We start from the raw sequence: 230,686 nt of genomic DNA on the forward strand, positions 1-230,686 counted from the left end.
TTCGCGCCGGCCACCCTGAAAAGCGTGACCTACGGCTTCCTGGCGACCAACAGCCGCTTCACCGCCTCCGGCGATAACGTCGCGCAATTAGGCCGCGCGCTGGACGTCGATGGCAACAGCAATGGCCAGGTGGTGATCCGCGACAGCGCTATCAATGAAGGCTTTAATATTGCCCAGCCGTGGGCTGCGGCGGTAGGATCCAGCCGTCCGTTCAACGGCAACACCGGCAGCGCCGATGACAAAGGCAATCTGCAGCGCAACCTCAACGACAACGGCTTCAACCGCATGTGGGAGTACAACAACCGCGGCGTGGGAAGCACGGTGGTCGCCGAGCCGAAGCAGTAAAGCGCAACAAGCATGAACCATAATAAAAGAGAGGGCGATGCCCTCTCTCAGACTGCTGACAACGTGCAATCTTCAGGAATTGCCCGGCGGCGCTGCGCTTGCGCGGGCCTAGAGCTAACTGCATAACGGTTTGATATTGAAGTCTTTCGTAGGCCGGGTCAGGCGAATGCCGCCACCCGGCAAAAATGCGAGCACAATGACGAAACAGGTTTGTCGTCAGCCAGAGAGGGGGCAATGCCCCCTCTTTTCTTTTTCGTTCAGCGCTTCACGCCGTCAGGCGGAACGCCATTTGCGGGTCAGCGGCTTTTCCAGTTCGACGATCAGGAACATGGCGAAACCGATGATAAAAGTGATCACCCAGTAGCGGAACGGCAGTCCGGTGGTGCCGAACAGCATCTGCATAAACGGCGCATAAATAATCAGCAGCTGCAGGACCAGCAGCACACCGCTAACCACCCAGATCCCTTTGTTGGCCAGCAGGCCTTTGGTTAACGAGAAGCCATCCGACACGCGGCAGTTCAGCATATAGAACCACTGCGCGGTGACCAGGGTCTGCAGCAGCACGGTCCGGATAAACTCTGGCGAATAGCCTCGCGGCTGCAGCCAGGCCTCGAGAATAAAGGCGCTAACCGCAATCATCGATCCCACAAACGCCACGCGCCAGATGGCAAAGCCGTCCATCACGTGCAGTTTGGGGTCGCGCGGTGGTCGTCGCATGATATTTTTCTCGCCGGCTTCAAACGCCAGGCCAAACGACAGCGTGGCCGAGGTGGCCATGTTCATCCACAGGATCAGCACCGGCGTCAGCGGCAGCACGTTACCCGCCAGCAGCGCGATCACGATCAGTAACCCCTGGGCAAGGTTGGTCGGCATGACGAAGAGAATGGTTTTCTTCAGGTTGTCATATACCCGACGCCCCTCGCGGACCGCGCTGGCGATGGTGGCGAAGTTATCATCGGTCAGCACCATATCGGCGGCTTCCTTGGTCACCTCGGTTCCCTTGATCCCCATCGCCACGCCAACGTCAGCCTGCTTCAGCGCTGGAGCATCGTTCACCCCATCGCCGGTCATTCCGACAATCTCTTTCTTGCTCTGCAGAGCCTGCACCAGGCGGAACTTATCTTCCGGGCTGGTGCGAGCAAAGATATCAAACTGCTGCGCGGCCACGCTCAGCTGCGCGTCGTCCATCACCTCCAGCTCGCGCCCGGTTATGGCATTTCCCGCATTGCCAATCCCCAGCATCTTGCCGATGCTCATCGCCGTTTGCGGGTGGTCGCCGGTGATCATTTTCACGCGGATCCCGGCCTGCAGGCAGTCGGCTATCGCCGTGATGGCCTCCGGCCGCGGCGGATCCATCATCCCGGCGACCCCTAGCAAAATCACCTCTTGCTGCAGATCCTGATGGGTCAGTTCGGTCTGGCCTGCGGCAGCTGGCTTCCACGCCGCGGCCACCATCCGTAGTCCTTCCCGGGCGTACTCTTCAATTTTGCCTTCCCAGTACGGCAGATCCAGCGGCTGCAATCCGCTGTCGCTCTGCTGATACTGGCACAGGCGGAACAGGACATCCGGCGCGCCAGTGACCAGCACCACCTCCTCTTCACCCAGCCGGTAGAGGGTCGACATGTATTTATATTGCGAATCAAAAGGAATTTTACTGCGCAGTTCGCTGGTCAGCGGCGGCAGAGTGACCTTCGCCGCCAGCACTTTCAGCGCCCCCTCGGTCGGGCCACCGGTGATTTTCCACAGCCCGCTCTCCTCTTTAATAAGCTGGCTGTCGTTACACAGATCGATGGTGCGTAGATAGCGCTCGAACAGCGAGCCTGGCGCGATCGTGACCGGTGTCGGGTCGTCAATGGCGTGGATCTTACCGACCGGCTCATAGCTGTCCCCTTCCACCCGATAGACGCTGTCGGCAGTGATCACCGCCTTCACCGTCATTTCGTTCATGGTCAGGGTCCCGGTTTTATCCGAGCAGATAACCGTCATCGCACCGAGGGTTTCCACCGTCGGCAGCTTACGGATAATCGCCTTCTGGCGGGCCATCGCCTGCACGCCAAGCGACAGAATAATCGAGATAATCGCCGGCAACCCTTCCGGGACCGATGCCACCGCGAGGCTAATCAACGACAACATCAGTTCGGAAACCGGCATATCGCGGAACAGCAGGCTAAAGACGAACAGCGCCGCCATCATCACCAGAATGAGGATAAAGATGGCTTTGCCCAGCTTGTCCATTTGCACCAGCAACGGCGTGCGGTGTTTCTCAATGCCCGCCATCATCTGGTTAATATGGCCCAGCTCGGTATCGCCGCCGGTGGCCACCACGATCCCTTTCCCCGCCCCAGAGCTGACGGTGGTCCCGGAAAACAACAGGTTGCTGCGATCGCCAAGCGGTAAATCGCCGCTTAGCGGCTCGGTGGTTTTCTCCACCACCGTCGACTCGCCAGTGAGGATCGCCTCTTCCACCCGCAGGTTGTGCGCCTCAATCACACGTAAATCGGCAGGGATACGGTCGCCGGCGCGGATCACCACGATATCGCCAGGCACCAGCGAGGTGGTGGGGATGGTCTCATGGTTGCCCTGACGGATCACCACCGCTTCGCTGGACAGCATATTGCGGATACTCTGCAGCGATTTTTCCGCATTACTCTCCTGAATGAAGCCGATCAGCGCATTGACCACCGCTACCGCGAGGATCACCGACATGTCGATCCAGTGGCCCATTACTGCCTTCAGCAACGCCGCCGCCAGCAGGACATAGATCAGCACATCGTTAAAATGCACAATAAAACGTAGCCAAGCGGGTTTACCCGGCTTCTGCGGCAGGGCATTTTCGCCATACTGCTGCAGGCGCGTGGCCGCTTCTGCTCCACTAATCCCCTCCGGCGTGCTCTGCACGCTGACGAGCGTCTCCTCAACGGAGCGCTGATAGTAGGGCGCGCCCGGTTTATCTGTATTCATACTCTCTCCCTCGATTTCTGAAGCGGAAGTCAGGACGCGTCATCAGCGCACAACGAACACCGGGACATGGGCATAGCGCACAATGTTTGCCGCTTCAGAGCCGAGCAGGTGCGTCTGGATCCCCGGATTGCGCGAACCGACAATCACCACATCCGCTTTCAGCTCATCGGCCAGGGCAATCACTTGATCGCGAATATTGCCACTACGCACATAAAGATGGCTGGCGTCTTCCGCAAGGCCATTTTTCTTCACCAGCTCACTCAGCTTTTCCTTAGCGGTATTAAGCAAATGGTCTTCCATCTTACGGGCATCAGAGATAAATCCGCGGGTTAATACAGGAGAAAAGGCCGGAATAACATGGACAAGATGAATTTGCCCGGCAGAGTGTTGGGCAAGGAATTTCGCATGAGAGAGCGCTTTGTCGGCTAGGCCTGCATCAAACACGTCAACGGGAACAACGATATTTTTATACATGAGATAATCCTTTTATTACCAATACATTGCGTAGTGATGAATAGCCCCTTACAGGGGGAGGAACGAAATCTCAACAACAGAAGCGGCGAGCGGAATAGATGTTATTAAACGTAGCACAGGAAAATTAACATTAGAAAATGACGGATTAATAGACTGAAAAATATTAAAAAAAGCGCTAATTCTGCGTGGTTCTCCTGTACATCTTCCATCAATATCACCCATGCTCGCGGTATTCTCTTTTTTAACACTTCATCTTTTCTCCGACTATGCTGATTACAAGCAGGCGTGCCGCGCCCACAGTCCGTTGGTCGCAGAATGTATGAGATGAAATGCATTCGCGGAGCGGACAGGCATTAAGGGAGAAAATCATGTTTGGTTATAGTCTGTTACGTCTGGGGCTGTTTGTCGCGCTGGCTATTGTCGCCTGCACGCTGGTGGGGCTTTTCACCTATCTGGTCGTCGCCGCGCTCGCCGAATAACCGGGAACGGCAGAATAAAAACGTAAAATAAATCCTGAGTCTGAGGGGAATACTGTGAACCGTTATTTTTCTCTCATCCCGGTTGTTATTTTATTTACAACCGCTTGCGATCAGAAAGCACCGTCCGTTGAGTCCGCCCCGCGCATGGTTAAAGTGGCGCAGGTAACCGCCGTGGGGAATATCCAGCAGCGAACCTTTCCGGCACGTATCGAGTCTGGCGACGCCACCGAGCTGTCGTTTAAGCGGGGCGGCCAGGTGGAGTCGCTGGATATTCGCCAGGGCGCCACCATAACCCAGGGACAAACGCTGGCGCGTCTGAATGCCCGCGAGGCACAGCAGCGGGTCAATGAGCGACAAACGGCAGCCACTCTCGCCCAGCGTCAGTTCGACCGCTTCCAGACTCTGGCCGGGCGCCAGGCGATCTCCCAGGCAGAGATGGACGTGCAGCGCGCCAATCGCGATGCCGCCAACGCGGCCTTAAAAATCGCCCGTGAAGAGCTGGCGCAAATGAGCCTCACCGCGCCCTTCGGCGGGATTGCCGCCGGCGTGCACATCCGTAATCATCAGGTGGTCGCTGCCGGTCAGCCGGTGATCACTCTGACGCGCACCGACCTGCTGGACGTGGTTTTTAGTATTCCGGAAAATCTGTTCACCTCGCTGGATATCCGCAATTCTTCTTACCGTCCGGTCGTCAGGATCAATACCCTGCCGGGCCGCGAGTTTACCGCAGAGTATAAAGAGCATACCGGCAGCAGCGATACCAGCACCCTCACCTGGCAGATCATTTTAACCATGCCGCGGCCGGATGATTTCCCCACCGTCGGCGGGGTCAGCGGCACCGTGACGGTCAATCTCGGCAATTTACCGGCCAGCAGCGGACGGGAAACTCTCGTGGTGCCGGTGGAGGCGGTCTTTAACCCCGATAACCGCCCGAAGAATGAACCGGTCGTCTGGGTGGTGAAAGGCGATAACGCGCATCGGTACCTGGAAGAGCGCAGGGTTATGGTCGGGGAAGTAACCTCGCAGGGCGTGATGATCACCGAAGGGCTCCGCGCGGGTGAACAGGTCGTAGCGGCGGGCGTGAGTGAGCTGCATGCCGGGCAGCCGGTGCGGATTTGGACGCGTGAACGAGGATTATAAATGGACATTTCCCGTCAGTTTATTAATAACCCGACCCGCGTCTGGTTAGCCATTTTGCTGCTGGGGGTGGGGGGGCTGTTCGCCCTGCTCAATATCGGCCGTCTGGAAGATCCTGCCTTCACCATTAAAACGGCGGTGATCGTCACCCACTACCCGGGGGCGTCCGCTCAGCAGGTGGAGGAGGAGGTAACCCTGCCGCTGGAAAACGCGATTCAGCAGCTTCCCTCGCTGGATAACGTCAGCTCCATCTCCTCAAATGGCTTATCGCAAATTACGGTGAATATCGCTTCGCAGTACCATTCCAGCGAGCTGCCACAGATCTGGGATGAGCTACGTCGCCGCGTCGGTGACGCCAGCCGGCTTTTCCCGCCGGGCGTAGTGACCCCTTTCGTTAATGATGACTTTGGCGATGTTTTTGGCTTTTTTTTCGCTATCTCGGGCGACAATTTTACCAATCCTGAGCTGGTGCGCTATGCCGAGCAGCTGCGCCGGGAGCTCGTGCTGGTGCCAGGGGTCGGTAAAGTCGCCCTCGGCGGCGCTATCTCGCAGCAGATCAACGTCGATATCTCACTGGCGAAAATGGCCGCACGCGGGATCACGCTTAACCAGCTCTCCGCCATCCTCAGCCGACTCAACGTGGTGTCCAGCGCCGGGGAGATCCGCGTAGGCAGCGAATCGATCCGCCTCCACCCCACCGGAGAGTTTCAGAATATCGATGAGCTGGGGGACCTGCTGGTCAGCCCACATGGCGCCAGCGCCGCCACCCGACTGCGAGATATTGCCACGCTGTCGCGCGGGCTGAGCGACTCGCCCGCCAGTATCTATCATGCCAACGGCCGCCAGGCGGTGACCATGGGGATATCCTTTATCCCTGGGGTCAACGTCATAGATGTGGGGCATGCCCTCGAAGCCCGACTTCAGCAGATGGCCGCCGACAAACCGGCGGGCATCGACATCGCTGTTTTTTACGATCAGGCAGCTGAGGTTGCCCACTCGGTCAATGGTTTTATTACTAACTTCCTGATGGCCCTGGCGATCGTCGTCGGCGTGCTGCTGGTGTTCATGGGGGTACGCAGCGGGATCATCATTGCGTTGTCGCTGGCGCTCAACGTCCTCGGCACCCTGCTTATCATGTATATCTGGGGGATCGAGCTACAACGGATCTCCCTCGGGGCGCTGATTATCGCCCTGAGTATGCTGGTGGACAATGCCATTGTCATTGTTGAAGGGGTGCTAATCGCCCGCCAGCAAGGATCTCCGCTGCTGGGCGCCGTTAACTACGTGATCCGCCGCTCTGCTCTGCCGCTGCTCGGCGCAACGATCATCGCCATCCTCGCCTTCGCGCCAATTGGCCTCTCACAAGACTCCACCGGGGAGTACTGCAAATCGCTGTTCCAGGTGCTGCTGATCTCCCTGATGCTGAGCTGGTTTTCAGCGTTGACCATCACCCCGGTGCTCATTAAGTGGTGGTTGTTTAAAAACGCCCCGCCGGCCGCCGTCGCGGAGGAAAAAGCCGATCCCTACCGCGGCCGCTTTTACCGCGGCTATCAGCAGATGCTGCAAATACTGCTGCAGCAAAAGACCCTGACCCTGGTGCTGATGGGCGCGCTGTTAGCCGGAGCGATCTGGGGCTTCACCTTCGTCCGGCAGAATTTCTTTCCGTCATCGAATACGCCTATTTTCTTTGTCGACCTGTGGCTGCCCTACGGCACCGATATTAATGCCACCGAGCAGATGACCCGCGATATTGAGCGGTCGATCGCCGGCCAGCCAGGGGTGGTCACCACCGTCTCCACCATCGGCCAGGGTAGTATGCGTTTTATTCTCACCTACAGCGGCCAACGGCAGTACAGCAACTATGCGCAGATCATGGTGCGGATGGACGACCAGCGCAGTATCGCCCCGGTCACTCGCCACGTGGAAACCTGGATCGCCAGAAACTACCCGCAGGTGAACGCCAGCACCAAACGCATTATGTTCGGCCCCTCCGGGGATAGCGCGATTGAGGTGCGGATTAAGGGCCCTGACCCGGACACGCTGCGCGCGCTGGCCAGCCAGGTGGGCGACATTCTCGCCGCGGACCCGGCGACCGACAGCGTGCGTAATGACTGGCAGAACCGCAGCAAAGTGATCCGCCCGCAGTACTCCCCGGCGCTGGGGCGCGAGCTGGGGGTGGATAAACAGGACATTGATAACGCGCTGGAGATGAATTTCTCCGGCAGTCGCGCCGGGTTATATCGCGAGGGCGCCGATCTGCTGCCGGTGATTGTCCGGCCGCCGGAAGCGGAACGACAGGATGCCAACCACCTGAATAATGTGCTGGTCTGGAGCCAGAGTCGGCAGCAGTATATCCCGTTGAGTAACGTCATCAATGGCTTCTCGCTGGAGTGGGAAGATCCATTGATTCTCCGCCGGGATCGCACCCGGGTGCTCACGGTTCAGACCGATCCCAGCCCGCAAAGCGGCCAAACCTCGGGTGATATTCTCGCCCGGGTGAAACCGCGCATTGATGCGCTGACGCTGCCACACGGCTACCGCATTGAATGGGGTGGCGATGCCGAAAATTCCAGCGAGGCGCAGCAAGGGCTGTTCACCACCCTGCCGCTCGGCTATCTGGTGATGTTTATCATTACGGTGCTGATGTTTAGTTCGCTGAAAAACGCCGTCGCCATCTGGCTAACCGTTCCGCTGGCGCTGATCGGCGTCACGCCCGGCTTTCTGCTCACCGGCATCCCGTTTGGCTTTATGGCGTTAATCGGCCTGCTTAGCCTCAGCGGTATGTTGATCCGTAACGGCATTGTGCTGGTTGAAGAGATAGAGCAACAAAAACAGGAGAAAGATCAACGACAAGCCATCATTGATGCGGCAACCTCACGTCTGCGGCCGATCCTGCTGACCGCCTTCACCACCGTGCTTGGCCTTGCCCCGCTGTTGCGCGATGTCTTTTTCCAGAGTATGGCGGTGGTGATTATGTTCGGACTGGCCTTTGCCACCGTACTGACGCTGCTGGTTCTACCGGTGATTTACGCTTGCTTCCACCATAAGGATATGACGCCTCAACGATGAACAGTACCGGTCTGAGCATTATCAAGACGTTAGGCTGTATGACAGCGGTGACCTTTTTCACTATCTATAACACCTGGGATCGCTATGATTATGACTATCACTGGATCCTCGGGCTGCTGACCTTTATCTCGACCATCGCGACGCCGCTGTTTTTTGTGGTGGCCGGTTATCTTGATGCGCAGACCCGCCACGATGCCAACTGGCAAATCGGTAAAATTAAAAGCGTGGTGATCGTCTTTCTGTTCTGGGTGACGGTCTATTATGTCTGGGAGCCTTACCAGCGTGGCTACCTGATCCAGCCTTGGTTTATTTTCGCCCTGATTGTCATCTACACCTTTCATCCGCTGATTGCCTGGCTCAGCCAGCGGCGTGGCCTGTTTTTCGTCGTGGTACTGACGCTGCTGTGCTGCTCCTATGGTTACGACCTGCTCTCGGTGCTCCACCCGGACAAACATCTTTTCAGCCTGCCGCCGCAGTATCGCCTGTGGACCTGGTTACTGTTTTATTTGACCGGGCAGTTATTTAACGATCCAAAGGTCACGGAATGGATACGCCATCCCCGAGTGATTAAAGCCGCAATTATCGCCCTGCCCTTTGTCTATTTATTTACCTGGTTTTATGAGCGTCATTTTTTCTTCGCACTGTTTAAAGCCGATCGCAATGCGTTCATTCTTACGGGATCGCAAATTTATATTCTGATCGTCCTGCTGGTTATCGCTGCTAACGCCGTGCAGTTTAAAAAGAACCGCGAGCTGAAGGAGGCGGTGCTGGCGACGGTCAGCAAAGCAATGACCGGGGTCTATATCCTACACTACTCTGTTTTTCACCTGCTGGTGATGCTGATCCCTGTGCACTCATTAGCCACCAAGCTGGGAGTCATAGCGCTGACCTTTGTCCTGTCGGTGCTCATTTCCCTTGCCGCGCTCTCCAGTACGTTGCTCAAGAAGGTGATTACCCTGTAATCGACAACGCGGCGAGTTAGCGGAAGCTCCACTGAATACTGATCACAAACACGCTGGGAATAATAATGCCGCTTTCAACGGCGAAATAGTCGGTAAAGTTATACTGGATGGCATGGTAAATATAGGGTGAAAAGCCAATCCCGGTGGCGTCCTTAAAATCTTTATAAGAGCCATGATCGCCGCAATGTTCGAAGGCGTCGAAGAAAAATTCGCCGGTGTAACCGTATACCCCTTTAAAGGTCCACCCATTGCCGTTGTGGTACCAGTCTCTTCTGACCCCCAGCGCCAGGCAGCGATCGTCGAAACTGTTATTCATAGTGCCAACCAGCAAGCTGTATTTCGAGTCTTCAGAGAATTTTCGCTCCACGGAGAAAAAGTGATTTTCAAAATTCTCGGTATATTGCCCGTGGTTATTGGTCAGATGGTAGACATAGGAACCGGTATTGACCGAATAGAGGTTAATTTCCTTCGCCTGCGCAACAGTGGCTAACCCGGCCAGGAGCATCACGCTTTTACCGCGCATCATCCCTCCTCAGTCCTCTATGCCTGCCCATGGACAGAACGCGTGTGCTGTATTTACCGGTCGTTATGCTGATATAAGTCCCGACAGGGAAATGGGGAAAATAGATGACGATGCAGAACAGCAACGTCGTTATTACAAAGCGTAGCACACGCTTTCTCCGTCCACAAAGTGGCCGGGTCGTGCAATGACTGCGGTTTTTCCTTTACTTTGCTGTGCAAAAAACAAACAAATCCTCAACCATTTTCCGCTATCATTGGGGTCCGACGCGGAAGTAAGCCACCTGTCGACGACAGAGTTGCTGTGTACCCCCTTCCCGCGTCGGCACTCTTTACCTGATTACCTGACGCGGCACCGGTAACAAATATTAAATATTTTCTTCCTCTCTGCCGTCGGCCCCCCGTCCCCCTGGTTTTACATAGCTATCCTGCACAAACTCGCTTTTTTGTACAAGTTCAAAAAACAAAAAATAACTTTAAAATCAATGAGTAAAAACACACACTAAAAATAAGCCGTTACGTTGTACATATCATCACAAAAAAAGTTGTACATAACAGGATCACCGTCTATAGTTTTGGAGTGTTAACTGCTTGTTGCGCAACAAAGCGGGAATGCTTAGCGGTTGCGCGGTGAGTGTGGTGGTGGTTCCTGGTTTTGCATTTCCTGTTCTTGACTTTGTGCGTACCAACGGTACGCCGCGACTTTTATTGTCAGTTTGCTTTATACGTGGGAGAGTTCGAGCTATGCATATTAAAAATACCATTCCAGCAGAGTTTGTGTTCAATTCAGCCCTGATGAAAAATATTGAAAATACGCTCATTAAGCAGCACAGAACGATAAATAATGAGCGAATGATTACGGAGATCCAGCATCGTCTGCAAACGGAAAGTAATGAAATACTCTCCGACCTCTATCTGCAGGCGCTGGATATGCTGTACAGCAAACCTCATCATTAAATAACTCCGCCGTGCTGGCAGCAGGCTTTGCCCTGCTGTATCGGCACGCCTGGGTTTCTATCGGCTAACTGGGGCAAAAAAAATGTCACACCATGATACTTGCTATCGTTCTGAGCATTACGACCTGTGGTTTGATAATCGTTTTCTTCTCTACGGGATGTCGCTGATCCTGAATACCCTGCCGGCATCTTACTTTCGTAAAAAACATGTTTTCTTTACCAGCGACAATTATTTTGCGGTACTACAGCACGATTATAACCGTCGGGATACGTTATTTATTCTTTTAACCGAAGGCAACGATCTTAATTTTCTTAGTGAACTGCCCATGCTGCGCTTACCGGCAAATTCGACGCCAGAAGAGTTAAAAATATTCCTGCATCAGCCCACTCGCTATTACAAAACACACCCGGCGCCGGGCGCCTCAGTGCAGTTTACCGAGCGGGAAAAGAAAGTTATTCAGCTTATCAGCAATGGCGAAGCGGTCGCCAGCATTGGTCGGTCACTCAATCTGCATATAAAAACCATTTATCAGATCCGGCTGAATCTCATTAAAAAGCTCGGCTGTAGCGGTAGAACCGATTTTTTTAATATCAGCCGCAGTGAGACCTTTAAATCCTGGAGTCAGATCCACCTGTAACCCGGCGCAAAAGTCCTGGCCTGTACAAGCAGGTCAGGACGATTAATTATTCCCGTGAAAATGGATGCTGAAGCCCTGCTCCTGCCAGTGGCTCAGCAGCTCTTCCTGCAGTGGCGTGGCAGCGCGTCCGGTCCAGACGAAGATATGCTGCCCGGGGAAAAGCTCGGGCCGCGGCGACTCCAGCGGTTCGGCGAGGACGTTCACATGCCAGCCGCGCTGGGAAAGACGCCATGCCTCCAGCCACAAACGCGTCCGGTCTTCATTACTCCAGCCCACCAGCAACGTCTCTTTGCCATTTTTTTTACGCGCTTCGGCGAGGAACAGCGCTACGCAGTCAATGAGCAGACCGTCCAGCAGGCTGCTAATCACCAGCGAGGTATTCTGATCGAGCTTGAGGCGCTGACGTACCGGCACTAACAGGCTGTCAATGAGGGTATCGACGGGGTGTTGATGACTCAGCGCCATTAATTTGGCGCGGATTCTGGCGGGCTGCATATATCGGAGAATAGACATCATCTCTTCCTGAAGATGCGCGGATTCGTCGCGCGCCACCGGCAGGTTATCCTCCAGCAGCGCCTTGACTTTTCCCACGGACACGCCGCGCTCTATCCAGCGCTTGATCTCTTCAATGCGCAGGATATCTTCTTCATCAAACTGTCGATGCCCGCCTTCGCTGCGTTGCGGTTTCAGTAGACCGTAACGCCGCTGCCAGGCGCGCAGTGTGACCGGATTGATTCCGCAACGTTCGGCGACTTCACCGATACTGTAAAACGCCATAGCAGCCTCACATCAACCTGATACTTAATGCCTAAACTAACGAATTCAGGCATCCTGTACAACTCTATTTTCTTGTACAGATAAAGATATCAGGTTGTGGCTCACAGCGCGCGGGAAAAAAGATGAAAAAATATTTAGTTGATTTCGCAGTGGATCATTTCTTCTCCGGCCATGCGACGGCGGGCAGGCCACCCAGGCGAGCGCCAGCGAATAAATTTCCCTGAAACTGCGAAATACCCGCAGACTCCAGCCACATCCACTCTTCAGCACGCTCAACGCCGACGGCAGAGACGGCAATTTCCAGCGAAAAACAGCATTTGATAATAGCCTGTACAATCGACTGGCGCGGCCCATCCTGATGGATGTTGCGGATCAGCTCATGGTCAATTTTAATTCGGTCGGGCTGGTAGTGCGCCAGCAGCGACAATCCGGCAAACCCGGCGCCAAAGTGATCGATAGCAAGATTAATTCCCGCCCCCTTCAGTTTACGTACCGCATCGGTAAAGTCATCCATCCGTGAAATGACCTCCCGCTCGGTAAACTCGACAATAATCTGCTCCGGAATCAGATCATTGCGGCTAATCTCATCGAGCAGGAAGGCTACCGCATTGGGCACTTTGACCAGCGTCATCGGCAGCAAATTAATGCTTAATGCCTTATTACGTAAACCTAATTTACCCGCCAGCGACAGTGCGACGCGTTTACTGTGCAGGTCGGCGAGATAAATATCATCCCCGGCCAGGCCGGCAAAATAGGCGCCTGGAGACTGTCCGTCCGGGGTGCGCAATAGCGCTTCCCACGAAATAATTTCGCAGGCGAAAGGGTCGACAATCGGCTGGAAGGCAAAGGAACAACCTTCCGTATTATCGATAATCGGGGTAGCAGGATAGAAGGTATCCTTATCAGGAATAAAAACCCAACTATCGGCGGAAGGAATCTCAAAATAGTTCGCTTTTTCTGTGGATTCGACAAAAGTACGGAAAAATTGCAGCGCCCGGTCATCATAGGCGAGCTGATATTTTGTCGTCCCCCGGTCCATCACCGCCTGCAGAACTTCCTCGCGATCGTGTTCACGTAAATCAAACAGTTCCATTCCGACCTTACCAAAACGACGGGACGGCGCATAATCGCAAAGCAACTCCACCAGATTATAGTGGCGAGGATCCTGGCAAATATGCTGATAAATATCCTGTACGCTTTCTTCAGGCCCTTCAATGAGTTGGAAAAAATGAGTCCCGTTAAAAAGTAAAATACCGGTGACATCCGCCTGCCCATTTCTCTCGTTTGCCTTGGCAACCATGGCCTCGATCGATTTGAATGAGACATTGTCGCAGATATGGCTGCGATAAATGATGGTGGTTAGCATAGTGATTCCAGATGGGAGGGATAAGCATTCACAGTAGCAGTTATCAGGCTAATCGTCTTGTAAAACAACGTTTGTCTTAACAAAAAAGATACACTACAAACCCACACTTTGTGCAAGGTTTTTTTTCATTTTTCTATCCTTGTACAACATGCAACGTTAAACCCTGCCTTTACAGCCTCAAAAACAATCAAATAAGAACAATTATTCCATTTAAAATCAATAAATTAATAACATTAGTAGCATTATTGCGCAACTTTCTATGTACAAGTTAATAATTATTGTATAAGTTTATTGGCAGTTAACAGATGAGTGAAATTTAAGGAGCACATATGCAGCAGAATGGTTACATTCCAGATACAGCGAACGCAATTGCCCAGTATTTCAATAAAGCATCGTTACCTTCCCAACAGGAGACGCTGGGTCAAATCGTGATGGATATTCTTAATGAAGGACGCCATCTCAACCGCAAGGCGCTGTGTACCAAACTGTTGAATCGTCTTGACCGCGCCCGTGCTCCCGAGGAAGAGAGCCATTATCAAACCTTAATTGGTTTGCTGTTTGCCGGCCAGGAGTAATGTCATCGATCGTCGCCTGATGCAACAGCCGCAGCAGAGGTGGGGCGATCGCTGTCCATAAACCTGCTGCTAACCTGAATGACCATTCGCCCATTCAGGAAAAGAGTGGCATGCAGAGAGACGGTTATGAATAGCAGTGAAACTGAGGAAATAACCGATGAAATCATCGGCGAGGCGGTTCTTGCGCTTCTGAAAACGAATCGCCCGATTACCACCCCAACCCTGCTGGTCCGACTTCGGTTGATGCAGGCCACGGAATCCGATCGCCAGCGACGAAAAATCATCGCGGCGGTGATCGAAGAAATTTGCGCAAAGCTAGCCCAACAACGCAAGCAAGCGCCTTTGCAGGTAAAGAAAATTAATGGCCGTTGGGAATCCAGAGGATCGCTGGCGCAAGGCAATACGGCGTCGGAAGCTAAAAAAATCCACTGAATTTCCCAACCATGTTAAATAAAACAAAGTGAGAATGTGATGAGACAGACAATGCATCAGCAACCAGATATTTACGCAGGACTGCAGGACACGGCGCTCTCAGACTTTTTCCGTAACGCCGGCGATAAACTGGTTGATGAGTCCGCCGTTATGTCGCTCGCTATCAACAGTATTCTTCAGTCCGAGGGCCATTTGAACAATAAAGCCATCATTTTATGGCTGATTCAGGCGCTGGAAACGACAGATGACGTGGTCACAGCAGACGTGATCCGTAAAACACTGGAGATTGTCGTCGGCTACACCATGGACGATATCTAAGGCCGCCGCGCTTCTTGTCCGCCAACACAGCACCTTCCCCTCAGAGCCTGTCCGTTCTGATCAAAAAACCTCGCCACTGCGAGGTTTTTTCCTTTATTACCGTCTGTATTACCGCCTGACGGATCAGTGGGCGTTGACCACCACCCACATTGGGCCCTGTCCAACCGCATAGCGGCCTTTCTCCTGCAGTAGCCCCTGCTCGCCGGCAATTTCATACACCGCGATATGGTGCGATTTCTGCCCTGCCGCAATCAAATACTTACCGCTGTGATCGAGGTTAAAGCCACGTGGCTGGGTTTCGGTCGGCTGATAGCCTTCAACAGCCAACACGCTGCCATCTTCCGAGACGCTAAATACCGTGATGATGCTGGCGGTACGATCGCAGGCGTACAGATGACGGCCATCCGGAGTGATATGAATATCCGCCGCCCAACGCACGCCGGTGAAATCCTGCGGCATCATATCCAGGGTTTGTATACATTCGATGTTGCCATTGGGATCTTTCAGCTCCCAGACGTCAACTGAGCTGTTCAGTTCATTGACGCAGTAGCCATACTGCTGGTTCGGATGGAATACCATGTGGCGTGGGCCAGCGCCCTCGACGGTAGTCACTTCCGCTGGCTCCTGAGCGGAGAGGAAACCATCATCGCTGAGGGTAAACAGGCAGATGCGATCCTGCTTCAGCGCAGGCACCCACAGGGTGCGATTGTCCGGGGAGATATTGGCCGAGTGGCAGCCTTCCAGACCTTCCACCACCGTGACGGTTTCGCCCGGCAGACCATCCAGCAGCGGCGTCACGCTAACGCAGCCCTGATTATAGGAGGCACTGAACACAAAGCGGCCGTGATGATCGGTAGAAATATGGGTCGGGCTGCCCGGCAAGGCCGCTTCACCAGCAAAGGTTAATGCCCCGTTATCCGGCGTGATGCGATAGGCCAGCACGCGAAACTCCGGACGAACGCCAACGTACAGAAACTCCTTGTTGGGGCTGACCACCATCGGCTGGACCTGCCCTGGGGCATCAACCACCTGCACCAGCGTCAATCTGCCGTCCGCTTCAAGACTCCAGACATGGATTTGTTGGCTTTCCGGGCTGGCGGTATAAACGGTTTGTTTCATGACTACTCCTTCCCTCACTGCACGTGGATTTTTCATTTTCAGGATAATAGCACCCTGAAAATTATAAGACATCCGCCCATGATACTCGCATCGTCCGCCGAATTTCCGCCGGGCAGCGGCACAAAGGGCATACAAAAATTGACGGCAGATGTGGAAAAATTGGTCCTGACGCCATGGCGGTGTACCATCATGGCCAGGTCACTTTTCAACATCAACCGGAAATAACACATGACAACACGCGTGATTGCCCTGGATTTAGACGGCACCCTGCTCACCAGCAAAAAAACCATTCTGCCCGCTTCGCTGGCAGCGCTCGCCCGCGCCAGGGAAGCAGGCTATCAGGTGATCGTCGTTACCGGACGTCATCACGTCGCGATTCATCCTTTTTATCAGGCACTGGCTCTCGATACACCTGCAATTTGTTGTAATGGCACCTATTTGTATGATTATCACGCAAAAAAGGTTTTGGCTGCCGATCCTATGTCGGTGGAACACGCTGTCAGCCTGACGACTATGCTCGCCGAACAGCAGATCCACGGTCTGGCGTATGTAGATGATGCCATGCTTTACGAGCAGCCCACCGGACACGTGATCCGGACCCGCAACTGGGCGCAGGCGCTACCGGAGGATCAGCGCCCGGTCTTCACTCAGGTCGACTCGCTGGCGCAGGCGGTTCGCGAAGTCAATGCGGTGTGGAAATTCGCCCTCACCGACGACGATATTCCCCGCCTTCAGCGGTTTGCGCAACAGGTCGGCGAGACGCTGGGCCTCGAGTGTGAATGGTCCTGGCACGATCAGGTGGATATCGCCCGCGCCGGCAACAGCAAAGGCAAACGCCTGGCGCAATGGGTGGCCGACCAGGGACTGTCGATGCAGGATGTGGTGGCCTTCGGCGATAACTACAACGATCTTAGCATGCTGGAAGCGGCGGGCACCGGGGTGGCGATGGGCAATGCGGTGGACGACGTTAAAGCCCGCGCCAATGTGGTCATCGGCGATAATGAGTCCACCAGCATCGCCGAGTTTATCTACCGCCAGTTGCTGTAATCAGGCGGCAATCGACACGCTTTTGATCTGAGCAAAAACCTGCTGGCCTGGCGCTATCGCCAGGTCGTCCCGCGCCCATGGGCTAATCCTGGCCCATAGCAGACGGCCACTCACTCTGAGCTGCACCTCAATCTGTCCGTTGACCTCCAGACACTGAACCACCTCGGCGCGCAAGATATTACGAATACTGGTCCCTGACGGTTGCGCTAACGTCAGCGAGACGTCCGATGCCTGAATGCGGATCCTCGCACTCTCCCCGGCGGGACGATCGAGTCGGTTGACCCACAGCAACTGGTCCCCCAGCGCCAGGGCCGTCATCGCATACTGCGGGTGCTGCGCGGCGACAGTGGCGCTGAGGATAGTGCTTTGCTGTTCCGCCGGCAGCCAGGGGTGCATAACGCTGCTGCTCCAGACCTCCTCCAGCGGACCGAAAGCCTTCACCTTTCCGGCCTCCAGCACCAACACGCGATCGGCCAGATGCTGGATCTCATCCAGCGAGTGGCTGACGTAAAGCATTGGAATATGGATCTCCTGCGCCAGCCGCTGCAGGTAGGGCAGCAGCTCGCGTTTGCGCGGGATGTCCAGCGAGGCCAGCGGCTCATCCAGCAGCAGCAGCTCCGGCGCGGTCAGCAGGGCGCGGCCGATGGCCACACGCTGCTTTTCGCCGCCGGATAACCGGCCTGGCAGGCGATCCAGCAACGGCGCAATCCCCAGCAGGTCCACCAGCTTATCGAACTGGTTGACCATGGATTTCGCCATCCCATACTGCAGATTGCCGCGCACTTTATAGTGGGGAAACAAGCGTGCATCCTGAAAGACATAGCCGATACGGCGCTGCTCCGGCGCCAGGCAGATACGCTGCGCGGTGTCGTTCAGCACCCGGCCATTGAGAACGATCCGCCCCGTCTGCGGACGGGTCAGGCCGCTGATGGCGTTGATCAACGAGGTTTTGCCCGCGCCGGAGACGCCAAAAATGGCGGTGATCCCGCTGGCAGGCAGGGTTTCACGGATCTGCAGGCAGTGGCTGCCGAGGGTCTGGGTAAAGTCCAGCTCCAGCATCGTTATCCTCCCATGCGCTGGCGACTCACGCGGGCCAGCCATTCCGAAATCAATAGCGAGACCAGTGCCAGACCGATGGCGATAATACAGAGGCGGGCCGCCGCCCCCTCCCCGCCCGGGGTTTGAATCAAGGTGTACATCGCCGAAGGCAGGGTGCGCGTTTCACCGGGAATATTGGAGACGAACGTGATGGTCGCGCCAAACTCCCCTAACGAGCGGGCGAAGGCCAGCACCGTGCCGACAATAATCCCCGGCAGAGTCAACGGCAACGTAATGGTGAAAAATACCCGCCAGCGGCTGGCCCCGAGGGTTCTCGCCGCTTGCTCCAGTTTGACGTCCACCCCTTCCAGCGCCAGGCGAATGGCGCGCACCATCAGCGGGAAAGACATCACCGCCGCCGCCAGCACCGCCCCGCGCCAGCTGAAGGCAAAGCTTATGCCGAACCAGTCATACAACCAGCTGCCAATAAACCCGCGTCGTCCCATGGCCACCAGCAGCAGATACCCCACCACCACCGGCGGCAGCACCAGCGGCAGATGGAGAATACTGTCGAGCAGGGCCTTGCCGGGGAAGGAACGCCGTACCAACAGCCAGGAAAAAAAGATCCCGAAGGGTAAGCTCAATACCACCGCCAGGGAGGAGACTTTCAGGCTCAGCAGTACCGCCTGCCATTCGGGTTCGCTCAGAAACATCAGTGAGTGGTAAATCCGTAACGTTTAAAGATAGCGGACGCTTCCGGCCCTTTCAGGTAGTCGTAGAAGTCGCTCACGGCCGCGTTGCGGTGACCATCGACAATCGCCAGCGGGTACTCGACTTTCTGATGCGAGGCTTCCGGGAAGGTGCCGACCACTTTCACCCCTTTGCTGGCTACGGCATCGGAGCCATAGACAATCCCCAGCGGCGCTTCGTTACGCTCCACCAGCGCCAGCGCACCGCGAACGTCTTCAGCCGGGGCGAGCTTCGGCGACAGCGTTTCCCAGGCACCGAGTTTCTGCAGCGCTTCTTTGGCATAGATACCGGCCGGGACATGCTGCGGATCGCCCACCGCCAGACGGCTTCCATTCAGTAGGCTGGTCCAGTTGGTTTTCTCATCAATGGTTATCGCCCCCTGCTCGCTGGCTTTTGGCGCGACCACCACCAGGCTGTTGCCAAGCAGGGTCGTACGGGTCGTCGTATCAATGGCTTTTTTCTCTACCGCGTAATCCATCCATTTCTGATCGGCGGAGATAAACAGATCCGCCGGCGCGCCCGCTTCAATCTGCCGCGCCAGCGTCGACGACGAGGCAAACGACGACACGACATCGACGTTTTTCTCTTTCTTATACGCCTGGGCAATATCCTGCATCGCGTTGGTTAACGACGCGGCGGCGAAAACGGTCACTTTCCCCTCTTGCGCCAGCGCCTGCCCGGCGACGAACAGTGTGAGTGATGCCCCGATAAAGCCGCGTAACCAAGAACCTGCCATCTGAATCTCCTGTCAATTCGTTATGTAGTCAATAATATAACGGTAAGCCCGGTTTTTTTATAGTGACTCAGAACAATAAAATGAAGGGAAAAGATAGAGGAGGGAAATAGCACAGCGCCCGGTTAAACCGGGCGCCGGGAAATCAGTGATTTTGCTGGCTACGATCTTTACGACTTACACCGGAAAAGACGTTGAACACTTCGCCGAGGCCGTAAATCAACCCCAGGATCACCGCCATCACCACCGGTACCATGATGACCGCAAAAACCAGACTTTTCAAAAGCTCTAACATGGTTCACTCCAGATAGTACGATACCCTGATTGTAACGGTTTCAGCCGAAAAAACACGCCCCATTTGTGCGGTGGGGAGTAACAAAACCGCGCAGAGGCATTTTGCAACACGGTCACTATCAGTCACAATACGCTTTTTGTCAGGATACGATTATGCAGGCCGAAATTCTTCTCACCCTTAAGCTACAGCAGCGCCTGTTTGCCGATCCCCGGCGGATCGCCCTGCTTAAACAGATTGACCAGACCGGTTCGATAAGCCAGGGGGCAAAGCACGCGGGCATCAGCTATAAGAGCGCATGGGATGCCATCAACGAAATGAACCAGCTCAGCGAACAGCCGCTGGTGGATCGCGCTACCGGGGGGAAGGGCGGCGGTGGCGCGGTGCTGACCCGCTATGGGCAGCGCCTGATCCAACTGTACGATCTGCTGGCGCAGATCCAGCAGAAAGCCTTTGACGTTCTCAGCGATGACGATGCCCTGCCGCTGGACAGCCTGCTGGCGGCCATTTCACGCTTTTCTCTGCAAACCAGCGCCCGTAACCAGTGGTTCGGCACTATCACTGGTCGCGACCGCCAGCGGGTGCAGCAGCACGTCGAGGTGCTGCTGGCCGACGGGCAGACGCGCCTGAACGTCGCCATTACCGCGCAGAGCGCGGAGAAGCTGGGGCTCGATGAGGGTCAGGAAGTACTGGTGCTGCTAAAAGCGCCCTGGGTCGGCATCACCCTTGACCCGGAAGTGGCTCGCCAGGCCGATAACCAGTTGCCCGGCCGCATCAGCCATCTCGAATGCGGTTCCGGGCAGTGCGAAGTGCTGATGACCCTGGCGGACGGCCAGACCCTGTGTGCCACCCTGCCACAAGCGCAAACGTCTGGCCTGGCGGAAGGGACGGAGGCGATCGCTTACTTCAATGCCGATCGCATCATTCTCGCGACGTTATGCTAACCCCATTGACAATACGCGCCTGAAGACGTATCCCTGATGCACATCGCTGCAAAAAATGGGATACATCATGTCATCATTGCAAATTTCGCAAGGCACGTTTCGCCTGAGCGATACAAAAACCTTAAAAATAGACCACCTGCACGTGACAACAGGTGAAAGCTGGGCGTTTGTCGGCAGCAATGGCAGCGGCAAATCTGCCCTCGCGCGGGCGCTTGCCGGCGACCTGACCTTGCTCAGCGGACAATGCGAAAGTCAGTTCTCACGCGTGACCCGCCTCTCCTTCGAACAGTTGCAGAAGCTGGTCAGCGACGAGTGGCAACGCAATAACACCGACCTGCTCAGCCCCGGTGAAGAAGATACCGGTCGCACCACGGCGGAGATTATCCAGGATGAGGTGAACGATCCAGCCCGCTGCGCGCAGCTTGCCGAACAGTTTGGCATCAGCGCCCTGCTGAACCGCCGGTTTAAGTATCTGTCGACCGGCGAAACGCGCAAGACTTTACTGTGCCAGGCGCTGATGAGCGACCCGGAACTGCTGATCCTCGACGAGCCTTTCGACGGCCTCGACGTCAACTCCCGCCAGCAGCTGGCTGCCCTGCTGGCCGACCTCCACAGCGCCGGCATCACCCTGGTGTTGGTTCTCAACCGCTTCGATGAGATCCCGGCGTTTGTGCAATTCGCCGGCGTGCTGGCAGACTGCACTCTCATCGACACCGGCCAGAAGGCGTCCCTGCTGCAGCAGGCGCTGGTCGCTCAGCTGGCGCACAGTGAAAAACTGGACGGCATCACCCTGCCAGAGCCGGATGAATTGCCAGCCCACCATGCGCTGGTAGACTCAGCGCCGCGTATCGTGCTCAATGACGGCGTGGTATCCTATAACGATCGACCGGTCATCAACCATCTCTCATGGACCGTGAACCCGGGGGAACACTGGCAGATCGTCGGCCCCAACGGCGCCGGTAAATCCACGCTGCTGAGCCTTATCACTGGCGATCATCCGCAGGGCTACAGCAACGATCTCACGCTCTTTGGCCGCCGTCGCGGCAGCGGCGAGACCATCTGGGACATCAAAAAGCATATCGGCTACGTCAGCAGCAGCCTGCATCTGGACTACCGGGTCAGCACCAACGTCCGCAACGTCATCCTGTCGGGCTACTTTGACTCTATTGGCATTTACCAGGCGGTTTCCGACAAGCAGCACAAGCTGGTGCAACAGTGGCTGGATATCCTCGGCATTGATAAACGCACCGCCGACGCGCCGTTTCATAGCCTATCGTGGGGCCAGCAGCGGCTGGCGCTTATCGTCCGCGCGCTGGTGAAGCATCCCACCCTGCTGATCCTCGATGAACCGCTGCAGGGGCTAGACCCCCTCAATCGTCAGCTGGTACGCCGCTTTGTCGACGTACTGATTGGCGAAGGCGCCACGCAACTGTTGTTTGTTTCACACCATGCCGAAGATGCCCCGGACTGTATTACCCACCGTCTGGCGTTCATTCCCAGTGGAGACGGTTACACTTATCAGCTCGGCCCCGTGGCCTGACGCCCTCTGCCAGGGGTCGCAAGATCGCTGGCATTTTTCAGAAAAATAGCGCCAAACAAACATAATCTATTGAATTAAAATGAAAAATATAAAAATTACGCTATTTACACCTCAAGTGTAAACGATTCCACTAACTTGCCCTATGTCACACTTTTCACTTCTTTGATATGCTATCTTCCTCACAAACGATAAGCCGAATGGAGCGAATCATGAAAGTTCTGGTTACAGGTGGTAGCGGTTACATTGGAAGTCATACCTGCGTTCAACTGCTGCAGCAGGGACATGAGGTGGTGATCCTCGACAATCTCTGCAACAGCAAGCGCAGCGTACTGCCGGTGATTGAACGTCTCGGCGGCAAAGAAGCCACCTTTATTGAAGGCGATATTCGTAACGAAGCGCTGATGACGGAGATCCTCCACGATCACGCCATTGAGGCAGTGATCCACTTCGCCGGGCTGAAAGCCGTCGGGGAGTCCGTCGCCAAGCCGCTGGAATATTACGACAATAACGTCACCGGTACACTGAAATTAGTCTCTGCGATGCGCACCGCTGGCGTGAAGAACTTCATCTTTAGCTCCTCCGCTACCGTCTATGGCGATCAGCCCAAAATCCCGTACGTAGAAAGCTTCCCGACCGGTACCCCGCAAAGCCCCTACGGCAAAAGCAAACTGATGGTGGAACAGATCCTGACAGACCTGCAGAAAGCCCATCCCGAGTGGAGCATTGCGCTGCTGCGCTACTTCAACCCGGTCGGCGCCCACCCGTCGGGCGACATGGGGGAAGACCCGCAGGGGATCCCGAACAACCTGATGCCCTACATCGCCCAGGTCGCCGTTGGCCGTCGCGAATCGCTGGCCGTTTTTGGTAACGACTACCCGACCGAGGATGGCACTGGCGTGCGCGATTATATCCACGTGATGGACCTCGCCGATGGCCACGTCGCGGCGATGGAAAAACTGGCTGACAAAGCCGGAGTGCATATTTACAACCTTGGCGCCGGCGTCGGCAGCAGCGTGCTCGACGTGGTCAATGCTTTCAGCAAGGCCTGCGGCAAACCCATTAACTACCATTTCGCGCCGCGCCGCGATGGCGACCTCCCGGCCTACTGGGCGGACGCTGCCAAGGCCGACCGCGAGCTGAACTGGCGCGTGACGCGCAACCTGGACGAAATGGCGCAGGACACCTGGCACTGGCAGTCCCGTCATCCGCAGGGTTATCCAGACTAAGGAACCTTCATGAGCGTATTTAACCCCGTTGACCATCCACATCGTCGTTATAACCCGTTAACCGGGCAGTGGATTCTGGTTTCTCCGCATCGCGCCAAGCGCCCCTGGCAGGGGGCGCAGGAAACGCCGGCAAAACAGACCTTGCCGGCCCACGATCCGGACTGCTTCCTGTGCCCGGGCAACACCCGGGTAACCGGCGACACCAACCCGAATTACACCGGTACCTACGTATTTACCAACGACTTTGCGGCCCTGATGACCGACACCCCGGACGCACCGGAGAGTGACGATCCGCTGATGCGCTGCCAGAGCGCCCGCGGCACCAGTCGGGTGATCTGCTTCTCGCCAGACCACAGCAAAACGCTGCCGGAACTGAGCCTTGAAGCGCTGGAAGGCGTGGTTAAAACGTGGCAGGAACAGACCGCGGACCTCGGGAAAAGCTACCCGTGGGTGCAGGTCTTTGAAAACAAAGGGGCAGCGATGGGCTGCTCCAACCCTCACCCGCATGGTCAGGTGTGGGCCAATAGCTTCCTGCCCAATGAAGCGGAACGAGAAGACCGTCTGCAGAAAGACTATTACGCCGCACAGGGCCAGCCGATGCTGCTGGACTATGTGCAGCGCGAACTGGCCGACGGCAGCCGCACGGTGGTCGACACCGAGCACTGGCTGGCGGTGGTGCCCTACTGGGCCGCCTGGCCGTTCGAAACCCTGCTGTTGCCGAAAGCGCACGTGCAGCGTATTACCGATCTCACCGACGCCCAGCGCAGCGATCTGGCGCTGGCGTTGAAAAAGCTGACCAGCCGTTACGACAACCTGTTCCAGTGCTCATTCCCCTACTCCATGGGCTGGCACGGCGCGCCGTTTAACGACGAAGACCATAACCACTGGCAGCTTCATGCCCACTTTTATCCGCCGCTGCTGCGCTCCGCGACGGTCCGCAAGTTTATGGTTGGCTACGAAATGCTGGCCGAAACCCAGCGCGATCTGACCGCCGAGCAAGCTGCCGAACGACTGCGCGCCGTCAGCGACGTCCATTTTCGTGAATCCGGAGTGTAATGATGAGTCTGAAAGAGAAAACCCAAACCCTGTTTACTGACGCCTTCGGCTACCCGGCCAGCCATGTCATTCAGGCGCCAGGCCGCGTCAACCTGATCGGCGAGCATACCGATTATAACGACGGTTTTGTGCTGCCCTGCGCCATCGACTACCAGACGGTGATCAGCTGTGCGCCGCGCGACGATCGTACGGTGCGGGTGATTGCCGCCGATTACGACAATCAGACCGATGAGTTCTCTCTCGACGCGCCGATTATCAGCCACGACACCCAGCAGTGGTCGAACTATGTCCGCGGCGTGGTAAAGCATCTGCAGCAGCGGAATAGTCATTTTGGCGGCGCGGATCTGGTGATCAGCGGCAATGTGCCGCAGGGTGCGGGATTAAGCTCCTCAGCCTCGCTGGAAGTCGCCGTCGGCACCGTGTTCCAGCATCTCTATCATCTGCCGCTGGACGGCGCACAAATCGCCCTGAACGGCCAGGAGGCGGAAAACCAGTTCGTCGGCTGCAACTGCGGCATCATGGATCAGCTGATTTCGGCGCTGGGTAAAAAAGACCACGCGCTGCTGATCGACTGCCGTTCGCTGGGTACCAAAGCTGTCTCAATGCCGAAAGGCGTGGCAGTAGTGATCATCAACAGCAACTTTAAGCGTACCCTCGTCGGCAGCGAGTACAACACCCGTCGTGAACAGTGCGAAACCGGCGCGCGCTTCTTCCAGCAGCCCGCTCTGCGCGATGTCACCCTTGAACAATTTAACGCTGTGGCCCATGAGCTGGATCCGATCGTCGCGAAGCGCGTACGCCATGTGCTGACGGAGAATGCCCGCACCGTGGAAGCCGCCAGCGCTCTCGAAAAAGGCGACCTGAAGCGCATGGGTGAGCTGATGGCCGAATCCCATGCCTCGATGCGCGATGATTTCGAGATCACCGTCCCGCAGATCGACACCCTGGTGGAGATCGTTAAGGCCGCGATCGGCGATAAAGGCGGCGTGCGCATGACCGGCGGCGGCTTTGGCGGCTGCGTGGTAGCGTTGGTCCCGGAAGATCTGGTCGATACCGTTCAGCTGGCCGTTGCCAATGAGTATGAAGCGAAAACCGGAATTAAAGAGACGTTCTATGTCTGCAAACCGTCACAAGGGGCTGGCCAATGCTAACGCAAACCACCGCGCTGGCGCCGGACGGCCAACCATGGCAGCAGGTGACCCTGCGTAATAAGGCGGGGATGACCGTCACCGTGGCGGACTGGGGCGCGACGCTGCTCAGCGCCGAGGTGCCGCTGGCCGATGGCAGCCTGCGCCGACCGCTGCTGGGCTGCGCAAAGCTGGAAGACTATGCTCGGCAGGCCGCATTTCTTGGCGCCTCGGTAGGCCGCTACGCCAACCGTATCGGCCACAGCCGCTTCCCGCTTGACGGCCAGGTCGTCAACGTCACGCCGTCAAACGACGCGGGCCATCAGCTTCACGGCGGCCCGGAAGGGTTTGATAAACGCCGCTGGCGCATTGTCCGCGCCGACGAGCAGGAAGTGCTGTTCGCCCTGACTTCGCCCGATGGCGATCAAGGCTTTCCGGGCACCCTGCAGGCCACCGCGCACTATCGTCTGACCGACGATAACCGCATCGCGATTACCTATCGCGCCACCGTGGACCAACCCTGCCCGGTGAACATGACCAATCACGTCTATTTCAACCTCGACGGTGAGCAGAGCGATGTGCGCCAGCATCAGCTACAGATCTTCGCCCAGAGGTATCTGCCGGTGGAAAGCGACGGTATCCCGGGTGGCGAACTGAAAGATGTTGCTAACACCAGCTTTGATTTCCGCCAGCCGAAAACCATCGCCGCCGACTTCCTCGCGGATGCCGATCAGCAAAAGGTGAAGGGATACGATCATGCCTTCCTGCTGGATGCCAAAGGCGACGCCAGCCAGCCTGCGGCACAGGTCTGGTCACAGGATGGCAAGCTGCAGATGACGGTTTATACCTCCGCCCCGGCGCTGCAGTTTTACTCCGGCAACTACCTCGGCGGCACCCCGTCGCAGACGACGGAGCCCTACGCCGACTGGCAGGGGCTGGCGCTGGAGAGCGAATTCCTGCCGGATTCGCCGAACCATCCGCAATGGCCGCAGCCGGACTGTGTATTACGTCCAGGCCAGGAGTACGTCAGCCTGACGGAATATCAGTTTATCGCCCGATAACCGCCAGCGCCTCCATCGGGGGGCGCTGTTTTTCGTCGCCCCCGCCACCCTTCCGCCTCTTTTTTCAGCAATCCGCTCTATTTTCCGTCACTAGAGGACAAAAAAATAACCTGTGTTTTACAAGCACCTTACACTGAGCCACTATTTTCGCTATGGTTAGGGATAAGCATTGCCGTGAGCCAAATCACGGCAATATAATGAGAATAGTTATCAATCAATAACACATACACCATCACATTCAGCGCGTCGCTCGCGGCGCGAGGGATGGCGTGTAGAGAGGAGTGAGAGAATGGCTGTAACTAAGCTGGTACTGGTTCGTCATGGCGAAAGCCAGTGGAACAACGAAAACCGCTTCACCGGTTGGTACGACGTTGATCTGTCCGAGAAAGGCGTTAGCGAAGCGAAAGCAGCGGGTAAACTGCTGAAGGCTGAAGGCTTCAGCTTTGATTTTGCTTATACCTCCGTGCTGAAACGTGCCATCCACACCCTGTGGAATGTGCTGGACGAACTGGATCAGGCCTGGCTGCCGGTTGAGAAGTCCTGGAAGCTGAACGAGCGTCATTACGGCGCGCTGCAGGGCCTGAACAAAGCGGAAACCGCTGAGAAATACGGTGACGAGCAGGTCAAACAGTGGCGTCGCGGCTTCGCCGTCACTCCGCCGGAGCTGACCAAAGACGACGAACGCTACCCGGGCCACGATCCGCGCTATGCAAAACTGACCGACGCGGAACTGCCGACCACTGAAAGCCTGGCGCTGACCATCGACCGCGTCGTGCCTTACTGGAACGAAACCATTCTGCCGCGCCTGAAAAGCGGTGAGCGCGTGATCATCGCCGCTCACGGTAACTCCCTGCGCGCGCTGGTTAAATACCTCGACAACATGGGCGAAGACGAGATCCTCGAACTGAACATCCCGACCGGCGTACCGCTGGTGTATGAGTTCGATGAAAACTTCAAGCCGATCAAACATTACTATCTGGGCAACGCGGAAGAGATCGCGGCGAAAGCTGCTGCCGTCGCCAACCAGGGTAAAGCGAAGTAATTTCTCCTGGTGAGAACACAAAAGCGTGGAAATCTCCACGCTTTTTTTATGACCTGCGCTAGCGCGGAGTAGCTTAGCCGCGGCGGGTTTTCACCGCTTCCGCCAGCTGACGCAGGATCGTTTCGGTATCCTCCCAGCCGATGCAGGCGTCGGTGACGCTCTTGCCGTAGGTCAGCGGTTCACCGCTCTCAAGGCTCTGGTTGCCTTCCACCAGATGGCTTTCAATCATCACGCCCATAATGGCGCGCTCGCCGCCGGCGATTTGCTGGCATACGTCGGCACCCACTTCCATCTGCTTCTTGAACTGCTTGCTGGAGTTGGCATGGCTGAAATCAATCATTACCTGGGCCGGAAGACCCGCTTTCGCCAGACCGATTTTTACTTCCGCCACGTGCTTCGCGCTGTAGTTCGGCTCTTTGCCGCCGCGCAGAATAATATGGCAGTCGCCGTTACCACTGGTATTCACGATGGCGGAGTGGCCCCACTTGGTGACCGACAGGAAACAGTGCGGCGCGCCAGCGGCGTTGATCGCATCGATAGCCACCTTGATGGTGCCATCGGTACCGTTTTTAAAACCCACCGGGCAGGAGAGTCCGGAGGCGAGCTCACGGTGCACCTGGGATTCGGTGGTACGCGCGCCAATGGCGCCCCAGCTCATCAGATCGGCGACATACTGTGGGGTGATCATATCGAGGAACTCCCCCGCCGCTGGCAGGCCGCTGTCGTTAATGTCCAGCAGCAGTTTGCGCGCGATACGCAACCCGTCGTTGATGCGGAAGCTGTTATCCATATGGGGATCGTTGATAAGCCCTTTCCAGCCGACGGTGGTGCGCGGTTTTTCAAAATAGACCCGCATGACGATCTCGAGCTCGCCCTTCAGCACCTCGCGCAGGGGCAACAGGCGGGAAGCGTACTCTTTCGCCGCCGCCGGGTCGTGAATAGAACAAGGCCCAATCACCACCAGCAGACGGTCATCGTCGCCTTTGAGGATCTGATGGATCGCTTTGCGAGCATGTGCAACGGTGTTTGCAGCATTTTCGGTAGCAGGGAATTTTTCCAGGAGCGCAACGGGAGGTAATAATTCGTTGATCTCTTTAATGCGTAAATCGTCGTTCTGATAATTCATCTTCTTTCCAGCGTTGCCATACTTATTCAATGAAATGCAATCCCTCCAATCTATCTCTTCGCTGAAATAGTGTAAACGTGATTTTACAGTAGTGATGGAATAATCCTGGAAATAGGCAAAAATACGCCATAAAGTAGCGAAACCAGGCTCATGAACTACAATATTTAACTGTTAAAGCTAATTAAGCCTTACGTTTCAGGATTATATAGTGACACTGCGATCGTCTGCGGAGTCTTAAACCATAGCGAGTCAGATCCCTGGCACACTCACCGCTGGAGGCGTATTTGCCGCTTCCCGACCCAACAGGAGTATCCGATGAACATGAAAAAACTGACGACCCTTTTGCTCACCGCCACTTTAGGTCTTGCCAGCGGCGCTGCCCTGGCGGCAGATACCGGCGCCCAGTCCAATAATGGTCAGGCCAACTCTTCCGCCGATGCCGGCCAGGTGGCGCCCGATGCCCGTGAAAACGTGGCGCCAAATAACGTGGATAATAGCCAAATCAACTCTGGATCTGGGGGCACCACGGGCTCGTCGATGAGCCAGGACAATATGTCGAGCGATGAAGTACATAAAAATTCGATGTGTAAAGACGGTCGCTGTCCGGATACTGGTAAAAAACTGGACAACGGCGGCAACATGAACCAAGACAACAGCAAAACCGACGGCACCACCCAGTAACACATGAGGTGGGCAGATCGAAGAAAAGGCGAGCTGGTCTCGCCTTTTCTTCGTTTTTTATCGCTCTCTGTTTATGATGTCATAGCGTAATAATGATAACTATTAAGGGACGACACTATGGCGCACTCGCATTCGCACTCCTCTATCCAGGCTCCGGATAACAGCAACGCCCGCCGGCTGCTATGGGCGTTTATTGTCACCGCCGGCTTTATGCTGATTGAAGCCGTCGGCGGCGCGATCTCCGGCTCGCTGGCCCTGCTGGCGGATGCCGGCCATATGCTCACCGACTCCGCCGCTCTGCTGTTTGCGCTGCTGGCGGTTCGCTTCGCCAACCGTCCCCCGAATGCCCGCCATACCTTTGGCTGGCTGCGTTTAACCACCCTGGCGGCGTTTCTCAATGCGATTGCTCTGGTGGTGATCACCCTGCTGATTGTCTGGGAGGCGATTCAGCGCTTCCAGCATCCGCAGCCGGTAGCCGGCGTGACGATGATGGTCATTGCAGTCGCTGGTCTGCTCGCCAACGTGCTGGCGTTTTGGATCCTGCATCGGGGTAGCGAAGAGCGGAATCTTAACGTACGCGCCGCAGCGCTACACGTGCTTGGCGACCTGCTGGGCTCGGTCGGCGCGATCGTGGCGGCCGTGGTGATCCTCACCACCGGCTGGACGCCTGTCGACCCGATCCTTTCCGTGCTGGTTTCCTGCCTGGTATTACGTAGCGCCTGGCGATTGCTGAAAGAGAGTCTGAATGAATTGCTGGAAGGCGCGCCGCGCTCGCTGGACGTCGCGGCCCTGCAACGGGATATCCGCCGCTCTATCCCGGAGGTGCGCGATGTTCACCACGTCCACGTCTGGCTGGTGGGGGAAAAACCGGTGATGACGCTCCATGTTCAGGTGGTCCCGCCGCACGATCATGATGCGTTACTCAACCGTATCCTGCATTTTCTCGAACATAAATATGAAATTGAGCATGCCACGGTGCAGATGGAGTACCAGCCCTGCAGCGGCCCGGAGTGCCATCTCAACACGATGCACGCCGGGCACGAACATCACCACCACCATTAGCCAGAAAACGCGTGAGAACCTCGCTCACGCGCACTGTTTATCCACATCCGGCTGCCGTTCAGCGCAATGAACGTCAGCAAGAGGTATTCCAGCGACATGGCATAGACGCCCTGGCGGGCAAAAATCACCACGCTTATCACGTTGACGATCACCCACAGCAGCCAGTTTTCAACATACTTGCGGGTCATTAAGATCATCGCCACCACCGACAGCACCGTCATACAGGAGTCCCAGAACGGGAAAGCATCCGGCTGCAGTTCCGGCATAGTGACCTGCAGACCCAGCGCTTGCATCAGGCTGACCGCGATCCGCGTCAGGAAAGCAAAAAACGGGTTGATAAACAGGGTCAGCAAACCGATCGCCACCACGCAGGCCGCCAGCCAGCCTAGGGCTTTGCTGCGCGGCAACCAGCGGATCTGCAGCTCAGCTTCGTGGTTGCTGCTTTGTCGCGACCAGGCATACCAGCCATAAACGTTGGCGGCAAAGAAGAACAGCTGCAGCAGCAGGCTGGCGTACAGCTGGATCTGAAAGAAGATGATGGCGAACAGCGTGACGTTGACCAGTCCAAAAGCATAGTTACTGATCTTCTCCAGGCTCGCCAGCCAGATACACAACAGCCCGGCAATCGTCCCCACCGCTTCTATCCACGACAGATCGTAACCCCCGGCGCCGATGGGTATATGTACTAAGATATTCTGCGTGCTAAAAAAATCCATTTCATCCCCTCAGCATCTTGCGATGCGACAATACGTTATCCCCGAAGTGTAGCCGCAAAATCCAGCATCCGGTTAAGCGGAATCAATGCCCCGGTGCGCAGCGCTTCGTCGACATGGATTTCATGTTCAGCGCCGCCCTGCTCGAGTCCCTCGGCAATGGCCTTCAGGCCGTTCATTGCCATCCACGGGCAGTGCGCGCAACTGCGGCAGGTCGCCCCTTCGCCGGCGGTGGGGGCTTCCAGCAGCGTTTTCTCCGGTACCGCCTGCTGCATTTTATAGAAGATACCGCGATCGGTGGCCACGATCAGCTGGCGCTGGGGCAAACTTTTCGCCGCCGCAATCAGCTGACTGGTGGAGCCTACGGCATCCGCCATCTCGACAATCGCCTGCGGCGATTCGGGATGGACCAGCACGGCGGCTTCCGGGTGAAGAGCCTTCATCCGCGTCAGCGCCTGGGTTTTGAACTCATCATGCACAATGCACGCCCCCTGCCAGCACAGCACGTCTGCACCGGTCTGACGCTGGACATAGCGCCCAAGGTGGCGGTCCGGCGCCCAGAGGATCTTTTGACCCAGGCTGTCCAGATGATCAATCAGTTCGACGGCGATGCTGGAGGTCACCACCCAGTCGGCGCGAGCCTTCACCGCGGCAGACGTATTGGCATAGACCACCACGGTGCGGTCAGGGTGGGCGTCGCAAAAGGCGTTGAATTCCTCAATCGGACAGCCCAGATCCAGTGAACACTCGGCGTTCAGGGTCGGCATCAGAATGGTCTTTTCCGGGCTGAGGATTTTAGCGGTTTCTCCCATAAAACGCACCCCGGCGACCAGCAGCGTGGAGGCCGAATGTCGGGCGCCAAAGCGCGCCATCTCCAGCGAGTCGGCGATACAGCCGCCGGTCTCTTCCGCCAGCTGTTGAATTTCGGGATCGGTGTAGTAATGCGCCACCATCACGGCGTCGCGCTCGCGCAGCAGGCGCTTGATTTTTTCACGATAAAATTGTTTTTCGTCGACGGTCAGCGGCTGCGGTTTCGCAGGGAAAGGGTAAATCGCCGTTTCAGGATCAAACATTACGCTCATCATGCAATCTCGTTTTACTGGCTTAACTCTAAGACCGTCAGTATGGCCTGTCTGCGCCTTAATACGGTCATGGTGTTTTATATGCTAAACAAGATAGCCGATTGCGAGCAAAAAGTCGTGATAAATTTTGTACATAAGCACCTATTCCCCGGGGACGATGCTACGCATCTTCCCGGGCTACCGGTTCGTGCCTTATGGCGCCACGGTAAGCGGCGGCAGGGGGTCATGCTGAAGTAGCATTGTGGAGAATGACGCATAGCAAAAAGGCGCCTTTAGGGCGCCTTTTTACATTGGTGGGTCGTGCAGGATGACTCGGCTTCGCCTCGCCATACGGGCCGTCGCCGCTAGCGGCTCCGTTGTCTCACTGCGTTCGACCCGAACCTGCTGCAGAGAAACTCGTCTCATCCTGAGACTCGCCCTGCGGGCCAACGCTGCCACGTTGTGCAAAATTGTTCCCGACAATTTTGTCGAATCGTTGAGTTCTGCGCATAGCAAAAAGGCGCCTTTAGGGCGCCTTTTTACATTGGTGGGTCGTGCAGGATGACTCGGCTTCGCCTCGCCCTACGGGCCGTCGCCGCTAGCGGCTCCGTTGTCTCACTGCGTTCGACCCGAACCTGCTGCAGGTTCGAATCGTTGAGTTCTGCGCATAGCAAAAAGGCGCCTTTAGGGCGCCTTTTTACATTGGTGGGTCGTGCAGGATTCGAACCTGCGACCAATTGATTAAAAGTCAACTGCTCTACCAACTGAGCTAACGACCCCTTGCGGGATTTTGCTACTGTAATCATTCAGGATGGTGGGTCGTGCAGGATGACTCGGCTTCGCCTCGCCCTACGGGCCGTTGCTGTCGCAACGTTATCCTTCACGTTCAACATCTAAGTTAAATGCTGAAATTGGTGGGTCGTGCAGGATTCGAACCTGCGACCAATTGATTAAAAGTCAACTGCTCTACCAACTGAGCTAACGACCCGCTCTGGTATTACCTGAATAATTTCACTCGACACCAATATTGAAATTGGTGGGTCGTGCAGGATGACTCGGCTTCGCCTCGCCCTACGGGCCGTTGCTGACGCAACGTTATCCTCCACGTTCAACATCTGAGTTAAATGCTGAAATTGGTGGGTCGTGCAGGATTCGAACCTGCGACCAATTGATTAAAAGTCAACTGCTCTACCAACTGAGCTAACGACCCGAGTGGTGGGTGATGACGGGATCGAACCGCCGACCCCCTCCTTGTAAGGGAGGTGCTCTCCCAGCTGAGCTAATCACCCGATACTACGCTGGATACTACCGATACTGCGTCCACCGACCCCATCATTCACATTTAACACCGACGTTCGATGTTAAAGATGGTGGGTCGTGCAGGATTCGAACCTGCGACCAATTGATTAAAAGTCAACTGCTCTACCAACTGAGCTAACGACCCGGTGGTGGGTGATGACGGGATCGAACCGCCGACCCCCTCCTTGTAAGGGAGGTGCTCTCCCAGCTGAGCTAATCACCCGATACTACGCTGGATACAACTAAGTGGTGGGCCGTGCAGGATGACTTGGCTTCGCCTCGCCCTACGGGCCGTTGCTGACGCAACGTTATCCTTCACGTTTTACTATCGCGTTCCACCAGAACGATTGGTGGGTCGTGCAGGATTCGAACCTGCGACCAATTGATTAAAAGTCAACTGCTCTACCAACTGAGCTAACGACCCACTCTGGCATTGCTTTGGGCTTGTTTGATATCCCTTGGCAACGGCGGCATATATTACTGATTTCAGAATTCAGCGCAACTAAAATTTCGATAAAGATCACTTAACTGCTGGCGATTCAGGCGACAAGACCAGAAATAACGCGATTTCTGGTCATGCCGTAATCAACCAAGAGCATTAAGTCGTTTTTGCGCTTGTTTGGCACCGTCGGTGCCGGGGAATTTATTGATCACCTGCTGGTAAACCGCTTTCGCTTTCGCGGTATCACCCTTGTCCTGCATGATCACGCCGACTTTAAACATCGCGTCAGGCGCTTTCGGCGATTTCGGGTAGTTCTTCACTACCGAGGCGAAGTAAAACGCCGCGTCGTCTTTTTTCCCCTTATTGTAGTTCAACTGTCCGAGCCAATAATTGGCGTTCGGTTGATAAGTTGAATCCGGGTACTTTTTGACGAAGTTCTGAAACGCCACCATTGCGTCATCCTGGCGTGAGGCATCCTTCACCAGAGCAATAGCGGCATTGTAATCGGTGTTCGCATCGCCGGTCATCGCCGGGGCGCCTGACGAGGCCGCTGGCGCTGCGCTGGTGGCAGCCGCGCTCTGATCGCCAGAAGACGCCGGCGCCTGCGCCCCTGACGCAGCGCCACCACCGCTGCTCAGACTATCTATCTGCAGCAGAATCTGCTTCTGGCGCTCAACAATCTGATTTAGCTGATACTGGTTCTCCTGGATTTGGCCACGCAGAGAATCAATGTCAGTCTGGTTATCAGAGAGTTGTTGCTGGAGTTGGGTTAAAAGCTGGCTGTGAGCATTGGAAATACGCTCGAGTTGAGTGACGCGGTCTTCGACCGAGCCTGAGCCGACACTACTGATTGGCGCCTGAGCAAAAGCGGCCCAGGGGGCCGCTATGCCAACCAGTAACGACAGACTCAATAAATGATGTCTGAAGTTACTGCTCATGCAATTCTCTTAGTAAACCAGTACGGCGCGACGGTTTTTGGCATATGCCGCTTCGTCATGACCCAGTACTGCTGGTTTTTCTTTACCGTAAGAAACGATGGAGATCTGATCGGCAGAAACACCTTTGCCCTGCAGATACATCTTAACGGCGTTAGCACGACGCTCACCCAGAGCGATGTTGTATTCCGGCGTACCGCGCTCATCCGCGTGACCTTCTACAGTCACTTTGTAGGACGGGTTGCTGCGCAGGAAGTTAGCGTGCGCGTCCAGCATAGCAGCGAAGTCAGAACGGATATCGTACTTGTCCAGATCGAAGTAAACGATGTTGTTCTGCTGCAGCTGCTGCATCTGCAGACGAGCTTGCTCTTCAGAAGACATGTTGCCGCCGTTACCGTTAGCGTCCATACCAGTGCCGGCACCCAGCATGCCTTCACCGCTCTGGTCGTTGCTGGCGTTCTTGTTAGAAGAACATGCCGCGATTGCCATAACCGGCAGAGCGATCATCAGCCCTTTCAGCACTTTGTTCAGTTGCATTTCTTTGATTCCTTTAATAATCAATTATTTATTATCACAGATACGGCGACCAGGCAGGTGATTTTACCTGTCCATCAGTTGCCGGAAGACGCGCTTTGAAACGCCCATCTGTAGAAACCAGATTCAGCACGGATCCCATCCCCTGAGAAGAGCTGTAGATTACCATAGTGCCGTTAGGTGCCAGACTTGGCGTTTCGTCTAAAAACGTTGATGACAGAACCTGTACACCACCCGCTTCCAGATCTTGTTTGGCAATGTGCTGCTGACCGCCGGCCGAGCTGACCATTACCATGGTTTTACCATCCGCGCTCACGTCGGCGTCCTGGTTCTGCGAACCTTCCCAGGTGATACGCTGCGGCGTGCCGCCATTAATGTTGACTTTATACACCTGCGGACGACCGGCCTGGTCAGAGGTGAAGGCCAGGTTCTGGCTGTCCGGGAACCAGCTTGGTTCGGTGTTGTTGCTGCGACCGTTGGTCACCTGACGAATCTGACCCGAGCCCAGGTCCATCACATACAGGTTCAGGCTACCGGTTTTCGACAGCGCGAACGCCAGTTTAGAGCCATCCGGTGAGAACGCTGGCGCACCGTTGTGCTGCGGGAAGGAGGCAATCTGACGCACCGCGCCGTTCGCCAGGGTCTGAACCACCAGCGCGGAACGACCGCTTTCAAAGGTCACGTAGGCCAGTTTAGAACCGTCCGGAGACCAGGCCGGGGACATCAGCGGCTGGGAGGAGCGGTGAACCAGGAACTGGTTGTAACCATCGTAGTCGGACACGCGCAGTTCGTAAGGGAACTGACCGCCGTTTTTCTGCACCACGTAGGCGATACGGGTACGGAAGGCGCCCTTGATGCCGGTCAGCTTCTCAAACACCGCGTCGCTGGCAGCATGCGCCGCGTAGCGCAGGTACTGCTTAGTGACTTTAAAAGAGCCTTGTGCCAGCGTTGTGCCCGGCGCACCGCCGGTGTCCACCAGCTGATACGCCACCTGATAAGAACCATCCGGGTTTTGCGTCACCTGGCCGACGACTACGGCGTCAATACCCAATGCAGACCAGGCTGCAGGCTGCACTTCCTGGGCACTGGTCGGCTGCTGCGGCAGACGAGAGCGATCCAGCGGGTTGAATTTACCGCTGTTGCGCAGGTCAGCTGCCACGATACCACCGACATCTTCCGGCGCAGCGCCCTGGCCGGCCCACTGGAACGGTACCACGCCGATAGGGCGCGCCGAGTCCACCCCCTGGGTGATCTCGATACGTACTTCTGCGTGCAGCACCGCCGCCCACAGCATTAAAAAACCAAATGCTACTCGTAATGCCTGCTTCATCATATCTCCCTTATCCGGGCGGAAAGCCCACGATAATTTAGCAGAATGTTAACAAACTCAAATATACAAAACTACCAAAACCCTGTGACTACCATAGATTGTTTTTCCCCGTTTGCACGGGGAAAAATGTCACTGAGGTTTGAAGTCCAGTGGCGCATTTTTGAAGACTTCATATACTGCCTGGCTAGGTGGTTTCGGGAACTTAGCCTGTCGGGCTGCGGCAAGAGCGGCCTGGCACAGAGCAGGATCACCACCTTCGGACTGTATATTTAACAACAGGCCGTCAGGAGCAAGTTTGATACGCAAGGTGCATGTTTTGCCTGCATAGGACGATGCGTCATAAAACTTACTTTCAATCGCCGACTTTATCTGTCCGGCATAGTTGTTGATATCAGCCCCTGAGGCACTGTTTTTAGTATTACCACTCCCGGCAGCGGAGGCATTGTTTCCTTTGGCCCCACCGCCTGTTTTAGGCGCATTCTTACCAGAGCTCAGATCGCCAAGCAGGTCGTCAACGCCGTCCGCTTCTTTCGCCGCCGCCGCTTTTTTCGCTGCCGCGGCCTTGGCTGCTGCCGCTTTGGCCGCTTTATCGGCGGCTGCCTTCTCTGCTGCCGCCGCTTTGGCTGCCGCCGCTTTTTCAGCGGCTGCGGCTTTCTCGGCGGCGGCCTTCTCAGCGGCTGCTTTTTGCGCGGCAGCTTTTTCAGCGGCTGCTTTTTCTGCCGCTGCCTGCTTAGCCGCTTCCTGCTGAGCTTTCTTCTCCGCTTCCTGCTGGGCTTTCTTCGCTGCTGCCGCTTCCGCTTTCTTCTGTGCCTCTGCCGCGGCTTTCGCTGCTTCGGCTTCCGCCTGTTTCTTCGCATCGGCGGCCGCTTTCGCTGCCGCGGCTTCGGCCTGTTTCTTCGCGTCAGCAGCGGCTTTAGCCGCTGCCAGCTCTGCCGCTTTTGCCTGGGCGTCTGCCTTCGCTTTTGCGTCGGCAGCCGCTTTAGCAGCGGCTTCCTGCGCTTCTTTGGCCTGCGCATCCGCTTTAGCTTTCGCCGCCGCGGCAGCCTTGGCAGCCGCTTCCTCAGCCTGCTTCTGCTGTTCCTTCGCTTCTTTCGCCGCTTCCTGCGCCTGCAGCCGTTCCTGTTCGAGCTGTTTCAGCCGTTCCTGTTCCGCAGCCTGTTTCTCACGTAACTCTTCTGCCTGCTGCTGCGCCTGTTTTTCACGCTGCTCAGCGGCGCGACGTGCGCTGGCCTGCTGCTGTTGCTGACGGTTATAGTTATTTACCACCGCCCCCGGATCGACCATGACGGCATCAATGGACGATCCCCCGCCGCCACCGGCAGAAGCATCCAGATGCTCGTCAAACGAACTCCAGATCAGTAGCGCGATCAGAATGATGTGCAGCGCGACTGAAATGATGATCGCTCGTTTAAGCTTGTCGTTTTGTTCGGTTGCCTTTGACACTATCGGTTCCCAAAAACTGTTCGCCTGTACCCGCGATGCGCGCCGACGGCGAACGATACCCGCCATCGGACGCCGCGCGGGCGCACCTACCTGTAGCGATTAAATAGGTTTGGTCATCAAGCCGACCGATTTAACCCCTGCGCTATGCAACAGGTTCAGCGCTTTAATAATTTCATCGTAAGGGACGTCTTTCGCACCGCCGATCAGGAATACCGTTTTCTCATTGGCTTCAAGACGACGCTTCGCTTCGGCAATCACCTGCTCCGGGGGCAGCTGGGACAGCGTCTCCTGCCCCACTTTCACGCTGTACTGCCCTACCCCGGAGACTTCCACAATCACCGGCGGATCGTCATTGCTTTTCACTGCTTGCGATTCCGTGGCGTCCGGCAGATCGACTTCCACGCTCTGCGTAATGATCGGCGCCGTTGCCATAAAGATCAGCAACAGCACCAGCAGGACATCCAGCAGCGGAACGATGTTAATCTCGGACTTCAGTTCGCGACGTCCGCGTCCACGTGCTCTGGCCATGGCTTACCCCTTATTGCTTTCGCTGCTGGTAAAGGCCTGACGGTGCAGAATGGCGGTGAACTCTTCCATAAAGTTGTCGTAATTCAGTTCAAGCTTGTTCACGCGCTGGTTCAGGCGGTTATACGCCATGACCGCCGGAATAGCAGCGAACAGACCAATCGCGGTGGCGATCAGCGCTTCAGCGATACCCGGCGCCACCATCTGCAGGGTGGCCTGCTTCACCGCGCCAAGGGCGATAAAGGCGTGCATGATCCCCCAGACGGTACCAAACAGACCGATATACGGGCTGATGGACCCCACGGTGCCGAGGAACGGAATATGGGTTTCCAGCGTTTCCAGTTCGCGGTTCATCGAAATACGCATCGCGCGCGAGGCCCCTTCGACAATCGCCTCCGGCGCATGGCTGTTGGCCCGATGCAGACGCGCAAACTCTTTGAAACCGCTGTAGAAGATTTGTTCCGAACCGGTCAGGTTATCGCGACGCCCCTGGCTCTCCTGGTACAAACGGGACAGCTCGATCCCGGACCAGAATTTGTCCTCGAACGCTTCAGCTTCACGCGCGGCCGAGTTAAGGATGCGCGTTCTCTGAATAATGATAGCCCAGGAAGCGATAGAAAAACCAATCAAAATCAACATGATAAGTTTAACCAGAAGGCTCGCCTTCAGGAACAAATCAAGGATATTCATGTCAGTCACTGCTTAAACTCCGCGACAATAGACTTGGGAAGCGCACGAGGCTTCATTAAGAGTGGATCAACGCACACAATGAGAACCTCAGCTTCGTTTAACACTGTATTCTCGGCATTGACGATTCGCTGCGTGAAAACCAAAGAGGTGCCGCGCATCGAGGTAATTTCCGTCTGGACTTCGAGCATGTCGTCGAGTCTGGCGGGGGCAAAATACTCCAGCGTCATTCTGCGAACCACGAAGGCAACGCGTTCAGCCAACAGCACCTGTTGACTAAAGTGATGGTGGCGCAGCATCTCTGTGCGTGCTCTTTCATAAAAAGCGACGTAACTGGCGTGGTAAACCACACCACCGGCATCGGTATCTTCGTAGTAGACCCGAACCGGCCATCGAAACAGCGTTGTATTCACTTTACATCCCGGTAATGCAAAAAAAGGTTAGAGCTTTCAAACTTCGCTACTATACGCGCGGGAAAGGTGGTTTGGAATGGGGGAAAGTAAACGGGGCGTAAATTTTTATGGGCTTATGCAAGCCCATACCATTAACAGAGATCTCTTATTCAAAAGAAGAAAAAGAAGAGACCTAAAGCGAGCACAATATCAGCGATAAGCGGACAAAAAATCCCCTGCCAGTGAACAGCACGCGGACGGAAGCCCACGCCGTGGATAACACCGCTGCAAACCGCCCACATCAGCAAGAAACCATGCCAGATTTCCAGCTCGCTGGTCTTCGCCGCAAAGCGCGACGGATCCCAGAAGATGCAGCCGGCCAGCAGCAGCGCCATCAATAAGGAAAGCGCCCTTAACGGGCGCTTGTCCATTATCGCATACATATACTTTATCATTCACGTCGCCTCTTTGTTGGCTACGTCTGCTTACCCCAGTCACTTACTGGTGTAAGCTCCTGGGGATTCACAGACTTGCGGCCTCGATGCAACCCGAATGATTTCGTATATCGCATCACGATAATACTCATCAATGTTCTTCTTTACCTGCTTTGGTGGCTTCCACGTGCTCAAGCGCCAGCGCGGTAATCACCCCAAAGGCACAGGCAAGCAGCGTTCCCAAAATCCATGCGAAGTACCACATATATAGCTCCTTACCTTAGTACAGCGAGTGGGTGTTCTTTTCGATGTCTTCGCGCGTGATGCGGCCAAACATCTTCCAGTAACACCAGCTGGTGTAAACCAGAATGATCGGCACGAACACAATCGCCACGTAGGTCATCAGGTTCAGCGTCCGCTGGCTGGAAGTCGCGTCCCACATCGTCAGGCTGGCGTTCAGCATGGTGCTGGACGGCATGATGAATGGGAACATCGCGATACCGGCAGTCAGAATGATGCAGGCCAGGGTCAGCGAGGAGAACAGGAATGCCCAGGCGCCTTTATCCGCTTTGGTCGACGCGATGGTCAGCAACGGCAGCACCACGCCCAGGGCAGGCACCGCCCACAGCGCTGGCATATTGTTAAAGTTCACCATCCACGCACCAGCCTCACGCACCACTTCTTTGGTCAGTGGGTTCGACGGACCGGTATGGTCAATCACCGATTTCACCACATAACCGTCGATGCCGTAGTAGACCCACACGCCCGCCAGCGCGAAGCAGACCAGCGTCACCAGTGCCGCAACCATGGAAACGGTGCGAGTACGCAGGTGCAGTTCGCCTACGGTACGCATCTGCAGGTAGGTGGCGCCCTGAGTCAGGATCATCGCCACGCTGACGATACCGGCCAGCAGACCAAACGGGTTTAGCAGCTGGAAGAAGTTACCGGTATAGAACAGACGCAGGTATTCGTCGACATGGAACGGCACGCCCTGCAGCAGGTTGCCGAAGGCCACGCCAATCACCAGCGGCGGCACGAAGCTGCCGATGAAGATGCCCCAGTCCCACATGTTGCGCCAGCGGGTGTCCTCGATCTTGGAACGGTAGTCGAAACCGACCGGACGGAAGAACAACGAGGCCAGCACCAGAATCATCGCCACATAGAAACCGGAGAACGCCGCGGCGTAGACCATTGGCCAGGCAGCGAACAGCGCGCCGCCGGCGGTGATCAGCCACACCTGGTTACCGTCCCAGTGCGGAGCGATGGCGTTGATCATAATCCGACGCTCGGTGTCGTTACGGCCGAGGAAACGGGTGAGCATGCCCACCCCCATGTCGAACCCGTCGGCGACAGCGAAGCCAATCAGCAGAATGCCAATCAGCAGCCACCAGATAAAACGCAATACTTCATAATCGATCATTTGACGACTCCTGTCTTAGCGTGCCGACTGAATAGCCGCAGAGGACTGTTCAAAGTGATAGCGGCCGGTTTTCAGGCTGCTAGGTCCTTTGCGGGCAAACTTGAACATCAGGAACAGTTCAGCCACCAGGAACAGCGTGTACAGACCGCAGATCAGCAACATAGAGAAGATCAGATCGCCCGCGGTCAGCGACGAGTTGGCCACCGCTGTCGGCAGGACCTCACCAATCGCCCATGGCTGACGGCCATATTCGGCAACAAACCAGCCCGACTCCACGGCAATCCACGGCAGCGGCAGGCCATAGAACGCGGCGCGCAGCAGCCATTTTTTCTCGCCAATGCGGTTACGGATCACGCTCCAGAAAGAGGCGCCGATAATCAACAGCATCAGGATGCCGCACGCCACCATGATACGGAAGGCGAAGTACAGCGGCGCGACGCTCGGAATAGAGTCTTTGGTCGCTTTGGCGATCTGCTCTTCGGTGGCGTCAGCGACGTTCGGGGTATAGCGCTTCAGCAGCAGGCCATAACCGAGGTCTTTTTTCACGTTATTGAACTGGTCGCGAACGGCCTGGTCGGTCGAACCGGCACGCAGTTGCTCCAGCAGCGCGTACGCTTTCATCCCGTTACGGATACGCTCTTCGTGCTGAACCATCAGATCCTTCAGACCGATAACCGGCTTATCCACCGAGCGGGTGGCAATGATGCCCAGTGCGTAAGGGATCTGGATCGCGAAGTGGTTGGTTTGCGCATTCTGATCGGGAATACCAAACAGAGTAAAGGCCGCCGGTGCAGGCTGGGTTTCCCACTCTGCTTCGATAGCCGCCAGTTTGGTTTTCTGCACGTCACCCATTTCGTAACCGGATTCGTCACCCAGCACAATAACGGAGAGGATCGCTGCCATACCGAAGCTGGCTGCAATGGCAAAGGAGCGCTTGGCAAAAGCAAAGTCGCGACCTTTCAGCATGTACCAGGAACTGATAGCCAGGATGAACATCGCGCCGGTGACATAGCCTGAGGCCACGGTGTGGACGAACTTAACCTGGGCGACCGGGTTGAGCACCAGTTCGGAGAAGCTGACCATCTCCATACGCATGGTTTCGAAGTTGAAGTCCGATGCGATTGGGTTCTGCATCCAGCCGTTAGCGACGAGGATCCACAGCGCGGAGAGGTTGGAGCCCAGCGCCACCAGCCAGGTGACCGCCATGTGCTGAACTTTACCGAGACGATCCCAACCGAAGAAGAACAGACCTACAAAGGTGGATTCGAGGAAGAAGGCCATCAAGCCTTCAATGGCCAGCGGCGCACCGAAGATATCGCCCACGTAATGTGAGTAATACGACCAGTTAGTCCCGAACTGGAACTCCATGGTCAGACCGGTCGCCACACCCAGCGCGAAGTTGATACCAAACAACTTGCCCCAGAATTTGGTCATATCTTTATAAATCTGTTTGCCGGAAAGGACGTAGACCGTCTCCATGATGGCCAGCAGGAACGCCATACCGAGCGTTAGTGGCACAAACAGGAAGTGGTACATCGCGGTCAAGGCAAACTGTAAGCGCGACAGTTCGACTATATCTAACATCATGACTCCTTGCTCATCGCATGAAGACTCCGAAAATGAACCGAGAAGCTCTGGCTCATACGCATGCCCCAATACAAATTTTATTTGTCGCCCGCCCAAAGCAAGTTTCAACTGAAGGTGAAACCATGCCAGGACAAGGTTACAAATACGTTAACGAAAAACCCAATTGATTCCCCAATATATTACGCCGCAATAACCTTACAATAAATATGTTTTTATTGTTCCAGTTTTACATTTTTCGACGGTGATCAATATATAGCGAAGATGGCCTGTTTAAGCCAATTTGACTTGAGACAATTTAACGTTTTTTGAATGATTTTTCCAAGTATTAAGTATTGATATAAATCAATTTTTACTCTATGTGTTAATTATGTGGCTCAATAAAGAATATTGGTGAATTTAATGTTAAAACTATGTTTATAGCATAGCCTTGTTGGTTACTAAAAAGAGAGATATGAGAATCATAGGTAATATTATTTAACGTCGTGGAAAAAAACAAAAAAACGAACCGATCCGAATAATGTTAGACCGCTCACAGTATTTTATCTGCTTCTTATCCCCTACCCCACGCTTTTTCACTGCCGCTTTTGTTTCCCTACGCTACAGCCGGGGTATATTTTTATTAGCTACAACAGCGCATCGAAAATACTTATTAAATAATAAATTAAATCAATATGATAGATAGGGCTTTTCGCAGAAAATCAACTCGTTGTTGGCGCTGCGGTTCTGACGAGGCGGGATAACACCCATAAAAAAGGCCACCTGACGGTGGCCAACCATGTCGAAATCGGACAGATTTCCGCTTGCGGACAAGCGGAGAGGGTTTACTTGATAATGGATTTCAGCGCTTCGCCGATGTCGGCCAGGCTGCGAACGGTTTTCACACCGGCGGCTTCCAGGGCTGCGAATTTCTCATCCGCTGTACCTTTACCGCCAGCGATGATGGCACCAGCGTGGCCCATACGCTTGCCTTTCGGCGCGGTAACACCCGCGATGTAGCCGACGACCGGCTTGGTCACGTGCTCTTTAATGTAAGCAGCCGCTTCTTCTTCCGCGCTGCCGCCGATCTCACCAATCATCACGATCGCTTCGGTCTGCGGATCTTCCTGGAACATTTTCAGGATATCGATGAAGTTGGAGCCCGGGATCGGGTCGCCGCCGATACCGACGCAGGTAGACTGGCCGAAGCCGTAGTCGGTGGTCTGCTTAACCGCTTCATAGGTCAGGGTACCGGAACGGGAAACGATGCCCACTTTACCCGGCTTGTGAATATGACCCGGCATGATGCCGATTTTGCATTCGCCCGGGGTGATAACGCCTGGGCAGTTCGGGCCGATCATGCGCACGCCCGCTTCGTCCAGCTTCACTTTCACGGTCAGCATATCCAGCGTCGGGATACCTTCGGTGATAGTGATGATCAGCTTAATGCCCGCGTCGATTGCTTCCAGAATGGAGTCTTTGCAGAACGGCGCCGGAACGTAGATCACGGTCGCGGTGGCGCCGGTCGCTTCAACGGCTTCGCGCACGGTGTTGAACACCGGCAGGCCCAGGTGAGTGGTGCCGCCTTTGCCTGGCGTCACGCCGCCAACCATTTGCGTACCGTAGGCGATCGCTTGTTCAGAGTGGAATGTACCCTGGCTACCGGTAAAGCCCTGGCAGATAACCTTGGTGTCTTTATTAATTAAAACTGACATTATTTCCCCTCCACTGCGGCAACAACCTGCTGTGCTGCGTCCGTCAGACTTTTCGCTGCAATAATATTCAGGCCGCTGTCAGCCAGTTTTTTCGCGCCCAGTTCGGCGTTGTTACCTTCCAGACGAACGACGACCGGAACGTTAACCCCAACTTCCGCAACCGCACCGATGATGCCGTCAGCGATCAGGTCGCAACGCACGATACCGCCGAAGATGTTAACCAGAACCGCTTTAACGTTGTCGTCAGAGAGGATGATTTTGAACGCTTCGGTCACGCGCTCTTTGGTCGCACCGCCGCCTACGTCGAGGAAGTTAGCCGGTTCGCCACCGTGCAGCTTAACGATGTCCATGGTACCCATCGCCAGGCCTGCACCGTTAACCATGCAGCCGATGTTGCCGTCCAGTGCGACGTAGTTCAGTTCCCACTGTGCCGCCTGCGCTTCACGTGGGTCTTCCTGAGACTGGTCACGCATTTCGCGCAGATCCGGCTGGCGGAACAGCGCGTTGCCGTCAGCGCCCAGTTTGCCGTCGAGGCAGATCAGGTCGCCCTGCTTGGTGATAACCAGCGGGTTGATCTCGATCAGCGCCAGGTCGCGCTCAAGGAAAATGGTCGCCAGGCCCATGAAAATCTTGGTGAACTGCTGAACCTGTTTACCTTCCAGACCCAGTTTGAACGCCAGTTCACGCCCCTGGTAAGGCATCGGGCCCGCCAGCGGATCGATAGCGATCTTGTGGATCAGATGCGGGGTCTCTTCCGCCACTTTCTCGATTTCCACGCCGCCTTCGGTAGAGGCCATGAACACCACGCGACGGGAGCTACGGTCAACCACCGCGCCCAGGTACAGCTCTTTATCAATATCGGTCGCCGCTTCAACCAGGATCTGGTTTACCGGCTGGCCGTTAGCATCTGTTTGGTAAGTAACCAGGCGTTTGCCCAGCCAATGCTCAGCAAAAGCGCGAATCTCTTCTTTGCTTTTAACTACTTTCACACCGCCCGCTTTGCCGCGGCCACCAGCGTGAACCTGACATTTCACTACCCACGGACCCGCGCCGATTTTTGAAGCGGCTTCTTCTGCTTCACGCGGAGTAGTACAGGCATAACCCACCGGCGCCGGTAAGCCATAGCGGGCAAAAAGTTGTTTTGCCTGATATTCATGTAAGTTCATGTGTTCAGTCCATCCTTCAGGGTGTAATTATCTTTAAACCTGTAGGCCTGATAACGGCGCTAACGCGTGTTATCCGGCCTACGGTAGGTAATACGCTTGCTGACTACACGTCCAGCAGCAGACGGGTCGGATCTTCCAGCAGCTCTTTAATCGCCACCAGGAAGCCTACCGATTCACGTCCGTCGATCAGACGGTGGTCATAGGAGAGCGCCAGGTACATCATCGGCAGGATCTCTACCTTGCCATTGACCGCCATCGGACGGTCTTTAATGGCATGCATACCCAGAATGGCGCTCTGCGGTGGGTTGATGATCGGCGTGGACATCAGGGAACCGAAGACGCCGCCGTTGGTAATGGTGAAGTTACCGCCGGTCAGGTCGTCAACGGTAAGCTTGCCGTCGCGGCCTTTCACTGCCAGCTCTTTAATATTCTTTTCGATATCAGCCATGCCCAGCAGGTCGACGTCACGCAGAACCGGGGTAACCAGACCGCGCGGGGTAGAGACCGCCATGCTGACGTCGAAGTAGTTGTGGTACACCACGTCGTCGCCATCGATAGAGGCGTTCACTTCCGGATAGCGTTTCAGCGCTTCCACTACCGCTTTCACGTAGAAGGACATAAAGCCCAGACGGATGCCGTGACGTTTTTCGAACGCCTCACCGTACTGCTTACGCAGATCCATGATTGGCTTCATGTTGACTTCGTTGAACGTGGTCAGCATGGCGGTAGAGTTTTTCGCTTCCAGCAGACGCTCGGCCACGCGTTTACGCAGGCGGGTCATCGGCACGCGTTTTTCAGAACGGTTGCCCAGCTGCGGCGCCGGCGCGGCTGCCGGGGCAGCGGCTGGCGCTTTGGCTTCTGGCGCCGCTGGGGCTTTCGCCAGATGTTTCTCAACGTCTTCGCGGGTCAGACGGCCGCCGACGCCGGTGCCTTTGATGGCCGCTGCGTCGAGGTTGTGTTCCGCCAGCAGACGACGGATCGCCGGGCTCAGCGCGTCGTTGTTCTGCTCTTCCAGCGAGGCCTGCTGACGCTGTGCCGGGGTGGAGGCTTTCGCATCCGCTTTTTCGCTGGTTTCTTTACCTGCGCTGTTGCCTTCGCGCAGGCGGCCAAGGATCTGGCGAGACAGGACGGTGGCGCCCTCGTCTTCCAGCACTGCATCCAGAATGCCGTCCGCTGATGCCGGTACTTCCAGTACCACTTTGTCAGTTTCGATTTCGACCAGGACTTCGTCACGGACGACCGCGTCGCCCGGTTTTTTGTGCCAGGTGGCGACGGTTGCGTCAGCTACGGACTCAGGCAGGTCGGGAACCAGAATATCTACGCTACTCATTGTGTATCCTTTAATTAATCGACGTTCAGCGCGTCATTGACCAGATCTTGTTGCTGTTTCTGGTGAACGGACATATACCCTACCGCCGGAGAGGCGGAGGCCGGGCGGCCTGCGTAACGCAGAGAGGCCCCAAACGGAATCACTTCACGGAAGTGATGCTGGCTGCAGTACCATGCGCCCTGGTTGAGCGGCTCTTCCTGGCACCAGACAAAATCATGCACGTGCGCATATGCTTTCAGCGCTTCCTGCACCGCCTGGTGCGGGAACGGATAGAGCTGCTCAATACGAACGATAGCGACATCTTTTTGCTCGTTTTTGCGGCGCTGTTCCAGCAGGTCGTAGTAAACCTTACCAGAGCACAGCACAACGCGCTTCACAGCCTGCGGATCAAGTTGATCGATTTCACCGATGGCCGGCAGGAAAGTGCCGTTCGCCAGCTCATCCATGCTGGAGACCGCCAGCGGATGACGCAGCAGCGACTTCGGCGACATCACCACCAGCGGACGGCGCATACCGCGCAGCGCCTGGCGACGCAGCATGTGGTAAACCTGCGCCGGGGTGGACGGCACGCAAACCTGCATGTTTTGTTCAGCGCACAGCTGCAGATAGCGTTCCAGACGCGCGGAGGAGTGCTCCGGCCCCTGGCCTTCATAACCGTGCGGCAGGAGCATCACCAGGCCGCACATCCGGCCCCACTTCTGCTCACCAGAGGAGATGAACTGGTCGATCACCACCTGTGCGCCGTTGGCGAAGTCACCAAACTGTGCTTCCCAGATGGTCAGAGTGCGCGGCTCAGCGGTGGCGTAACCATATTCGAACGCCAGCACGGCCTCTTCGGACAGCACAGAGTCCCAAACGCGGAACTGGCCCTGACCGTTATGGACATGCTGCAGCGGCGTGTAGGTTGAACCATTGGTCTGGTTATGGATCACCGCATGACGGTGGAAGAAGGTACCGCGGCCGGAGTCTTCGCCGGACAGACGCACCGGAATACCTTCGTCAACCAGCGTGGCGTAGGCCAGGTTTTCGGCGCCGCCCCAGTCAAACAGCTTCTCACCTGCCGCCATCGCCTGGCGGTCGGCGTAAATTTTCGCCACGCGGGACTGCATTTCGATACCTTCCGGTACCGTGCTGATGCGTTTGGCCAGCTCCTGCAGACGCTTCGGCTCCACTTTATCCGGATAGCTCTCGTCCCACTCGTGGTTGAGGTACGGAGACCAGGTAAAGGAGTGCATGTTCATCGGACGCCACTCTTTCACCACACATTCGCCGGCATCCAGCGCATCGCGGTAGAGGTTCACCTGCTCGGTCGCGTCTTCCAGGGTCGCGACGTTGTCCTGCTCCAGCTTGTCAGCATAGATTTTGCGCGGAGTCGGATGCTTTTTGATCTTCTGGTACATCAGCGGCTGGGTTGCGCTCGGCTCATCGGCTTCGTTATGGCCGTGACGGCGGTAGCACACCAGATCGATGAAGACATCGCGTTTGAAAGTATTGCGGAAATCCAGCGCCAGACGGGTGACGAAAGCAACGGCTTCCGGGTCATCCGCATTAACGTGGAAAATCGGCGCCTGCACCATTTTACCGATGTCGGTGCAGTATGGCGTAGAACGCGCATCCAGCGGGTTAGAAGTAGTAAAGCCCACCTGGTTGTTGATAACGATACGCACGGTACCGCCCACTTCGTAGCCGCGGGCTTTCGACATGTTCAGGGTTTCCTGAACCACGCCCTGGCCGGTGACGGCGGCGTCGCCGTGGATAGTGATCGGCAGAACTTTGTTGCTGCTCGGCTCGTCCAGACGATCCAGACGGGCGCGTACGGAACCGATAACCACCGGGCTGACGATCTCGAGGTGCGACGGGTTAAACGCCAGCGCCAGGTGCACCAGACCGCCTTCGGTTTCGATATCGGAAGAGAAGCCCATGTGGTACTTCACGTCGCCGGTGCCAAGGTGCTCTTTATGTTTGCCAGCGAACTCGTCGAACAGGTCCTGCGGTTTTTTACCCAGTACGTTGACCAGCACGTTGAGGCGGCCGCGGTGCGCCATACCCAGCACCACTTCGCGGGTGCCGCTCTTGCCCGCATGGCGGATCATCTCTTTGAGCATCGGGATCAGGGCGTCGCCACCCTCCAGCGAGAAGCGCTTCGCGCCCGGGAATTTGGCGCCGAGGTAACGCTCCAGGCCTTCCGCAGCGGTCAGTTCGCTGAGGAAGCGTTTTTTCTCTTCCGCGGTAAAGTTCGCTTTGCCGGCTACCGATTCAATGCGCTGCTGGATCCAGCGTTTTTCTTCGGTAGAGGTGATATGCATATATTCCGCGCCGATGGAGCCGCAGTAGGTTTGCTTGAGGGCGGCAATCAGGTCGCCCAGCTTCATCGTGTCTTTACCGATGGCAAATGAACCTACGTTATAGCTTTCCTGGAAATCGGCCTCGGTCAGATCGTGGTAGGCCGGATCGAGATCCGCCACTCTCTCTTGCTTCCACAGTCCCAGCGGATCGAGATTCGCATGCTGGTGACCACGGAAACGGTATGCGTTGATGAGCTGCAGGACTTTAACCTGCTTCACATTGGTATCTGGGTCGGAAATCGAAGAAGTGTAACGTGAGGCATCCTTCGCCAGTCGACGGAAATAATCACGCGTTTTGGAATGAAATTGATCCGGTTTAACTCCGGTGCCAGGTAACTGCTGGAACATTGAACGCCAGTTGGCGTCAACAGAGTCAGGATCGGTTAAGAAGTCTTCATAGAGCTGTTCTATCCAGCTCTGGTTCGAACCAGAGAGGTAAGAAGAGTCCAGCCAGGCTTTCATTGCGCCGTTCTGCATCGTGATCCCTTAAGCATTCATATGCTTATTTCGCCGTAGAAACTACCACGCACACCGAGTGTACGTGCCGGGGTTCACTTGTTGCGGACGAGTTGTGGTTTCTATCCGCTAAGGAACCTTTAAAAACTGCCATTAATCTTCGGCGTTCAGGCTGCGGTTGCGTTGGCTGCCTTCGCTTAACCCGGTCACATAGTTCACTATGCTCCCGGGGATGCGCTCAGTTGCCGCCTTACCTTGCACTGAACGCCTCGATTACTGGTACATCTTGTGGCGGTTTTTAAAGATTTCCTGCTATCCCCTTCATACTTCAAGTTACATGTGCGTTGGCTTTCCTCACTCACCCCAGTCACTTACTTGAGTAAGCTCCTGGGGATTCGCTGCGTCGCCGCCTTCCTGTAACTCGAATTATTTAGGGTATTCATTTCCCGGTGGCACAAACGCTACCGGGGTTACTGCTTTGGTAGCCCGGATAAGCGCAAGCGCCATCCGGGACAGACCGTGTTGCTTACGCGCTGCGCTGCAGCAGCATCGACTTAATATGGCCGATGGCGCGCGTCGGGTTAAGCCCTTTAGGACACACACTGACGCAGTTCATAATGCTGTGACAGCGGAATACGCTGAAAGCATCGCTCAGGCCTTCCAGGCGCTCGTTGGTTTCAGTATCGCGACTGTCGATCAGGAAGCGATACGCGGCCAGCAGGCCAGCCGGGCCAATGAATTTGTCCGGGTTCCACCAGAACGACGGGCACGAGGTCGAACAGCAGGCGCACAGAATACACTCGTACAGACCATCGAGCTTCTCACGCTGCTCAGGCATCTGCAGATGCTCGCGAGCCGGAGGATTTTGCCCATTATTCAATAAGTAAGGCTTAATCTTCTCATATTGTGCATAGAATTGCCCCATGTCCACCACCAAATCACGGATAACCGGTAATCCTGGCAGCGGACGGATAACAATCTTCTTGCCCGGCTGATTCAGCGCGGAGATCGGCGTGATGCACGCCAGACCGTTTTTCCCGTTCATGTTCAGGCCATCGGAACCACAAACCCCTTCACGGCAGGAGCGGCGGAACGACAGCGACGGATCTTTTTCTTTCAGCTGGATCAGCGCATCCAGCAGCATCATGTCGCGACCTTCTTCCGCTTCGAGGGTGTAATCCTGCATGTGCGGAGCGTCGTCAACATCCGGGTTATAGCGATAAATTGAAAACTCGAGTTTCATTTTCCTGTCTCCGCATTAGTAAGTACGAATCTTCGGCGGGAATGCCGGACGCAGTTTCGGTTCCATGTTGACGCTACGACGCGTCATGGATTCCGACTCTGGCAGGTACAGGGAATGGCACAGCCAGTTTTCATCATCACGATCCGGGAAGTCGAAGCGGCTATGGGCGCCACGGCTTTCAGTACGGAAGTTAGCGGACACGGCGGTCGCGTAGGCGGTTTCCATCAGGTTGTCCAGCTCCAGGCACTCAACGCGCTGGGTATTGAACTCGCTGGAAGTATCGTCGAGACGCGCGTTTTTCAGACGCTCGCGGATCACTTTCAGTTGCTCCAGACCTTTGTGCATCGCATCGCCTTCGCGGAACACCGAGAAGTTGTGCTGCATACATTCCTGCAGCGCTTTGCGGATTTCCACCGGGTCTTCACCGGAGCGGGTGTTGTTCCAGCGGTTGAGGCGGTCCAGCGAGCCTTCGATATCGGATTCGCTGGCGTCGCGCAGCGTACCCTGCTCGGCGATGGACTCCTGCAGGTGCAGACCGGCCGCACGGCCAAAGACCACCAGGTCAAGCAGCGAGTTGCCGCCCAGACGGTTGGCGCCGTGGACCGATACGCAAGCAATTTCGCCTACCGCGAACAGGCCCGGGATCACCACGTCTTCGCCCTTCTCATTCACGGTCAGCGCCTGACCGGTGACTTTGGTCGGGATACCGCCCATCATGTAGTGGCAGGTTGGGATAACCGGGATCGGCTCTTTCACCGGATCGACGTGAGCAAAGGTACGGGACAGCTCAAGGATACCTGGCAGACGAGATTCCAGAACCTCTTTACCCAGGTGATCCAGTTTCAGTTTCGCATGCGGGCCCCACGGACCATCGCAGCCGCGGCCTTCGCGAATTTCGATCATGATGGAACGCGCCACCACGTCACGACCCGCCAGGTCTTTGGCGTTCGGGGCATAACGCTCCATAAAGCGCTCGCCGTGTTTGTTCAGCAGGTAACCGCCTTCCCCGCGGCAACCTTCGGTGACCAGCACCCCTGCCCCGGCGATGCCGGTCGGGTGGAACTGCCACATTTCCATATCCTGCACCGGAACGCCGGCGCGGATGGCCATCCCGACGCCGTCACCGGTGTTGATGTGGGCGTTGGTGGTGGACTGATAAATACGGCCTGCGCCGCCGGTCGCCAGCACGGTGGCGCGGGCTTTAAAGTAGACCACTTCACCGGTCTCGATGCACAGGGCGGTACAACCGACCACCGCGCCGTCCTGGTTTTTCACCAGATCGAGGGCATACCATTCGGAGAAGATAGTGGTGTGGTTTTTCAGGTTCTGTTGATACAGGGTGTGCAGCAGGGCGTGGCCGGTACGGTCAGCCGCAGCCGCGGTACGCGCCGCCTGCTCGCCGCCGAAGTTTTTCGACTGGCCGCCGAACGGGCGCTGATAAATACGGCCGTCGTCAAGACGGGAGAACGGCAGGCCCATATGTTCCAGCTCAAGAATCGCTTCCGGGCCGGTCTTACACATGTATTCAATGGCGTCCTGGTCGCCGATATAGTCCGACCCTTTTACGGTGTCGTACATATGCCATTCCCAGTTATCTTCATGGGAGTTACCGAGCGCGACGGTGATACCACCCTGCGCGGATACGGTATGGGAACGGGTAGGGAACACTTTGGAGAGCAGTGCACAGGTCTGTCCGCTCTGGGAAATTTGTAGCGCCGCGCGCATACCTGCGCCGCCGGCACCGATGACAACAGCATCAAACTCTCTGACTGGCAATTTCATTACACACCCCACACCACAACAAATCCATAAAGAACGTAAGCCACCAGCGCCACAACGATAGCCAGTTGCAGAACCAGGCGCAGAGCCAGTGGTTTAACGTAGTCCGTTAACACCTGCCACATCCCGATCCAGGCATGGATGAGAATGGAAACGAGAGCCAGCAGAGTGAAGACTTTAGTGAAGCCGGAGGCAAAGAATCCGGTCCACACTTCCCATGAGATTTCACCGGTGGTGGCGAAGAAGCCAACCATGTAGATGATGTAGAGGGTCAGAACGATGGCGGTAGCACGGACCAGAATAAAGTCATGTACGCCGTTGCGTCCCAGTGCTGAGGCGTTGCTTACCATACGAGGACTCCTGCGAGAAGTGAAAGCACGACAGTAATAACAAAAGAGATTTTGGCGGAACGTTTCCCTGCTTCGAGGGTTTCGTCCAGATAGCCAAAGTCCATCATCAGATGGCGGATACCGACAACGACGTGATAGGCCAGCGCGGTGAGAATGCCCCACATGATGAACTTCACAAAGAAGCTATCCATGATGGAGGCCGCCGTCAGAAAACCTTCAGGGGAGGAAAGGCTGGTGCCCAGCAGCCAAAGCAGAATTCCGACCGCCACGAAGGTGATGACACCGGAAACGCGATGGAGAATGGACGCTATCGCCGTGATTGGGAACCGTATCGTTTGTAGATCCAGATTGACAGGTCTTTGTTTTTTCACATTTCTTACCATGAATAACGCCCACATGCTGTTCTTATTGTTTCCTTCCTCCGGTCTGCTTGCGGGTCAGACAGCGTCCTTTCTATAACCAGAAGTCATGTTAAAACGTCTTTTCAGGCATTAAAACATCACTAAACAACGCTGGGTGGCTCGGGATTGCAGGGTGTTCCGGAGACCTGGCCGCAGTATAGGCCGTTCACAAAATCATTACAATTAACCTACATATAGTTTGTTGGGTTTTCTCCGGAACAGTGATCAAGGTCACGATAACAACATTTTTTTAATTTTTAATCACCTGATTTGACAAATATTAAACATTTTTGTTACAACCATTACCAGTTAAATGCAATAATGCTCAAAAGTTATGGGGTCACTCTTTCACCTGAGAATAAGTTATGTAACAGTGTGTCAGTATTGACCGATGTAATCAGGACAGTTATTAGTGGTATATAGGTTTTAATATTCGGACTGCTAAAACGCTGATTTGCTGTTGTTTCACCGCAGCCCTGAAGGACGTGCCATCAAGCGCCGTTGCTCTGTACCCTGCCCTTTTCGCTGACGCAGAGCTGTGTGCAACATAACAAACTGGTAACGTATGCAGGCGCGGGCCGAAAGCAAATCCACCACCCGGCAGTCTTAAGCAATAAAGGCGCTAAGGAGACCATAAATGTCTGATGCTAAAGCAAAAATCACCCTGGGTGGTGACACTGCTATTGAACTGGATGTGCTAAAAGGCACGCTCGGTCAGGATGTTATTGATATTCGTAGTCTTGGTTCAAAAGGCGTATTTACTTTTGACCCAGGTTTCACTTCAACGGCTTCTTGTGAATCTAAAATTACGTTTATCGATGGTGACGAGGGGATCTTGCTGCACCGCGGTTTCCCGATCGACCAGTTAGCGACCGAATCTAACTATCTCGAAGTTTGTTATATTCTGCTGTACGGTGAAAAACCGACCCAGGCCGAATATGACGAATTTAAAACCACCGTCACCCGTCACACCATGATTCATGAGCAGATCACCCGTCTGTTCCATGCGTTCCGTCGCGATTCTCACCCAATGGCCGTTATGTGCGGGATCACTGGCGCCCTGGCGGCGTTCTATCATGACTCCCTCGACGTGAACAACCCGCGTCACCGCGAGATTGCCGCCTACCGTCTGCTGTCCAAAATGCCAACCATGGCAGCCATGTGTTACAAGTATTCTATCGGTCAGCCGTTTGTTTATCCGCGCAACGACCTCTCCTACGCCGGCAACTTCCTGCGCATGATGTTTGCAACACCGTGCGAAGAGTATGAAGTCAATCCGGTGCTCGAGCGCGCCATGGACCGTATTTTGATCCTGCACGCCGATCACGAGCAGAACGCGTCGACCTCGACGGTCCGTACCGCGGGCTCCTCCGGCGCTAACCCGTTCGCCTGTATCGCTGCGGGTATCGCCTCCCTGTGGGGACCGGCACACGGCGGCGCCAACGAAGCGGCGCTGAAAATGCTGGAAGAGATCAGCTCTGTCGAACACATTCCGGAATTTGTTCGTCGTGCGAAAGACAAGAATGACTCTTTCCGCCTGATGGGCTTCGGTCATCGTGTTTACAAAAACTACGACCCGCGTGCCACCGTGATGCGTGAAACCTGCCATGAAGTGCTGAAAGAGCTGGGCACCAAAGACGACCTGCTGCAGGTGGCCATGGAGCTGGAGCATATCGCGCTGAACGACCCGTACTTTATCGAGAAAAAACTCTACCCGAACGTCGACTTCTACTCGGGTATTATCCTGAAAGCAATGGGTATTCCGTCCTCCATGTTTACCGTTATCTTCGCGATGGCACGTACTGTGGGCTGGATTGCGCACTGGAACGAAATGCACAGCGATGGCATGAAGATCGCCCGTCCGCGTCAGCTGTACACTGGCTACGCCAAACGCGATTACCAGTCCGACATTAAGCGTTAATCTTGCCGTCCGGATGATAAAAACGCGCCTGTTGGCGCGTTTTTTTATACCTGACAATAAGGCCTGGCGCTGACACGGCCTGGCTGCCGGCTTAATGCTGGCAGTGCGGGCACCAGTAAAACGGCCGCGAGGAGAGCATTGTCTTCTCAATCACGCCCCCGCAGCGTTCGCACTTTTCCCCATCGCGATGGAATACCTTAAAGCGAAACAGCGCGCCGTGGTGCTTGTTGTTATCGGGCTGGCCGCGGGTGCGATAAGAAAGCCGCGGGATATCGAGCAGCGCGTGGGCCAGCGCATCCAGCTGACTGTCGCTCAGTTCAGTAGCTTTACGCTTCCCGCTTAATCCCACCTGCCAGAGAATTTCCACCCGCAGATAGTTTCCAAGCCCGGCCAGGAAAGCCTGATCGAGTAGCAACCCGGCGAACTGACGATGGCGGAATTTGGCCGACAGCAGTCGCGCTTTCACCTCCTCTGCGGTTAACGTCATATCCAGCACATCCGGCCCGACGCGCTGTAAAAACGGGTGATGGGCAACCTGCTCTGCTGTAAGTATTTCGATATCCGACGCGCTGTAGAGCAAAATCGCTTTCCTCGCCGTCTGCAGCCTGACCCGCAGCACGCGGTTAGAGAGGGGTTGTTCCCCGATGTCTACCACGCGCCAGACGCCATATAGCTGGTTATGACTATACAGGGTCAACCCGCCGGAGAAGCGGGTCAGCAGGGCTTTGCCCCGGGTGTCGATATGGGTAACCCGTTGACCAATCAGCTCGGTTTGATAGGGTTGCAACTGGGGAAAGGCGAACCAGACGTCGGTTAAGGGGTCGTCTTTGATTGCTGCCTCCAGTGTATCCGCCGCGCGGCGGATCTCCGGACCTTCCGGCATACTGTCATCCTTTTGTTAGTGGGTGGCGCCGCCGCCCAGTTTACTATCCACCGACTGATGCAGGGCTACGGCAATGGCCGTCTCCAGCGCCTCCCGCACGGTGGCGGTCGCCATACTCGGCTCGCCGGGATGGGCCACAGCCTGCGCCGGTAGCCATGGAATATGGATAAACCCGCCCCTGACGCCAGCCTGCTCCTGCAGCTTATGTAGCAAACCATACATCACGTGATTGCAGACGAAGGTGCCGGCGGTTTGGGAGACCGAAGCCGGGATCCCGCGATCGCGCAGCGCGCTGACGATCGCTTTGATCGGCAAGGTGCTGAACCACCCCGTCGGTCCCCCGGCGACGATCGGCGTGTCGATAGGCTGCTGGCCTTTATTATCGGGAATGCGCGCATCATCGACATTGATAGCCACACGTTCGAGGCTGATATCGACGCGACCGCCGGCCTGCCCCACGGCGATAACCAGCCTCGGCTGCAGCGCGTCTATCGCCGTATAGAGCACCGACAGCGCCTCGCCAAACACACAGGGAAGCTGGCGGGCGATCACCGTCTGCCCGGCAATCATCGTCCCGTCCAGTTGCTGCACCACTTCCCAGGAAGGGTTCACCGTCTCGCCGTCAAAGGGTTCAAACCCGGTTATCAGTACTCCCGCCATCGTCCTCTCCTTCGCGGTCAGTCAGATTGTCATATTTCTGCGTCCAGCTGAGCGCTGACCTGAATATGGCGCCCGGCAAATGCCGCCCGCAGACGGCGGGCAAAATCCAGCGCGTGAGGGCCATCGCCGTGCAGACACACCGTCTGCGCCACCACGTTCGCCCATTCGCCGCTGACGCTACGCACCCGATGGTGTTGCACCATCTCGAGGGTTTGCGCCAGGGCCTGCTCTTCGCTGTCAATCAGTGCACCGGGTTGGCTGCGCGGCACCAGGCTGCCGTCGGCCAGGTAGCCGCGATCGGCAAACACCTCCTGCCGCGTCGTCAGACCATAGTGCTGCCCGGCGCGGATCAGTTCGCTGCCCGCCAACCCCACCAGCACCAGCTGCGGGTTAACATCCCGGATCGCGCGGGCGATCGCGTCCGCCAGCGGCGGCGATTTGGCCGCCTGGTTGTATAGCATACCGTGCGGCTTCACGTGCTGCAGCTTGCCGCCCTGCGCCTGAACGATCGCCGCCAGGGCACCAATCTGATACAGCGTCTGGGCATAGACCGTTTCCAGCGGCAAATCCATCGCCGTGCGGCCAAAATTTTCCCGGTCGGGATACCCTGGATGGGCACCGACCGCCACGCCGTACTTCAGCGCCTCGCGTACACTCTGCACCATCAGCCGGGCATCGCCGGCGTGAAAGCCGCAGGCGATATTTGCCGACGAGACCAGCTGGAGCAGCGCGCTATCGTTCGCCCCGCCTTCCCCGAGATCGGCATTGAGATCAATCATCATCGTGGAGTCTCCAGGCCAGTTGTTCAAGGTAACGCTGCTGGTCGGCGCGCGCTTTCAGCGCGTCTTCCAGCGAGCAGGCGACGAAGTGGATCGGCTGCCCCAGCGGGATCTGCGCCAGCTGGTACATATCAGCCTCAATAATGCAGGCGATACGCGGATAGCCGCCGGTGGTCTGCGCATCGTTCATTAACACAATCGGCTGGCCGTTATGCGGCACCTGTACCACGCCGGGCAGCAGGCCATGGGAGAGCATTTCCCGGTCGGTAGTGCGCTTGAGCGGCTGCCCCTTCAGGCGGTAGCCCATGCGATTACTCTGCGGACTGAGCTGCCAGGGAGAGCGCCAGAACGACGCCTGCGAGGCCGTGTCAAACTCGTGATACTCCGGGCCCGGCAGCGCGCGAATGCGATTGTCCAGCGGCAACTGCTTGACGCCGCGCGAGGTGGTGAAACGCCGGGCGGCTTTTCCGAGCTTCAGCTGGTCGCCATCCTGCAGACGGCGTCCCTCCAGACCGCCAATCCCCGCCTTGAGATCCGTGCAGCGCGAGCCAAGTACCACCGGGACCGCAATCCCACCTGCCACCGCCAGATAGCTGCGAATCCCATGCTGCGGTGTTTTCAACACCAGACGCTGCCCGGCCCGGTAGGCGGTACGCCAGCCCACCCAGACCGCTTTGCCGTCCAGCGTCGCTTCGCAGGCAGCGCCAGTCAGCGCGAACCAACCGCTGCGGGCAAACTCGATCTCCACCTGGCCGAGGGTAATCTCCAGCCCGGCGGCGTTCGCCTCGTTGCCAACCAGCAGATTGGCAATCACCAGCGAGGGATAATCCAGAGCGCCACAGCGGCTAATGCCGGACTGGCGCAGGCCTTCTCGTCCACCGTCCTGTACCGAGGTGTACAGACCGGCGCGGATCAGGGTCAACATACCCCCTCCTTTTGCGGCACAAAGCGAATTTTATCGCCCACGCGCAGCAGCGCAGGCTCCTTACGCGCCGGGTCAAACAGCGTCAGCGCGGTCCGCCCCAGCAGCTGCCAGCCGCCGGGCGTCGCCAGCGGATAAATGCCAGTTTGCGCGCCACCGATGCCTACCGAGCCGGCCGGGACCCGCACGCGCGGTTCGGCGCGACGCGGAGTCGCCAGCGCCGTCGGCAGGCCCCCCAGATAGGGGAATCCCGGCTGAAAACCAATAAACCAGACCAGGTATTCCACCGAGGCATGCAGCTCCACAACCTGTTTTTCACTCAGGCCGCTGTGCTGCGCCACCACCCCGAGATCCGGCCCGGCCTCGCCGCCGTACACGACCGGGATGGTTAATGACCTCGACTCCGGCTCCAGCGCAAGACTCTCCTCCCACCAGCGCTGCAGACGGTCTATCGCCTCCCACGCCATCTCCTGCGGGCGGCGGAGCACCACGGTGATATTGTTCATGCCCGGAATGGCATCAACCACCTCGTCGTGGTGAGCCAGACGCTGGGCTAACCCCCAGATCCGTTGCTGGCTCTCGAGCGTGACCGGCGGCTCCAGCTCCAGCACGACGGCCGTTTCTCCTAACAGATAACAACGCGCTCGCTGCACTTTTCTCTCTCCCGTCAGGCAGGGTTAGGAATATCAATAAAGGTAACATCCAGGTCGGTCGTTTCCGTCAGCCATTCGCTGAGGGCGCGAATGCCGCCCCGCTCGGTAGCGTGGTGGCCGGCAGCATAAAAATGCAGCCCCTGTTCGCGGGCAGAATGAATAGTTTGTTCCGACACCTCGCCGGTGATAAACGCATCCACCCCAAAGCGCGCCGCGGCGTCGATAAAGCTCTGGCCGCCGCCGGTACACCAGGCGACGCGACTGACGGTCTCCGGCCCGGTATCGCCGCACCACAGCGGCTTACGCCCCAGCCGGGCTTCGATCCACGAGGCCAGTTCGAGGCCGGAAACCGGCATCGACAGTTCGCCCCACGGCACCAGCGGTTCGATTTCACCCAGCACGTTAATCCCCAGCAGATGCGCCAGCTGCGCGTTGTTGCCCAGCTCCGGGTGGGCATCCAATGGCAGGTGCCAGCCGTAGAGATTGATATCGTTGGCCAGCAGGGTTTTCAGGCGACGGCGCTTCATGCCGCGGATCACTGGCGATTCGTTTTTCCAGAAATAACCGTGATGAACAATTACCGCATCCGCCTGCAGCCGGACGGCCTCATCCAGCAGCGCCTGGCTGGCCGTCACCCCGGTGACGATCTTGTGCACCGTGTCGCGTCCTTCCACCTGCAGGCCGTTAGGGGCGAAGTCACTGATGGCCGCACTATTGAGCTTGTCGTTAATCAGTTGTTCCAGTTCGCTATTTTTCATCGCCACTCCAGCAGATAATCAGGGTATACAAAGGCATAACATAACCATATCCATTCGGGTCGTCGATAGTCCGCTGCCGTCACTGACCATGACTTTTTAGCGAATCCCGCAATTTGCCTATTCATCCCGCCGCGCATTCGTGTATATTTATGCACTAATAAAGCATATTAAATAATCAGAAAGCCCCTCAAACCATGAATATGACTGATAAATCGCTATTCATGCAGAACGATCGACTTTCGCTTTACGTCAGGAAACACACTTCATATGCAGACAACATCATCGCAGCCGCGGGCGATTTACTACGTCGTGGCGCTGCAGATCTGGGAGTATTTTAGCTTCTACGGCATGCGCGCTCTGCTGATCCTCTATCTCACCAATCAGCTTAAATATGACGATAACCACGCCTATGCTCTGTTCAGCGCCTACTGCTCACTGGTCTATGTGACGCCGATCCTCGGCGGCTATCTGGCCGATAAGCTGTTAGGCAACCGGATGGCTGTCATGCTCGGCGCCCTGCTGATGGCTATTGGCCATCTGGTGCTCGGGGCCAGCGAAACCGCCCCGGTTTTCCTGTACCTGTCGCTGGCGATCATCGTCTGCGGCTACGGGTTGTTTAAATCCAACGTCAGCTGTCTGCTGGGCGAACTCTACGAACCTGCCGATCCGCGTCGCGATGGCGGCTTCTCGCTGATGTATGCGGCGGGCAATATCGGCTCGATTATCGCGCCGATTGCCTGCGGCTATGTACAGGAGGAGTATAGCTGGGCGATGGGCTTTGCCCTGGCGGCTATCGGCATGGTCGCGGGGCTGGTGATTTTCCTCTGCGGCAACCGTCACTTCCGGCATACCGCCGGCGTCAACCGCCAGGCGCTGTGCGCGCGCCACGTTCTGCTACCGAACTGGGGCTGGCTGCTGGTGCTGCTGGTTACCGCCCCGCTGCTGATTGCGGTACTGTTCTGGCAGGAGTGGTCGGTGTATGCCCTGATCGTGGCCACCGTTATCGGCCTGGCGGTGCTGGCGCGGATCTACCTGCGCGCCGAGACCGATAAACAGCGCAAGGATCTGCGCCTGATCGTCGTCCTTACCGCGTTTAGCCTGCTGTTCTGGGCCTTCGCCCAGCAGGGCGGTAGCTCCATCAGTCTGTATATTGACCGCTTCGTTAATCGCCACATCATGAGCTACGAAGTCCCTACCGCTATGTTCCAGTCGGTCAACGCCTTCGCGGTGATGCTCTGCGGAATGGTGTTGGCGTGGCTGGTGAAAGAGAGCATCGGTGGCAATCGCACCGTACGCATCTGGGGAAAATTTGCCCTCGGCCTGGGCCTGATGAGCGCCGGGTTCTGCATTTTGACCCTCAGCGCCCGCTGGTCGGCGGCCTATGGTCAGTCGTCTATGCCGCTGATGGTGCTGGGTCTGGCGGTGATGGGCTTTGCCGAACTGTTTATCGACCCGGTCGCGATGTCGCAAATCACCCGCATTGAGATCCCGGGGGTCACCGGGGTGCTGACCGGTATCTATATGCTGCTCTCCGGAGCCATCGCCAACTATCTGGCCGGCGTCATCGCCGACCAGACCTCGCAGGCGTCATTCGACGCTGCCGGGGCGGTGAACTACTCCATTGACGCCTACATCAAGGTCTTCAGCCAGATCACCTGGGGCGCGCTGGCCTGTGTCGGCGTGGTGCTGGTCATCTGGCTGTATCACTCGCTGAAGGTCAGGACCCGCCGTCTGGCGGTGGAGTAATCCCTTTTCTGGCGGCCTCCCAGGCCGCCAGCGTCTCCTGCCGCGCCTGTTTGTGATCGACCATCGGGCGCGGATAATCCAGTTTGATCCCTTGTTTATCCGCCCACACCCACGGCTGATGCAGCGCCTTCTCCGGCACCTTTGCCAGCTCAGGCAGCCAGCGACGCATAAACACCCCCTGCTTATCAAACTTCTCGCCCTGGGTGGTGGGATTAAATATGCGGAAATAGGGCGCGGCGTCGGTGCCGGTCGAGGCTGCCCACTGCCAGCCACCGTTGTTCGCCGCCAGGTCGCCATCAATCAGTTGGCTCATGAAATAACGCTCCCCTGCCCGCCAGTCGAGGCGCAGATCCTTCGTCAGGAAACTGGCGACAATCATACGCAGCCGGTTATGCATCCAGCCGGTGGCGTTAAGCTGGCGCATCGCGGCATCGACAATCGGAAAGCCGGTCTCCCCGCGCTGCCAGGCCTGCAGGACGGCCTCATCTTCACGCCAGGCGACCTTATCGGTCCATGCGATAAACGGGCGTCCTTTACAGAGTTTCGGATAGTAAACCATCAGATGGCGGTAAAACTCGCGCCAGATCAGCTCATTAAGCCAGGTGGCGCCGGCCCCGCCGTCCAGCGCATTCGGGTGCTCCGCCAGCAGACGATGCAGGCACTGGCGTGGCGACAGCACGCCGATGGCCAGGCAGGGCGACAGGCGACTGGTCCCTTCCACGGCCGGGAAGTCGCGCTGCTCCTCATAATCCGCCGCCGCTTGCTGACAAAACGCCCGCAGTCGCGCCAGCGCCGTTTTTTCATCCGCGGCGAACAGCAGCCCATCGAACGGCGTTTGCGGGTAGTTAAGCTCCGGCACCGACGGCGCCTGGCGGGCAGGCGCCTGGCGCGGCTTCGGGGCTGCCACGCACGCCGGCAGCCCGTCCCGCAGACGGCGAATAAACGCATTCTTAAACGGGGTGAAGACTTTATACATTTCGCCGCCACCGGTCAGTACGCTGCCGGGCGGCAACAGTACGCTGTCGTCAAAGCCCTGGCAAATCACCTCGCGCAAGGTGTTCTCTACGGCGGCATCGCGCTGGCGTTCATTGAATTCGTACTGATAGTTGTAGAACAGGTGACTGACCTGATGCTGCTGGCAGAAATGGGCCAGCCGCTCGACGCTGGCGGTAAAATCGTCCGCCTCTTCTACCCACAGCGGTATGCCCCGTTCCGCCAGCGCGGCATGCAGACTCTGTAAATGGCTGGCGATAAACGCAGCCTGCCGTGGCGCCAGGTGATGCTCGCGCCACTGCCCTGGGGTGGCGATATACAGCGCCAGCACCTGCGCCTGCGGATCGCGGCAGGCGGCGGCCAGCGCCAGGTTATCGTGAATACGTAAATCCGTGCGTAACCAGACCAGATGGGTGGCCATATCACTCCTCATTATCCGTCAGCAATACTCATCTCATGATCTAAGCCGGCAAAAATAGCGCGCTCCGGCAAAATAAGCACCTGCCAATTCCGTTGCGGCGCATGAAAACGAGTGTAGACAAGCGACGAAAAAAAACCGCCGGGGGCAACCCGGCGGTTTTCTTATTTTCTTCGTAGCAGGACGATTAATAGAAATCGTGAGCGGCTTTTTCCGCCTGCGCCATCCATACCGGCTGCTCGCTGGTTTTCGACCACACCCGGTGCAGCCAGCTGTAGTAGCGGGCGCGATCTTTCCAGAACAGCATCACCGGCAGCGCCACGACGCCAGCCACGACGGCGAAAGCACGACGCAGCAAAATAATATGAGCAGGATAAGCTTTGTACAACGCCATCATTTCTCTCCCCTTTATCAGGCCGGCAAGCAGCGCCGGTAAAATTAACATGTTTGTCTGAGCAAAATAGTACCGCGTTGGTTGTAATTTTACTACTCATCCGACCACTAAAAAACACGTAGTTATACTTAATTTACATTCATCACGTAAATTAGTTACAAAAAAGTTAAATTAATACTAACCATCAGTTAATTTGTGCCTTTGTCATTTTTATACTTTTTTTACACCGCGCCCGCCGATTTTTGCGAAATCTTTGCGCCGTAATTTCTATTCTCCTGGTAAATCAAAAAGACACCCGGAGGTGGATTGTGACTGCAGGCGTACTCACTGGCGTTGGGCTGGTGTTCCTGTTACTGGCTTATCTGGTTTATGCCTTGATACATGCGGAGGCATTCTGATGGCCGCCCAGGGATTTTTATTATTAGCCAGCTACCTGCTGGTATTGCTGGTGCTGGCGCGCCCGCTGGGGGCGTGTCTGGCGAGAATGGTGAACGATATCCCGCTTCCCGGCCTGGCCGGCATCGAGCGCGTCCTGTGGCGGGTGGCCGGGATCCGCGCCGAGGAAATGGGGTGGCTGCAATATTTGCTGGCGATCCTGCTGTTTAACGCCCTTGGTGGTCTGGCGCTGTTTGCCCTGCTGATGCTCCAAGGCGTGCTGCCGTTTAACCCGCAGCATCTGCCAGGGTTATCATGGGATCTGGCGCTCAACACGGCGGTCAGCTTTGTCAGCAATACCAACTGGCAGGCTTACGCCGGCGAAAGCACCATGAGCTATCTCAGCCAGATGGTCGGCCTGACGGTGCAAAATTTCCTCTCCGCCGCCACCGGGATCGCCGTGGTCTTCGCCCTGACCCGCGCCTTTGCCCGGCAGAAAATGTCGACCCTTGGCAATGCCTGGGTCGACCTGACGCGTATTACCCTGTGGCTGCTGCTGCCGCTCTCCCTGCTGGTGGCCCTGTTCTTTATTCAGCAGGGTGTGCCGCAGAATCTGCTGGCCTACCAACCCCTGACCACCCTCGAGGGGGCGCACCAGCTGTTGCCGATGGGGCCTGTCGCCTCGCAGGAAGCGATTAAGCTGCTGGGCACCAACGGCGGCGGTTTCTTTAACGCCAACTCCGCTCACCCGTTTGAAAACCCAACCGCGCTGACCAATCTCGTGCAGATGCTGGCGATCTTCCTGATCCCGGCGGCGCTGTGCTTCGCCTTCGGCGAGGTGGTGAGCGATCGACGTCAGGGACGCGCCATCCTGTGGGCAATGACGCTGATCTTTATCCTCTGCGTCGCCGTGGTGATGTGGGCGGAAACCCGCGGCAACCCGCATCTGCTGACGCTGGGCGCCGACAGTAGCCTGAATATGGAAGGTAAAGAGAGCCGCTTCGGTATTCTCGCCAGCAGTCTGTTCGCGGTGATCACCACTGCCGCCTCCTGCGGCGCGGTCAACGCCATGCATGACTCCTTCACCGCGCTGGGCGGCATGGTACCGATGTGGCTGATGCAGATTGGCGAAGTGGTATTCGGCGGCGTCGGCTCGGGCCTGTACGGCATGCTGCTGTTCGTTATGCTGGCGGTATTTATCGCCGGGCTGATGGTCGGCCGCACCCCGGAGTATCTCGGGAAGAAAATCGATGTCCGGGAAATGAAAATGATCGCCCTCGCCATTCTGGTCACCCCGACGCTGGTGCTGCTTGGCACGGCGCTGGCGATGATGACCGACGCCGGTCGCGCCGGGATGTTTAACCCCGGGCCGCACGGCTTTAGCGAAGTGCTGTACGCCGTCACCTCGGCGGCCAATAACAATGGCAGCGCCTTCGCTGGCCTGGGTGCGGCGACACCGTTCTGGAACCTGCTGCTGGCGTTCTGCATGCTGGTCGGCCGCTTCGCCGTCATCATTCCGGTAATGGCTATCGCCGGCTCGCTGGTGGCGAAGAAAATACAGCCTGCCAGCCCCGGTACTCTGGCCACTCACGATGCCCTGTTTATCGGTTTGCTGATCGGCACCGTGCTGCTGGTGGGCGCCCTGACCTTTATTCCTGCGCTGGCGCTTGGCCCGCTGGCTGAACACTTTTCCTTACTTTGAGCGATGCGGAGCACCCTGTTATGAGTCGCAAACAATTAGCCCTGCTGGAGCCGACGCTGGTGCGCCAGGCGCTGCTGGATGCCGTGAAAAAACTCAGCCCGATGGTGCAGTGGCGCAATCCGGTGATGTTTATCGTCTGGGTTGGCAGCCTGTTAACCACCCTGCTGGCGATCGCGATGGCTGGCGGCGCCCTGACCGGTAGCGCCACCTTTACTGCCGCCGTCAGTATCTGGCTGTGGTTTACCGTGTTGTTCGCCAACTTTGCCGAAGCGATGGCGGAAGGCCGCAGCAAAGCTCAGGCCAACAGCCTGAAAGGGGTGAAAAAAACGGCCTTCGCCCGCAAACTGCGCGCCCCGCAGCATGACGCGACGGTCGACCACGTGCCGGCGGAAGACCTGCGCAAAGGCGACGTGGTGCTGGTGGAAGCCGGGGATATTATCCCCTGCGATGGCGAAGTCATCGAAGGCGGCGCCTCGGTGGACGAAAGCGCCATCACCGGCGAATCTGCCCCGGTGATCCGCGAATCCGGTGGCGATTTCGCCTCGGTGACCGGCGGGACGCGCATTCTCTCCGACTGGCTGGTGATCCGTTGCAGCGTCAACCCGGGAGAAACCTTCCTCGACCGGATGATCGCCATGGTGGAAGGCGCTCAGCGCCGTAAAACGCCGAACGAGATCGCCCTGACGATCCTGCTGATCGCCCTGACGCTGGTGTTCCTGCTGGCCACCGCCACCATCTGGCCGTTCTCGGCGTGGAGCGGCAATGCGGTCAGCGTCACCGTGCTGGTCGCCCTGCTGGTGTGCCTGATCCCGACCACCATCGGCGGGCTGCTGTCGGCCATTGGTGTCGCCGGAATGAGCCGTATGCTCGGCGCCAACGTGATCGCCACCAGTGGCCGCGCGGTGGAAGCCGCTGGCGACGTCGATGTCCTGCTGCTGGATAAAACCGGGACCATTACCCTCGGCAATCGCCAGGCCTCCGCCTTCCTGCCGGCGCGCGGCGTGGAAGAGCGAACCCTCGCCGACGCCGCCCAGCTCTCCTCGCTGGCGGATGAAACCCCTGAGGGGCGCAGCATCGTGGTGCTGGCGAAACAGCGCTTTAACCTGCGCGAACGCGATCTGCAGTCGCTGCACGCCACCTTTGTCCCCTTTACCGCGCAAACGCGGATGAGCGGCATCAATATCGATCAACGCATGATCCGCAAAGGGTCGGTGGACGCCATTCGCCGCCACGTGGAGGCCAACGGCGGCCACTTCCCTGCCGATGTCGATAAGCAGGTGGAAGAGGTCGCCCGCCAGGGGGCCACACCGCTGGTGGTCGCCGAAGGGGAAAAGGTGCTGGGGATTATTGCGCTCAAAGATATCGTCAAAGGCGGTATCAAAGAACGTTTCGCTCAGCTGCGCAAAATGGGTATCAAAACGGTGATGATCACCGGCGATAACCGCCTGACCGCCGCGGCGATCGCCGCCGAGGCCGGCGTCGATGATTTCCTCGCCGAAGCGACGCCGGAAGCCAAGCTGGCCTTGATCCGCCAGTATCAGTCGGAAGGTCGGCTGGTGGCGATGACCGGCGACGGCACCAACGACGCGCCCGCGCTGGCTCAGGCCGACGTGGCGGTGGCCATGAACTCTGGCACCCAGGCAGCGAAAGAAGCGGGCAACATGGTCGATCTGGATTCCAACCCTACCAAGCTGATTGAGGTGGTCCATATCGGCAAACAGATGTTAATGACGCGCGGCTCGCTGACCACCTTCAGTATTGCCAACGACGTGGCGAAATATTTTGCCATTATTCCGGCAGCATTTGCCGCAGTTTATCCCCAGCTGGCCATGCTGAACGTGATGGGCCTGCATTCGCCCTCGTCGGCGATCCTCAGCGCCGTTATCTTCAACGCGCTGATCATCGTCTTCCTGATCCCGCTGGCCCTGAAAGGCGTCAGCTATCGCCCGCTCTCCGCCTCGGCGATGCTACGCCGCAACCTGTGGATCTACGGCCTCGGCGGTCTGCTGGTGCCCTTTATCGGTATTAAAGCCATCGACCTACTGCTGACCCTGAGCGGTCTGGTGTGAGGAAATCACTATGTCATTAATTCGTCCAGCACTTGTGCTATTTATTCTGTTAACGCTGCTCACCGGCGGCGTCTATCCTCTGCTTACCACCAGCCTGGGGCAATGGTGGTTTAACCCGCAGGCCAACGGCTCGCTGATCCGCCTGAACGGTGAAGTGCGCGGCTCGGCGCTGATTGGTCAGAACTTTACTGCCGCAGGCTATTTCCAGGGCCGCCCGTCGGCCACCGCTGAGACGGCGGATAATCCTATGGCCTCAGGCGGCAGCAATCTTGCCGCCAGCAACCCGGCGCTGGATAAAGCGGTGAGCGAGCGCGTACAGGCGCTGCGCGCCGCCAACCCGGACGCCGACCCGCAGGTGCCGGTCGAGCTGGTCACCACCTCGGCGAGCGGTCTCGATAACAACCTGACTCCGGCCGCCGCGCTGTGGCAGGTCCCCCGGGTGGCTAAAGCGCGCCAGCTGAGCGTTGAGCAGGTAACCCAGTTGGTGAATCAGGCCACACAAATCCCGCTGCTAAGCTTCCTTGGTCAGCCGGTGGTGAATATACTGCAACTCAATATGGCGCTGGATGCCCTGAAGGATAAGTAAATGAGTGACGAGCCGCTGCGCCCGGACCCTGACCGCCTGCTGCAGCACACCGCCGCCCCGCATCGCGGCAAACTGAAAGTGTTCTTTGGCGCCTGCGCCGGGGTGGGGAAAACCTGGGCGATGCTGGCGGAAGCGCAGCGGCTGCGCGCCCAGGGGCTGGATATTCTGATTGGTGTGGCGGAGACCCACGGCCGAAAAGAGACCGCCGCGATGCTGCAGGGCCTGAGCACCCTGCCGCCGCGGCGGCTTGCCCATCGCGGGCGGTACGTCTATGAGTTCGATCTCGACGCCGCCCTCGCCCGCCGTCCGGCGCTGATTCTGGTGGATGAGCTGGCGCACAGCAATGCGCCCGGCTCTCGCCATCCAAAGCGCTGGCAGGATGTGGATGAACTGCTGGAGGCCGGAATAGATGTTTTCACTACCGTTAACGTCCAGCATCTGGAAAGCCTGAATGACGTCGTCAGCGGGATCACCGGCGTGCAGGTGCGGGAGACCGTCCCCGATCCCTTCTTTGACGCCGCGGACGACGTGGTGTTGGTGGATCTCCCCCCTGACGATCTGCGCCAGCGGCTCAATGAGGGCAAAGTCTACATCGGCGGCCAGGCTGAGCGCGCTATCGAAAACTTTTTCCGCAAGGGCAACCTGATTGCGCTGCGCGAGCTGGCTCTGCGCCGCACCGCCGACCGCGTCGATGAGCAAATGCGCGCCTGGCGCGACCGCCAGGGCCAGGAGAAAGTCTGGCACACCCGCGATGCGATCCTGCTCTGTATCGGGCACAACACCGGCAGCGAAAAGCTGGTGCGCGCCGCCGCCCGGCTCGCCGCCCGCCTGGGCAGCGTCTGGCATGCAGTGTATGTCGAGACCCCTTCCCTGCACCGGCTGCCGGAAGCCCGGCGGCGGGCTATTCTCGCCGCGCTGCGTCTGGCCCAGGAGCTGGGCGCCGAAACCGCCACCCTCTCCGACCCGTCGGAAGAGAAAGCGGTCCTCCATTACGCCCGCGAACATAACCTCGGCAAAATCGTCATCGGCCGCCAGCGCAAACGCCGCTGGTGGGATCGCAGCGGCTTCGCCGACCGTCTGGCTCGCCATGCGCCGGACCTCGATCTGGTGGTGATCGCCCTCGATGAAAAACCGTCCCCCCTCCCTGCGCGGGCCAACGACAGCCGTACGGCGCTGGAAAAATGGCGACTGCAGCTGCAGGGCTGCGCGGTGGCGGTGGCGCTGTGCGCCATCATTACCCTGGTGGCCATGCAGTGGTTGATGGCTTTCGAAGCCGCCAACCTGGTGATGCTCTATCTGCTGGGGGTGGTGATCATCGCCCTGGTCTATGGTCGCTGGCCGTCGGTGCTGGCGACGGTGATCAACGTTATTAGCTTCGATCTCTTTTTTGTCGCTCCGCGCGGGACGCTGGCGGTGTCGGATGTCCAGTATCTGCTCACCTTCGGCGTGATGCTCACCGTGGGCCTGCTTATTGGTAACCTCACCGCCGGCGTGCGCTACCAGGCGCGGGTGGCGCGCTACCGTGAACGCCGTACCCGTCATCTGTATGAGATGTCTAAAGCGCTGGCGGTGGGTCGTAGCCAGCAGGATATCGCCACCACCAGCGAGCGGTTTATCGCCTCCACCTTTCAGGCCCGCAGCCAGCTGCTGCTGCCGGACGCCCAGGGAAAACTGCTGCCCTTAACCCACCAGCCAGGGCTGACCCCGTGGGATGATGCTATCGCCCGCTGGAGCTTTGATAAGGGCCAACCTGCCGGCGCCGGCACCGATACCCTGCCCGGCGTGCCCTATCAGATCTTGCCCCTGAAGAGCGCCGCCCGCACCTGGGGGCTATTGGTGGTGGAACCGGAGAATTTGCGCCAGCTGATGATCCCAGAGCAGCAGCGGCTGCTGGAAACCTTCACCCTGCTGGTGGCCAGCGCCCTGGAGCGCCTCACCCTGACCGCCAGCGAAGAGCAGGCCCGGCTGACCAGCGAGCGTGAAAGTCTGCGGAACTCGCTGCTCGCTGCGCTGTCACACGATCTGCGAACCCCGCTAACCGTGCTGTTTGGCCAGGCGGAAATCCTGACCCTCGACCTGGCCAGCGAAGGTTCAAAACATGCTCCGCAGGCCAACGAAATTCGCCAGCATGTGCTCAACACCACCCGGCTGGTGAACAACCTGTTGGATATGGCGCGGATACAGTCCGGCGGCTTTAATCTGCATAAGGAGTGGCTGACGCTGGAGGAAGTGGTCGGCAGCGCGCTGCGCATGCTCGAACCGAGCCTTGGTGGCCAGCACATTCAGCTGGATTTACCCGATCCCCTCCAGCTGGTGCATGTCGATGGGCCGCTGTTCGAGCGGGTGCTGATCAACCTGCTGGAAAATGCCCATAAGTATGCCGGCGCCCGGGCGGAGATCGGCATCCGCGCCGAGGCGGACGCCAAACAGCTGTCGCTGGAAGTCTGGGATAGTGGTCCGGGGATCCCGGCGGGCCAGGAACAGGCTATCTTTGATAAATTCGCCCGCGGCAATAAAGAGTCGGCGATCCCTGGCGTCGGGCTGGGCCTTGCCATCTGTCAGGCCATCGTCGATGTCCACGGCGGGACCATCTCCGCCAGTAACCGGCCCGAGGGCGGCGCCTCTTTCCGTGTTACACTGCCGCGAGAAGCGCCCCCTGAACTGGAAGAGTTACCTGAGGAATTGTGATCAACGTTCTGATTATCGAAGACGAACACGCTATCCGTCGCTTTCTGCGCACCGCGCTGGAAGCTGACGGCATGCGCGTATTTGAAGCAGAAACCCTGCAGCGTGGGCTGATCGAAGCTGCTACCCGTAAGCCAGACCTCGCGATCCTCGATCTGGGCCTGCCGGATGGTGACGGCATTGATTTTATTCGCGACCTGCGTCAGTGGAGCAAGATGCCGATCATCGTCCTGTCAGCGCGTAGCGAAGAGCATGACAAAATTGCCGCCCTGGATGCCGGCGCCGACGACTACTTAAGTAAACCCTTTGGTATCGGCGAGCTGCAGGCCCGCCTGCGTGTCGCGCTGCGTCGCCACGGCGCGGCGCAGGCCGACGAGCCGGTGGTGCGTTTTGCCGACCTGGAGGTCAATATCCCCGCACGCCGTATTCTGCGCGGCAGCGAAGAGATCCACCTGACGCCCATCGAGTTTCGCCTGCTGGCGGCGCTATTGAATAATCCCGGCAAAGTGCTTACCCAGCGTCAGCTGCTGAATCAGGTATGGGGGCCTAATGCCGTGGAGCACAGTCACTATCTGCGGATCTACATGGGTCATCTGCGACAAAAGCTGGAGGCCGATCCGGCACGGCCGCAGCATTTGCTGACCGAAACCGGCATTGGCTATCGCTTTATGCCCTGAATCCCGCCTCTGCAGTACCAGAGGCTGGCGATTTTCAGCCCTTCAGAGAGCAGCAGAAAACCGGCCAGGATCGCTACATGCCTGACGCCAGCAGCCTGAATCAGCCACAGCCCCAGCGACAGCGAAGGCTGCATAAACACCAGCCTGAGCGGCGCCTGCGCCCAGGCCAGCCACAGCGCATAGCGGCTCTGACGAAAAAAGAGGATCATCGACAGCGGGATGCTGATAATCAGCAGAACATTCAGCGGATAGAGCCAGACCGCCGCGGAGCCCCAGGTATGTAACAGCTGGAGATAAGCCAGCAGGTCGTCGTAGAAAGGGAGGCGGCGGTGGGAAATATTCCACCATAAAAATTGCAGGACGAAAAAGAGATCCATCCACGCCCAGAACAAAAACAGGGACTTCCGTTGTATTTTCATCGCTATCCTTGCGAAAAAAATCAGGCCCGCAAGGGGCCTGATGATAGTGCGTGGTTAGGCGTTCTTCAGCACTTCGCTGACAATCTCTACCGCTTCTTTTTCAATCAGCTTGCGATGTTCTTCGCCGAGGAAGCTTTCGCAGTAGATCTTGTAGGCATCTTCGGTGCCTGACGGACGCGCCGCGAACCAGCCGTTGTCGGTCATCACCTTCAGGCCGCCAATCGCCGCCCCGTTGCCCGGCGCCGCGGTCAGACGGGCGGTGATCGGATCGCCCGCCAGGGTGTCGGCGCTGACCATTTCCGGAGAGAGCTTGGACAGCGCTGCTTTCTGCGCGGAGGTCGCGGAAGCCTGCAGACGGTTATAGCTCGGCGCACCGAAGCGTTCCGCCAGCTCGTTGTAATGCTCCTGCGGGTTTTTCCCGGTGACTGCGGTGATTTCCGCCGCCAGCAGGCACATGATGATGCCGTCTTTATCGGTCGACCACGGCGTGCCGTCGAAGCGCAGGAAGGAGGCCCCGGCGCTCTCTTCGCCGCCGAAGCCGAAGCTGCCGTCGAACAGGCCGTCAACGAACCACTTAAAGCCCACCGGCACTTCCACCAGCTTGCGGCCCAGATCGTTCACCACGCGGTCAATCATCGCCGAGGAGACCAGCGTTTTACCGACTGCCACCTCTTTGCCCCACTGCGGACGATGCTGGAACAGATAGTTGATCGCCACCGCCAGGTAATGGTTCGGATTCATCAGCCCCGCCGGGGTGACAATCCCGTGGCGGTCGTAATCCGGGTCGTTGGCAAACGCCAGATCGAACTTATCGCGCAGCGCCAGCAGGCCCGCCATCGCACACTCCGAGGAGCAGTCCATGCGGATGGCGCCGTCTTTATCGAGGTGCATGAAGCGGAAGGTCTGATCCACCTGATCGTTAACAATGGTCAGATTGAGCTTGTAGTGCTCGCCAATGCGTTTCCAGTATTCGATGCCGGATCCGCCCAGCGGATCGACGCCCAGCGTCAGGCCGGCTTTCTGGATCGCCGCCATGTCGACGATGTCCGCCAGCCCCTCAATGAACGGCTGCACCAGATCCTGTTCTTTAACGTGGCCAGAAGCCAGCGCCGCGTCCAGAGAAATGCGTTTCACGCCCTGCAGGCCGGCGGCCAGCAGTTCGTTGGCGCGGTTCTCCACCACTTTGGTGACGTTGGTATCCGCCGGGCCGCCGTTTGGCGGGTTGTACTTGATACCACCATCTTCCGGCGGGTTGTGTGACGGGGTGATCACAATACCGTCCGCCAGCGGACCGCCTTTTTTGTTATGCACCAGAATCGCATTGGAGACCGCCGGCGTCGGAGTGAAGCCATTGTTTTCCTGCACGATTACGTCAACGCCGTTGGCGGTTAACACTTCCAGCACCGAGATAAACGCCGGCTCGGAGAGGGCGTGGGTATCTTTGCCGACATAGCACGGACCGGTGATCCCGTTCTTCGCACGATCTTCCGCAATGGCCTGGGCGATGGCCAGGATATGCGGTTCGTTGAAGTTGTGGCGCGCCGCGCTGCCGCGATGGCCAGAGGTACCGAATTTTACCGCATGCTCCGCATTACCGACTTCAGGCTTCAGCACGTAGTACTGAGCAGTCAGTTGGGCGACGTTAATCAAATCACTCTGTTGCGCAGGCTGCCCCGCACGTTTATCGATTGCCATTGCCTGATCCTTCTGGTGCAAATGTTAAAAAGCTAGATCGTGCCGCAAACCTTTTCAATCAGCTCCGCAGGGAACTGCATCGACTGCATGATGTGCTCGATCATGCTGCATTTACGGCCGGTATTGGTATTGGTGATAACCCACCACGGGGTACCAGGAACCTGTTTCGGTTTGGTCTGGTTGCCGCTTTTCAGCAGCGTACGCGCATCTTCCGCGAAGTAAACGCGCGTGCGGCCGTGCAGAGACTCGGTAGCCTCAGCAAAGGCTTTACTGTCCAGGGAGTAGAGGGTCGTCAACACCAGCATAAAACGGTTCACCGCGCGCTTCTGCTCGGCGTATTCATCAGATAACAGCATCTCGCGCATGGCGCGGACTTTATCCTTCACCGGGTTAGCGGGTTTCACCTCAGCGGCAGGCGCTGGCGCCAGCGTCGGCGCGGCTTTGCTGACCGGTGTAGCCGGTTGGGAAACGGCGGAAAATTTCAGCATACGCCGTAAAATGTCGGATGCGCTCTCGCCGATATGCAGAGTGTGGCTGGCAATATAGCGATAGAGTTCATCATCAACTTCAATTGTTTTCATCTTAATCCAGTGCGATATCTTTTCTGAATACAAATCGTTGGGATTATAAGTACAAATCCCAACCGCGGATAGCGTCAAACCAGGATGGCGGTAAAACTCAGAAAACTTCTGGGTCTTGCAGCCGGATGGCAGAATGTCCAACATAATACCCTAACCCGACGGAGCGAAAAAAAGAACTTTGCCATGAAATTAAATAGCCGAGCGCAATCTGCACAGAATTCGCACAACAACTCCCCGATCGTGCTGGTCCACGGTCTGTTTGGCAGCCTGGACAACCTGGGCATCCTCGCCCGCGACCTGATCGCCGACCACGATATTGTGCAGGTCGATATGCGCAACCACGGATTATCGCCGCGGTCGCCAGAAATGACCTACCCCGCCATGGCGCAGGATCTGCTCGATACGCTCGACGCACACCAGATCGAGCGCGCCACCTTTATCGGCCATTCGATGGGCGGCAAAGCGGTAATGGCGCTGACCGCGCTGGCGCCGGAACGCATCAGCGGTCTGGTGGCGATCGATATCGCGCCGGTGGATTATCACGTACGCCGCCATGATGAGATCTTCGCGGCTATCCGCGCCGTCAGCGAATCCGCCGCCAGCACCCGCCAGCAGGCGGCGCAGGTGATGCGCGAATATCTGCAGGAAGAAGGCGTGATTCAGTTCCTGCTAAAATCATTCGTCGACGGCGAATGGCGCTTTAACGTGCCGGTGCTGTGGGACCAGTATCCGCATATTGTCGGCTGGGAAATCATTCCTGCCTGGCCACACCCGACGCAGTTTATTCCCGGCGGCAACTCGCCTTATGTGACCGATGCCTACCGCGACGCGCTGCTGGCCCAGTTCCCGCAGGCGCGGGCGCACGTCATCGCCGGCGCCGGACACTGGGTGCATGCCGAGAAACCCGAAGCGGTGTTACGCGCCATCCGCCGCTATCTGGCGAGCATCGCCGTCTGATTGACTAAAATATGCCCGACCGCGCCGCAGAATGCCCGTGGTCGTTGGCGCAGCCGTTCGCCTGATGTATGATGGCGCGCTATCTGCGCCGGCTAGAGCCCGGCAGCTTGTTTCCCCGAAGTCACTCAGAATCATGGCAAAAGAACAAACGGACCGTACGACATTAGATTTGTTCGCAAACGAGCGTCGCCCGGGAAGACCGAAAACCAATCCGCTGTCGCGCGATGAACAACTGCGCATCAACAAACGTAACCAGCTGAAACGCGATAAGGTTCGCGGGCTGAAGCGCGTCGAGTTAAAACTCAACGCTGATGCGGTCGATGCGCTCAACGAGCTGGCGGAAGCGCGTAATATGAGCCGCAGCGATCTCATTGAAGAGATGCTGATGACACAATTAACCGCCCTGCGCAGCCAGGGAAAAGTCTAACTTTCCGCGAAAAAACCGCATTCATGTAGCAGAGTGTGCAGTCGGGCGTGATTGCTGTTTCCGCGCCCTTGCCTGTTCTGCTATGATTGCCGTTATCTATGGGCATCGCGTCCCTACCACATCATTTAAGTTTCAAGAGGTTATTTTACTCATGGCAATCATCGGCATCTTTTTTGGCAGCGACACCGGCAACACCGAAAATATTGCAAAAATGATTCAAAAGCAGCTTGGTAAAGATGTTGCTGATGTTCACGACATTGCCAAAAGCAGCAAAGAAGACCTGGAAGCCCACGACATCCTGCTGCTCGGTATTCCGACCTGGTACTATGGTGAAGCACAGTGTGACTGGGACGACTTTTTCCCGACGCTGGAAGAGATCGACTTCAATGGCAAACTGGTGGCGCTGTTCGGCTGCGGCGACCAGGAAGACTACGCAGAATACTTCTGCGACGCGCTAGGCACCATCCGCGACATCATTGAGCCACGCGGGGCGACCATCGTCGGTCACTGGCCGACGGCGGGGTATCATTTCGAGGCTTCCAAAGGCCTGGCGGATGACGACCACTTCGTCGGCCTCGCCATCGATGAAGACCGCCAGCCGGAGCTGACTAATGAGCGCGTTGAGAAGTGGGTGAAGCAGGTTGCCGAAGAGCTGCACCTCGAAGAAATCAAAAACGCCTGATGATTAAGCGGCGTAACTATTGAGTTGCGTCGCATTAATAGACAAAAGCAATCAAACTAATAGCTACAAGTTTTTAACTTTTAATCACATATCTGTACAATGTCCTCTGATTCTACGAGGCACGTGACGCAGTTTGTAGCTGGTGCCTCGTTTTTGACAGCAAACCAGGCCTGATGCTTGCAGTTTTCATTTACCAATGGCAGTTCTATAATGAGACGCATTACGTCGGGTTAATTTCTGTATGACTTCCGTTGAAGGAAGTAGATCGTTTAGCAACAGGACAGATTCCGCATGACTGACAACAATACCGCATTAAAGAAGGCTGGCCTGAAAGTCACACTTCCTCGACTGAAAATCCTCGAAGTGCTGCAGGAACCGGATAACCATCATGTCAGTGCGGAAGACTTATATAAACGCCTGATCGACATGGGCGAAGAGATTGGTCTGGCGACCGTTTACCGCGTCCTCAACCAGTTTGATGACGCCGGCATCGTGACTCGTCATAATTTCGAAGGCGGAAAATCCGTTTTCGAACTGACCCAGCAGCATCACCACGATCACCTGATCTGCCTCGACTGCGGCAAAGTGATCGAGTTCAGTGATGACTCTATTGAAGCGCGCCAGCGTGAAATCGCTTCCCGTCACGGCATCCGCCTGACCAACCACAGTCTGTATCTGTACGGCCACTGTGCGGAAGGGGATTGCCGCGAGGACGAACACGCCCACGACGCAGTGGAAAAGTAATTCCCCGCTTCGTCTGCTCTGAAAAGCCAACCTGCCGGTTGGCTTTTTTATGGGCGCTTCTGCCGCGCTTCCCGCTCACGCCTCTGGGGTAACCTTCCTCACCCCCGCTTTGTCCGGAGAGTTGATATGGAACTTCGCCAGCTACGCTACTTTGTGCGCATTGTTGAGACCGGCAGCATGGGGCGAGCTGCGCTCGATCTCAATATCGGTGTCTCGGCGCTTAGCCAGCAGATCGCGCGCCTGGAAAACGAACTGGCCATTCGCCTGCTGCAGCGGACCTCCCGCGGAGTCACGCCCACCAGCGCGGGCCTCGCCTTCTACTCACAAGCGCAGCTGGCGCTGCGCCATGCCGATGACGCCATCCTCGCCGCCCGCGAGGCGCGCCTGTCGGGCCACGTCAGCGTCGGCATGGCCCCCAGCACCGCCTCCGTTCTCGGTGTTCCGTTCATCAATGCGATGCGCGAAAGCTACCCCGACGTGCGTCTGCATCTGGTTGAAAGCCTTTCCGGCAATCTGGAACGGATGATCAACACTCGCCAGCTCGATTTAGCTATCGTTTTCCAGCAGGAGAAGATCCTGCGCTGGAGCGCCAGACCGGTGCTGGAAGAGCGCCTGTTCCTGATTGGCACCCATGCGCTGCTAGCCCCTCTTCAGGATGACCATATCACCCCTGACCAGCTCACCTCCCTGCCGTTGATTATGCCAAGCCAGGGCCACGGTCTGCGCGGCAGGCTGGAGGCGGTTTGCCAGCAGCATCATATCAGCGTTGAGGTGGTGGCGGAGATCGACGGCCTGGCCCTGCTGATGCAGGCCGTGCGCAGCGGACTGGGGGCCACCCTGCAGCCCGGGGCCGCTATCTCCCATCTCGACCACCAGGCGCTGAGAGTGATCGACGTCGTCAATCCGGTACTCAGTCGCCCCAACTTTCTGGTCAGCCTGTCCGATGATGAACTCACCCCGGCAGGCCTTGCCGCACGGGTAATACTGAGCAAAGTTATGCGTCAGCTGGTAGAGTCTGACCGCTGGCCGGGCGCCACCCTTTATGCTCACTAAACCCCTCTTTAGCGCTACGCCATAGCGCCCCACCGCCATCACCGCCTACATTCCAATTACAAATTTAACAATTAATTAAATTGTAAGGGAGCCGATAATGGTGGATGTACTGGTGATTGGCGGCGGCAATGCCGCGCTCTGCGCCGCCTTAACCGCTCGGGAAGCTGGCGCCTCGGTGCTGATGCTGGAGGCGGCGCCGCGGGAGTGGCGCGGCGGCAACTCGCAACACACGCGTAACCTGCGCTGTATGCACGATGTGCCGCAGGACGTGCTGGTCGACAGCTATCCGGAAGAAGAGTACTGGCAGGATCTGCTGCGCGTCACCGAGGGGAATACCAACGAAGCGCTGGCCCGGCTGGTGATCCGCACCTCGTCACAATGCCGAGTCTGGATGCGCCAGCACGGAGTTAATTTCCAGCCGCCGCTCTCTGGCGCCCTGCACGTAGCCCGCACCAACGCTTTTTTTATGGGCGGCGGCAAAGCGCTGGTCAATGCCTATTACCGCAGCGCGGAGCAGATGGGCGTGCAGATTCGCTACAACACGCCGGTGCAAGCTCTCGAGCTGCGCAACGGCGAATTTGTCGCCGCGCTGGCGGGCGAGGAACGGATTGTTGCGAAAAGCTGCGTCCTCGCCGCCGGTGGGTTTGAATCCAACCGCGAATGGCTGCGCGAGGCCTGGGGGCAAAATGACCGCGGTGAATGGCCCGCCGATAACTTCCTCATCCGCGGCACCCGCTTCAACCAGGGGGTGCTGCTCAAGTTTATGATCGACGCCGGGGCCGATATCATCGGCGATCCCTCGCAGTCCCACTGCGTCGCCATTGACGCCCGGGCACCGCTCTATGACGGCGGGATCTGCACCCGCGTCGACTGCGTGTCGCTGGGGGTAGTGGTCAACCGCGATGCCGAGCGTTTTTATGATGAAGGAGAAGATTTCTGGCCCAAACGCTACGCCATTTGGGGCCGGCTGGTCGCTCACCAGCCCGGGCAGATCGGCTTCTCAATCATCGACAGTAAAGCCATCGGCCACTTTATGCCGCCCGTCTTTCCCGGCGCACAGGCCAACACCCTTCCCGAGCTGGCCCGCCAGCTGGGGCTGGACGGCGAACGCTTAGCGCAAACCATCGCCGACTATAATGCTGCCTGCGCGCCGGGCCAGTTCGACCATATCCGCCTGGATAATTGCGCCACTTCCGGCCTGACGCCGCCAAAGACCCACTGGGCGCGCCCCCTCGATACGCCGCCTTACTACGGCTATACCTTACGTCCGGGGATCACCTTCACCTACCTCGGGCTCTACGTCGACGACACCGCCGCCGTCCACTTCGCCGGCAAACCCAGCCGTAACCTGTTTGTCGCCGGGGAAATGATGGCTGGCAACGTGCTGGGCAAAGGCTATACCGCTGGCGTCGGGATGTCTATTGGCACCACCTTCGGCCGCATTGCCGGTCAGCAAGCCGCCCGGGCGGCACAGCAGGAGAACCACCATGAAGTCGCTTGAAAAGCTGATCATTGACGCGCAGATCATCACCGAGCCGGAGGCGGAAGTGGAACGGGTGATGCAGGTCTGTAATGCCTGCCGCTACTGCGAAGGGTTTTGCGCCGTGTTCCCGGCGATGACCCAGCGCCTGGCCTTTGGCAAAGCGGATATTAATTATCTGGCTAACCTGTGTCATAACTGCGGCGCCTGCCTGCACGCCTGCCAGTACGCGCCGCCCCACGAGTTCGCCATTAACGTGCCGAAGGCAATGGCCGAAGTGCGACTGGAGACCTATCAACACTACGCCCAGCCCGCGGCCTTTGGCCGCCTGTATCGTCAGGCCGGCGTGACCACCGCGCTGGCGCTGGTCGGCGGACTAATTTTCTTTCTGTTGCTGGCGATGGGACTTAACGGCTCGCTGCTGCACCCACCGCTGGCGGGCGATTTTTACCAGGTTTTCCCGCATAACCTGCTGGCGTGGATGTTTGGCTCGGTCTTTGTGCTGGCAATTGGCTTACTGATGACCGGGGTGATCCGCTTCTGGCGCGAGATCTCCCCGGGCCAGCCGCAACCGGTTGATATTGCGAAAGCGTCCCATGATGCGCTGACGCTGAAATATCTCGACGGCGGGCATGGCAAAGGCTGCAACGAAGCCGATGACGCCTTCACCCTGATGCGCCGTCGTTTCCACCACTTCACCTTCTACGGCTTTATGCTCTGCTTCGCCGCCACCGTGGTGGCCACGGGCTATCACTATTTCGCCGGCCAGGAAGCCCCCTACCCGTTCTTCAGCGTGCCGGTGCTGCTCGGCACGCTCGGCGGCATAGGGTTGCTGGTTGGCCCGGCGGGCCTGCTGTGGCTGAACCTGCGCCGGTCACCGCTGCACGGCGACGCGCGGCAAAAACCGGTGGATCGCGCGTTTATCCTGCTGTTGCTCCTGACCAGCTTCACCGGCCTGGCGCTGCTGGCGGGGCGGGATACCTCGTGGATGGGCATCCTGCTCGCTGTTCACCTCGGGGTAGTGATGGCCCTGTTTTTGACCCTTCCCTACGGAAAATTTGCCCACGGATTTTATCGCTGTGCGGCGCTACTCAAGTGGGCGGTTGAGAAGCGGCGCGGAAAACAGGCGGCAGTCGCAGGCGACTAACCCGCCCCCTCTTACCTCTATAAAAACAAGATAAAGACAATGGAGAGCACACCCTATGACCCAACAACCCACGCGCGCCGGCACCGTCGGCGCTATCCTCCGCGTGACCAGCGGTAATTTTCTCGAACAGTTCGACTTTTTTCTGTTTGGCTTTTACGCCACCTATATCGCCCGCACCTTTTTTCCGGCAGAGAGCGAGTTCGCGGCGCTGATGCTCACCTTTGCGGTATTTGGCTCGGGCTTTCTGATGCGCCCCATCGGCGCGGTGGTCCTCGGCGCCTATATCGACAGAATCGGTCGCCGCAAAGGGCTGATGGTCACTCTGGCGATCATGGGCTGCGGGACACTGTTGATAGCCCTGGTCCCCGGCTATCAGACCATCGGCGTGCTGGCGCCGATCCTCGTATTAGTGGGCCGCTTGCTGCAGGGGTTCTCCGCGGGCGTCGAGCTTGGTGGGGTGTCGGTCTATCTGGCGGAAATCGCCACGCCGGGCAATAAAGGCTTCTATACCAGTTGGCAGTCCGCCAGCCAACAGGTGGCTATCGTCATGGCGGCGCTGATTGGCTATGCGCTGAACGCCACGCTGGAGCATGAGGAGATCGCAGACTGGGGCTGGCGCATTCCCTTCTTCATTGGCTGTCTGATTATTCCGCTGATTTTCTTACTGCGCCGTTCACTGCAGGAGACCGAGGAATTCCTGCAGCGAAAACATCGTCCGGACACTAAAGAGATCCTGACCACTATCGCCAGGAACTGGCGCATTATTACGGCGGGGACGTTGCTGGTGGCGATGACCACCACTACCTTTTATTTTATCACCGTCTATACGCCGACCTATGGCAGAGCGGTGCTGCACCTCAGCGCACGCGACAGTCTGCTGGTGACCATGCTGGTGGGCATCTCTAACTTTATCTGGTTACCGATTGGCGGGGCGATCTCTGACCGGATCGGTCGTCGTCCGGTGCTGATGGGCATTACCGTGCTGGCGCTGCTCACCACCTGGCCGGTGATGCACTGGCTCACCGTCGCGCCCGATTTCACCCGTATGACGCTGGTCCTGCTATGGTTCTCGTTCTTCTTTGGTATGTATAACGGCGCGATGGTCGCGGCGCTTACCGAAGTGATGCCGGTATACGTCCGCACCGTGGGCTTTTCGCTGGCCTTCAGCCTTGCCACCGCGATCTTCGGCGGACTGACGCCAGCTATTTCCACCGCCCTGGTCGAGCTCACCGGCGATAAAAGCGCGCCCGGCTGGTGGCTAATGTGCGCCGCGCTATGCGGGTTCGTCGCCACCGTCCTGTTATTCGTGCGTCTGAGCCGCGGCTATCAGCCGGCGGAGAGCCAGCGCTAAAAACACAAACGGGCGGAGAGAGACTCCGCCCGTTTGCCGCTGCCATCAGGCTTAATGGGTAGTGTTATTGCTGCGGATCTCCTTCCAGATCTGGTCGCAGCGCGCTTTCACCGCCTGATCGTTACCGGTGCGGGTGGCTTGAATACACTGCTGGTAATCCAGTACCCGAACGCTCTCCTGGTTAGCAAACTGCTGGTGCTGTTTATCCTCTTTCAGCACATTCAGTACGCTCTGGCAGGCTTCAATCTTGTCCGGATTCCCTTCCGCCGTATTAATACAGGCGCTATAGGCATTTCTGAGTTTAGAATCTTCTTCAGGGGCCGGCGAAGCGGTACAGCCCGCCAGACCTGATGCCATCATGGCAATGAACAGCATTTTTTTCATTGTCGTTCTCCCGGAGGTACGGCAGGCTCACGCCCGCCGCGCAGGTATCAGAAAATAGTGAACGGGGCGATAACCATGAACTTCACGTCGCGCTCATCCTGGAAGATGTTGCCGTAGCCGCCGCTCCAGCTCGGGATATCGGAATGGTTGTCGTACTGGGTAAAGTGCAGTTTGAACAAGGTGCCCTTCGCCCGACCTTCCTGCACGGTATACAGCGCATCCAGGCTGTAGGCCGACTCTTTCAGGCGATAGTCAGGATCGTAGTACGCGTCCGGAGAGGACATTCTGCCCGGTTTCGCATCCCAGGCGTACACATAAGACGCACCGAACGCCCAGCCAGGCATGTCCCAGTTTTTCATGTCATACATCGCGCCGAAGAAGACCGCTTTTTCGCCGTTGGCGTTGAAGTCAGAGCGGTTATCCCACCAGATATCGAGACGACCGTTGGAGGAAGCATAGGTCGGCGTCATACGCTGCAGGAAGTAGCCCTGCTGGCCATCGGCCTTCACCCAGGTTCCCTCGAGACGCAGATCCAGGACATCCGCCACTTTATAGCCAAAGGTTAACGCCTGCAGCCAGGCGGTGCCGTCATAGATGTCGTTAACCCCGCCGTTGCTAACCTTATCGCGGGTGCCGTAGAACTGGTAGCTGGTGCTCAGCGGTGCGCCGGCGACGTCAAACTTGTAGCTGGCTTTAGCAAAGTACTGATCGATATAGCCCTGCGCCTGACCAAATGCCGCTTCCAGCACCAGGTCATTTTTGAAATCATATTTAGCGCCGATGGAGTGGAGATAATCGACTTTGGTTTTCTTGTCATTCTGATAGAAATCGTCCATCTCGATATGCCATGGCGCTTTATATTCGTTGGTCCACATGTAGGAGAAACTTAACGCGCCAGCGGTGCCATAGTCGAAGTTGGCACCGGCTTCCGCTCCCTGGTAGGTACCCGGCATAAAGCTCCAGTGCGGGGCCAGCAGAGTCTGGCCGGTTGGCTGGATATAACCTGCGCGTGCCCACACCGGACCGTATTTGAATTTCGCTGCCGCTTTATACAGGCTGATGCCGCTCTTATCGCCGGAGTAGTCTTCGTCATAGGCTTTGTTACGCGACGAGAAGGCGATTTCGTTCGGGTGGCCGCTGTCGCCGTTCTCCGCCATTTCAATCGCCGTAAACGCAGCAATATCAAGGCCAAACATATCGGCGGCATAGCCAGACTGGAAGTCCAGGTTGGCGTTCCAGGTAGAATGGGAAAGGTTGGTTTTGTATTTGTCGCCGTCGGTCACATCTTTACGGTCACGCTCACGCTGCCAGTAATAGATACCGCCGGTTAAGGTTGAATCATCGATAAAGCCTGCTGCGCTGGCCTGCGGAACCACAACCCAGCCCGACATCGCGGTGACGGCGGCAATAGCCAGCGCCAGCGTACTACGTTTGCCACTAAACGTACGCATGTGCATATCCTCTTTGACGTTTTAAAAGGCGAAGACCAGCGGTCAATCGCTAAAAAATAAATAAAACTGCAAAATGTGGGGCGGTAAAAAAGACCGCGAAACCACTATAGATAGACTATTTTTCGTGACGCGAATTATCAATGTTTTTCGTGAGGCAAAGCTTAAGATTATGACAAAGCGCACATAATTTATGTCGTTTTGTTACAGTCTTATCTCTGATGATTTTGTCATGGAAGTCATTGCAAAATCAGGGAAAAAAGAAAACACTGAAAGCGATTACATTGGTTTTTTGTATATGACAGGAAACAACAGAAGCACTATTTATTAGCCCCCTGAAACAGGATTAATTCGCATCGCGAAAATAAACCGAGTAATTGGCTGATTCTGAAACAAAAAAAAGCGCCGCAAAATGCGGCGCTTTTCATCAAGAGAAACTTATTCGCCTGCTTTCGCCCAGGTATCACGCAGCCCGACGGTGCGGTTGAACACCAGATTGGTTGCGGTTGCATAGCGGCTGTCGAGGCAGAAATAGCCTTCACGCTCAAACTGGTAAGCTTTACCGGCTTCGGCCTGCGCCAGGCTCGGTTCAGCGTAACCCTGTTTGATCACCAACGATTCCGGGTTGATCACCGCAAGGAAATCGTCCGCCGCGCCTGGGTTGGGTACGCTGAACAGACGATCGTAGAGACGGATCTCTACCGGCAGCGCATGCGCCGCACTTACCCAATGGATCACGCCTTTGACCTTGCGGCCATCGGCCGGATCTTTGCTCAGGGTGTCGGCATCATAGGTGCAGAAGATGGTGGTAATATTGCCTTCGGCATCTTTCTCTACGCGTTCCGCTTTGATGACGTAGGCGTTACGCAGACGTACCTCTTTACCCAGCACCAGACGCTTGTACTGCTTGTTGGCTTCTTCGCGGAAGTCCGCGCGGTCAATCCAGATTTCGGCGCTGAATGGCACTTCGCGGCTGCCCATTTCCGGTTTGTTCGGATGGTTAGGCATCGCCACCATTTCGCTTTCCCCCTGCGGATAGTTCTCGATAACCAGTTTCACCGGATCGATCACCGCCATCGCGCGCGGGGCGTTTTCGTTCAGATCTTCACGAATGCAGGACTCCAGCGACGCCATCTCGATGGTATTGTCCTGCTTGGTCACGCCGATGCGCTTGCAGAACTCACGGATGGATTCAGCGGTATAACCGCGACGACGCAGACCGGAGATGGTCGGCATACGCGGGTCGTCCCAGCCTTCCACGTGCTTCTCGGTCACCAGCTGGTTCAGCTTACGCTTGGACATCACGGTGTATTCGAGATTTAGACGCGAGAATTCATACTGACGCGGATGCACCGGGATGCTGATGTTGTCCAGCACCCAGTCGTACAGGCGACGGTTGTCCTGGAACTCCAGGGTACACAGCGAGTGAGTAATGCCTTCCAGCGCATCGCTGATGCAGTGGGTGAAGTCGTACATCGGGTAGATGCACCATTTGTTGCCGGTCTGATGATGCTCAGCGAACTTAATGCGGTACAGCACCGGATCGCGCATCACCATAAACGGTGACGCCATATCAATTTTGGCTCGCAGACAGGCCTTGCCCTCTTCGAAACCGCCGCTGCGCATTTTTTCAAACAGCGCCAGGTTCTCTTCCACGCTGCGGTCGCGATACGGGCTGTTTTTACCCGGCGCTTTCAGGGTGCCGCGATATTCACGAATCTCATCAGGGGAAAGTTCATCAACGTAGGCCAGGCCTTTGTTGATCAGCTCAACCGCATACTGATGCAGCTGATCGAAATAATCAGACGAGTAGCATACGTCCCCGGACCAGTGGAAACCTAACCACTGCACGTCGTTTTTAATCGACTCCACGTATTCGATATCTTCTTTCACCGGGTTGGTGTCATCGAATCGCAGGTTGCATTGGCCCTGATAATCCTGGGCGATACCAAAGTTCAGGCAGATGGATTTCGCATGGCCAATGTGCAGATAACCGTTCGGCTCCGGCGGGAAGCGGGTGTGAACGGTGGTGTGCTTACCGGTAGCCAGATCTTCATCAATGATCTGACGGATAAAGTTAGTCGGGCGGGCTTCTGCCTCACTCATCACGGGTTCCTCAAAGCGTAAACAACGTATAACGGCACATGATCTTACAAGCAGGACGTAGTGACAACTATTAGTTACGTAAAATAGATATCAGAAGAGGATTATGGGGCCGATTGCTGGAAAAAAAAGCGGCGAAGGTTTCCCTTCGCCGCTGAGGCAAAAACTCGACTCAGGAGCCTTACTTGCCTTTAATCTCATACAGCGGTGTCTGGCCGGCAACGACCTTACCACTCGCCAGTATCACCAGCGCGCTGTAGTCATCGCTGTTGCTGCAGACGACCGGGCTTATCATCGAGCGCGCGTTGGCGTTGAGGAAGTCCAGATCCATTTCCAGAATCGGCTCACCCGCTTTCACTTCCGCGCCCTCTTCTACCAGACGTTTGAAGCCCTTGCCTTCCAGCGCCACGGTATCGATGCCCATATGAACAACGATTTCCGCACCGTTGTTGGTTTCGAGGCAGAACGCGTGGTTGGTGTTGAAAATTTTCACCACGGTACCGGCGGCCGGGGCCACCACGATGTTGCTGGTCGGTTTCACCGCGATACCGTCGCCGACGGCTTTACTGGCGAAAGCTTCATCAGGCACCTGTTCGAGCGCCACCACGTCACCGGTAATCGGCGACACCAGCGACTCAACGGTCTTCGCGTTCGCTACCGCCTGCGGTTTAGCCGCGGGCACCGCGGTGGCGACGTCGCCAGCCGGTGCGGCTGCCGCTACCGGGCCGCGGGTAACCACTTTTTTCATCTCATCGCCGATAGATTCTGCTTTCGCACCGACGATAACCTGGATGGTTTGCTTATTCAGTTTCACCACCCCGGACGCGCCGAGACGTTTACAGGCGGCGTCGTTCACCTTCGCCGAATCACCCACGGTCAGACGCAGACGGGTGATACAGGCGTCAATGGCTTTCAGGTTGTCCGTTCCGCCCACTGCGGCGATATAGCTGGTCGCCAGCTGGGTCAGGCCTTCTTCAGTGTTGCTATTCGCTTCTTCCGTTACCACGTCAGCGGCTTTGTCTTCACGACCCGGCGTTTTCAGGTTGAACATGCGGATCACTGCGCTGAACAGCAGGAAGTAGACGAAGAAGAACACCACGCCCATTACCAGCAGCATCCAGACGTTTTTGCTGGCGGCCGGCAGGCTGTACATCAGCACATAGTCGATTGCACCCGCGGAGAAGGAGAAGCCCGCGTGGATCCCCAGGGCCGTTGCGATGAACAGGCTAATACCGGTCAACACCGCGTGCAGGAGGTACAGCAGCGGCGCCAGGAACATGAACAGGAATTCCAGCGGCTCGGTTACCCCGGTCAGGAACGCGGTGATGGCAACAGACAGCAGCATACCGCCGACCATCGGGCGACGCGCTTTCGGCGCCGCCAGATACATCGCCAGCGCCGCACCCGGCAGACCAAACATCATGATCGGGAAGAAGCCGGACATGAACATCCCCGCGGTGCCGTCGCCGGCGTAGAAGCGGTTGATGTCGCCGTGGAACACCGCGCCTGCGGCGTTAGTGAACTCACCAATCTGGAACCAGGCGATGGTGTTCAGCACCTGATGCAGACCGGTTGGGATCAGCAGACGGTTGATGAAACCAAAGATACCGGAGCCCAGCGCCCCTGCGGAGACGATCCATTCGCCGCCAGAGTGGATAGCGTGTTGCACCGGCGGCCAGACGTAGCCGAAGATCGCCGCGAGGATCAGACAGAAGAAGCCGGTGGCGATCGGCACGAAGCGTTTGCCGCCGAAGAAGCTCAGGAAGTCCGGCAGCTTGATGCCGGCCCAGCGGTTGTATACCGCCCCTGCCACCAGACCGGTAATAATACCGGCCAGTACGCCCATGTTAATTTCCGGGTTAATGGTGACCATCGCTTTGGTCATCACGAAATAACCTACCGCACCGGCCAGGGCCGCCGAACCGGCGTTATCCTTGGACCAGCTCGATGCCACACCAATTGCGAAGATCAGCGCCAGATTATCGAAGATCGCCCCACCCGCTTGCGCGATGAAGGGTACATTCAACAGGTCTGGTTGCCCGAAACGCAGCAGCAATGCCGCGACCGGCAGCACTGCGATAGGGAGCTGCAACGCCCTACCCAGTCGCTGAAAGAAACCTAAAATATTCATCTTATTCCCCCTATGAGACCCCGATGAGGCTCATTTTCAAAGCCACTTTTTTATTGTGTAACAAGGTCGGTTTTATCACTTACCGGCAAAGTGTGTGAAAAATTAATTCGTATCGCAAATTAAATGGGTATTTTTTGTGATAATTATCACCAAATATCGTATTACCTCCTCCCTCACACTGGCTAACATCGAAAACTTATTTTATCATTCAAAAAATCAACACGGATTGACCCCGGTAGGCACAGTTGCTGCAATACTCTCCTTAGAGTGCTGGCGCCAATCCGCCAGAATCTACTTTAACTATAGAGGTGAAGAATGAGACTGATCCCCCTGGTAACCGCTGAGCAGGTTGGTAAATGGGCTGCGCGCCACATCGTTAACCGTATTAATGCATTCAAACCGACCGCGGACCGTCCGTTCGTCCTGGGTCTGCCGACCGGTGGTACTCCGCTGACCGCCTACAAGGCGCTGGTTGAAATGCATAAAGCAGGCCAGGTTAGCTTCAAGCACGTCGTCACCTTTAACATGGATGAATACGTTGGCCTGCCGAAAGAGCATCCGGAAAGCTATCATAGCTTCATGCATCGTAATTTCTTTGACCACGTTGATATTCCGGCAGAAAATATCAACCTGCTGAATGGTAACGCGCCGGACATCGATGCGGAATGCCGTCGCTATGAAGAAAAAATTCGCTCCTACGGTAAAATCCACCTGTTTATGGGCGGCGTGGGCAACGATGGTCACATCGCGTTTAACGAACCGGCCTCTTCTCTGGCGTCCCGCACCCGTATTAAGACCCTGACCCATGACACCCGCGTAGCGAACTCCCGCTTCTTCGACGGCGATGTAGATCTGGTGCCGAAATACGCGTTGACCGTCGGCGTGGGCACTCTGCTGGATGCAGAAGAAGTGATGATTCTGGTGCTGGGTCATCAGAAAGCGCTGGCGCTGCAGGCAGCGGTAGAGGGTAACGTCAATCACATGTGGACCATTACCTGTCTGCAGCTGCATCCGAAAGCAGTGATCGTCTGTGACGAGCCGTCCACCATGGAGCTGAAAGTGAAGACGCTGAAATATTTCAACGAATTAGAAGCTGAAAATATTAAAGGTCTGTAATGTAGTCGCGTCCCGCGGCGTTGCGCGGGACCATCTTTTTTCTTTGTATGCAACATCAGGCCGGCGGCAAAAGAGCGATTGCTGGCGTGATGAGGCGTATATACCGGGGGTCGTAATGTATGCATTAACCCAGGGCCGGGTTTATACCGGTCATGAAATTCTCGATGACCATGCGGTTGTTATCGCTAATGGCCTTATCGAACGTCTTTGTCCGCTGGCAGATTTGCCGTCTGACATCGAGCAGCGCTCAGTCAACGGCGCAATAATCGCCCCCGGTTTTATCGACGTCCAGCTCAATGGCTGCGGCGGCGTGCAGTTCAACGACAGCCCTGAGGCGGTGACCGTTGAAACGCTGGAGATTATGCAGAAGGCCAACGAACGTTCTGGCTGCACCAGCTTCCTGCCGACGCTGATTACCTCCAGCGACGATCTGATGAAGCAAGGGGTTCGCGTGATGCGTGAATACCTGCAAAAACACCCGAACCAGGCGCTGGGTCTGCATCTGGAAGGACCGTGGCTGAACATCGTCAAGAAAGGCACCCACAATCCGGACTACGTGCGTAAACCGGACGCCGCGCTGGTTGATTTCCTGTGCGACAACGCTGATGTGATCACCAAAGTGACCCTCGCCCCTGAGCGCGTTGAGCCGGAAGTGATCCGCAAACTAGTTGCCGCCGGGATCGTTGTCTCCGCCGGCCACTCCAATGCCACGCTCAAAGAGGCGAAAGTGGGCTTCCGCGCGGGCATTACCTTTGCCACCCACCTGTATAACGCGATGCCGTACATTACCGGCCGCGAACCGGGCCTGGCCGGGGCGATTTTTGACGAGCCGGATGTCTACTGCGGTATTATTGTCGACGGGATGCATGTCGATTACGCTAACGTGCGCAACGCCAAGCGCCTGAAAGGCGACAAGCTGTGCCTGGTCACCGACGCCACCGCACCGGCGGGAGCGAATATTGACCAGTTCATTTTTGCCGGGAAAACAATATACTACCGCAATGGGCTGTGCGTGGATGAAAACGGCACCCTCAGCGGCTCTTCGCTAACCATGATTGAAGGGGTACGTAATCTCGTTGAGCATTGCGGCGTCGCACTGGACGAAGTATTACGCATGGCCACGCTCTATCCGGCGCGCGCCATTGGTGTGGACAAGCAGCTCGGCAGCATTACGCCTGGCATGGTCGCTAACCTGACCGCCTTTACCCGCGATTATAAAATCACCAAGACCATCGTTAATGGTAACGAGGTCGTCACTGAGTAAGTAAAAGTATGACAGCAGGCGGACAAGCTCAAATTGGTAACGTTGACCTCGTAAAACAACTGAACAGCGCGGCCGTGTACCGCCTGATTGACCAGCATGGGCCTATCTCGCGCATTCAGATCGCGGAACAAAGCCAGCTTGCCCCTGCCAGCGTGACCAAAATCACGCGTCAGCTTATTGAGCGCGGACTGATCAAAGAAGTCGATCAGCAAGCCTCCACCGGAGGCCGCCGCGCCATCTCCATCATAGCGGAAACCCGCAACTTCAACGCCATCGGCGTGCGCCTTGGCCGCTATGACGCCACTCTGACCCTGTATGATTTAAGCAGCAAGACCCTGGAAGAGGAGCATTTCCCGCTGCCCGAGCGCACCCAGGAAACGCTGGAACACGCCCTGCTGAATATCATCGCCACCTTTATCGAAAACTGTCAGCGCAAAATTCGCGAGCTGATCGCCATCTCAGTGATCCTGCCGGGCCTCGTTGACCCGGAAAGCGGCGTGATCCGCTATATGCCGCATATTGCGGTGGAAAACTGGGGCCTGGTCGGAGCGCTGGAGAAACGCTTCAATGTTACCTGCTTTGTTGGGCACGATATCCGCAGCCTGGCGCTAGCCGAGCACTATTTTGGCGCAAGCCAGGATTGCGAAGACTCCATTCTGGTGCGCGTGCACCGCGGTACCGGGGCGGGGATTATCTCCAACGGGCGCATTTTTATCGGCCGCAACGGCAACGTCGGCGAAATTGGCCATATTCAGGTCGACCCGCTGGGCGAGCGCTGCCACTGCGGCAACTTCGGCTGTCTGGAGACCGTCGCGGCTAATGCCGCCATTGAACAGCGGGTTCGCCACCTGCTGGAGCAGGGCTACCAGAGCCGCCTGACCCTCGATGACTGCACGATCAAAACCATCTGCAAAGCGGCCAACAAGGGCGATGCCCTGGCCTGCGAAGTGATCGAGTACGTGGGACGTCACCTCGGCAAAACCATCGCCATCGCAATTAATCTCTTCAATCCGCAAAAAATCGTCGTTGCCGGCGAAATAGTGGAGGCCGAGAAGGTGCTGCTCCCGGCTATTGAGGGTTGCATTAACGCCCAGGCGCTGAAGGCGTTTCGTAAGAACCTGCCGGTGGTACGCTCTACCCTCGATCACCGATCTGCGATTGGCGCCTTCGCCCTGGTCAAGCGCGCTATGCTCAATGGCACGCTGCTGCAGCGCTTGCTTGAGAGCTAATCGCCCCTTTTCTGATAGCGCGTCACTTTGATACGGGCGGGCCTCGCCCGTCAGAGGTGGGAAACCTCATCGATGACGCGTATAGTTTCGTCTTTGTTAATGATTCTGGACCCACCATGACCATTCAAAACATAATTTGTGATATTGACGGCGTACTGATGCACGATAACGTCGCCGTTCCCGGCGCAGCCGAGTTTATCAAGCGCATCCTGGATAAAGGCATGCCGCTGGTAATGCTGACCAACTACCCGTCGCAAACCGGCCAGGATCTGGCGAACCGTTTCGCCACCGCCGGAATTGATGTTCCGGATAGCGCCTTTTACACCTCAGCGATGGCCACCGCCGATTTTCTGCGTCGCCAGGAAGGTAAAAAAGCCTACGTGGTGGGAGAAGGCGCACTGATCCACGAGCTGTACAAAGCTGGCTTTACCATTACCGATGTGAACCCGGATTTTGTCATCGTCGGGGAAACGCGTTCCTTTAACTGGGAAATGATGCATAAGGCCGCCTTCTTCGTCGCCAACGGCGCCCGCTTCATTGCCACTAACCCGGATACGCACGGTCGCGGCTTCTACCCTGCCTGCGGCGCGCTGTGCGCCGGAATCGAGAAGATCTCCGGCCGTAAGCCGTTTTACGTCGGCAAACCGAGCCCGTGGATCATCCGTTCAGCACTGAATAAAATGCAGGCTCACTCCGAGCAGACGGTGATCGTCGGCGATAACCTACGCACCGACATACTGGCCGGCTTCCAGGCGGGGCTGGAGACCATTCTGGTGCTCTCCGGCGTCTCCACCCTCGACGACATCGACAGCATGCCGTTCCGCCCATCGTGGATCTACCCTTCCGTCGCGGAAATCGATCTTTTCTAATACCCGCCACGTCTCAGGACGTGGTTTTTCATTTATAGCGCCCATCAAAATTATTCCATCTAATAAAAACGGCCTATAAATACGAATTCCTCAATAAAGCAGTTCAAAAGATACTCTTTTTTCACTATTCAACAATCACGGTTGCGTTTTTTCTTTTTCCGGCCGCAAAACCCTTGCGCCTGCTTCCCCTTTACGGCATTTTCTTAAACACGCACTCAGGCTTCGCCACGAGACGAAGCCAGCACAACATCAAACACGACAGGGTAATGGAGAAGGCTATGTGTTCTATTTTTGGCGTACTGGATATTAAAACTGACGCAGGCGAGCTGCGTAAAAAGGCGCTGGAGCTTTCCCGCCTGATGCGCCACCGCGGTCCGGACTGGTCTGGCGTGTATGCCAGCGACAAAGCGATTCTGGCGCACGAGCGCCTGTCGATTGTCGACGTCAACGCCGGTGCCCAGCCGCTGTACAACGCCAAAAAAACCCATGCGCTGGCCGTTAACGGCGAGATCTACAACCATCAGGCGCTGCGCGCGGAGTATGGCGATCGCTACCAGTTCCAGACCGGTTCCGACTGCGAAGTGATCCTCGCGCTGTATCAGGAAAAAGGTCCGGCGTTCCTCGACGACCTGCAGGGGATGTTCGCTTTCGCCCTGTACGACAGCGAAAAAGACGCGTACTTAATTGGTCGCGACCATATCGGCATTATTCCGCTGTATATGGGTCATGACGAACACGGCAACTTCTATGTCGCTTCAGAAATGAAAGCGCTGGTGCCGGTGTGCCGCACCATTAAAGAGTTCCCGGCGGGTAGCTACCTGTGGAGCAAAGACGGCGAAATTCGTCAGTACTATCAGCGCGACTGGTTCGATTACGACGCGGTGAAAGACAACGTTACCGATAAGAACGAGCTGCGCCAGGCGCTGGAAGAGTCGGTAAAAAGCCACCTGATGTCCGACGTGCCTTACGGCGTGCTGCTCTCCGGTGGTCTGGATTCATCGGTCATCTCGGCTATCACCAAGAAATTCGCCGCCCGTCGCGTCGAAGATCAGGAGCGTAGCGAAGCCTGGTGGCCACAGCTGCACTCTTTCGCGGTCGGTCTGGAAGGCTCTCCTGACCTGAAAGCGGCGCAGGAGGTGGCCAACCACCTCGGCACCGTGCACCACGAAATTCACTTTACGGTCCAGGAAGGGCTGGATGCCATCCGCGACGTTATCTATCACATCGAAACCTACGATGTGACCACTATTCGCGCCTCGACGCCGATGTACCTGATGTCGCGGAAAATTAAAGCCATGGGCATCAAAATGGTGCTTTCCGGCGAAGGTTCGGACGAAGTGTTCGGCGGCTACCTCTACTTCCATAAGGCGCCGAACGCCAAAGAACTGCACGAAGAGACGGTGCGTAAGCTGCAGGCGCTGCATATGTTTGACTGCGCCCGCGCCAACAAAGCGATGTCCGCCTGGGGCGTGGAGGCCCGCGTGCCGTTCCTCGACAAGAAGTTCCTCGACGTCGCGATGCGCATTAACCCGCAGGATAAGATGTGCGGCAACGGCAAAATGGAAAAACACATTCTGCGCGAATGCTTTGAATCCTACCTGCCGGCCAGCGTCGCCTGGCGCCAGAAGGAGCAGTTCTCTGACGGCGTCGGCTACAGCTGGATCGATACCCTGAAAGAAGTGGCCGCCAAACAGATCAGCGATCAGCAGCTGGAAACGGCGAGTTTCCGCTTCCCGTACAACACGCCGACCTCCAAAGAAGGCTATCTGTACCGCGAAATCTTCGAAGAGCTGTTCCCGCTGCCGAGCGCGGCGGAGTGCGTCCCCGGCGGTCCGTCGGTGGCCTGCTCTTCTGCTAAAGCCATTGAATGGGATGAAGCATTCAAGACCATGAACGATCCGTCGGGCCGCGCGGTGGGCGTCCACCAGTCGGCCTACAAATAAGCGCTGACGGGCGATGAAACGCGAAACGGACCCTCCAGGGTCCGTTTTCTTTTTGCGTAATTTACACCGCTGAAAAACGATAAATAACCAATAATTGCCGAATATTCCAGCGAGCTGTTCGCAACCTAACCAAACAGTCACATTACAACGATTTTCCTTGAAAAAGAGGTTGACGCTCGCAGGCCCAATACGCATAATGCGCCCCGCAACGCCGATAAGGTTACGCGAAAAAAAAAGATGGCTACGTAGCTCAGCTGGTTAGAGCACATCACTCATAATGATGGGGTCACAGGTTCGAATCCCGTCGTAGCCACCATCTTTTTTGCGGGAGTGGCGAAATTGGTAGACGCACCAGATTTAGGTTCTGGCGCCGCAAGGTGTGCGAGTTCAAGTCTCGCCTCCCGCACCATTCACCAGTCAGCGTTGTACGGATGGGGTATCGCCAAGCGGTAAGGCACCGGTTTTTGATACCGGCATTCCCTGGTTCGAATCCAGGTACCCCAGCCATATTTCTTCGATATTTGCGGTTAACCGCGACGGTATTGGGGTATCGCCAAGCGGTAAGGCACCGGTTTTTGATACCGGCATTCCCTGGTTCGAATCCAGGTACCCCAGCCATCGAAGAAGCAGTAAGACAATTTGGCTACGTAGCTCAGCTGGTTAGAGCACATCACTCATAATGATGGGGTCACAGGTTCGAATCCCGTCGTAGCCACCATATTCAGGACGTATCGATACGCATCGATAATTCCGAAACAATTTGTTGGGGTATCGCCAAGCGGTAAGGCACCGGATTCTGATTCCGGCATTCCGAGGTTCGAATCCTCGTACCCCAGCCAAATTAAAAAGTCGTTCAGCAATGAACGCACTGTTGCCCTAAACCGGGGTAGTTACGGTCAAGCGCAACAGACAATTGGGGTATCGCCAAGCGGTAAGGCACCGGATTCTGATTCCGGCATTCCGAGGTTCGAATCCTCGTACCCCAGCCACTTAAATGCAAAAAAGCTCACTTCGGTGGGCTTTTTTGCTATTGGCGTTCAGACATACTTACACAGCACTGACTGCCGGGCAGGGGCTTATTGCTACGCCCCGGCCCGGGAAGCCGCTTTTACAAACCTAACGCATACTTCAGCGCCTGACGCTTCAACACCCCGGCGCGTTCGGCCGCCATCAGGCCAATATTGCGCAGTATCCGCACCGGCGCCAGGTCATTACTGAAACCGGCATAAAACAGATCCATCCCCGACTGCATAATAAAATTATCCGCTCGCCGCCGCGCCTGGTAGCGCTTCAGCACCGGCAGGCTGGCCCAGTCTTCGCCGCGACCGCGCGATTCAGCCAGGATCGCCAGCAGAGCATCGACATCGCGATAGCCCAGGTTAACCCCCTGCCCTGCCAGCGGATGAATGGTGTGCGCCGCATCGCCCACCAGCGCCAGACCCGGCTGGACATATTGCAGCGCATGCCGCCGGGTGAGCGGAAAGGCGCCGGCCGCCTGCGGCGTCACCCGCCCCAGCCGCGCCGGAAAGTGGCGGGCGATCTCCTGCTGAAGTTGCGTCATGGTCATGCTCTGCAGCTGACGGATCCGCGCCGGGGCGTCATACCAGACCAACGAGGCCCAGTTGTCGAACAGCGGCAGGAAGGCGCGCGGGCCGTTGGGGGTAAACTGCTGCCAGGTGCTGTCCCCGGGATCATCGACGCATTGGACGCTGATGAGCATACAGGACTGCTGATATTGCCAGGCGTGCACGCCGATGCCGGCCATCTCCCGCATCTGGGAATTGGCGCCGTCGGCGCCGATAACCAGCCGGGCGTGGATCGCCTCGCCCTCGCGTAAATAGAGCGCGGTATGCGCCTCGCCGCGCTGCATCGCCTCCAGTTCGCTACCGATACGTAGGGTGACCCCTTCATGCGCGGCCAGCGCTTGCCACAGGCTCCATTGCAGGACCTTGTTCTCGACCATATAACCCAGTTCCGGCAGCTTGAGTTCTGCGGCGTCAAAGGCGACGTGCGCGCTCTCCCACTCCCAGGTCTCCAGACGACGGTAAGCATGGACGCGCATCGCCCGCACCGCATCCCAGACGCCGAGGCTTTTCAGCAGGCCGACCGAGGCCGCGCTGATCGCCGAGATCCGTACATCCGGAGCGGATGCCGGTTCGAAAGCCGGAGGCGCCGTTTTCTCAAGCACCGTCACGGTGAATCCCTGTTGCGCCAGCCCCAACGCCAGGGCGCCGCCGACCATGCCGCCGCCCACGATGGCGACATCTGTTGCGTGAATTGTCATGGCTATTATCCTTAAAGCAGAATCCGTTAAGTTTACCGGATTTTTCGCCCTCTTGCGGTGATAACGCTCGCACTGGTCAGGGGGCGACCAAAGCATTACAATACGCGCCCTGGAATGCGAAATTCACCCTGTATATATCCCCGCGTTTTGGATATCTATTACTGAGCATGAGCAAGTCAATGACAAAAAAACTCCATATTAAAACCTGGGGCTGTCAGATGAACGAGTATGATTCATCAAAGATGGCCGATCTGCTGGATGCGACACATGGGTATCAACTGACCGAAGTGGCGGAAGAAGCAGATGTGCTGTTGCTCAATACCTGCTCAATTCGTGAGAAGGCCCAGGAAAAAGTTTTCCATCAGCTTGGCCGCTGGAAGCTGCTGAAAGAGAAGAACCCGGACCTGATTATTGGCGTTGGCGGCTGCGTGGCTTCCCAGGAAGGCGACCATATTCGCCAGCGCGCGCACTATGTCGATATTATTTTTGGGCCGCAAACTCTGCACCGCCTGCCGGAGATGATTAACTCCGTACGCGGCAACCGCAGCCCGGTGGTTGATATCAGCTTCCCGGAAATTGAAAAATTCGATCGCCTGCCAGAGCCGCGCGCCGAAGGCCCGACCGCCTTTGTCTCGATTATGGAAGGCTGCAATAAATACTGTACCTACTGCGTGGTGCCCTACACCCGCGGGGAAGAGGTCAGCCGTCCGTGCGACGATATCCTGTTTGAAATCGCCCAGCTGGCGGCGCAGGGGGTACGTGAGGTCAACCTGCTGGGCCAGAACGTGAACGCCTGGCGCGGTGAGAATTACGACGGCACCACCGGCAGCTTTGCCGATCTGCTGCGCCTGGTGGCCGCTATTGACGGCATCGACCGCATTCGCTTCACCACCAGCCACCCGATCGAATTTACCGACGATATCATCGATGTCTATCGCGATACGCCGGAGCTGGTGAGCTTCCTGCACCTGCCGGTGCAGAGCGGCTCCGACCGCGTGCTGAACCTGATGGGACGTACCCATACCGCGCTGGAGTATAAAGCGATTATTCGCAAGCTGCGTGAAGCGCGTCCGGATATTCAGATAAGCTCCGACTTTATCGTCGGCTTCCCCGGCGAAACCACGGAAGATTTCGAAAAGACGATGAAGCTTATCGCCGACGTCAATTTCGATATGAGCTACAGCTTTATCTTCTCCGCTCGCCCGGGCACCCCGGCGGCCGATATGGTCGATGACGTGCCCGAGGCCGATAAAAAACAGCGTCTGTATATTCTGCAGGAACGCATCAACCAGCAGGCGATGGCCTGGAGCCGTCGCATGCTCGGCACGGTACAGCGCATTCTGGTGGAAGGCACGTCGAGGAAGAACATCATGGAGCTCTCCGGGCGTACCGAGAATAACCGGGTGGTCAACTTCGAAGGTACCCCTGACCTCGTCGGCAAGTTTGTCGATGTCGAAATTGTCGATGTTTACACCAACTCGCTGCGCGGCAAAATCGTGCGCACCGAAGCGGAGATGGGTCTGCGTATCGCTGAATCACCTGAATCAGTGATTGCTCGCACCCGTAAAGAGAACGATCTTGGCGTGGGTATCTATCAGCCGTGATCCCTTCAGGCCTGTCGATTCCGGCAGGCCTTGTAATTCCTCTCTCCGTCCCTATATCTACAGCAATGCTTGCGCCATTTTCCTGTGACGTAAATAATTTCCTGATTAGCCGGCCACGCGCCGCGTCCGGCCACCTGCGTAAAGAGGAACAGTTTGAACATAGACACTCGTGAAATTACCCTGGAGCCAGCGGATAACGCACGCCTGTTAGCCCTGTGCGGCCCGTTTGACGACAACATCAAACAGCTGGAGCGTCGGTTAGGCATTGAGATCAACCGCCGTGACAATCACTTTAAACTGACCGGCCGCGCCCTGTGCGTGCACGCTGCCGCCGATATTCTGCGCAGCCTGTATGTCGACACAGCGCCAATGCGCGGTCAGATTCAGGATATTGAACCAGAGCAGATCCACCTGGCGATCAAGGAAGCGCGCGTACTGGAGCAGAGCGCCGAAAGCGTTCCTGAGTACGGTAAAGCCGTCAATATCAAGACCAAGCGCGGGGTAATCAAACCGCGTACGCCGAACCAGGCACAGTACATCGCCAATATCCTCGATCACGACATCACTTTCGGCGTGGGTCCGGCGGGTACCGGTAAAACCTATCTGGCGGTGGCGGCAGCGGTCGATGCGCTGGAACGCCAGGAGATCCGCCGGATCCTGCTGACCCGTCCGGCCGTCGAGGCAGGCGAAAAGCTCGGCTTCCTGCCCGGCGATCTGAGCCAGAAGGTCGACCCGTATCTGCGCCCGCTGTATGACGCGCTGTTTGAGATGCTCGGCTTTGAGAAAGTCGAGAAGCTGATTGAGCGTAACGTCATCGAAGTGGCCCCGCTGGCCTATATGCGCGGGCGGACGCTGAATGACGCCTTTATCATTCTTGATGAAAGCCAGAACACCACCATCGAACAGATGAAGATGTTCCTGACCCGCATCGGCTTTAACTCTAAGGCGGTGATCACCGGCGACATCACGCAGATTGACCTGCCGCGTAGCACCAAATCCGGTCTGCGCCACGCCATCGAAGTGCTGGCGGAAGTCGATGAGATCAGCTTTAACTTCTTCCATAGCGAAGACGTGGTGCGCCATCCGGTGGTTGCCCGCATCGTTAACGCCTATGAGGCGTGGGAAGCCGCAGACCAGAAACGTAAAGCTGAGCTGGCCGCCGAACGCAAACGCGAAGCCCAGGAACAGGAGCAAAAATGAGTCAGGTGATCCTCGATTTACAGCTGGCCTGCGAAGAGACCAGCGGCCTGCCGGACGAAGCCCTTTTTCAACGCTGGGTCGACGCCGTCATTCCGCCATTTCAGGAGGAGTCAGAGCTAACGATTCGTCTGGTCGATGTTGCAGAAAGCCATGAGCTGAACCTGACCTACCGCGGCAAGGATAAGCCGACCAACGTCCTCTCTTTCCCGTTTGAAGCGCCGCCGGGAATTGAAATGCCGCTGCTCGGCGATCTGATCATCTGCCGTCAGGTAGTAGAGCAGGAAGCCAGCGAGCAAGGTAAGCCACTTGAGGCGCATTGGGCGCATATGGTGGTGCACGGTAGCCTGCATCTGCTGGGCTACGACCATATCGAAGACGACGAAGCGGAAGAGATGGAAGGCCTTGAAACAGAGATAATGCTTGCTCTGGGCTATGAGGACCCGTACATTTCCGAGAAGATTGCGGAATAGCGCCCAGCCGGATGGCGGCGCTTGCGCCTCATCCGGCCGCTGTTTCTGCGTTTTACCTGCCTGATCGTCAGGCAACCCATGCCGTCCGGCGCTGAGTTTACGCGCGACGAGCGACAGTTAAATCAACATGAGAACCCAAACGACGCCATGAGCGACGACAATTCACACAGTAGTGACACAGTAAACAGCAAAAAGGGATTTTTCTCCCTGTTACTCAGCCAGCTTTTTCACGGGGAACCGAAAAACCGCGATGAACTGCTGGCGCTGATCCGTGATTCCGGGCAAAACGACCTTATCGATGAAGATACGCGTGACATGCTCGAAGGGGTAATGGATATCGCCGACCAGCGGGTCCGCGACATTATGATCCCCCGTTCACAAATGATAACCCTGAAACGCAACCAGACGCTGGACGAGTGCCTCGATGTCATCATCGAATCCGCCCACTCGCGTTTTCCGGTCATCAGTGAAGATAAAGATCACATCGAAGGGATTCTGATGGCCAAGGATCTGCTGCCGTTTATGCGCAGCGACGCCGAAGCCTTCAGCATGGAAAAAGTGTTACGGCCGGCGGTTGTCGTCCCGGAAAGCAAGCGGGTCGACCGCATGCTGAAAGAGTTTCGCTCACAGCGCTACCATATGGCGATCGTTATTGACGAATTCGGCGGCGTCTCCGGCCTGGTGACCATCGAGGACATCCTTGAGCTCATCGTCGGGGAAATTGAAGACGAATACGACGAAGAAGAAGATATCGATTTTCGCCAGCTGAGCCGCCACACCTGGACGGTGCGTGCTCTGGCTTCCATCGAAGACTTCAACGACGCCTTCGACACGCACTTCAGCGATGAAGAAGTGGATACCATTGGTGGGCTGGTGATGCAGGCCTTTGGTCATCTGCCAGCCCGCGGCGAATCTATCGACATTGATGGTTACCAATTCAAGGTAGCAATGGCAGATAGTCGTCGTATCATTCAGGTGCATGTAAAGCTGCCCGATGACGCTCCCCAGCCGAAGCTGGAAGAGTAAGCGGTAGCGCTGAAATGGCCAGCCGGGAGACCGCGAGTCATACACGGTTGTAGGTGCCCCGCGTCCGGCTGGCAAAAAGAATAGCCTGTAGCAGCAGGCGTTAATTAACGGGACGATTAACCTAAATGGTATTTGCCTCTCTTCTTGAACGCCAGCGCGTACGTCTGTTGCTGGCGCTGTTGTTTGGAGCCAGCGGAACGCTGGCTTTTTCACCTTATGACTTCTGGCCAGCGGCTATCGTTTCGCTGATCGGTCTGCAGGCATTAACCCTCAACCGACGCCCGCTGCAAAGCGCAAGCATTGGCTATTGCTGGGGACTCGGCCTGTTCGGCACCGGTATCAACTGGGTCTATGTCAGCATCGCCCAGTTTGGCGGTATGCCCGGCCCGGTTAACGTTTTCCTCGTCGTTCTGCTGGCGGCCTATCTGTCGCTTTATACGGGCCTGTTTGCCGGCCTGCTCGCCCGTATGTGGCCCAAGACCAACTGGATACGGATGGCAATCGCTGCCCCTGTCGTCTGGCAAATCACCGAGTTCCTGCGCGGCTGGGTGCTGACTGGCTTTCCGTGGCTACAGTTCGGCTACAGCCAGATTGACGGCCCGCTGAAAGGCCTCGCGCCGGTGATGGGCGTCGAGGCGATTAACTTCCTGCTGATGGTAGTCAGCGGCCTGCTGGCCCTGGCCCTCGTCCAGCGCAACTGGAAGCCGCTGGTGATTGCCGCGCTGCTGTTCGCCCTGCCGTTCCCGCTACGCTATATCCAGTGGTATCAGCTGCTGCCGGCGCGTGCGACTCAGGTCTCGCTGGTGCAAGGCGATATCCCACAGGCCATGAAATGGGACGAGAAGCAGCTGGTCAATACCCTGAAAACGTACCTGGCGCTGACCCAGCCGCATATCGGCCACTCACAGCTGATTATCTGGCCTGAGTCGGCGATCCCGGATCTGGAGATCAACCAGCAGCAGTTCCTCAGCATGATGGACGATCTGCTGCGCGCAAAAGACAGCTCGCTGATCACCGGTATTGTCGATGCGCGCCTCAACAAACAGAACCGTTACGATACCTACAACACCATTATTACCCTCGGCAAAGATAACCCGTATCGCTACGACTCGACCAATCGCTACAACAAGAACCATCTGGTGCCGTTCGGTGAGTTTGTGCCGCTGGAGTCGATTCTGCGTCCGCTGGCGCCGTTCTTTGACCTGCCGATGTCCTCCTTCAGCCGCGGCCCCTACGTGCAGCCGCAGCTGATGGCGCATAACCTGAAGCTGACCGCCGCCATCTGCTACGAGATCATCCTCGGAGAACAGGTGCGGGATAACTTCCGGCCGGACACCGACTTCCTGCTGACCATCTCCAACGATGCCTGGTTTGGCAAGTCCATCGGGCCGTGGCAACACTTCCAGATGGCGCGGATGCGCGCGCTGGAGCTGGCCCGCCCGCTGCTGCGCAGTACCAACAATGGCATTACTGCGGTGATCGGACCGCGCGGCGAGATCCAGAAGATGATCCCGCAGTTTACCCGCGAGGTGTTAACCACTACCGTAACGCCTACCAGCGGCTTAACGCCCTACGCCCGCACCGGTAACTGGCCGCTATGGGCGTTGACGGCGCTGTTTGGCTTCGCTGCGCTGCTGATGAGCCTGCGTCAGCGTCGCCGATAAGTTCTCTACCGGCGACGCCCGTCGCCGGATTTTTTCATCCCACCACCTGCCATTCTGGCACAGTCATTGCTTTATTTAATCTGATAGCGGCATTGTCCGACCCAGTGCAACCGGGTTGCACCAGAAACGATCGGCAGTCGCGCTATTTTGGTGCAATGGAAGATCTTTGCCTCCCATTGGTGCGGAGCACTTCGCAAAAATAAACAATAAAACAGCAAAATCTTTACATTAAGCCAAACTAAATGCTAACAAACACATACAAATGCGGCACGTGGATGCGTGCCCCCAATAACAACACACACAATCACAATGGGTATCAATAGCGTCGCTGACGCTGCGGATAAGGAGTTGGATATGCAATTACGTAAACTGGCCACGGCAATGCTGGTGATGGGGATGACCGCCGGTCTGGCACAGGCAGAAGATGCCGCCCCGGCGACTGGCCAGAGCACCCTGGATAAGATCGCCAAAAACGGGGTTATCGTTGTCGGGCATCGTGAATCTTCTGTCCCGTTCTCTTACTACGATAATCAGCAAAAGGTTGTAGGCTACTCTCAGGACTACTCCAACGCCATCGTCGATGCCATCAAGAAAAAACTGAACAAGCCCGACCTGCAGGTGAAGCTGATCCCGGTCACCTCGCAGAACCGTATCCCGCTGCTGCAGAACGGCACTTTTGATTTCGAGTGCGGCTCAACCACCAACAACCTTGAGCGCCAGAAACAGGCGGCCTTCTCCGATACCATCTTCGTGGTCGGCACCCGTCTGCTGGTGAAGAAAGGCGGTCCGATCAAAGATTTCCCGGACCTGAAGGATAAAGCGGTGGTTGTCACCTCCGGAACCACCTCAGAGATCCTGCTGCATAAGCTGAACGATGAGAAAAAAATGAATATGCGCATTATCAGCGCTAAAGATCATGGGGACTCTTTCCGTACCTTGGAAAGCGGGCGCGCTGTGGCCTTTATGATGGATGATGCCCTGCTGGCCGGCGAACGCGCGAAGGCGAAGAAACCGGATAACTGGGAAATCGTCGGCACCGCGCAGTCGAAAGAAGCCTATGGCTGCATGTTGCGTAAAGACGATCCGTCGTTCAAAGCACTGGTTGATGAAACCGTTGCCCAGGCCCAGACCTCTGGCGAAGCGGCGAAGTGGTTTGATAAATGGTTCAAAAACCCGATTCCGCCGAAAAATCTTAACCTGAACTTCGAACTGTCGGACGATATGAAAGCGCTTTTCAAATCACCTAATGACAAAGCACTGAACTAATTATAACAACCAGGGGCGGGATATCCTGCCCTCCCGATGATTGTCACAGCACGGACAGACTATACGGTGGCTGGTCGTTCCCCAGCCGTCGCGAATACCGAAACAAGCTGGACAACCGTCTTCGAGGGTAGCAATAGCTACCCTTTTTTTTCCAGGAGTCATGTATGTCAATAGACTGGAACTGGGGGATATTCCTGCAACAGGCCCCCTTCGGCAATACTACCTACCTGGGCTGGCTGTGGAGCGGTTTTCAAATCACCGTCGCCCTCTCCATCTCGGCCTGGATCATCGCTTTTCTCGTCGGCTCACTGTTCGGCATTTTACGCACGGTACCCAATCGCTTTCTCTCGGGCATTGGCACCTGCTATGTCGAACTGTTTCGCAACGTGCCGCTGATCGTGCAGTTCTTTACCTGGTACCTGGTGGTGCCGGAGTTCCTGCCGGAAAATATCGGCATGTGGTTTAAATCCGAGCTCGATCCAAACATTCAGTTCTTTGTCTCATCCATGCTGTGCCTGGGGCTGTTTACCGCTGCCCGCGTCTGCGAACAGGTACGCGCCGCCATCCAGTCGCTGCCGCGCGGGCAGAAGAACGCTGGCCTGGCGATGGGTCTGACCCTGCCGCAAACCTACCGCTACGTGCTGCTGCCGAACGCCTACCGCGTTATCGTGCCGCCGATGACTTCGGAAATGATGAACCTGGTGAAAAACTCGGCCATCGCCTCCACCATCGGTCTGGCTGATATGGCCGCGCAGGCGGGCAAGCTGCTGGACTACTCCGCTCATGCCTGGGAGTCTTTTACCGCCATCACCCTGGCCTACGTTTTCATCAACGCGGTGATTATGCTGATTATGTATGTGGTCGAGCGTAAGGTTCGCCTGCCTGGCAATATGGGAGGCAAATAATGTACGATTTTGACTGGAGTTCGATCGTTCCCTCCATGCCCTATCTGCTGGCAGGGCTGGTGATCACCCTGAAGATTACGGTGATCGCCATCGTGGTCGGCATCGTCTGGGGCACCCTGCTGGCGGTTATGCGCCTGTCCAGCTTTCTGCCGCTGGCCTGGTTTGCTAAATCCTACGTCAACGTATTCCGCTCAATCCCACTGGTGATGGTCCTGCTGTGGTTCTACCTGATTGTCCCGGGCTTCCTGCAGAACGTACTGGGACTGTCGCCGAAAACGGATATTCGCCTGATCTCGGCGATGGTGGCGTTTTCGATGTTCGAAGCCGCCTACTATTCAGAGATTATCCGCGCCGGCATTCAGAGCATCTCCCGCGGCCAGTCCAGCGCCGCGCTGGCGTTGGGGATGACCCACTGGCAGTCAATGCGGCTGGTGATCCTGCCGCAGGCCTTCCGCGCCATGGTGCCGCTGCTGCTAACCCAGGGGATCGTCCTGTTCCAGGATACCTCGCTGGTGTATGTATTGAGTCTCGCCGACTTCTTCCGTACCGCCTCCACTATTGGCGAGCGTGACGGAACCCAGGTCGAAATGATCCTGTTCGCGGGCGGCGTCTATTTTGTGATTAGCCTCAGCGCCTCGCTGTTGGTCAGCTGGTTGAAGAAAAGGACTGTGTAATGATTACCCTGAAAAACGTTTCAAAATGGTATGGTCACTTTCAGGTGCTGACCGATTGCTCCACGGAAGTGAAAAAAGGCGAAGTCGTGGTAGTCTGCGGGCCGTCAGGCTCCGGTAAATCCACGCTGATTAAGACCGTCAACGGACTTGAGCCGGTGCAGCAGGGGCAGATTATCGTCGATGGCACCGTGGTTAATGATAAAAAGACCAACCTGGCCAAACTGCGCTCGCACGTCGGGATGGTGTTTCAGCATTTTGAACTGTTCCCGCATCTGTCGATTATCGACAATCTGACGCTGGCGCAGGTCAAAGTGCTTAACCGCGATAAAGCATCGTCGCGCAAGAAAGGTCTCAAACTGCTGGAGCGCGTTGGCCTGGCGGCGCATGCGGAAAAATATCCAGCGCAGCTCTCCGGCGGCCAGCAGCAGCGCGTGGCCATTGCCCGTGCTCTGTGTATGGATCCGATCGCCATGCTGTTCGATGAACCTACCTCGGCGCTCGATCCGGAAATGATTAACGAGGTGCTGGACGTCATGGTCGAGCTGGCCAACGAGGGGATGACGATGATGGTCGTCACCCATGAAATGGGCTTTGCCCGCAAGGTGGCGAACCGGGTGATCTTTATGGATGAAGGGAAGATTGTCGAAGATGCCGATAAAGAGGCCTTCTTTGCCAATCCGCAATCCGATCGCGCCAAAGATTTCCTCGCCAAAATTCTGCATTAATGGTTTTGCTCTGCGCATACCGCCTGGTATGCGCAGCTTATCTTTCCCGCCAAGTTATTCGTTAACATTATTTATGTGGCCGATTATTGCTACTATTATTTATGTAACAAATATACCTCAGCGATAAAAGCTGAACTTATTTATTAAATCGATCAATTCATAAAGAATTCAATAATGAATTCGTGGATCTGCCTCACTACCGCCGCTAGCATATAACGCCTCGTAACAGGTTCGTCGCACGATTATTTTATTGATTAATATAATATTCTTGCCTGACCTTGCCTGCGCAAAATAAAGGCCATCAATGTTTTCTGCCGCACGTAGAATAACGGATGCGCCACCGAACCAATGAAACAAATGGATATTGCTTCATGTTAATTCGAACTCGCACGCTCACCGGGCTGCTATTGATGACGCTGGCGGGCACCTCAGCCGTCGGGGCCGCGCCATTGACCGCTTCAACTCACCAGACGGAGCAGGATAAAGCCCGCCAGGAGGCGCTGGCGCCGCAGCAACAGGATTTTCAGTCTTCACAACAGCGCATAGCGCCGCAGGGTATCCCTTTTCCTGAGGAAACGCATTGCAAATGGATCAACCGGGTCGATATCGACTCCGATAACCAGCCACTCACCCGGAAATTACTGGCGAAAACCGTGCAGCAGGCCCAAGGCCGCTGTCTGGGCAGCGAAGGGATACGCTTACTGGCCTATACCTTGCAAAATGAACTGATCGCGCAAGGCTACATCACCTCCCTGATTGATATTCCCTCTCAGTCGCTGGAGCAAGGTACCCTTGTGCTCACGCTGCACTATGGAAAAGTGGGCGCTATCGACTATGCCGACGGCTCAGACACTACCCGTCTGTGGAATTCACTGCCAACTTCTTCCGGCACTATCCTGCGCTTAAGCGACCTCGAGCAGGGGATGGCTAATCTGCAGCGTCTGCCAGGCGCCACGGCGCATATGAAACTGCTGCCGGGTCAACACGAGGGGGAAAGCGATATCCAGATTGCCCGCAGGCTGGAGAAAAAATGGCAGCTTGGCGCCTGGCTCGACGACGCCGGCAGCAAAGCCAGCGGCCGCTATCAGGCCGGCGGCGCCCTCTATCTTTACGACCTGACCACTCTCAACGATATCCTGTACGTTTCCGGCGGGGGGGATATTGAATTCAACCAGCATAACGACGGCAACCACAACGGCAGTCTGTATTACTCCATCCCCTTTGGCTACTGGACATTAAGCGCCTATGGGGCATACAGCCAGTATCGCCAGCAGTTTAACGGCAACTGGTCAACGATGGATTATAAGAGTAAGAATCGTTACTACAGCGCCACGCTGAGCCGTCTGCTCTCCCACACCCGGCAGCAAAAAACCACCGCCGACCTGCGAATTGCCAAGAGCACCTCGCATTATTACTTTGGTGGCAGTGAACTGCAGGTGATGCGCAAACAGACCCCCTCATGGGAGTTCACCCTTAACCACCAGCACTACTTTCATAAAAAAATCGTTGATGCCAGCATCGGCATACAGCGCAGCCTGCCGTGGCTCAGCTCAACGCCAACGCCGGAGGAAAAGGCCGGGTTATACAGCCCGCTGTCGCGGATCGTGCACGGTAACCTGCAGGCGCTGATGAAATTTGATGCCACCGGTGACAAATTTACCTGGGCCCCCCGATTGAGCGCCCAGTTCAGTCCCGACAAACTCGCTTCCGATAATAAATTCAATATTGGCAGCCGCTGGAGCGTGCGTGGTTTTGACGGCGAAAACAGCCTGTCCGGCAATCAGGGATGGTACTGGCGCAACGATTTTATCTGGGATCTCCCTTCCCACGAGCGGCAATTCTATCTGGGGGCAGATATTGGCCGCCTAATCGGCGCCGACCTGTATCAAAAAGGCAAAGTTCTTTCCGGCGCCGTCAGCGGCCTGCGCGGCCTGCTATGGTCAACACAATACGATCTGTTTATTAGCACCCCGCTCAGTAAACCGGATAAGTTTCATAGCGACGCCCTGAATATGGGCTTTTCATTACAGTGGAGGTATTAATTCAATCATTATCGACTATTTCAGTTACGTTGTTAATTAATCTTAATTTAAAGGAATAAATAAAATGTTTAAGTTTAAAGCTTCTTATGTCGCGCTGGCGGCAGTATTGACCTCGTCGGTGGTTTATGCCGACCCGACCAGCTATACGCATTCGTCTGGCGCCACGGTTATTGATATTGAAAAGCCGAATTCCGCCGGTGTCTCCCATAACATGTACCGTGACTTTAACGTTGGCACCAATGGCACCATCCTCAATAACAGCGGCGATGATGTCAGCCACAGCACCTTTGGCAATATCGCCCGTAACAATAATCTGACCGCCGGCAGCGCCTCGGTGATTTTGAACGAGGTCACCTCCAAAAACGCCAGTAGTCTGAAAGGTTTTATCGAAGTCAACGGCCAGAAAGCGGATGTGGTGATTGCCAACCCGAACGGCATCACCTGCTCCGGCTGTAGCTTTGTTAATACTAACAAAGCCATCCTGACCACCGGTAAGGTCAATATGACCGATGAAGGCGCCATCGGCAGCTATACCGTGACAGGCGGTACCCTCACTATTGGTGAAAACGGCATGAACGCCGCCAATAGCTACGCGGTTCTCCTCGCCGACGCGATCAATATCAACGGTAAAGTACAGGCTAGTAACGCTCTGGTCAGCGCAGGCAATTTCACCATGGATAACAGCACTGGCTCGGTGACCTCCGCCGGTAAGCAAGCCTCGCTTATTCAGATGACGGTTAACCCACAATACAGCATCGACGTCAGCAGTCTTGGTGGGATCGAGGCCAACAGCATCAGCATGGTCGGCAATAACATCGGCTTTGGGGTACGCAATAAAGGTTCTATTGTCGCTAACAGCACGTTACAGCTGAGCAGTAACGGTAATCTGCTAAACAAAGGAACGATAAAAAGCAATGGGTTGTTGAATAATATTTCCACCGCCACCGGCATAACGAATGAAGGCACTCTGTCCGGCGCCTATTATCTGATGCTGTCCACTCAAGGATATATCGTCAATACCGGCACCATGTCCGGCGGGCAACTTATCGCTGCCGCGAACAGTAATATCAATAACGGTGATTCAGGCACAATGAGCGGCACCAATGGTATAAGTTTGACCAGTGGTACACAAATCCGCAATGAAGCGAAAGCTTCCATGCTGTCCAATAACCTCATCTCCGCCACGGCGATGGGAGATTTTCTGAACGAAGGCAAAATCAGCGCCAAAAACACCACTCTCAACTTTATTGGCGACAGCTTTAAAAATACCGGCAATATCGCGTCCACCAGCAATACCACCATTAAGTCGCTTAATCAGGATGGTACACTGAATGGCGGTGAAATCTATAACCTGGGCAATATCACCGGCGAAAATATTGACCTGCAAACCAGCGGTACGCTGGCGCAAAGCAGCAATGGTCGCCTGGAAGCGACTAACGCCATTACGGCACATAGCTACTGGCTTAACAATAGCGGCGTAATCAAAGCCAGTGATATCACTACCGATCATGGCGTGGCCAGTAACTATGGCAATATCAATGCAAAGAATATTTCAATCACGACCTACTCAGACATCACTAACGAAGGGCAGATCAGCAGCACCGGCGACCTGACCTTAAATACTCAAAATAAAGGCGTGATCTACAACTATTCAACGCTCAGTGCGAGCGACAACATGACGTTAACTGCCACCAAAGTGGTCAATGGTGGAAAAAGTTGCGGCATACTTGGCCTGGCAAAATGCGGCGTCGGCACGTTAACCGCTGACAAGCTGGTGCTGAACTCATCGCAGAAATATGTTAGCGACATGGGGGGTAAACAGTATTTCAAGAGCACCGAAGTCAACACCGTGAAATAACACAGACCACGATGCGCGAGGCCTCGCGCATCGTTTTTTTGTAGCGCTTAGGGCTCGAAAGGCCGACGCTGGAACTGATCGTGGCCACATTTTGGACAACGCGGCAGCACGTCCGGCGTGTATACCGCCAGGTGATAGTGGCACTTCTCGCAGACCAGGTTGCCCAGGCCAACCACTTCGCCGCTGTGATACACACCGTGATGATTCAGATCCTGAAAGACTTCCCGCCACTCGAGCTGGGTTTTGTCAGTGATATCAGCCAGCTCCTGCCACAAGCTCTCCTTGATCACCCGCATAAACACGCTGTCGCTCTCATCTTCATGACTCTCTTCGTAGCTGCGGGCAAACTCCTCGAGATCGCGCTTTACCGCCGCAATCACCGACTCAATTTCGCTTTGTGTCAGATCGCCGGCGCGGACGATTTCATCGCGCGCCTGCGTCACCAGCGCGTCAATATCGCGCTCTCCATGGCGGAGCCGTTCGCTGAGCGAGGAGACCAGTTCACGGTAATATTGAGCAACCTTGTTCATCATTTCGCCTCCGGTGGGGTTAACGTCCTCTAATAATAGACCTTATTCCTCTCCCGCTGTGTCTGGCAACCCACAGAGTCGCGAAATAATCTGCGCAGCTTTTGCCGATGTTCATGTGCGAAAAGCTGTTTTGACGGGGGCGTTTGGGCTATGCTATGCCGATCTGAAATAACACATCCATTGGCTACATTTTGTAGCTGTATTGAAAACAGGACCACTGGCTGCCATGCAAGAGCAATACCGCCCGGAAGAGATAGAATCGAAAGTCCAGCTTCACTGGGACGAAAATCGTACATTTGAAGTAACTGAAGACGAGAGCAAAGAGAAGTATTACTGCCTGTCGATGCTTCCTTATCCTTCTGGTCGACTACACATGGGTCACGTGCGTAACTACACCATCGGCGACGTGATTGCCCGCTATCAGCGCATGCTGGGCAAAAACGTTCTGCAGCCGATCGGCTGGGATGCGTTTGGTTTGCCGGCTGAAGGGGCGGCGGTGAAAAACAACACCGCGCCTGCGCCGTGGACCTACGACAATATCGCCTACATGAAAAACCAGCTCAAAATGCTGGGCTTCGGCTATGACTGGAGCCGCGAGCTGGCGACCTGCACCCCGGAATACTACCGCTGGGAGCAGAAGTTCTTCACCGAGCTGTACAAAAAAGGCCTGGTGTACAAAAAAACCTCCGCGGTTAACTGGTGCCCGAACGACCAGACCGTGCTGGCCAACGAACAGGTTATCGACGGCTGCTGCTGGCGCTGCGACACCAAAGTCGAGCGTAAAGAGATCCCGCAGTGGTTTATAAAAATCACCGCCTACGCCGATGAACTGCTCAACGATCTGGATAAGCTGGACCACTGGCCGGACACCGTGAAGACCATGCAGCGCAACTGGATCGGCCGTTCGGAAGGGGTAGAAATCTCCTTTGACGTCAACGACTACGCTGACAAGCTGACCGTCTACACCACCCGTCCGGACACCTTTATGGGTTGTACCTACCTGGCCGTCGCGGCGGGTCACCCGCTGGCGCAGCAGGCTGCAGCGAACAACCCGGCGCTGGCCGCCTTTATCGACGAGTGCCGCAACACCAAAGTGGCCGAAGCCGACATGGCGACGATGGAGAAAAAAGGCGTCGATACCGGCTTTAAAGCAATCCACCCGCTGACCGGTGAACAAATTCCGGTATGGGCGGCAAACTTCGTGCTGATGGAATACGGCACCGGCGCGGTAATGGCCGTTCCGGGTCACGACCAGCGTGACTATGAGTTCGCCAGCAAGTACGGTCTGAATATTAAGCCGGTTATCCTCGCTGCCGACGGCTCTGAGCCGGATCTCTCTGAGCAGGCGCTGACCGAGAAAGGCGTTCTGTTTAACTCTGGCGAGTTCAACGGTCTTGATTATGAAGCGGGCTTCAATGCCATTGCCGACAAACTGGCAGCTATGGGCGTGGGCGAGCGTAAAGTTAACTATCGTCTGCGCGACTGGGGTGTATCCCGTCAGCGTTACTGGGGCGCGCCGATCCCGATGGTCACTCTGGAAGATGGCACCGTGCTGCCGACGCCGGAAGATCAGCTGCCGGTGATCCTGCCTGAAGACGTGGTCATGGACGGCATCACCAGCCCGATCAAAGCCGATCCCGAATGGGCCAAGACCACCGTCAACGGCCAGCCGGCGCTGCGCGAAACCGACACCTTTGACACCTTTATGGAATCTTCCTGGTACTATGCCCGCTACACCTGCCCGCAGTATCAGGAAGGAATGCTGGATTCGAAAGCAGCCAACTACTGGCTGCCGGTAGACATCTACATCGGTGGTATCGAACACGCCATCATGCACCTGCTCTACTTCCGCTTCTTCCATAAGCTGATGCGCGACGCGGGCATGGTGAACTCCGATGAGCCGGCGAAACAGCTGCTGTGCCAGGGCATGGTGCTGGCTGACGCGTTCTACTATGTGGGTGAAAACGGCGAACGTAACTGGGTCTCTCCGGTTGACGCTATCGTTGAGCGCGACGAGAAAGGCCGCATCGTGAAGGCCAAAGACGCAGCAGGCCACGAGCTGGTGTACACCGGCATGAGCAAGATGTCTAAGTCGAAAAACAATGGCATCGACCCACAGGTGATGGTTGAACGCTACGGCGCGGATACCGTACGTCTGTTTATGATGTTTGCTTCCCCAGCGGATATGACGCTGGAGTGGCAGGAGTCTGGCGTTGAAGGGGCTAACCGCTTCCTGAAACGCGTCTGGAAGCTGGTCTACGAGCACACCACCAAAGGGGACGTCGCGGCTCTGAACGTAGCGGCCCTCAGCGAAGATCAGAAAGCACTGCGTCGCGACATCCACAAAACCATCGCCAAAGTCACCGATGACATCGGTCGTCGTCAGACCTTCAACACCGCCATCGCGGCGATCATGGAGCTGATGAACAAGCTGGCGAAAGCGCCGCAGGAAGACGAACAGGATCGCGCGCTGATGCAGGAAGCGCTGCTGGCAGTGGTGCGTATGCTCAACCCGTTCACCCCGCACGCCAGCTTCACCCTGTGGCGTGAGCTGAACGGCGAAGGCGATATCGACAACGCGCCGTGGCCGGTAGCGGATGAGAGCGCAATGGTGGAAGACAGCACCCTCGTCGTCGTCCAGGTCAATGGCAAAGTTCGTGGTAAAATTACCGTTGCGGTAGATGCAACTGAAGAGCAGGTTCGCGAGCGCGCCGGCCAGGAACATCTGGTGGCGAAATATCTCGACGGGAAAACCGTGCGTAAAGTGATTTACGTTCCGGGCAAACTGCTCAATCTGGTCGTTGGCTAAGCGCGGGAGGAAGCGTGCGATATCTGGCAACAATGTTGTTATCTCTGGCGGTGCTTGTCACCGCCGGCTGTGGCTGGCACCTGCGTAGCACTACGCAGGTTCCGACCACCATGAAAACCATGATTTTCCAGTCAAGCGATCCGAACGGGCCGTTAAGCCGCGCGGTACGTAATCAGCTGCGTCTTAATGGCGTGGAACTGATCGACGCCAGCACGCTGCGTAAAGATGTCCCTTCTCTGCGCCTTGATGGGTCGTCGATTCAGAAAGATACGGCGTCGGTGTTCCAGGATGGTCGTACAGCGGAATATCAGATGGTCATGACCGTTCATGCCAGCGTCCTGATCCCAGGTCATGATATCTATCCGATTTCCACCAAGGTCTATCGTTCGTTCTTTGATAACCCGCAGGCGGCGTTAGCGAAAGACGCCGAGCAGGATATGATTATCCAGGAAATGTACGATAAAGCGGCGGAACAGCTGATTCGTAAGCTGCCAAGCGTTCAGGTGGCGGATGTTGAAGCCACCCAGCAGGAAGAGAAACCGGTCGTCGGCACCACGTCGCCGGCTTCCTCGGGTAACCGCGTCTCCACCACCCTGGGTCAATGATGATTCGGTTGTACCCGGAACAGCTCCGCGCGCAGCTCACTGAAGGGCTGCGCGCGGCCTATCTGCTGCTTGGCAACGATCCCCTGCTGTTGCAGGAAAGCCAGGACGCCATTCGTGAAGCCGCTGCCGCGCAGGGCTTTACCGAGCACCACACCTTCACCATAGACAATAGCACCGACTGGCAGGCGCTTTTCGCCTTAAGCCAGGCGATGAGCCTGTTCGCCAGCCGGCAAACCCTGCTGTTGATCCTGCCAGAGAATGGCCCCAACGCGGCGATCAATGAACAGCTCGCCACGCTGGTCGGCCTGCTGCACGACGACCTGCTGCTGATAGTTCGCGGCAGTAAGTTGACCAAAGCCCAGGAGAATGCCGCATGGCTCACCGCGCTGGCGCAGCGCGCCGTCCAGGTGAGCTGCCAGACGCCGGAATACGCGCAACTCCCGCGCTGGCTGGCCGCTCGGGCGAAACAGCATCAGTTGCAGCTTGACGACGCGGCCAGTCAGCTGCTGTGCTACTGTTACGAAGGTAATCTGCTGGCGCTGGCGCAGGCGCTGGAACGTCTGGCGCTACTTTGGCCGGATGGCAAACTGACCCTGCCCCGGGTTGAGCAGGCGGTGAACGATGCCGCCCACTTTACACCGTACCATTGGGTCGATGCGCTGCTGGCAGGCAAAAGTAAACGCGTGCTGCACGTTCTGCAGCAGTTGCGTCTTGAAGGCTGCGAACCTGCTATTCTGTTGCGCACCCTGCAGCGGGAGCTGTTGCTGCTGGTCACGCTCAAGCGTCAGTCGGCACAGACGCCGCTGCGCTCGCTGTTTGATAAACATCGGGTCTGGCAAAACCGCCGTCAGCTACTCAGCGACGCTCTCGCCCGCCTGAGTGGTGAACAGCTACGCCAGGCAGTGACGCTGTTAACCCGCGCGGAACTGACCTTCAAACAGGATTACGGGCACGACGTCTGGCCCGAACTGGAAAGTCTTTCGTTGTTGCTCTGCCACAAAGCTCTGGCGGACGTTTTTATTGATGGTTGATATGACTCAGTTGCAGGCAATCTATGGCGGCACCTTCGATCCGGTGCATTACGGTCACCTCAAGCCGGTTGAGATCCTGGCGAACCAGATTGGCCTGAGTAAGGTCATCATTATGCCCAATAACGTTCCGCCGCACCGACCACAGCCGGAAGCCTCCAGCGCGCAACGCGTTCATATGCTGGAGCTGGCCATTGCCGACAAACCTCTGTTCACGCTCGACAAACGCGAACTACAGCGCGACACCCCCTCCTGGACGGCGCAAACCCTGCAGGAGTGGCGCCAGGAACAGGGGCCAGAGAAGCCGCTGGCGTTTATCATTGGCCAGGATTCTCTGCTCACTTTCCCCACCTGGCACCATTATGAAACCATCCTCGACAATGTTCACCTTATTGTCTGCCGTCGCCCGGGTTACCCGTTGACCATGGCGCAGGAAGCCGATCAGCGCTGGCTGGATCGCCACTTAACCCACGATGTAGAGTGCTTACATAATCGCCCTGCCGGGGTCATTTACCTGGCGGAAACACCGTGGTTCGATATTTCGGCGACGATTATCCGCCAGCGACTCGAGCTGGGGGAATCCTGTGCCGAGATGCTGCCCGCCGCGGTGCTGGACTACATCCGTGAGCAGGAGCTCTATTGCTGATGCCAGCAGGCTGGGCCTGACGCGAAAAAAGCGCTATCGTAACGCCACATCTCTACCGCCTGTTTGAGCATCATCATGAAATTATGGTTAGTTCGCCACGGCGAAACCGAAGCCAACGTGGCCGGATTATACAGCGGCCACGCCCCGACCGCCCTGACGCCACGCGGCGTTGCCCAGGCGCAAGCCCTCGGTGAACGGTTACGCGCGGTGCCGTTCGATAAAGTATTCTGTAGCGAGCTGGCGAGAACCGGGACAACCGCCGATCTGCTGCTTGGCGAACGCCATATCCCGCGTGAGCACCATGCCGCGCTCAATGAGATGTTTTTCGGCGACTGGGAGATGCGTCATCATCGCGATCTCCAGAGAGAGGATGCGGAAAATTATGCCGCGTGGTGTGCTGACTGGCAGCATGCCGCCCCCACTAATGGCGAAAGTTTTCAGAATTTTGCCCGCCGCGTCAGCGCGTTTATCCCAACCCTGACCGACTGCCGCCATCTTGACCATCTGTTGATTGTCGGCCATCAGGGCGTCCTGAGCCTGCTGACCGCCCTGCTGTTGCAGATGCCCGCGGCGGCGATGTGGCACTTTCCTATTGCCCATGGCGCCTGGAGCCTCCTCGAAATCCGCGACGATTTCACTACTCTACGAGTATTAAATAGCCAGGCCGTCTGGCAGCCACAGGAAGAATTCCCCTCAGACCATTGACAGGCCAGTGCAGGCTGTTATTCTCCGCTGCCAGGTAACATCCGCCGAAACGTGTTTGCAGAAATTGTTTTACAAAAATGGCGATGCAATCCCTGGCGAGGGATGGGATGATAGCCCGCCACGAACGCCTGCCGACAGACATTTCATCCGACTTTTTCATCAGTTCGGGTATACTGTCAGGCTCTTTATGATTATCAATCTTCACGCACCCAGGGGGAACACTTGCAGGGTAAAGCACTCCAGGATTTTGTTATCGACAAAATTGATGACCTGAAAGGTCAGGACATCGTTGCCATTGATGTACATGGCAAATCCAGTATCACCGATTGCATGATCATCTGCACCGGCACTTCCACACGTCACGTGATGTCCATTGCCGACCACGTGGTTCAGGAATCCCGCGCCGCCGGCATGCTGCCGCTGGGCGTTGAAGGCGAAGCTGCCGCCGACTGGATCGTCGTCGACCTCGGTGACGTGATGGTTCACGTCATGCAGGAAGAGAGCCGTCGTCTGTACGAGCTGGAAAAACTCTGGAGTTAATGCGTGAAGCTGCAGCTGGTGGCCGTTGGCACCAAAATGCCGGACTGGGTACAGACCGGCTTTAGCGAGTATTTGCGCCGTTTCCCCAAAGATATGCCGTTTGAACTGGTGGAGATCCCCGCCGGTAAGCGCGGCAAGAACGCTGATATCAAGCGCATCCTCGAAAAAGAGGGCGAAATGATGTTGGCTGCTGCCGGCAAGAACCGTATCGTGACCCTGGATATTCCGGGAAAACCATGGGATACGCCGCAGCTGGCGCGCGAACTGGAACGCTGGAAACAGGACGGGCGTGACGTCAGTTTGCTGGTTGGCGGCCCGGAAGGCCTCTCTCCTGCCTGTAAAGCAGCAGCGGAACAGAGTTGGTCGCTCTCGACCCTCACCTTACCTCACCCACTGGTGCGCGTACTGGTGGCCGAGAGTCTGTATCGGGCGTGGAGCATTACCACCAACCACCCGTACCACCGTGAGTAATGATGATCAGGGTAGACTAAGCAGCGAATGAAATTACAGAATTCTTTCCGCGACTATACGGCTGAATCCTCGCTGTTCGTGCGCCGGGCGCTGGTCGCTTTTTTGGGGATTTTGCTGCTTACCGGCGTTCTGATCGCCAACCTGTATAATGTGCAAATCGTTCGCTTCAACGACTATCAAACGCGCTCGAACGAAAACCGCATCAAGCTGGTGCCGATCCCGCCAAGCCGCGGCATTATTTACGATCGCAACGGCACCCCGCTGGCGCTTAACCGCACTATTTATCAGCTGGAGATGATGCCGGAGAAAGTCGATAACGTGCAGCAAACGCTGGATGCGCTGCGCGACGTGGTCGATTTAACCGACGATGATATCGCCGGCTTCAAAAAGGAGCGCGCCCGCTCCCATCGCTTTACCTCAATTCCGGTAAAGGTCAACCTCAGCGAAGTGCAGGTCGCTCGCTTTGCCGTTAACCAGTACCGCTTTCCCGGCGTCGAAGTCAAAGGCTACAAGCGCCGTTATTATCCGTATAACTCGGCGCTGACGCACGTCATCGGCTACGTCTCAAAAATTAACGATAAAGACGTCGACCGCCTCGATAAAGAGGGCAAGCTGGCCAACTACGCCTCGACCCACGACATCGGTAAGCTGGGTATTGAGCGTTATTATGAGGATGTCCTGCACGGTCAGACCGGCTACGAAGAGGTTGAAGTCAACAACCGCGGCCGCGTGATTCGCCAGCTCAAAGAGGTGCCACCGCAGGCCGGACGTGATATCTATCTCACGCTCGACCTCAAGCTGCAGCAGTATATCGAAACGTTGCTGGCCGGTAGCCGCGCGGCGGTGGTGGTCACCGATCCGCGTACCGGTGCTATTCTGGCGCTGGTCTCTACCCCGAGCTATGACCCGAACCTGTTCGTCGACGGCATCTCCAGCAAAGACTACTCCGGTCTGCTCAACGACCCGAACACACCGCTGGTCAACCGCGCGACGCAGGGGGTCTATCCGCCAGCCTCGACGGTCAAACCGTACGTCGCCGTCTCGGCGCTGAGCGCCGGGGTGATAACCCGCAATACCAGCCTGTTCGACCCAGGCTGGTGGCAGTTACCCGGCTCAGATAAACGCTATCGTGACTGGAAAAAATGGGGCCACGGCCACCTGAACGTCACCAAAGCGCTGGAGGAGTCTGCGGATACCTACTTCTACCAGGTCGCCTATGATATGGGCATCGATCGCCTCTCCGAGTGGATGAGCAAGTTTGGCTACGGCCACTACACCGGTATCGACCTCTCCGAGGAGCGCTCAGGCAACATGCCGACCCGCGAATGGAAGCTCAAGCGCTTCAAGAAACCCTGGTACCAGGGGGATACCATTCCGGTGGGCATCGGCCAGGGTTACTGGACCGCCACACCAATTCAGATGAACAAAGCACTGATGATCCTGATTAACGACGGAGTGGTGAAGGTGCCCCATCTGTTGCAAAGCACCGTAGAAGACGGTAAGCCCGTTCCGTGGGTTCAGCCGCATGAGCCGCCGGTAGGCGACATTCATTCCGGCTACTGGGAAATCGCCAAAGACGGCATGTTCGGTGTGGCTAACCGCGGCAACGGCACCGCGCACAAATACTTCGCCAGCGCGCCGTATAAAATCGCGGCCAAGTCCGGTACCGCCCAGGTGTTCGGCCTGAAGGCCAACGAAACCTATAACGCGCACCGGATCTCCGAGCGCTTGCGCGACCATAAACTGATGACGGCGTTTGCGCCTTATAACAACCCGCAGGTTGCCGTGGCGATGATCCTGGAAAACGGCGGCGCTGGCCCGGCGGTCGGCACCATTATGCGCCAAATCCTCGATCACATTATGCTCGGCGATAACAACACCACGCTGCCAAGCGAAAACCCAGCGGTAACCGCAGGGGAGGATCAATAATGACGGATAATCCGAATAAAAAATCGCTGTGGGATAAAATCCATCTAGACCCTACCATGGTGCTGATCCTGCTGGCGCTGCTCACCTATAGCGCGTTAGTTATCTGGAGCGCCAGCGGTCAGGACGTCGGCATGATGGAGCGTAAAATCGGCCAGATCGCCATGGGCGTGGTGATCATGATCGTCATGGCGCAGATCCCGCCGCGGGTCTACGAAGGTTGGGCGCCCTATCTCTATATTTTCTGTATTATTTTGCTGGTGGCCGTCGACGCCTTCGGCGCCATCTCCAAAGGGGCGCAGCGCTGGCTGGATCTCGGTATCGTTCGTTTTCAGCCGTCGGAGATAGCCAAAATTGCCGTGCCGCTAATGGTGGCGCGCTTTATTAACCGCGACGTCTGTCCGCCGTCGCTGAAGAATACCGCGATTGCCCTGGTGCTGATCTTCCTGCCGACCCTGCTGGTGGCAGCGCAGCCTGACCTCGGAACCTCGATTCTGATCGCCCTCTCCGGGCTGTTTGTGCTGTTCCTGTCGGGCCTGAGCTGGCGTCTTATCGGAATCGCCGTGGTGCTGGTCGCTGCCTTTATTCCGATCCTGTGGTTCTTCCTGATGCACGATTATCAGCGCCAGCGCGTGATGATGCTGCTCGATCCGGAAACCGACCCGCTGGGCGCTGGCTATCACATTATTCAGTCTAAAATTGCTATTGGCTCCGGCGGTCTGCGCGGCAAAGGTTGGCTGCATGGCACGCAGTCGCAGCTGGAGTTCCTGCCGGAACGTCACACTGACTTTATCTTCGCGGTTCTCGCCGAAGAGCTGGGCCTGATTGGCGTACTGATCCTGCTGGCACTCTATATTCTGCTGATCATGCGCGGACTGTGGATCGCCGCCCAGGCGCAAACCACCTTTGGCCGGGTCATGGCCGGTGGTTTAATGTTGATTTTATTCGTTTATGTCTTCGTAAATATTGGTATGGTGAGTGGTATTTTACCGGTGGTGGGCGTACCGTTGCCGCTGGTGAGCTACGGGGGCTCCGCCCTGATCGTATTGATGGCCGGGTTTGGTATCGTAATGTCGATCCATACCCACAGAAAAATGTTGTCGAAAAGCGTTTAAAGGGGTTCGCAATGCGTAAGCAATGGCTGGGGATCTGCATAGCAGCTGGGCTGCTGGCGGCATGTTCGAGTGATGACGTGCAACAAAAAACGGTCAGTACTCCACAGCCGGCCGTCTGTAATGGCCCGACGGTTGAGATCAGCGGCGCCGATCCGCAATATGAAACGCCGAACGCCACGGCGAATCAGGATTATGAGCGCGACGGTAAAAGCTACAAAATCGTCCAGGATCCGGCAAACTTTACTCAGGCCGGTTTCGCGGCGATCTATGACGCTGAGCCCAACAGTAATCTGACCGCCAGCGGCGAAACTTTCGATCCAACCCAGTTGACCGCGGCGCACCCGACGCTGCCGATCCCGAGCTATGCGCGGATCACCAACCTCGCCAACGGCCGCATGATCGTCGTGCGAATTAACGATCGCGGCCCGTATGGCAACGATCGGGTCATCTCGCTCTCCCGCGCGTCCGCTGACCGCCTGAATACCTCAAACAACACCAAGGTGCGCATCGATCCTATCATCGTCGCGCCTGACGGTTCACTTTCCGGTCCGGGGATGGCCTGCACCACTGTCGCCAAACAGACTTACGCCCTGCCCGCCCGGCCGAATCTGGACGGCGGAGACGCCACAGAGATGAGCCAGCCTGCGCCCACCGACGTTCGCCCGATCAGCAACAGCACGCTGAAGCCTGCAGACAGCGTCGGCGCACCGGTGAACAGCGGCGGTTTCCTCGGCGCGCCAACGCCGCTTAACAGCGGCGTGCTGGAAAGTAGCGAACCGGCAGCCACGACTGCCCCGGCGGCTGCCGTCGCAACGCAAACGGCACCCGTCACCGCACCAGGCTCCATTCAGGGTAGCGTTGCTCCCGCTGCGACCACCAGTGCCGTAGCCGTCACCTCTTCCGCCGCCTCCAGCGCCAGCGGTAATTTTGTCGTCCAGGTTGGCGCAGTGAGCGACCAGGCGCGGGCGCAGCAGTATCAGCAGCGCCTGAGCCAGCAATTCTCTGTGCCGGGCCGGGTCACGCAAAACGGCGCGGTATGGCGTATTCAGCTGGGCCCGTTTGCTGATAAAGCACAGGCTACCGCCGTTCAGCAGCGCCTGCAAAGCGAAGCGCAGCTGCAGTCTTTTATTACTCGCGCCAACTAAACGCCGCGGGCTGCCCGTTCATCATGCGCATGTAAAAGTCATTAACAAACTCATGCGCAATGTCGGATGCTGGCCCGCAGAGCATTTGCTATAGTAAGGCACTTTTTTAACTCCATCACGGATGCCGTTGTTCTGACCATGAAGACCTCTTTCACCGCTCGTTTACTCATCACGGCGCTCTCCGTTGCAGCGCTCTCCTCCGCTGCCCGCGCCGATGACCTGAATATCAAAACGATGATCCCAGGCGCCCCGCAGATTGACGCCGAATCCTGGATCCTTATCGATTACAACTCTGGCAAGGTGCTGGCAGAAAATAACGCCGACTCCCGCCGCGACCCGGCCAGTCTAACCAAAATGATGACCAGCTATGTTATCGGTCAGGCGATGAAAGCGGGCAAATTTAAAGAGTCCGATCTGGTCACCGTAGGCAACGATGCCTGGGCCACCGGCAACCCGGTTTTCAAAGGCTCTTCCCTGATGTTCCTCAAACCAGGCATGCAGGTGCCGGTTTCCCAGCTGATCCGTGGTATCAACCTGCAGTCCGGGAATGATGCCTGCGTAGCGATGGCCGATTATGTCGCCGGCAGCCAGGACGCCTTCGTCAGCCTGATGAACAACTACGTCAACGCCCTGGGCCTGAAAAACACCCATTTCCAGACCGTACACGGCCTCGATGCTGACGGACAGTACAGCTCCGCGCGCGACATGGCGCTGATTGGCCAGGCGCTGATCCGCGATGTGCCGAACGAGTACTCCATTTATCGTGAGAAAGAGTTCACCTTTAACGGTATTCGCCAGCTGAACCGTAATGGCCTGCTGTGGGATAACAGCCTGAACGTTGACGGCATTAAAACCGGCCATACCGACAAAGCGGGCTACAACCTTGTCGCCTCTGCCACCGAAGGCCAGATGCGTCTTATCTCGGCGGTCATGGGCGGGCGTACTTTCAAAGGCCGTGAGTCGGAAAGTAAAAAACTGCTGACCTGGGGCTTCCGCTTCTTTGAAACCGTCAATCCAATTAAGGCCGGCAAAGAATTTGCGTCTGAACCCGCCTGGTTCGGCGACAGCGATCGCGCCTCGCTGGGGGTGGATAAAGATGTTTATCTGACTATTCCGCGCGGCCGGATGAAAGATCTCAAAGCCAGCTATGTGCTGAATAACACTGAACTGCACGCCCCACTGCAGAAAAACCAGGTGGTCGGCACTATCAACTTCCAGTTGGATGGTAAAGTCATCGATCAGCGTCCGCTGGTGGTGCTGCAGGAAATTCCGGAGGGGAATTTCTTCGGCAAAATTATTGATTACATTAAATTAATGTTCCATCACTGGTTTGGTTAAATATTGAGCACTTGAAAGTGTGATTTCCATCCCCATATACTATTCATCCAAGTAACTCATAACTCCCGCCCTTGGTGGGAGTTATTATTTTGTCGTAACACCGGAGCTGACATGAAAACCAAACTTAACGAACTGCTTGAATTCCCTACACCATTTACTTACAAAGTAATGGGGCAGGCGTTGCCGGAGCTGGTTGATCAGGTGGTGGAAGTGGTACAGCGCCATGCGCCTGGTGATTACTCGCCGTCAGTAAAACCGAGCAGCAAAGGTAACTACCACTCGGTCTCCATCACCATCAACGCCACCCACATTGAACAGGTGGAAACCCTGTACGAAGAGTTAGGTAATATCGACATCGTACGGATGGTGCTGTAACCTTTTCCCTGACCCGGCCGTCGTGCCGGGTCCTCTCATTTCCTTCTTCGTGGCTGTGATATACTCCCCGACCTGAGTCCTCTCTTCCCGGCGGAGATGTTGTTTTGCAGCACAATAAAATTCTTATCCGGCAGCTTGGCCTGCAACCTTATGAACCCGTCTCGCAGGCGATGCATGAATTCACCGACGCTCGCGATGAAAACACCCTCGACGAGATCTGGCTGGTGGAACATCACCCGGTCTTCACGCAGGGCCAGGCCGGGAAAGCAGAACATGTCCTGGTTCCTGGCGATATTCCGGTGATCCAAAGCGATCGCGGCGGCCAGGTAACCTATCATGGTCCAGGGCAGCAGGTAATGTACGTGTTGTTGAATCTTAAACGCCGCAAGCTAGGCGTACGCGAGCTGGTGACGCTGCTGGAACAAACAGTCGTCAACACCCTGGCCGAATACGGTATCGACTCCCATCCCCGCGCCGATGCCCCAGGCGTCTACGTCGGCGAACGCAAAATCTGCTCTCTGGGGCTGAGGATCCGCAAAGGCTGTTCTTTCCACGGCCTGGCGCTCAATATTGCGATGGATCTGACACCATTTTTGCGTATCAATCCCTGCGGCTACGCTGGCATGGAGATGACGCAAATGCGCCAGTGGCAGCCGGCTGTATCGCCTGAAAAAGTCGCTCCACGTCTGGTCGCCAATCTGCTGGCGCTGCTGAATAACCCACCTTACGAATACCTCGCTCAGGAATAAGTGCGGCGCCCCGCTCACGGCGGGGCTCAAGATCCAAACATCACGATTAACTCGCTATTTTTGCAATCAATTGTCACGCACGGCAACGCGGTAGGCCGCTATACTTGGCCTATCACTCTCAACCGGACTTATCGCGTGCCAGAGAATACGCCTCCGTCAGAATCCCCTGAACGACAGGATGAACGTTACGACCGCCAGATGTTTCGCATCCTGCGCAATATTGACCTCAATCTGTTGACCATCTTCGAAGCCGTGTATGTACATAAAGGTATCGTCAACGCCGCGAAGATACTTAATATCACGCCGTCGGCCATAAGCCAGTCCATTAACAAACTGCGGGCGCTTTTCCCCGATCCGCTGTTTATTCGCAAAGGACAAGGGGTGACCCCCACCGCCTATGCCACCCATCTTCACCAGTACATCAGCCGCGGCATGGAGGCTTTCCTCAGCGCGCTGGATATTACCGGTAGTTCACATCAACAGCGGGTGATCACCATCGCCAGCACGCCCTCCATGGGGGCGCTGCTGATGCCGACCATCGCCAGCGCCCTGAAACCGGCTTTTCCGCAGATCCTGTTGCACAATATCGCCATCAATGATGCGGCGCGACAGATCGACCAGCGCCAGGTCGATCTGCTCATTGATACCCACCTGCACAGCGGCCAGGCGATAAGCCATCATGTGCTGTATCAGGATCGGGTGCAGATGTACTGCCGCTCCGGGCATCCTGCTCTGCACACTCAGCAGGATGAAACCACCCTCAGCCAGTATGAGTTCGCGCTCCTGCTGCCGGAAGGCCAGCGTTATCCCACTCTGCACCGTCGGTTACAGGAAGAGATGGGCGAGCGACGCTGCGGTTTCAGCACCTTCAACCTGCTGACCCAGGCAGCGATGGTTGCCCAGAGCGACATGCTGGGGCTGACCACCGAGCGCCTGTTTGCTACAGTATCCCGGCTTTGGCCGCTGCAAATTCTCGACTACCCCGCTCTGCAGGACGAAAAAATTGATGTCGCGCTGCTTTACAATAAACAGAGCGGGAAAGAGCCATTGCTGAAAGAGATCATCGAAACAGTGATCCAGACGTTCAGGACATAGCGCACGGAAGGGAAAAGGATAAAACAACAACTATTTTACAATTTGCCGGGCAGGCAGGCTGCTTTCTGCCCCTTTTCAATGGTATACTGCCTGCTCTTGATTCAAAAATAGTTGATAATTGCAACATTTCATTGAATTAATTCGCTTTCCTTCGTGACTCGCAACTGGAACACGCACGCTATGAGTAAACCCATTGTGATGGAACGCGGTGTTAAGTACCGCGACGCCGATAAAATGGCCCTTATCCCGGTGAAAAACGTGGCAACTGAGCGTGAAGCTCTGCTCAGAAAACCGGAATGGATGAAAATCAAACTTCCGGCAGACTCGTCCCGTATCCAGGGTATCAAAGCAGCGATGCGTAAGAACGGCCTGCACTCTGTGTGCGAAGAGGCCTCCTGCCCGAACCTTGCAGAATGCTTCAACCACGGTACCGCGACCTTTATGATCCTCGGCGCGATCTGTACCCGCCGTTGCCCGTTCTGCGACGTCGCGCATGGACGCCCGGTCGCGCCAGATGCGAACGAGCCATTGAAGCTGGCGCAAACTATCGCCGATATGGGTTTGCGCTACGTCGTGGTCACCTCGGTGGACCGTGACGACCTGCGCGATGGCGGCGCACAGCATTTTGCCGACTGCATCAGCGCTATTCGCGAGAAAAACCCGTCAATTAAGATTGAAACACTGGTTCCGGATTTCCGTGGCCGTATGGATCGCGCCCTCGATATTCTGACCGTAACCCCGCCGGACGTCTTTAACCACAACCTCGAAAACGTACCGCGTCTTTATCGTCAGGTCCGTCCGGGCGCGGATTATAACTGGTCGCTGAAGCTGCTGGAGCGTTTTAAAGAAGCGCATCCGGAGATCCCGACGAAATCCGGCCTGATGGTAGGTCTGGGCGAAACCAACGACGAGATTATCGACGTGATGCGCGACCTGCGCCGTCACGGCGTCACCATGCTGACGTTAGGCCAGTATCTGCAGCCGAGCCGTCATCACCTGCCGGTGCAGCGCTACGTCAGCCCGGAAGAGTTTGAAGAGATGAAAGCAGAAGCAATGGCGATGGGCTTCACCCACGCCGCCTGCGGTCCCTTCGTCCGCTCTTCCTATCATGCCGATCTGCAGGCTAAAGGGATGGAAGTTAAATAACCTGCCGCTTCCGCCGCTGCGCGCCTTTCCGGCGCAGCGGCTCTCTCCGCTGCACCCGCTACGCCAGTCCGTAACAGTTAGTTGCATCTTTTCTCCGCGGCGCCGACAAAAACGACAAAGGCCGCAACGATAAACGTCGCGGCCCCTTCGCCGTCCAGCCAGTCTCCTTCCAGGAGCGTCTGGTCAATTACTCTTTATGAGAGAGCTTCTGCGCCGGCGCTTCTTCTTCTGCGGTGGTCTTCTTCGCGCTATCGTCATCTTCGTTCATGGCTTTTTTAAAGCCCTTGATAGCCGAACCCAGGTCGCCGCCCAGCGTACGTAATTTCTTGGTACCAAACACTAAGATAATCAGTGCTGCGACTACCAGCAGTTTGGTAATACTAATCTCACCCATAGCTAACCTTCTTCTCTATACAAGCTGCGAATACGCCATCATACACGCATTTATCCGTCCTATTGTAATCCACCTGTGCGTGGGCTGCGTGATTCGGCCCATGGCCTCCCCTCCGGGAGTGAGCGCTGAGATGTCCATCCTGACGTGCACAGCGAATTATTGGGATAAACAATACGGGTATTTGACGCGCGGACACAATAGCAATCTGTAACAAGGTGAATCAAGTCTTGTTTAAAAAAACATCACAATAATTGCGGCGGCGCAAAGCGTCGGTTGTGCAATACCGGCAAACGCTCGCGAACGCGCGCAAGGTAGTCCGCGGAGAGATCGGCAAAGATCAGCTGCGGTTCGCTCCCTGCTCCGGCCAATGTAGTCCCCAGCGGATCAATAATCCGGCTCTGCCCTATATTACGCGTCCCACACTCGCCTGCCGCCACGATATAACAGGTAGTATCGAGGGCGCGTGCCGCCAGCAGCGTCGCCCAGTGATGCTCTTTCTGCGGCCCTTTCACCCATGCTGCGGGCAACACCAGCAGCTGTGCACCGTTCAGGGCCAACGACAGCGCCAGCTCCGGAAAGCGCAGATCGTAGCAGGTCATCAGGCCAACGCGGAATCCCGCCACCTCGATTACCGGTGGGATCTGCTGACCGGGATCCACCCGCCGCGACTCCTGCATCGCGAAGGCATCATATAAATGAATTTTGTGATAATGGGTAATCACAGCGCCATCCCGTAAGACCACCAGCGTATTGGTCGCTCTCCCCTCCCCCGACGGCACATGCAGCGTCAGGACCGTGGTCAGGCTGTTACGCCCGCTCTCGGCCAACAGCAGTTGCAAAAATTCCCCGTCCAGCGACTGAGCCGATTTCACTGACAGATCCGGGTCACTGTCATCCCGCGCCAGCAACGCCTCCGGCAGCACCAGCAGCGCCGCCCCTTCACGCGCCGCCTGCTGCATCATCGCCACACAGGTTTGTGCATTCGTCCGCCATACTGGCGTGACGGCAAATTGTCCTGCCGCTACCCGCATGTTCTTCTCCCGTCAGGTTATGGATAGCCAATCGCGCCTGATGCGCGCTACACTTGACACTCTCTTACATCAAATAGCAGGAAACGACCGTGTTTCAACTTCTTTGCGCCGTTTTTATTGGCGGCGGCACCGGCAGCGTATTGCGCTGGTGGCTGGGCATGAAGCTCAATCCTGTGCATCACGCTATCCCGATTGGGACCCTGACGGCCAACCTGGTTGGCGCCTTTGTGATTGGTGCCGGTCTGGCATGGTTTAATCGTTTGACCGGCATTGACCCGATGTGGAAGCTGCTGATTACCACCGGTTTCTGCGGCGGCCTGACCACGTTCTCCACTTTCTCTGCGGAAGTGGTGTTTCTCCTGCAGCAGGGGCGAGTGAGCTGGGCGCTACTCAACGTCGCGGTAAATTTGCTGGGGTCGTTTGCCATGACCGCGGTCGCCTTTTGGCTCTTTTCACAAGCAGCCAGCCGCTAAGCGCGCGGCAAGCAGGCAAAAAAAAACCCGCTAATAGCGGGTTTTTATATTCTGCTGACGCGTTGCTTACAGAGCGATGACGTTTGCAGCAGAAGGGCCTTTGGCACCGTTAGTGATTTCGAACTCTACGCGCTGACCTTCAGCCAGAGTTTTGAAACCGTTGGACTGGATTGCAGAGAAGTGTACGAATACATCTTTGCTGCCATCTTCCGGAGTAATGAAACCGAATCCTTTGGACTCATTAAACCACTTAACGTTACCTTTAATCTTAGACATCAAAATTACCTTTATATGAAAAATCGACACTAATGCTGTGTCGGGTATCAGTACACCAATTGTGGTACCTTTTGTCCAGTGCAACTTTGCTAAAAAGTGATAAAAGTCGCTATCTTTTTTAGTGGGTAACGCTTTAGTCCTTGTTTTTCAACAAGACGCGCCACTTATCTCATTTATTGCTAAGACTTAGCGAATTAAAACTGAATACGCGCCCAGGCGAAGTAAACGTTACCGTTATTGTAGGTGCCAGGAATATAGGTCATCTGGAACGTTGCCGGGCCGTAACCTATTGACGCTAATGGCAAGATCACCGGGATCGGGATGTAGTCCCAGTTATCGCGCGCCGTCACGCCGAGGGTATAGCCAAGACCAAGGCGGAAGTTCTGGTCGGTCAGCGGGCGCCAGGTTTTCTCCCAACCATAGCCGCCGATAGGCTCCCACTTATTAAAAGAGTCTTTGAACGCCATCAGGTACAGGCCGTGCCAGTTCCCTTTCTCATCCCAGCGCGAGACGCCGAAACCCGCCCCCCACGGACGTTCGTTATACTTATCGGTCTTTTCCTTATCATAGGCAAAGCGCGCGTGCCAGGTGATGGCTGGAACGTACAGATCATAGTGCTCCGGCGCATTCCACGTCTGTGCCACGTTATTACTTAAGGTTTGGTAACCTTCGCTAAGGGTCGATGAAAACGACGCGCTGGCGTTTCCGGACACCAATAACCATCCTAAAAAACCAAGAGAAAACAATGATAAACGACGTAGCATCAACACTTTTCTATTACCAGTTTCATTTAAAAGTCATCTAAAATAGCAAAGATAGACTCAATACAGGCTGAACGAAATAAGGCAAACTCCTGATTTTCACCCGATGTCTATCAGCGCTTCTTAACTATCCATCTGGTGATTATATCCAGCGCGATGGCGTAAGCGTAGTTCTTAGCGCTTTATTGATTTGCATCAGCGAGTTTCGTCGCTTTTTTCGGCACATTCGCACACTAAAATTTGGTGCAACGCTTTTTTATCTACATATTCTTTGGGCTTAGGGGTTATAAATGCTGACGTTTGTTGAGATCCTGATTGGGATTGTGGTCATTGTGGGCGTTGCCCGCTATATCATTAAGGGCTATTCGGCCACCGGGGTACTGTTCGTCGGAGGGCTAATCTTATTGATTGTCAGCGCCCTGCTGGGACATAAAGTCCTCCCGAGCAATACCGACAGCACCGGTTATTCTGCCACCGATATTATTGAATACATTAAGATTCTACTCATGAGCCGCGGCGGCGATCTGGGTATGATGATTATGATGCTGTGCGGTTTCGCCACCTATATGACCCACATTGGCGCCAATGATATGGTGGTAAAATTAGCATCAAAGCCACTGCGCTATATTAATTCGCCCTACCTGTTGATGATTGCCGCCTATTTTGTCGCCTGCCTGATGTCGCTCGCGGTATCTTCAGCCACCGGCCTTGGCGTGCTGCTAATGGCAACGCTGTTTCCGGTGATGGTGAACGTCGGCATCAGCCGCGGGGCGGCGGCAGCCATTTGCGCCTCACCGGCGGCGATTATCCTCTCGCCCACCTCTGGCGATGTTGTACTGGCGGCCAAAGCCGCTGAAATGCCGCTGATCGACTTTGCCTTCAAAACCACGCTGCCGATCTCCATCGCGGCCATTATCTGCATGGCGATCGCCCACTTCTTCTGGCAGCGTTACCTGGATAAAAAAGAGAACATTTCCCACGAAATGCTCGACGTCAACGAGATCACCACCACCGCCCCGGCGCTGTATGCCATCCTGCCATTTACCCCGATTATCGGCGTGCTGATCTTTGACGGCAAATGGGGGCCGGAACTGCACATTATTACCATTCTCGTCGGCTGCATGCTGCTGGCGGCGCTCCTCGAGTTCCTGCGCGGGTTTAACACCAAAAATGTCTTTAGCGGGCTGGAAGTTGCCTACCGTGGCATGGCCGACGCCTTCGCCGGCGTAGTGATGCTGCTGGTTGCCGCGGGCGTCTTTGCCCAGGGGTTAAGCACTATCGGCTTTATTAACGGTCTGATCTCGATCGCCACCTCCTTCGGCTCGGCCAGCATTATTCTGATGCTGGTGCTGGTGATCCTGACCATGCTGGCGGCCATGACCACCGGCTCCGGCAATGCCCCGTTCTATGCTTTTGTTGAAATGATCCCCAAGCTGGCCCACTCCTCCGGCATCAACCCGGCTTACCTGTCGATTCCGATGCTGCAGGCCTCTAACCTCGGCCGTACGATATCGCCGGTCTCTGGCGTGGTGGTCGCCGTTGCCGGGATGGCAAAGATTTCACCGTTCGAAGTGGTCAAGCGCACTTCCGTGCCGGTGCTCGTTGGCCTGCTGGTGGTGATCGTTGCTACTGAAATCCTGGTACCGGGCAGCGCGCTCCGCTAATGGTCTAACCAGGTGAAAAGGCGCCATCAGGCGCCTTTTTTATGCTTTAATAACTCCCCGTTATCTTTTGCCATCCACAATCAGGAATAACCATGTTCAGGAAGGATTTCGCCGCGCTTGCCCTGGTGCTTACCGCCACTCAGGCCGGCGCTGAACCGCTCACCGCGACGCGATACGCTGATTTTGACCGCTATGTCCTTGCCCTCTCCTGGCAAACCGGATTCTGTCAGAGCATGTATGACCGCAATCGCAACGAACCGGAAGAGTGTCGCCTGCAGCAGGAGACCGCGAATAAAGCCGACTTTCTGACCGTGCATGGCCTGTGGCCCGGGCTGCCAAAGTCCATCGCCGCGCGCGGAGTGGATGAACGTCGCTGGATGCGCTACGGCTGCGCCACGCGTCCGGTGCCTAACATGCCGGAAGTAAAAGCGAACCGCAAATGCCAGGCGGCGGAGACCGGGCTATCGCTGGAGATGGCTAATAAGCTCAATAGCGTGATGCCGGGCTCAGGCGGTACCTCCTGCCTGGAGCGTTACGAGTACGCCAAACATGGCGTCTGCTTCGGCTTTGATCCCGACAGCTATTTTGGCACCATGGTGCGCCTGAATGGGGAAATTAAGCGCAGCCCGGTAGGCGATTTCCTCGCGAAGCACTATGGTCAGACCGTCAGCCGCGCCGACTTCGACGCCGCCGTGGCCCGCGCCTGGGGTCCGCAAAGCGTGAAAGCGTTTAAATTAACCTGTAACGGTAATCCGGCCTATCTGACCGAGATGCAAATCTCCCTCAACGCCGCCACCATCAACGCCCCGCTGGCCACCTCCGCTTTTCTACCGCAGCCTCACCCGGGTAACTGTGGAAGCCAGTTTATCCTCGATAAGGTGGGCCAGTAGCGTAAAGCGACGTCCTGAGCAGAAAACGCCGTCCGCCGGGTGGCGTTACACGCTGAATGTGCGTTTCATCACTTCAAACTGCCGACAACTCTCAGTATGATGGTAGGACCTTAACCCTTGCCCCTTTCGGCGAGGGTTTTCTTTTACGGACAGGTTCCTGGATAACATGGAGTATGCAATGACCAGACCCGCAATCATCATTAACGAACTGGATGCCGAACGTATCGACAGGCTGCTGGAGCAGCCGGCCTTCGCCAACTCGCCGGTTGCCGATGCCCTGAATGACGAACTCGACCGCGCGCAAATGTTGGCGCCGGAAGCAATGCCCCATGATGTCGTCACCATGAACAGTACGGTAAAATTCCGCGATTTAACCAGCGGCGAAGAGCGTGTGCGCACGCTGGTGTTTCCGACGCAGGTGACCGACAGCGCCAACCAGCTCTCCGTCCTCGCGCCGGTGGGCGCCGCGCTGCTGGGTCTCAAGGTTGGCAGCACCATTCACTGGGAGCTGCCTGGCGGCGCATCAACGCACCTGGAAGTGCTGGAGCTACTTTACCAACCGGAAGCCGCTGGCGAATTCCACCGTTAATCCCCGCTGCCTGAGGCGTTTCACGCTTTACTCAGAGGATGTCTGCACATCCTCTTTCTGCTGTTTCTTTCCCCACTTACCCTTTTTTACGCTTTCCGCTCGTCCGACTGACAGTTTTGCGACCTGAATGACACAATATCCGCATATAATATGTTGATATAGAGGCAAAATGAACAAGGAGGATTGCATATGTATAAGACTATCATTATGCCCGTTGATGTCTTTGAGATGGCGCTGAGCGACAAGGCCGTCCGACATGCGGAGTTTCTGGCTCAGCAGGATGGAGTGATCCATCTGCTGCATGTATTACCCGGTTCAGCGAGCTTTACCATGAGCCGCTTTACTGCCGACCTGCGGCGGTTTGAGGAACATCTGCAGCATGAAGCAGAAACCCGTCTGCAAACGATGGTCAGCCACTTCAGTATTGATCCCTCTCGTATCAAGCTACATGTGCGTTTCGGCAGCGTTCGCGATATGGTGAATGAGCTGGCCAGTGAAATTAATGCCGATGTGGTGGTGATTGGCTCGCGCAACCCGTCTATCAGCACCCATCTGCTCGGCTCTAACGCCTCAAGCGTAATTCGCCATGCCCATATCCCGGTGATGGTTGTCAGATAAGCGCGAGGAACAGGTAACAAAAAAGAGGCTACCCCAGGGTAGCCTCTTTGTTATGCAGGTCTATTGTCTGACTTGTTATGCGGTTTTCGTGCGGATCAGGTAGTCGAAGGCGCTCAGCGACGCTTTTGCCCCTTCACCTGCCGCGATAATAATCTGTTTATACGGCACGGTGGTGCAATCGCCAGCGGCGAACACGCCTTTGACGTTGGTTTCGCACTTCGCATCGATGATGATCTCACCCATGCGATTACGCTCAACGGCGCCTTCCAGCCAGGTGGTGTTAGGCAGCAGACCAATCTGGACGAAGATCCCCGCCAGCGCGACATGATGCTCATCGCCGCTCACCCGATCACGATACTGCAGGCCGGTGACTTTGCTGCCATCGCCTTTCACTTCTGTGGTCTGCGCATTGAGAATGATATCGACATTCTTCAGGCTGCGAACTTTATCCTGCAGCACCTGGTCGGCTTTCATCTCTGGAGCAAACTCCAGCAGGGTCACATGCTCTACGACGCCCGCCAGGTCGATGGCGGCTTCCACGCCGGAGTTCCCGCCGCCGATTACCGCTACGCGTTTGCCCTTAAACAGCGGACCATCGCAGTGAGGGCAGTAGGTCACGCCCTTGGTGCGATACTGATCTTCGCCCGGCACGTTCATATTGCGCCATTTCGCCCCGGTGGCGATGATGACGCTACGCGCCTTCAGCACCGCGCCGGAGGCGGTTTCGATCTGATGCAGGCCGCCCTCTGTCGCCGCCGGCGTCAGTTTGGTCGCACTCTGGGAGTCGATCACATCGACGTTATAGTCATTGACGTGCGCTTTCAGCGCGCCTGCCAGCTTCTGGCCTTCAGTTTTCGGCACCGAAATATAGTTTTCGATATCCACGGTATCCAGCACCTGACCGCCGAAGCGTTCGCCCATCAGGCCGGTACGAATCCCTTTACGTGCAGAGTAGACCGCCGCCGCCGCGCCGGACGGGCCGGAGCCAACGATCAGTACATCGTAAGCGTCACGCTGATTCAGCTCTTCCGCTGCGCGTTTTTCCGCACCAGTATCCACTTTGGCGACGATTTCCGTCAGCGTCATCCGTCCCTGACCAAACTCCTGACCGTTCATGAACACCGCTGGCACGCCCATGACGTTACGCTCGGTGATCTCATTCTGGAAGGTCCCGCCGTCAATCGCCGTGTGTTTGATGCGCGGGTTGAGCACCGCCATCAGGTTCAGGGCCTGGACCACGTCCGGGCAGTTATGACAGGAGAGCGAATAGTAGGTTTCGAATTCGAAATCGCCATCAATATCGCGGATCTGCTCCAGCAGCGACTGGGTCTCTTTCGACGGATGACCGCCGGTCCACAGCAGCGCCAGCACCAGCGAGGTAAACTCGTGGCCCAGCGGAGAGCCGGCGAAGCGCGGGCCCTGGTCGGAACCGGGATTGGTAATTAAGAAAGACGGCTTACGTACCGCCAGCGTGTTGTCTTCTTTAAAAGTGACTTTATCTGACAGTTCAGCGATTTCAGCCAACAGTTCCTTGATCTCTGCCGATTTAGCGCTGTCATCCAGCGTGGCAATCAGCTCAACAGGCTTGGTCAGCTTCTCAAGATAGGCCTTGAGCTGGGTTTTCATGTTGGTGTCGAGCATTGTTATCTCCTGGGCTTAAAACATCATCATGCAAGCGGCCTCGTCGGCAGCCTGAATGCGCTTGCATCATGGTGTTGGAATAAAATGGGCGCGAAAGCGCCCATTGATTGCCGGGTGGCACGCCGTTTACCCGGCCTACGATCTTGTAGGCCCGTGCAACGTAGCGCCGCCGGGCACAAACAGACTTAGATCTTACCAACCAGATCTAAAGAAGGAGCCAGCGTCGCTTCGCCTTCTTTCCATTTCGCCGGGCACACTTCGCCTGGGTGGGAAGCGACGTACTGCGCTGCTTTGATTTTACGCAGCAGGTCAGACGCATCACGGCCGATACCTTCAGCGGTAACTTCGATCGCCTGGATGATACCCTGCGGGTCAACGACGAAGGTAGCGCGGTCAGCCAGACCTTCATCTTCACGCATGTTGTCGAAGTTACGGGTCAGGGCGCCAGTCGGGTCGCCGATCATCGCATATTTGATTTTGGCGATGGTTTCAGAGCTGCTGTGCCACGCTTTGTGGGTGAAGTGGGTATCGGTAGACACAGAGTAAACGTCTACGCCCAGCTTCTGCAGTTCTTCGTAATGGTCAGCCACGTCGCCCAGTTCAGTCGGGCAGACGAAGGTAAAGTCAGCCGGATAGAAGAAGAAGACGCTCCAGCGGCCTTCGGTGTCTTTCTCGGTGACTTCGATGAATTCACCATTTTTGAATGCCTGGTTTTTGAACGGTTTGATTTTGGTGTTAATTAAGGACATCTATACTTCCTCCGTGTTTTCGTTGAGGTCTAAGTTAACGAATTTTTCCTGACCCGACCAATGCGTTTACATTATCGAATCAATAAGCGTTATCTAACAACCGGAACAAGACAACTCTGTGAACCTGTCGACGCGTTCAGCGCTAATCGCTGTTTTTCGCATCATTTGCCGCGACAAAAGTAAAAAGGCCACCTTTTCAGGCGGCCCCGTTACCTGAAATACCCGAAGGTAGGTTCAGCGCCAGTCAGACTGGCTATGTGTTGCGCTCTACATTACCTTAATGTAACAGCATCCAGGATTACATCACCCACGCCAGGAAAGGGCAATCCGTCATTCTGCTGATCTTGCCTATGACTGTGATAGGTTCGGCAATCGTTTTGCCTTTTCCTGCTGATTTTACAAGGAATACGCATGTTAAAACGTCTGCTGTTACTGAGCTTTCTGCCTTTATGTAGTTATGCGCAAGAGCTGCCCGCTCCGGTAAAAGCAATAGAAAAACAGGGCATTACCATCATAAAGCCCTTTGACGCTCCGGGAGGAATGAAAGGCTGGCTGGGTAAATATCAGGATATGGGGGTCGCCATCTACCTAACACCCGACGGTAAACACGCGATCTCCGGCTATATGTATGATGAGAACGGCAGTAACCTCAGCGAGCAGCTGTTTCAAAAAGAACTCTATACCCCGGCGGGACAAGAGATGTGGAAGAAGATGGCCAGCGCCCACTGGCTGCAGGATGGCCACAAGGACGCTCCCATTGTGCTGTATGTCTTTGCCGATCCCTTCTGTCCCTACTGCAAGCAGTTCTGGCAGCAATCCCGCCCCTGGGTAGAGGCCGGTAAAGTGCAGATCCGCACTCTGCTGGTGGGGGTGATCAAGCCGGAGAGCCCGGCCACCGCCGCGGCGATTCTCGCCAGCAACGATCCGGCGAAAACCTGGCATGATTACGAGCAATCGAATGGGAAAATGGCTCTGACGATCCCGAAAGCAATTCCGCCGGAGAAAATGAAAATGCTCAACGTCAATCAGCAGCTGATGGACGATCTGGGAGCCAACGTCACACCGGCTATTTACTATATGAATAAAGAAAATATGCTCCAGCAGGTCGTGGGGCTACCGGATGAAGAAAAGCTGCATATTATGATGGGTGAACCAGAGTAATCCGATTGCATTATGGCGCCAGATAATAGCAACCGCTGGCGCCACTCGCGCAAATACGTTATATTTAGCAGAACTTAACGTTATTTGCCGACAAGTAAATTCATATCGCAAATATTAAGCCACTCAACATTCTCATTAAGAATATTAAAATCTTCGCTGATAACACAGGACTGCGTTAATGGCAAATCTTTACGATCTGAAAAAGTTCGATTTGAATTTATTGGTTATTTTTGAGTGTATCTATCAACATTTAAGCATCAGCAAAGCGGCAGCGATGTTATTTATCACCCCATCAGCAGTGAGTCAATCGCTACAGCGCCTTCGCCAGCAGTTAGACGATCCGTTATTTGTTCGCGTCGGTAAAGGCATGACCCCCACTACCGCCTGCGTGAATCTGCATTATCATTTGCAACAAAACCTCGAACAGCTGGAAAAAACGATTAATCTCAATAACCGCTCCGAATTACGTAAACGCATCGTCATCTATGGCCCGCCGCTGTTCTGTTCAGTCAACAGCCATTTTATGATTAATCAGCTCTGTCATCAGGCGAACTTGCAGATTGAGCACCATAATCTCACTTCCACGGAATCCGCTGAGGAATTACTGGCCTACCGCCAGGCGGACCTGGTGTTCACCCGAATGCCCATCAACAACCGCGCCACCGTCTGCCAGCCCTATCAGACGGTGCAGACCCTGGCAGTGTGTCGGGCAGACCATCCGCGGCGGGAGCAGCTCACCTCGGTTGATGCGCTGGCGAAGGAGTTTTTCACCCATTATATTACCAACGATCCCGTTATTCAGCGCGTGCAGCAAAGCAGCACGTCGTGGCTCAATCCGCGTAATATTGCTTTTCGCAGCGACTCATTTATGACCATTCTTAACATGATCAATAAAACCGACTTAATTGGCTTCTTACCCTCTTATTTATTCGATTTTATTTCTCCAGCCATGCAGCTTCACGCCATCAATATAGCCGAGCTCTTTCCGGATATCACGATATATATTAACTATCATCAATCATCGACACAAAATCATTTTTTATCTGAATTAATATCCATCTTAATGAATGACAGAGATGCATCACTCCCTCAACTTAATAACAGCGAGTAACTGTTCCGTTTATTTTTCGCGACCGGTCAGAATGCAGGTCGACCATTAATTTCGTAGTCCTCATCGTTTATACTAAACAAACGGGAAACTCTACTATTAAAGGATTAATGGTTATGTCCTTCATCAAATATCCCTTACCGGAATCGGTGCTGCAGGCAACTGAGCAGCGCATCCAATGGGTCATGGATAATTTTTCACGCATCTGCGTGTCTTTCTCTGGGGGAAAAGACTCCACCGTTATGCTGCATTTAACCGCGCAGGCGGCGCGGTTACAGGGGAAAAAAATCTGCGTGTTGTTTATCGACTGGGAAGCGCAGTTCTCCTGCACCATTGCCCATTGTGAAAAACTACGCACCTTGTATCAGGATGTTATCGAAGCCTTTTACTGGGTCGCTCTGCCGCTCACCACCCAAAATGCCCTGACGCAGTATAAACCGCAATGGCAATGCTGGGAGCCAGGGGCCAACTGGGTCCGCCAGCCGCCGCCCTGGGCCATTACCCATCCGGGCTATTTTCCGTTTTATCAACCGGGAATGAGCTTTGAGGCCTTTGTCAGCCACTTTGCTGAGTGGTTTTCACAGCGGCGCCCTGCCGCTGTGCTGGTGGGCATTCGTGCCGACGAGTCACTGAATCGCTTTATGACCATCTCTTCGCAGCGTAAACAGCGCTTCGCCGATGATAAACCGTGGACCACCTCGGCGCCGGGCGGCCACGCCTGGTACATCTACCCGCTCTATGACTGGAAAACGGCCGATATCTGGACCTGGTTTGCGAAAAGTGGGCAGACTTATAACCCACTGTACGATCTGATGTATCAGGCTGGGGTGCCGCTGCGCTATATGCGCATTTGTGAACCCTTTGGTCCCGAGCAGCGCCAGGGGCTGTGGCTGTATCACGTGCTGGAGCCTGAGCGCTGGGCCGCGATGTGCCAGCGGGTGAGCGGCGCGCACAGCGGCGGCGTCTATGCCGGGCATGATAATCAGTTCTACGGTCATCGGAAAATCGACAAGCCCGATCACCTGACGTGGAAAAGCTACGCCCTGTTCCTGCTCGACAGCATGCCGGAAACCACCGCCGAGCACTACCGCAATAAAATCGCCGTCTATCTGCGCTGGTATCAGAAAAAAGGCATGGAAGATATTCCCGATACCCAACCTGCGGACATTGGCACCAAAGATATCCCATCCTGGCGGCGAGTCTGCAAAGTACTGCTCAATAACGACTACTGGTGCCGTCAGCTCTCGTTTAGCCCAACCAAAAGCAGCCATTATCAGCGCTACCGTAAACGCATGGAAAAACATCGCCAACAATGGGGGATATTATGCAACAACAACTGACGCAGGCGCTGGAAGCTTACCTGCAAACGCTGGATGACGAGGCGCGCATCGAGGCAATTAATGCGTTTCGCCAGGTGCTCCACCACCACAGCCCCTTCCGCGCCCAGCCCGTTGACTGCGTGCTATGGGTAAAACAGGAGCAAGTCATCCCCAACGACTACAACCCGAATAACGTGGCGCCACCGGAAAAACGCCTTTTACAAACCTCACTGGAAGCCGACGGTTTTACCCAGCCGGTCGTCGTCATCCAGCAAAGCCCACAGGCGTATACGATTGTCGACGGCTTTCACCGTCATGAGCTGGCCTGCAGCAAAGCGGCGCTGAAAAAAACGCTGAAAGGTTATCTGCCAGTGACCTGCCTGACGAGTGAAGCCGGCTCGCGTGATGGGCTGATGGCAGCGACCATACGCCATAACCGGGCACGCGGGCGCCACCAAATCCACGCCATGTCGGAGATTGTCCGCGAGCTGACCCAGCTTGGCTGGACGCCGCAGAAAATCGGCAAAGAGCTGGGGATGGATGCCGATGAGGTATTACGCCTGAAGCAAATTAGCGGTCTCACGGAGATGTTCGCTGGCCGCCAGTTCTCCCAGGCGTGGACGATTAAGTGACTACAGCTGACACAAACGCGTCGCCGCAGCCAACAGAGTCGCCGGCTGTTTGGCGAAGCACAAGCGGATCAGCTTGTGCGGGAACGGAGCGGCGCAGAAGACGGAGAGCGGGATCGCCGCCACGCCGATCTCAGTGGTCAGCCAGCGACAGAAACTGACATCGTCAAGATCGGAGATGGCGCTGTAGTCCGCCAACAGGAAATAGGTCCCTTCACAGGGCAGGATTTCCAGCCGGCTTGGGCGCAGCGCCTCGATAAACAGATCGCGACGTTCCCGATAAAACGCCGGCAGCTTACGATAGTGCTCTGGCGCTTCGCGCAGCATGTCGGCGATAGCCAGCTGTGCCGGGGTATTCACCGAGAAGGTCAGATACTGGTGCACCTTGCGCAGTTCGGCGCTGATGGCCGCCGGGGCCACGCAGTAGCCGACCTTCCAGCCAGTCATATGAAAGGTTTTGCCAAACGAAGAGACCGCCACCGCCCGCTCGCGCAGCTGCGGATGCGCCAGCACGCTGGCGTGGCCGCCCTCAGCAAAGCAGATATGCTCATAGACTTCATCGCTCAGGACATAGATCTCGCGTTCGGCGATCGCCTGCCACAGGGCGGCAAAATCCTCGCGTTGCCAGACGGTGGCCGAGGGGTTGTGCGGGGTGTTGAGGATCACCAGACGGGTTTTATCGCTCAGGGCGGCGGCAAATTGCTGCCAGTCGACGCGAAAATGCGGCGGCTGCAGCGCAATGCGGCGTAACTCGCCGCCGGCCAGCGCCACCGCGGGGGCGTAGCTGTCATAGCTGGGATCGAAACAGATCACCTCGTCGCCGCGGCGTACCAGGGCGGTGATCGCCGCGTACAGGGCCTCCGTTGCGCCGGCGGTGACCGTGATATCGCTGTTAACGTCGGGCTGGTAACCATACAGCTCCGCCGTCTTCCCGGCGATCGCCTCGCGCAGCGCCGGCACGCCGGTCATCGGGGCATACTGATTCGCCCCCTGCGCCACATGGTAGGCCAGACGCTCCTGAAGATAGCGCGGGCCGTCAAAATCGGGAAAGCCCTGAGACAAGTTAATGGCCTGATGCTGCTGAGCCAGGGCGCTCATCTGGGTAAAAATCGTGGTGCCGAGCGCAGGGAGTTTACTCTCTGGAATCAAGGAGTTGTTGCTCATTCTTTTTGTACCGATTGTAATGCTGTTGTTGAAGCCACTATAACACGATGTTAATATTTGGCAATCAAGACGCTTAGACGTCTAAATGCTAATGTTATTCCACGCTACGCCCACTCTGGAGAAACCATGATCCGCGCCATCGTGACCGACATAGAAGGCACCACCAGCGATATCCGCTTCGTGCATAACGTGCTGTTCCCCTACGCCCGCGAACGACTGGCCGGCTTTGTGACCGCTCAGCAGCACGCTGAACCGGTCAAAACCATTCTCGACAACCTGCGCCGCGAGACAGACGCCCCGGCCGCCAGCACCGCCGACCTTATCACTACCCTCTTCGCCTTTATGGACGAAGACCGTAAATCCACGGCGCTGAAGGCGCTGCAGGGGATCATCTGGCGCGACGGCTACCTCAACGGCGACTTTACCGGTCATCTCTACCCGGACGTACTGCCGGCGCTGGAGAAATGGAAAGCGCAGGGTATTGATCTGTATGTATATTCCTCAGGCTCCGTGGCTGCGCAGAAATTATTATTTGGCTACAGCGATGAAGGTGATATTACTCATCTGTTCACGGGCTATTTCGATACCCTGGTAGGCGCCAAACGTGAGGTGCAGTCCTACCGTAACATTGCTGAACACCTGGGCCTCGCGCCCGGGGCCATCCTGTTCCTGTCGGACATCCATCAGGAACTTGATGCCGCCGAGGCCGCGGGTTTGCGCACTGTGCAGCTGGTACGCGGCGACCGCGACCCGGCAAGCCATCACCCTCAGGTTCAGCGTTTTGACGACATTCATCCGGAGCAGATCCCAGCATGAGCGCATTAACTCTTTTTTCCGTGACCGATCCGCAAACGCCGGTCTGGCACAGCACCGACGCCAAAGCGATTCAGGATCAACTTAACGCCAAAGGCGTCCGCTTCGAGCGCTGGCAGGCCGACCGCGATCTCGGCGCAAACCCCAGCGCAGAAACGGTGATTGCCGCTTATCAGCATGCGATTGATAAACTGGTCGCCGAAAAGGGCTACCAGAGCTGGGACGTCATCAGTCTGCGCGCCGATAACCCGCAGAAAGCGGCGCTGCGGGAAAAATTCCTGAACGAGCACACCCATGGCGAAGACGAGGTCCGGTTTTTTGTCGAGGGCGCTGGCCTGTTCTGCCTGCACATTGGCGACGAGGTGTTCCAGGTGCTGTGCGAAAAGAACGATCTGATTTCGGTTCCCGCCCACACTCCGCACTGGTTTGATATGGGTTCAGAACCGAACTTCACCGCCATTCGCATTTTTGATAACCCGGAAGGCTGGATCGCCCAGTTTACCGGCGACGATATCGCCAGCGCCTATCCGCGGCTGGCGTAACGTCCACCTGTCATCAGTCTTAAACCACGAGGCGCGGGCTTTGCCGGAGGCGGCGCATACCGCGCCTTCTCCCGGCTACCCGCCCCGCCGCCGGCGAGCGCCAACACCTAAACTTCAATAAATTTCGGCGGATCAAAGGCAGTGATCGGCGGCAGCTCCTCTCGCCATGGGGCGATCTCCACCCAACAGCTCTGAGCGCTACAGCCCTGCCCGAGGCGCGAACTGCCGCGATCCTCGGTTAACACGTTGGGATTACCGTGCTTATCGAGCGATCCTTTTTCATTGGGATCCAGCGGGTCATACCAGGCGCCAGTGGACATCTGTACCACCCCCGGCAAAATCTGCTCGCTCAGGTGCACGCCCGCCAGAATTGCCCCACGGTCGTTATAGACCTTCACCACGCTACCTTCGGCGATATCCCTTGCCTGCGCATCGCTCGGATGCATCCACAGCGGCTCGCGTCCCTGAATTTTCGTCGCCCGGCTGACGCTGCCGTGGTCGTACTGACTGTGCAGGCGGGCGCGCGGCTGGCTGGAGAGCAGATGAAGCGGCCAGCGCGCCGCCTCCTGCCGCTGGCGGGCGGCCTCCTGTTCATCCCACCACGGATGGCCAGGGCATTCGCGATAGCCAAACCCGGCGACGGTGGCGGAAAAGAGTTCAATCTTGCCGGAGGGCGTGGAGAGCGGATAGCGCTCAGGATCGGCGCGAAAATCGGCGAGAAAAATTTGCGGCCGCTCCGGCGCGCTGTACTCCAGCACCCCTTGCTGCCAGAAATCATCGAACGAGGGCAGCGCAATACCCTCCTCCTGCGCCCGCGGTCTTGACTCCTCATAGAGATGACGCAGCCACTGCCCGGCGTCCCGCCCCTCGCTGAACGCTTCGCCGAATCCCAGCCGATCGGCGAGATCGCAGAAAATAGCGTAATCGTCACGCGCCTCCCCCACCGGCGGGATCTGCGCGCTCATGGCGATCATAAACCCGTCGTGACCGCCGCTTCCGATATCCTCTCGCTCCAGCGAGGTGGTGGCTGGCAGAACGATATCGGAGAATTTGGCCTGCGCGGTCCAGTACTGCTCATGCACCACCACCGTCTCCGGGCGGCGCCAGGCCTCGCACAGTCGGTTGAGATCCTGATGATGATGAAACGCATTGCCTCCCGCCCAGTAGACTAAACGGATATCGGGATAGCGCCGCTGCTGACCGTCGAACTCATAGGTTTCTCCCGGCTGCAGCAGCATATCGGACAGCCGCGCCACCGGGATAACGCTGTCCACCGCATTCTCCCCGGCGGGTAAGCGTGGGCCGGAAAACGCTTTTCGCACCGCGCCCGCCAGGTTAGTGCAGGCGTAGCCAAACCCGAGGCCGCCGCCCGGCGTGCCGATCTGTCCCAGCAGTGCGGTCAGGGCCACCGTCGCCCAGTAGGCCTGCTCCCCTTGACGGGCGCGCTGGATAGACCATGAGATATTCACCATCGTCCGGTGGCGGGCCATCTCCCGCGCCAGGTCGGCGATGCGCTGGGCGTCCAGGCCGGTAATCGCCGCCGCCCACGCCGGGGTTTTCGCTACGCCGTCGTGCTCGCCCAACAGATAAGCGCGATAGGGGGCAAACCCGACGGTATGGCTGGCGATAAACGCCTGGTCGTAGAGAGACTCAGCGATCAGTACATAGCTCAGCGCCAGCAGCAGTGCGGTATCGGTGCCTGGCCGAATGGCCAGCCACTCGGCGTCGGGCACCGCGCTGAGGTCATTGCGTACCGGACTGATATTGATAAATCGCGCGCCGTTGGCCTGCATCTTATCCAGCCAGTACTGGAGCATATGGTCATTGGCGCCGCCGCCGTTGACCTGGGCATTGCGCAGCGGCAGTCCGCCGATGGCGACAAACAGCTGACACTCCCGCGCCAGCTCGGAAAAATGGGTATGCTGACGGTGCAGCGGGCTCAGCGGCCCGAGAATATGCGGCAGAATACGCTCGCCCGCGGCGCTGCTATAGGTATTGGTGCTGGCGGTATACCCGCCAAAGCCCTTGAGAAACCGGTGCAGCTGGCTCTGCGCATGATGAAAGCGTCCAGCGCTGGCCCAGCCGTAGGAGCCGCCGTAGATCGCCTCATTGCCGCAGCGCGCCTTGACCGAGCGCAGCTCGCGCGCCAGCAGGTCCAGCGCCACCTCCCAGCTGACTTCGACAAAGGGCTCCTTGCCTCGCCCTTCTCGTGACGCCGGCCCCTGCTGCAGATAGCCGGCGCGCACCGCCGGACGGCGAATGCGCGTTTGGCTGGTCACCGCGTCGGGTAGCGACTGGCCGATGCGTGACGGATTTTTATCCCAGGGCACCGGCTTAACCGCCACGATCTCGCCCTCACGGCTCTCCACCTGCCAGGTTCCCCAGTGCATCACCGTATAATTATGCTGTTTCTTCATAGCGCCCGCGTTCTTCTCAGCTTAAGGTTCGTTAAAATAAAGCGGGGAAATAGGGTAATAATCCTTACCCGGCCAGACATTGCTCTGCTAAAAAAAGCTTTAGCCCGCGCAATCTTCTTTTTTTCTCTGTAGACGCCATATTTCCCATGCACTCACAATATTAAGAAAATTGTCTTTATCCGCTAAATAAACACGGAACAAGCCAAAAATAAAACCACAAAATAAAAATGGCTATTCGGCATCATGAAATATTTTCAGGTTCTTCATGACAAAATAAAGTTTTTCTCTGGCGTTTCCGCGATATAACATTCCCGGTATAACTTAGACTTATTTTGTATTTGAGGTGGCGAGGTGCTTCTTGTCATGCTACCGGTCCGCAACCACCTTCATCACAGGATCATAATAACAATGTCGCAGAAGAGAAAATTATTGCCTGCCGCGCTGGGACTGCTTTCCCTTGCCTCGCTGAGCGTCACTGCCGCAGACGCCCTCTCCTTACAGGGAAAAACCATTGGCGTTGCCGTTGTCGGCACTCAGCATTTCTGGGATCGCGAGGCCTTTAAAGGCGCGACAGAGGAAGTGGAGAAACTGGGGGGCAAAGTCATTGGCGTCGATGGCGGTCGCGATAATCAGGTGCATGCCAATAATCACGATATTTTACTGTCACGCAAGGTGGACGCGGTAATTAGTATTCTCGGCGATAGTGCCGTCGAACCAAAATTTAAAGCATTGCGTGATGCCGGTATCCCGGTATTTACCGTAGATCACGTTTCTCAATATTCGGTCAACAATACCACTTCCGATAACTACACCTTAGGCTCAACCATCGGCCGCTATATGGCAGATGAATTAGGCGGCAAAGGCAACGTCGCCGTATTTAACGCATTCTCCAGTGCGCTGCGTATTTGCGGAATTCGTTACGATCAGTGGAAATATGTCCTTAAGGATTACCCGGATATTCATATTATCCAGCCTGAGCTCGCGGAACAGTTCGCCAACTCGCCGGAAGACGCGCGCAAGAAAACCCTCGAATTACTCAGCCAGTATCCGAAAGGCAAACTGGACGCCATCCATGTCGCCTGCTGGGATCAACCGGCCATCGGCATCGTCCAGGCGCTGGAAGAGACTGGTCGCGATAAAGACGTGAAAGTGACGGCCATCGACGCCGGTCCGGAGACCCTGGAGATCATGGCGGAGCCCGGCAGTCCGTTCGTGGCGAACGTCGCGCAGCAGCCGCATCTGATCGGCCAGACCTCCGCCGACAACGTGGCCCGCTACTTTGCCGGCCAGAAACTGCCGGTGCAAACCTTTATCCCGGTGGTCCCGGTGAAAGGTCCGCAGGAGGCGAAAGCGGTGTATAAACAGTTGGGATACGGCGAACTGCAGTGATAAATCAACACCCTGGCGGGGAGCGCCCCGCCGCGGGTCTGGTCATGGACCAGATCGGCAAACGTTTTGCCAGCGTTACCGCGCTTAATGCGGTAACCCTGCGCCTCAATCCCGGGGAAATTCATGGCCTGATTGGCGAGAACGGCGCCGGTAAATCGACGCTGATCAAGATCCTCGCCGGCGTCTATCAGGCCGACAGCGGCAGCGCCACCCTCGACGGTCGCCCGCTGCCCCTCGGTAATCCAGCAGCCATCGAAGCCGCCGGCATCCGCGTTATCCACCAGGAGCTGAATCTGATCCCGCACTTTACCGTCGCGGAATCGGTGTTTCTGGGCCAGGAATATCGCACCCGCTGGGGGGCGCTGGATCGCCGACGGATGAAGGCCGCCACGGCGCAATTTTTCCAGCAAAACTGGCAGCTGGCGATCGATCCCGACCGCCTGGTGCGCGACCTGAGCCTGGCCGAGCGCAAGCTGGTACAGATTGCCCGCGCGCTGATCGACGGCGCGGCGCGGCTGGTGGTGTTCGACGAACCCACCGCGCCTCTGGAGGCGCAGGAGGCCAGTCTGGTCTCCTCCGCCATCCTTCGCCTGCGCGACCAGGGCATTGCCATTCTGTATATTTCCCACTACCTCAATGAGATAGCCACTCTCTGCGACCGCGGCACCGTGCTGCGTAACGGGGAAGTGGTCGGTTACCCGGACCGCGACCTGCTGCAGAATACCGAGGCGTTGATCGCCATGATGGTCGGCCGGGAAATCGACCAGCTGTATACTCCGCGCCAGCATCCGGCGGCAGACAACGGGGCGCCCCCCCTGCTCTCGGTGCGCCAGCTGAGCGACGGGCGACAGCTGCAGGATCTTTCTTTTGATATTCAGCCGGGGGAAATCGTCGGCGTCGCCGGCCTGCTGGGCGCCGGACGCGATGTGCTGGTCGACTTACTCTACGGCTTACGCCCGGCGGAACGCGGCACCATCCACCTCGACGGCCAACCACGGCGCATTCGTACGCCAAAGCAGGCGATCCGCGCCGGCATGGCGCTGGTCCCGCGCGACCGCCGCCATCAGGGGCTGATCCTGCCCTTCACCACCGCCGACAATATTAATCTCGCCTCACTGCCGGAGACCGCCACCTTTGGCTGGGAGCGGCGGGGTCTCGCCGAGCAGAAAGCGCGCGACTGGATAGAACAGCTGGCGATCCGCCCGGGACGCCCGGGGCTGCCGGTACGCTACATGAGCGGCGGCAACCAGCAAAAAGCGATCCTCGCCCGCTGGCTGGGGACCGATGCCCGGCTGTTTATTCTCGATGAACCCACCCTGGGGGTCGATATCGGCGCCCGCCGGGATATTTATCAACGCACGCGCCAGCTGGCCGATAAAGGACGGGCGGTGCTGGTTTCCTCCAGCGACGCCCCCGAACTGCTCGGACTATGCGACCGGATCCTGGTCCTCTGGCGCGGCGCGCTGGCGGCCAATCTGCCCACCCGCGGGCTAACGCTGGACGCCCTACTGGTGGCGATCAACGGCGGACAGGAGCCTTCACCATGAGTACCGCTATCCAGCGTCGCGGCCGTCCGGGCCTGGCGACGCTGATTGAAAAATTCCCCCTGATTCTGTTTCTGGCGCTGCTGGTGTGGCTGAGCGTGCAGTCGCCCTACTTCCTCAGCTGGCAAAATATCAGCCTGATGCTGGTCCAGAGCGTTCCGCTGGCGATCCTCTGTTTTGGTCTGGTCTGCGTTATCGCCGTGGGCGGGGATGACGTGGTCTCCGGCGGCATCGACCTCTCCCTGCCGGCGACGGCGGTGCTCGGCGTCGCGCTGCTCAGCCTCGGGCTGGCCGAATGGCACACGCCGTATCTCCTGCTGCTGGCGCTGCTGGCGGCGGTTTGTCTGCTGTGCGGGGCGATCAACGGCTCGCTGGTGCTGGCGGCCGGCCTGCCGCCGCTGCTGGCCACCCTCTCGACCTCGGTGGCGTTTACCGGCCTGACAGACCTGCTGACCGGCCAGCGGCGCATCGCGGTCAGCGATCCGCTGATGGTCGCCTTTCGCGATAACAGCGTGCTGGGCCTGCCCTGGCCGCTGATTTACCTGCTGGGGGTATTTATCCTGTTCCAGTTCCTGCTCCACCACTCCCGCTTCGGCCAGCATGTGCAGGCGGTGGGCGGCAATCGCGATATGGCGCAGATGAGCGGCCTGAACGTGCGCCGCTTGACCCTGCAGGTCTGGCTGTTAGCAGGTATCGCCGCCGGGCTGGCTATTCTGCCGCTGCTCAGCCAGGGCTCCGGCAGCTCCAGCGGGACGGCCACGCCGCTGCTGCTGGAGACCGTGCTGGCGACCTTTATCGGCGCCGCCTTCTCGCGCCGTCGGGTGGTCACCATCTGGGGCGCACTGCTGGGGGCGATTCTGGTCAACGCCCTCTCTAACGGGCTCGGTCTGCTGGGGGTCAATATCTTCTGGATGGGCGCCATTAAAGGCGGCTTGATCCTGGTGGTGCTGGCGGCATCGGCGGTCAGACACAAAGGAGGCGAGGCATGAGCCAAATCACCCTGAAAACCCCTGCGCCGGCAGAACCGACGGCCAGCAGCCCGCTGGCCTGGCTGTCGCGGGCCGGATTTGGCGTCATCACCCTGCTGGCCATCGCCCTGTTTGGCTGGGCGAATCCGGTATTTTTAACCGTGGATAACTGGGCCAACCTGCTGCAGGGCAGCGCGATCCTGCTGATTGTGGCGATGGCGATGACCCTGATCGTCAGCGCCGGGGCGATTGATCTGTCGGTGGGCGTCGCGCTCGATTTCGGCGCCGCCTTCGCCCTCGTCGCCCTGAAAACCTGGCATCTGCCGTGGCAGGCCGCGGTGGGCTGCGCCCTGCTTGGCGGGGTGCTGATTGGCCTGCTCAATGCCTTTCTGATCCTCATCTGCCGGATCCGTCCCTTCCTCGCCACGCTCGGCACCTGGTTTATCGCCAGCAGCGCCGAGCGCATCTATACCGACGGCGGCGGCGCGATAGCCTATCGGCGGATGGCGCCGGAGTATCACGACCTGGCGGTGGGCAACCTTGGTGGGATCCCCACGCCGGTGGTGATTGTGCTGGCGCTGTGGCTGGTGGCCTGGCTGGTCACCGAGCGCACCCTGTGGGGCAAATATGTCCGCGCCATCGGCCAGAACAGCGAAGCGGCGCGTATCGCCGGGATCCGCGATCGCCTGACCATGCTCGGCGTGCTGGTGGCCGCCTCGGCGCTCTGCGCCGTCGGCGGGGTGATCCTCTCCGCCAACCTGCGGCAGTTTACCCCACTGGCCGGGCAGTCTTATCTGATGGACGCCATTGCGGCGGTGTTTATCGGCACCGCCTTTAACCGTCTGGGCCGGGTCAGCATCCTCGGCACCCTCGGCGGCGTGCTGTTCCTTGCCATTATTGATAATGGCCTGAACCTGATGGGGCTCAATTATCTGGTGAAGGACGCGCTGGTCGGCGTGATACTGGTGGTGGCCCTCGCCCTTTCCTTCTGGCAGGCGCGCCTGCGCCAAACGCATCGCTAAACGGGAGAACGATGGCAACCTTTGACGCCGTGTTTGTCGGCCTGACTATTCTGGATATCGCCGGGCGCCCGGTGGTGGCGATCCCGCCGCGCGGCGGCGTCGCCTTTATTGAGCAAATTCGCCTCAACCCCGCCGGCACCGCCGCCGGGGCCAATATTAACGCCGCGAAGCTGGGGATCCGCACCGCAGCGGTGGCCTGCCTGGGCGAAGATGAAAAGGCCGACTTTATCCTCGCCAGCTATGCCCGGCTGGGCATCGACTGCTCGCTTATCCAGCGCACCGCGCTGAAGGAGACCTCGGCGACGATCCTGCCGATTCGCCCCAACGGCGAGCGTCCGGCTCTACACTGCCGGGGCGCATCCGACGCCCTGTTCGTCAGTGAAGCGGAATTTGACGCCATCCTCGACTGTCGTTTCCTCCATCACGGCGGGACCGGGCTGCTGGCGGCAATGGATCAGGGACAGAGCGCGCGGCTGTTGCAGGCGGCCAAAGCGCGCGGAGTCACCACCAGCTTTGACCTTATCGCCCCGAATGAAGACACCCTCGAACTACTGCGGCCCCTGTTGCCGTCGGTGGATTATTTCATGCCTTCGCTGGAGGAAGCCGCCTTTCTCTCCGGAGAGACGCAGCCGGAGGCCATCGGCCGCTTCTTCCTGGCGCTCGGCGTGGGCACCTGCATTCTGAAAGACGGCGAGAACGGCTCCTGGCTTATCGGCCGCGATGGCGCACTGGAGCATATTGCGCCGTGGCCGGTCGAGGCGGTGGATACCACCGGCTGCGGCGACAGCTACTGCGGCGGGTTTATTGCCGCGCTGGCGCGCGGACTCAGCGTGAAAGCAGCGTGTGACGTCGCCTCAGCGGTGGCCGCGCTGGTGGCGACCGGGATGGGATCGGATGCCGGGGTGGTGGACTGGGAACAGACCCAGGCTTTTATGGCGGCGCATCGCCCCTGACGATGGACCCGCGCCGCTGCAGAACGCGGCGGCGCAAGCGGCTTAACGCCACTGGTACAGCAGCGGCTCCCCGGCGACATAGCGCTCAAGATCGGCGGCAATCATCGCCGTGTGTTTGGCGATACTCTCCCGGGTGGCTCCGGCGATATGCGGTGTGATGATCACATTATCGAACTCAGTGACAAAAGGATGATCGCGCCACAGCGGTTCGCGGTGATAGACATCCAGCGCCGCGCCGCCCAGCGGGCCATGGCGCAGGGCATCAATCAGCGCTGTTTCGTCGACCACCGCCGCGCGAGAGGTATTGATCAGTAGCGCGCCGGGCTTCATGCTGTTTAACAGCGCCGCATTCACCAGCCCGTCGCTGTGCGGCCCGCTGCTCAGATGCAGGCTGACGATATCCGCCTCGCGGAACAGCGCCTCCAGAGTCGTTTTCTGTAGCCCTGGCTCATTGATATCCTCTGCGGCGACGAACGGATCCACCACTAACACCGCCATGCCGAACGCCCGGGCGATACGCGCCACCCGGCGGCCAATGTTGCCATACCCCACCAGCCCCAGCGTTTTATTGCGCAGTTCACTGCCCTTAAACACTTCATACGGGCTTTCCGGGCTCACATCCCAGACCACATCCCGCCGCAGGCCCTGCCGGGTGGCGGCGGCGGCATTGTCAGCCTGCGTGAATTCCCCCCGCTTCAGCGCCGCATGGGATTGCGGAATATGGCGCGCCAGGCTGAGCATCAGGCCAAACGTCAGCTCCGCGGCGGCATCGGCATTGCGCCCCGGGGTATAGAGCACCCGGATGCCGCGCGCCTGCGCGGCCTGGGTATCAATATTCACCGGATTCGCCCGGGTGCAGGCGATTACCTGCAGGCGCGGACAGGCGGCCATTACCGCGTCCGTCACCTCATCATAGCTGGTCACCAGCACCTCGGCGTCGTGGGCCAGCTCAATCAGCTGACCGGCGCTGAGTTTCGGTTTGCCCAGCGCCCATCCCTCCACCAGCAGCTCGCCCAGCTGGTGGAAGGCGCTAAGGTCGCCAGCATGCTCGGCGGTAAAAACGATTTTCATGGTTGTAGGTCCTGAGAAAGAGGTTGAAGGGCGGCCTGCCTGGCCTGCCATACCGGCAGCATCTGCTCACGCAGCAGGCGGTAAACGGGATACAGCGCCGCGTAGCGGGCATGCGCCTGAGGGCGCGGCTGATAGCGGGTCTGCGCCAGCGGAGGCGTCTCGGCCAGCGCCGCGACGCTGCGGGCCGCCAGAATCGCCGCGCCGCGCGCGCTCAGTTCATTAAAGGCGCTGGAGACCACCGTACGCCCGGTACAGTCAGCGATAATCTGCAGCCAGGTGGCCGAGGCTGCGCCGCCGCCGGTCAGATACAGCTCGCCGCCCTGCGGATAACCCTGCAGCGCATCGACAATGGCGAAGGCCAGGCCTTCAAACACCGCGCGCTGCAGCTCGGCGCGGGTGGTGTGCGGGCTAATGCCGAAAAAGCCGGCCCGCGCGTCGGGGCTGTAAAACGGCGCGCGTTCGCCATTGAGGTACGGCTGCCAGAAAACGCCACCGCTGCCTGGCTCCACCTCCGCGATCGCCTGCTCCAGGCGCCCCAGATCGGCGTCCAGCGAAATATGCTGCTGCAGCCAGTCAATGTTTGGCGTACCGGCCTGCATCGGAAACAGGGAGATCACTTGCCCGGCTTCGGTATGGGTGACAAAGCGCGTCGCCTCGTTCACCGTCTGCGGGCCGCGGCAGACAATCCCGGTGCAGCAGGTAGTGCCGAGGATCGTGTAGATATCCCCTTCGTTGACCGCGCCGCAGCCCAGCGCGGCGCTACAGACATCCAGCGCCCCGGCAGCCACCGGCGTCGCGGCGGGCAGCCCGGTCAGCGCCGCCACCGCGTCGCTCAGCGTGCCGGCCGGGGCATCCGGGGCCAGCAGCGGGGGAAACAGCGGCAGCAGTTCGTCCAGCCCCATCTCGTTCATTACCACCGAGGACCAGCTGCCTGTCTGCTGGTTAAGTAACGAGCTGCTGGCGTCCGTCAGCTCCAGCGCCGCCACGCCGGTCAGGCGAAAGCGGATCCAGTCCTTGGCGAAAAACAGATAGCGCGCGGCCGCCAGTCGCGCCGGCTGATAGTGTTTCAGCCAGTACAGCTGCAGGCTGGTATTGCAGGGCTGCAGATGGGTGCCGGTATCGGCGAAATAGCGGCGGTCGAAGCCGGGTCGGCGCAGCAGGTCGCTCATCAGCTCGTGGCTGCGGGTATCGCTCCACAGGATCCCCGGGCCCACCGGTTCGCCCTGCTCATCGCTGAGCCAGACCCCCTCCCCTTGCCCGGCGAGGCCGATAGCCCGCAGCCGCCCCGCCTGCAGCGCCGGGTGGCGGGCAATCTGGCGCAGAATAGCCAGCACCGAATGCCACAGCTGGGTCATATCCTGTTCCGCGTAGCCATTGGCCGACAGGCGGGGTGAGGTGTTTTCCGCGGCGCTGGCGCAGGCGGTGAAATGCTGATCAAACAGCACCGCTTTCACCCGCGAGGTGCCAATATCGATACCAAGATAAAAATCCATACCTGCTCCGGCTCAGGGCTCGTAGCGGCGGCGCATCAGCTCGCACTCGAACAGGAACTCCAGCCCCTCCAGTTGCCGGCGGGCCTCCTGAATATCTTTCCCCCAGCAGGTCAGGCCGTGGCCGCGCAGCAGAAAGCCGTAGCGCAGCGGGCGGGTTTGCGCATAATCGGCAATCCGCGCCGCCAGGGCGTCAATATCCTGATCATTATCAAAGATGGCGACCGGAACGCTATCGAGATGGCTGTGCTGCCCGCTGAGGGTTTTCTGCATTTCATACCCCTGCAGCGCCAGCGTGTCGCTTGTTTCGATACGCGACAGCACGGTGGCGTTGACGGTGTGCACATGCAGCACCACGTTGGCTTCCGGGAACAGGCGATACACCAGGGTGTGCAGGCCGGTCTCCGCCGACGGCTTCCGTCCGGAAGGCGCCTGGTTGGTGGCGATCTCAACCTGCAAAAAATCCTCGGTTGTCAGGCTGCCTTTATCGCGGCCCGACTCGCTTAGCCAGCACCAGGTATCATCCTGACGCACCGACATATTGCCGCCGGTCGCCGGCGCCCAGCCTTTCGCGCCGATCCAATGACAGGTGGTGACCAGTTGCGCGAGTCTTTCTTGCCACATAGCAGTTCCTTAGGTTAGCGATGATTTGTTTAGCCGTCTAAATGGCTATTTATCCGATACTAACACCGCAAACCGGAGGGGACAATATTTCAGGAAACACACATAAGACAAATGGTTATATCATAAATGAATATTAAATAACCTTTATTCACAGTGATTTAACCAACCGTTTTCAGTACGCCGCTATTCTCTACTCCTCTCTGGCCAAAAAATGGCGAATTGCCCTGGATGAAATTCTCCTCCTGCGCCAGAAATACCCTCGCCGCCCTCCTCTGCCCTGGACTGGTGCAAAACCTGGCAGGATGCACAGTAAAATGGCATTACCCCTCCGGGATCCTTCAATAACTGTGCATGTTGCACACCGCGTGCTATTCCCCGTGCCCGGTTTTTCCTGGCACATCTCTTGCTACTTCCGGCAATCACCGCCCATCTAACCAGCCAGAGGTTCCAGGATGTCAAACAGCAATGATTTTCCCCTTGTCGAAGCGCCCGCCGCCGGACGCAAAGGCGTATTTTCTATCGCCATGGTGTTATTCAGCTTTACCTTTTTCACCGGCACGATGTTTGCCGGCGGCAAACTCGGCGTCTCCTTTTCCATCGTCAATCTGCTGTGGATAGCCGTCATCGGCAATGCCTTGCTGGCTCTCTATGCCGCGTCGCTGGGCTGGATCGCCGCGCGCAGCGGCCTGAATACGGTGCTGATGGGCCGCTTCTGCTTCGGGGAGATCGGCAGCAAGCTGGCCGACTTTATTCTTGGCTTTGCCGAGCTGGGCTGGTACGCCTGGGGCACCGCCACGGTCGCTATCTCGCTGGTGAAGATCCTCGCCCTGCCCGAGGCGCTGACCCAGCCGCTGATGGTGCTGTTTGGCATTTTGTTCTGCGTCACCGCGCTGGTGGGCTACAAGGGACTGGACGCGCTGTCGCGCCTGTCGGTGCCATTGATGTTTGTGCTGCTGATGGTCTCCATGTCTCTGGCGCTGCACCACGCCGGCGGCTGGCAGGCAATGACCCGCATTGCGCCGAGCGACACCATGACCTGGTCGGCGGCCATCACCATGGTCTTCGGGACTTTCGCCAGCGGCGCCACCCAGGCGACGAACTGGACCCGGCTGGCCAACTCCAGCCGGACCGCCATTCTCGCCAGCATGGGCAGCTTCCTCATCGGCAACGGGCTGATGATCGTCGCCGGCGCCTGGTGCGCCATCGTCTATCAACAGGCCGATATCGTCGAAGTGCTGATCCTGCAGGGGCTGTCAGTCGCCGCGGTGATCATGCTCTGTCTCAATCTGCTGACCATCCAGGGCCCCACCATCTATAACGTCTCTGCCGCCGCCTGCCATCTGCTGCGCAGCGAACGTCGCCGGACGCTGACCCTCGCCGCCGCCGGGGTGGGCATTGTGCTCGCTATTGGCGGTATGTATGAAATGCTGATCCCCTTCCTCGTGCTGCTGGGAAGCATTATCCCGCCCATCGGCGGGGTGATCCTCGCCGACTACTGGTTCGCCCGCGGCGGGCGCTATCCCCTGCTGCAGAACGCCCGCCTGCCGCGTTTTAACTGGCTGGGACTTGGCTCCTACGCCGTCGGCGCGGTGGTGGCCTATCTGTCGCCGTGGATCGCGCCGCTGGTGGGGATCACCGTCTCCGCGCTGGTCTATATCGCCCTGACCCTTTTAAGCAAACGCCAGCCTGCCGCCGTCGCGGAGCAGGAGCCATGAGCCTGACGGTCAGCGAACTGCTGGCCCTTGAGGGACTCTCCGCCCTGCGTCTGCGGGCAGGAAAGCAAGGGCTGCAGCGGGCGGTACGCTGGTACTACGTGGCGGAAAATGAACATATCGCCGAGTGGATCATGGGCGGCGAGCTGGTGTTTATCACCGGCATCAACCATCCCCGGGATGAAGCCAACCTGATCCAGCTGCTGATGGAGGGGAAACAACGCGGCATCGCCGGGATGGTGATCCTCACCGGCGAGGCCTATATCCACGCCATTCCCGCCACGCTGATCGCCCTTGCCGACGAGCTGGGCGTGCCGCTGATCGAGCAGCCCTACCTGCTGAAGATGGTGATTGTCACCGAGCGGGTCGGCACCGCGCTGGTCCGCAGCGAAAACGCCCTGCAGTCGCAGCGCGACATTCTGATGCAGCTGGTCACCGGCGACTATCCGGATCTGCAGATGCTCCACCAGCGCGCCCTGCACCAGCAGCTCGATTTTACCCGTCCGCTGCGGCTGGCAGCGCTGCGTCTGGAGGGACTGTCCCGCCTGTTTCGCCAGTTCCCGCCCGAACAGGCCGAAGCCTGGCTACTGCAGGCCCACCGCAGCGTCCGTCAGCAGCTGCAGCAGCAGCTCAACCAGCAGGGCAATCCCTTTCCGCTGCTGGAGCGCAGCAACATGTTTCTTTTCCTGCTGCCGGATGAGGAGGGAGAAGGCTTTCAGCAGAAAAAATGGCTACAGCAGTGGCTGCAGACGCTGGCGGACGGAGAGGAGAGTTTATCGCTACTTTGCGGCCTCTCCGCGCCGCTCAGGCAGCTGCAGGGCTACCCGCGGGCGCTGTCGCAGGCGCGCCAGGCGCTGGATCTGTGCGATACCCTGCGGCCGACCCAGCGCATCAGCGACTATCAGCAGCTGGGGTTTATCAAACTGCTGTCCGCGGTCAGCGACCCGGCGCTGCTCAACGATTTTATGCACGACACTCTGGGCTGCCTGATCGAGCCGGGCCGCAAAGCGCCATGGCTGCTGCTGGAGACCCTCGAGACGCTGCTGCAGGAGAACGGCAACGTGGTGCGGGCCGCCGACCGGCTGGGTCTCCATCGCAACACGTTGCATCAGCGCATCCAGCGCATTGAAAAACTGACCGGCTACCCGGTCAGCCACCCTCAGTTTCATCTCAACGCCTCGGTCGCGCTGGTGATCTGGCGTTTATCGCAAAACCATTTACAGGACCCACCATGAAAATTATTAACGCTCGCCTGCGCCGCCAGGAGGCGCTGTTTACTCTTGACCTGCAGGACGGGATGATTCACCGCATCACCGCCCAGGCCGCGATGCAGACCACCGACGCCGGGGATATCGACGCCCAGGGCCGGCTGGCGATCCCGCCCTTCGTCGAGCCGCATATTCATCTTGACGCCACCCTCACCGCGGGCGAGCCGGAGTGGAACCGCAGCGGCACCCTGTTTGAAGGCATCACCCGCTGGAGCCAGCGCAAAGCGAGTATTACCCCGGAAGACACCCGCCAGCGGGCGCTAAAAACCATCGGCATGCTGCGCGATTTCGGCGTCCAGCACGTCCGGACCCATGTGGATGTCACCGACCCGTCACTGGCGGCCCTGAAGGCGCTGCTGGCGGTGAAACAAGAGGCCGCCGATCTCATCGATCTGCAGATTGTCGCCTTTCCGCAGGAGGGAATCGAATCGTATCCCAACGGCCGGGAGCTGATGACGCGCGCCATCGAGATGGGTGCCGACGTGGTGGGCGGCATTCCGCACTATGAGAACACCCGCGACAAAGGGGTCAGCTCGGTGATGTTTTTGATGGACCTCGCCCAGCGTTACGGCCGCCTGGTGGATGTCCACTGCGATGAAATCGACGATCCGCAGTCGCGTTTCCTCGAAGTGCTGGCGGAAGAGGCGCGGGTGCGCGGCATGGGAGCGCAGGTCACCGCCAGCCACACCTGCGCGATGGGCTCTTATGATAACGCCTACTGCTCGAAGCTGTTTCGCCTGCTGAAAGCCTCAGGCATCAACTTCATCTCCTGCCCGACCGAAAGCATCCATCTGCAGGGCCGGTTTGATAGCTGGCCGAAACGGCGCGGCGTCACCCGGGTGGCAGAGCTGGATCGCGCCGGCATTAACGTCTGCTTTGCCCAGGACTCGATTCAGGATCCGTGGTATCCGCTGGGGAACGGCAATATCCTGCGTATTCTGGATGCCGGGCTGCACATCTGCCATATGCTCGGCTATGACGATCTGCAGCGCTGCCTCGACTTCGTCACCGACAACAGCGCCCGGGCGCTGTGTCTGGGCGATAACTACGGCCTCGCCGAAGGCCGCCCGGCAAATTTGCTGATCCTCGATGCGGAAAACGACTACGAGGCCGTCCGTCGTCAGGCACGGGTGCTGACCTCCATTCGCCACGGCAAGGTGATTTTGCAGCGTGAGGTGGAGCACATCCGCTACCCGGCATAGGGCGCAAGGCGCTGCGCGACGTCCCCTTTCTGTGATACCTTTTCAGGCAGTGTGCGTGACCGACGCCCGGGCGGGCGTCGGCTTCCTGGAAAACAGACGGCGCAAAACGACGATGAGCGATAAAAAATGGATTAAGGCCGAGGACGTGGCCAGACTGGCCGGCGTCTCGCGCTCGGCGGTCTCCCGCACCTTCACCCCCGGCGCCTCGGTGTCGGAGAAGACCCGGCAGAAGGTGCTGAGCGCTGCGGAAGCCCTGGGCTATCAGGTGAATATCATCGCCCGGACGATGATCACCGGCAGCAGTAATTTTATCGGCATCGTTACCGCCGGTTTCGACAACCCGTTTCGCAGCAAACTGCTGGCGCCGCTGGTCCATCAGCTGGCGCTCAATGGCTTTATGCCGCTGCTGATGAACGCTGACGATCCGCAGCAGCTCGCCCCCTCGCTTAAACAGCTGCTGAGCTACCACGTCGCCGGGGTGATCATCACCTCCGGCGCGCCGCCGCTGTCGCTGGCGGAAGAGTATCTGGCGCGCAAGATCCCCGTCACCCTGATCAACCGCCATGCGGACCTCGCCGGCTGCGATCGGGTGTGCAGCGATAACGCCCAGGGGGCGAAGCTGGTGGCGGATCTGTTCAGTCGCCGAGGCTGGCAGCAGGTTGGCTTTATTGGCGAAAATCGCGAGAACTTCAGCACCCGCCAGCGCTATGACGCTTTCATCGCCCGGACGTCGGGTATGGCGGTGAGCAGCCGCTTCTGCGACGGCGGCGGCTATCAGGCCGGCTACCAGGCCGCCAGAGAATTGGTTGCTGAAAACCCCGGGGTGCAGGCGCTGTTCTGCGCCACCGATATGCTGGCGCTGGGCGCCCTGGATGGCCTGCGGGACGCCCCCGCCCCGCTGCCGGCCATCGTCGGTTTTGACGATATCCCGCAGGCGGACTGGCAGCCCTATCAGCTGACCACCGTCCAGCAGAATACCGCCCTGCTGGCGCACCACGCGGTGGATCTGTTGGTGACGCGGATCGCCCGCTTCAGCCTGCCCTCGCGCCATCGCGAAGTGCCAGTGAAACTAATTATTCGCCATAGCGCGAAATGAAAAAATCATTTTATGCTGGAGGGATCACAGAATCTTCTGCGAAACCCGGCCACACTCATTCGGCCCTTCGGGGCTGTTTTTTTCACGCAAAATGCACACGTGTGCAAAATAGGGAGTCACTATGCAATCTCAGGAATCAGAAGCGCTACAGGCCCGCTACCGTTTGGCCTGCGAGCTGGCGAAAGCGGGCGCTGAGCTGGCGTTTGAATACTATCAACAGCGGGAGGCGCTGGCCGTCGACCATAAAGGCGATGACCTGCAGGATGTGGTCAGCGTGGCCGATAAGCGGGTGGAAGCCTTTGTCAAACAGCGCATTCAGAGCGCGTTTCCGGAGGATGGCTTTCTCGGCGAAGAGAGCGGTGCCCGCCTGCCCGACGCCCGGATCCTGTGGGTGGTCGACCCCATCGATGGAACCAGCTGTTTCCTCAACGGCCTGCACACCTGGTGCCTGTCGCTGGCGATCGTCGCCGACGACGAACCGGTCATCGGCGTGGTCTACGACCCCAACCATCGCGAGCTGTTTCATGCCCTGCGGGGCCATGGCGCCTGGCTCAACGACGCCCCGCTCCGTCCACACCCCGCAACGACGGTCAAAGAGGGCGTGATGGGCGTCGGCACCTCGCATCGCGTCACCCCGGCGGACTTTCTGCCGTTTCTGCAGGCGCTGCTCAGCGACGGCGGCATGTTTATCCGCAACGGTTCCGGGGCATTGATGAGCGCCTGGGCGGCGGCGGGCCGGTTGATTGGCTACTACGAGCCGCACATGAACCCGTGGGACGCCCTGCCGGGGCTGGTGCTGATGCGCGAAGCGGGCGGCGCCAGCAACGATTTTCTGGCGCAGGAGGGGATCCAGCGCGGCAATCCGCTGCTGCTGGCCAGCCAGACGCTCTACCCGCAGCTGAAAAAGATGATCCCACAACCCTTACATTAACCCTTACGGGTCAGGCTATCTCTGATTATGTACTCTACACAGTAACGATAACTTCACTCACGGACGAACCACATCAATCAGTCACGCCTCCGACCTGCGGAGAACCACCTATGTCTGGAATTATCGCTTTTTTCCGGGCGTCGCCGCCGAAAGCGGGCGCCGCGTTTGATGAACACCGTTTTCGCCGGGTGCGCTGGCAAACCTTTATCGCCATGACCCTGGCCTACGTGACCTTTTACGTCTGCCGGTTATCGTTCACCGTCGCCAAAAGCGCGCTGGTGGAGCTGGGGATCACTCCAACGGAGCTCGGCATGATCGGCTCTACTCTGTTCTTCAGCTACGCCATCGGCAAACTGGTCAATGGCTTTATCGCCGATCACGCCAACGTGGTGCGCTATATGAGCCTCGGTTTATTGCTCAGCGCCGGGATGAACCTGATGATGGGGATGACCACCAACGCCCTGCTGCTGGCCATCTTCTGGGGGATCAACGGCTGGGCGCAGTCGATGGGCGTCGGCCCCTGCGCGGTCTCGCTGGCGCGTTGGTACGGCGTTAAGGAGCGCGGCACCTTCTATGGCATCTGGTCGACGGCGCATAATATCGGCGAGGCGGTGACCTATATGGTGATCGCTGCGGTGATCGCCGGGTTTGGCTGGCAGATGGGCTACCTGTCCACCGCCGCGCTCGGCGCCGCCGGGGTGGTGCTGCTGGTGTTGTTCATGCACGATTCGCCGCAGAGCAGCGGCTTCCCGTCCATCAACGTCATCCGCGATGAACCGCAGGAGGAGGCCGAAGCGCGCGGCTCGGTGTTTAAAAACCAGTTGCTGGCTCTACGCAACCCGGCGCTGTGGACCCTCGCCCTCGCCTCTGCCTTTATGTACATCGATCGCTACGCCGTTAACTCGTGGGGGATCTTCTTTCTCGAGCAGGATAAAGCTTATTCCACGCTGGAGGCGTCCGGGATTATCGGCGTCAACGCCATCGCCGGCATCGCCGGGACCATCATCGCCGGCATGCTCTCCGACCGCTTTTTCCCGCGCAACCGCAGCGTGATGGCCGGGTTTATCAGCCTGCTGAACACCGCCGGCTTTGCCCTGATGCTCTGGTCGCCGCACAATTATTACACTGATATTCTGGCGATGATTATCTTCGGGGCCACCATTGGCGCTCTGACCTGCTTCCTCGGCGGGCTGATCGCCGTCGATATCTCCTCGCGCAAGGCCGCCGGGGCCGCGCTCGGCACCATCGGCATCGCCAGCTACGCCGGCGCCGGCCTGGGCGAATTTCTCACCGGGATCATTATTGATAAAACGGCTATCCTTGAGAACGGCAAAACGCTGTATGATTTCAGCACGTTGGCGCTGTTCTGGGTGGGTACCGGTCTGGGTTCCGCGCTACTCTGTTTTACCACTGCCGCCATCGTCGCCCGGCGCCATGCCGTCGAACGGCAGACCTCGTTCTCCTCATAACCGATTAACGCATAAGGAAGAAGATATGATGCCTGCAAGACATCAGGGGCTGTTACGCCTGTTTATCGCCTGCGCCCTGCCGCTGCTGGCGCTGCAATCCGCCGCCGCCGCGGACTGGCAGCTGGAGAAAGTGGTCGAGCTCAGCCGCCACGGTATTCGTCCGCCGACGGCCGGCAACCGGGAAGCCATCGAGGCCGCCACCGGACGACCGTGGACCGAGTGGACCACCCATGACGGGGAGCTCACCGGCCATGGCTATGCCGCCGTGGTCAACAAAGGGCGTGAGGAGGGCCAGCACTATCGCCAGCTCGGCCTGCTGCAGGCGGGATGCCCGACGGCGGAGTCGATTTACGTGCGCGCCAGTCCGCTGCAGCGGACGCGGGCGACCGCCCAGGCGCTGGTGGATGGCGCCTTCCCCGGCTGCGGCGTCGCTATCCATTACGTCAGCGGAGATGCCGATCCCCTGTTTCAGACCGACAAGTTCGCCGCCACGCAAACCGACCCCGCCCGTCAGCTGGCGGCGGTAAAAGAGAAGGCCGGGGATCTGGCGCAGCGTCGGCAGGCGCTGGCGCCGACTATCCAGTTATTGAAACAGGCGGTTTGTCAGGCCGATAAGCCCTGCCCGATCTTCGACACCCCGTGGCAGGTCGAGCAGAGCAAAAGTGGGAAGACCACCATTAGCGGACTGAGCGTGATGGCCAATATGGTGGAGACGCTGCGTCTCGGCTGGAGTGAAAATCTGCCTCTCAGCCAGCTGGCGTGGGGCAAGATCACCCAGGCCAGGCAGATCACCGCCCTGCTGCCGCTGTTAACGGAAAACTACGATCTGAGTAACGATGTGTTGTATACCGCGCAAAAACGCGGGTCGGTGCTGCTCAACGCCATGCTCGACGGCGTCAAACCGGAGGCGACCCCGAACGTACGCTGGCTGCTGCTGGTGGCCCATGACACCAATATCGCCATGGTGCGCACGCTGATGAACTTTAGCTGGCAGCTGCCGGGCTACAGCCGGGGAAATATCCCGCCGGGCAGTAGCCTGGTGCTGGAGCGCTGGCGCAACGCCAAGAGCGGGGAACGCTATCTGCGGGTCTATTTCCAGGCGCAAGGCCTCGACGACCTGCGTCGTCTGCAGACGCCGGACGCGCAGCACCCGATGCTGCGTCAGGAGTGGCGTCAGCCGGGCTGCCGTCAGACCGACGTCGGTACGCTGTGTCCCTTCCAGGCGGCCATCACCGCGCTGGGTCAGCGTATCGACCGGTCATCCGCCCCGGCGGTAGCCATGGTCCTGCCGTAGCGGCACGGTGTTTGTCCGGGCCCGGGAAAGCCATTTTTTCCAGGCCCGGCACGGTGTCGTGCTATCCATTGTCCGGTGCAAACGCCCCGGCGGCGACCTGCGCCGGCGTGACCACCCCGCTGTCCAGCACCCAGCCGCTAATCAGCGCTGCCGGCGTGACGTCGAACGCCGGATTGTACACGGCGGCCCCCGTCGGCGCCCACTGTACCGCGCCAAAGCTGCCCGCCACCCCGGTCACTTCCGCCGCCGCACGCTGCTCAATGGGGATCGCCGCGCCGTTCGGGCAATAGCGGTCGAGGGTGGTCTGCGGGGCAGCGACGTAAAACGGGATCTGGTGATAATGGGCCAAAACCGCCAGCGAATAGGTGCCGATTTTATTCGCCACGTCGCCGTTGGCGGCGATACGGTCGGCGCCGACCCACACCGCATCCACCAGCCCCTGCGCCATCAGGCTGGCGGCCATTGAATCGGTGATCAACTGATACGGCACGCCCAGCTCGCCCAGCTCCCAGGCGGTTAAACGTCCGCCCTGCAGCAACGGCCGAGTTTCATCGACCCACACATTGGTCACCTTTCCCTGCCGGTGCGCCAGCGCGATAACCCCCAGGGCGGTCCCTACCCCGGTGGTCGCCAGACCACCGGTGTTGCAGTGGGTTAGCAGTCGACTGCCGGGCTTCACCAGCGCACTGCCCGCCTCAGCGATGCGGTCGCACAGCTGTTTATCTTCTTCGACCAGACGCAAAGCTTCCGCTTCCAGCGCCTGCGGGTAATCCTCCCGGGCCAGCGCTTGCTTCATGCGATCCAGATTATTCATCAGGTTGACAGCCGTCGGCCGCGCCGCGCGCAGCGTCTCCAGCGCCTGCAGGAGTTCATCCCGGTTCAGGCCGCGCTGGGCCAGCAGCGCCAGCAGCAGGCTGGCGGACAGGCCAATCAGCGGCGCGCCGCGCACCCGCAGGGCATGAATATGGTCCACCAGCAGCGCAACGTTATCCGCCGCCAGCCAGCGTTTTTCCTGCGGCAAGGCCTGCTGGTCGAGAATAAAAAGCTGATTTTCACTCACCCGCAGGCTGGTGGTCTGTAATGTCTGCATGTCGTTAAATCCCTGTTGCGTTGTTGTATCACATTGTGTCAGGATGGAATCCAGAAGTATAGACGTCTGAACGGCTTAATCAGAATTCGAGGATCGAGGCAATGTCGCAATACCATACCTTCACCGCCCACGATGCCGTGGCTTACGCGCAGCAGTTCGCCGGCATCGACAACCCATCTGAGCTGGTCAGCGCGCAGGAAGTGGGCGATGGCAACCTCAATCTGGTGTTTAAAGTGTTCGATCGCCAGGGCGTCAGCCGGGCTATCGTTAAACAGGCCCTGCCCTACGTGCGCTGCGTCGGCGAATCCTGGCCGCTGACCCTCGACCGCGCCCGTCTGGAAGCGCAGACCCTGGTCGCCCACTATCAGCACAGCCCGCAGCACACGGTAAAAATCCATCACTTTGATCCCGAGCTGGCGGTGATGGTAATGGAAGATCTTTCCGACCACCGCATCTGGCGCGGGGAGCTTATCGCTAACGTCTACTACCCGCAGGCGGCCCGCCAGCTTGGCGACTATCTGGCGCAGGTGTTGTTCCACACCAGTGATTTCTATCTCCATCCCCACGAGAAAAAAGCGCAGGTGGCGCAGTTTAGTAACCCGGCGATGTGCGAGATCACCGAGGATCTGTTCTTTAACGACCCGTATCAGATCCACGAGCGCAATAACTACCCGGCGGAGCTGGAGGCCGATGTCGCCGCCCTGCGCGACGACGCCCAGCTTAAGCTGGCGGTGGCGGCGCTGAAGCACCGTTTCTTTGCCCATGCGGAAGCGCTGCTGCACGGCGATATCCACAGCGGGTCGATCTTCGTTGCCGAAGGCAGCCTGAAGGCCATCGACGCCGAGTTCGGCTATTTCGGCCCCATCGGTTTCGATATCGGCACCGCCATCGGCAACCTGCTGCTTAACTACTGCGGCCTGCCGGGCCAGCTCGGTATTCGCGACGCCGCCGCCGCGCGCGAGCAGCGACTGAACGATATCCACCAGCTGTGGACCACCTTCGCCGAACGCTTCCAGGCATTGGCGGCGGAGAAAACCCGCGACGCGGCCCTGGCTTACCCCGGCTACGCTTCCGCCTTTCTGAAGAAAGTCTGGGCCGACGCGGTTGGCTTCTGCGGTAGCGAACTGATCCGCCGCAGCGTCGGGCTGTCGCACGTCGCGGATATCGACACTATTCAGGACGACGCCATGCGTCATGAATGCCTGCGCCACGCCATTACCCTCGGCAAAGCGCTGATTGTGCTGGCCGAGCGTATCGATAGCGTCGACGAGCTGCTGGCGCGAGTGCGCCAGTACAGCTGAGTGCGGCCTGTTTTCCCTCACCCCAACCCTCTCCCACAGGGAGAGGGAGCACCCCCTAAAAAAGTGCCATTTTCTGGGATTGCCCGGCGGCGCTGCTGGACTGCACCCCAAAAGTTGGACACCCAACTGAGTAAGGTGCAGTTTTATGGCTAAACCAAAGTATTCCCCTGAAACAAAACTGGCTGTGGTTAATCATTATTTGTCCGGTAAAGACGGAGAACAGAGCACAGCCGACCTTTTTGGTATTGAAAGAACATCTGTCCGTCGCTGGGTCAGGGCATGGCAGTTCCACGGTGCAGAAGGCCTGACTGCAAAAAATAATCATTATTCCGATGAATTTAAACTCGTGGTCGTCCGGGCGGTTATCAGTGACCGCCTGACGATGCGTGAAGCGGCTGCCCGGTTTAATCTCTCCGCAGAAATACTTGTCCGGCGCTGGCTCGACGTGTACAACGATGCCGGAGCGGAAGGTCTTTTAAACATGCAATGCGGACGGCCCGGAAAAATGACAAAGCCAAAAAATATCCCACCACTGACAGATAAAGAGCTGGAAAAACTCTCCCCCGAAGAGCTCAGGGCCGAACTGCGTTATCTGCGGGCAGAGAATGCCTATCTAAAAAAGTTGAAAGCCTTGGTTCAGAGCGAAAAAAATGGCAAAAAGCCCTGATAATCAGTGAACTAAGGCATGAACACGCTCTGCGGGACCTTCTGCGGGCGGCCGGTATGTCCCGTAGTACGTGGTATTACAATATGAATGCACTGAAGCAAGGGGACAGGTATGCGGGTCTTAAAGAGAACATCAGGAAGATATACCACTATCACAAAGGTCGTTATGGCTACCGCAGGATCACGCTCGCACTGAGAAAACAGGGGCTGCGGATAAACCATAAAACAGTGCAGCGGCTGATGGCCGAACTGTCACTCCGGTCTGTGATAAGGGCGAAAAAATATCGTGCCTGGAAAGGGAGAACGGGCGAGGCCGCGCCCAATATCCTGAGCCGGAACTTCGGTGCGTCAAAAGCCAACGAAAAATGGGTAACAGATGTGACAGAGTTCCCGGTACAGGGAAAAAAGCTTTACCTGTCGTCAGTTCTCGATCTGTTTAACCGGGAGGTTATCGCCTACAGCCTGTCGGAAAGGCCGGTGATGGAGATGGTGAATACGATGCTGGACGGTGCGTTCCCGAAGCTCAGACCGGGAGATGCTCCGCTGCTGCACTCGGATCAGGGCTGGCATTACAGGATGAGGGGCTATCAGGAACGTTTAAAGGCGCATGGGATGACGCAGAGTATGTCGCGTAAAGGAAACTGCCTGGATAATGCAGTGATGGAAAACTTCTTCGGTACCCTGAAATCGGAGTGTTTTTATCTGAGGGAGTTCAGGAGTGTCAGTGCGCTAAGAAAAGCCGTAGAGGACTATATCCATTACTACAACAACGAGCGGATAAGCCTGAAATTAAAAGGCCTGAGTCCGGTAGAGTACCGAACCCAGGCTCTGAGAGCCGCTTAATATGAACCATCCAACTTTATGGGGTCAGTCCACTGCGCTTGCCGGGCCTACAAATAGCCGCATAACGGTTTGATCTTGCACTCTTTCGTAGGCCGGGTAAGGCGAAAGCCGCCACCCGGCAGACATCCGAGTACGATTTTGCGTTTACCTTGCCCTCACCCCAGATACTCAATCACCGACAGCCCGCCGTTGTAATCGGTGCTGTAGATAATTCCCCGGGCATCGACAAACACATCGCAGGACTGAATTACCCGCGGGCGGCCGGGACGGGTATCCATCATTCTCTCTGGCGCCGCCGGCACCAGCGCCCCGGTCTCCAGCGGACGATACGGGTTGGAAATATCGTAAGCCCGCACGCCGGCATTCTGATACGTGGCAAAAATCAGCGTTGAGCTGACAAAGCTGCCGGGACGATTCTCATGCAGGTTATGCGGGCCGAAATGCGCCCCTTTCGCCACATAATCCGCTTCGTCCGGCTGCGGGAAGGTGGCGATGCTCACCGGGTTGGTTGGCTCGCGGATATCAAACAGCCAGATCAGCTTCTCGCCGTCCTCTTGATTGTCGAGCACCGCTTCATCCAGCACCACCAGCAGATCGCGATCCGGTAGCGGCAGCGCGGTATGCGTTCCGCCGCCGAACGGCGGGCTCCAGTTGCGATGGCTAATCAGCCTCGGCTGGGTACGATCTTTGACATCCAGCAGCGTCAGGCCGCCGTCGCGCCAGCTGCCGTAGGCGGTATCCCCGGCAATAATGGCGTGATGCAGCGCATAGCGTTTGCCCTGCGGCCAGTCCGGTGTTTCACCGCCCGCCTGGTGCATCCCCGGCAGCCACCAGCGCCCGGCCACTTCGGGCTTACGCGGATCGGCCAGATCGATGGTCAGGAAGATGTAGTCGGTAAAACCGTCAATCAGCGCGGACACATACGCCCAACGCCCGCCGACGTACCAGATGCGGTGAATACCGATGCCGTTAAGCGACAGAAAACTGATTTCCCGCGGCTGCGCAGGCGTGGAAATATCAAAGATGCGCAGCCCGGCGCTCCAGCCCCTGTCCTGCACATCGCCGACCGTGTCGCCCACCGAGCGGGTGTAGTAGACCTTCTCATCAGCAAAACGGGCGTCGGCAAACAGATCCCGGGCGTTGATCACCAGCAGCAGATCGTCATGCGCCTGCAGATGCACGTTCCAGGTGCCCGGCGGCGCGGCAATATAGTTGACGGTGGTGGGCCGGGTCGGATCGCGAACATCGACCACGGAAAAACCCTGCGACACCATATGGCCGATATAGGCGAATCCGCGGTGCACCATCAGTTGCACGCCGTCCGGACGACCGCCCTGATCGCTATGACCAATCAGCCGCATATTGCGGCTGTATTCGGGGGAAGGTAATGCTGACATAGGGGATCCCTCTCGCCCGGTGGCATGGTTTTCCCCCTCTCCCTGCGGAGAAGGCCGGGGCGAGGGCACCAGGCCGCCGCCCACCGCCACCCGGCTTGATATTATTTGTTTTTCGCTTCCAGCGTCGCGAACCACGGCGCGATAAAGTCTTCGGTCTGGCCCCAGCCAGGGATAATTTTCCCCAGCGACGCCACGTTCACCGCCCCCGGCTGGGCCGCCAGCAGCGCCTGGGGAATCGCTGCCGCCTTGAAGTCGTAGGTGGCTGGCGTCGGCTCGCCGGCGATCTTGTTGGCGATCAGCCGCACGTTGGTCGCGCCGATAAGCTTCGGATCCACCGCCACGCTCACCTTCCACGGGCTGCCGGCTTCGCGCATCAGCTGCAGATCCTGGTTGGAAATATCAATGCTGTAGAGTTTGATCTCGGTGCGGCCGTTCTCTTTCAGCGCTTTATAGGCTCCCTGGCTAAAGGCATCCCAGGTGCCCCAGATCGCGTCAATTTTCCCTTTCGGATACTTGGCGAGGATCGCCCCCACCTTGTTGGCAGTGTCGCCCTGCACATCGGATGACACGGCGCCGATCGACTCCAGCTCTTTAATCCCCGGATTTTGCTTCAGCAGCGTCTGGTAAGCCGCCTGACGGCGCTCCATCGGCGGGAAGCCCGCCACCCACAGCTTGACGATGTTGGCCTTGCCGTTGAAATCTTTCACCAGCTGGCCAAAAGAGAGCTCGGTCAGTGAGGCATCATCCTGCTGACTGACCGTCACCCCGGGGATCTCACCGCTTACCGCGGTATCGAACACTGCCACTTTGATCCCGGCGTCCACCGCCTTCTTCACCAGGGCGGTGGAATACGGGTCACGCCCCTGGGAGAGAATAATGCCATCGTATTTCTGGCTGATGGCCTGGTTGACGAAGTCCTGGAATTTGGCGTCATCGCCGTTGCTCAGGAAGGTGCTGATTTTGAAACCGAGCTTTTTGCCCTCCTGCAGCGCCCCGGCGACAAACTGGGTGGTGTTATCGTCAGACCCGAGGTTGCGGATCACGGCAATGCGGATCGGGCCGTTGTGTTCGGCAATCGCCGCCGGCACCGGCGTCGGGGCGGTGGCCAGCGCCGCCGTCGACTGCAGCAGACCCAGCGTCATCAGAGAGAGTGCGATCTTTTTCATGCGGTTTACCCTGTAAAATGTTAAGTACGGCGCTGAAAATAGGTCAGTGCCAGCGCGCCAGCCAGCACCAACCCTTTAATAATGTCCATCGCGTAATACGGCACCGAGAGCATCACCAGCCCGTTGGAGAGCACGCCGAGGATCACCGCCCCCACCAGCGTCCCCAGGGCGTTCGGTTTACCGGAGCCCGCCAGCGAAAAGCCGATCCATGCCGCCGCCACTGCGTCCATCAGATAGCCGCCGCCGGCGTTGACCTGCGAGGATCCGATACGCGAGGCCAGCAGAATGCCGCCCAGCCCGGCCAGCAGCGAGGCAATCACGTATGCTGCGACTTTGTAACGTGTGATCCGCAGGCCGGAGAGCCGCGCGGCCTCCGGGTTGCCGCCGATGGCGTACATCCGCCGTCCGTGAGTGGTGAACGACAGCGCCAGCTGGGCGACCAACGTCACCACCAGCATGATGATGACGATGGTCGGCACCTGCCCCAGCGCGCCAAAGGCCGTCGGGATAGTGCCTTCCGCCATCTCGCCGCTCGGCAGCACCATGTTTTCAGTGATGGAACCGCCGTAGCTGTAGGTCATCGCCACGCCCTGAATCACAAACAGGCTGGCCAGGGTGGCGAGCATGTCGGGAATGCGCAGCACCACGATCAGAAAGGCGTTAAACAGCCCCACCAGGGTGCAGAGCGCGAGGGTGATCAGAATCGCTTCGGTGGTCCCCAGGCCATGCCAGACAAACAGGGAAATCACCAGCGCGTTAGCCAGCGATGCCGTCGATCCCACTGACAGATCAAAGCCGCCAATGGTGAGAGAAATCGACACCCCAATGGCAATCACCGTCACGATGGCAATCGAGCGCAGAATGTTGATGATGTTGAACGGATCAAGGAAGTTGTCCGAGGCGAGGCCAAAGACCGCCACCAGCAGCACCACGGTCAGCAACATGCCCCATTTATAGAGAAAATCAAAAAATCGCTGACGGCCCGATACCGTCGCGTTTACTGCCAGGGCCTTGCTCACGCTGCCGCTCCTCCGGTTGAATAATAAAGCAACGTCTCTTCCCGGGCTTCCGCGCCGGGGATCTCCGCCACAATCCGTCCGTCCCATAGCACGCAGATGCGGTCGCATAAACCGACCAGCTCGGCGAATTCACCCGAGGCATAAATCACCCCTTTGCCTTCCCGCGCCAGACCATCGATCAGCATGAACAGATCGGTTTTCGCTTTCACATCGACCCCTTTGGTCGGTTCGTCAAAAATCAAAACATTGGCATGACTGCGCAGCCATTTGCCAATGGCCACCTTCTGCTGGTTGCCGCCAGAAAGACGGCGCAGCATCTGACCGGGACCGGTAGCGCGCACGCCGAGGCGGGCAATCACCTCCTCCGCCCAGCGCCAGGCCTGCCGATGGCCAAACAGGCTCCAGCGCGAAAAGCTGTTATCGGCGCTGACCGCCAGGTTCATCGCGATCGGCTCTTCAATGAAAATGCCCTCTTTGCGTCGCTCCTCCGGGACCAGCGCCAGGCCGCGCCCCACCGAGTCGGCTGGATCGCGCGGTCGCCACGGCTGGCCGTTCAGCTCGCCACGCTGCACCCGGCTTTTGCTGGCGCCGAACAGCGCTTTGCACAGCTCGGTTTTGCCCGCGCCGGCCAGCCCGGCGATACCAAGAATTTCCCCCTTGCGCAGGCGCAGCGAAATATCCTGCAGCAGCGCCTCATCATGCAAACCGTCAACCTGCAGCAGCACCTCTTCGCCGTGCGGCGGGCGCGGCGGCGGGAAGATATCGCTCAGCTCGTGGCCCAGCATCTTTTCGACGATCTGTTCGCCGCTCAGCGGCGCCATCGGGCCGCTCTCAATCAGCCGCCCGTCGCGCAGAACCGTCAGGGTGTCGCAGATTGCCTTCAGTTCATGGATACGATGCGAAATAAACACCACTCCGATCCCCTGGTGCTGCAGACGGCTTACTACCGCGAACAGACGCTCACTTTCATGCTGATCCAGTGGCGCGGTGGGTTCATCGAGGATCAAAAAGCGGCAATGGTGCGACAGGGCACGGGCCAGCAGGATTTGCTGTTTTTCGGCGAGCGTGCAGCTGTCAATGGAGCGCCTGACGTCCAGCGCCACGTCCAGCTGCGCCAGCGCCTCGCGCGCCAGCTGGCGAACCCGCGACCAGCGAAACGCCATGCCCGGCTCTGCCAGCCTGTCCAGCATGATGTTTTCCGCAATGCTCAGGCCCGGCACCAGCGCCACATCCACCTCCTGCTGCACCAGGTGGATCCCCAGCTGTTTAGCATCCCGCGGCGAACGAATGGTGACCGGCTGGTTGTTGATCGTCACCTCGCCTTCATAATGGGCATGGGTGCCGCACAGCACCGCCATCAGCGTCGACTTACCCGCGCCGTTGGCGCCGGTCAGGGCATGCACCGACCCGCCATGGAGGGTAAAGTCCACCTTGTTCAGCGCCTGAAAGCCGGAGAAGGCCAGGCTAATGTTATGCATCTCAAGGCGATTCGCGCTCATCACTGCTCCCGTGCGGCAATTAATCTTCTGATTTAACGAATTTTTCATAGCCGCCGCTGGCTGACAACTGCGTAAAAAGCATAAGATACAACGAAATAATATTAGCCATCTGGATGTCCAGACATAACATCAGGTTAGCCCAACACCCATAAGGACAGCTTCCATGAGCAACAGCGATATCCGCGTCGTGCCCGGCCCGGCCAACTATTTCTCCCACCCCGGCAGCCTTGAGCGGCTGAGCGATTTTTTTAACGCCGACCAGCTCTCGCGAGCGGTGTGGGTCTATGGCGAGCGCGCTCTGGCCGGCGCCGAACCTTTTCTGCCGGCGGCCTTCCACCTGCCGGAGGCGAAAAAGATCCGCTTTACCGGCCACTGCAGCGAACGCGACGTGGCGGGGCTGGTGCAGGCCTCCGGTGACGATCGGGCGGTAGTGATTGGCGTCGGCGGCGGCGCGCTGCTCGACAGCGCGAAAGTGCTGGCCCGCCGCCTGGGGGTACCGCTGGTGGCCATCCCGACTATCGCCGCCACCTGCGCGGCGTGGACGCCGCTGTCGGTGTGGTATAGCGACGCCGGACAGGCCCTGAATTTTGAGATCTTCGATGACGCCAACTTCCTGGTGCTGGTGGAGCCGCGCATCATTCTCAACGCCCCGGCGGAGTATCTGCTGGCGGGCATTGGCGACACCTTAGCCAAATGGTATGAGGCCGTGGTGCTGGCGCCGCAGCCGGAGGCGCTGCCGCTCACCGTGCGGCTAGGGATTAACGGCGCGCTGGCGATCCGCGACGTGCTGCTGGCCAGCAGCGAAACGGCGCTGGCGGACCAGCGCCGCGGCGATCTGACCCAGGCGTTTCGCGATGTGGTGGAGGCGATTATCGCCGGCGGCGGGATGGTTGGTGGGCTGGGGGAACGTTACACCCGGGTCGCCGCCGCCCATGCGGTGCACAACGGACTGACGGTCCTGCCGCAGACGGATAAATTCCTCCACGGTACCAAAGTGGCCTACGGCATTCTGGTACAGAGCGCCCTGCTTGCTCAGGACGATGTGCTGGCGCAGTTAGTGCAGGCGTATCAGCGCTTTAACCTGCCGACCACCCTGGCAGCGCTGGAGGTCGATATCAATAACCGCGCAGAGCTGGACCGGGTCATTGCCCATACCCTGCGCCCGGGCGAGTCGATTCATTATTTACCGGTGACGTTAACCCCTGAGGTTCTGCGCGCGGCGTTTGAGAAGGTGGAATACTTCAGCCGTTAATCACCCCGACCGTCTATACCTAATGATGATGCTCACCACTCTCGCAACGAGGTCATCATGCAGATCGATTTAACAGGTAAGAAGGCGCTGGTTACCGGCGCCAGCCGTGGGTTGGGTCGCGCAATCGCGCTGTCGCTGGCGCGCGCCGGCGCCGATGTGGTTATTACGTATGAAAAATCGGCCGATAAAGCCCAGGCGGTCGCCGATGAAATAAAGGCGCTGGGTCGGCACGGCGAGGCGGTGCAGGCCGACAGCGCCAGCGCGCAGGCGATTCAGGAGGCGGTAACCCATGCTGCCCGGTCCCTCGGCGGGCTGGATATTCTGGTCAACAACGCCGGGATCGCCCGCGGCGGTCCACTGGAATCCATGACGCTGGCGGACATTGACGCGCTTATCAACGTCAATATTCGTGGGGTGGTCATCGCCACCCAGGAAGCGCTGGTGCATATGGCCGATGGCGGACGGATCATCAACATCGGCAGCTGTCTGGCTAATCGCGTGGCCATGCCGGGCATCGCGGTTTACGCCATGACCAAGTCCGCCCTCAACGCCCTGACCCGTGGCCTGGCGCGTGATTTAGGCCCTCGCGGGATCACCGTTAACCTTGTCCATCCAGGGCCGACCAACAGCGATATGAACCCGGAAGACGGGGAACAGGCGGAAGCCCAGCGCCAGATGATTGCGGTCGGTCACTACGGCCAGCCGGAAGACATCGCCGCGGCGGTCACCTTCCTCGCCAGCCCGGCCGCCGGGCAGATCTCCGGTACGGGGCTGGACGTGGATGGTGGTTTGAACGCCTGATCGCACATTTTCTGCAAGCCTCTGTCGCCCGGCAGAGGCCTTTTCGAGCCGCTTCGACGGGTTGCGTTTTGCCTCTTACCTGCGTTTTTTCTCCGCTCTACAGTCCCCATAAGAAATTCGGAATTTATCTAATAGTCTTATTATTTCCTTATATTTTGTGTGGGCGTACAGTGGAGGTACGGATGAAAATTGTCTGGTCAAAAACGGCAGATAAGCAATTTTCTAAAATCGATACTCGGTATAAGAGCCGCATTAAATCCAGGCTGGAGAAGATGGATGATAAAGCTTCACCTATCTCGGATATCAAAAAATTGTCCTCTCCCGAAAACCACTACCGGCTGCGATTAGGTGATTACAGAGTCATCTACACCTTTGGGGATCCGCCGGGCGATACCTGCTACGTCGTGGCGGTTAAACGCCGAACCACCACCACCTACCTTCATGAGGAACATACCGAATATGACTATTCAGTACATCAAGGATGAAGAAGGAAAAGACCAGTATGTCGTCATTCCTTACAGCGATTACTTTCGTATGCGCCTGGCTCTGCTGGAGTACGACGACGAGGATGAAAGCGACTGGGAAGATATTCCTTATGAATCAGATATCTATGATGACGTCATGCTGCCGGGCGAAGTATGCGACGTGATGCATAAAGAAAACGTCAGCCTGCAGGCCGCGTGGCGCATCCTGCGCGGGCTATCCCAGCAGGAGGTAGCCGAAAAGCTTGGCATCAGCCAGTCCGCGGTGTCACAGCTGGAAGCGCTGGACTCCCGTCCGCAAAAGCGCACCCGCGAGAAGCTGGCGGCGATTTACGGCTGTACTCAGGAGCAGATCAGCCTCTATCTGCCGAAAGAGGGTTAACAGCACTTCGCCCCGCCCTTGCCGCCGTAGCGCGCGTCCTGGCGCTCGCGAAAGAACTCTTCATAGGTCATCGGCGTCTGATCCGGGTGGGTTATTCGCATGTGCTCGACGTAGTTATCGTAATCCGGCACGCCGATCATCATCTTCGCCGCCTGGCCCAGGTACTTACCTGCTTTGGAAAGGGTGTCGAACATAAGTCATTTCTCTTTTGTTTCCCACTCCCAAAGGGAGAGGGAGGATCGGAAATGTAGGCCGGGTAAGGCGAAGCCGCCACCCGGCACACCAGTTAATGCGCCCCTTTCGCCTGGGTCTCAATCGCGTCCAGGTTTTCAGGCATTGGCTCATACGGCGTCTCTTTCGCCGTCGGTTTGTCCTCTTTCAGCGCCGCCAGCGCGGTTTTAATCGAGAACAGCGCCAGCACCACCACCACGATCATAAAGAAGATGGTCAGCCCGGCATCGAGACGGTTGTTAAACACCAGCTGCGCCAGCTGTGATTCGGTATATTGCGGCGGAATGGTGCCGCTGTCGATCATCGCCTGGAATTTATTAGCGATCGCCAGGAAACCGACTTTGGTGTCCGGGCTAAACGACTTCTGCCAGCCGGCGGTCAGGGTACAGATTAACAGCCAGCTGGTCGGCAGCAGCGCCACCCACGCGTAGCGCTGGCGCTTCATCTTGAACAGGACCACCGCGCAGAGCATCAGCGCCATCCCCGCCAGCATCTGGTTGGCGATACCGAACAGCGGCCACAGGGTGTTAATCCCGCCCAGCGGATCCACTACCCCCTGATGCAGGAAGTAGCCCCACGCCAGGACGCACAGCGCGGTCGCCAGCAGGTTGGCCGGCAGCGAGCTGGTTTTTTTCAACCCGGGGCTAATCACCCCCAGCAGATCCTGCAGCATAAAGCGCGCCGCGCGGGTGCCGGCATCAACCGCCGTCAGGATAAACAGCGCCTCAAACAGAATGGCGAAGTGGTACCAGAACGAGACATCCATCAGCCCGCCCAGCGAGCCGTGCAGGATGTAGGCCATCCCCACCGCCAAGGTTGGCGCGCCGCCAGCGCGGGAGATAATCGACTGTTCACCCACCTCGCTGGCGATCTGATGCAGCGTATCAGGCGTAATAGTAAAGCCCCAGCCGCTCACCACCTGCGCCGCCGAGGCCACCACGTCAGTCGTCCCCGCCGGTGCCAGCACCGCCATCGGGCTGTTCATCGCGAAGTAGACGCCCGGGTCGATAATACAGGCCGCCACCAGCGCCATAATGGCGACGAAGGATTCCATCAACATGCCGCCGTAGCCGATAAAGCAGGCCTGCCCTTCGTTGGCCAACATTTTCGGCGTGGTGCCGGAGGAGATCAGCGCATGGAAGCCGGAGACCGCGCCGCAGGCGATGGTGATAAACAGGAACGGGAACAGGTTGCCGGTCCACACCGGGCCGGTGCCGTCGACGAACTTGGTTAGCGCCGGCATGGTCAGGGTCGGGCGCATAATCAGGATGCCAATCGCCAGCCCAACGATGGTGCCGATTTTCAGGAAGGTGGAGAGGTAGTCGCGCGGGGCCAGCAGCAGCCAGACCGGCAGTACCGCAGCCACAAAGCCGTAGCCCACCAGGATCCACGTCAGCTGTACGCCGGTATAGTCAAACCACGGCGCCCAGGTCGGGCTTTCCGCCACCCAGCCGCCGGAGATGATGGCGAACACCAGCATCACCAGGCCGATCACCGACACCTCGCCGATGCGTCCAGGACGCAGATAGCGGATGTAGATGCCCATAAAGATCGCCAGCGGAATGGTAAAGGCGACGGTATAGGTGCCCCACGGGCTGTGGGTCAGCGCCTTCACCACAATCATCGCCAGGACCGCGAGGATGATGACCATGATCATAAAGCAGGCCACCAGCGCCAGGACGCCTGCGGTCGGCCCCATCTCCTCTTTAACCAGTTCGCCAAGCGAGCGGCCATCGCGACGGGTCGAAACAAACAGCACCATAAAGTCCTGTACCGCCCCCGCCAGCACCACGCCGGCGAGGATCCAGATCATCCCCGGCAGGTAGCCCATTTGCGCGGCAAGCACCGGCCCCACCAGCGGCCCCGCGCCGGCGATGGCGGCAAAATGGTGACCGAACAGCACTTTTTTGTCGGTTGGAACATAGTCGAGGCCATCGTTATGCCGCACCGCCGGCGTCATCCGCGTCGGGTCAACGCCTAGCACGGTTTTGGCGATATACAGGCCGTAGAAACGATGCGCGATCAGATAAACGCAGACCGCGGCGACGACAATCCACAGCGCATTTATCTGCTCACCCCGGTTTAAAGCAATGTAGCCTAGGGCAAAGGCGCCGATGACGGAGAGCAGTGTCCAGATGAGATATTTCCCTGAATTATTCATTGTTGTGGTCCACCGGTAGGGTAATCAGGATGTTACATTTTGTTTCTAGATCACAACGCAGAATTTAACAACACTGAAACACCGCAGATGCCGTACACCCACAGAGATTTGTCTCACATTGCTAGCGAGATCACTTAAGGCAGGAAAATGAATGAAAGGATTACCGTGAACGGTGCCGTTTTTTTGTCGGGTGGCGGCTAACGCCTTACCCGACCTACGGTCCGTGCGGCCTGCCTTTAATTTATTCACCATGCTGGCTGAAACTGCCGGTGTTGGAGATTACAAAATCCCCGGTGGCGCTGCCGCTTACCGGGGCTACAGCGCTTTGCGATTTGGTAGCCCGGAGAAGGCGCCGATACGTAGCCCGGCTAAGCGTAGCGCAAGCCGGGGAAACAGCGGCTTCTTAGCCCAGCACCGCGGTGCCCAGACGACAGGTGCAGCAGCGCCGCCCCTTCTCGTCATACACCACTATCTCCCAGCTCTGGCTCTGGCGGCCAAGATGCAGCGGTCGGCATTCGCCGCGCACTTTCCCGCTGGAGACCGGACGATGGTGAGTAGCATTAAGCTCGGTGCCCACCACGCACTGCCCTTCTTCGGTCATCAGCCAACCGGCCATCGAGCCCAGCGTCTCCGCCAGCGCCGCGGAGGCGCCGCCGTGCAGCAGGCCAAACGGCTGATGGGTGCGGGCATCCACCGGCATCTCCGCCTCCAGCAGCCCCGCGTCGAGCCGGGTGTAGACGATCCCCAGATGCGCCACCAGGGTGTTTTCGCTGCTGGCGTTCAGCGCCGCCAGCGTGAGCTCTCGTTTCCAGGCCATTTACGCCCCCAGCGTCGAGCCGCCATCGACCACAATATCCTGCAGGGTGATATGGCTGGCATGCGAAGAGGCGAGGAACAGAATGGTATTCGCGATCTCCTGCGGGCGGGCGATTTTGCCCAGCGGGATGCCGAGCTTAAACTGCTCGCCGAAGCCGCGGATCCGCTGCTGCTCTGCATCGTCACTGACCCACAGCGTGCGCTGCATATCGGTATCGGTGGAGCCCGGCGACACCAGATTACAGCGCACCCCGCAACCCGCCAGCTCAAGGCCGACGGTCAGCGCCAGGCTTTTCAGCGCCGCCTTCGAGGCGCCATAGGCGCTCATGCCGATGCGCGGCGTGTGCGCGGCATCGGAGGCGACGGTGACGATCGCCCCGCCGCGCTGACGGCGGAACTGGGCCATCGTCTGCTGAAACAGGTTGAACGCTCCGCCGACGTTGACCGCGAAGGTCTGCTGCCAGTCTTCCGCGCTCAGCTGGTCGGTAGCGCCCATGCGCAGGATCCCGGCGGCGTTCACCAGCACATCTAAACGCTCGGTGTTCGCCAACAGCCGGCTACATGCCTCGCGTACCTGGTCGGCATCGGCGACGTCCAGCGTTTCGGTGGCAAACGGGTAGCTTTCGCCGCTAAAGGCAAGGTCGAAACCGGTGACGTTAGCCCCGGCCTCGACGAAAGCCAGCGCGGTGGCATAGCCAATGCCTTTACCTGCGCCGGTCACCCACACGGTCTGGCCGTGAAAATCCAGCGCCGCCATTATTGCACCTCGCGGGAGAGCAGTGCCCACCAGGCGTCGATGGTCGGGTTTTTCGCCAGCATCACGAAGTCGATATCGCCGTGTACTTTGCGCCAGCGGGCGGCCAGGGCCATCATACGTACCGAATCCAGACCGTAGTCGATCAGGTTTTCATCATCCAGCGGTTCGTCGGATTCGTCGAGCAGCGGCAGGATCAGCGTGCGCAGCGCCGCTTTGGAGGCCGGCAGCGGCAGCAGCTCTTCGGTCATCACCACCCGTCCGGAGCGGCTGGCGACGTATTTCAGCGCCATCAAATGCTCTTCGCGGCTGAAGTCTGCCAGCGCGTCGGCGACAAAGAACGGCTTGATATCGCGCATGAAAGCGTCGGTGGCGGTGGTCATGCAGCCGATATGGGCGTAAACGCCGGTGATGATCAGCTGGTCGCGGCCGCTCTCTTTCAGCATCTCTTCCAGCGGCGAGCGATGAAACGCGCTGTAACGCCATTTCACCAGCACGGTATCCTGTTCATCCGGCGCCAGCGCGGCAATCACCTGCTGCTGCTCAGGCGAGCGGGTCAATCCCGGCCCCCACATATCATTCAGCAGGGCGCGGTCTTCATCGCTCTGCTCTTTCGGCTGGGCAGTGTAGTACACCGGAATGCCGTTTTGTTTGCAGAAGTCGCGCAGGGCGGCGATATTGGCCACCACTTTCTCCATCATCGCGCTGTTTTCGCCCCAGAAGTTGAGGAAATACTCCTGCATATCGTGGATCAGCAGCGCGGCACGCGACGGCTCAAAGGCCCAGTTGACTTTGTTCGCCGGGATATCGCTGGCTTCCGGCAGCGCATATGCCTGTAATTTAGGGATTGCCATTCTTTGTTCTCCTTCAGCCCAGCTTGCCTTCGGCCAGCCACTGACGTAATTGTTTTTTATCGACTTTGCCCACCGGCGTCAGCGGCAGCGCGGCAACGCACTCCACGCGATCCGGCAGTTTAAATTCAGCCACCCCCTGCTCGCGCAGGAAGCGGCGCACGGCGACGGCGCGCAGCGGCGAGGTCACCACCAGATAAGCGCAGCTCTTCTCGCCCAGCAGGTTGTCTTCGATGCTGACCAGCGCGGCGTGGATCACCGCCTCATGACGCAGCAGCAGGTTTTCGATCTCTTCCGCGGCGATCTTCTCGCCGCCGCGGTTGATCTGATCTTTTTCCCGCCCCTGGACGGTGATATACCCGTCTTCGTCGATCGAAATCAGATCGCCGGAGCAGTAAAACCCCTCGGCGTCAAAGGCTTCCGCATTATGCTGCGGGCTGTTGTAGTAGCCGCGAAAGGTGTACGGCCCGCGGGTCATCAGGCGGCCCACTTCGCCGCGCGGCAGCGGGTTGCCGTCGGCATCCGCTACCCACACTTCATCGTCCGGGCACATCGGGCAGCCCTGGGTATTAATAATCCGCTCCGGGCTATCGTTGAGGCGGGTGTAATTCACCAGCCCTTCCGCCATGCCGAACACCTGCTGCAGCTGGCAGCCGATTTCCGCCGGAATGCGCGCGGCGAGGGTCGCCGACAGGCGCGCGCCGCCGACTTGCAATAGCTGCAGCGATTGCAGCTGGGCGTTGCTGCCCCATTCGTGAATGGCCTGCAGCCACAGGCTTACCGCTGGCGGCACCAACGAGGCAACGTTGATCTGGTGTTTTTCAATCAGCGGGAAACAGAGCGTGGCGCTCGGGTCGGCGGCGAGGATCACCCGCCCGCCAGCGAGGAACACACCCAGCGACCCCGGGGAACTCATCGCATAGTTATGCGCCGCCGGCAGCGCGTTGAGGTAGCGCGTTTCAGCGTTAATCCCGCAGATCTCATTGCTGCGGCGGATACTGTAGTCGTAATCGTTATGGGTGCGTGGGATTAGCTTCGGCGTCCCGGTGCTGCCGCCGGAGAGCTGGAAAAAGGCCACTTCGTCGGCAGGGGTTGGATTGGCGACAAAGTTATCCGCCGGGCGGTTAATCTCCGTCGCCAGATCGCGCTCGCCGCCGTCGTTACGCAGCAGTGCGACGCGCAGGGAAGGATGTTCCGCGATAAACGCGTGGAGAAAGCTATCGTCAGCAAACAGAGCGTGCTCGCGATCGGCAATCAGCAGCGCCGGTTTAATCTGCGCGGCGTAGGCGTTAAGTTCGCTGCGCTGGTGGCTGAACAAAGCGTTCACTGGCGCGACGCCGATGCGCAGCAGCGCAAAGAAGGTCATGTAAAACTCGGCGACATTGCCCAGCTGCACCAGCGCGGTCTCCCCGCGCTTCAGCCCCTGGCGCTGCAGCGAGCAGGCGAGGTTGTCCACCAGCTGGTTAAACTGGCGGTAGCTAATCTGCCGCTCGCCATCGATAATCGCCACGGCGTCGTTTTCCGCGTGACGGATGATCAGATTGGTTAACGGCAGATCCTGCCAGTAGCCTTTTTGACGATAGCGGGCCGCAAACTCTTCCGGCCAACGGGTAAATGCAATCATCCTTGCCTCTTAGTTCAAGCCAAATACGTTAAGCATGGTGGTCAGTTTGACGCCGGTTTCGCGCCATTCGCCCAGCGGCGAGGAGGCCGGAACAATGCCCGCGCCGGCAAACAGGCGCAGCGTACGCTGCTGCAGACGCGCGCAGCGGATGGTTACCACCCACTCGCCGTTGCCTTCATCGTCACACCAGCCGACGATGCCGCCGAACAGCTGACGATCGAACGGTTCGAGCTCGGCAATCAGGCGCTTCGCCGCCTGGTGCGGGAAGCCGCTCAGCGCCGGCGTCGGGTGCAGCAGACAGGCCAGCGACATGGCATTTTCTTCCGCCAGCGCGGTGCCTTCGATTGGCGTCGCCAGATGCCAGAGCGTCGGGGTGGTAATCAGTTGCGGCGACTCCGGTAGCGACAGCTGACTGCTGCGCGGGCCCAGCACGCTCTTCATCGCCTGGGTCACCAGCTCGTGCTCGTGGCGATCTTTGCCGGAGGCCAGCAGCCTGTTGCCTGCTTCGCGGTCGAGCACATCGTCCGGCTGGCGACGGGCGGAGCCGGCCAGCGGTAACGAGCTGAAGTGCTGTCCTTCTTTACGCAGCAGCAGCTCCGGGCTGGCGCCCAGCAGCACGCCGCCGTCGGAGAGCGGCACGTGGAAGTTAAAGCTGGCGGGGTTCTGGGCGATCAGTCGCTCCATCAGCGCGCCGCTGTCGACACGATCGCGAGTGGTGATATCGATAAGTCGTGATAGCACCACTTTGTCCACTTCCGGGGTGGCGGTCAGGGCGGCGGCGCGTTCCACCATGGCTAAAAACGCGTCCTGCTCCGGGATCTCCCGGCGCTCCACCACCTCCATCGCCTCCAGCGGCGCGGCATAGCGAGCGGAACGCTGCTTTTCCGGGCGAGAGAACGCTTCCCAGCGCTCGGGGATATAGAGCTCGGAAGGCTGACAGGTGTCGAACGGGATAGCCCCGACCATCACCGGCTTGCGGATCCCCGCCGCCCGGGCTTCGGTAAAGGCGGCCGCCATCTGCTGCTGGAACTCTCCGTTCAGCGCATCGCCGCCAACGGCGGGCTGCGAGAAGCGACGGAAGCAGCCTGAAGTGGTAAAACTGCGGTACGGCGACATAAAGAAGAAGCTGTCCGGCGACAGGGTCCGGGTCGGTTTCTGTACATCCTCAGCCAGTGACGTTTCCATATCATCCTCCAAAAACGATAAAGATATTACGAATAATTATCATTTATATTTTGGTTGGCTAACCTAAAAGGTATTGCCCGCCATGTCAACCGCGTTACGTCATGGCGCCGCCACTTTGGCTTGCATCCTGCTGGCACAAAGTTGAAAATGAGACGCATTTATCACCTTTTAAATCAGGATGCGATGACGTGAACTTCTTTTCTTTCTGCCGCCGCGGTGCGCTAGCCGGCATGCTGTTGCTTTTAGGAATTACCTCAGCCCAGGCGGCGGACTGGCCGCGCCAGGTCACCGACAGCTACGGGACGCACACCCTGTCGAGCCAGCCGCTGCGCATTGTCTCCACCAGCGTGACGCTTACCGGTTCGCTGCTGGCGATTGACGCTCCGGTGGTCGCCAGCGGCGCCACCACGCCAAACAATCGCGTCGCCGATAGCCAGGGCTTTCTGCGCCAGTGGAGCGAGGTCGCCAAAGCCCGCAAGCTGGCGCGGCTGTACATCGGCGAACCAAGCGCCGAAGCGGTGGCCGCCCAGATGCCGGATCTGATCCTGGTGAGCGCCACCGGCGGCGACTCTGCCCTGCCGCTGTACGATCAGCTCAAAACGATCGCCCCGACGCTGGTCATCAACTATGACGATAAAAGCTGGCAAACCCTGCTCACTCAGCTGGGGCAGATCACCGGCCATGAGCAGCAGGCCAGCGCGCGCATTGCCGACTTCAATAAACAGCTCGTTTCGTTAAAAGAAAAAATGAAACTGCCGCCGCAGCCGGTGACCGCTCTGGTTTATACCGCCGCCGCGCACAACGCCAATATCTGGACGCCGGAATCGGCTCAGGGGCAGATGCTCGAACAGCTGGGCTTTAGCCTGGCGACGCTGCCGGGCGGCCTGCCCGCCAGCCATAGCCAGGGTAAACGCCACGATATCGTGCAGCTGGGCGGGGAGAACCTCGCGGCCGGTCTGAACGGCCAGAGCCTGTTCCTGTTCGCTGGCGACCAGAAAGATGCGGATGCCATCTACGCCAACCCGCTGCTGGCGCATCTCCCGGCGGTCGCAGGCAAACGCGTCTACCCGCTGGGCACCGAGACCTTCCGTCTTGACTACTACAGCGCTCTGCTGGTGCTCCAGCGTCTCTCCAGCCTGTTCGGCTAACGCGGGCTGTGCCATCAGGACTGGTACGCGGCCTGAACACCTTGCCGGGCGGCGCGGTGCTTGCCCGGCCTACAATGCTTGCCCCCTCCAGGCCAGACCCCAGGCCAGCCCCCAGGCCTGGTAAGGCGTAGCCGCCACCGGGCATCAGGGCCGGTACGCGGCCTGAACTCTTTTGCCGGGCGGCGCGGCGCTTGCCCGGCCTACAATGCTTGCCCCCTCCAGGCCAGACCCCAGGCCCGGTAAGGCGCAGCCGCCACCGGGCATCAGGACGGGTACGCGGCCTGAACTCTTTTGCCGGGCGGCGCGGTGCTTGCCCGGCCTGCTGAGCTTGCACCGGCCTGCCGTACCGTAGGCCCGGTAAGGCGTAGCCGCCACCGGGCAATCGCACCCTACTTAACTTTCATTGACGATTTCCGGGCGCTGGAAACGGCGCAGCTCGCGTAGCAGCCCCACCAACAGCACGCCGACGAGCGCCAGCGCCCAGCCGCTGGCGCTGGCGGATGCCGCCGGGGTCATCACCGCCCCTAAGCCGCCGAGCAGCGCCGCGCCGATTGCGTCGCCGGTGACGTTTTGCGCGGTCCATAGACCGTTAATCCGCCCGAGCATATGTTCCGGCGTCTGGGTCTGGATCAGGGTGTACTGCAGCAGCGAGCTAATAGCACTCAGCCAGCCAAACAGCGCCAGGCACAGCGCGCCCAACGCCCAGTGCGGCATCAGGCTGAACAGCGCAATGGCGACAAACGATCCCACCGTGGTCGCCAACATCAGCGCGCCCGGCCGCACCGTCTGGGCCAGCTGGCCGCTGGTCAACGCCCCCAGCGCCGCGCCGAGCGGAATAGCGGCGTACAGCAGGCCAATCTGTCCGGCCGACATCTGCCAGCCGTCAGCCAGCGCCGGATAAAGCACCCGCACCGCGCTGGCCATGGTCAGCAGACCGCCGAGCAGCGCGATGCCGCCGATAAGCGGGCTCTGGCAGAGGAAGGTCAGCCCCGCCAGCAGGGAGCGCAGCGGATGCTCGCGCGGCTGCGGAGGCGGCGGCAGCTGCGGCAGACGCAGCAGAGTTAAGGTGGTGATAAACGTTCCCGCCGCCGCCAGGCCGAAGTTCCACGCCACGCCGCCGGTGGCCAGCAGCAGGCCGCCGATCATCGGCGAAATCACCGAGCCAAGGCGCACCGTCAACATGGTGATGGCCCCGGCCTGCATCAGGTTTTCCCGCCCCACCAGGGCTGGCGTCGCCGCCAGCAGCGCGGTCACCCCCAACGAGGCGAAGAACCCATCCCAGATCCCCAGCAGGTAGATCGCCGCCAGCGACGGCTCCGGCAACAGGGCGTTCAGACACAGGCCGACAAAGCCCACGCCGCAGGTACCGCGCGCCAGCAGGATCAGGCGTTTACGTTCATAGCGGTCAGCCAGCACGCCCCCCACCATCAGACCAACAAACATCGACGCGCCGGTCAGCGTCACCGACAACCCGACCTGCCAGGTCGAATGGGTCATCATCTGGATCTGCACCGGAATGGCCACGCCCAGCAGGCCAAGCGACAGAATAGAGATAAAGCGAGCGATAAAAACGGCGCGAAACGCCGGGTGAGTTTTCAGCAGGCTGAGATTGAGCAGCCAGGATTGTCGGTTCATTACAGCGCCTTGTCGTTATTTTTAATACCCTTTTTACTGTGGGTCATGCTACCATAGCTGAATAAAATCGATAACGATAATTACTATCATTATCATATCAGGGATGTCAGTTATGTCGTTTTCTACGACCGCGGTACGCTCTGTCGCCGTGCCCGGATTGTTGCTGTTACTCGCCTTAGCCGCCGTGCTTAGCCTGACCATCGGCGCCAAATCGTTGCCGATCGGTACGGTATTCACCGCCTTCAGCGGAACCTGTCAAAGCGCCGACTGCACCATCGTGCTGGACGCGCGCCTGCCGCGCACTCTGGCCGGTCTGCTGGCCGGCGTCGCCCTCGGTCTCGCCGGCGCGCTGATGCAAACGCTCACCCGCAACCCGCTGGCCGACCCCGGCCTGCTGGGAGTCAACTCCGGCGCCAGCTTCGCCATCGTCCTCGGCGCGGCGCTGTTCGGGATCACTTCCCCGCAGGAGCAACTGCTGCTGGCGTTTTGCGGCGCGCTCTGCGCCTCGCTGCTGGTGGCCTTCACCGGCAGCCAGGGCGGCGGCCAGCTGAGCCCGGTGCGCCTCACCCTCGCCGGGGTCGCCCTTGCGGCGGTACTCGAGGGGCTGTCAAACGGCATCGCCCTGCTCAACCCGGACGTCTACGATCAGCTGCGCTTCTGGCAGGCCGGTTCGCTGGATATCCGCACCCTGCAAACGCTGAAAATTGTCCTGCTGCCGGTAGTGGTGGCGGGGATCGCCGCTCTGCTGCTGAGCCGGGCGCTTAACAGCCTGAGCCTGGGCAACGATACCGCCACCGCCCTCGGCAGCCGCGTCGCCCGCACCCAGCTGATCGGCCTGATCGTCATCACCGTCCTGTGCGGCAGCGCCACCGCCGTCGTCGGCCCCATCGCGTTTATCGGCCTGATGATGCCGCATATGGCGCGCTGGCTGGTGGGGGCCGATCATCGCTGGTCGCTGCCGGTCACCCTGCTTGCCACCCCGGCCCTGCTGCTGTTTGCCGACGTGATTGGCCGCCTGCTGGTGCCCGGCGAACTGCGGGTATCGGTGGTGAGCGCCTTTCTCGGCGCGCCGGTGCTGATCTGGCTGGTGCGCCGCCAGCCGCGGGGAGGTGGCCTGTGATTGCCCCGTCCCGCCGCCTGATCGCCAGTTGCCTGCTGTTGATGGCCGCCAGTCTGCTAATTTCTCTGCTCGGGCTGGCGCAAGGCCCGGTGCCCCTGACGATTGACCAGGTATTCTCGGCGCTGTTCGGCGATGCGCCGCGCAACGTCGCGATGGTGGTCAACGAATGGCGGCTGCCGCGGGTGTTAATGGCGCTGCTCATCGGCGCCGCGCTCGGCGTCAGCGGCGCTATTTTCCAGTCGCTGACCCGCAACCCGCTCGGCAGCCCGGACGTGATGGGCTTTAACACCGGCGCCTGGAGCGGCGTGCTGGTGGCGATGGTCCTCTTCGGCCAGAACCTGACGGCGATCGCCCTGGCGGCGATGACCGGCGGGGTGCTGACCTCGCTGGTGGTCTGGCTGCTGGCCTGGCGCAACGGGATCGAGACCTTCCGCCTGATCATTATCGGCATCGGCGTGCGCGCCATGCTGGTGGCATTCAACACCTGGCTGCTGCTGCGCGCCTCGCTGGAGACCGCCCTTTCTGCGGGCCTGTGGAACGCCGGATCGCTTAACGGCCTGACGTGGAGTAAAACCTGGCCGTCGGCGCCGCTGATCCTGCTGATGCTGGTGGGCAGCGCCCTGCTGGTTCGCCGGATGCGGCTGCTGGAGATGGGCGACGATACCGCCTGCGCGCTGGGGGTGCAGGTCGAGCGCTCGCGCCTGCTGCTGATGCTGGTGGCGGTGGTGCTCACCGCCGCCTCGACGGCGCTGGCCGGGCCGATCTCATTTATCGCGCTGGTGGCGCCGCATATCGCCCGCCGCCTGAGCGGCACGGCCCGCTGGGGACTGACCCAGTCGGCCCTGTGCGGCGCGCTGCTGCTGGCGCTGGCCGATTACGGCGCCCAGCGGCTGTTTATGCCCTGGCAGCTGCCGGTTGGCGTGTTAACCGTCAGCCTCGGCGGTATTTACCTTATTGCATTACTGATTCAGGAGTCCCGCAAAAAATGAGTGCTGTCCCCTCCCGTTTGCGCGGCGAGCAGTTAACCCTGGCCTACGGGAACAAGACCATCGCCGAGTCGCTGAACGTGACCATCCCTGACGGTCATTTCACCGCCATTATCGGCCCCAACGGCTGCGGCAAGTCGACGCTATTGCGCACCCTTAGTCGCCTGATGACGCCCGCCAGCGGCCACGTCTGGCTCGACGGCGCGCAGATCCAGCAGTACGCCAGTAAAGAGGTTGCCCGCCGCATCGGGCTGCTGGCGCAGAATGCCACCACTCCTGGCGATATCACGGTGCAGGAGCTGGTGGCCCGCGGGCGCTATCCGCACCAGCCGCTGTTTACCCGCTGGCGCAAAGAAGATGAAGAGGCGGTGAACAAGGCAATGCGGGCGACCGGGATCAGCGATCTGGCGCTGCAGAGCGTCGACACGCTTTCCGGCGGCCAGCGGCAGCGGGCGTGGATAGCGATGGTGCTGGCCCAGGAGACGGCGATTATGCTGCTGGATGAGCCGACCACCTGGCTGGACATCAGCCATCAGATCGACCTGCTGGAGCTGTTGAGCGAGCTGAATCGCGAGAAGGGTTATACCCTGGCGGCGGTGCTGCACGATCTTAACCAGGCCTGCCGCTACGCCACCCACCTGATCGCCCTGCGCGACGGCAGGATCGTCGCCGAGGGGGCGCCGAAGGAGATCGTTACGGCGGATCTGATTGAACGGATTTACGGCCTGCGCTGCACGATCATTGAGGATCCGGTGGCGCATACGCCGCTGGTGGTACCGCTGGGCCGCCGGTAATCTTCCCTTTCCCCGGCTTGCGCTACGCTGAGCCGGGCTACCTGCTGTAGCCCGAACTCAACCGTTACCCCAGAATCTCCCTGACCACCGGGCCGATGGCCTCAAAGGCCTGCGGGGAGATAATGTCGACGTGAGCGCAGTTCTGGCTGAACACCTCCAGTTCCCCCACCCACGGGCCCCATACAACCTGCGGATCCATCCCCGCCTGCCGCGTCTTCTCCGCCACGAACAGCGTCGCCTTGCCGTCAAACGTCGCGCTGTGGGCGGTGGTTAACAGCCGCACCGCATCGGCATAGTTGCCTTCGATGGCGCTGAACAGCTCGCCGGAGGCTTGCCCCTGCTGGGCGGCGAGGAACGCTTCGCGCTCGCGGTCGATCTCCGCCAGTACCTCGGGATCCAGCCCGTTGGCCTCTTTCTCTGCCCAGTTTTGCGTCTCCGGCGGCCAGGTATCCAGCAGGCCGAGGAAGGCCACCGCTTCGCCGCGCTGGCGCAAGCGGGCGGCAATCCCCTGGGCTAAGGTGCCGCCCAGCGAATACCCGAACAGGTAATAAGGGCCGTGCGGCTGCTGCGCCAGCAGCGTGCGCAGATGGTGCTCGCACACCTCGTCGAGGCTGGCGGCGCTGGCCATCGGCCCCTGCGGGCGCGGCGACTGAATACCGGTTATTGACCAGCGCGGGCTGAGATAGCGCGCCAGCACGCTAAACTGCCAGGCGAAGCCGGAGGCGGGATGGAAGCAGAACAGCGTCGGGCCGTCGCTCTCGCGCAGCGGCAGAAGCGTATCCAGCCCCAGGCGCTGAGCCTGCTCATCGCTGAGATCGGCCGCCAGCAGCGCGCTCAGTTTGCCCACCGTCGAGGCCACCATCACCTGCCCCGGGGTCACCTGCCGCCCCAGCTGGCGGCTAAGCTGTGCCGCCAGGCGCATCGCCAGCAGCGAATGGCCGCCGAGGGCGAAGAAATCGGCGTCGATATCGTTCACCTCGCAGCCCAGCAGCTGGCTGAAGGCCGCGGCGACAAGGGTTTCCATGCCGGGCTCCGGCGGCCGGCCGCCGCGCTCCCCGCCGAGGGTCGGCAGCGGCAGCGCTTTGCGGTCCAGTTTACCGTTGGCGCTCAGCGGCAGGTCGGCGAGCTGCATCAGCACCACCGGCACCATATGCGGCGGCAGCTGTTCCGCCAGCCGCGCTTTCAGCGCCGCGGTATCCAGCGGCAGGCCGGAGTCAGAGACCAGATAGCCCACCAGCTGCCGGGCATCGCCGCCGGTCGCCGCCGCCTGGTTGAAGACGCAGGCATGACTCACCGCCTGCGCCACGTCCGGCAGGGCCGACATCACCCGGTCAATCTCGCCAAGCTCGATGCGCTGCCCGCGGATCTTCAGCTGATCGTCGCTGCGGCCAAGGTACTCCACCGCGCCGTTCGCCAGCCAGCGCGCCACGTCGCCGGTGCGATACATCCGCTCGCCGGGGGCAAACGGATCGGCGATAAAGCGGCTGGCGGTGAGATCCGGACGCCCCAGATAGCCTTGCGCCAGCTGGATGCCGGTGAGATAAAGATCCCCCGCCACGCCCGGCGGCACCGGGCGCATCGCGGCATCGAGAATGCGCAGCCCGGTGTTCCACACCGGCCAGCCAATCGGCACGCTGCTGCCGGTCACGGCCGCCAGCTCAGGCCCGCAGGCCGGATACCAGCTGACGTCCACCGCCGCTTCCGTCGGGCCGTACAGGTTATGCAGCGGCGCGCCGGTTAAGCGCTCCCACTCGCGGCACAATTCCGTCGGCAGCGCTTCACCGCTGCAGAAGACCCGCCGCAGCGTGCGGCAGGCGGCGACGCTGTCGGCATCCAGCGAGGCAACAAACGCCGCCAGCATCGACGGCACAAAGTGGGTGGTGGTCACTCCGTAGCGGGCGAAGAACTGCTGCATCGCCTGCGGGTCGCGGTGCGCCTCCGGCTCGGCCATCACCAGCTGCGCGCCGGCGATAAACGGCCACCAGAACTCCCACACCGACACGTCAAAACTGCACGGCGTTTTCTGCGCCACCACGTCGTCGGCAGATAACGGATAGCGATCCTGCATCCACAGCAGGCGGTTGACGATGGCCGTCTGGCCGACCATCACTCCTTTCGGCCGCCCGGTGGAGCCGGAGGTAAAGATGATGTAGGCGGTATGGTCCGGTTTTGACAGCGCCAGCGGCGCCTCATCCCCAACGGCCAGCGGCTGCTGGTAGCAGAGGCTCTCCAGCCCCGGGATATCGCTGAAGCGGGCCAGCTGATCCTCCGAGGCGATCAGCAGCGACGGCCGGGCGTCTTCCAGCATCATGCGCAGACGGTCGTCCGGGTAGCCGGTGTCCAGCGGCAGCCAGGCGGCCCCCGCTTCGACAATACCGTGCAGCGCCAGGGTCAGGAACACCGAGCGCGGCAGGGCCACCGCCACGCTATCGCCCGGCTTCACGCCGCGCTGCCGCAGCACCTGCGCGAGCGCCACCACCTGCTGACGCATCTCGCGATAGCTGAACTGCCAGTTAGCGTCCGCCAGCGCCGGCGCATCCGGCGTCTTCCGCGCCTGGTCGGCCACCAGCGCGCTGAGGGTGGTCGCAGGCAGCGGCACAGCGGTATCGTTGACCGCCGCCAGCCGGGCCAGCTCGTCGGCGGAGAGCATCTCTGCTTCGCCGCAGCGCAGCGCTGGATCGGCGGCGAACTGCGCCAGCAGCGCGGTCAGTCTCGCCACATGGCGACGGAGCTCGGCTTCGTCGTACCGGGCCTTGTTGGCGAGGATCTCCAGCGACAGGCCGCCGGTCTCATCCGGGAACAGCGCCAGCTCGAGATCGTTGACCGGGCCGGTGGCGAGGGTGTGGGTCACTGCCTGCACACCATCGATATCCAGCTGGTAATCAAAGACTTTGACGTTCAGCACCGGGCCGAACAGCGGTTCGTCCCCTGCCGCTTTGCCGCTGTCGCGAACAATCTGCTCGGCGTCATAGCGCTGATGGCGGCGCATCTTTTTCAACTGACCGGCGAGGCGCATCGCCAGGTCTGCCAGCGTCTCCTGGGCGTCAATATGCACCGCCAGAGGCAGGACATTGAGCACCGGCCCCGTCGAGGTCAGCGCGGCTGAACCCATCCGGCGCATAAAGATAAAGCCCGCCGCGTAGTCCATCCGGTTGCACAGGCGGCCCAGCCACAGCGTGGTGAGCGCCAGCGCCAGGTCAGCGGGCTGACACTGCGGCGCATGGCTGGCCAGGCGGCGGAAGGCGTCGGCGTTCATCTCCAGCTTCATCCGCCAGATATCGCTCCCGGCGGCGCGCCCGCCCAGCGGTGCGGCAGAGAGTGAGGCAGGCGCCGGTAACGCCTGGCGCTGGGCCTGCCAGAAGGCTTTATCCCGCTGCCAGGCCTCGCTGCCGGCGTAGCGCTGGTACTCGTCCACCACCTCGGCGAAGGGGGTGAAAGGCGACTCAGGAGTGGCTTCCCCCCGCTGCCAGGCGCGATAAATGGCGGCGATCTGCCGGGTTATCGCCGGGAAGCTGAAGCCATCCACCAGCAAGTGGTGATAACGCTGATACCAGTACCAGCAATCGTCGCCGACACGCAGCAGCTGATGGCACACCAGCGGGTTGCCGCCGTCGACGCGCAGATCCTGCGCCAGATCCGCCTGCATGCGCTCCGTGGCGGCACGATGCGGATCCGGCGCCGTACGCAGGTCAATGATCGACGGTTCGCCAAAGGTGCGGTCGGCCGCCAGCCACTGCCAGACTTCCCCCTCCTCTTCCTCAAAGCGCAGACTGAGGGTGTCCGCCTGCTGCAGACCAGCGACAATCGCTTTTCCCAGCAGCGTCGGGTCGAGGGCGCCGCGCAATTCAACATAGTGGGCCACGCTCCAGGCGCCTGGCAGAGTCGAGAGGCGCTCGGCCATCCAGATCCCCGGCTGCGCGGCAACCAGCGGTAAACGAGTGGTCATTGTCAGCTCCTTATGACGCATGATGGGCGGGGGTCAGGGTTGACCAGTTGGCCGCCAGCCAGGCGTTGCAAGCCTCGGCCGACTGCGGGGGGCAGACCACCGTCCAGCCGGCAGGCAGATCGCAATGCGCCGGCCACAGGCTGTACTGCTGTTGATCATTGCGCAGAATGTAAAACTGCCCTTGCGGATTGTCGAAGGGGTTACTGAATTGCATATCAAACTCCTGTCGTAAAGCGCGATGCTAAGGGTGCGACAGCAGAGGCTGCCAGAGCTGGATAAGCCCTGCCGTCAGCCCGCCGCGCCAGCAAAGCGCATCATGCCCGCCGTCAACCTGACGCCAGAAAATTGTCTGCTGTGTTGTGGTGAGTTGCGCCAACAGCGTCTGGTTAGCGCGAAAAATAATCGGTTCGCGTTGGCCCGCTTCCAGCCAGACACGCAGCCCGGCCGCGGACACCTCCCCCTGGCGAAGCTGTTCGCCGATAAAGCCCGTCCCGCGGCCATCGCGATGCGGCCACCAGTAGGAGCCTGACTGGCTGAGCACGCAGCCAAAGCGCTGTGGCCAGTTGAGGGCGGCAAACATCGCCGCCAGGCCGCCGAAGCTTTGCCCGGCCACCACCGTCCGATCCGGGCGGTCGCTGAACGGGGCATGGCCGTGGACCAGCGGCAGGAGCTCCTCCTGCACCGCCAGCCAGAAATCACGATGACAGGGAAGCTCAACCCCGCGGCGCTGGTTGTCGATCGCGTCGATCAGCAGGTAGACCGCCGGCGGCAGTCTCCCCTCGCGGGTCAGCGCGGCCAGCGGCGACCACACCGGCATGCTCTCGGCCCAGAACTGGCCGTCGAGCAGGATCGCCAGGGGCCGCGTTTGCGGGTCGACCGCCTCACCGGGGGTGTAGATCCAGACCCGGCGATGGTTGCCCAGACGCGCGCTACGCCACTCAAGGCAACGGGCGGGAGGATGCGCCTCATTAAGCCGGTCCCAACCGGGCTGCACGGGGGCCTGCGGCATCTCCAGGGCCGAGACCCCATGGCCGCGTCCGCCCTGCCAGCTGTGCGGGTTCAGCGGATCGGCTATCGCCCGCGGCAGCAGTTTGCGCCAGCCTTCGCGCAGCAGCGCGCGGTCGGGCGCGTCAGCGCTAAATACCTCAGGGGAAAAGTCATCGTCACGGACAGAGGGAATAAAACAGTAGCTGCCGCGCCAGGACGGCGACAGCGTAGTGCGCCAGAACCAGGCGTCGGTCCCGGGCAGACGTTGCAGCGATTGCGGCCGCGCATTCTGATGGTGGTCGGTCACGCCGGTGATATAGAGCCATACCCGACGATGGGGAGAGCGGGTTTCATCCCCCACCGGGTCCCGCCACCAGAACGTTACCTCGATGGCATCATCCACTGCGCGGCACTGCGGCCCCCGCAGGGTTTGCCACCACTCCTCGCTTCCTGTCCTTAACATTCTGTCATTAACCCTATGTATCACGTGACTTTTTTAATTAATTGTCACTATTTATTGATAATATTATTGATAACTATTTGCATTTGCAATAGCGTATTAGCGCGCCGTGGGAAGCGCGTCTTTCATCAGAACATGTCAAAGCGGGCTTATTCAGCCAGCGACGGAGTGCCTTTGCCCGCTTTTGGCAACATTTATGCCGCCTCCCCTCCCGGTGGGAAGGGGCGTTTGGGGAACGTGGCGATAAAAAGCAGGAATAACAATGAATAACAGGATCAAATCCCTGGCCTTGCTGGTCAATCTGGGAATTTACGGGGTTGCTTTTCCGTTAAGCGCAGCGGAAACCGCCACCGACGATAAAAACAGCGCTGCTGAAGAGACCATGGTGGTCACCGCCGCCGAGCAGAATCTGCAGGCGCCGGGCGTCTCCACCATCACCGCCGATGAGATCCGCAAACGACCACCGGCGCGCGACGTCTCGGAGATCATTCGCACCATGCCGGGGGTCAACCTGACCGGCAACTCCACCAGTGGCCAGCGCGGCAATAACCGCCAGATTGATATCCGCGGCATGGGCCCGGAAAACACCCTGATCCTGATCGACGGCAAGCCGGTCACCAGCCGCAACTCCGTGCGTCTCGGCTGGCGCGGCGAGCGCGACACCCGCGGCGATACCAGCTGGGTGCCACCGGAGATGATCGAACGCATCGAAGTGATCCGCGGCCCGGCCGCCGCCCGCTACGGCAACGGCGCCGCCGGCGGCGTGGTGAATATCATCACCAAAAAAACCGGCGATGAGTGGCACGGCTCATGGAACACCTATATGAACGCCCCCGAGCACAAGGATGAAGGCTCCACCAAACGCACTAACTTCAGCCTCAGCGGCCCGCTGGGCGGCGATTTCAGCTTCCGCCTGTTCGGTAACCTCGACAAAACGCAGGCCGACGCCTGGGATATCAACCAGGGCCATCAGTCCGAACGTACCGGGATCTATGCCGACACCCTGCCTGCCGGACGTGAAGGGGTGAAAAACAAAAACATCGATGGTTTGGTGCGCTGGGAATTCGCTCCGATGCAGTCGCTGGAGTTTGAAGCTGGCTACAGCCGCCAGGGCAACCTCTACGCTGGCGACACCCAGAACACCAACACCAACGACCTGGTAAAAGAGAACTACGGCAAAGAGACCAACCGGCTGTACCGCAACACCTACTCGGTCACCTGGAACGGCGCCTGGGATAACGGGATGACCACCAGCAACTGGGCGCAGTACGAGCGCACCCGCAACTCGCGCAAAGGCGAAGGCCTGGCCGGGGGCACCGAGGGGATCTTTAACAGTAATCAGTTCTCGGATATCGATCTGTCAGATGTGATGCTGCACAGTGAAGTCAGTATTCCCTTCGACTATCTGGTTAATCAGAACCTGACGCTGGGCAGCGAGTGGAACCAGCAGCGGATGAAGGATAACGCTTCCAACACCCAGGCGCTGTCGGGAGGTGAAATTCCGGGCTACGACAGCACCGGCCGCAGCCCGTACTCACAGGCGGAAATCTTCTCGCTGTTCGCAGAGAACAACATGGAGCTGACCGATACCACCATGCTGACTCCGGCGCTGCGTTTCGATCATCACAGCATCGTCGGCAATAACTGGAGCCCTTCCCTCAACCTGTCGCAGGGTCTGTGGGACGACTTTACGCTGAAGATGGGTATCGCTCGCGCCTATAAAGCGCCGAGCCTGTATCAGACCAACCCGAACTATATTCTCTACAGCAAAGGACAGGGCTGCTACGCCAGTAAATCCGGTTGCTATCTGCAGGGTAACGACGACTTAAAAGCTGAGACCAGCATCAACAAAGAGATTGGACTCGAGTTTAAACGCGACGGCTGGCTGGCAGGCGTCACCTGGTTCCGCAACGACTATCGCAATAAGATTGAAGCGGGCTATGCCCCGGTCTATACCAACGGCAGCGGCACCGACCTTTACCAATGGGAAAACGTGCCGAAAGCGGTGGTGGAAGGCCTGGAAGGGACGTTGAACGTTCCGGTGAGCGAGACCGTGAACTGGACCAACAACATCACCTACATGCTGCAGAGTAAGAACAAAGAGACCGGCGATCGTCTGTCGATTATCCCGGAATACACGCTGAACTCTACACTGAGCTGGCAGGTACGCGATGACGTTTCGCTGCAGTCAACCTTTACCTGGTACGGCAAGCAGGAGCCGAAGAAGTACAACTACAAGGGTCAACCGGTTACCGGCAGCGAGAAGAACGAGGTCAGCCCCTACAGCATCCTCGGCCTGAGCGCGACCTGGGACGTCACCAAATACGTCAGTCTGACCGGCGGCGTGGATAACGTCTTCGACAAGCGCCACTGGCGCGCGGGCAACGCCCAGACCACCGGTGGCGCCACCGGCTATATGTATGGCGCCGGCGCCGAGACCTATAACGAATCGGGCCGTACCTGGTATATGAGCGTCAACACCCACTTCTGATAGCGGGTTCTCACTCCCCCGCCCTTGCAGGACAAAGGGCGGGGGCAACCGCGGTAACCTTACCCTATGCGCCACCATCACACCACTTTGCCGCTGGCCGGCTATACCATCCAACAGATCGACTTCGACCCGGCGACTTTCGAGCCTGAAGATCTGTTCTGGCTGCCCTATCACGCCAGCCTGACCAACTGGGGCCGCAAGCGGCAGGCGGAGCATCTGGCCGGACGCATCGCCGCGGCATACGCCCTGCGCGAGGTGGGGGAGAAACGGCTCCCCGCCATCGGCGATCGGCGCCAGCCGCTGTGGCCCACACCCTGGTTCGGCAGCATCAGCCACTGCGGCCAGCGCGCGCTGGCGGTGGTTGCCGATCGGCCGGTGGGGGTCGATATCGAGCGCCGGTTTACCCCGCAGCTGGCGGCGGAGCTGGAGAGCAGCATTATCAGTCCGGCAGAAAAAACGGCGCTGCTGCGCAGCGGTCTGCCCTTCCCGCTGGCGCTGACGCTGGCGTTTTCCGCGAAAGAGAGTGGGTTTAAGGCCTGGTCCTCTCATGCTTTAGCCCTGCCCGGCTTCCACAGCGCCCGGATTGTGGCGCTCACTGCGCAGCAGGTTCATTTACGCTTTACTGCCCGCTTCTCCGTACAGCTTGCTGATTTCACCTTGCAAATCAATCACCTGATAAAAGACGATTTCGTCATTACCTGTACCTGCCCGCCTCGCGAAGCGTGATCCTTTTCGCTTTTTAAGAAATTACCTGTGCAAACCGTAGACAGTTCTGGCTGGCCGCTTTATGGTTACATTGAATAATAAATCATTATTGAATATATATTCAATGCGGAGATAATAATGAAAACTACCCTGATAAAGTCTGTTCTGTTTGCTTCCATGATGGCCGCATCTGGCTCACTTTTCGCCGCCGATAATGGCCTGATCGCGATCATTACCCCTTCACATGATAATCCATTCTTTAAAGCGGAGGCTGACGGCGCAGCGGCGAAAGCGAAAGAGCTGGGTTACAGCACCCTGGTCGCCTCCCACGACGATGACGTCAACAAACAGAACCAATTGATTGAAACGGCTATTGCGCGCAAAGCCAAAGCCATCATCCTGGATAATGCTGGCGCGGATGCCACCGTCGGCCCGCTGGAAAAAGCAAAAGCGGCAGGTGTGCCGGCATTTTTAATCGACAGGGAGATCAATAAAACCGGCGTCGCCGTGGCGCAGATCGTCTCTAACAACTATCAGGGCGCCCAGCTTGGCGCGGAAAAATTCGCCAGCCTCCTCAACGGTAAAGGCAAGTATGTCGAACTGTTAGGTCGTCAGTCCGACACCAACGCCAGCGTCCGCTCGCAGGGTTATCACGATGTGCTGGACGACTATCCGGAAATGAAAATGGTCGCCCAGCAGACGGCGAACTGGAGCCAGACGGAAGCCTTTACCCGTATGGAAGCTATTCTGCAGACCAATCCGGATATCGTCGGTGTGATTTCCGGCAACGATACCATGGCGCTGGGGGCGGAAGCGGCGCTGAAAGCCGCGGGTAAAAACGACGTGATTGTCGTCGGCTTCGACGGCAGCGACTACACGCGCGACTCGATACTCAAGCAGGGCAACATTAAAGCCACGGTTCTCCAGCCTGGCTGGAAGCAGGCGCAAATGGCCGTGGAACAGGCGGACTTTTTCCTGAAGAACGGGAAAGCCCAGAAAGAAGAGAAGCAGTTGATGGACTGCATCCTCATCGATAGTGGCAATGCGAAAAAACTCAACATGTTCAACCTCAGCGAGTAAGGCGGAAATGATGCGGTTAAAACAATGGGGCGCCGTGCTGATGGGCTGCGCCGCCCTGTTGCTGACGGCCTGCACGGTGGTGGACTTAGATGAGAATGGCAAGCCAGTGCTGCCTGCCGACCCGAACGCGAAACCCAGCTTCGACCATCTCACCCCGCAGCAGATCGCGCAACAAACCTGGCAATCTCGAGTGATTGACGCAGCGAACCAACATGCGCTGGACGCGACTGCGCTGGAAAAAGTGCGTCAGGCCTCTGGCGCGACGCCACAGAGCGTCTTTGTTCGCCTGAGCAGCGAAGTGACCGGGATTGACGTCAGCAACCCACGCGAGCAAAAGCTCACTCTTACGCTACACGGTCAGCCGTTGGTCGTACAGCTGGGTCCTGTCATGCGGGGCAACGCCATTCGCGATGCCAGCGGGTTCAAATTTGAAGACTTTACCAACCAGGTGCAGTTTGCGCAGCTTTCACGCGCCTACAACCGGGAGGCGATAAAATCGTTGCCGACAGTGGACGCGAGCTGGGCAGGCAAACCTGTCGATATTCTCTTTGCGGCCACGGTGGTTAACGGCAGCCTGCAGGATGCGGCCGCTCTTGCGCTAAAACAGGAGGCGCGCTGATGGCCAGTTCACCCACAGAGGAGATCATTTTACGCACCCGTGGTATTTCCATGCTGTTCCCCGGCACGGTGGCGCTGGATAACGTCGACTACAACGTCTGGCGTGGCAAAGTTAACGTGATCATCGGCGAAAATGGCGCGGGTAAATCAACGCTCATGAAAATTCTCGCCGGTGTGCAACAGCCGAGCCTGGGCGAAATGGAGCTCAACGGTAAGCTTGTCCGTTTCTCCAGCACCCGCGAGGCCGCCGCCCACGGCATTGGTATGGTTCACCAGGAGCTGAACCTGTTTGAAAATCTTAGCGTCGCGGAAAATATCTTTCTTGGCCGCGAGCTACAGCGCGGGCTTACGCCGATTAACGAAGCAGAGCAGGAACGACAAGCCGCGGAGCTGTTGCAGCGACTCGACCAGCCGATCTCGCCGCGGGAGCTGGTGGGTAACCTGAAGGTCGGTCAGCAGCAGTTGGTCGAAATAGCCAAAGCGCTGGCGGAAAATGCGGACATTCTGATCCTTGATGAGCCCACCTCCGCCTTAAGCAAAACCGAGGTGGATATCCTGTTTCGGGTCATCCGCGAACTGACGCGTCAGGGGGTGTCCATCATCTACATCTCACACCGTCTGGAGGAGCTGATGGCCATCGGCGACGTCATTACCATACTGCGTGACGGCAAATTCCAGGCGGAGGCCAGGGTGAGTGAAATTGATGTGCCATGGATCGTCCGTGAAATGCTGGGAAGCGATCCGGTAAGCCATTTTCTTCCCCCGGATCGCCGCTTCGGCGCCCCACTGCTGGAAGTGGAGAACCTGACCTGCGTGAATGCCGCGGGCAATACGGTGGTGGATAACGTCAGTTTTAAAGCACATGCCGGTGAAATTATTGGGATCTACGGCCTGATGGGCGCCGGACGAACCGAGCTGTTTGAATGTCTGCTGGGGACAGCGCGCCACTACTTTGGCAAGATCTGGCTGGACAGCAAACCGGTTCCCCAGCGGTTAACCACGGCCGAACGCATCCGCATGGGCATGAGTCTGGTGCCGGAAGATCGTAAGCGGACCGGGATTTTTCCCATCTCGTCAGTCGCCAGCAATCTGACCATTGCCAGCCTGTGGCGTCGTCTTCAGCGCGGGTTAACCATTGCCAATAAAGAGGAAGATGCCGTCGTCGCCAGCACGATTGGCAATCTCTCCATTAAGGTCTCATCACCAGAGGTCGAGATCCAGGCGCTCAGCGGCGGCAATCAGCAAAAGGTGGTGATTGGCCGTTCGCTGTTAACCAATCCGAAGGTGCTGTTTCTTGACGAGCCTACGCGCGGAATCGACATCGGCGCCAAGGGGGATGTGTTTCGCATGATGGTGCAATTGTCGCAGCAGGGAATGGCGGTGGTGTTCTCCACCTCCGATTTAAAAGAAATCATGGCGGTCTCTGACCGTATCCTGGTGATGTCAGGCGGCAAACTGACCGCCGATATCGTTCGTGACCAGGCCGAAGAGTCGGCGCTGGTTTCAGCAAGCGCTCAGGGGTTCTAAGATGAAAATGACACAATCGGTCGCACTGGCGCCGCGCGGCGGAGCCTCTCTCTCCCGTGAAAATATCCTGCTGTTGTTATTAAAACTGCGCACCTTTATCGCGTTGTTTCTGATTGTCGGCTTCTTCACGATGACCGTGCCCGGTTTTTTATCCGCTGGCAGCATGGTGATTATGATTAAACACATTGCGATTAACGCCTTTCTGGCGTTGGGGATCACCTTTGTCATTATCACTGCCGGTATCGACCTCTCGATTGGCGCCACGCTCGGTCTCTGCGGAATGATAGCTGGCTGGCTTATCACCAAAGGGATCGTCCTGCCGATGTTCGGCATCGCCATTTTTCCAAGCGTGTGGGTCATTGTGCCTCTGGTGCTGCTGATAGGCGCCCTGATTGGCGCCGTTAATGGCTGGATCATTACCCGCTACAATGTGGCGCCGTTTATCTGCACCCTCGGTACCATGTATGTGCTCCGCGGAGCCGCGATGCTGACCTCTGATGGCCAAACCTTCCCCGGGCTCGCGGGCAATCCGCAGCTGGGCAACACGGGTTTCGATGAAATTGGCGCAGGTGCGCTCTTTGGCATCCCGTGGGCCATCTGGCTGATGATCCTCCTGGCGCTGATCATCGCCTATATCGCCCGGCGTTTGCCCTTTGGCCGCCATGTTTATGCGATCGGTGACAATGAGCGCGCCGCCGAGCTCTCCGGCGTGAAAGTGAAGCAAATTAAAGTGCTGGTCTACACGCTGTCCGGTTTTTGCGCCGCCATTGCCGGGATCGTGGTCTCCGCGCAGCTGCTGGCCAGCCATCCGGCTAATGGTACCGCTTTTGAGATGAATGCTATCGCCGCCGTCGTACTGGGCGGAACATCGCTGGCCGGCGGCCGGGGAACCATTCTGGGTACGCTGATTGGTGCGTTTGTCATCGGTTTTCTCGCCGACGGGCTGGTGATGATGGGGGTGAGCGAGTTCTGGCAGATGGTCATCAAAGGGATCGTGATTATTGTGGCGGTCATTATCGATCAGATGCAAAACCGGATGCAGCAGAAAGCGGCGGTGGTCGCTCAGAAGGCGGTCATGGAGAATAAGTAACCGCAAGACCTCCTGTGGCCCAGGCCACAGGAGGCGAGACTGACTCACGATGCGCCTTTCTCCGAGGCGCTTCGCAAAACCGCATCGAAAAATCCTGCCCGACGGCAAGCGGTGGTAGCATCCCGCCACTCTGCTCTGCCAGGCAAGGAAGCCATGAAAAAACGTCCGCACTCGACCCCGCACGACAGTCTGTTTAAGCGCTTTCTGCGCGACAGCGAAACCGCACGCGATTTTCTGGATATTCATCTGCCGCCCGCGCTGCGGCAACTGTGCGACTTAAGCACTCTGCACCTGGAATCCGGGAGCTTTGTTGAGGACAACCTGCGCGCCAGCTATTCCGATATTCTCTACTCTCTGCAGACCAGCAAGGGAGAGGGCTATATCTATGTGGTCATTGAGCATCAGAGCACCCCGGACAGCCATATGGCGTTCAGACTCCTGCGCTATGCCCTCGCGGCCATGCAACAGCATCTTGATCGCGGCCATAAAGCGCTGCCGCTGGTAATTCCCATGCTGTTTTATCATGGCAGCATTTCTCCCTATCCCTTTTCACTGTGCTGGCTGGACGAGTTCCCACCTGACTCACCGGCAAAACAGCTTTATCTCGGGGCCTTTCCGCTCGTCGATGTGACCGATATTCCCGACGACGCCATATTACAGCATCGGCGGATCGCGCTTCTGGAACTGGTCCAGAAACACATCCGTCAACGCGATCTCAGCCATATCCTCCAGCAGTTGGTGGAGGTGGTGCTGATGGGATACACTGACCACCAGCAGTTCAAAACGTTATTTACCTATATGTCGCTGCATGGCAATAGCGCCGACCCGGATAACTTTATCGACCAGCTGGTCGAACGTCTGCCGCAATATGAGGATACCCTGATGACGATTGCCGAGTACCTGAAGCAGAAAGGTCGCGAAGAGGGAAAACAACGCTGGTTACAGGAAGGCTTGAACGAAGGTTTACAAGCGGGTGAGCATCGCGAAGCCTGCCGCATCGCGCTGATGATGTTAGAGAACGGTATGGACACTGAAACCGTGTTGCGGATGACTCGCCTCAGCGCGGACGAACTGGCGATGTTGGCGCGCCAGGCACGCCAGTCTCCACCCCCGCTTAACCCTTAATTAACGCGCGCGCGGTCGGGAAGTCGGTGATCAGGACATCAATATAGTCGCCCTGCAACGCGCCGCGGATGGCGTTCTCTTTGTCCACGCCGCCGGCCAGCGCAATCACCTGCGGACAGCGACGAATTTGCTCAAGCTCCATACCGATCACCGGATCCTCATCTTGGCTCAGTACCGGTTTGCCCGCCGCATCATAGTAATGCAGGCAGATATCCCCCACCGCGCCGCGCGCCGCCAGCAGCTGGAGCATGGTTTCATTATAATAGTTACCGGAATTTTTCAGCAGCTGCGAAGGCTCCAGTTCACCAATACCGACGATGGCCACATCCACTTCGGCAAATTTCGCCACCACCGCCGCGACGTCCGGGCTGTTTACCAGACGGCTGCGCTCCTCCACGGAGTGCTCAATACTCTGCGACGGCAACAGCCACGCCGGGCAGCCTAAATGCGCCGCCAGCTGCTGGGTTAAAATGGTAGCCTGCACGTTGCCGTTGGGACCGACGCCGCCCAACAGCTGAATCACCCCGGCGGCGCGAATGTTCTGCGGGTGCATCTCATCCACCATGCAGCGGATCGTACTGCTCCAGGACGAGATCCCCACGAGGTCTTCCGGCCGCAGCCGCGTTTCGACATAGTGCGCCGCTGCGCTGCCGATGGCATGCTTTACCTGGCTGTAACTGGCGTTCTCGCCCACATCGACGACTATCGCCTGTCGAATGCCAAAACGTTCCTCAATCGCCTTTTCCAGATCGACAAAAATGTTTGTCGGCTGGACCACGGTAATTTTCACCAGCCCCTCTTTCTGACAGCGGGTAAGCGCCCGTGAAACAAAAGACTGGGACAGATGCAGCAGCGAGGCGATCTCGGACTGCTTTTTATTCTCGCTGTAGTAAAGCGTGGCGATCTTCACCAGCAACCGCTGTTCATCCTGCTTCGACATGGCATTCCCCTCTGTATTCTGCTCGTTATTTTTATGCATCATTGAATAGATAACAAGCGCAGCGCCCTTTTCCCGACGATCCAAATGTGATCGTTTTCTCCTTTTTTAGAAAATAGGCCGTACAAATCGTGGACAAACCCCGTCACAGGGCATATCTTACCTATGTGAATAATAAATCAGTAGTGAATATATATTCAATCACTTATTAATACCTTGTTTTGTCGACGATAAAAGGTAGTCAGGATGGGAAGTGTTTTTTTACCCTGCTGGAATATTTATTCACACAAGAATTTACTTTCAAGAGGTGTTTTATGAATCCGTTTTCACTCTCCGTTAAGGAGTTAGAACAAAAAGCACGCGCCATCCGCCGCCGCATCATCGTCTTAAATGCGGAAAGCCCGGCAGGCGGCCACACCGGTGCCGATCTGTCACAGGTCGAACTTCTGACCGCCCTCTATTTTCGCATCCTTAACTGCTCCCCTGCGCGAAAAGAGAGCGACGACCGCGATATCTATATTCAGTCGAAGGGGCATGCTGTCGGCGGTTATTACTGCGTGCTGGCCGAAGCAGGCTTTATTCCCGTTGACTGGCTGGCAACCTATCAACACGCCGACTCGGCGCTGCCAGGACACCCGGTAAAGCACAAAACGCCGGGTATTGAGCTCAATACCGGTGCGCTGGGCCATGGTCTGCCCGTGGCGGTAGGCATTGCGCTGGCAGCGAAACGCGATAACAACCCGCGTCGCGTATTTGTCGTCACCGGCGATGGCGAACTGGCGGAGGGCAGCAACTGGGAAGCCGCGCTGGTCGCCGCCCACTATCAGCTGGATAACCTTATTATTATCAACGACAAAAATAATCTGCAGCTGGCCGGTGCGACCAAAGAGATCATGAATACCGATCCGCTGGATGAAAAATGGCGCGCTTTCGGCATGGAGGTTACGCAGTGCAACGGCAACGATATGGCGGAGGTGGTCGCCACCCTTGAGGGCCTGCAGCCGAACGGGAAACCACACGTCGTGATTGCTAACACCACCAAAGGCGCGGGTATTTCCTTTATTCAGGGACGCCCCGAGTGGCATCACCGGGTACCGAAAGGAGAAGAAATTGAACTGGCGCTGGAGGAACTGAAAGATGAGTAATAGCGAACATCTCGCCACGGTGATGGTGAATGCCTTTATTGATGCCGTAGACCGCGGCGTGGATTTAGTGCCAGTGGTGGCCGACTCCACCTCAACGGCGAAAATTGCCCCGTTTATCAAAAGATTCCCTGGCCGACTGGTCAACGTCGGCATCGCCGAGCAGACGCTGGTTGGCGCTGCCGCCGGCCTGGCGCTGGGGGGTAAAGTGGCCGTGACCTGCAACGCGGCGCCATTCCTTATCTCACGTGCCAATGAACAGATTAAGGTCGACGTTTGCTACAACAACACCAACGTCAAACTGTTCGGGCTGAACGCGGGCGCCAGCTACGGTCCACTGGCCAGCACCCACCACAGTATTGACGATATCGCCATTCTGCGCGGTTTTGGCAATATTGAAATTTACGCACCGTCCAGTCCCGGCGAGTGCCGGCAGATTATTGATTATGCCCTTGCCCACGTCGGGCCAGTGTATATCCGCCTCGACGGTAAAGCGCTGCCGGAACTGCATGATGAACATTACCGGTTTATTCCGGGCAACATTGATGTGCTGCGTCTGGGACGCGATATTGCGCTGGTTGCCATGGGCTCAACGGTACATGAAATAGTGGAAGCCGCCGCACAACTCGCCGCAGAAGGTATTGACGCCACCGTTATCAGTGTCCCATCTATTCGTCCTTGTGATACCCAGGCGCTACTGGTGGCAATCCAGTCCTGTCCGGCCGCGATCACGGTGGAAGAACACAACGTCAACGGCGGCGTCGGGAGCCTGGTGGCGGAAGTGCTGGCCGAGGCCGGGTGCGCTATCCCGTTGCGGCGCTTAGGTATCCCTGACGGGCAATACGCCATTGCCGCCGATCGCGCCGCCACGCGCGCGCGCCATGAAATTGATGCCGCCGGGGTGGTGAAGCACGCCCGCAAGTTGCTCACAAAAAAAGCATGCTGAAAAATAACAAGAACATCTTACTGGAGAGAACGCAATGTCCCGTATTCCTCAACAACTCACCATGGGCGTCATTATTGGCAACCGGGGATTTTTCCCCAGCTATCTGGTCGCCGAAGCGCGCGAACAGGCGGTAGCGCTGTTTAGCCGCCTTGGGATTAACACTATTATGCTTGATCCATCCCAGACGGAACTGGGTGGCGTGGAAACCCGGCAGGATGCCAAAATTTGCGCCGAGCTGTTCCGCAGCCACCGCGACAATATTCACGGTGTCGTGGTGCTGTTACCCAACTTTGGTGATGAAAAAGCCATCGCCGAAACGTTGCGCCTCTCCGGTCTCAACGTCCCGGTGCTTATTCAGGCCGAAGAGGATAATCTGGATAAAATGGGGTTGTCGACGCGCCGCGATAGCTTTTGCGGCAAAATTTCCCTTTGCAACAACCTGCGCCAGTACGGTATCCCGTTTACGCTGACCACCCAGCACGTTTGCGCGCTCAGCGGCGAGGTGTTTGAGCAGGATCTCCGGCGCTTCACGCAGATATGTCGCGTGGTGAACAGTATGCGCGGCGTGCGCGTTGGCGCGATTGGCGCCCGTCCAGCGGGCTTTAACACCGTTCGCTACAGTGAAAAACTGCTCGAACGTTTAGGCATCGCAGTGGAAACGTTAGATCTCTCAGAGGTATTTACCCGGATTAAAGCCTTGCGTGATGACGATATTCGTGTAGATGAGAAGCGCCGCCTGCTGATCGATAATGCCGACGCCAGCGGTATTCCGGAAGATAAACTGATCACCATGGCGAAACTGTTTGTGGTCCTGAGCGAGTGGATTGTTGCCAACGACATCGACACCACCGCAATTCAGTGCTGGACCTCGCTGCAGGAAAATCTGGGGATTAACGTCTGCTCCATCATGAGCGTGATGTCCGGACAACTGATGCCAAGCGCCTGTGAGGTCGATGTCATGGGCGCGCTCTCCATGTACGCGCTCGCCAGCAGCAACCTGAGCCCCGCCTCGATCGCGGACTGGAACAATAACTTCGGCGACGATCGCGATAAATGTGTGCTGTTCCATTGTGGGAACTTTGCCTCGGCCAGCCTTGAGTCGCCGCACATGGGAACGGCCGATATCATCGGCACCACCGTCGGCAAAGAAAACACCTGCGGTGCCGTGCATGGTCGCATGAAAAGCGGCGCGCTGACCTATTTTCGCCTCAGCACTGACGACCTGACTGGCGAAATCAAGGCCTACGTCGGAGAAGGTCAGTCAGTTGACGATCCCCTCGATACGGTAGGCTGTCGGGCGGTCATTCAGGTTCCCCACCTGGAAAATCTGCTGTCGTGGATCTGCCGCAACGGCTTTGAGCACCATGTCGCGATGAACCATTCTGCCAGTGCCGCAATTTTGCACGAGGCATTTACGCGCTACCTGGGCGTGTCGACCTATCTCCACCAGTAAGGCCGGAGGCCGCTATGTCGGTAAACAAGGATATTATTATTGCCCTCGATGAGGGCACAACCAATGCCAAAGCCGTTGCCTTCGACAGTCACGGGCGGGTAATTGCGCAATTTTCCCGCGCGCTTGAGATCGCTACGCCGCAGGAGGGGTGGGTAGAACAGTCAGCGGAGCTTCTACTTGCCGCGTCGCTGGAGGTGATTTCTCGCACAGTGGCTGCCGTTGGCGCGGAGCGTGTGGCGGCCCTGGCGATCAGCAACCAGCGCGAAACCGTCGTGGGCTGGTATCGGGAAACGGGCGAGGCTATAGCGCCCGCCCTGAGCTGGCAATGTGCACGTACTGCCGCATTTTGCCACATGCTGCGTGAACAAGGTCATGAGCCGCAGATCAAGGCGGTAACCGGCCTGCCAGTCGCCCCGCTCTTTTCCGCCTCGAAAATGCGCTGGCTGCTGGACCACACTCCGGATGGCCTGAAGCGGGCGAAAGATGGCGAGATTTGCCTCGGTACGGTGGATAGCTGGCTACTCTGGCACCTGACGCAAGGCCAGCATTTTTGTTGTGATTACGCCAACGCGTCTCGTACACAGCTCATGAGTTTGCAAACAGCGGACTGGGATACCGATATGCTCGCCCTGTTTGGCATTCCGCGTGCAGCACTCCCGGCGATTAAACCTTCGAGCGGCCTGTTTGGTTACACCGCGGGTTTAGCCACCCTCCCCGATGGGATCCCGGTAATGGCGATGATTGGCGATTCACATGCCGCCCTTTTCGCCCACGGTCTGGGCGCCGCCGGTTGTGTTAAAGCCACTTACGGTACAGGGACCTCGGTGATGGCGCCCGTCGATTCGGTGGCGTGTCACGTCAGCAATCTCGCCACCACGGTGGCCTGGCATGACGGAGAAAAGCTGGTCTACGCACTCGAGGGGAACATCCCCCATACCGGCGATGCGGTGGCGTGGATGGCCGACAGTACCGGATTGAGCGAACGCTCTCCCGCCGAACTGGCCCAGGCGCTGAATGCGCTGCCTCGTTCGGTAGATTCCACCTTAGGCGTCTTTTTTGTCCCGGCGCTCACCGGCATGGGCGCCCCCTGGTGGGACGATAAGGCCCGCGGTTTGATCCATGGATTAAGCCGGGGCGTGAAGCGGGCCCATCTCATTCGTGCCGCGCTCGAGTCAATTACCTACCAGATTGCCGATGTAATCACTGCGATGCGTGCCCATCATGGCTTTACGCTCAACACGCTGCTGGTGGATGGGGGCCCCACCAAAAACGACTGGTTAATGCAGTACCAGGCCGACCTGCTGGGGTGTCCGGTGATGCGCAGCGATGTGGCCGAGCTGTCAGCGACCGGTGCGGCACTGCTGGCGCGTAAAGCGTTGCACAAGCTGACGGTGGCAGAGCTTCAGCCCTTTTTGCCAGAACACATTACTTATGCACCAGACCTGCTCCGGCATCATCGGCTTGTGCAGCGATGGCAGTGCTGGCAACACGCGGTGACGCTGGCAAGACGCTGAGCGCAACCCAGCCGGGCGATAACGTCTTCGTCCGGCTGCAATCCAACGCCCCCCTGCCGTTAAACCAGCGGATACTGTTGAAACGCCGGCAGCGCCTCTCCTTTCTCCGCCAGGGCGCGGATATGCGGAAACGCCGCGGCCGACACCACCGCCGGGATCATCAACTGGATAAAGGACCAGACCACCGTGCTAGTGACCATCACCTGGTCCGGCTGCGCGGCGACAGCGCGGTCTGCCAGCCGGGCGTCCCACTCCCGACAGGCGGCGAGCAGTTGGCCGGTCACCCGGGCTATCCACGGCTGATGCTGCTTCTCTTCCGGCCGCAGACGGTGCTCATAAACGTGCTGGACCGCTTTTTCACTGGCGGCGAGGATCACCCCCAGCAGGTGCAGATCGCGGGCCAGCGCGTCAGGGTGCGCGGGAAGCAGCCGGTGCCCGGCCGGATTGGTCGTTTCGAAATAATGGAGGATCAGCGTGGAGTCCATCAGCTGCGTCCCGTCATCGAGCACCACAGTCGGCGCCTTAACCACCGGATTAATACGGGAAAATTCGTCAAAGCCGCTAAAGACCGAGAGCGGCAGGCTCTCGAATTCCACGCCATAGAGCGCCAGAGAAACCGCCACGCGTCTTACATAAGGTGAATCCATCATACCAATGAGTTTCATCGTCACTCCTGCCTGCGATAAAGGGGTTGCGGCTTTACCTTACTGGAAAACCGAGGCCGCGAATATCACCGGATACTTACCGAAATGGTTAGTCAAACTAACAGATTGGGATTCGCGGTAGCCCTCCTGTTCCCCTTGTGCTATACCGACTGAGGCAGCATTTTGCCCCTTTTCAGCCTGTTCGCGGCGGCGTTAAAACCCGCTAACCCGGTAGTAACGTTAACGTATCGACTCACTGACAGAGAGATCACCATGGCAGATTTTCCCCCGGTCGCCAGCCTGCGCAGCTTTGAGGCGGTGGCGCGCCTGGGCAGCGTAACGCAGGCCGCCCGCGAGATGAGCGTGACCCATTCGGCGGTCAGCCAGCACATCAAACAGCTGGAAGCCCTGGTCGGCGTCACGCTCTTTATCCGCCACGGTCGCGGAGTGCGCATCACGGAAGAAGGCCGGCTCTATGCCCTGCAAATCCGCGAGGCGTTACAGCACATCGCCGACGCCACGCGCATGGTGCAGATCAAACCCCGCACCCTGGAAGTGACCCTGGCGACGCTCCCCTCCTTTGGCTGCCACTGGCTGCTGCCGCGGCTGGCGCGCTTTCAGGCGCGGCATCCGCAGATCGCGGTGCGCCTGCTGACCAGCCTGGCGGTGGTTAACCTGCAGCAGGAGGGTGTCGATCTGGCCATTCGCATGGGGCAAGGCGACTGGGAGGGGATGGAAAGCCGGCATCTGTTTGCCGATGAACAGCTGGTGGTGGCCGCGCCGCACTATCGCGGCGGCAACCTGCCGACCACTCCGCAGGCGATCGCCGCCAGCGATATTATTTTTTCCATGGAGTCCTGGAACGCCTGGTGCAGCCAGGCGGGGCTGGAAAAGGCGATCGTCCCCGCGGGCCTGCGCCTGAACGACTCCAATCTGGTGCTGGAGGCGGTTCGCCTGGGGGCTGGCGTGGCGCTGGAGCGGCGCTCCCTGGTGGCGGGAGCGATAGCCCGCGGCGAGCTGGTGCAGCTTACCGCCATCACCGTCCCCTACCCCTGGCACTACTGGCTAACCGTCTCCCCGCCGGCGGAGAACCGTCCGGAAGTCGCCCGGTTCATCGCCTGGCTGGAGGAAGAGATCGCCCTCTGGCGCCAGCAGATCAGCGCTTAGCCTTCGGCCGACGGCGGCAGGCCTGTCCGGGCGGCATGCTCCTGGGAGAGACGCCAGAAATCGTGGCCAGCGGGATACTGATAGAGGCGCAGGGAGAACTGCCCGGCCACCGCGGTGATGTACTCAAATATCGCCGACTGGGTGTTTTCGTAGTCTTTCCATAGCGTTGAGGTGGTGAAGCAGTAAATCTCCAGCGGGATGCCCGAGGGCGACGGTTTCAGCGTTCTCGCCACAATGTACATCTCCTTAATAATATCCGGCCGCTCGGCGAGATAGTGCATCAGATAGTGGCGAAACAGGGTCAGGTTGGTTAGCCCGTTATCGACAAACCAGCGGTCCGCTACGCCGCCGGGATCCCGGCCGTCGAGCAGCGTCGCCAGAGGCTCACTCACCCCGCGGATGGTCAGCATCGAGGAGAGCATCTCCTGGTCGAGAAAACGCACCGAGTGCTGATCGATGGCGATACTGCGCATGATCCGCCGCGCCCCGGAGGAGAACATCGCCTGCCAGTTGGTATAGGTCTCGGTGAGGAAATTCTTGGTCGGGATACGGGAGATGGTATTGTCCCAGTTGCGGATGGTAATGGTGTGCAGCGCGATATCCGTCACCTCACCGCTGAGGTTCTTGTCAGGCATTTCAATCCAGTCCCCCAGCTGGAGCACGTCGTTGGACGACAGCTGAACGTTCGCCACCAGCGACAGCAGGGTATGCTGGAACACGATCATCAGCACCGCCGCCACGGCCCCCAGACTGGAGATAATAATGATCGGCGATTTGTTCGACATCACGGCGAGGATCATAATCGCCGCGAGAATGTGGACTAAGATTTTGCCTATCTGGATATAGCCCTTAATGGAATGATTTTTACGTTTGGTCTTTCGCAGATAGGAGCTGTTGACAATATCCAGCATCTCGTTGAAAAACACCGACATAAAAATAAAAAACAAGATCCCGCAGATGGTATTAATCGCCGTCACCAGCGATGCCGGCATCGCCGGCATAAACTGCAGAACGTAATAGACGATAATAACCGGAATGAAATTGGACAGCTTTTCGGCGATGCGTCGATCCTTCTCCAGCGGCACATCCTGTTTGTGGCTACTAAAGAAGACCTTACGCACCACTTTAATCAGCAAGAACTTGCATAAAAGATGGGCAAATATGCCGGAGAGCAGCAGCAGAATAAGATTAAACCCCACCGCCAGCGCCGGATTACTCTCAATAAACGTCAGTAGATGATTCACATACGCCATGCTTTATCGCCTGAATAACTATGCCACTTCGCTAACTGCTTTATCCCAAGGGCATATATTTGGAAAATAAATCAATCCGCATCATGGCATATCGCTTAGCGTAACGTCCATGCGCGCACCGCCTCTAATCATTCACAGAAAATATGTCAGAGTTTGCATTAATCATTCTCTACGCTCACTATAAAGAGGCTTGTTATGAGGACGGAATAAGTCCAGGAGGAAACATGTTTAAAGCTCTTACCGTTATCGTCGCCTTAGCCGCCTCCGCCAGCGTTATGGCGCAAGGCGATGTCACGCTGAACAGTCTGGCTCACGATGCCGCCACCCGGGCGTCGTTTAACCAGATGGTCAAAGGCCATCAGCTGCCCGCCTGGGTGACCACCGGCGGCACCGGTTCGCCGGCGCAGACGGTGAAGCTGGGCAGCGAATCCTGGCAGGTGTTAAGCGCCTGCAAACCCCACGACTGCGGCCATGAACGTATCGCGGTGATCTGGTCCGAGAAAAGCCAACAGATGTCCGGCGTGTACTCGGTGGTCGATGAAAAAACCGACCAGGAGAAGCTGACCTGGCTTAACGTCAGCGATGCCCTGTCCATCGATGGCAAAACCGTGCTGTTTGCCGCCCTCAGCGGCAGCCTCGACAACCATCCGGACGCCTTTAACTACCAGTAACGACCATCGCCCCCGTCAGCCTTTCCCCGACGGGGGCTCCCCTGATTAGCCATCCGGGAACATCACACTGTTCCCCGGCGCTTCCCGATGCAGATGGATAAAGTTCAGGTGCCGCTCGTACTGGTCGAGAATATCGGTGATCACCTGCTCTTTGCTGTAGTCCATCAGGTCGTTACCCTGACTGCCCTCCAGCAGGAAGGTCTCCAGCCGGTAATAGGTGGATTTCCCGCTGCGCGCCCGATAGGTAAAGCCCGGCACCGAGTACTGCTGCGGCCAGATCTTGTAGATAAAGTTCTGCTCGTCGCCCATGTGCACCAGCAGATCGAGGTGGCCCAGGTTCTCGCCTTCTTCCGGCGGCAGGCTCTTCAGTTCCACCACGGCGCCGCGCAGCCGCAGCTCCTGGGCTACCTCCTCCATCGCCGGGTAGCACACCGTCTCCATCATCTGTTTGGTATAGCGCGTGCCCGGGTAATTCATCAGCCGCGACAGGCGCTTCTTCCAGCTCAGACGATCCTGGAGGCCCATCGGGCGCGGGGCGGTGTCGCGACTAGCGCTGACCCGGCGGTAATCTTCCACTTTCAGGGATTTATACAGTCCGGCCATCACGAAGAAAATCACAAAGCTGAACGGCAGCCCCATGATCACCGTGGTGTTCTGCAGCGCCGAGATGCCGTTGGTCATCAACATCCCGAGAGTCAACAGACCGATGGCCACCGACCAGAAGATGCGCAGCCAGTTCGGGGCGTCGCTGTTGATGTCCTTCAGCTTCGAGGTGAAGTTCCCCAGCACCAGCGCGCCGGAGTCGGCGGAGGTGACGTAGAACAGCAGACCGGTAATGGTCGCCACCGAGGCGCTGAAGGTAAACGCCGGATACTGCGCCAGCAGGCTGTAGAAGCCGCGCTCCGGGTGGAGCATCGCCTCCTCGGCAAAGGCCGCGTCGCCGTGGATGATCTCATACAGCGCGCTGTTGCCGAACACCGACAGCCACAGCAGAGTAAAGGTGAAGGGAATAATCAGGGTGCCCATCACAAACTGGCGGATGGTGCGCCCGCGCGAAATGCGCGCCAGGAACAGGCCCACAAATGGCGACCAGGCCACCCACCACGCCCAGAAAAAGAGCGTCCAGTTGTTCATCCACTCCACCGGCCGGTCGAAGGCGAAGCTGTTCAGCGTCATGCCCATAAAGCGATTGACGTAGTCGCCGACGTTGAGCACTAACGCATTGAGCAGGAAGGAGGTATCGCCCATAAACAGCACGAACAGGATCAGCCCCAGCGCGAGGGCGACGTTCAGCTCGGAGAGCACGCGGATGCCCTTGTCCACCCCGGAGGTGACCGAGATGGTGGCGATGATCACCGACAGCGCAATCAGGGCCGCTTTCGCCGCCAGCGAGTCCGGAATATCGAACAGCACGCTCAGACCGTAGTTGAGCTGCACGACGCCGATACCGAGGGTGGTGGCGATGCCGAAGATGGTGCCGATCACCGCCGCAATATCGACGCTGTGGCCGATGGGCCCATTGATCCGTTTGCCAAAAATCGGGTACAGCGCCGAGCGGATGGTGAGTGGCAAATTATAACGATAGCTAAAGTATCCCAGCGCCATGCCCATCAGGGCATACATCGACCAGCCGGTTAAGCCATAGTGAAACAGCGTCCAGACCATCGCCTGGCGCGCCGCCTCGATGGTCTGCCCCGCCCCTTCCGGCGGCTGCATATATTGCGTCACCGGCTCGGCGACTGAGAAGAACATCAGATCGATGCCGATCCCGGCGGCAAACAGCATCGCCGCCCAGCTTAGCAGGCTGAACTCGGGCTTGGACTGCTCCGGCCCGAGCTTCACCGAGCCGAAGCGCGAGCAGGCGATGCAGACGACGAAGACGATATACAGCGTCGCCGCCAGCAGATAGTACCAGCCGAAGGTTTTCGACACCCAGCCCAGGGTGCGCCCAATCCACTCGGCAGAAAAATCGCGAAAAAAGATCGTCATCAGGGAAAACAACAAAATCAGTCCGGCCGAGGTATAAAAAACCACCGGATTGATTTTGTCCTTTTCTCTGTTTTGCGAAAGATCTGTCATCCAGTATCCCCACTGTTTTTGTAACTATTAAAATTCAATAACGTAACAATTAAGACACATTTTATATTGAACGTCCAATCAAAAACCGCTTTAATAGTTAACCAACGCTGATGAATGGAGTGGCAAAAATGCCCAAACTGGGGATGCAGCCGATCCGGCGCAGGCAGCTGATCGACGCCACGCTGGACGCAATAAATGAAGTCGGAATGCACGACGCGACCATCGCACAGATTGCCCGGCGGGCGGGTGTATCGACGGGGATCATCAGTCACTATTTCAAAGACAAAAATGGTCTGCTGGAGGCGACCATGCGCGACATCACCAGCCAGCTGCGCGACGCGGTGCTCAACCGTTTGCACGCTCTGCCAGACGGCAGCGCCAGCCAGCGCCTGCAGGCGATTGTCGGCGGCAACTTTGATGAGACGCAGATCAGCAGCCCGGCGATGAAGGCCTGGCTGGCCTTCTGGGCCAGCAGCATGCACCAGCCGATGCTTTATCGGTTACAGCAGGTCAGCAGCCGTCGCCTGCTGTCGAACCTGGTGTACGAATTCCGCCGCGAGCTGCCGCGCGAGCAGGCGCAGGAGGCCGGCTACGGGCTGGCGGCGCTGATAGACGGCCTGTGGCTGCGGGCGGCGCTCAGCGGCAAACCGCTGGATAAGACGCTGGCGCAGTCGCTGACCAGCCACTTTATTCGTCAGCATTTACCGAACCCATAACCGAGGAGGCGTTATGTCCCGAATGGCAGAACAGCAGCTTTATATTAATGGTGGTTATACATCGGCCACCAGCGGTCGCACCTTCGAGACCATCAACCCTGCCACTGGCGAGGTGCTGGCGACCGTTCAGGCTGCCGGACGCGAGGATGTGGATCGCGCCGTTGAGAGCGCGCAGCGTGGGCAAAAAATCTGGGCGGCAATGACCGCCATGGAACGCTCGCGCATCCTGCGTCGCGCCGTCGACCTTCTGCGCCAGCGCAACGACGAGCTGGCGCGGCTGGAGACGCTGGATACCGGTAAACCCCTCAGCGAAACCGCCGCCGTCGATATCGTCACCGGCGCCGACGTGCTGGAGTATTACGCTGGCTTGATCCCGGCGCTGGAAGGCAGCCAGATCCCGCTGCGCGACAGTTCCTTCGTCTACACCCGTCGCGAACCGCTGGGGGTGGTGGCCGGGATCGGCGCGTGGAACTACCCGATCCAGATCGCGCTGTGGAAATCGGCGCCAGCGCTGGCCGCTGGCAATGCGATGATTTTCAAACCGAGCGAAGTCACCCCGCTGACCGCCCTCAAGCTGGCGGAAATTTACAGCGAAGCGGGCCTGCCGGACGGGGTGTTTAACGTCCTGCCAGGGATCGGCGCGGAAACCGGCCAGTATCTGACCGAGCATCCGGGCATCGCCAAAATTTCCTTCACCGGCGGTGTCGCCAGCGGCAAAAAAGTGATGGCCAACTCCGCAGCCTCGTCGCTGAAAGAGGTCACCATGGAGCTGGGCGGCAAATCGCCACTGATTATCGCCGACGATGCCGACCTCGACCTCGCCGCCGATATCGCCATGATGGCCAACTTTTACAGCTCCGGCCAGGTGTGCACCAACGGCACCCGGGTGTTTGTCCCGGCGCAACGGAAGGCGGAATTCGAGCACAAGATCCTCGAGCGGGTGGCCCGCATCCGCCCCGGCGATCTGTTTGCCGACGATACCAACTTCGGCCCGCTGGTCAGCTTCCCCCATCGCGACAACGTTCTGCGCTATATCGAGAGCGGCAAACGCGAAGGCGCCCGCCTGCTGTGCGGCGGCGAGGCGCTCAAAGGCGACGGTTTCGATAACGGCGCGTGGGTCGCCCCGACGGTGTTTACCGACTGTAGCGATGAGATGACCATCGTGCGCGAAGAGATCTTCGGCCCGGTGATGTCGATCCTCTGCTATGCCGACGAAGCGGAGGTCATTCGCCGCGCCAACGCCACCGAATACGGCCTCGCCGCCGGCGTGGTGACGCCCAGCCTCAACCGCGCTCACCGAATTATCCACCAGTTGGAAGCCGGCATCTGCTGGATCAACAGCTGGGGGGAATCCCCGGCGGAAATGCCGGTTGGCGGCTACAAGCACTCCGGCATTGGCCGCGAGAACGGCGTGATGACGCTGCAGAGTTACACCCAGGTGAAGTCCATCCAGGTTGAGATGGGTAAATTCCAGTCCATATTTTAACCGGGAGGTTTTTTTGCAATTTGACTACATCATTATTGGTGCCGGCTCCGCCGGCAACGTTCTGGCAACACGACTGACTGAAGATCCAAACACCACCGTCCTGCTGCTGGAAGCCGGCGGCCCGGACTACCGGTTCGATTTCCGCACCCAGATGCCCGCCGCGCTGGCTTATCCGCTGCAGGGCAAGCGCTACAACTGGGCCTACGAAACCGAACCTGAGCCACACATGAACCATCGCCGCATGGAGTGCGGACGCGGCAAAGGGCTGGGCGGCTCGTCGCTGATTAACGGCATGTGCTACATTCGCGGTAACGCGATGGATCTGGACAACTGGGCCAAAGAGCCGGGTCTGGAACACTGGAGCTATCTCGACTGCCTGCCCTACTATCGGAAAGCGGAAACCCGCGATATCGGGCCTAACGACTATCATGGCGGCGATGGCCCGGTGAGCGTGACGACGCCCAAGCCGGGCAATAATCCCCTCTTCGAGGCGATGGTTGAAGCCGGGGTGCAGGCGGGCTATCCGCGCACCGACGATCTCAATGGCTACCAGCAGGAAGGCTTTGGCCCGATGGACCGCACCGTGACGCCGCAGGGCCGTCGCGCCAGCACTGCCCGCGGCTATCTCGACCAGGCACGCGGTCGCCCGAACCTGACCATCCGCACCCATGCGCTGACCGATCACATTATTTTTGCCGGCAAGCGCGCGGTGGGCGTCGAGTGGCTGGAGGGAGAAAGCACGATCCCGTCAAAAGCGACGGCCAACAAAGAGGTGCTGCTGTGCGCCGGGGCGATTGCCTCGCCGCAGATCCTGCAGCGTTCCGGCGTCGGTAACCCCGAGCTGCTCAGGCAGTTCGATATCCCGCTGGTGCATGATCTGCCCGGCGTGGGTGAGAACCTGCAGGACCATCTGGAGATGTATCTGCAATATGAATGCAAACAGCCGGTGTCGCTCTACCCGGCGCTACAGTGGTGGAACCAGCCGAAGATCGGCGCCGAATGGCTGTTCGGCGGCACCGGCATCGGCGCCAGCAACCAGTTCGAAGCGGGCGGTTTTATCCGCAGTCGCGCAGAGTTCGCCTGGCCGAACATTCAGTACCACTTCCTGCCGGTGGCGATTAACTACAATGGCTCCAACGCGGTGAAAGAGCACGGCTTCCAGTGCCACGTCGGTTCAATGCGTTCGCCCAGCCGCGGCCACGTGCGCCTGAAGTCGCGCGATCCGCACGCCCACCCGGCGATCCTGTTTAACTATATGTCCCATGAGCAGGACTGGCAGGAGTTCCGCGATGCCATCCGCATTACCCGGGAGATCATGAACCAGCCGGCGCTGGACAAATATCGCGGACGCGAAATCAGTCCGGGAATAGAATGCCAGAGCGATGCCGAGCTGGATGAGTTTGTCCGCAACCACGCCGAGACCGCGTTCCACCCGTGCGGGACCTGTAAGATGGGTTACGACGAGATGGCGGTGGTCGATGGCGAGGGCCGCGTCCACGGTCTGCAAGGTTTGCGGGTGGTCGATGCCTCGATCATGCCGCAGATCATCACCGGCAACCTCAACGCCACCACCATTATGATTGGCGAGAAGATGGCTGACGCTATCCGTGGCCGCCAGCCGCTGCCGCGCAGCACCGCGACGTATTATGTCGCTGGCGACGCGCCGGTTCGCCGTTAACGGGTCAATGCCGGGCGGCGACTACGTCTTGCCCGGCCGACCCTGAGGCGATGTAACGTAGCCCCGGTAAGCACAGCGCGACCGGGGTGCCGTTCCGGGTTTTGACCCCATAGGTTGATGTTAGCGAAACGCCTCCAGGCGCTTAATCTGCTGACCATCGGCAGTAAAGTTCTCCGCCGCCAGCCACGCCCGCAGCGCCGCATCGCGCGCAGGCCACTCGCCGTCGATGATGGACAGCATATCGCTGTCGCGCGTCCGCCCTTTACGCACCAGCCTCTGCCGCAGACGTCCTTCCCAGCTAAAGCCCAGCCGCTCGGCGGCGCGGCGCGAGGCGACATTCATCGAATCGCATTTCCACTCCAGCCGACGATAGCCATGGTCAAAGCCGTTTTTGAGCAGCAGCCAGACCGCTTCGGTACCCAGCGGGGTGTTTTTCATCCGTCGCGACCAGGTGACATGGCCGATCTCAACCGTGCCCATTTCCCGCTCGATCGCCATATAGCTGACGAGGCCCACCGCCTGCTCGCTACGCAGGTCAATCACCGCATACGGCACCAGAGCATCATCATTCACCTTGCCCGCGATCCAGTGGGCGGTCGCCGCCACGCTCTCCGGCCGCGTAGACGCCAGCCACGTCCAGTCGCTGTTGTCGCCGAGCGCATAGGCGGCAAACAGATCCGCCGCATGACGGTCAACGTCCAGCGGCTCCAGTCGGCAAAAACGGCCGTTTAACGCCGTCCGCCGCAGCACTTGCGCCCCCTGCCAGCCTGGGACCAGGTCGTTCACCTGCTGGCCAAACTCATTGATTTCCGGCACACCCACCTCCTCGCAATAGACAATGCGTTATAGCAAGAAGCCCGCAGCGGAGAAAGGCGCTTCTGCGATCCCGGCAATAACCTGTCGTTCTTGAATATGCGTTTTTAGCATAAGGATATCCTTATTTTGACTTTACGCCTTTTGGCAAGCGGCCTAACGTAGCGAGGCATAAAACAATAAAATAACCATTCTTCAGGGATTGCTCATGACCAAAAAACTGTTGCCTTTACTGGTACTGACGGCGCTCTCCGCCGCCGCGCATGCCGCCACGCCGCCCAACACGCTGGTAGTCGCCCAGGGTCTCGACGATATCGTCAGCCTCGACCCGGCGGAAGCGAACGAACTCTCCAGCATCCAGACGGTCCCCAGCCTCTACCAGCGTCTGGTGCAGCCGGACCGCAACAACCCTGAAAAAATCGTACCGATCCTCGCCGAAAGCTGGCAGGCCGATCCGGTGGCGAAAACCCTGACCATTAAACTGAAGCCGGATGCCACATTCGCCTCCGGTAACCCGCTGCGCCCGGAAGATGTGATTTTCTCTTACACCCGCGCGGTGACGCTGAATAAATCGCCGGCGTTTATTCTCAACGTGCTCGGCTGGCAGCCGGACAACATCGCCAGCCAGCTGAAAAAGATTGATGACCATACCCTGACGCTGCACTGGACCGCCGACGTCAGCCCGGCGGTGGCGCTGAATATTCTCTCCACCCCTATCGCCTCCATTGTTGATGAAAAACAGGTGGCACCGAACGCGAAAAATAACGACTTCGGCAACGACTGGCTGAAGATGCACTCGGCGGGCAGCGGCGCCTATAAAATGCGCGTCTACCAGCCGCATCAGGCCATCGTGCTGGAGGCCAACGCCAGCTCCCCCACCGGCGCGCCGAAGATCAAGAGCATCATTATTAAAAACGTCCCCGACCCGGCTTCCCGCCGCCTGCTGATCCAGCAGGGCGATGCCGACGTGGCGCGCGATCTCGGCGCTGACCAGATTGCCGCCCTGCAGGATAAACCCGGCGTGAAGGTGCTGAGCATCCCGTCCGCCGAGCAGAACTATCTGGTGTTTAATACCGCCAACAGCGCCAACCCGCTGCTCAATAACCCGGCCTTCTGGGAGGCGGCGCGCTGGCTGGTCGATTATGAGGGCATCACCAAAAATCTGCTGAAAGGCCAGTACTTTATTCATCAAAGCTTCCTGCCGGCCGGTCTGCCGGGGGCGCTGGAGACCAATCCGTTCACCTTCGACCCGCAAAAAGCTAAGGCTATCCTCGATAAAGCGGGCATTAAGGATGCCCACTTCACCCTCGACGTGGAGAACAAACCGCCGTTTATCACCATCGCCCAATCGCTGCAGGCCAGCTTTGCCCAGGGCGGAGTGAAGGTGGATCTGCTACCCGCCGCCGGCAGCCAGGTCTATGCCCGGGTACGCGCGAAACAGCATCAGGCGGCGATCCGCCTGTGGATCCCGGACTACTTTGATGCCCACTCCAATGCCAGCGCCTTTGCCTGGAACGATGGTAAATCCAGCACCGTGGCCGGGCTCAACGGCTGGCAGATCCCTGAGCTGAATAAAGCCACCCTCGCCGCGGTGGCGGAGCCAGATCCGGCGAAGCGCCTCGGCCTGTACAAAACGATGCAGGAAACCCTGCTGCAGCATTCGCCGTACGTCTTTATTGACCAGGGAAAAACCCAGATCGTGGTGCGTGACAATGTGAAGGGCTATCAGCAGGGACTGAACGCCGACATGGTCTGGTACGATAACGTGACCAAGTAAGCGGGTTTTGTCACCGGGTACGGCGGCCTCGTCTGCCCGGATGACCGTTTCCTCACCCGGGCCCGGTCGGCGTCGCGCCGCCGGGTACAATACTGATATATCAGGAATTTCCATTTTCCATGCCATCGTTTTCCACTCACCTTACCCGCCTGCTGCAGGGGCTGTTTACGCTGCTGCTCACGCTGTTCGGGCTGTTGCTGGTCACCTTCTCGCTCTCCGCGCTGTCGCCCGTCGACCGCGTACTGCAGATCGTCGGCGACCATGCCAGTCAGTCGACCTACGACCAGGTTCGCCATCAGCTGGGTCTTGACCAGCCGCTGCCGGTGCAGTTCTGGCACTACCTGGTCAACCTGGCCCATGGCGATCTTGGCATCGCCAGCGCCACCGGCCAGCCGGTGCTCCATGACCTGCTGGCGGTCTTTCCAGCGACCCTTGAGCTGGCGACCCTGGCGCTGATCGTCGGCGCGGTACTGGGCATCGTCGCCGGGGTGCTGTGCGCCCGTTACGCCGGTTCGCCGTGGGATCTGGCGATGCGCACTTTTACCCTGTTGGGCAACTCGGTACCCATTTTCTGGCTCGGCCTGCTGATGCTGGCCCTGTTTTACGCCCGGCTGCAGTGGGCGCCGGGCCCGGGTCGCCTCGACGATATTTATCAGTACACCGTCGAGCCACGCAGCGGTTTTGCACTGATCGATACCTGGCTCTCCGGCGATACGGCGGCGTTTAAAAATGCGATCGGCCATCTGGTGCTGCCGGTGCTGCTGCTGGGCTATTACTCACTGGCGAGCATCACCCGCCTGACCCGCTCCGCCTGCCTGAGCGAGATGAACAAAGAGTACATTCTGCTGGCGCGGGCCAAAGGGGCCGGAGAGATGACGATTTTACTGCGCCACGTCCTGCCCAATATCCGCGGCACCCTGCTGACGGTGACCGCCCTCGCCTGGACCTCCATGCTCGAAGGGGCGGTGCTCACTGAAACCGTCTTCTCGTGGCCGGGGATCGGCCGTTACCTCACCACGGCGCTGTTCGCCGGGGATACCACGGCGATCATGGGCGGCACGCTGCTGATTGGCGTGAGCTTTGTGCTGATCAATAACCTGACCGACCTGCTGGTGCGGTTAACCGACCCGAGGGTGCGCTGATGCCGACTTATCTGTTTTTACGCCGTCTGCGCCGCTCACCCGCCGCCTTCAGCGGCCTGACCCTGGTGATCCTGCTGGTACTGACCGCGCTGTTCGCCCCGTGGCTGGCGCCGCACGATCCCAACTGGCAGGATGCCGCCGCTCGTCTGCAGGGGCCCGGGGCGGGATACTGGCTCGGCACCGACAGCTATGGCCGCGACCTGCTGTCGCGCCTGCTCTACGGCACCCGCCCGGCGCTGGGTCTGGTGGCGCTGGTGACCGCCATTACCCTGCCCGTCGGTCTGCTGGTAGGTATCCTCTCCGGTTACTATGGCGGGTGGCTGGAGAGGATACTGATGCGATTTACCGACGTGGTGATGTCGATGCCGCGCCTGATCCTCGCCTTCGCGTTCGTGGCGATGCTCGGCCCGGGGCTGGTCAACGGCGCGCTGGCGTTAGCCCTGACCACCTGGCCGGCCTACGCCCGTCAGGCGCGCAGCGAAATTCAGCGCTTGCGCCATAGCGACTACCTCGCCGCGGCGGAGATGCTGGGCATCCGCGGCGGGCGACTGCTGATCGGCCATATTCTGCCGCTGTGTCTGCCATCGGCGATTGTTCGGCTGGCGCTCGACCTGGCGGGTATTATCCTCGCCGCCGCCGGGCTCGGCTTTCTCGGCCTGGGCGCCCGCCCACCAATGGCGGAGTGGGGAGCGATGATTGCTGACGGGATGCAGGTGATTTTCGACCAGTGGTGGATCGCCGCCATCCCCGGCGCGGCGATCCTGCTTGCCAGCCTGGCGTTTAACCTGCTGGGCGATGGCCTGCGCGATATTCTGGAGCCGCAACATGACTGACATCCGACTGACCGTCCAGGGACTCGCCGTCGACTACCCCACCGCCCGGGTGGTGGACAACGTCAGCTTCACCCTCGGCAACGAGCGGCTGGCGCTGGTGGGCGAATCCGGCTCCGGCAAATCGATGACCGCCCGGGCGCTGATGGGCCTGGTGCGTAAGCCCGGGGTGGTGAGCGCCGAACGGCTGGAGGTGCTGGGGCGCGATGTGCTGACCCTCAGCGCCCGCGGCTGGCGCGCGCTGCGCGGCAACGATATCGCCATGGTGCTGCAGGACCCGCGCTATGCGCTGAATCCGGTGCAATCCATTCAGACGCAGCTGGAGGAGGCGTTAACCCTGCATCAGCGTCTCAGCCGCCGCGCGCGCGCCGAGGCGGTCAAAGACGCCATCGCCGCCGTCGGTCTGGATCTGCCGGTCCTCAGCCGCTATCCCGGCGAGCTCTCCGGCGGGATGGGACAGCGGGTGATGATCGCCCTCGCACTGCTCAATAACCCGAAGGTGCTGATAGCCGACGAGCCGACCTCGGCCCTCGACGCCCGCCTGCGCAACCAGATCCTCGAGCTGCTGGTGGAGCAGAGCGCGCAGCGGCAGATGGCCATGTTACTGATCAGCCACGATCTGCCGCTGGTGGCCGCGCATTGCGATCGCGTGCTGGTGATGTACCAGGGGAGACAGGTCGATGAGATGCCGGCGCGGGCGCTGCCGAGCGCGACGCACCCTTATACCCGCACCCTGTGGACCTGCCGGCCAAATGCGCACACCTACGGCCAGATGCTGCCGACCCTCGACAGAACCCAGGACTTTACGGAGACAGCCCATGGCGATCGTTAATCTTCAGGATTTGCAGGTAACATTCGGCGCGAAGACGGCGGTCTCTGCCGCCAGTTTTTATGTCGACGCCGGGGAAACCTTCAGTCTGATCGGCGCCTCGGGCTGCGGCAAATCGACGATTTTGCGCGTGCTCGCCGGATTACAGCGCGAATGGCGCGGCAGCGTGGAACTGCTCGGCCAGGCCATCGCGCCGGGCGCCCGCTTTCAGGGCGATCTGCGGCGCAACGTGCAGATGGTGTTTCAGGATCCGTATGCCTCGCTGCATCCCAACCATACCCTGTGGCGCACCCTGGCGGAGCCGCTGCAGATCCACGGCATCCGCGACGTTGCCTCGCGGGTGACCACCGCCCTTGAGCAGGTGGGTCTGGCCGCCGACGCCGTACGCCGCTATCCGCACCAGCTCTCCGGCGGCCAACGGCAGCGCGTGGCCATTGCTCGTGCCCTGCTGCTGCGCCCGCAGATCCTGCTGCTGGATGAGCCGACCTCGGCGCTGGATATGTCGGTGCAGGCGGAAATTCTCAATCTGCTTAATCGCCTGAAACAGGAGCACGGCATGACCTATCTGCTGGTCAGCCACGATGCCGACGTCATCGCTCATATGTCCGATCGGGCGGCGTTTATGGCGGAGGGCGTGATCCAGCGCTTTTTCAATCGCGACGCGCTGGTCAACGGAGAACACCGGATGAGCTGAGGTCAGCGGATGCGCGGTTGTTTTGTCGGGTGGCGCGTCGCTTACCCGACCTACGGTCCGTGCGGCCTGCCGTTAATTTACCCACTTGCGGCGACTGAAACTGCCGGTTTTCCCCCTCTCCCTGTGGGAGAGGGCCGGGGTGAGGGCAGCAGAGCGCACCGTGTCCCCGCTTCCCGATGCCTTAGTCCGATGCGCCGTTGTTTTGTCGGGTGGCGCTTCGCTTACCCGACCTACGATTCGTGCGGTCGGCCGTTGATTTATTCACCATTGTTGCTGAAACTGCCGGTGCTGGCGGCCTCAAAATCGCTGAGACGTTTCCGGAAGGCCGGGGCAGCCCGCATGGATGCGGGCTGAGGGCCGTGTTTTGCAGGGACGCTGCCTCGGCCCGACCCGAAGCCTGCAGGGAAAAGTCGAAGGTACCGCGCAGCGGCGATTTTGCTGGCCGGAGCCCGGGGGTACAGGGGGCGGCGGCGACTGGCCGCCCCCTGTGCGCTCCCTGCGCCATGAATGACATAACGCAGAAGAAATATTGGGAGCGCAATGTGCGCTGAAGCCACAGATAACATAAGGGACTCCCCGGCGGTGCTTCCCCTCACCCTGGCCCTCTCCCGAAGGGAGAGGGAACTGTCCGGCTGGCGTTTAGGCCCGTGCAAGCGCGCCGCCGGGCAACAGTATCCGGCCCCCTCCCCTACTTTGCCAGACTGGCAAAGCGAGCAAAGACCGCATCAAAAATCGCCAGCCCCTGCGCCACCTGCTCAGCAGTAATGGTGCACGGCGGCACCACGTGGATGCGGTTCTCCACCACAAAGGCCAGCAGCCCGGCTTCGGTCAGGGCCCCTTTGATCGCGGCCATGTCGGCGGCAGTCAGCGGCGTTTTTTGTTCACGGCTGCTCACCAGCTCCAGCGCCTGGAACAAGCCGCGCCCGCGCACCTCGCCGATAATGGCGTGCTTCTCCGCCAGCGCCTCGAGACCGGGGCGCAGCACCTCGTTGCCGATAGAGGCCGCGTTCTCAACCACCTTCTCCTCTTTCATCGCGTCGATGGTGGCGACAATCGCCGCCATCGCCAGCGGATGGCCGGAGTAGGTCAGCCCCCCGGCAAAAAAGTGGTCGTCAAAATAGCGGGCAATCGGCTCGCTAATCAGCACCCCGCCCGCCGGCACGTAGCCCGCGTTAACCCCTTTGGCAAAGGTCACCAGATCCGGCACCACGCCATCCTGTTCGAAGGCGAACCAGCTGCCGGTACGGCCAAAGCCGGCCATCACCTCATCGAGGATCAGCACGATGCCAAACTCGTCTGCCAGAGCGCGCACGCCCTGCATATAGCCTGCCGGCGGCACGAGGATCCCGGCGGTGCCGGGGATGGACTCCAGCAGGATCGCCGCAATAGCCGTCGGCCCCTCGCATTCAATGATCCGCCGCAGATGCGCCAGCGCGCGCTGGCACTCCTCTTCCTCGGTCGCGGCGTTGAACTCGCTGCGGTAAAGGTAGGGGTTGAAGAAGTGCACATGGCCGCGGGAGAACTCATTCGGCACCCGGCGCCAGTCGCCGGTGGCGGCAATCGCGCTGCCGGTGTTGCCATGATAGGAACGATAGGCCGACAGCACCTTATCGCGCCCGGTATAGAGCCGCGCCATGCGAATCGCGTTCTCATTGGCATCCGCCCCGGCATTGGTGAAGAACACCTTGCTGAAGCCCGCCGGCGCCAGGTCGACGATGCGCTTCGCTGCTTCGCCGCGGGCAAGGTTGGCGGTGGCGGGCGCGATGGTGACCAGGGTCTCCAGCTGCGCCTTCATGGCCGCCAGTACCCGAGGGTGCTGATAGCCAATGTTGACGTTCACCAACTGGCTGCTGAAATCGAGCCAGGTATTCCCTTCATAATCCCATAGCTCGCAGCCTTGCGCCCCGGCGATGACCAGCGGGTTGAGATTGCCCTGCATCGACCATGAATGAAACACATAGGCGCGATCCAATTGCCGAACTTCGTCATTGCTTACCGCGACCTCGTTGTGAATTGCCAGCTTCATACCCTGCCCTCTCTCATGTCGTAGTGGTTGGCTTCATCATTGGCCTTGGCTGCGCAAATCGGATAGAGCCAGTGCGCGCAAAACGATGTGACACGGTGTCACATCCCCGCCCGCCGTCTGGCCCTGTGCCTTGCCGCCCGGCGTTTTTATAGTGAAGGGACAACCGCACAGGAGAATGAGATGGCAACGAGCAACGTAGTGTTTATCACCGGGGCGACCTCGGGTTTTGGCGAAGCGGCAGCGCAGGTGTTTGCCGACGCGGGCTGGTCGCTGGTGCTGAGCGGGCGCCGCTATCCGCGACTGAAGGCCTTGCAGGACAGACTCGCCGCCAGGGTGCCGGTGCATATTATTGAGCTTGACGTTCGTGACAGCGAGGCGGTGGCTGCCGCCGTGGCGTCGCTGCCCGCCGATTTCGCCGATATCACCACCCTGATCAACAACGCCGGGCTGGCGCTGTCGCCGCTGCCGGCGCAGGAGGTGGCGCTGGAGGACTGGAAAACGATGATCGACACCAACGTCACCGGTCTGGTGACAGTCACCCACGCCCTGCTGCCGACGCTGATCCGCCATGGCGCCGGGGCGAGCATTATCAATATCGGCTCGATTGCCGGACAGTGGCCCTATCCCGGCAGCCATGTGTATGGCGCCAGCAAGGCCTTTGTGAAGCAGTTCAGCTATAACCTGCGCTGCGATCTGCTTGGCACTGGCGTGCGGGTCACCGATCTGGCGCCGGGGATTGCCGAGACCGAATTTACCCTGGTGCGCACTAAGGGCGACCAGGCGGCATCGGATAAGCTCTATCGCGGCACCACGCCGCTGAGCGCGCGCGATATCGCCGAGCAGATGTTTTATATCGCCACGCTGCCGGCGCATATGAACATTAACCGGGTGGAGGTGATGCCGGTGCGTCAGGCGTGGCAGCCGTTCGCTATCGACCGGGATTAAGCGAAACCCGACGCATCCCCTGCCGGCGATACCGGCAGGGGATGCAGGCCGGACTAACGGCTGCTTTGCAGAAACTGCCTGACGCGTTCGGAGTCAGGCTGAGTGAAGAACTTCTCCGGCGGCGCCTTCTCAATCAGCAGCCCCTTCTCCAGAAACACCACCTCGTTGGACACCTGGCGGGCAAAATCCATCTCGTGCGTCACCACCACCATGGTGTAGCCCTCGGCGGCGAGGGCTTTCATTACCCCCAACACCTCATTCACCAGCTCCGGATCCAGCGCCGAGGTCGGTTCATCGAAGAGAATAACTTCCGGCGACATCGCCAGCGAACGGGCGATCGCCACCCGCTGCTTCTGCCCGCCGGAGAGGGTGATCGGGTAAACATCGGCTTTGTGCGCCATGCCCACTTTCTCCAGCTGCTGCATGGCCATGGCCTTCGCCTCGTCCCGCTTCATGCCCTTAACGTGCAGCAGCGCCTCGCTGACGTTCTGCTGCACGGTCAGATGCGGCCACAGGTTAAAACTCTGAAAGACCATCCCCACCCGCTCGCGAATTTTGGCCAGCTGGCGGTGCGACATCGCCCGGCCGCGCTGTTCATCAATCCCCAGTCGCTGACCGCCGATATGAATTTCACCGCGGTCCGGCTGTTCCAGCCAGTTCATACAACGCAGCAGGGTGGATTTTCCCGACCCGGACGAGCCGAGAATACTCACCACGGTCCCCTTCTCCACCATCAGATTAATATCCCGCAGGACTTCCACATTATCGAACTGTTTGGAGACGTTTTTAACGCTTACGGCAATAGACTCAGGCATGGCTCATTCCTCTTTTGGCTCCCCAGGCGGTCAGGCGCTTAATCAACAGCTCCAGCAGAATGCTGATCGCCCAGTAAAGCCCAATAGCGACGATAAAGGCGTTAAACGGAATAAAATAGGTCGCCTGGACGCTGTTGGCGGCGGCGGTGATCTCCTGAACGGTAATAATGCTCAGGAAAGCGGTGTCCTTCAGGCAGATAATCAGCTGATTACCGATCAGCGGTAAGGCGGAAGAGACGATATTGGGTAAAATAATCCGCCGGAAAATGGCATAGCGAGAAAAGCCCTGAGCAATCGCCGCTTCAATATATCCGCCGGAAAATACCCGCCGCTGGCTGCGCAATATTTCAAAGAAATAGGCGCCATGATAAATAATCAGGGCCAGTAAACCGGCGGTCCACGGCTCCATGCTAATACCGAGCTGCGGCAGCCCGTAATACAGCAGATAGGCGAGGATCAAAAAAGGGATTGCACGCATCAGGCTGACAAAGCCTATGATAACCCGGTTAAGGACTTTCTTTTGATATTCACTCAAATAGCACAGCGCAATACCGATAATAAGGGCCGCCAGGGCGGCGGTAATAAACAGTTCGAGGGTCGCGAATAACCCGGCAATAAAGCTATCGCGTACCGACCAGATAACGCCCCACTGATTCATAATACCTCCCGTTGCTAGCGCGCCAGGCGCCTGGCTTTACGTTCCGCGATACCCTGCAGCTTCAACAAACAGCCGATGATCGCCACATACAGCAGGCCGGCGGCGAGGATCGGCGACAGCGGCTCGTAGGTGACCGAGGAGATACGGTTGGTCACCCGGGTGAGATCCACCACGCCAATCACGGCGATCGCCGGGCTACCTTTGATCAAAAAGGACATCTCATTGACCAGCGCCGGCAGGCTCTCGATCCACATCTGCGGCAGCATGATGTAGCGGAAGTAGGTCCAGCGGCGCATTCCCACCGACTCCGCTGCCTCCCGCTGTTCGCGCGGAAAAGTGCGGAAGGCGTTGCGCCAGATTTCAGCGTTAAACGCCGAGGTGTTAAGCGTCAGCGCCACGATGGCGGCCACGTTCTTGTCGAGGTTAATGCCCATCGTCGGCAGGGAAAGGAACAGAAACAGCACCAGCGTCACCAGCGGCGTCGCGCGGGCCAGACTGATATAGACCACCAGCAGCTGGTCGATCACCGGCAGGCGCAGCATCCGTACCAGGGCGATCAGCAGGCCCGCCACCACCCCGAAGGCGATAGCGATGGCCGAAATCCAGAGGGTCGTCCATGCGCCTTCGATTAATAACTGCCAGGAAATTGCATCCATGAGGCCCTCCTTCTCAACAACAGGCGGCGGTCGCCCGCCGCGGAATATTACAGTCCGGCGAGTTTGTGAAACTGTTCCGGGCTGGTGATCGCCTCGGTCGGCAGGTTGTCATAGGTTTCGCCAAACCATTTTTTCTGCAGCTCGGCGAGCTTGCCGGTCTCCTTCATGTGGTTCATAAACTTGGTCATATAGGCCAGCAGCTGCGGCGAGTTTTTCGGGATCGGCCACGCCATATAGCCCGGTCCGGAGACGGCCAACCCTTTGGCGAAGACCTTCGGTTTGGCTTTCGCCAGGTCGTTTACCGAGATCACCACGTTAATCACGTAATCCAGTCGCTTGTTCGCCAGGTCGGCGTAGGCTTCCGGATAGGAGGGATACTCCACCACCGGCCCCAGCTTGCCGCCGGTCTTCTCCAGCATCGCCTTCAGCTCCGGCAAACGCGCCAGCAGCGCGCTCCCGGCCTGTAACCCCACTTTTTTGCCGCTGAGATCGGCAATGGTATTTAGCGAGGTATCGCCTGCGCGTTTGACGAAATAGTGCTGCGCGGAGGCCCAGGGTGGAGTGAAATCAAAGACCTTCAGCCGCTCATCGGTAATAACCGCCCCGGTTAAGGCCATATCATATTGCCCGGTGGAGACGGCCGCTAATAATCCGGTCCACGGTAATATGCTCTGGTCGACATGGAATTTTGCGTACTTACGTAATTCCTCA

At 58.3% G+C, this 230,686-nt stretch carries 208 protein-coding genes, 14 tRNA genes and 2 other RNA genes (2 of these 224 only partly in view); 129 read left to right on the forward strand and 95 right to left on the reverse strand.

Features of this window, described 5'->3' with window-relative positions; translation table 11 throughout:
* Positions 1–345, forward strand: partial view of a putative acyl-CoA thioester hydrolase gene (locus tag LGL98_RS17335; RefSeq protein WP_136029652.1) — the 3' portion only. 939 nt of this gene lie to the left of the window's left edge; only the last 345 of its 1,284 coding nucleotides appear in the window; its start codon lies off the left edge, out of view; the stop codon is at positions 343–345.
* Between the two features lie 273 nt (positions 346–618).
* On the opposite strand, the gene LGL98_RS17340 is transcribed toward LGL98_RS17335, so the two are convergent.
* Together LGL98_RS17340 and LGL98_RS17345 are read right to left on the reverse strand one after the other, a co-directional pair.
* Entirely contained in the window at positions 619–3,306 is a 2,688-nt protein-coding gene (locus LGL98_RS17340) for a cation-transporting P-type ATPase (RefSeq protein ID WP_136029654.1), read from the reverse strand.
* Positions 3,307–3,348: 42 nt separating this feature from the next.
* Positions 3,349–3,780: a universal stress protein gene (locus LGL98_RS17345; RefSeq protein ID WP_136029656.1), complete on the reverse strand. Its 432-nt coding sequence runs from the start codon at positions 3,778–3,780 to the stop codon at positions 3,349–3,351.
* A gap of 533 nt (positions 3,781–4,313) precedes the next feature.
* On the opposite strand from LGL98_RS17345, the gene LGL98_RS17350 reads away from it, so the two are divergent.
* Genes LGL98_RS17350 through LGL98_RS17360 form a run of 3 tightly spaced genes read left to right on the forward strand, consistent with a single transcriptional unit; the run spans position 4,314 to position 9,427 of the window.
* Positions 4,314–5,399 carry an efflux RND transporter periplasmic adaptor subunit gene (locus LGL98_RS17350; RefSeq protein ID WP_136029657.1) on the forward strand — a complete coding sequence of 362 codons (1,086 nt, stop codon included), beginning with the start codon at positions 4,314–4,316 and terminating at the stop codon, positions 5,397–5,399.
* The gene (locus LGL98_RS17355) at positions 5,400–8,465 is read left to right on the forward strand and encodes an efflux RND transporter permease subunit (protein ID WP_136029659.1); all 3,066 of its coding nucleotides are present in this window, start codon (positions 5,400–5,402) and stop codon (positions 8,463–8,465) included. It begins immediately after the preceding gene.
* A gap of 38 nt (positions 8,466–8,503) precedes the next feature.
* Positions 8,504–9,427, forward strand: a complete 924-nt coding sequence (locus LGL98_RS17360) for an acyltransferase (RefSeq protein ID WP_168435198.1) — start codon at positions 8,504–8,506, stop codon at positions 9,425–9,427.
* Positions 9,428–9,443: 16 nt separating this feature from the next.
* Here the strand turns inward: LGL98_RS17360 and LGL98_RS17365 are convergent, their stop codons facing one another.
* Complete coding sequence (locus LGL98_RS17365) at positions 9,444–9,950, reverse strand: hypothetical protein (protein ID WP_136029686.1); 507 nt, start codon at positions 9,948–9,950, stop codon at positions 9,444–9,446.
* Positions 9,951–10,690: 740 nt separating this feature from the next.
* On the opposite strand from LGL98_RS17365, the gene LGL98_RS17370 reads away from it, so the two are divergent.
* Both LGL98_RS17370 and LGL98_RS17375 read left to right on the forward strand, forming a co-directional pair.
* Positions 10,691–10,903 carry a biofilm development regulator YmgB/AriR family protein gene (locus LGL98_RS17370; protein ID WP_023288897.1) on the forward strand — a complete coding sequence of 71 codons (213 nt, stop codon included), beginning with the start codon at positions 10,691–10,693 and terminating at the stop codon, positions 10,901–10,903.
* An 82-nt stretch (positions 10,904–10,985) separates the two neighbouring features.
* Positions 10,986–11,540 (forward strand): helix-turn-helix transcriptional regulator, encoded by a 555-nt coding sequence (locus LGL98_RS17375; protein ID WP_136029662.1) that lies wholly within the window; start codon positions 10,986–10,988, stop codon positions 11,538–11,540.
* 42 nt (positions 11,541–11,582) lie between these two features.
* Here the strand turns inward: LGL98_RS17375 and LGL98_RS17380 are convergent, their stop codons facing one another.
* Positions 11,583–12,317, reverse strand: a complete 735-nt coding sequence (locus tag LGL98_RS17380) for a MerR family transcriptional regulator (RefSeq protein ID WP_025711778.1) — start codon at positions 12,315–12,317, stop codon at positions 11,583–11,585.
* A gap of 154 nt (positions 12,318–12,471) precedes the next feature.
* Positions 12,472–13,683, reverse strand: coding sequence for a diguanylate phosphodiesterase (locus tag LGL98_RS17385; RefSeq protein WP_136029664.1), 1,212 nt, complete (start codon positions 13,681–13,683; stop codon positions 12,472–12,474).
* A gap of 329 nt (positions 13,684–14,012) precedes the next feature.
* Here LGL98_RS17385 and ycgZ point away from each other — a divergent pair, with 329 nt between their 5' ends.
* The 3 genes from ycgZ to LGL98_RS17400 all read left to right on the forward strand — a co-directional run bounded on the left by ycgZ (position 14,013) and on the right by LGL98_RS17400 (position 15,008).
* Positions 14,013–14,258, forward strand: coding sequence for a regulatory protein YcgZ (gene ycgZ, locus LGL98_RS17390; protein ID WP_025711780.1), 246 nt, complete (start codon positions 14,013–14,015; stop codon positions 14,256–14,258).
* Between the two features lie 126 nt (positions 14,259–14,384).
* The gene (locus tag LGL98_RS17395) at positions 14,385–14,690 is read left to right on the forward strand and encodes a hypothetical protein (RefSeq protein WP_136029665.1); all 306 of its coding nucleotides are present in this window, start codon (positions 14,385–14,387) and stop codon (positions 14,688–14,690) included.
* 51 nt (positions 14,691–14,741) lie between these two features.
* A complete protein-coding gene (locus LGL98_RS17400) occupies positions 14,742–15,008 on the forward strand; it encodes a biofilm development regulator YmgB/AriR family protein (RefSeq protein WP_136029666.1) in 267 nt (88 codons plus the stop codon).
* 123 nt (positions 15,009–15,131) lie between these two features.
* On the opposite strand, the gene pgl is transcribed toward LGL98_RS17400, so the two are convergent.
* On the reverse strand, positions 15,132–16,127 hold the full coding sequence (gene pgl / locus LGL98_RS17405; RefSeq protein ID WP_136029667.1) for a 6-phosphogluconolactonase: 996 nt from the start codon (positions 16,125–16,127) through the stop codon (positions 15,132–15,134).
* Between the two features lie 228 nt (positions 16,128–16,355).
* On the opposite strand from pgl, the gene LGL98_RS17410 reads away from it, so the two are divergent.
* The gene (locus LGL98_RS17410; protein WP_136029668.1) at positions 16,356–17,174 is read left to right on the forward strand and encodes a pyridoxal phosphatase; all 819 of its coding nucleotides are present in this window, start codon (positions 16,356–16,358) and stop codon (positions 17,172–17,174) included.
* Here the strand turns inward: LGL98_RS17410 and modC are convergent, their stop codons facing one another.
* The 4 genes from modC to LGL98_RS17430 all read right to left on the reverse strand — a co-directional run bounded on the left by modC (position 17,175) and on the right by LGL98_RS17430 (position 19,990).
* The gene (gene modC, locus LGL98_RS17415; RefSeq protein ID WP_136029669.1) at positions 17,175–18,233 is read right to left on the reverse strand and encodes a molybdenum ABC transporter ATP-binding protein ModC; all 1,059 of its coding nucleotides are present in this window, start codon (positions 18,231–18,233) and stop codon (positions 17,175–17,177) included.
* A 2-nt stretch (positions 18,234–18,235) separates the two neighbouring features.
* The gene (gene modB, locus LGL98_RS17420; protein ID WP_136029670.1) at positions 18,236–18,925 is read right to left on the reverse strand and encodes a molybdate ABC transporter permease subunit; all 690 of its coding nucleotides are present in this window, start codon (positions 18,923–18,925) and stop codon (positions 18,236–18,238) included.
* Positions 18,925–19,698, reverse strand: a complete 774-nt coding sequence (modA, locus tag LGL98_RS17425) for a molybdate ABC transporter substrate-binding protein (protein WP_136029671.1) — start codon at positions 19,696–19,698, stop codon at positions 18,925–18,927. The genes modB and modA overlap by 1 nt, the downstream gene beginning before the upstream one ends.
* A 142-nt stretch (positions 19,699–19,840) precedes the next feature.
* On the reverse strand, positions 19,841–19,990 hold the full coding sequence (locus LGL98_RS17430; protein WP_025711788.1) for an AcrZ family multidrug efflux pump-associated protein: 150 nt from the start codon (positions 19,988–19,990) through the stop codon (positions 19,841–19,843).
* 152 nt (positions 19,991–20,142) lie between these two features.
* Between LGL98_RS17430 and modE the strand changes: the two genes are divergently transcribed.
* From modE to gpmA, 7 genes are all read left to right on the forward strand, one after another.
* Positions 20,143–20,931 carry a molybdenum-dependent transcriptional regulator gene (modE, locus tag LGL98_RS17435; RefSeq protein WP_136029672.1) on the forward strand — a complete coding sequence of 263 codons (789 nt, stop codon included), beginning with the start codon at positions 20,143–20,145 and terminating at the stop codon, positions 20,929–20,931.
* Positions 20,932–20,998: 67 nt separating this feature from the next.
* Positions 20,999–22,471, forward strand: coding sequence for a molybdate ABC transporter ATP-binding protein ModF (modF, locus tag LGL98_RS17440; RefSeq protein WP_136029673.1), 1,473 nt, complete (start codon positions 20,999–21,001; stop codon positions 22,469–22,471).
* 209 nt (positions 22,472–22,680) lie between these two features.
* Positions 22,681–23,697, forward strand: a complete 1,017-nt coding sequence (gene galE, locus LGL98_RS17445; RefSeq protein WP_136029674.1) for a UDP-glucose 4-epimerase GalE — start codon at positions 22,681–22,683, stop codon at positions 23,695–23,697.
* Between the two features lie 9 nt (positions 23,698–23,706).
* Positions 23,707–24,753, forward strand: a complete 1,047-nt coding sequence (gene galT, locus LGL98_RS17450; RefSeq protein ID WP_025711792.1) for a galactose-1-phosphate uridylyltransferase — start codon at positions 23,707–23,709, stop codon at positions 24,751–24,753.
* A gap of 2 nt (positions 24,754–24,755) precedes the next feature.
* Positions 24,756–25,904, forward strand: coding sequence for a galactokinase (gene galK, locus LGL98_RS17455; RefSeq protein ID WP_136029689.1), 1,149 nt, complete (start codon positions 24,756–24,758; stop codon positions 25,902–25,904).
* Positions 25,898–26,941, forward strand: a complete 1,044-nt coding sequence (gene galM / locus LGL98_RS17460; RefSeq protein ID WP_136029676.1) for a galactose-1-epimerase — start codon at positions 25,898–25,900, stop codon at positions 26,939–26,941. Before galK ends, galM begins: the two co-directional genes overlap by 7 nt.
* 289 nt (positions 26,942–27,230) lie before the next feature.
* On the forward strand, positions 27,231–27,983 hold the full coding sequence (gene gpmA / locus LGL98_RS17465; protein WP_002895089.1) for a 2,3-diphosphoglycerate-dependent phosphoglycerate mutase: 753 nt from the start codon (positions 27,231–27,233) through the stop codon (positions 27,981–27,983).
* 73 nt (positions 27,984–28,056) lie between these two features.
* Here the strand turns inward: gpmA and aroG are convergent, their stop codons facing one another.
* On the reverse strand, positions 28,057–29,109 hold the full coding sequence (gene aroG / locus LGL98_RS17470; protein ID WP_004223705.1) for a 3-deoxy-7-phosphoheptulonate synthase AroG: 1,053 nt from the start codon (positions 29,107–29,109) through the stop codon (positions 28,057–28,059).
* A 315-nt stretch (positions 29,110–29,424) separates the two neighbouring features.
* Between aroG and LGL98_RS17475 the strand changes: the two genes are divergently transcribed.
* A complete protein-coding gene (locus tag LGL98_RS17475) occupies positions 29,425–29,790 on the forward strand; it encodes a YbgS-like family protein (protein ID WP_136029678.1) in 366 nt (121 codons plus the stop codon).
* A gap of 117 nt (positions 29,791–29,907) precedes the next feature.
* Complete coding sequence (gene zitB / locus LGL98_RS17480) at positions 29,908–30,852, forward strand: CDF family zinc transporter ZitB (RefSeq protein ID WP_136029680.1); 945 nt, start codon at positions 29,908–29,910, stop codon at positions 30,850–30,852.
* Here zitB and pnuC read toward each other — a convergent pair.
* From pnuC to sdhC, 30 genes are all read right to left on the reverse strand, one after another.
* Positions 30,849–31,568 carry a nicotinamide riboside transporter PnuC gene (gene pnuC / locus LGL98_RS17485; protein ID WP_004151689.1) on the reverse strand — a complete coding sequence of 240 codons (720 nt, stop codon included), beginning with the start codon at positions 31,566–31,568 and terminating at the stop codon, positions 30,849–30,851. The two genes, zitB and pnuC, sit on opposite strands and share 4 nt — an antisense overlap.
* A 35-nt stretch (positions 31,569–31,603) precedes the next feature.
* Complete coding sequence (gene nadA, locus LGL98_RS17490) at positions 31,604–32,647, reverse strand: quinolinate synthase NadA (protein WP_040153374.1); 1,044 nt, start codon at positions 32,645–32,647, stop codon at positions 31,604–31,606.
* A 291-nt stretch (positions 32,648–32,938) separates the two neighbouring features.
* Positions 32,939–33,076: non-coding RNA, RtT sRNA (locus LGL98_RS17500), on the reverse strand.
* A gap of 95 nt (positions 33,077–33,171) precedes the next feature.
* Positions 33,172–33,307, reverse strand: a non-coding RNA gene (locus LGL98_RS17505) — RtT sRNA.
* A 22-nt stretch (positions 33,308–33,329) separates the two neighbouring features.
* Positions 33,330–33,405, reverse strand: a tRNA-Lys gene (locus LGL98_RS17510).
* 133 nt (positions 33,406–33,538) lie between these two features.
* Positions 33,539–33,614, reverse strand: a tRNA-Lys gene (locus tag LGL98_RS17515).
* 146 nt (positions 33,615–33,760) lie between these two features.
* Positions 33,761–33,836: transfer RNA gene (locus tag LGL98_RS17520), tRNA-Lys, on the reverse strand.
* A 3-nt stretch (positions 33,837–33,839) separates the two neighbouring features.
* Positions 33,840–33,915: transfer RNA gene (locus LGL98_RS17525), tRNA-Val, on the reverse strand.
* A gap of 79 nt (positions 33,916–33,994) precedes the next feature.
* Positions 33,995–34,070: transfer RNA gene (locus LGL98_RS17530), tRNA-Lys, on the reverse strand.
* 2 nt (positions 34,071–34,072) lie between these two features.
* A tRNA-Val gene (locus LGL98_RS17535) sits at positions 34,073–34,148 on the reverse strand.
* Between the two features lie 125 nt (positions 34,149–34,273).
* A tRNA-Lys gene (locus LGL98_RS17540) sits at positions 34,274–34,349 on the reverse strand.
* Between the two features lie 161 nt (positions 34,350–34,510).
* The gene (gene cpoB / locus LGL98_RS17545; RefSeq protein ID WP_136030867.1) at positions 34,511–35,305 is read right to left on the reverse strand and encodes a cell division protein CpoB; all 795 of its coding nucleotides are present in this window, start codon (positions 35,303–35,305) and stop codon (positions 34,511–34,513) included.
* Between the two features lie 9 nt (positions 35,306–35,314).
* Positions 35,315–35,839, reverse strand: coding sequence for a peptidoglycan-associated lipoprotein Pal (gene pal / locus LGL98_RS17550; protein WP_002895068.1), 525 nt, complete (start codon positions 35,837–35,839; stop codon positions 35,315–35,317).
* Between the two features lie 34 nt (positions 35,840–35,873).
* Positions 35,874–37,166 (reverse strand): Tol-Pal system beta propeller repeat protein TolB, encoded by a 1,293-nt coding sequence (gene tolB / locus LGL98_RS17555; protein WP_136030865.1) that lies wholly within the window; start codon positions 37,164–37,166, stop codon positions 35,874–35,876.
* A 129-nt stretch (positions 37,167–37,295) separates the two neighbouring features.
* Positions 37,296–38,609 carry a cell envelope integrity protein TolA gene (tolA, locus tag LGL98_RS17560; RefSeq protein ID WP_136030863.1) on the reverse strand — a complete coding sequence of 438 codons (1,314 nt, stop codon included), beginning with the start codon at positions 38,607–38,609 and terminating at the stop codon, positions 37,296–37,298.
* A 99-nt stretch (positions 38,610–38,708) separates the two neighbouring features.
* Positions 38,709–39,137, reverse strand: a complete 429-nt coding sequence (gene tolR, locus LGL98_RS17565; protein WP_002895061.1) for a colicin uptake protein TolR — start codon at positions 39,135–39,137, stop codon at positions 38,709–38,711.
* 3 nt (positions 39,138–39,140) lie between these two features.
* Complete coding sequence (gene tolQ / locus LGL98_RS17570; protein ID WP_025711806.1) at positions 39,141–39,833, reverse strand: Tol-Pal system protein TolQ; 693 nt, start codon at positions 39,831–39,833, stop codon at positions 39,141–39,143.
* Positions 39,830–40,234 carry a tol-pal system-associated acyl-CoA thioesterase gene (gene ybgC, locus LGL98_RS17575; RefSeq protein ID WP_025711807.1) on the reverse strand — a complete coding sequence of 135 codons (405 nt, stop codon included), beginning with the start codon at positions 40,232–40,234 and terminating at the stop codon, positions 39,830–39,832. Before ybgC ends, tolQ begins: the two co-directional genes overlap by 4 nt.
* 149 nt (positions 40,235–40,383) lie before the next feature.
* Complete coding sequence (gene ybgE, locus LGL98_RS17580) at positions 40,384–40,668, reverse strand: cyd operon protein YbgE (protein ID WP_008805691.1); 285 nt, start codon at positions 40,666–40,668, stop codon at positions 40,384–40,386.
* Positions 40,669–40,798: 130 nt separating this feature from the next.
* Positions 40,799–40,912 (reverse strand): cytochrome bd-I oxidase subunit CydX, encoded by a 114-nt coding sequence (cydX, locus tag LGL98_RS17585; RefSeq protein ID WP_004100325.1) that lies wholly within the window; start codon positions 40,910–40,912, stop codon positions 40,799–40,801.
* A 15-nt stretch (positions 40,913–40,927) separates the two neighbouring features.
* The gene (gene cydB, locus LGL98_RS17590; protein WP_136030861.1) at positions 40,928–42,067 is read right to left on the reverse strand and encodes a cytochrome d ubiquinol oxidase subunit II; all 1,140 of its coding nucleotides are present in this window, start codon (positions 42,065–42,067) and stop codon (positions 40,928–40,930) included.
* A gap of 15 nt (positions 42,068–42,082) precedes the next feature.
* Complete coding sequence (gene cydA, locus LGL98_RS17595; RefSeq protein WP_002895047.1) at positions 42,083–43,651, reverse strand: cytochrome ubiquinol oxidase subunit I; 1,569 nt, start codon at positions 43,649–43,651, stop codon at positions 42,083–42,085.
* 824 nt (positions 43,652–44,475) lie between these two features.
* The gene (gene sucD, locus LGL98_RS17600) at positions 44,476–45,345 is read right to left on the reverse strand and encodes a succinate--CoA ligase subunit alpha (protein WP_014169173.1); all 870 of its coding nucleotides are present in this window, start codon (positions 45,343–45,345) and stop codon (positions 44,476–44,478) included.
* Positions 45,345–46,511 (reverse strand): ADP-forming succinate--CoA ligase subunit beta, encoded by a 1,167-nt coding sequence (gene sucC, locus LGL98_RS17605; RefSeq protein ID WP_002895039.1) that lies wholly within the window; start codon positions 46,509–46,511, stop codon positions 45,345–45,347. Before sucC ends, sucD begins: the two co-directional genes overlap by 1 nt.
* Positions 46,512–46,614: 103 nt before the next feature.
* Entirely contained in the window at positions 46,615–47,841 is a 1,227-nt protein-coding gene (gene odhB, locus LGL98_RS17610; RefSeq protein WP_136030859.1) for a 2-oxoglutarate dehydrogenase complex dihydrolipoyllysine-residue succinyltransferase, read from the reverse strand.
* Positions 47,842–47,855: 14 nt separating this feature from the next.
* Complete coding sequence (gene sucA / locus LGL98_RS17615) at positions 47,856–50,663, reverse strand: 2-oxoglutarate dehydrogenase E1 component (protein WP_136030858.1); 2,808 nt, start codon at positions 50,661–50,663, stop codon at positions 47,856–47,858.
* A 505-nt stretch (positions 50,664–51,168) separates the two neighbouring features.
* The gene (sdhB, locus tag LGL98_RS17620) at positions 51,169–51,885 is read right to left on the reverse strand and encodes a succinate dehydrogenase iron-sulfur subunit SdhB (protein WP_136030856.1); all 717 of its coding nucleotides are present in this window, start codon (positions 51,883–51,885) and stop codon (positions 51,169–51,171) included.
* A gap of 15 nt (positions 51,886–51,900) precedes the next feature.
* Complete coding sequence (sdhA, locus tag LGL98_RS17625) at positions 51,901–53,667, reverse strand: succinate dehydrogenase flavoprotein subunit (protein WP_136030854.1); 1,767 nt, start codon at positions 53,665–53,667, stop codon at positions 51,901–51,903.
* Positions 53,667–54,014 (reverse strand): succinate dehydrogenase membrane anchor subunit, encoded by a 348-nt coding sequence (gene sdhD, locus LGL98_RS17630; protein ID WP_002894949.1) that lies wholly within the window; start codon positions 54,012–54,014, stop codon positions 53,667–53,669. The genes sdhA and sdhD overlap by 1 nt, the downstream gene beginning before the upstream one ends.
* Positions 54,008–54,412, reverse strand: a complete 405-nt coding sequence (gene sdhC, locus LGL98_RS17635; RefSeq protein WP_004142216.1) for a succinate dehydrogenase cytochrome b556 subunit — start codon at positions 54,410–54,412, stop codon at positions 54,008–54,010. Before sdhC ends, sdhD begins: the two co-directional genes overlap by 7 nt.
* A gap of 324 nt (positions 54,413–54,736) precedes the next feature.
* On the opposite strand from sdhC, the gene LGL98_RS26425 reads away from it, so the two are divergent.
* Both LGL98_RS26425 and gltA read left to right on the forward strand, forming a co-directional pair.
* The gene (locus LGL98_RS26425) at positions 54,737–54,838 is read left to right on the forward strand and encodes a hypothetical protein (RefSeq protein ID WP_418133188.1); all 102 of its coding nucleotides are present in this window, start codon (positions 54,737–54,739) and stop codon (positions 54,836–54,838) included.
* Between the two features lie 214 nt (positions 54,839–55,052).
* The gene (gltA, locus tag LGL98_RS17640) at positions 55,053–56,336 is read left to right on the forward strand and encodes a citrate synthase (RefSeq protein ID WP_025711815.1); all 1,284 of its coding nucleotides are present in this window, start codon (positions 55,053–55,055) and stop codon (positions 56,334–56,336) included.
* Positions 56,337–56,427: 91 nt separating this feature from the next.
* On the opposite strand, the gene nei is transcribed toward gltA, so the two are convergent.
* The 6 genes from nei to LGL98_RS17670 are packed head-to-tail and all read right to left on the reverse strand — an operon-like array spanning position 56,428 to position 60,991.
* Complete coding sequence (nei, locus tag LGL98_RS17645) at positions 56,428–57,219, reverse strand: endonuclease VIII (RefSeq protein WP_136030852.1); 792 nt, start codon at positions 57,217–57,219, stop codon at positions 56,428–56,430.
* Between the two features lie 15 nt (positions 57,220–57,234).
* A complete protein-coding gene (pcp, locus tag LGL98_RS17650; protein ID WP_136030850.1) occupies positions 57,235–57,879 on the reverse strand; it encodes a pyroglutamyl-peptidase I in 645 nt (214 codons plus the stop codon).
* A 29-nt stretch (positions 57,880–57,908) separates the two neighbouring features.
* Entirely contained in the window at positions 57,909–58,661 is a 753-nt protein-coding gene (gene pxpA, locus LGL98_RS17655; RefSeq protein WP_136030848.1) for a 5-oxoprolinase subunit PxpA, read from the reverse strand.
* Positions 58,651–59,583: a 5-oxoprolinase subunit PxpC gene (pxpC, locus tag LGL98_RS17660; protein ID WP_136030846.1), complete on the reverse strand. Its 933-nt coding sequence runs from the start codon at positions 59,581–59,583 to the stop codon at positions 58,651–58,653. Before pxpC ends, pxpA begins: the two co-directional genes overlap by 11 nt.
* Positions 59,577–60,233 (reverse strand): 5-oxoprolinase subunit PxpB, encoded by a 657-nt coding sequence (gene pxpB, locus LGL98_RS17665; RefSeq protein WP_136030843.1) that lies wholly within the window; start codon positions 60,231–60,233, stop codon positions 59,577–59,579. The genes pxpC and pxpB overlap by 7 nt, the downstream gene beginning before the upstream one ends.
* Positions 60,234–60,247: 14 nt before the next feature.
* Positions 60,248–60,991 carry a type 2 GTP cyclohydrolase I gene (locus LGL98_RS17670; protein WP_023288867.1) on the reverse strand — a complete coding sequence of 248 codons (744 nt, stop codon included), beginning with the start codon at positions 60,989–60,991 and terminating at the stop codon, positions 60,248–60,250.
* Positions 60,992–61,258: 267 nt separating this feature from the next.
* Between LGL98_RS17670 and dtpD the strand changes: the two genes are divergently transcribed.
* Complete coding sequence (gene dtpD, locus LGL98_RS17675) at positions 61,259–62,737, forward strand: dipeptide permease DtpD (protein WP_136030842.1); 1,479 nt, start codon at positions 61,259–61,261, stop codon at positions 62,735–62,737.
* Here the strand turns inward: dtpD and phrB are convergent.
* On the reverse strand, positions 62,709–64,151 hold the full coding sequence (gene phrB, locus LGL98_RS17680; RefSeq protein ID WP_136030840.1) for a deoxyribodipyrimidine photo-lyase: 1,443 nt from the start codon (positions 64,149–64,151) through the stop codon (positions 62,709–62,711). The genes dtpD and phrB overlap by 29 nt on opposite strands.
* Positions 64,152–64,335: 184 nt before the next feature.
* On the reverse strand, positions 64,336–64,545 hold the full coding sequence (locus tag LGL98_RS17685; protein ID WP_025711824.1) for a DUF2517 family protein: 210 nt from the start codon (positions 64,543–64,545) through the stop codon (positions 64,336–64,338).
* A 305-nt stretch (positions 64,546–64,850) separates the two neighbouring features.
* On the opposite strand from LGL98_RS17685, the gene kdpF reads away from it, so the two are divergent.
* The 6 genes from kdpF to kdpE are packed head-to-tail and all read left to right on the forward strand — an operon-like array spanning position 64,851 to position 72,636.
* A complete protein-coding gene (gene kdpF, locus LGL98_RS17690) occupies positions 64,851–64,940 on the forward strand; it encodes a K(+)-transporting ATPase subunit F (protein ID WP_020323459.1) in 90 nt (29 codons plus the stop codon).
* The gene (kdpA, locus tag LGL98_RS17695) at positions 64,940–66,619 is read left to right on the forward strand and encodes a potassium-transporting ATPase subunit KdpA (RefSeq protein ID WP_136030838.1); all 1,680 of its coding nucleotides are present in this window, start codon (positions 64,940–64,942) and stop codon (positions 66,617–66,619) included. The genes kdpF and kdpA overlap by 1 nt, the downstream gene beginning before the upstream one ends.
* Before the next feature lie 20 nt (positions 66,620–66,639).
* Positions 66,640–68,688 carry a potassium-transporting ATPase subunit KdpB gene (gene kdpB, locus LGL98_RS17700; protein WP_048267668.1) on the forward strand — a complete coding sequence of 683 codons (2,049 nt, stop codon included), beginning with the start codon at positions 66,640–66,642 and terminating at the stop codon, positions 68,686–68,688.
* Between the two features lie 10 nt (positions 68,689–68,698).
* Entirely contained in the window at positions 68,699–69,274 is a 576-nt protein-coding gene (gene kdpC, locus LGL98_RS17705) for a potassium-transporting ATPase subunit KdpC (RefSeq protein WP_136030836.1), read from the forward strand.
* Complete coding sequence (kdpD, locus tag LGL98_RS17710; protein WP_136030834.1) at positions 69,275–71,962, forward strand: two-component system sensor histidine kinase KdpD; 2,688 nt, start codon at positions 69,275–69,277, stop codon at positions 71,960–71,962.
* A complete protein-coding gene (gene kdpE, locus LGL98_RS17715; protein WP_136030833.1) occupies positions 71,959–72,636 on the forward strand; it encodes a two-component system response regulator KdpE in 678 nt (225 codons plus the stop codon). Before kdpD ends, kdpE begins: the two co-directional genes overlap by 4 nt.
* Here the strand turns inward: kdpE and LGL98_RS17720 are convergent.
* Genes LGL98_RS17720 through seqA form a run of 3 tightly spaced genes read right to left on the reverse strand, consistent with a single transcriptional unit; the run spans position 72,618 to position 75,331 of the window.
* Positions 72,618–73,055 (reverse strand): arginine:ornithine antiporter, encoded by a 438-nt coding sequence (locus LGL98_RS17720; RefSeq protein WP_136030831.1) that lies wholly within the window; start codon positions 73,053–73,055, stop codon positions 72,618–72,620. The two genes, kdpE and LGL98_RS17720, sit on opposite strands and share 19 nt — an antisense overlap.
* A 54-nt stretch (positions 73,056–73,109) precedes the next feature.
* On the reverse strand, positions 73,110–74,750 hold the full coding sequence (pgm, locus tag LGL98_RS17725) for a phosphoglucomutase (alpha-D-glucose-1,6-bisphosphate-dependent) (protein WP_002894773.1): 1,641 nt from the start codon (positions 74,748–74,750) through the stop codon (positions 73,110–73,112).
* Positions 74,751–74,782: 32 nt separating this feature from the next.
* Entirely contained in the window at positions 74,783–75,331 is a 549-nt protein-coding gene (gene seqA, locus LGL98_RS17730) for a replication initiation negative regulator SeqA (protein ID WP_048291357.1), read from the reverse strand.
* 183 nt (positions 75,332–75,514) lie between these two features.
* Between seqA and ybfF the strand changes: the two genes are divergently transcribed.
* The 8 genes from ybfF to LGL98_RS17770 all read left to right on the forward strand — a co-directional run bounded on the left by ybfF (position 75,515) and on the right by LGL98_RS17770 (position 83,172).
* Positions 75,515–76,288 (forward strand): esterase, encoded by a 774-nt coding sequence (ybfF, locus tag LGL98_RS17735; protein WP_136030829.1) that lies wholly within the window; start codon positions 75,515–75,517, stop codon positions 76,286–76,288.
* 133 nt (positions 76,289–76,421) lie between these two features.
* Positions 76,422–76,715, forward strand: coding sequence for a LexA regulated protein (ybfE, locus tag LGL98_RS17740; protein WP_002894767.1), 294 nt, complete (start codon positions 76,422–76,424; stop codon positions 76,713–76,715).
* 151 nt (positions 76,716–76,866) lie between these two features.
* Positions 76,867–77,397, forward strand: a complete 531-nt coding sequence (gene fldA, locus LGL98_RS17745; protein ID WP_002894765.1) for a flavodoxin FldA — start codon at positions 76,867–76,869, stop codon at positions 77,395–77,397.
* 291 nt (positions 77,398–77,688) lie between these two features.
* On the forward strand, positions 77,689–78,141 hold the full coding sequence (gene fur / locus LGL98_RS17750; protein ID WP_004885952.1) for a ferric iron uptake transcriptional regulator: 453 nt from the start codon (positions 77,689–77,691) through the stop codon (positions 78,139–78,141).
* 126 nt (positions 78,142–78,267) lie between these two features.
* Positions 78,268–79,194, forward strand: coding sequence for a tricarballylate utilization LysR family transcriptional regulator TcuR (gene tcuR, locus LGL98_RS17755; RefSeq protein WP_136030827.1), 927 nt, complete (start codon positions 78,268–78,270; stop codon positions 79,192–79,194).
* Positions 79,195–79,291: 97 nt separating this feature from the next.
* Positions 79,292–80,695, forward strand: coding sequence for an FAD-dependent tricarballylate dehydrogenase TcuA (gene tcuA / locus LGL98_RS17760; protein WP_136030825.1), 1,404 nt, complete (start codon positions 79,292–79,294; stop codon positions 80,693–80,695).
* Positions 80,682–81,821, forward strand: coding sequence for a tricarballylate utilization 4Fe-4S protein TcuB (gene tcuB / locus LGL98_RS17765; protein WP_136030823.1), 1,140 nt, complete (start codon positions 80,682–80,684; stop codon positions 81,819–81,821). Before tcuA ends, tcuB begins: the two co-directional genes overlap by 14 nt.
* Positions 81,822–81,876: 55 nt before the next feature.
* A complete protein-coding gene (locus LGL98_RS17770) occupies positions 81,877–83,172 on the forward strand; it encodes an MFS transporter (RefSeq protein WP_136030822.1) in 1,296 nt (431 codons plus the stop codon).
* A 51-nt stretch (positions 83,173–83,223) separates the two neighbouring features.
* Here LGL98_RS17770 and LGL98_RS17775 read toward each other — a convergent pair whose 3' ends face one another.
* From LGL98_RS17775 to nagE, 4 genes are all read right to left on the reverse strand, one after another.
* On the reverse strand, positions 83,224–83,556 hold the full coding sequence (locus LGL98_RS17775) for a ChiQ/YbfN family lipoprotein (protein WP_025711839.1): 333 nt from the start codon (positions 83,554–83,556) through the stop codon (positions 83,224–83,226).
* A gap of 47 nt (positions 83,557–83,603) precedes the next feature.
* Entirely contained in the window at positions 83,604–85,007 is a 1,404-nt protein-coding gene (gene chiP / locus LGL98_RS17780) for a chitoporin ChiP (RefSeq protein WP_136030820.1), read from the reverse strand.
* A gap of 435 nt (positions 85,008–85,442) precedes the next feature.
* On the reverse strand, positions 85,443–87,110 hold the full coding sequence (glnS, locus tag LGL98_RS17790; RefSeq protein ID WP_136030818.1) for a glutamine--tRNA ligase: 1,668 nt from the start codon (positions 87,108–87,110) through the stop codon (positions 85,443–85,445).
* Positions 87,111–87,288: 178 nt separating this feature from the next.
* Positions 87,289–89,238, reverse strand: a complete 1,950-nt coding sequence (gene nagE / locus LGL98_RS17795) for a PTS N-acetyl glucosamine transporter subunit IIABC (RefSeq protein ID WP_136030816.1) — start codon at positions 89,236–89,238, stop codon at positions 87,289–87,291.
* Positions 89,239–89,553: 315 nt separating this feature from the next.
* On the opposite strand from nagE, the gene nagB reads away from it, so the two are divergent.
* From nagB to LGL98_RS17855, 12 genes are all read left to right on the forward strand, one after another.
* Complete coding sequence (nagB, locus tag LGL98_RS17800; protein WP_012542446.1) at positions 89,554–90,354, forward strand: glucosamine-6-phosphate deaminase; 801 nt, start codon at positions 89,554–89,556, stop codon at positions 90,352–90,354.
* A 115-nt stretch (positions 90,355–90,469) separates the two neighbouring features.
* Positions 90,470–91,618, forward strand: coding sequence for an N-acetylglucosamine-6-phosphate deacetylase (nagA, locus tag LGL98_RS17805; protein ID WP_136030815.1), 1,149 nt, complete (start codon positions 90,470–90,472; stop codon positions 91,616–91,618).
* A gap of 8 nt (positions 91,619–91,626) precedes the next feature.
* On the forward strand, positions 91,627–92,847 hold the full coding sequence (gene nagC / locus LGL98_RS17810) for a DNA-binding transcriptional regulator NagC (protein ID WP_136030813.1): 1,221 nt from the start codon (positions 91,627–91,629) through the stop codon (positions 92,845–92,847).
* Between the two features lie 116 nt (positions 92,848–92,963).
* Positions 92,964–93,716: an HAD-IIA family hydrolase gene (locus tag LGL98_RS17815; protein ID WP_025711845.1), complete on the forward strand. Its 753-nt coding sequence runs from the start codon at positions 92,964–92,966 to the stop codon at positions 93,714–93,716.
* A 278-nt stretch (positions 93,717–93,994) separates the two neighbouring features.
* Entirely contained in the window at positions 93,995–95,659 is a 1,665-nt protein-coding gene (asnB, locus tag LGL98_RS17820) for an asparagine synthase B (protein ID WP_025711847.1), read from the forward strand.
* 239 nt (positions 95,660–95,898) lie between these two features.
* A tRNA-Met gene (locus tag LGL98_RS17825) sits at positions 95,899–95,975 on the forward strand.
* Between the two features lie 8 nt (positions 95,976–95,983).
* Positions 95,984–96,068, forward strand: a tRNA-Leu gene (locus LGL98_RS17830).
* A 23-nt stretch (positions 96,069–96,091) separates the two neighbouring features.
* A tRNA-Gln gene (locus tag LGL98_RS17835) sits at positions 96,092–96,166 on the forward strand.
* A 36-nt stretch (positions 96,167–96,202) separates the two neighbouring features.
* A tRNA-Gln gene (locus LGL98_RS17840) sits at positions 96,203–96,277 on the forward strand.
* A gap of 23 nt (positions 96,278–96,300) precedes the next feature.
* Positions 96,301–96,377: transfer RNA gene (locus LGL98_RS17845), tRNA-Met, on the forward strand.
* Positions 96,378–96,423: 46 nt separating this feature from the next.
* Positions 96,424–96,498: transfer RNA gene (locus LGL98_RS17850), tRNA-Gln, on the forward strand.
* A 75-nt stretch (positions 96,499–96,573) separates the two neighbouring features.
* Positions 96,574–96,648, forward strand: a tRNA-Gln gene (locus LGL98_RS17855).
* Between the two features lie 119 nt (positions 96,649–96,767).
* Here LGL98_RS17855 and ubiF read toward each other — a convergent pair.
* On the reverse strand, positions 96,768–97,943 hold the full coding sequence (gene ubiF / locus LGL98_RS17860; RefSeq protein ID WP_136030811.1) for a 3-demethoxyubiquinol 3-hydroxylase: 1,176 nt from the start codon (positions 97,941–97,943) through the stop codon (positions 96,768–96,770).
* 179 nt (positions 97,944–98,122) lie between these two features.
* On the opposite strand from ubiF, the gene miaB reads away from it, so the two are divergent.
* The 11 genes from miaB to LGL98_RS17915 all read left to right on the forward strand — a co-directional run bounded on the left by miaB (position 98,123) and on the right by LGL98_RS17915 (position 111,377).
* Positions 98,123–99,547, forward strand: a complete 1,425-nt coding sequence (gene miaB, locus LGL98_RS17865; RefSeq protein ID WP_002894730.1) for a tRNA (N6-isopentenyl adenosine(37)-C2)-methylthiotransferase MiaB — start codon at positions 98,123–98,125, stop codon at positions 99,545–99,547.
* 153 nt (positions 99,548–99,700) lie between these two features.
* A complete protein-coding gene (locus LGL98_RS17870; protein WP_004176871.1) occupies positions 99,701–100,747 on the forward strand; it encodes a PhoH family protein in 1,047 nt (348 codons plus the stop codon).
* Positions 100,744–101,217, forward strand: a complete 474-nt coding sequence (gene ybeY, locus LGL98_RS17875) for an rRNA maturation RNase YbeY (RefSeq protein ID WP_002894722.1) — start codon at positions 100,744–100,746, stop codon at positions 101,215–101,217. Before LGL98_RS17870 ends, ybeY begins: the two co-directional genes overlap by 4 nt.
* A 147-nt stretch (positions 101,218–101,364) precedes the next feature.
* On the forward strand, positions 101,365–102,243 hold the full coding sequence (gene corC, locus LGL98_RS17880; RefSeq protein WP_004197606.1) for a CNNM family magnesium/cobalt transport protein CorC: 879 nt from the start codon (positions 101,365–101,367) through the stop codon (positions 102,241–102,243).
* 125 nt (positions 102,244–102,368) lie between these two features.
* Positions 102,369–103,907: an apolipoprotein N-acyltransferase gene (gene lnt / locus LGL98_RS17885; protein WP_136030809.1), complete on the forward strand. Its 1,539-nt coding sequence runs from the start codon at positions 102,369–102,371 to the stop codon at positions 103,905–103,907.
* 354 nt (positions 103,908–104,261) lie between these two features.
* Positions 104,262–105,173, forward strand: a complete 912-nt coding sequence (locus LGL98_RS17890) for an amino acid ABC transporter substrate-binding protein (RefSeq protein ID WP_025711857.1) — start codon at positions 104,262–104,264, stop codon at positions 105,171–105,173.
* A gap of 164 nt (positions 105,174–105,337) precedes the next feature.
* The gene (locus LGL98_RS17895) at positions 105,338–106,078 is read left to right on the forward strand and encodes an amino acid ABC transporter permease (protein ID WP_002894709.1); all 741 of its coding nucleotides are present in this window, start codon (positions 105,338–105,340) and stop codon (positions 106,076–106,078) included.
* Positions 106,078–106,752 carry a glutamate/aspartate ABC transporter permease GltK gene (gene gltK / locus LGL98_RS17900; RefSeq protein ID WP_002894707.1) on the forward strand — a complete coding sequence of 225 codons (675 nt, stop codon included), beginning with the start codon at positions 106,078–106,080 and terminating at the stop codon, positions 106,750–106,752. The genes LGL98_RS17895 and gltK overlap by 1 nt, the downstream gene beginning before the upstream one ends.
* Positions 106,752–107,477 (forward strand): amino acid ABC transporter ATP-binding protein, encoded by a 726-nt coding sequence (locus tag LGL98_RS17905; RefSeq protein ID WP_004885898.1) that lies wholly within the window; start codon positions 106,752–106,754, stop codon positions 107,475–107,477. The genes gltK and LGL98_RS17905 overlap by 1 nt, the downstream gene beginning before the upstream one ends.
* 371 nt (positions 107,478–107,848) lie before the next feature.
* Entirely contained in the window at positions 107,849–109,519 is a 1,671-nt protein-coding gene (locus LGL98_RS17910) for a ShlB/FhaC/HecB family hemolysin secretion/activation protein (protein WP_136030807.1), read from the forward strand.
* 64 nt (positions 109,520–109,583) lie between these two features.
* The gene (locus tag LGL98_RS17915) at positions 109,584–111,377 is read left to right on the forward strand and encodes a filamentous hemagglutinin N-terminal domain-containing protein (protein WP_136030805.1); all 1,794 of its coding nucleotides are present in this window, start codon (positions 109,584–109,586) and stop codon (positions 111,375–111,377) included.
* A 47-nt stretch (positions 111,378–111,424) separates the two neighbouring features.
* On the opposite strand, the gene LGL98_RS17920 is transcribed toward LGL98_RS17915, so the two are convergent.
* Complete coding sequence (locus LGL98_RS17920) at positions 111,425–111,907, reverse strand: zinc ribbon-containing protein (RefSeq protein ID WP_136030875.1); 483 nt, start codon at positions 111,905–111,907, stop codon at positions 111,425–111,427.
* Between the two features lie 226 nt (positions 111,908–112,133).
* Here LGL98_RS17920 and leuS point away from each other — a divergent pair, with 226 nt between their 5' ends.
* The 15 genes from leuS to lipA all read left to right on the forward strand — a co-directional run bounded on the left by leuS (position 112,134) and on the right by lipA (position 127,600).
* Positions 112,134–114,716 (forward strand): leucine--tRNA ligase, encoded by a 2,583-nt coding sequence (leuS, locus tag LGL98_RS17925; RefSeq protein ID WP_136030803.1) that lies wholly within the window; start codon positions 112,134–112,136, stop codon positions 114,714–114,716.
* Between the two features lie 14 nt (positions 114,717–114,730).
* Positions 114,731–115,321, forward strand: coding sequence for an LPS assembly lipoprotein LptE (gene lptE / locus LGL98_RS17930; RefSeq protein ID WP_136030801.1), 591 nt, complete (start codon positions 114,731–114,733; stop codon positions 115,319–115,321).
* The gene (gene holA / locus LGL98_RS17935) at positions 115,321–116,352 is read left to right on the forward strand and encodes a DNA polymerase III subunit delta (RefSeq protein WP_136030873.1); all 1,032 of its coding nucleotides are present in this window, start codon (positions 115,321–115,323) and stop codon (positions 116,350–116,352) included. The genes lptE and holA overlap by 1 nt, the downstream gene beginning before the upstream one ends.
* Complete coding sequence (gene nadD, locus LGL98_RS17940) at positions 116,345–116,995, forward strand: nicotinate-nucleotide adenylyltransferase (RefSeq protein WP_168435263.1); 651 nt, start codon at positions 116,345–116,347, stop codon at positions 116,993–116,995. The genes holA and nadD overlap by 8 nt, the downstream gene beginning before the upstream one ends.
* Positions 116,996–117,070: 75 nt before the next feature.
* Positions 117,071–117,700, forward strand: a complete 630-nt coding sequence (locus tag LGL98_RS17945) for an adenosylcobalamin/alpha-ribazole phosphatase (protein WP_136030799.1) — start codon at positions 117,071–117,073, stop codon at positions 117,698–117,700.
* 222 nt (positions 117,701–117,922) lie between these two features.
* Entirely contained in the window at positions 117,923–118,240 is a 318-nt protein-coding gene (gene rsfS / locus LGL98_RS17950; protein ID WP_002894623.1) for a ribosome silencing factor, read from the forward strand.
* Positions 118,241–118,243: 3 nt separating this feature from the next.
* Positions 118,244–118,711 (forward strand): 23S rRNA (pseudouridine(1915)-N(3))-methyltransferase RlmH, encoded by a 468-nt coding sequence (gene rlmH / locus LGL98_RS17955; protein WP_002894620.1) that lies wholly within the window; start codon positions 118,244–118,246, stop codon positions 118,709–118,711.
* Between the two features lie 27 nt (positions 118,712–118,738).
* A complete protein-coding gene (gene mrdA / locus LGL98_RS17960; RefSeq protein ID WP_136030798.1) occupies positions 118,739–120,640 on the forward strand; it encodes a peptidoglycan DD-transpeptidase MrdA in 1,902 nt (633 codons plus the stop codon).
* The gene (gene mrdB, locus LGL98_RS17965; RefSeq protein ID WP_025714336.1) at positions 120,640–121,752 is read left to right on the forward strand and encodes a peptidoglycan glycosyltransferase MrdB; all 1,113 of its coding nucleotides are present in this window, start codon (positions 120,640–120,642) and stop codon (positions 121,750–121,752) included. The genes mrdA and mrdB overlap by 1 nt, the downstream gene beginning before the upstream one ends.
* 11 nt (positions 121,753–121,763) lie before the next feature.
* Entirely contained in the window at positions 121,764–122,897 is a 1,134-nt protein-coding gene (gene rlpA / locus LGL98_RS17970; protein ID WP_136030796.1) for an endolytic peptidoglycan transglycosylase RlpA, read from the forward strand.
* Between the two features lie 138 nt (positions 122,898–123,035).
* A complete protein-coding gene (gene dacA, locus LGL98_RS17975) occupies positions 123,036–124,235 on the forward strand; it encodes a D-alanyl-D-alanine carboxypeptidase DacA (RefSeq protein WP_136030794.1) in 1,200 nt (399 codons plus the stop codon).
* 111 nt (positions 124,236–124,346) lie between these two features.
* Positions 124,347–124,610, forward strand: a complete 264-nt coding sequence (ybeD, locus tag LGL98_RS17980; RefSeq protein WP_002894474.1) for a DUF493 family protein YbeD — start codon at positions 124,347–124,349, stop codon at positions 124,608–124,610.
* Between the two features lie 104 nt (positions 124,611–124,714).
* A complete protein-coding gene (gene lipB / locus LGL98_RS17985) occupies positions 124,715–125,359 on the forward strand; it encodes a lipoyl(octanoyl) transferase LipB (protein ID WP_136030792.1) in 645 nt (214 codons plus the stop codon).
* A gap of 198 nt (positions 125,360–125,557) precedes the next feature.
* Positions 125,558–126,454, forward strand: a complete 897-nt coding sequence (locus LGL98_RS17990; RefSeq protein WP_244609883.1) for a YbeF family transcriptional regulator — start codon at positions 125,558–125,560, stop codon at positions 126,452–126,454.
* A 180-nt stretch (positions 126,455–126,634) separates the two neighbouring features.
* On the forward strand, positions 126,635–127,600 hold the full coding sequence (gene lipA, locus LGL98_RS17995; protein WP_136030788.1) for a lipoyl synthase: 966 nt from the start codon (positions 126,635–126,637) through the stop codon (positions 127,598–127,600).
* A 187-nt stretch (positions 127,601–127,787) separates the two neighbouring features.
* Here lipA and tatE read toward each other — a convergent pair whose 3' ends face one another.
* Positions 127,788–127,994 carry a twin-arginine translocase subunit TatE gene (gene tatE / locus LGL98_RS18000; RefSeq protein ID WP_002894464.1) on the reverse strand — a complete coding sequence of 69 codons (207 nt, stop codon included), beginning with the start codon at positions 127,992–127,994 and terminating at the stop codon, positions 127,788–127,790.
* A 242-nt stretch (positions 127,995–128,236) separates the two neighbouring features.
* Positions 128,237–129,025 (reverse strand): deaminated glutathione amidase, encoded by a 789-nt coding sequence (locus LGL98_RS18005; protein WP_136030786.1) that lies wholly within the window; start codon positions 129,023–129,025, stop codon positions 128,237–128,239.
* Positions 129,026–129,114: 89 nt separating this feature from the next.
* On the opposite strand from LGL98_RS18005, the gene crcB reads away from it, so the two are divergent.
* Positions 129,115–129,498 (forward strand): fluoride efflux transporter CrcB, encoded by a 384-nt coding sequence (gene crcB / locus LGL98_RS18010; protein ID WP_080897284.1) that lies wholly within the window; start codon positions 129,115–129,117, stop codon positions 129,496–129,498.
* 66 nt (positions 129,499–129,564) lie between these two features.
* On the opposite strand, the gene cspE is transcribed toward crcB, so the two are convergent.
* Positions 129,565–129,774 carry a transcription antiterminator/RNA stability regulator CspE gene (gene cspE, locus LGL98_RS18015; protein ID WP_002439184.1) on the reverse strand — a complete coding sequence of 70 codons (210 nt, stop codon included), beginning with the start codon at positions 129,772–129,774 and terminating at the stop codon, positions 129,565–129,567.
* Between the two features lie 194 nt (positions 129,775–129,968).
* Positions 129,969–130,487 (reverse strand): lipid IV(A) palmitoyltransferase PagP, encoded by a 519-nt coding sequence (gene pagP, locus LGL98_RS18020; protein ID WP_281083099.1) that lies wholly within the window; start codon positions 130,485–130,487, stop codon positions 129,969–129,971.
* A gap of 338 nt (positions 130,488–130,825) precedes the next feature.
* Between pagP and dcuC the strand changes: the two genes are divergently transcribed.
* The 4 genes from dcuC (at position 130,826) to uspG (ending at position 134,296) form a co-directional block, all read left to right on the forward strand.
* Positions 130,826–132,199 carry an anaerobic C4-dicarboxylate transporter DcuC gene (gene dcuC, locus LGL98_RS18025; RefSeq protein WP_136030782.1) on the forward strand — a complete coding sequence of 458 codons (1,374 nt, stop codon included), beginning with the start codon at positions 130,826–130,828 and terminating at the stop codon, positions 132,197–132,199.
* Between the two features lie 92 nt (positions 132,200–132,291).
* The gene (gene rna, locus LGL98_RS18030; RefSeq protein ID WP_136030780.1) at positions 132,292–133,089 is read left to right on the forward strand and encodes a ribonuclease I; all 798 of its coding nucleotides are present in this window, start codon (positions 132,292–132,294) and stop codon (positions 133,087–133,089) included.
* Positions 133,090–133,267: 178 nt separating this feature from the next.
* Complete coding sequence (rnk, locus tag LGL98_RS18035) at positions 133,268–133,678, forward strand: nucleoside diphosphate kinase regulator (RefSeq protein ID WP_136030778.1); 411 nt, start codon at positions 133,268–133,270, stop codon at positions 133,676–133,678.
* A 189-nt stretch (positions 133,679–133,867) separates the two neighbouring features.
* Positions 133,868–134,296 (forward strand): universal stress protein UspG, encoded by a 429-nt coding sequence (gene uspG / locus LGL98_RS18040; protein WP_002894401.1) that lies wholly within the window; start codon positions 133,868–133,870, stop codon positions 134,294–134,296.
* A gap of 75 nt (positions 134,297–134,371) precedes the next feature.
* Here the strand turns inward: uspG and ahpF are convergent, their stop codons facing one another.
* Positions 134,372–135,937, reverse strand: coding sequence for an alkyl hydroperoxide reductase subunit F (ahpF, locus tag LGL98_RS18045; RefSeq protein WP_136030776.1), 1,566 nt, complete (start codon positions 135,935–135,937; stop codon positions 134,372–134,374).
* 185 nt (positions 135,938–136,122) lie between these two features.
* On the reverse strand, positions 136,123–136,686 hold the full coding sequence (gene ahpC, locus LGL98_RS18050; RefSeq protein ID WP_002894394.1) for an alkyl hydroperoxide reductase subunit C: 564 nt from the start codon (positions 136,684–136,686) through the stop codon (positions 136,123–136,125).
* A 411-nt stretch (positions 136,687–137,097) separates the two neighbouring features.
* Between ahpC and dsbG the strand changes: the two genes are divergently transcribed.
* From dsbG to LGL98_RS18070, 4 genes are all read left to right on the forward strand, one after another.
* A complete protein-coding gene (gene dsbG, locus LGL98_RS18055; RefSeq protein ID WP_226651764.1) occupies positions 137,098–137,847 on the forward strand; it encodes a thiol:disulfide interchange protein DsbG in 750 nt (249 codons plus the stop codon).
* Between the two features lie 178 nt (positions 137,848–138,025).
* Positions 138,026–138,958, forward strand: a complete 933-nt coding sequence (gene citR / locus LGL98_RS18060) for a DNA-binding transcriptional repressor CitR (protein ID WP_136030772.1) — start codon at positions 138,026–138,028, stop codon at positions 138,956–138,958.
* Positions 138,959–139,071: 113 nt separating this feature from the next.
* Complete coding sequence (locus tag LGL98_RS18065) at positions 139,072–140,295, forward strand: phosphoadenosine phosphosulfate reductase (protein ID WP_136030770.1); 1,224 nt, start codon at positions 139,072–139,074, stop codon at positions 140,293–140,295.
* On the forward strand, positions 140,280–140,906 hold the full coding sequence (locus tag LGL98_RS18070; RefSeq protein ID WP_136030768.1) for an IbrB-like domain-containing protein: 627 nt from the start codon (positions 140,280–140,282) through the stop codon (positions 140,904–140,906). The genes LGL98_RS18065 and LGL98_RS18070 overlap by 16 nt, the downstream gene beginning before the upstream one ends.
* Here the strand turns inward: LGL98_RS18070 and LGL98_RS18075 are convergent, their stop codons facing one another.
* Entirely contained in the window at positions 140,907–142,052 is a 1,146-nt protein-coding gene (locus tag LGL98_RS18075) for a pyridoxal phosphate-dependent aminotransferase (RefSeq protein ID WP_168435267.1), read from the reverse strand.
* A 141-nt stretch (positions 142,053–142,193) separates the two neighbouring features.
* Between LGL98_RS18075 and mtnC the strand changes: the two genes are divergently transcribed.
* A complete protein-coding gene (gene mtnC / locus LGL98_RS18080; protein ID WP_136030765.1) occupies positions 142,194–142,883 on the forward strand; it encodes an acireductone synthase in 690 nt (229 codons plus the stop codon).
* Positions 142,880–143,422: a 1,2-dihydroxy-3-keto-5-methylthiopentene dioxygenase gene (locus LGL98_RS18085; protein WP_136030763.1), complete on the forward strand. Its 543-nt coding sequence runs from the start codon at positions 142,880–142,882 to the stop codon at positions 143,420–143,422. The genes mtnC and LGL98_RS18085 overlap by 4 nt, the downstream gene beginning before the upstream one ends.
* Positions 143,423–143,529: 107 nt before the next feature.
* Here LGL98_RS18085 and LGL98_RS18090 read toward each other — a convergent pair whose 3' ends face one another.
* On the reverse strand, positions 143,530–145,839 hold the full coding sequence (locus LGL98_RS18090) for a molybdopterin-dependent oxidoreductase (RefSeq protein WP_136030762.1): 2,310 nt from the start codon (positions 145,837–145,839) through the stop codon (positions 143,530–143,532).
* 408 nt (positions 145,840–146,247) lie between these two features.
* Here LGL98_RS18090 and LGL98_RS18095 point away from each other — a divergent pair, with 408 nt between their 5' ends.
* The 5 genes from LGL98_RS18095 to LGL98_RS18115 are packed head-to-tail and all read left to right on the forward strand — an operon-like array spanning position 146,248 to position 151,715.
* The gene (locus tag LGL98_RS18095) at positions 146,248–147,228 is read left to right on the forward strand and encodes a sugar ABC transporter substrate-binding protein (protein ID WP_025714586.1); all 981 of its coding nucleotides are present in this window, start codon (positions 146,248–146,250) and stop codon (positions 147,226–147,228) included.
* A 44-nt stretch (positions 147,229–147,272) separates the two neighbouring features.
* On the forward strand, positions 147,273–148,775 hold the full coding sequence (locus tag LGL98_RS18100) for a sugar ABC transporter ATP-binding protein (protein WP_168435266.1): 1,503 nt from the start codon (positions 147,273–147,275) through the stop codon (positions 148,773–148,775).
* A complete protein-coding gene (locus tag LGL98_RS18105; RefSeq protein ID WP_136030759.1) occupies positions 148,772–149,761 on the forward strand; it encodes an ABC transporter permease in 990 nt (329 codons plus the stop codon). The genes LGL98_RS18100 and LGL98_RS18105 overlap by 4 nt, the downstream gene beginning before the upstream one ends.
* The gene (locus LGL98_RS18110) at positions 149,758–150,762 is read left to right on the forward strand and encodes an ABC transporter permease (RefSeq protein ID WP_087652848.1); all 1,005 of its coding nucleotides are present in this window, start codon (positions 149,758–149,760) and stop codon (positions 150,760–150,762) included. Before LGL98_RS18105 ends, LGL98_RS18110 begins: the two co-directional genes overlap by 4 nt.
* 11 nt (positions 150,763–150,773) lie before the next feature.
* On the forward strand, positions 150,774–151,715 hold the full coding sequence (locus LGL98_RS18115) for a carbohydrate kinase family protein (protein WP_136030757.1): 942 nt from the start codon (positions 150,774–150,776) through the stop codon (positions 151,713–151,715).
* Between the two features lie 42 nt (positions 151,716–151,757).
* Here LGL98_RS18115 and LGL98_RS18120 read toward each other — a convergent pair whose 3' ends face one another.
* From LGL98_RS18120 to LGL98_RS18130, 3 genes are read right to left on the reverse strand one after another with little or no spacing between them, the layout of a single operon-like run.
* Entirely contained in the window at positions 151,758–152,786 is a 1,029-nt protein-coding gene (locus LGL98_RS18120; protein ID WP_136030754.1) for a 2-hydroxyacid dehydrogenase, read from the reverse strand.
* Positions 152,783–154,279 carry an FGGY-family carbohydrate kinase gene (locus LGL98_RS18125; protein ID WP_136030752.1) on the reverse strand — a complete coding sequence of 499 codons (1,497 nt, stop codon included), beginning with the start codon at positions 154,277–154,279 and terminating at the stop codon, positions 152,783–152,785. The genes LGL98_RS18120 and LGL98_RS18125 overlap by 4 nt, the downstream gene beginning before the upstream one ends.
* A 12-nt stretch (positions 154,280–154,291) precedes the next feature.
* Positions 154,292–154,900 (reverse strand): methylthioribulose 1-phosphate dehydratase, encoded by a 609-nt coding sequence (locus LGL98_RS18130; protein ID WP_136030751.1) that lies wholly within the window; start codon positions 154,898–154,900, stop codon positions 154,292–154,294.
* 452 nt (positions 154,901–155,352) lie between these two features.
* On the opposite strand from LGL98_RS18130, the gene codB reads away from it, so the two are divergent.
* From codB to LGL98_RS18165, 7 genes are all read left to right on the forward strand, one after another.
* Positions 155,353–156,615: a cytosine permease gene (codB, locus tag LGL98_RS18135; protein ID WP_136030749.1), complete on the forward strand. Its 1,263-nt coding sequence runs from the start codon at positions 155,353–155,355 to the stop codon at positions 156,613–156,615.
* On the forward strand, positions 156,612–157,847 hold the full coding sequence (locus LGL98_RS18140) for a PucR family transcriptional regulator (RefSeq protein WP_136030747.1): 1,236 nt from the start codon (positions 156,612–156,614) through the stop codon (positions 157,845–157,847). The genes codB and LGL98_RS18140 overlap by 4 nt, the downstream gene beginning before the upstream one ends.
* Positions 157,844–159,082 (forward strand): cytosine deaminase, encoded by a 1,239-nt coding sequence (gene codA / locus LGL98_RS18145; RefSeq protein WP_136030745.1) that lies wholly within the window; start codon positions 157,844–157,846, stop codon positions 159,080–159,082. Before LGL98_RS18140 ends, codA begins: the two co-directional genes overlap by 4 nt.
* A 145-nt stretch (positions 159,083–159,227) precedes the next feature.
* Complete coding sequence (locus tag LGL98_RS18150) at positions 159,228–160,178, forward strand: LacI family DNA-binding transcriptional regulator (protein ID WP_168435265.1); 951 nt, start codon at positions 159,228–159,230, stop codon at positions 160,176–160,178.
* A 121-nt stretch (positions 160,179–160,299) separates the two neighbouring features.
* On the forward strand, positions 160,300–161,109 hold the full coding sequence (locus tag LGL98_RS18155) for an inositol monophosphatase family protein (RefSeq protein ID WP_136030743.1): 810 nt from the start codon (positions 160,300–160,302) through the stop codon (positions 161,107–161,109).
* 110 nt (positions 161,110–161,219) lie between these two features.
* Positions 161,220–162,578 carry an MFS transporter gene (locus LGL98_RS18160; RefSeq protein WP_023288801.1) on the forward strand — a complete coding sequence of 453 codons (1,359 nt, stop codon included), beginning with the start codon at positions 161,220–161,222 and terminating at the stop codon, positions 162,576–162,578.
* 25 nt (positions 162,579–162,603) lie between these two features.
* Positions 162,604–163,872, forward strand: coding sequence for a histidine phosphatase family protein (locus LGL98_RS18165; RefSeq protein ID WP_136030741.1), 1,269 nt, complete (start codon positions 162,604–162,606; stop codon positions 163,870–163,872).
* A gap of 61 nt (positions 163,873–163,933) precedes the next feature.
* Here LGL98_RS18165 and mtnA read toward each other — a convergent pair whose 3' ends face one another.
* On the reverse strand, positions 163,934–164,962 hold the full coding sequence (gene mtnA, locus LGL98_RS18170; protein ID WP_136030740.1) for an S-methyl-5-thioribose-1-phosphate isomerase: 1,029 nt from the start codon (positions 164,960–164,962) through the stop codon (positions 163,934–163,936).
* Between the two features lie 101 nt (positions 164,963–165,063).
* On the opposite strand from mtnA, the gene mtnK reads away from it, so the two are divergent.
* Positions 165,064–166,263: an S-methyl-5-thioribose kinase gene (gene mtnK / locus LGL98_RS18175; RefSeq protein ID WP_008805598.1), complete on the forward strand. Its 1,200-nt coding sequence runs from the start codon at positions 165,064–165,066 to the stop codon at positions 166,261–166,263.
* Positions 166,264–166,408: 145 nt separating this feature from the next.
* Positions 166,409–167,772 (forward strand): IS3-like element ISKpn1 family transposase gene (locus LGL98_RS18180; protein ID WP_226651765.1). Its coding sequence is split into 2 segments (ribosomal slippage): positions 166,409–166,877 and positions 166,877–167,772, totalling 1,365 coding nucleotides; the frame shifts between segments, so codons are not numbered across the junction.
* 155 nt (positions 167,773–167,927) lie between these two features.
* Here the strand turns inward: LGL98_RS18180 and LGL98_RS18185 are convergent.
* The 4 genes from LGL98_RS18185 to LGL98_RS18200 all read right to left on the reverse strand — a co-directional run bounded on the left by LGL98_RS18185 (position 167,928) and on the right by LGL98_RS18200 (position 172,853).
* Positions 167,928–169,169, reverse strand: coding sequence for an LVIVD repeat-containing protein (locus LGL98_RS18185; protein WP_136033194.1), 1,242 nt, complete (start codon positions 169,167–169,169; stop codon positions 167,928–167,930).
* 101 nt (positions 169,170–169,270) lie between these two features.
* Positions 169,271–170,335, reverse strand: a complete 1,065-nt coding sequence (locus tag LGL98_RS18190) for a sugar ABC transporter substrate-binding protein (RefSeq protein ID WP_002894036.1) — start codon at positions 170,333–170,335, stop codon at positions 169,271–169,273.
* A 20-nt stretch (positions 170,336–170,355) separates the two neighbouring features.
* Positions 170,356–171,354 (reverse strand): ABC transporter permease, encoded by a 999-nt coding sequence (locus tag LGL98_RS18195; protein ID WP_136033196.1) that lies wholly within the window; start codon positions 171,352–171,354, stop codon positions 170,356–170,358.
* Positions 171,351–172,853 (reverse strand): sugar ABC transporter ATP-binding protein, encoded by a 1,503-nt coding sequence (locus tag LGL98_RS18200; protein WP_136033198.1) that lies wholly within the window; start codon positions 172,851–172,853, stop codon positions 171,351–171,353. Before LGL98_RS18200 ends, LGL98_RS18195 begins: the two co-directional genes overlap by 4 nt.
* A 163-nt stretch (positions 172,854–173,016) precedes the next feature.
* On the opposite strand from LGL98_RS18200, the gene LGL98_RS18205 reads away from it, so the two are divergent.
* The 4 genes from LGL98_RS18205 (at position 173,017) to LGL98_RS18220 (ending at position 175,770) form a co-directional block, all read left to right on the forward strand.
* Complete coding sequence (locus LGL98_RS18205) at positions 173,017–174,105, forward strand: oxidoreductase (RefSeq protein WP_136033201.1); 1,089 nt, start codon at positions 173,017–173,019, stop codon at positions 174,103–174,105.
* Positions 174,106–174,162: 57 nt separating this feature from the next.
* Positions 174,163–174,906 (forward strand): SDR family NAD(P)-dependent oxidoreductase, encoded by a 744-nt coding sequence (locus LGL98_RS18210; protein ID WP_012068432.1) that lies wholly within the window; start codon positions 174,163–174,165, stop codon positions 174,904–174,906.
* 182 nt (positions 174,907–175,088) lie between these two features.
* Complete coding sequence (locus LGL98_RS18215) at positions 175,089–175,391, forward strand: type II toxin-antitoxin system RelE family toxin (protein WP_004147534.1); 303 nt, start codon at positions 175,089–175,091, stop codon at positions 175,389–175,391.
* Positions 175,366–175,770, forward strand: coding sequence for a helix-turn-helix domain-containing protein (locus LGL98_RS18220; protein WP_136033203.1), 405 nt, complete (start codon positions 175,366–175,368; stop codon positions 175,768–175,770). Before LGL98_RS18215 ends, LGL98_RS18220 begins: the two co-directional genes overlap by 26 nt.
* Here LGL98_RS18220 and LGL98_RS18225 read toward each other — a convergent pair.
* From LGL98_RS18225 to entC, 7 genes are all read right to left on the reverse strand, one after another.
* Positions 175,767–175,964, reverse strand: coding sequence for a YbdD/YjiX family protein (locus LGL98_RS18225; RefSeq protein WP_002893903.1), 198 nt, complete (start codon positions 175,962–175,964; stop codon positions 175,767–175,769). The genes LGL98_RS18220 and LGL98_RS18225 overlap by 4 nt on opposite strands.
* Before the next feature lie 92 nt (positions 175,965–176,056).
* The gene (cstA, locus tag LGL98_RS18230) at positions 176,057–178,162 is read right to left on the reverse strand and encodes a pyruvate/proton symporter CstA (RefSeq protein WP_136033205.1); all 2,106 of its coding nucleotides are present in this window, start codon (positions 178,160–178,162) and stop codon (positions 176,057–176,059) included.
* A gap of 403 nt (positions 178,163–178,565) precedes the next feature.
* On the reverse strand, positions 178,566–178,979 hold the full coding sequence (gene entH, locus LGL98_RS18235; protein ID WP_136033207.1) for a proofreading thioesterase EntH: 414 nt from the start codon (positions 178,977–178,979) through the stop codon (positions 178,566–178,568).
* On the reverse strand, positions 178,980–179,726 hold the full coding sequence (gene entA / locus LGL98_RS18240; protein WP_168435377.1) for a 2,3-dihydro-2,3-dihydroxybenzoate dehydrogenase EntA: 747 nt from the start codon (positions 179,724–179,726) through the stop codon (positions 178,980–178,982).
* Between the two features lie 8 nt (positions 179,727–179,734).
* Positions 179,735–180,586, reverse strand: coding sequence for an enterobactin biosynthesis bifunctional isochorismatase/aryl carrier protein EntB (gene entB, locus LGL98_RS18245; RefSeq protein ID WP_136033210.1), 852 nt, complete (start codon positions 180,584–180,586; stop codon positions 179,735–179,737).
* A gap of 13 nt (positions 180,587–180,599) precedes the next feature.
* Positions 180,600–182,207 carry a (2,3-dihydroxybenzoyl)adenylate synthase EntE gene (gene entE, locus LGL98_RS18250; protein ID WP_136033212.1) on the reverse strand — a complete coding sequence of 536 codons (1,608 nt, stop codon included), beginning with the start codon at positions 182,205–182,207 and terminating at the stop codon, positions 180,600–180,602.
* A gap of 9 nt (positions 182,208–182,216) precedes the next feature.
* Positions 182,217–183,392 carry an isochorismate synthase EntC gene (gene entC, locus LGL98_RS18255; protein ID WP_136033215.1) on the reverse strand — a complete coding sequence of 392 codons (1,176 nt, stop codon included), beginning with the start codon at positions 183,390–183,392 and terminating at the stop codon, positions 182,217–182,219.
* 188 nt (positions 183,393–183,580) lie between these two features.
* Here entC and fepB point away from each other — a divergent pair, with 188 nt between their 5' ends.
* Positions 183,581–184,540: a Fe2+-enterobactin ABC transporter substrate-binding protein gene (gene fepB / locus LGL98_RS18260; RefSeq protein ID WP_136033217.1), complete on the forward strand. Its 960-nt coding sequence runs from the start codon at positions 183,581–183,583 to the stop codon at positions 184,538–184,540.
* Positions 184,541–184,933: 393 nt separating this feature from the next.
* Here the strand turns inward: fepB and entS are convergent, their stop codons facing one another.
* On the reverse strand, positions 184,934–186,175 hold the full coding sequence (gene entS / locus LGL98_RS18265; protein ID WP_136033219.1) for an enterobactin transporter EntS: 1,242 nt from the start codon (positions 186,173–186,175) through the stop codon (positions 184,934–184,936).
* A gap of 112 nt (positions 186,176–186,287) precedes the next feature.
* On the opposite strand from entS, the gene fepD reads away from it, so the two are divergent.
* Genes fepD through fepC form a run of 3 tightly spaced genes read left to right on the forward strand, consistent with a single transcriptional unit; the run spans position 186,288 to position 189,075 of the window.
* On the forward strand, positions 186,288–187,295 hold the full coding sequence (gene fepD / locus LGL98_RS18270) for a Fe(3+)-siderophore ABC transporter permease (RefSeq protein ID WP_136033221.1): 1,008 nt from the start codon (positions 186,288–186,290) through the stop codon (positions 187,293–187,295).
* A complete protein-coding gene (gene fepG / locus LGL98_RS18275; RefSeq protein WP_168435359.1) occupies positions 187,292–188,284 on the forward strand; it encodes an iron-enterobactin ABC transporter permease in 993 nt (330 codons plus the stop codon). Before fepD ends, fepG begins: the two co-directional genes overlap by 4 nt.
* Entirely contained in the window at positions 188,281–189,075 is a 795-nt protein-coding gene (gene fepC / locus LGL98_RS18280) for an iron-enterobactin ABC transporter ATP-binding protein (protein WP_002893737.1), read from the forward strand. Before fepG ends, fepC begins: the two co-directional genes overlap by 4 nt.
* A gap of 64 nt (positions 189,076–189,139) precedes the next feature.
* On the opposite strand, the gene entF is transcribed toward fepC, so the two are convergent.
* Genes entF through fes form a run of 3 tightly spaced genes read right to left on the reverse strand, consistent with a single transcriptional unit; the run spans position 189,140 to position 194,471 of the window.
* Positions 189,140–193,021 carry an enterobactin non-ribosomal peptide synthetase EntF gene (entF, locus tag LGL98_RS18285; RefSeq protein ID WP_136033223.1) on the reverse strand — a complete coding sequence of 1,294 codons (3,882 nt, stop codon included), beginning with the start codon at positions 193,019–193,021 and terminating at the stop codon, positions 189,140–189,142.
* 10 nt (positions 193,022–193,031) lie between these two features.
* Positions 193,032–193,235 carry an MbtH family protein gene (locus tag LGL98_RS18290; protein WP_004176919.1) on the reverse strand — a complete coding sequence of 68 codons (204 nt, stop codon included), beginning with the start codon at positions 193,233–193,235 and terminating at the stop codon, positions 193,032–193,034.
* Between the two features lie 27 nt (positions 193,236–193,262).
* Positions 193,263–194,471 (reverse strand): enterochelin esterase, encoded by a 1,209-nt coding sequence (fes, locus tag LGL98_RS18295; protein ID WP_136033225.1) that lies wholly within the window; start codon positions 194,469–194,471, stop codon positions 193,263–193,265.
* Positions 194,472–194,730: 259 nt separating this feature from the next.
* On the opposite strand from fes, the gene fepA reads away from it, so the two are divergent.
* The 7 genes from fepA to LGL98_RS18330 all read left to right on the forward strand — a co-directional run bounded on the left by fepA (position 194,731) and on the right by LGL98_RS18330 (position 203,104).
* The gene (gene fepA, locus LGL98_RS18300) at positions 194,731–196,959 is read left to right on the forward strand and encodes a siderophore enterobactin receptor FepA (protein WP_136033228.1); all 2,229 of its coding nucleotides are present in this window, start codon (positions 194,731–194,733) and stop codon (positions 196,957–196,959) included.
* Between the two features lie 66 nt (positions 196,960–197,025).
* Positions 197,026–197,685 (forward strand): enterobactin synthase subunit EntD, encoded by a 660-nt coding sequence (gene entD / locus LGL98_RS18305; RefSeq protein ID WP_136033229.1) that lies wholly within the window; start codon positions 197,026–197,028, stop codon positions 197,683–197,685.
* 117 nt (positions 197,686–197,802) lie between these two features.
* Complete coding sequence (locus LGL98_RS18310; protein ID WP_004178959.1) at positions 197,803–198,744, forward strand: D-ribose ABC transporter substrate-binding protein; 942 nt, start codon at positions 197,803–197,805, stop codon at positions 198,742–198,744.
* A gap of 10 nt (positions 198,745–198,754) precedes the next feature.
* Positions 198,755–199,363 carry a DUF2291 family protein gene (locus LGL98_RS18315; protein ID WP_004893534.1) on the forward strand — a complete coding sequence of 203 codons (609 nt, stop codon included), beginning with the start codon at positions 198,755–198,757 and terminating at the stop codon, positions 199,361–199,363.
* Positions 199,363–200,889, forward strand: coding sequence for a sugar ABC transporter ATP-binding protein (locus LGL98_RS18320; protein WP_208431239.1), 1,527 nt, complete (start codon positions 199,363–199,365; stop codon positions 200,887–200,889). Before LGL98_RS18315 ends, LGL98_RS18320 begins: the two co-directional genes overlap by 1 nt.
* A 1-nt stretch (position 200,890) precedes the next feature.
* Positions 200,891–201,979: an ABC transporter permease gene (locus tag LGL98_RS18325; RefSeq protein WP_004885708.1), complete on the forward strand. Its 1,089-nt coding sequence runs from the start codon at positions 200,891–200,893 to the stop codon at positions 201,977–201,979.
* A 153-nt stretch (positions 201,980–202,132) separates the two neighbouring features.
* Positions 202,133–203,104: an Rpn family recombination-promoting nuclease/putative transposase gene (locus LGL98_RS18330; protein ID WP_136033231.1), complete on the forward strand. Its 972-nt coding sequence runs from the start codon at positions 202,133–202,135 to the stop codon at positions 203,102–203,104.
* Here LGL98_RS18330 and LGL98_RS18335 read toward each other — a convergent pair.
* Positions 203,094–204,044, reverse strand: coding sequence for a sugar-binding transcriptional regulator (locus LGL98_RS18335; protein WP_004893547.1), 951 nt, complete (start codon positions 204,042–204,044; stop codon positions 203,094–203,096). The genes LGL98_RS18330 and LGL98_RS18335 overlap by 11 nt on opposite strands.
* Before the next feature lie 311 nt (positions 204,045–204,355).
* On the opposite strand from LGL98_RS18335, the gene LGL98_RS18340 reads away from it, so the two are divergent.
* From LGL98_RS18340 to LGL98_RS18355, 4 genes are read left to right on the forward strand one after another with little or no spacing between them, the layout of a single operon-like run.
* Positions 204,356–205,186, forward strand: coding sequence for a transketolase (locus LGL98_RS18340; RefSeq protein ID WP_004893549.1), 831 nt, complete (start codon positions 204,356–204,358; stop codon positions 205,184–205,186).
* Positions 205,179–206,129 (forward strand): transketolase family protein, encoded by a 951-nt coding sequence (locus LGL98_RS18345; RefSeq protein ID WP_136033233.1) that lies wholly within the window; start codon positions 205,179–205,181, stop codon positions 206,127–206,129. The genes LGL98_RS18340 and LGL98_RS18345 overlap by 8 nt, the downstream gene beginning before the upstream one ends.
* 34 nt (positions 206,130–206,163) lie before the next feature.
* Complete coding sequence (locus LGL98_RS18350) at positions 206,164–207,582, forward strand: L-fucose/L-arabinose isomerase family protein (protein ID WP_136033235.1); 1,419 nt, start codon at positions 206,164–206,166, stop codon at positions 207,580–207,582.
* Positions 207,583–207,596: 14 nt separating this feature from the next.
* Positions 207,597–209,096: an FGGY family carbohydrate kinase gene (locus LGL98_RS18355; protein WP_136033237.1), complete on the forward strand. Its 1,500-nt coding sequence runs from the start codon at positions 207,597–207,599 to the stop codon at positions 209,094–209,096.
* 59 nt (positions 209,097–209,155) lie between these two features.
* Here the strand turns inward: LGL98_RS18355 and LGL98_RS18360 are convergent, their stop codons facing one another.
* The gene (locus tag LGL98_RS18360) at positions 209,156–209,761 is read right to left on the reverse strand and encodes a glutathione S-transferase family protein (RefSeq protein ID WP_136033239.1); all 606 of its coding nucleotides are present in this window, start codon (positions 209,759–209,761) and stop codon (positions 209,156–209,158) included.
* A 252-nt stretch (positions 209,762–210,013) separates the two neighbouring features.
* Between LGL98_RS18360 and LGL98_RS18365 the strand changes: the two genes are divergently transcribed.
* Positions 210,014–210,907, forward strand: a complete 894-nt coding sequence (locus LGL98_RS18365) for a LysR substrate-binding domain-containing protein (protein ID WP_136033240.1) — start codon at positions 210,014–210,016, stop codon at positions 210,905–210,907.
* Here the strand turns inward: LGL98_RS18365 and LGL98_RS18370 are convergent.
* A complete protein-coding gene (locus LGL98_RS18370; RefSeq protein WP_004147504.1) occupies positions 210,904–212,160 on the reverse strand; it encodes a mechanosensitive ion channel family protein in 1,257 nt (418 codons plus the stop codon). The two genes, LGL98_RS18365 and LGL98_RS18370, sit on opposite strands and share 4 nt — an antisense overlap.
* Positions 212,161–212,384: 224 nt before the next feature.
* Between LGL98_RS18370 and ivy the strand changes: the two genes are divergently transcribed.
* On the forward strand, positions 212,385–212,831 hold the full coding sequence (ivy, locus tag LGL98_RS18380; RefSeq protein WP_208431240.1) for an Ivy family C-type lysozyme inhibitor: 447 nt from the start codon (positions 212,385–212,387) through the stop codon (positions 212,829–212,831).
* A gap of 45 nt (positions 212,832–212,876) precedes the next feature.
* On the opposite strand, the gene betT is transcribed toward ivy, so the two are convergent.
* A complete protein-coding gene (gene betT, locus LGL98_RS18385; protein WP_136033245.1) occupies positions 212,877–214,910 on the reverse strand; it encodes a choline BCCT transporter BetT in 2,034 nt (677 codons plus the stop codon).
* Positions 214,911–215,038: 128 nt separating this feature from the next.
* Between betT and betI the strand changes: the two genes are divergently transcribed.
* The 3 genes from betI to betA are packed head-to-tail and all read left to right on the forward strand — an operon-like array spanning position 215,039 to position 218,790.
* A complete protein-coding gene (betI, locus tag LGL98_RS18390) occupies positions 215,039–215,626 on the forward strand; it encodes a transcriptional regulator BetI (protein WP_136033247.1) in 588 nt (195 codons plus the stop codon).
* Positions 215,627–215,639: 13 nt separating this feature from the next.
* Positions 215,640–217,112, forward strand: a complete 1,473-nt coding sequence (betB, locus tag LGL98_RS18395) for a betaine-aldehyde dehydrogenase (protein ID WP_136033249.1) — start codon at positions 215,640–215,642, stop codon at positions 217,110–217,112.
* Between the two features lie 13 nt (positions 217,113–217,125).
* Positions 217,126–218,790 (forward strand): choline dehydrogenase, encoded by a 1,665-nt coding sequence (gene betA, locus LGL98_RS18400; RefSeq protein ID WP_136033250.1) that lies wholly within the window; start codon positions 217,126–217,128, stop codon positions 218,788–218,790.
* Positions 218,791–218,910: 120 nt separating this feature from the next.
* Here betA and LGL98_RS18405 read toward each other — a convergent pair whose 3' ends face one another.
* The gene (locus LGL98_RS18405) at positions 218,911–219,606 is read right to left on the reverse strand and encodes a GNAT family N-acetyltransferase (protein ID WP_074386597.1); all 696 of its coding nucleotides are present in this window, start codon (positions 219,604–219,606) and stop codon (positions 218,911–218,913) included.
* 205 nt (positions 219,607–219,811) lie between these two features.
* On the opposite strand from LGL98_RS18405, the gene LGL98_RS18410 reads away from it, so the two are divergent.
* The 5 genes from LGL98_RS18410 to LGL98_RS18430 all read left to right on the forward strand — a co-directional run bounded on the left by LGL98_RS18410 (position 219,812) and on the right by LGL98_RS18430 (position 224,875).
* Positions 219,812–221,380 carry an ABC transporter substrate-binding protein gene (locus tag LGL98_RS18410; protein WP_136033252.1) on the forward strand — a complete coding sequence of 523 codons (1,569 nt, stop codon included), beginning with the start codon at positions 219,812–219,814 and terminating at the stop codon, positions 221,378–221,380.
* A 119-nt stretch (positions 221,381–221,499) separates the two neighbouring features.
* Positions 221,500–222,522 carry an ABC transporter permease gene (locus tag LGL98_RS18415; protein ID WP_136033254.1) on the forward strand — a complete coding sequence of 341 codons (1,023 nt, stop codon included), beginning with the start codon at positions 221,500–221,502 and terminating at the stop codon, positions 222,520–222,522.
* The gene (locus LGL98_RS18420; protein WP_136033256.1) at positions 222,522–223,355 is read left to right on the forward strand and encodes an ABC transporter permease; all 834 of its coding nucleotides are present in this window, start codon (positions 222,522–222,524) and stop codon (positions 223,353–223,355) included. The genes LGL98_RS18415 and LGL98_RS18420 overlap by 1 nt, the downstream gene beginning before the upstream one ends.
* Positions 223,348–224,184 (forward strand): ABC transporter ATP-binding protein, encoded by an 837-nt coding sequence (locus tag LGL98_RS18425; RefSeq protein WP_021313381.1) that lies wholly within the window; start codon positions 223,348–223,350, stop codon positions 224,182–224,184. The genes LGL98_RS18420 and LGL98_RS18425 overlap by 8 nt, the downstream gene beginning before the upstream one ends.
* A complete protein-coding gene (locus tag LGL98_RS18430) occupies positions 224,171–224,875 on the forward strand; it encodes an ABC transporter ATP-binding protein (protein ID WP_136033258.1) in 705 nt (234 codons plus the stop codon). Before LGL98_RS18425 ends, LGL98_RS18430 begins: the two co-directional genes overlap by 14 nt.
* 688 nt (positions 224,876–225,563) lie before the next feature.
* On the opposite strand, the gene LGL98_RS18435 is transcribed toward LGL98_RS18430, so the two are convergent.
* Complete coding sequence (locus LGL98_RS18435) at positions 225,564–226,901, reverse strand: aspartate aminotransferase family protein (protein WP_004183313.1); 1,338 nt, start codon at positions 226,899–226,901, stop codon at positions 225,564–225,566.
* Between the two features lie 180 nt (positions 226,902–227,081).
* Between LGL98_RS18435 and LGL98_RS18440 the strand changes: the two genes are divergently transcribed.
* Positions 227,082–227,846 (forward strand): SDR family NAD(P)-dependent oxidoreductase, encoded by a 765-nt coding sequence (locus tag LGL98_RS18440; protein WP_004176941.1) that lies wholly within the window; start codon positions 227,082–227,084, stop codon positions 227,844–227,846.
* Positions 227,847–227,899: 53 nt separating this feature from the next.
* On the opposite strand, the gene LGL98_RS18445 is transcribed toward LGL98_RS18440, so the two are convergent.
* The 4 genes in view from LGL98_RS18445 to LGL98_RS18460 are tightly spaced (at most 47 nt apart) and all read right to left on the reverse strand, a layout consistent with a single transcriptional unit that may run on beyond the window.
* The gene (locus tag LGL98_RS18445; protein ID WP_136033260.1) at positions 227,900–228,661 is read right to left on the reverse strand and encodes an amino acid ABC transporter ATP-binding protein; all 762 of its coding nucleotides are present in this window, start codon (positions 228,659–228,661) and stop codon (positions 227,900–227,902) included.
* Positions 228,654–229,319: an amino acid ABC transporter permease gene (locus LGL98_RS18450; protein ID WP_004885631.1), complete on the reverse strand. Its 666-nt coding sequence runs from the start codon at positions 229,317–229,319 to the stop codon at positions 228,654–228,656. Before LGL98_RS18450 ends, LGL98_RS18445 begins: the two co-directional genes overlap by 8 nt.
* Before the next feature lie 14 nt (positions 229,320–229,333).
* A complete protein-coding gene (locus LGL98_RS18455) occupies positions 229,334–229,975 on the reverse strand; it encodes an amino acid ABC transporter permease (RefSeq protein WP_002893187.1) in 642 nt (213 codons plus the stop codon).
* A 47-nt stretch (positions 229,976–230,022) separates the two neighbouring features.
* On the reverse strand, positions 230,023–230,686 hold the 3' portion of the coding sequence (locus LGL98_RS18460) for a transporter substrate-binding domain-containing protein (RefSeq protein ID WP_002893184.1). It continues 188 nt past the right edge of the window; only the last 664 of its 852 coding nucleotides appear in the window; the start codon falls outside the window, past its right edge; its stop codon occupies positions 230,023–230,025.

Source organism: Klebsiella africana, assembly GCF_020526085.1.
GTDB classification, from domain to species: domain Bacteria; phylum Pseudomonadota; class Gammaproteobacteria; order Enterobacterales; family Enterobacteriaceae; genus Klebsiella; species Klebsiella africana.

Bases quoted from the DNA above. Each gene is read 5' to 3' on its own strand.
- LGL98_RS17340 (WP_136029654.1), bottom strand. From the start codon at position 3,306: ATGAATACAGATAAACCGGGCGCGCCCTACTATCAGCGCTCCGTTGAG.
- LGL98_RS17345 (WP_136029656.1), bottom strand. From the start codon at position 3,780: ATGTATAAAAATATCGTTGTTCCCGTTGACGTGTTTGATGCAGGCCTA.
- LGL98_RS17355 (WP_136029659.1), top strand. From the start codon at position 5,400: ATGGACATTTCCCGTCAGTTTATTAATAACCCGACCCGCGTCTGGTTA.
- LGL98_RS17360 (WP_168435198.1), top strand. From the start codon at position 8,504: ATGACAGCGGTGACCTTTTTCACTATCTATAACACCTGGGATCGCTAT.
- LGL98_RS17365 (WP_136029686.1), bottom strand. From the start codon at position 9,950: ATGCGCGGTAAAAGCGTGATGCTCCTGGCCGGGTTAGCCACTGTTGCG.
- LGL98_RS17370 (WP_023288897.1), top strand. From the start codon at position 10,691: ATGCATATTAAAAATACCATTCCAGCAGAGTTTGTGTTCAATTCAGCC.
- LGL98_RS17375 (WP_136029662.1), top strand. From the start codon at position 10,986: ATGTCACACCATGATACTTGCTATCGTTCTGAGCATTACGACCTGTGG.
- LGL98_RS17380 (WP_025711778.1), bottom strand. From the start codon at position 12,317: ATGGCGTTTTACAGTATCGGTGAAGTCGCCGAACGTTGCGGAATCAAT.
- LGL98_RS17385 (WP_136029664.1), bottom strand. From the start codon at position 13,683: ATGCTAACCACCATCATTTATCGCAGCCATATCTGCGACAATGTCTCA.
- ycgZ (WP_025711780.1), top strand. From the start codon at position 14,013: ATGCAGCAGAATGGTTACATTCCAGATACAGCGAACGCAATTGCCCAG.
- LGL98_RS17395 (WP_136029665.1), top strand. From the start codon at position 14,385: ATGAATAGCAGTGAAACTGAGGAAATAACCGATGAAATCATCGGCGAG.
- LGL98_RS17400 (WP_136029666.1), top strand. From the start codon at position 14,742: ATGCATCAGCAACCAGATATTTACGCAGGACTGCAGGACACGGCGCTC.
- pgl (WP_136029667.1), bottom strand. From the start codon at position 16,127: ATGAAACAAACCGTTTATACCGCCAGCCCGGAAAGCCAACAAATCCAT.
- LGL98_RS17410 (WP_136029668.1), top strand. From the start codon at position 16,356: ATGACAACACGCGTGATTGCCCTGGATTTAGACGGCACCCTGCTCACC.
- modC (WP_136029669.1), bottom strand. From the start codon at position 18,233: ATGCTGGAGCTGGACTTTACCCAGACCCTCGGCAGCCACTGCCTGCAG.
- modB (WP_136029670.1), bottom strand. From the start codon at position 18,925: ATGTTTCTGAGCGAACCCGAATGGCAGGCGGTACTGCTGAGCCTGAAA.
- modA (WP_136029671.1), bottom strand. From the start codon at position 19,698: ATGGCAGGTTCTTGGTTACGCGGCTTTATCGGGGCATCACTCACACTG.
- LGL98_RS17430 (WP_025711788.1), bottom strand. From the start codon at position 19,990: ATGTTAGAGCTTTTGAAAAGTCTGGTTTTTGCGGTCATCATGGTACCG.
- modE (WP_136029672.1), top strand. From the start codon at position 20,143: ATGCAGGCCGAAATTCTTCTCACCCTTAAGCTACAGCAGCGCCTGTTT.
- modF (WP_136029673.1), top strand. From the start codon at position 20,999: ATGTCATCATTGCAAATTTCGCAAGGCACGTTTCGCCTGAGCGATACA.
- galE (WP_136029674.1), top strand. From the start codon at position 22,681: ATGAAAGTTCTGGTTACAGGTGGTAGCGGTTACATTGGAAGTCATACC.
- galT (WP_025711792.1), top strand. From the start codon at position 23,707: ATGAGCGTATTTAACCCCGTTGACCATCCACATCGTCGTTATAACCCG.
- galK (WP_136029689.1), top strand. From the start codon at position 24,756: ATGAGTCTGAAAGAGAAAACCCAAACCCTGTTTACTGACGCCTTCGGC.
- galM (WP_136029676.1), top strand. From the start codon at position 25,898: ATGCTAACGCAAACCACCGCGCTGGCGCCGGACGGCCAACCATGGCAG.
- gpmA (WP_002895089.1), top strand. From the start codon at position 27,231: ATGGCTGTAACTAAGCTGGTACTGGTTCGTCATGGCGAAAGCCAGTGG.
- aroG (WP_004223705.1), bottom strand. From the start codon at position 29,109: ATGAATTATCAGAACGACGATTTACGCATTAAAGAGATCAACGAATTA.
- LGL98_RS17475 (WP_136029678.1), top strand. From the start codon at position 29,425: ATGAACATGAAAAAACTGACGACCCTTTTGCTCACCGCCACTTTAGGT.
- zitB (WP_136029680.1), top strand. From the start codon at position 29,908: ATGGCGCACTCGCATTCGCACTCCTCTATCCAGGCTCCGGATAACAGC.
- pnuC (WP_004151689.1), bottom strand. From the start codon at position 31,568: ATGGATTTTTTTAGCACGCAGAATATCTTAGTACATATACCCATCGGC.
- nadA (WP_040153374.1), bottom strand. From the start codon at position 32,647: ATGAGCGTAATGTTTGATCCTGAAACGGCGATTTACCCTTTCCCTGCG.
- cpoB (WP_136030867.1), bottom strand. From the start codon at position 35,305: ATGAGCAGTAACTTCAGACATCATTTATTGAGTCTGTCGTTACTGGTT.
- pal (WP_002895068.1), bottom strand. From the start codon at position 35,839: ATGCAACTGAACAAAGTGCTGAAAGGGCTGATGATCGCTCTGCCGGTT.
- tolB (WP_136030865.1), bottom strand. From the start codon at position 37,166: ATGAAGCAGGCATTACGAGTAGCATTTGGTTTTTTAATGCTGTGGGCG.
- tolR (WP_002895061.1), bottom strand. From the start codon at position 39,137: ATGGCCAGAGCACGTGGACGCGGACGTCGCGAACTGAAGTCCGAGATT.
- ybgE (WP_008805691.1), bottom strand. From the start codon at position 40,668: ATGATAAAGTATATGTATGCGATAATGGACAAGCGCCCGTTAAGGGCG.
- cydX (WP_004100325.1), bottom strand. From the start codon at position 40,912: ATGTGGTACTTCGCATGGATTTTGGGAACGCTGCTTGCCTGTGCCTTT.
- cydB (WP_136030861.1), bottom strand. From the start codon at position 42,067: ATGATCGATTATGAAGTATTGCGTTTTATCTGGTGGCTGCTGATTGGC.
- cydA (WP_002895047.1), bottom strand. From the start codon at position 43,651: ATGTTAGATATAGTCGAACTGTCGCGCTTACAGTTTGCCTTGACCGCG.
- sucD (WP_014169173.1), bottom strand. From the start codon at position 45,345: ATGTCAGTTTTAATTAATAAAGACACCAAGGTTATCTGCCAGGGCTTT.
- sucC (WP_002895039.1), bottom strand. From the start codon at position 46,511: ATGAACTTACATGAATATCAGGCAAAACAACTTTTTGCCCGCTATGGC.
- odhB (WP_136030859.1), bottom strand. From the start codon at position 47,841: ATGAGTAGCGTAGATATTCTGGTTCCCGACCTGCCTGAGTCCGTAGCT.
- sucA (WP_136030858.1), bottom strand. From the start codon at position 50,663: ATGCAGAACGGCGCAATGAAAGCCTGGCTGGACTCTTCTTACCTCTCT.
- sdhB (WP_136030856.1), bottom strand. From the start codon at position 51,885: ATGAAACTCGAGTTTTCAATTTATCGCTATAACCCGGATGTTGACGAC.
- sdhA (WP_136030854.1), bottom strand. From the start codon at position 53,667: ATGAAATTGCCAGTCAGAGAGTTTGATGCTGTTGTCATCGGTGCCGGC.
- sdhD (WP_002894949.1), bottom strand. From the start codon at position 54,014: ATGGTAAGCAACGCCTCAGCACTGGGACGCAACGGCGTACATGACTTT.
- sdhC (WP_004142216.1), bottom strand. From the start codon at position 54,412: ATGTGGGCGTTATTCATGGTAAGAAATGTGAAAAAACAAAGACCTGTC.
- LGL98_RS26425 (WP_418133188.1), top strand. From the start codon at position 54,737: ATGCTCAAAAGTTATGGGGTCACTCTTTCACCTGAGAATAAGTTATGT.
- gltA (WP_025711815.1), top strand. From the start codon at position 55,053: ATGTCTGATGCTAAAGCAAAAATCACCCTGGGTGGTGACACTGCTATT.
- nei (WP_136030852.1), bottom strand. From the start codon at position 57,219: ATGCCGGAAGGTCCGGAGATCCGCCGCGCGGCGGATACACTGGAGGCA.
- pcp (WP_136030850.1), bottom strand. From the start codon at position 57,879: ATGGCGGGAGTACTGATAACCGGGTTTGAACCCTTTGACGGCGAGACG.
- pxpA (WP_136030848.1), bottom strand. From the start codon at position 58,661: ATGATGATTGATCTCAATGCCGATCTCGGGGAAGGCGGGGCGAACGAT.
- pxpC (WP_136030846.1), bottom strand. From the start codon at position 59,583: ATGTTGACCCTGATCCGCGCCGGTCTGTACACCTCGGTACAGGACGGT.
- LGL98_RS17670 (WP_023288867.1), bottom strand. From the start codon at position 60,991: ATGAAAAATAGCGAACTGGAACAACTGATTAACGACAAGCTCAATAGT.
- dtpD (WP_136030842.1), top strand. From the start codon at position 61,259: ATGCAGACAACATCATCGCAGCCGCGGGCGATTTACTACGTCGTGGCG.
- phrB (WP_136030840.1), bottom strand. From the start codon at position 64,151: ATGGCCACCCATCTGGTCTGGTTACGCACGGATTTACGTATTCACGAT.
- LGL98_RS17685 (WP_025711824.1), bottom strand. From the start codon at position 64,545: ATGATGGCGTTGTACAAAGCTTATCCTGCTCATATTATTTTGCTGCGT.
- kdpA (WP_136030838.1), top strand. From the start codon at position 64,940: ATGGCCGCCCAGGGATTTTTATTATTAGCCAGCTACCTGCTGGTATTG.
- kdpB (WP_048267668.1), top strand. From the start codon at position 66,640: ATGAGTCGCAAACAATTAGCCCTGCTGGAGCCGACGCTGGTGCGCCAG.
- kdpC (WP_136030836.1), top strand. From the start codon at position 68,699: ATGTCATTAATTCGTCCAGCACTTGTGCTATTTATTCTGTTAACGCTG.
- kdpD (WP_136030834.1), top strand. From the start codon at position 69,275: ATGAGTGACGAGCCGCTGCGCCCGGACCCTGACCGCCTGCTGCAGCAC.
- LGL98_RS17720 (WP_136030831.1), bottom strand. From the start codon at position 73,055: ATGAAAATACAACGGAAGTCCCTGTTTTTGTTCTGGGCGTGGATGGAT.
- pgm (WP_002894773.1), bottom strand. From the start codon at position 74,750: ATGGCAATCGATAAACGTGCGGGGCAGCCTGCGCAACAGAGTGATTTG.
- seqA (WP_048291357.1), bottom strand. From the start codon at position 75,331: ATGAAAACAATTGAAGTTGATGATGAACTCTATCGCTATATTGCCAGC.
- ybfF (WP_136030829.1), top strand. From the start codon at position 75,515: ATGAAATTAAATAGCCGAGCGCAATCTGCACAGAATTCGCACAACAAC.
- ybfE (WP_002894767.1), top strand. From the start codon at position 76,422: ATGGCAAAAGAACAAACGGACCGTACGACATTAGATTTGTTCGCAAAC.
- fldA (WP_002894765.1), top strand. From the start codon at position 76,867: ATGGCAATCATCGGCATCTTTTTTGGCAGCGACACCGGCAACACCGAA.
- fur (WP_004885952.1), top strand. From the start codon at position 77,689: ATGACTGACAACAATACCGCATTAAAGAAGGCTGGCCTGAAAGTCACA.
- tcuR (WP_136030827.1), top strand. From the start codon at position 78,268: ATGGAACTTCGCCAGCTACGCTACTTTGTGCGCATTGTTGAGACCGGC.
- tcuA (WP_136030825.1), top strand. From the start codon at position 79,292: ATGGTGGATGTACTGGTGATTGGCGGCGGCAATGCCGCGCTCTGCGCC.
- tcuB (WP_136030823.1), top strand. From the start codon at position 80,682: ATGAAGTCGCTTGAAAAGCTGATCATTGACGCGCAGATCATCACCGAG.
- LGL98_RS17770 (WP_136030822.1), top strand. From the start codon at position 81,877: ATGACCCAACAACCCACGCGCGCCGGCACCGTCGGCGCTATCCTCCGC.
- LGL98_RS17775 (WP_025711839.1), bottom strand. From the start codon at position 83,556: ATGAAAAAAATGCTGTTCATTGCCATGATGGCATCAGGTCTGGCGGGC.
- chiP (WP_136030820.1), bottom strand. From the start codon at position 85,007: ATGCGTACGTTTAGTGGCAAACGTAGTACGCTGGCGCTGGCTATTGCC.
- glnS (WP_136030818.1), bottom strand. From the start codon at position 87,110: ATGAGTGAGGCAGAAGCCCGCCCGACTAACTTTATCCGTCAGATCATT.
- nagE (WP_136030816.1), bottom strand. From the start codon at position 89,238: ATGAATATTTTAGGTTTCTTTCAGCGACTGGGTAGGGCGTTGCAGCTC.
- nagB (WP_012542446.1), top strand. From the start codon at position 89,554: ATGAGACTGATCCCCCTGGTAACCGCTGAGCAGGTTGGTAAATGGGCT.
- nagA (WP_136030815.1), top strand. From the start codon at position 90,470: ATGTATGCATTAACCCAGGGCCGGGTTTATACCGGTCATGAAATTCTC.
- nagC (WP_136030813.1), top strand. From the start codon at position 91,627: ATGACAGCAGGCGGACAAGCTCAAATTGGTAACGTTGACCTCGTAAAA.
- LGL98_RS17815 (WP_025711845.1), top strand. From the start codon at position 92,964: ATGACCATTCAAAACATAATTTGTGATATTGACGGCGTACTGATGCAC.
- asnB (WP_025711847.1), top strand. From the start codon at position 93,995: ATGTGTTCTATTTTTGGCGTACTGGATATTAAAACTGACGCAGGCGAG.
- ubiF (WP_136030811.1), bottom strand. From the start codon at position 97,943: ATGACAATTCACGCAACAGATGTCGCCATCGTGGGCGGCGGCATGGTC.
- miaB (WP_002894730.1), top strand. From the start codon at position 98,123: ATGACAAAAAAACTCCATATTAAAACCTGGGGCTGTCAGATGAACGAG.
- ybeY (WP_002894722.1), top strand. From the start codon at position 100,744: ATGAGTCAGGTGATCCTCGATTTACAGCTGGCCTGCGAAGAGACCAGC.
- corC (WP_004197606.1), top strand. From the start codon at position 101,365: ATGAGCGACGACAATTCACACAGTAGTGACACAGTAAACAGCAAAAAG.
- lnt (WP_136030809.1), top strand. From the start codon at position 102,369: ATGGTATTTGCCTCTCTTCTTGAACGCCAGCGCGTACGTCTGTTGCTG.
- LGL98_RS17890 (WP_025711857.1), top strand. From the start codon at position 104,262: ATGCAATTACGTAAACTGGCCACGGCAATGCTGGTGATGGGGATGACC.
- LGL98_RS17895 (WP_002894709.1), top strand. From the start codon at position 105,338: ATGTCAATAGACTGGAACTGGGGGATATTCCTGCAACAGGCCCCCTTC.
- gltK (WP_002894707.1), top strand. From the start codon at position 106,078: ATGTACGATTTTGACTGGAGTTCGATCGTTCCCTCCATGCCCTATCTG.
- LGL98_RS17905 (WP_004885898.1), top strand. From the start codon at position 106,752: ATGATTACCCTGAAAAACGTTTCAAAATGGTATGGTCACTTTCAGGTG.
- LGL98_RS17910 (WP_136030807.1), top strand. From the start codon at position 107,849: ATGTTAATTCGAACTCGCACGCTCACCGGGCTGCTATTGATGACGCTG.
- LGL98_RS17915 (WP_136030805.1), top strand. From the start codon at position 109,584: ATGTTTAAGTTTAAAGCTTCTTATGTCGCGCTGGCGGCAGTATTGACC.
- LGL98_RS17920 (WP_136030875.1), bottom strand. From the start codon at position 111,907: ATGAACAAGGTTGCTCAATATTACCGTGAACTGGTCTCCTCGCTCAGC.
- leuS (WP_136030803.1), top strand. From the start codon at position 112,134: ATGCAAGAGCAATACCGCCCGGAAGAGATAGAATCGAAAGTCCAGCTT.
- holA (WP_136030873.1), top strand. From the start codon at position 115,321: ATGATTCGGTTGTACCCGGAACAGCTCCGCGCGCAGCTCACTGAAGGG.
- nadD (WP_168435263.1), top strand. From the start codon at position 116,345: ATGGTTGATATGACTCAGTTGCAGGCAATCTATGGCGGCACCTTCGAT.
- LGL98_RS17945 (WP_136030799.1), top strand. From the start codon at position 117,071: ATGAAATTATGGTTAGTTCGCCACGGCGAAACCGAAGCCAACGTGGCC.
- mrdA (WP_136030798.1), top strand. From the start codon at position 118,739: ATGAAATTACAGAATTCTTTCCGCGACTATACGGCTGAATCCTCGCTG.
- mrdB (WP_025714336.1), top strand. From the start codon at position 120,640: ATGACGGATAATCCGAATAAAAAATCGCTGTGGGATAAAATCCATCTA.
- rlpA (WP_136030796.1), top strand. From the start codon at position 121,764: ATGCGTAAGCAATGGCTGGGGATCTGCATAGCAGCTGGGCTGCTGGCG.
- dacA (WP_136030794.1), top strand. From the start codon at position 123,036: ATGAAGACCTCTTTCACCGCTCGTTTACTCATCACGGCGCTCTCCGTT.
- ybeD (WP_002894474.1), top strand. From the start codon at position 124,347: ATGAAAACCAAACTTAACGAACTGCTTGAATTCCCTACACCATTTACT.
- LGL98_RS17990 (WP_244609883.1), top strand. From the start codon at position 125,558: ATGTTTCGCATCCTGCGCAATATTGACCTCAATCTGTTGACCATCTTC.
- lipA (WP_136030788.1), top strand. From the start codon at position 126,635: ATGAGTAAACCCATTGTGATGGAACGCGGTGTTAAGTACCGCGACGCC.
- tatE (WP_002894464.1), bottom strand. From the start codon at position 127,994: ATGGGTGAGATTAGTATTACCAAACTGCTGGTAGTCGCAGCACTGATT.
- LGL98_RS18005 (WP_136030786.1), bottom strand. From the start codon at position 129,025: ATGCGGGTAGCGGCAGGACAATTTGCCGTCACGCCAGTATGGCGGACG.
- cspE (WP_002439184.1), bottom strand. From the start codon at position 129,774: ATGTCTAAGATTAAAGGTAACGTTAAGTGGTTTAATGAGTCCAAAGGA.
- dcuC (WP_136030782.1), top strand. From the start codon at position 130,826: ATGCTGACGTTTGTTGAGATCCTGATTGGGATTGTGGTCATTGTGGGC.
- rna (WP_136030780.1), top strand. From the start codon at position 132,292: ATGTTCAGGAAGGATTTCGCCGCGCTTGCCCTGGTGCTTACCGCCACT.
- rnk (WP_136030778.1), top strand. From the start codon at position 133,268: ATGACCAGACCCGCAATCATCATTAACGAACTGGATGCCGAACGTATC.
- uspG (WP_002894401.1), top strand. From the start codon at position 133,868: ATGTATAAGACTATCATTATGCCCGTTGATGTCTTTGAGATGGCGCTG.
- ahpF (WP_136030776.1), bottom strand. From the start codon at position 135,937: ATGCTCGACACCAACATGAAAACCCAGCTCAAGGCCTATCTTGAGAAG.
- ahpC (WP_002894394.1), bottom strand. From the start codon at position 136,686: ATGTCCTTAATTAACACCAAAATCAAACCGTTCAAAAACCAGGCATTC.
- dsbG (WP_226651764.1), top strand. From the start codon at position 137,098: ATGTTAAAACGTCTGCTGTTACTGAGCTTTCTGCCTTTATGTAGTTAT.
- citR (WP_136030772.1), top strand. From the start codon at position 138,026: ATGGCAAATCTTTACGATCTGAAAAAGTTCGATTTGAATTTATTGGTT.
- LGL98_RS18065 (WP_136030770.1), top strand. From the start codon at position 139,072: ATGTCCTTCATCAAATATCCCTTACCGGAATCGGTGCTGCAGGCAACT.
- LGL98_RS18070 (WP_136030768.1), top strand. From the start codon at position 140,280: ATGCAACAACAACTGACGCAGGCGCTGGAAGCTTACCTGCAAACGCTG.
- mtnC (WP_136030765.1), top strand. From the start codon at position 142,194: ATGATCCGCGCCATCGTGACCGACATAGAAGGCACCACCAGCGATATC.
- LGL98_RS18085 (WP_136030763.1), top strand. From the start codon at position 142,880: ATGAGCGCATTAACTCTTTTTTCCGTGACCGATCCGCAAACGCCGGTC.
- LGL98_RS18090 (WP_136030762.1), bottom strand. From the start codon at position 145,839: ATGAAGAAACAGCATAATTATACGGTGATGCACTGGGGAACCTGGCAG.
- LGL98_RS18095 (WP_025714586.1), top strand. From the start codon at position 146,248: ATGTCGCAGAAGAGAAAATTATTGCCTGCCGCGCTGGGACTGCTTTCC.
- LGL98_RS18100 (WP_168435266.1), top strand. From the start codon at position 147,273: ATGGACCAGATCGGCAAACGTTTTGCCAGCGTTACCGCGCTTAATGCG.
- LGL98_RS18105 (WP_136030759.1), top strand. From the start codon at position 148,772: ATGAGTACCGCTATCCAGCGTCGCGGCCGTCCGGGCCTGGCGACGCTG.
- LGL98_RS18110 (WP_087652848.1), top strand. From the start codon at position 149,758: ATGAGCCAAATCACCCTGAAAACCCCTGCGCCGGCAGAACCGACGGCC.
- LGL98_RS18115 (WP_136030757.1), top strand. From the start codon at position 150,774: ATGGCAACCTTTGACGCCGTGTTTGTCGGCCTGACTATTCTGGATATC.
- LGL98_RS18120 (WP_136030754.1), bottom strand. From the start codon at position 152,786: ATGAAAATCGTTTTTACCGCCGAGCATGCTGGCGACCTTAGCGCCTTC.
- LGL98_RS18125 (WP_136030752.1), bottom strand. From the start codon at position 154,279: ATGGATTTTTATCTTGGTATCGATATTGGCACCTCGCGGGTGAAAGCG.
- LGL98_RS18130 (WP_136030751.1), bottom strand. From the start codon at position 154,900: ATGTGGCAAGAAAGACTCGCGCAACTGGTCACCACCTGTCATTGGATC.
- codB (WP_136030749.1), top strand. From the start codon at position 155,353: ATGTCAAACAGCAATGATTTTCCCCTTGTCGAAGCGCCCGCCGCCGGA.
- LGL98_RS18140 (WP_136030747.1), top strand. From the start codon at position 156,612: ATGAGCCTGACGGTCAGCGAACTGCTGGCCCTTGAGGGACTCTCCGCC.
- codA (WP_136030745.1), top strand. From the start codon at position 157,844: ATGAAAATTATTAACGCTCGCCTGCGCCGCCAGGAGGCGCTGTTTACT.
- LGL98_RS18155 (WP_136030743.1), top strand. From the start codon at position 160,300: ATGCAATCTCAGGAATCAGAAGCGCTACAGGCCCGCTACCGTTTGGCC.
- LGL98_RS18160 (WP_023288801.1), top strand. From the start codon at position 161,220: ATGTCTGGAATTATCGCTTTTTTCCGGGCGTCGCCGCCGAAAGCGGGC.
- LGL98_RS18165 (WP_136030741.1), top strand. From the start codon at position 162,604: ATGATGCCTGCAAGACATCAGGGGCTGTTACGCCTGTTTATCGCCTGC.
- mtnA (WP_136030740.1), bottom strand. From the start codon at position 164,962: ATGCAGACATTACAGACCACCAGCCTGCGGGTGAGTGAAAATCAGCTT.
- mtnK (WP_008805598.1), top strand. From the start codon at position 165,064: ATGTCGCAATACCATACCTTCACCGCCCACGATGCCGTGGCTTACGCG.
- LGL98_RS18185 (WP_136033194.1), bottom strand. From the start codon at position 169,169: ATGTCAGCATTACCTTCCCCCGAATACAGCCGCAATATGCGGCTGATT.
- LGL98_RS18190 (WP_002894036.1), bottom strand. From the start codon at position 170,335: ATGAAAAAGATCGCACTCTCTCTGATGACGCTGGGTCTGCTGCAGTCG.
- LGL98_RS18200 (WP_136033198.1), bottom strand. From the start codon at position 172,853: ATGAGCGCGAATCGCCTTGAGATGCATAACATTAGCCTGGCCTTCTCC.
- LGL98_RS18205 (WP_136033201.1), top strand. From the start codon at position 173,017: ATGAGCAACAGCGATATCCGCGTCGTGCCCGGCCCGGCCAACTATTTC.
- LGL98_RS18210 (WP_012068432.1), top strand. From the start codon at position 174,163: ATGCAGATCGATTTAACAGGTAAGAAGGCGCTGGTTACCGGCGCCAGC.
- LGL98_RS18215 (WP_004147534.1), top strand. From the start codon at position 175,089: ATGAAAATTGTCTGGTCAAAAACGGCAGATAAGCAATTTTCTAAAATC.
- LGL98_RS18220 (WP_136033203.1), top strand. From the start codon at position 175,366: ATGACTATTCAGTACATCAAGGATGAAGAAGGAAAAGACCAGTATGTC.
- LGL98_RS18225 (WP_002893903.1), bottom strand. From the start codon at position 175,964: ATGTTCGACACCCTTTCCAAAGCAGGTAAGTACCTGGGCCAGGCGGCG.
- cstA (WP_136033205.1), bottom strand. From the start codon at position 178,162: ATGAATAATTCAGGGAAATATCTCATCTGGACACTGCTCTCCGTCATC.
- entH (WP_136033207.1), bottom strand. From the start codon at position 178,979: ATGGCCTGGAAACGAGAGCTCACGCTGGCGGCGCTGAACGCCAGCAGC.
- entB (WP_136033210.1), bottom strand. From the start codon at position 180,586: ATGGCAATCCCTAAATTACAGGCATATGCGCTGCCGGAAGCCAGCGAT.
- entE (WP_136033212.1), bottom strand. From the start codon at position 182,207: ATGATTGCATTTACCCGTTGGCCGGAAGAGTTTGCGGCCCGCTATCGT.
- entC (WP_136033215.1), bottom strand. From the start codon at position 183,392: ATGGAAACGTCACTGGCTGAGGATGTACAGAAACCGACCCGGACCCTG.
- entS (WP_136033219.1), bottom strand. From the start codon at position 186,175: ATGAACCGACAATCCTGGCTGCTCAATCTCAGCCTGCTGAAAACTCAC.
- fepD (WP_136033221.1), top strand. From the start codon at position 186,288: ATGTCGTTTTCTACGACCGCGGTACGCTCTGTCGCCGTGCCCGGATTG.
- fepC (WP_002893737.1), top strand. From the start codon at position 188,281: ATGAGTGCTGTCCCCTCCCGTTTGCGCGGCGAGCAGTTAACCCTGGCC.
- entF (WP_136033223.1), bottom strand. From the start codon at position 193,021: ATGACCACTCGTTTACCGCTGGTTGCCGCGCAGCCGGGGATCTGGATG.
- LGL98_RS18290 (WP_004176919.1), bottom strand. From the start codon at position 193,235: ATGCAATTCAGTAACCCCTTCGACAATCCGCAAGGGCAGTTTTACATT.
- fes (WP_136033225.1), bottom strand. From the start codon at position 194,471: ATGTTAAGGACAGGAAGCGAGGAGTGGTGGCAAACCCTGCGGGGGCCG.
- fepA (WP_136033228.1), top strand. From the start codon at position 194,731: ATGAATAACAGGATCAAATCCCTGGCCTTGCTGGTCAATCTGGGAATT.
- entD (WP_136033229.1), top strand. From the start codon at position 197,026: ATGCGCCACCATCACACCACTTTGCCGCTGGCCGGCTATACCATCCAA.
- LGL98_RS18310 (WP_004178959.1), top strand. From the start codon at position 197,803: ATGAAAACTACCCTGATAAAGTCTGTTCTGTTTGCTTCCATGATGGCC.
- LGL98_RS18315 (WP_004893534.1), top strand. From the start codon at position 198,755: ATGCGGTTAAAACAATGGGGCGCCGTGCTGATGGGCTGCGCCGCCCTG.
- LGL98_RS18320 (WP_208431239.1), top strand. From the start codon at position 199,363: ATGGCCAGTTCACCCACAGAGGAGATCATTTTACGCACCCGTGGTATT.
- LGL98_RS18325 (WP_004885708.1), top strand. From the start codon at position 200,891: ATGAAAATGACACAATCGGTCGCACTGGCGCCGCGCGGCGGAGCCTCT.
- LGL98_RS18330 (WP_136033231.1), top strand. From the start codon at position 202,133: ATGAAAAAACGTCCGCACTCGACCCCGCACGACAGTCTGTTTAAGCGC.
- LGL98_RS18335 (WP_004893547.1), bottom strand. From the start codon at position 204,044: ATGTCGAAGCAGGATGAACAGCGGTTGCTGGTGAAGATCGCCACGCTT.
- LGL98_RS18340 (WP_004893549.1), top strand. From the start codon at position 204,356: ATGAATCCGTTTTCACTCTCCGTTAAGGAGTTAGAACAAAAAGCACGC.
- LGL98_RS18345 (WP_136033233.1), top strand. From the start codon at position 205,179: ATGAGTAATAGCGAACATCTCGCCACGGTGATGGTGAATGCCTTTATT.
- LGL98_RS18350 (WP_136033235.1), top strand. From the start codon at position 206,164: ATGTCCCGTATTCCTCAACAACTCACCATGGGCGTCATTATTGGCAAC.
- LGL98_RS18355 (WP_136033237.1), top strand. From the start codon at position 207,597: ATGTCGGTAAACAAGGATATTATTATTGCCCTCGATGAGGGCACAACC.
- LGL98_RS18360 (WP_136033239.1), bottom strand. From the start codon at position 209,761: ATGAAACTCATTGGTATGATGGATTCACCTTATGTAAGACGCGTGGCG.
- LGL98_RS18365 (WP_136033240.1), top strand. From the start codon at position 210,014: ATGGCAGATTTTCCCCCGGTCGCCAGCCTGCGCAGCTTTGAGGCGGTG.
- LGL98_RS18370 (WP_004147504.1), bottom strand. From the start codon at position 212,160: ATGGCGTATGTGAATCATCTACTGACGTTTATTGAGAGTAATCCGGCG.
- ivy (WP_208431240.1), top strand. From the start codon at position 212,385: ATGTTTAAAGCTCTTACCGTTATCGTCGCCTTAGCCGCCTCCGCCAGC.
- betT (WP_136033245.1), bottom strand. From the start codon at position 214,910: ATGACAGATCTTTCGCAAAACAGAGAAAAGGACAAAATCAATCCGGTG.
- betI (WP_136033247.1), top strand. From the start codon at position 215,039: ATGCCCAAACTGGGGATGCAGCCGATCCGGCGCAGGCAGCTGATCGAC.
- betB (WP_136033249.1), top strand. From the start codon at position 215,640: ATGTCCCGAATGGCAGAACAGCAGCTTTATATTAATGGTGGTTATACA.
- LGL98_RS18410 (WP_136033252.1), top strand. From the start codon at position 219,812: ATGACCAAAAAACTGTTGCCTTTACTGGTACTGACGGCGCTCTCCGCC.
- LGL98_RS18415 (WP_136033254.1), top strand. From the start codon at position 221,500: ATGCCATCGTTTTCCACTCACCTTACCCGCCTGCTGCAGGGGCTGTTT.
- LGL98_RS18420 (WP_136033256.1), top strand. From the start codon at position 222,522: ATGCCGACTTATCTGTTTTTACGCCGTCTGCGCCGCTCACCCGCCGCC.
- LGL98_RS18425 (WP_021313381.1), top strand. From the start codon at position 223,348: ATGACTGACATCCGACTGACCGTCCAGGGACTCGCCGTCGACTACCCC.
- LGL98_RS18430 (WP_136033258.1), top strand. From the start codon at position 224,171: ATGGCGATCGTTAATCTTCAGGATTTGCAGGTAACATTCGGCGCGAAG.
- LGL98_RS18435 (WP_004183313.1), bottom strand. From the start codon at position 226,901: ATGAAGCTGGCAATTCACAACGAGGTCGCGGTAAGCAATGACGAAGTT.
- LGL98_RS18440 (WP_004176941.1), top strand. From the start codon at position 227,082: ATGGCAACGAGCAACGTAGTGTTTATCACCGGGGCGACCTCGGGTTTT.
- LGL98_RS18445 (WP_136033260.1), bottom strand. From the start codon at position 228,661: ATGCCTGAGTCTATTGCCGTAAGCGTTAAAAACGTCTCCAAACAGTTC.
- LGL98_RS18450 (WP_004885631.1), bottom strand. From the start codon at position 229,319: ATGAATCAGTGGGGCGTTATCTGGTCGGTACGCGATAGCTTTATTGCC.
- LGL98_RS18455 (WP_002893187.1), bottom strand. From the start codon at position 229,975: ATGGATGCAATTTCCTGGCAGTTATTAATCGAAGGCGCATGGACGACC.